186 protein-coding genes, 2 tRNA genes and 8 pseudogenes (2 of these 196 only partly in view) are annotated in these 230686 nt (G+C 71.0%); 87 read left to right on the top strand and 109 right to left on the bottom strand.

Going from position 1 to position 230686, the window contains the following annotated elements; genetic code table 11:
* On the top strand, positions 1 to 383 hold the final stretch of the coding sequence (locus OG552_RS19790; RefSeq protein ID WP_329134759.1) for a sigma-70 family RNA polymerase sigma factor. The gene continues 1687 nt to the left of window position 1, outside the view; only the last 383 of its 2070 coding nucleotides appear in the window; the start codon falls outside the window, past its left edge; its stop codon occupies positions 381 to 383.
* Between the two features lie 63 nt (positions 384 to 446).
* Here the strand turns inward: OG552_RS19790 and OG552_RS19785 are convergent, their stop codons facing one another.
* The 5 genes from OG552_RS19785 to OG552_RS19765 all read right to left on the bottom strand — a co-directional run bounded on the left by OG552_RS19785 (position 447) and on the right by OG552_RS19765 (position 11093).
* On the bottom strand, positions 447 to 1184 hold the full coding sequence (locus OG552_RS19785) for a DsbA family oxidoreductase (RefSeq protein ID WP_329134757.1): 738 nt from the start codon (positions 1182 to 1184) through the stop codon (positions 447 to 449).
* Positions 1185 to 1569: 385 nt separating this feature from the next.
* On the bottom strand, positions 1570 to 4863 hold the full coding sequence (tmk, locus tag OG552_RS19780) for a dTMP kinase (RefSeq protein ID WP_329134756.1): 3294 nt from the start codon (positions 4861 to 4863) through the stop codon (positions 1570 to 1572).
* Between the two features lie 261 nt (positions 4864 to 5124).
* Positions 5125 to 7926 carry a type I DNA topoisomerase gene (topA, locus tag OG552_RS19775; protein ID WP_329134754.1) on the bottom strand — a complete coding sequence of 934 codons (2802 nt, stop codon included), beginning with the start codon at positions 7924 to 7926 and terminating at the stop codon, positions 5125 to 5127.
* Positions 7927 to 8158: 232 nt separating this feature from the next.
* Positions 8159 to 10282 carry a sensor histidine kinase gene (locus OG552_RS19770; protein WP_329134752.1) on the bottom strand — a complete coding sequence of 708 codons (2124 nt, stop codon included), beginning with the start codon at positions 10280 to 10282 and terminating at the stop codon, positions 8159 to 8161.
* Positions 10272 to 11093 carry a response regulator transcription factor gene (locus tag OG552_RS19765; protein WP_329134750.1) on the bottom strand — a complete coding sequence of 274 codons (822 nt, stop codon included), beginning with the start codon at positions 11091 to 11093 and terminating at the stop codon, positions 10272 to 10274. The genes OG552_RS19770 and OG552_RS19765 overlap by 11 nt, the downstream gene beginning before the upstream one ends.
* A 124-nt stretch (positions 11094 to 11217) precedes the next feature.
* Between OG552_RS19765 and OG552_RS19760 the strand changes: the two genes are divergently transcribed.
* From OG552_RS19760 to OG552_RS19735, 6 genes are all read left to right on the top strand, one after another.
* The gene (locus OG552_RS19760; RefSeq protein ID WP_329134748.1) at positions 11218 to 11889 is read left to right on the top strand and encodes a hypothetical protein; all 672 of its coding nucleotides are present in this window, start codon (positions 11218 to 11220) and stop codon (positions 11887 to 11889) included.
* 3 nt (positions 11890 to 11892) lie between these two features.
* On the top strand, positions 11893 to 13167 hold the full coding sequence (locus tag OG552_RS19755) for an HlyD family efflux transporter periplasmic adaptor subunit (RefSeq protein WP_329134746.1): 1275 nt from the start codon (positions 11893 to 11895) through the stop codon (positions 13165 to 13167).
* Complete coding sequence (locus tag OG552_RS19750) at positions 13164 to 13943, top strand: ABC transporter ATP-binding protein (RefSeq protein ID WP_329134744.1); 780 nt, start codon at positions 13164 to 13166, stop codon at positions 13941 to 13943. The genes OG552_RS19755 and OG552_RS19750 overlap by 4 nt, the downstream gene beginning before the upstream one ends.
* A complete protein-coding gene (locus tag OG552_RS19745; RefSeq protein ID WP_329134743.1) occupies positions 13940 to 15175 on the top strand; it encodes an ABC transporter permease in 1236 nt (411 codons plus the stop codon). The genes OG552_RS19750 and OG552_RS19745 overlap by 4 nt, the downstream gene beginning before the upstream one ends.
* Before the next feature lie 86 nt (positions 15176 to 15261).
* Positions 15262 to 15774, top strand: coding sequence for a TM2 domain-containing protein (locus tag OG552_RS19740; protein ID WP_329134741.1), 513 nt, complete (start codon positions 15262 to 15264; stop codon positions 15772 to 15774).
* Positions 15767 to 16201, top strand: coding sequence for a DUF2752 domain-containing protein (locus OG552_RS19735; RefSeq protein ID WP_443070978.1), 435 nt, complete (start codon positions 15767 to 15769; stop codon positions 16199 to 16201). The genes OG552_RS19740 and OG552_RS19735 overlap by 8 nt, the downstream gene beginning before the upstream one ends.
* A gap of 105 nt (positions 16202 to 16306) precedes the next feature.
* Here the strand turns inward: OG552_RS19735 and OG552_RS19730 are convergent, their stop codons facing one another.
* The 5 genes from OG552_RS19730 to bldG all read right to left on the bottom strand — a co-directional run bounded on the left by OG552_RS19730 (position 16307) and on the right by bldG (position 22297).
* Positions 16307 to 17839 carry a DUF7059 domain-containing protein gene (locus OG552_RS19730; protein WP_329134739.1) on the bottom strand — a complete coding sequence of 511 codons (1533 nt, stop codon included), beginning with the start codon at positions 17837 to 17839 and terminating at the stop codon, positions 16307 to 16309.
* Between the two features lie 158 nt (positions 17840 to 17997).
* The gene (locus OG552_RS19725) at positions 17998 to 18600 is read right to left on the bottom strand and encodes a small secreted protein (RefSeq protein WP_329134737.1); all 603 of its coding nucleotides are present in this window, start codon (positions 18598 to 18600) and stop codon (positions 17998 to 18000) included.
* 199 nt (positions 18601 to 18799) lie between these two features.
* Positions 18800 to 21205 (bottom strand): sodium-translocating pyrophosphatase, encoded by a 2406-nt coding sequence (locus tag OG552_RS19720; RefSeq protein WP_329134736.1) that lies wholly within the window; start codon positions 21203 to 21205, stop codon positions 18800 to 18802.
* A gap of 242 nt (positions 21206 to 21447) precedes the next feature.
* On the bottom strand, positions 21448 to 21861 hold the full coding sequence (locus OG552_RS19715; RefSeq protein ID WP_329134733.1) for an ATP-binding protein: 414 nt from the start codon (positions 21859 to 21861) through the stop codon (positions 21448 to 21450).
* 94 nt (positions 21862 to 21955) lie between these two features.
* On the bottom strand, positions 21956 to 22297 hold the full coding sequence (bldG, locus tag OG552_RS19710; protein WP_093736590.1) for an anti-sigma factor antagonist BldG: 342 nt from the start codon (positions 22295 to 22297) through the stop codon (positions 21956 to 21958).
* A gap of 212 nt (positions 22298 to 22509) precedes the next feature.
* Here bldG and OG552_RS19705 point away from each other — a divergent pair, with 212 nt between their 5' ends.
* Positions 22510 to 24864, top strand: coding sequence for a DEAD/DEAH box helicase (locus OG552_RS19705; RefSeq protein ID WP_329134727.1), 2355 nt, complete (start codon positions 22510 to 22512; stop codon positions 24862 to 24864).
* 576 nt (positions 24865 to 25440) lie between these two features.
* On the opposite strand, the pseudogene OG552_RS19700 reads toward OG552_RS19705, so the two are convergent.
* The 7 genes and pseudogenes from OG552_RS19700 to ssd all read right to left on the bottom strand — a co-directional run.
* Positions 25441 to 25641: pseudogene (locus OG552_RS19700) on the bottom strand (Rv3654c family TadE-like protein); the annotation flags it as partial.
* 47 nt (positions 25642 to 25688) lie between these two features.
* Positions 25689 to 26150, bottom strand: a complete 462-nt coding sequence (locus tag OG552_RS19695) for a TadE family type IV pilus minor pilin (protein WP_329134725.1) — start codon at positions 26148 to 26150, stop codon at positions 25689 to 25691.
* The gene (locus OG552_RS19690) at positions 26137 to 26379 is read right to left on the bottom strand and encodes a DUF4244 domain-containing protein (protein ID WP_329134722.1); all 243 of its coding nucleotides are present in this window, start codon (positions 26377 to 26379) and stop codon (positions 26137 to 26139) included. The genes OG552_RS19695 and OG552_RS19690 overlap by 14 nt, the downstream gene beginning before the upstream one ends.
* Before the next feature lie 251 nt (positions 26380 to 26630).
* Positions 26631 to 27443 carry a type II secretion system F family protein gene (locus tag OG552_RS19685; RefSeq protein WP_329134720.1) on the bottom strand — a complete coding sequence of 271 codons (813 nt, stop codon included), beginning with the start codon at positions 27441 to 27443 and terminating at the stop codon, positions 26631 to 26633.
* Complete coding sequence (locus tag OG552_RS19680) at positions 27440 to 28420, bottom strand: type II secretion system F family protein (RefSeq protein ID WP_329134718.1); 981 nt, start codon at positions 28418 to 28420, stop codon at positions 27440 to 27442. The genes OG552_RS19685 and OG552_RS19680 overlap by 4 nt, the downstream gene beginning before the upstream one ends.
* Positions 28417 to 29571, bottom strand: coding sequence for a TadA family conjugal transfer-associated ATPase (locus OG552_RS19675; protein ID WP_329134716.1), 1155 nt, complete (start codon positions 29569 to 29571; stop codon positions 28417 to 28419). The genes OG552_RS19680 and OG552_RS19675 overlap by 4 nt, the downstream gene beginning before the upstream one ends.
* Entirely contained in the window at positions 29568 to 30677 is a 1110-nt protein-coding gene (ssd, locus tag OG552_RS19670) for a septum site-determining protein Ssd (RefSeq protein WP_329134714.1), read from the bottom strand. The genes OG552_RS19675 and ssd overlap by 4 nt, the downstream gene beginning before the upstream one ends.
* 450 nt (positions 30678 to 31127) lie before the next feature.
* Here ssd and OG552_RS19665 point away from each other — a divergent pair, with 450 nt between their 5' ends.
* Complete coding sequence (locus OG552_RS19665) at positions 31128 to 31973, top strand: HAD family hydrolase (RefSeq protein WP_329134712.1); 846 nt, start codon at positions 31128 to 31130, stop codon at positions 31971 to 31973.
* Between the two features lie 407 nt (positions 31974 to 32380).
* Here OG552_RS19665 and OG552_RS19660 read toward each other — a convergent pair whose 3' ends face one another.
* Positions 32381 to 33247: an oxidoreductase gene (locus OG552_RS19660; protein WP_329134711.1), complete on the bottom strand. Its 867-nt coding sequence runs from the start codon at positions 33245 to 33247 to the stop codon at positions 32381 to 32383.
* Between the two features lie 106 nt (positions 33248 to 33353).
* Here OG552_RS19660 and OG552_RS19655 point away from each other — a divergent pair, with 106 nt between their 5' ends.
* From OG552_RS19655 to OG552_RS19625, 7 genes are all read left to right on the top strand, one after another.
* Complete coding sequence (locus OG552_RS19655) at positions 33354 to 34415, top strand: ATP-binding protein (RefSeq protein ID WP_329134709.1); 1062 nt, start codon at positions 33354 to 33356, stop codon at positions 34413 to 34415.
* Between the two features lie 403 nt (positions 34416 to 34818).
* The gene (locus OG552_RS19650; RefSeq protein WP_329134707.1) at positions 34819 to 37164 is read left to right on the top strand and encodes a SulP family inorganic anion transporter; all 2346 of its coding nucleotides are present in this window, start codon (positions 34819 to 34821) and stop codon (positions 37162 to 37164) included.
* Between the two features lie 88 nt (positions 37165 to 37252).
* On the top strand, positions 37253 to 39211 hold the full coding sequence (acs, locus tag OG552_RS19645; protein ID WP_329134705.1) for an acetate--CoA ligase: 1959 nt from the start codon (positions 37253 to 37255) through the stop codon (positions 39209 to 39211).
* A gap of 128 nt (positions 39212 to 39339) precedes the next feature.
* Positions 39340 to 40758: a Na+/H+ antiporter NhaA gene (gene nhaA, locus OG552_RS19640; RefSeq protein ID WP_443070977.1), complete on the top strand. Its 1419-nt coding sequence runs from the start codon at positions 39340 to 39342 to the stop codon at positions 40756 to 40758.
* Between the two features lie 62 nt (positions 40759 to 40820).
* Positions 40821 to 41300 (top strand): phage holin family protein, encoded by a 480-nt coding sequence (locus tag OG552_RS19635; RefSeq protein WP_329134702.1) that lies wholly within the window; start codon positions 40821 to 40823, stop codon positions 41298 to 41300.
* 12 nt (positions 41301 to 41312) lie between these two features.
* Positions 41313 to 42269, top strand: a complete 957-nt coding sequence (locus OG552_RS19630) for an alpha/beta fold hydrolase (protein WP_329134699.1) — start codon at positions 41313 to 41315, stop codon at positions 42267 to 42269.
* Positions 42270 to 42504: 235 nt separating this feature from the next.
* Positions 42505 to 42684 (top strand): hypothetical protein, encoded by a 180-nt coding sequence (locus OG552_RS19625; RefSeq protein WP_329134697.1) that lies wholly within the window; start codon positions 42505 to 42507, stop codon positions 42682 to 42684.
* Positions 42685 to 42690: 6 nt separating this feature from the next.
* Here OG552_RS19625 and OG552_RS19620 read toward each other — a convergent pair whose 3' ends face one another.
* The 3 genes from OG552_RS19620 to nth all read right to left on the bottom strand — a co-directional run bounded on the left by OG552_RS19620 (position 42691) and on the right by nth (position 45514).
* A complete protein-coding gene (locus tag OG552_RS19620; RefSeq protein WP_329134695.1) occupies positions 42691 to 43890 on the bottom strand; it encodes a MarP family serine protease in 1200 nt (399 codons plus the stop codon).
* 137 nt (positions 43891 to 44027) lie between these two features.
* Entirely contained in the window at positions 44028 to 44720 is a 693-nt protein-coding gene (locus tag OG552_RS19615) for an NUDIX hydrolase (protein ID WP_329134694.1), read from the bottom strand.
* Positions 44717 to 45514, bottom strand: coding sequence for an endonuclease III (gene nth / locus OG552_RS19610; protein WP_443071178.1), 798 nt, complete (start codon positions 45512 to 45514; stop codon positions 44717 to 44719). Before nth ends, OG552_RS19615 begins: the two co-directional genes overlap by 4 nt.
* 241 nt (positions 45515 to 45755) lie before the next feature.
* On the opposite strand from nth, the gene OG552_RS19605 reads away from it, so the two are divergent.
* Entirely contained in the window at positions 45756 to 46430 is a 675-nt protein-coding gene (locus OG552_RS19605) for a Crp/Fnr family transcriptional regulator (protein WP_031520125.1), read from the top strand.
* 103 nt (positions 46431 to 46533) lie between these two features.
* Here OG552_RS19605 and OG552_RS19600 read toward each other — a convergent pair whose 3' ends face one another.
* The 16 genes from OG552_RS19600 to OG552_RS19525 form a co-directional block, all read right to left on the bottom strand.
* Positions 46534 to 47463 (bottom strand): alpha/beta hydrolase family protein, encoded by a 930-nt coding sequence (locus OG552_RS19600; protein WP_329134686.1) that lies wholly within the window; start codon positions 47461 to 47463, stop codon positions 46534 to 46536.
* A 3-nt stretch (positions 47464 to 47466) separates the two neighbouring features.
* Positions 47467 to 48747 carry a kynureninase gene (gene kynU / locus OG552_RS19595; RefSeq protein ID WP_329134684.1) on the bottom strand — a complete coding sequence of 427 codons (1281 nt, stop codon included), beginning with the start codon at positions 48745 to 48747 and terminating at the stop codon, positions 47467 to 47469.
* Positions 48740 to 49576 carry a tryptophan 2,3-dioxygenase family protein gene (locus OG552_RS19590; RefSeq protein ID WP_329134682.1) on the bottom strand — a complete coding sequence of 279 codons (837 nt, stop codon included), beginning with the start codon at positions 49574 to 49576 and terminating at the stop codon, positions 48740 to 48742. Before OG552_RS19590 ends, kynU begins: the two co-directional genes overlap by 8 nt.
* Before the next feature lie 83 nt (positions 49577 to 49659).
* A complete protein-coding gene (locus OG552_RS19585) occupies positions 49660 to 50448 on the bottom strand; it encodes a DUF3152 domain-containing protein (RefSeq protein ID WP_329134680.1) in 789 nt (262 codons plus the stop codon).
* Between the two features lie 349 nt (positions 50449 to 50797).
* Positions 50798 to 51211 (bottom strand): DUF3151 domain-containing protein, encoded by a 414-nt coding sequence (locus OG552_RS19580; RefSeq protein ID WP_329134678.1) that lies wholly within the window; start codon positions 51209 to 51211, stop codon positions 50798 to 50800.
* A gap of 143 nt (positions 51212 to 51354) precedes the next feature.
* The gene (gene fbaA / locus OG552_RS19575) at positions 51355 to 52377 is read right to left on the bottom strand and encodes a class II fructose-bisphosphate aldolase (RefSeq protein WP_329134676.1); all 1023 of its coding nucleotides are present in this window, start codon (positions 52375 to 52377) and stop codon (positions 51355 to 51357) included.
* 212 nt (positions 52378 to 52589) lie between these two features.
* Positions 52590 to 53132 (bottom strand): orotate phosphoribosyltransferase, encoded by a 543-nt coding sequence (gene pyrE / locus OG552_RS19570; protein WP_329134674.1) that lies wholly within the window; start codon positions 53130 to 53132, stop codon positions 52590 to 52592.
* A gap of 159 nt (positions 53133 to 53291) precedes the next feature.
* The gene (locus OG552_RS19565) at positions 53292 to 54089 is read right to left on the bottom strand and encodes an aldose epimerase family protein (RefSeq protein WP_329134672.1); all 798 of its coding nucleotides are present in this window, start codon (positions 54087 to 54089) and stop codon (positions 53292 to 53294) included.
* A gap of 19 nt (positions 54090 to 54108) precedes the next feature.
* The gene (locus tag OG552_RS19560) at positions 54109 to 55491 is read right to left on the bottom strand and encodes a CoxG family protein (protein ID WP_329134670.1); all 1383 of its coding nucleotides are present in this window, start codon (positions 55489 to 55491) and stop codon (positions 54109 to 54111) included.
* A 127-nt stretch (positions 55492 to 55618) separates the two neighbouring features.
* Positions 55619 to 57157, bottom strand: a complete 1539-nt coding sequence (locus OG552_RS19555) for a polyamine aminopropyltransferase (protein ID WP_329134668.1) — start codon at positions 57155 to 57157, stop codon at positions 55619 to 55621.
* Between the two features lie 275 nt (positions 57158 to 57432).
* Positions 57433 to 57960 carry a DUF2617 family protein gene (locus tag OG552_RS19550; protein WP_329134666.1) on the bottom strand — a complete coding sequence of 176 codons (528 nt, stop codon included), beginning with the start codon at positions 57958 to 57960 and terminating at the stop codon, positions 57433 to 57435.
* 200 nt (positions 57961 to 58160) lie between these two features.
* Entirely contained in the window at positions 58161 to 59246 is a 1086-nt protein-coding gene (locus OG552_RS19545; protein WP_329134663.1) for a C40 family peptidase, read from the bottom strand.
* A 50-nt stretch (positions 59247 to 59296) separates the two neighbouring features.
* Positions 59297 to 59779 (bottom strand): poly-gamma-glutamate biosynthesis protein PgsC/CapC, encoded by a 483-nt coding sequence (locus OG552_RS19540; protein WP_329134661.1) that lies wholly within the window; start codon positions 59777 to 59779, stop codon positions 59297 to 59299.
* Complete coding sequence (pgsB, locus tag OG552_RS19535; protein ID WP_329134660.1) at positions 59776 to 61287, bottom strand: poly-gamma-glutamate synthase PgsB; 1512 nt, start codon at positions 61285 to 61287, stop codon at positions 59776 to 59778. Before pgsB ends, OG552_RS19540 begins: the two co-directional genes overlap by 4 nt.
* 4 nt (positions 61288 to 61291) lie before the next feature.
* Complete coding sequence (locus OG552_RS19530; RefSeq protein ID WP_329134657.1) at positions 61292 to 63520, bottom strand: HAMP domain-containing protein; 2229 nt, start codon at positions 63518 to 63520, stop codon at positions 61292 to 61294.
* A gap of 371 nt (positions 63521 to 63891) precedes the next feature.
* On the bottom strand, positions 63892 to 65160 hold the full coding sequence (locus tag OG552_RS19525) for a CapA family protein (protein ID WP_329134655.1): 1269 nt from the start codon (positions 65158 to 65160) through the stop codon (positions 63892 to 63894).
* A gap of 200 nt (positions 65161 to 65360) precedes the next feature.
* Here OG552_RS19525 and OG552_RS19520 point away from each other — a divergent pair, with 200 nt between their 5' ends.
* The 4 genes and pseudogenes from OG552_RS19520 (at position 65361) to OG552_RS19505 (ending at position 70058) form a co-directional block, all read left to right on the top strand.
* A complete protein-coding gene (locus tag OG552_RS19520; RefSeq protein ID WP_329134653.1) occupies positions 65361 to 66188 on the top strand; it encodes a hypothetical protein in 828 nt (275 codons plus the stop codon).
* Positions 66189 to 66202: 14 nt separating this feature from the next.
* A pseudogene (locus OG552_RS19515) lies at positions 66203 to 66937 on the top strand (aminotransferase class I/II-fold pyridoxal phosphate-dependent enzyme); the annotation flags it as partial.
* Between the two features lie 107 nt (positions 66938 to 67044).
* Positions 67045 to 68211: a pyridoxal phosphate-dependent aminotransferase gene (locus tag OG552_RS19510; RefSeq protein WP_329134651.1), complete on the top strand. Its 1167-nt coding sequence runs from the start codon at positions 67045 to 67047 to the stop codon at positions 68209 to 68211.
* Positions 68212 to 68435: 224 nt separating this feature from the next.
* Positions 68436 to 70058, top strand: a complete 1623-nt coding sequence (locus OG552_RS19505) for a GmrSD restriction endonuclease domain-containing protein (RefSeq protein ID WP_329134649.1) — start codon at positions 68436 to 68438, stop codon at positions 70056 to 70058.
* Here OG552_RS19505 and OG552_RS19500 read toward each other — a convergent pair.
* The 6 genes from OG552_RS19500 to OG552_RS19475 form a co-directional block, all read right to left on the bottom strand.
* Entirely contained in the window at positions 70042 to 71190 is a 1149-nt protein-coding gene (locus OG552_RS19500) for a restriction endonuclease subunit S (protein ID WP_329134647.1), read from the bottom strand. The genes OG552_RS19505 and OG552_RS19500 overlap by 17 nt on opposite strands.
* On the bottom strand, positions 71187 to 72770 hold the full coding sequence (locus OG552_RS19495; RefSeq protein ID WP_329134645.1) for a class I SAM-dependent DNA methyltransferase: 1584 nt from the start codon (positions 72768 to 72770) through the stop codon (positions 71187 to 71189). The genes OG552_RS19500 and OG552_RS19495 overlap by 4 nt, the downstream gene beginning before the upstream one ends.
* An 84-nt stretch (positions 72771 to 72854) precedes the next feature.
* A complete protein-coding gene (gene hsdR, locus OG552_RS19490) occupies positions 72855 to 75323 on the bottom strand; it encodes an EcoAI/FtnUII family type I restriction enzme subunit R (protein WP_329134643.1) in 2469 nt (822 codons plus the stop codon).
* 166 nt (positions 75324 to 75489) lie between these two features.
* Entirely contained in the window at positions 75490 to 76299 is an 810-nt protein-coding gene (locus OG552_RS19485) for a transposase family protein (protein ID WP_329134641.1), read from the bottom strand.
* A gap of 172 nt (positions 76300 to 76471) precedes the next feature.
* Complete coding sequence (locus tag OG552_RS19480; RefSeq protein ID WP_329134639.1) at positions 76472 to 77644, bottom strand: serine hydrolase domain-containing protein; 1173 nt, start codon at positions 77642 to 77644, stop codon at positions 76472 to 76474.
* A gap of 73 nt (positions 77645 to 77717) precedes the next feature.
* On the bottom strand, positions 77718 to 79061 hold the full coding sequence (locus OG552_RS19475; RefSeq protein WP_329134637.1) for a transcriptional regulator: 1344 nt from the start codon (positions 79059 to 79061) through the stop codon (positions 77718 to 77720).
* A gap of 249 nt (positions 79062 to 79310) precedes the next feature.
* On the opposite strand from OG552_RS19475, the gene OG552_RS19470 reads away from it, so the two are divergent.
* The 4 genes from OG552_RS19470 to OG552_RS19455 all read left to right on the top strand — a co-directional run bounded on the left by OG552_RS19470 (position 79311) and on the right by OG552_RS19455 (position 82513).
* Entirely contained in the window at positions 79311 to 79814 is a 504-nt protein-coding gene (locus OG552_RS19470; RefSeq protein WP_329134634.1) for an ATP-binding protein, read from the top strand.
* A 463-nt stretch (positions 79815 to 80277) separates the two neighbouring features.
* Complete coding sequence (locus OG552_RS19465; RefSeq protein ID WP_329141393.1) at positions 80278 to 80445, top strand: hypothetical protein; 168 nt, start codon at positions 80278 to 80280, stop codon at positions 80443 to 80445.
* Positions 80446 to 80531: 86 nt separating this feature from the next.
* The gene (locus OG552_RS19460) at positions 80532 to 81728 is read left to right on the top strand and encodes a JmjC domain-containing protein (RefSeq protein ID WP_329134632.1); all 1197 of its coding nucleotides are present in this window, start codon (positions 80532 to 80534) and stop codon (positions 81726 to 81728) included.
* Entirely contained in the window at positions 81662 to 82513 is an 852-nt protein-coding gene (locus OG552_RS19455) for an aldo/keto reductase (protein ID WP_073502981.1), read from the top strand. Before OG552_RS19460 ends, OG552_RS19455 begins: the two co-directional genes overlap by 67 nt.
* Here OG552_RS19455 and OG552_RS19450 read toward each other — a convergent pair.
* From OG552_RS19450 to OG552_RS19415, 8 genes are all read right to left on the bottom strand, one after another.
* Complete coding sequence (locus OG552_RS19450) at positions 82507 to 83364, bottom strand: hypothetical protein (RefSeq protein WP_329134629.1); 858 nt, start codon at positions 83362 to 83364, stop codon at positions 82507 to 82509. The two genes, OG552_RS19455 and OG552_RS19450, sit on opposite strands and share 7 nt — an antisense overlap.
* Positions 83365 to 83548: 184 nt before the next feature.
* On the bottom strand, positions 83549 to 83983 hold the full coding sequence (locus OG552_RS19445; protein ID WP_329134627.1) for a hypothetical protein: 435 nt from the start codon (positions 83981 to 83983) through the stop codon (positions 83549 to 83551).
* 43 nt (positions 83984 to 84026) lie between these two features.
* Positions 84027 to 85772: a mobilization protein gene (locus OG552_RS19440; protein ID WP_329134625.1), complete on the bottom strand. Its 1746-nt coding sequence runs from the start codon at positions 85770 to 85772 to the stop codon at positions 84027 to 84029.
* A complete protein-coding gene (locus OG552_RS19435; RefSeq protein ID WP_329134623.1) occupies positions 85772 to 86452 on the bottom strand; it encodes a hypothetical protein in 681 nt (226 codons plus the stop codon). The genes OG552_RS19440 and OG552_RS19435 overlap by 1 nt, the downstream gene beginning before the upstream one ends.
* Positions 86453 to 86648: 196 nt before the next feature.
* On the bottom strand, positions 86649 to 87446 hold the full coding sequence (locus tag OG552_RS19430) for a DUF2637 domain-containing protein (protein WP_443070976.1): 798 nt from the start codon (positions 87444 to 87446) through the stop codon (positions 86649 to 86651).
* Between the two features lie 324 nt (positions 87447 to 87770).
* Positions 87771 to 88199 carry a hypothetical protein gene (locus OG552_RS19425; RefSeq protein WP_329134621.1) on the bottom strand — a complete coding sequence of 143 codons (429 nt, stop codon included), beginning with the start codon at positions 88197 to 88199 and terminating at the stop codon, positions 87771 to 87773.
* Positions 88200 to 88395: 196 nt separating this feature from the next.
* A complete protein-coding gene (locus tag OG552_RS19420) occupies positions 88396 to 88710 on the bottom strand; it encodes a hypothetical protein (protein ID WP_329134619.1) in 315 nt (104 codons plus the stop codon).
* A gap of 463 nt (positions 88711 to 89173) precedes the next feature.
* Positions 89174 to 89362, bottom strand: coding sequence for a hypothetical protein (locus OG552_RS19415; protein WP_329134617.1), 189 nt, complete (start codon positions 89360 to 89362; stop codon positions 89174 to 89176).
* A gap of 526 nt (positions 89363 to 89888) precedes the next feature.
* Between OG552_RS19415 and OG552_RS19410 the strand changes: the two genes are divergently transcribed.
* Positions 89889 to 89962: transfer RNA gene (locus OG552_RS19410), tRNA-Ala, on the top strand.
* A 69-nt stretch (positions 89963 to 90031) separates the two neighbouring features.
* Here OG552_RS19410 and OG552_RS19405 read toward each other — a convergent pair.
* The 3 genes and pseudogenes from OG552_RS19405 to OG552_RS19395 all read right to left on the bottom strand — a co-directional run bounded on the left by OG552_RS19405 (position 90032) and on the right by OG552_RS19395 (position 92245).
* Complete coding sequence (locus OG552_RS19405; protein ID WP_329134615.1) at positions 90032 to 90574, bottom strand: DUF6368 family protein; 543 nt, start codon at positions 90572 to 90574, stop codon at positions 90032 to 90034.
* Positions 90575 to 90704: 130 nt separating this feature from the next.
* A pseudogene (locus OG552_RS19400) lies at positions 90705 to 91144 on the bottom strand (DUF4259 domain-containing protein).
* Between the two features lie 87 nt (positions 91145 to 91231).
* Positions 91232 to 92245, bottom strand: coding sequence for an ISAs1 family transposase (locus OG552_RS19395; protein ID WP_329134613.1), 1014 nt, complete (start codon positions 92243 to 92245; stop codon positions 91232 to 91234).
* A 366-nt stretch (positions 92246 to 92611) separates the two neighbouring features.
* Here OG552_RS19395 and OG552_RS19390 point away from each other — a divergent pair, with 366 nt between their 5' ends.
* Both OG552_RS19390 and OG552_RS19385 read left to right on the top strand, forming a co-directional pair.
* A complete protein-coding gene (locus tag OG552_RS19390) occupies positions 92612 to 93061 on the top strand; it encodes a DUF2199 domain-containing protein (protein WP_329134611.1) in 450 nt (149 codons plus the stop codon).
* 125 nt (positions 93062 to 93186) lie between these two features.
* On the top strand, positions 93187 to 95184 hold the full coding sequence (locus OG552_RS19385) for a PE-PGRS family protein (RefSeq protein WP_329134607.1): 1998 nt from the start codon (positions 93187 to 93189) through the stop codon (positions 95182 to 95184).
* A 22-nt stretch (positions 95185 to 95206) separates the two neighbouring features.
* Here OG552_RS19385 and OG552_RS19380 read toward each other — a convergent pair whose 3' ends face one another.
* Positions 95207 to 96655 (bottom strand): recombinase family protein, encoded by a 1449-nt coding sequence (locus OG552_RS19380; RefSeq protein WP_329134606.1) that lies wholly within the window; start codon positions 96653 to 96655, stop codon positions 95207 to 95209.
* A gap of 23 nt (positions 96656 to 96678) precedes the next feature.
* On the opposite strand from OG552_RS19380, the pseudogene OG552_RS19375 reads away from it, so the two are divergent.
* Positions 96679 to 97122 (top strand): annotated as a pseudogene (locus OG552_RS19375) (aminotransferase class I/II-fold pyridoxal phosphate-dependent enzyme); the annotation flags it as partial.
* Between the two features lie 54 nt (positions 97123 to 97176).
* Here OG552_RS19375 and OG552_RS19370 read toward each other — a convergent pair.
* From OG552_RS19370 to OG552_RS19355, 4 genes are all read right to left on the bottom strand, one after another.
* Positions 97177 to 97695 carry a hypothetical protein gene (locus tag OG552_RS19370; protein ID WP_329134604.1) on the bottom strand — a complete coding sequence of 173 codons (519 nt, stop codon included), beginning with the start codon at positions 97693 to 97695 and terminating at the stop codon, positions 97177 to 97179.
* 35 nt (positions 97696 to 97730) lie between these two features.
* Positions 97731 to 98834 carry a helix-turn-helix domain-containing protein gene (locus OG552_RS19365; RefSeq protein ID WP_329134602.1) on the bottom strand — a complete coding sequence of 368 codons (1104 nt, stop codon included), beginning with the start codon at positions 98832 to 98834 and terminating at the stop codon, positions 97731 to 97733.
* Between the two features lie 149 nt (positions 98835 to 98983).
* Positions 98984 to 99733: a vWA domain-containing protein gene (locus tag OG552_RS19360; protein WP_329134600.1), complete on the bottom strand. Its 750-nt coding sequence runs from the start codon at positions 99731 to 99733 to the stop codon at positions 98984 to 98986.
* Positions 99734 to 99943: 210 nt separating this feature from the next.
* Positions 99944 to 100582 (bottom strand): GNAT family N-acetyltransferase, encoded by a 639-nt coding sequence (locus tag OG552_RS19355; protein ID WP_329134598.1) that lies wholly within the window; start codon positions 100580 to 100582, stop codon positions 99944 to 99946.
* 558 nt (positions 100583 to 101140) lie between these two features.
* Between OG552_RS19355 and OG552_RS19350 the strand changes: the two genes are divergently transcribed.
* A complete protein-coding gene (locus OG552_RS19350; protein WP_329134596.1) occupies positions 101141 to 102385 on the top strand; it encodes a hypothetical protein in 1245 nt (414 codons plus the stop codon).
* A 13-nt stretch (positions 102386 to 102398) separates the two neighbouring features.
* Here OG552_RS19350 and OG552_RS19345 read toward each other — a convergent pair whose 3' ends face one another.
* Both OG552_RS19345 and clpB read right to left on the bottom strand, forming a co-directional pair.
* The gene (locus OG552_RS19345) at positions 102399 to 102938 is read right to left on the bottom strand and encodes a YbjN domain-containing protein (protein ID WP_329134594.1); all 540 of its coding nucleotides are present in this window, start codon (positions 102936 to 102938) and stop codon (positions 102399 to 102401) included.
* A 216-nt stretch (positions 102939 to 103154) separates the two neighbouring features.
* Positions 103155 to 105758 (bottom strand): ATP-dependent chaperone ClpB, encoded by a 2604-nt coding sequence (gene clpB, locus OG552_RS19340; protein ID WP_329134592.1) that lies wholly within the window; start codon positions 105756 to 105758, stop codon positions 103155 to 103157.
* Positions 105759 to 106031: 273 nt separating this feature from the next.
* Here clpB and OG552_RS19335 point away from each other — a divergent pair, with 273 nt between their 5' ends.
* From OG552_RS19335 to OG552_RS19325, 3 genes are all read left to right on the top strand, one after another.
* Complete coding sequence (locus OG552_RS19335; RefSeq protein ID WP_329134590.1) at positions 106032 to 107291, top strand: cytochrome P450 family protein; 1260 nt, start codon at positions 106032 to 106034, stop codon at positions 107289 to 107291.
* A gap of 150 nt (positions 107292 to 107441) precedes the next feature.
* A complete protein-coding gene (locus OG552_RS19330) occupies positions 107442 to 107849 on the top strand; it encodes a pyridoxamine 5'-phosphate oxidase family protein (protein WP_329134588.1) in 408 nt (135 codons plus the stop codon).
* 275 nt (positions 107850 to 108124) lie between these two features.
* The gene (locus tag OG552_RS19325) at positions 108125 to 109351 is read left to right on the top strand and encodes an MFS transporter (RefSeq protein ID WP_329134586.1); all 1227 of its coding nucleotides are present in this window, start codon (positions 108125 to 108127) and stop codon (positions 109349 to 109351) included.
* 94 nt (positions 109352 to 109445) lie between these two features.
* Here the strand turns inward: OG552_RS19325 and OG552_RS19320 are convergent, their stop codons facing one another.
* The 5 genes from OG552_RS19320 to OG552_RS19300 form a co-directional block, all read right to left on the bottom strand.
* On the bottom strand, positions 109446 to 109925 hold the full coding sequence (locus tag OG552_RS19320) for a heat shock protein transcriptional repressor HspR (RefSeq protein WP_329134583.1): 480 nt from the start codon (positions 109923 to 109925) through the stop codon (positions 109446 to 109448).
* A gap of 4 nt (positions 109926 to 109929) precedes the next feature.
* Positions 109930 to 111123 (bottom strand): molecular chaperone DnaJ, encoded by a 1194-nt coding sequence (gene dnaJ / locus OG552_RS19315; protein WP_329134580.1) that lies wholly within the window; start codon positions 111121 to 111123, stop codon positions 109930 to 109932.
* Positions 111124 to 111171: 48 nt separating this feature from the next.
* Entirely contained in the window at positions 111172 to 111828 is a 657-nt protein-coding gene (gene grpE / locus OG552_RS19310) for a nucleotide exchange factor GrpE (RefSeq protein WP_329134578.1), read from the bottom strand.
* A complete protein-coding gene (dnaK, locus tag OG552_RS19305; protein WP_329134577.1) occupies positions 111825 to 113702 on the bottom strand; it encodes a molecular chaperone DnaK in 1878 nt (625 codons plus the stop codon). Before dnaK ends, grpE begins: the two co-directional genes overlap by 4 nt.
* A 93-nt stretch (positions 113703 to 113795) precedes the next feature.
* A complete protein-coding gene (locus OG552_RS19300; protein ID WP_329134574.1) occupies positions 113796 to 114638 on the bottom strand; it encodes an LCP family protein in 843 nt (280 codons plus the stop codon).
* A gap of 198 nt (positions 114639 to 114836) precedes the next feature.
* Here OG552_RS19300 and OG552_RS19295 point away from each other — a divergent pair, with 198 nt between their 5' ends.
* The 3 genes from OG552_RS19295 to OG552_RS19285 all read left to right on the top strand — a co-directional run bounded on the left by OG552_RS19295 (position 114837) and on the right by OG552_RS19285 (position 118986).
* A complete protein-coding gene (locus OG552_RS19295; protein ID WP_329134572.1) occupies positions 114837 to 117161 on the top strand; it encodes a (Fe-S)-binding protein in 2325 nt (774 codons plus the stop codon).
* Between the two features lie 168 nt (positions 117162 to 117329).
* On the top strand, positions 117330 to 118268 hold the full coding sequence (locus tag OG552_RS19290; RefSeq protein ID WP_329134570.1) for a Yip1 family protein: 939 nt from the start codon (positions 117330 to 117332) through the stop codon (positions 118266 to 118268).
* A gap of 277 nt (positions 118269 to 118545) precedes the next feature.
* Complete coding sequence (locus tag OG552_RS19285) at positions 118546 to 118986, top strand: DUF2000 domain-containing protein (RefSeq protein ID WP_329134568.1); 441 nt, start codon at positions 118546 to 118548, stop codon at positions 118984 to 118986.
* Positions 118987 to 119131: 145 nt separating this feature from the next.
* Here the strand turns inward: OG552_RS19285 and dcd are convergent, their stop codons facing one another.
* Positions 119132 to 119707, bottom strand: a complete 576-nt coding sequence (gene dcd / locus OG552_RS19280; RefSeq protein WP_329134565.1) for a dCTP deaminase — start codon at positions 119705 to 119707, stop codon at positions 119132 to 119134.
* 386 nt (positions 119708 to 120093) lie between these two features.
* Here dcd and OG552_RS19275 point away from each other — a divergent pair.
* The 3 genes from OG552_RS19275 (at position 120094) to OG552_RS19265 (ending at position 122702) form a co-directional block, all read left to right on the top strand.
* Positions 120094 to 120167, top strand: a tRNA-Gly gene (locus OG552_RS19275).
* 368 nt (positions 120168 to 120535) lie between these two features.
* Complete coding sequence (locus OG552_RS19270) at positions 120536 to 121057, top strand: hypothetical protein (RefSeq protein ID WP_329134563.1); 522 nt, start codon at positions 120536 to 120538, stop codon at positions 121055 to 121057.
* A gap of 415 nt (positions 121058 to 121472) precedes the next feature.
* A complete protein-coding gene (locus OG552_RS19265; protein ID WP_329140945.1) occupies positions 121473 to 122702 on the top strand; it encodes an IS110 family transposase in 1230 nt (409 codons plus the stop codon).
* 392 nt (positions 122703 to 123094) lie between these two features.
* Here the strand turns inward: OG552_RS19265 and OG552_RS19260 are convergent, their stop codons facing one another.
* Positions 123095 to 123556, bottom strand: coding sequence for a hypothetical protein (locus OG552_RS19260; protein WP_329134561.1), 462 nt, complete (start codon positions 123554 to 123556; stop codon positions 123095 to 123097).
* Positions 123553 to 130461 carry an RHS repeat-associated core domain-containing protein gene (locus tag OG552_RS19255; RefSeq protein ID WP_329134559.1) on the bottom strand — a complete coding sequence of 2303 codons (6909 nt, stop codon included), beginning with the start codon at positions 130459 to 130461 and terminating at the stop codon, positions 123553 to 123555. Before OG552_RS19255 ends, OG552_RS19260 begins: the two co-directional genes overlap by 4 nt.
* Positions 130462 to 130872: 411 nt before the next feature.
* Between OG552_RS19255 and OG552_RS19250 the strand changes: the two genes are divergently transcribed.
* Both OG552_RS19250 and OG552_RS19245 read left to right on the top strand, forming a co-directional pair.
* Positions 130873 to 135807: a LamG-like jellyroll fold domain-containing protein gene (locus tag OG552_RS19250; RefSeq protein ID WP_329134556.1), complete on the top strand. Its 4935-nt coding sequence runs from the start codon at positions 130873 to 130875 to the stop codon at positions 135805 to 135807.
* A gap of 269 nt (positions 135808 to 136076) precedes the next feature.
* Positions 136077 to 136298 (top strand): annotated as a pseudogene (locus tag OG552_RS19245) (VapC toxin family PIN domain ribonuclease); the annotation flags it as partial.
* Positions 136299 to 136496: 198 nt separating this feature from the next.
* Here the strand turns inward: OG552_RS19245 and OG552_RS19240 are convergent.
* Entirely contained in the window at positions 136497 to 136742 is a 246-nt protein-coding gene (locus tag OG552_RS19240; protein ID WP_329134553.1) for a hypothetical protein, read from the bottom strand.
* A 1-nt stretch (position 136743) separates the two neighbouring features.
* Between OG552_RS19240 and OG552_RS19235 the strand changes: the two genes are divergently transcribed.
* Positions 136744 to 137187, top strand: coding sequence for a GNAT family N-acetyltransferase (locus OG552_RS19235; protein ID WP_329134552.1), 444 nt, complete (start codon positions 136744 to 136746; stop codon positions 137185 to 137187).
* Positions 137188 to 137415: 228 nt separating this feature from the next.
* On the opposite strand, the gene OG552_RS19230 is transcribed toward OG552_RS19235, so the two are convergent.
* The gene (locus OG552_RS19230; RefSeq protein ID WP_329134551.1) at positions 137416 to 138156 is read right to left on the bottom strand and encodes a 2'-5' RNA ligase family protein; all 741 of its coding nucleotides are present in this window, start codon (positions 138154 to 138156) and stop codon (positions 137416 to 137418) included.
* 163 nt (positions 138157 to 138319) lie between these two features.
* Positions 138320 to 138520 (bottom strand): hypothetical protein, encoded by a 201-nt coding sequence (locus tag OG552_RS19225; protein ID WP_329134548.1) that lies wholly within the window; start codon positions 138518 to 138520, stop codon positions 138320 to 138322.
* An 86-nt stretch (positions 138521 to 138606) separates the two neighbouring features.
* On the opposite strand from OG552_RS19225, the gene OG552_RS19220 reads away from it, so the two are divergent.
* The 3 genes and pseudogenes from OG552_RS19220 to OG552_RS19210 form a co-directional block, all read left to right on the top strand.
* Entirely contained in the window at positions 138607 to 139230 is a 624-nt protein-coding gene (locus tag OG552_RS19220; RefSeq protein ID WP_329134546.1) for a 3'-5' exonuclease, read from the top strand.
* Between the two features lie 224 nt (positions 139231 to 139454).
* Complete coding sequence (locus OG552_RS19215) at positions 139455 to 139724, top strand: type II toxin-antitoxin system Phd/YefM family antitoxin (protein ID WP_329134543.1); 270 nt, start codon at positions 139455 to 139457, stop codon at positions 139722 to 139724.
* 13 nt (positions 139725 to 139737) lie between these two features.
* Positions 139738 to 139992, top strand: a pseudogene (locus tag OG552_RS19210) (VapC toxin family PIN domain ribonuclease); the annotation flags it as partial.
* 371 nt (positions 139993 to 140363) lie between these two features.
* Here the strand turns inward: OG552_RS19210 and OG552_RS19205 are convergent.
* Entirely contained in the window at positions 140364 to 140762 is a 399-nt protein-coding gene (locus OG552_RS19205) for a hypothetical protein (protein ID WP_329134541.1), read from the bottom strand.
* Between the two features lie 42 nt (positions 140763 to 140804).
* A complete protein-coding gene (locus OG552_RS19200) occupies positions 140805 to 145379 on the bottom strand; it encodes an RHS repeat-associated core domain-containing protein (protein WP_329134539.1) in 4575 nt (1524 codons plus the stop codon).
* A gap of 429 nt (positions 145380 to 145808) precedes the next feature.
* On the opposite strand from OG552_RS19200, the gene OG552_RS19195 reads away from it, so the two are divergent.
* The 3 genes from OG552_RS19195 to OG552_RS19185 all read left to right on the top strand — a co-directional run bounded on the left by OG552_RS19195 (position 145809) and on the right by OG552_RS19185 (position 149543).
* Positions 145809 to 147413: an FG-GAP repeat domain-containing protein gene (locus tag OG552_RS19195; RefSeq protein ID WP_329134537.1), complete on the top strand. Its 1605-nt coding sequence runs from the start codon at positions 145809 to 145811 to the stop codon at positions 147411 to 147413.
* 271 nt (positions 147414 to 147684) lie between these two features.
* Positions 147685 to 148329, top strand: coding sequence for a dihydrofolate reductase family protein (locus OG552_RS19190; protein WP_329134535.1), 645 nt, complete (start codon positions 147685 to 147687; stop codon positions 148327 to 148329).
* A gap of 482 nt (positions 148330 to 148811) precedes the next feature.
* Complete coding sequence (locus tag OG552_RS19185; RefSeq protein WP_329134533.1) at positions 148812 to 149543, top strand: hypothetical protein; 732 nt, start codon at positions 148812 to 148814, stop codon at positions 149541 to 149543.
* Between the two features lie 60 nt (positions 149544 to 149603).
* Here OG552_RS19185 and OG552_RS19180 read toward each other — a convergent pair whose 3' ends face one another.
* Positions 149604 to 150038: an NUDIX hydrolase gene (locus OG552_RS19180; RefSeq protein WP_329134531.1), complete on the bottom strand. Its 435-nt coding sequence runs from the start codon at positions 150036 to 150038 to the stop codon at positions 149604 to 149606.
* Positions 150039 to 150097: 59 nt separating this feature from the next.
* On the bottom strand, positions 150098 to 151621 hold the full coding sequence (locus OG552_RS19175; protein WP_329134529.1) for a transcriptional regulator: 1524 nt from the start codon (positions 151619 to 151621) through the stop codon (positions 150098 to 150100).
* 176 nt (positions 151622 to 151797) lie between these two features.
* Between OG552_RS19175 and OG552_RS19170 the strand changes: the two genes are divergently transcribed.
* Both OG552_RS19170 and OG552_RS19165 read left to right on the top strand, forming a co-directional pair.
* Complete coding sequence (locus OG552_RS19170; RefSeq protein WP_329134527.1) at positions 151798 to 152559, top strand: DUF4232 domain-containing protein; 762 nt, start codon at positions 151798 to 151800, stop codon at positions 152557 to 152559.
* Positions 152560 to 152619: 60 nt separating this feature from the next.
* On the top strand, positions 152620 to 152748 hold the full coding sequence (locus OG552_RS19165) for a hypothetical protein (RefSeq protein ID WP_329134525.1): 129 nt from the start codon (positions 152620 to 152622) through the stop codon (positions 152746 to 152748).
* Between the two features lie 49 nt (positions 152749 to 152797).
* Here OG552_RS19165 and OG552_RS19160 read toward each other — a convergent pair whose 3' ends face one another.
* Positions 152798 to 154399 carry an FAD-dependent oxidoreductase gene (locus OG552_RS19160; protein ID WP_329134523.1) on the bottom strand — a complete coding sequence of 534 codons (1602 nt, stop codon included), beginning with the start codon at positions 154397 to 154399 and terminating at the stop codon, positions 152798 to 152800.
* A gap of 50 nt (positions 154400 to 154449) precedes the next feature.
* Between OG552_RS19160 and OG552_RS19155 the strand changes: the two genes are divergently transcribed.
* Entirely contained in the window at positions 154450 to 155172 is a 723-nt protein-coding gene (locus OG552_RS19155) for a TetR/AcrR family transcriptional regulator (RefSeq protein ID WP_329134521.1), read from the top strand.
* A 110-nt stretch (positions 155173 to 155282) separates the two neighbouring features.
* On the opposite strand, the gene OG552_RS19150 is transcribed toward OG552_RS19155, so the two are convergent.
* Positions 155283 to 155561, bottom strand: a complete 279-nt coding sequence (locus OG552_RS19150) for a DUF1877 family protein (RefSeq protein WP_329134519.1) — start codon at positions 155559 to 155561, stop codon at positions 155283 to 155285.
* On the opposite strand from OG552_RS19150, the gene OG552_RS19145 reads away from it, so the two are divergent.
* The gene (locus OG552_RS19145; RefSeq protein ID WP_329134517.1) at positions 155560 to 156861 is read left to right on the top strand and encodes an MFS transporter; all 1302 of its coding nucleotides are present in this window, start codon (positions 155560 to 155562) and stop codon (positions 156859 to 156861) included. The genes OG552_RS19150 and OG552_RS19145 overlap by 2 nt on opposite strands.
* 364 nt (positions 156862 to 157225) lie before the next feature.
* The gene (locus tag OG552_RS19140) at positions 157226 to 158899 is read left to right on the top strand and encodes an esterase-like activity of phytase family protein (protein ID WP_329134514.1); all 1674 of its coding nucleotides are present in this window, start codon (positions 157226 to 157228) and stop codon (positions 158897 to 158899) included.
* A 99-nt stretch (positions 158900 to 158998) separates the two neighbouring features.
* Here OG552_RS19140 and OG552_RS19135 read toward each other — a convergent pair whose 3' ends face one another.
* Complete coding sequence (locus OG552_RS19135) at positions 158999 to 159940, bottom strand: ADP-ribosylglycohydrolase family protein (RefSeq protein WP_329134512.1); 942 nt, start codon at positions 159938 to 159940, stop codon at positions 158999 to 159001.
* Positions 159941 to 160326: 386 nt separating this feature from the next.
* On the opposite strand from OG552_RS19135, the gene OG552_RS19130 reads away from it, so the two are divergent.
* Positions 160327 to 160566 carry a hypothetical protein gene (locus tag OG552_RS19130; protein ID WP_329134510.1) on the top strand — a complete coding sequence of 80 codons (240 nt, stop codon included), beginning with the start codon at positions 160327 to 160329 and terminating at the stop codon, positions 160564 to 160566.
* A 64-nt stretch (positions 160567 to 160630) separates the two neighbouring features.
* Positions 160631 to 160888 carry a hypothetical protein gene (locus OG552_RS19125; RefSeq protein ID WP_329134508.1) on the top strand — a complete coding sequence of 86 codons (258 nt, stop codon included), beginning with the start codon at positions 160631 to 160633 and terminating at the stop codon, positions 160886 to 160888.
* Between the two features lie 69 nt (positions 160889 to 160957).
* Here OG552_RS19125 and OG552_RS19120 read toward each other — a convergent pair whose 3' ends face one another.
* From OG552_RS19120 to OG552_RS19105, 4 genes are all read right to left on the bottom strand, one after another.
* A complete protein-coding gene (locus OG552_RS19120; RefSeq protein WP_329134506.1) occupies positions 160958 to 162040 on the bottom strand; it encodes a hypothetical protein in 1083 nt (360 codons plus the stop codon).
* The gene (locus OG552_RS19115) at positions 162028 to 162699 is read right to left on the bottom strand and encodes a hypothetical protein (protein ID WP_329134504.1); all 672 of its coding nucleotides are present in this window, start codon (positions 162697 to 162699) and stop codon (positions 162028 to 162030) included. The genes OG552_RS19120 and OG552_RS19115 overlap by 13 nt, the downstream gene beginning before the upstream one ends.
* 344 nt (positions 162700 to 163043) lie before the next feature.
* Positions 163044 to 163688, bottom strand: coding sequence for a TMEM175 family protein (locus tag OG552_RS19110; protein ID WP_329134502.1), 645 nt, complete (start codon positions 163686 to 163688; stop codon positions 163044 to 163046).
* A 229-nt stretch (positions 163689 to 163917) separates the two neighbouring features.
* Positions 163918 to 164940 carry a DUF4331 family protein gene (locus OG552_RS19105; RefSeq protein WP_329134500.1) on the bottom strand — a complete coding sequence of 341 codons (1023 nt, stop codon included), beginning with the start codon at positions 164938 to 164940 and terminating at the stop codon, positions 163918 to 163920.
* Positions 164941 to 165182: 242 nt separating this feature from the next.
* Here OG552_RS19105 and OG552_RS19100 point away from each other — a divergent pair, with 242 nt between their 5' ends.
* The 4 genes from OG552_RS19100 (at position 165183) to OG552_RS19085 (ending at position 170628) form a co-directional block, all read left to right on the top strand.
* A complete protein-coding gene (locus tag OG552_RS19100; protein ID WP_329134498.1) occupies positions 165183 to 166100 on the top strand; it encodes a LysR family transcriptional regulator in 918 nt (305 codons plus the stop codon).
* 267 nt (positions 166101 to 166367) lie between these two features.
* A complete protein-coding gene (locus OG552_RS19095; protein ID WP_329134496.1) occupies positions 166368 to 166784 on the top strand; it encodes a VOC family protein in 417 nt (138 codons plus the stop codon).
* A 126-nt stretch (positions 166785 to 166910) separates the two neighbouring features.
* Positions 166911 to 169397 (top strand): excinuclease ABC subunit UvrA, encoded by a 2487-nt coding sequence (locus OG552_RS19090; protein ID WP_329134494.1) that lies wholly within the window; start codon positions 166911 to 166913, stop codon positions 169395 to 169397.
* 511 nt (positions 169398 to 169908) lie between these two features.
* Positions 169909 to 170628 carry a LysM peptidoglycan-binding domain-containing protein gene (locus OG552_RS19085; RefSeq protein WP_329134491.1) on the top strand — a complete coding sequence of 240 codons (720 nt, stop codon included), beginning with the start codon at positions 169909 to 169911 and terminating at the stop codon, positions 170626 to 170628.
* Between the two features lie 86 nt (positions 170629 to 170714).
* On the opposite strand, the gene OG552_RS19080 is transcribed toward OG552_RS19085, so the two are convergent.
* Together OG552_RS19080 and OG552_RS36450 are read right to left on the bottom strand one after the other, a co-directional pair.
* Positions 170715 to 171761 carry a cytochrome P450 gene (locus OG552_RS19080; protein ID WP_329134489.1) on the bottom strand — a complete coding sequence of 349 codons (1047 nt, stop codon included), beginning with the start codon at positions 171759 to 171761 and terminating at the stop codon, positions 170715 to 170717.
* Positions 171762 to 171842: 81 nt separating this feature from the next.
* Positions 171843 to 171920, bottom strand: a complete 78-nt coding sequence (locus OG552_RS36450; RefSeq protein ID WP_443071177.1) for a tryptorubin family RiPP precursor — start codon at positions 171918 to 171920, stop codon at positions 171843 to 171845.
* A gap of 154 nt (positions 171921 to 172074) precedes the next feature.
* On the opposite strand from OG552_RS36450, the gene OG552_RS36445 reads away from it, so the two are divergent.
* Together OG552_RS36445 and OG552_RS19075 are read left to right on the top strand one after the other, a co-directional pair.
* Entirely contained in the window at positions 172075 to 172467 is a 393-nt protein-coding gene (locus OG552_RS36445; RefSeq protein ID WP_443070975.1) for a putative leader peptide, read from the top strand.
* A gap of 188 nt (positions 172468 to 172655) precedes the next feature.
* Positions 172656 to 173663 (top strand): PLP-dependent cysteine synthase family protein, encoded by a 1008-nt coding sequence (locus OG552_RS19075; protein ID WP_329134488.1) that lies wholly within the window; start codon positions 172656 to 172658, stop codon positions 173661 to 173663.
* 70 nt (positions 173664 to 173733) lie between these two features.
* On the opposite strand, the gene OG552_RS19070 is transcribed toward OG552_RS19075, so the two are convergent.
* From OG552_RS19070 to OG552_RS19045, 6 genes are all read right to left on the bottom strand, one after another.
* Positions 173734 to 174093 (bottom strand): hypothetical protein, encoded by a 360-nt coding sequence (locus tag OG552_RS19070; protein ID WP_329134486.1) that lies wholly within the window; start codon positions 174091 to 174093, stop codon positions 173734 to 173736.
* Positions 174094 to 174230: 137 nt separating this feature from the next.
* Positions 174231 to 176396 carry a B12-binding domain-containing radical SAM protein gene (locus tag OG552_RS19065; protein ID WP_329134484.1) on the bottom strand — a complete coding sequence of 722 codons (2166 nt, stop codon included), beginning with the start codon at positions 176394 to 176396 and terminating at the stop codon, positions 174231 to 174233.
* Entirely contained in the window at positions 176393 to 178033 is a 1641-nt protein-coding gene (locus OG552_RS19060; RefSeq protein ID WP_329134482.1) for an MFS transporter, read from the bottom strand. The genes OG552_RS19065 and OG552_RS19060 overlap by 4 nt, the downstream gene beginning before the upstream one ends.
* A 198-nt stretch (positions 178034 to 178231) precedes the next feature.
* The gene (locus tag OG552_RS19055; RefSeq protein ID WP_329134480.1) at positions 178232 to 178858 is read right to left on the bottom strand and encodes a flavoprotein; all 627 of its coding nucleotides are present in this window, start codon (positions 178856 to 178858) and stop codon (positions 178232 to 178234) included.
* On the bottom strand, positions 178855 to 180255 hold the full coding sequence (locus tag OG552_RS19050; RefSeq protein ID WP_329134478.1) for a radical SAM protein: 1401 nt from the start codon (positions 180253 to 180255) through the stop codon (positions 178855 to 178857). Before OG552_RS19050 ends, OG552_RS19055 begins: the two co-directional genes overlap by 4 nt.
* A gap of 204 nt (positions 180256 to 180459) precedes the next feature.
* A complete protein-coding gene (locus OG552_RS19045) occupies positions 180460 to 180657 on the bottom strand; it encodes an aroma-sacti cluster domain-containing protein (RefSeq protein ID WP_329134476.1) in 198 nt (65 codons plus the stop codon).
* 87 nt (positions 180658 to 180744) lie between these two features.
* Between OG552_RS19045 and OG552_RS36440 the strand changes: the two are divergent.
* From OG552_RS36440 to OG552_RS19020, 6 genes and pseudogenes are all read left to right on the top strand, one after another.
* Positions 180745 to 181125, top strand: a pseudogene (locus OG552_RS36440) (helix-turn-helix domain-containing protein); the annotation flags it as partial.
* A 6-nt stretch (positions 181126 to 181131) separates the two neighbouring features.
* Positions 181132 to 181560, top strand: a complete 429-nt coding sequence (locus OG552_RS19040) for an aroma-sacti cluster domain-containing protein (protein WP_329134474.1) — start codon at positions 181132 to 181134, stop codon at positions 181558 to 181560.
* Positions 181557 to 184868 (top strand): AAA family ATPase, encoded by a 3312-nt coding sequence (locus tag OG552_RS19035; protein WP_329134472.1) that lies wholly within the window; start codon positions 181557 to 181559, stop codon positions 184866 to 184868. Before OG552_RS19040 ends, OG552_RS19035 begins: the two co-directional genes overlap by 4 nt.
* On the top strand, positions 184865 to 185743 hold the full coding sequence (locus OG552_RS19030; protein ID WP_329134470.1) for a S8 family serine peptidase: 879 nt from the start codon (positions 184865 to 184867) through the stop codon (positions 185741 to 185743). The genes OG552_RS19035 and OG552_RS19030 overlap by 4 nt, the downstream gene beginning before the upstream one ends.
* Positions 185727 to 186281 carry a GAF domain-containing protein gene (locus OG552_RS19025; protein WP_329134468.1) on the top strand — a complete coding sequence of 185 codons (555 nt, stop codon included), beginning with the start codon at positions 185727 to 185729 and terminating at the stop codon, positions 186279 to 186281. The genes OG552_RS19030 and OG552_RS19025 overlap by 17 nt, the downstream gene beginning before the upstream one ends.
* Entirely contained in the window at positions 186274 to 187278 is a 1005-nt protein-coding gene (locus OG552_RS19020; RefSeq protein WP_329134466.1) for a hypothetical protein, read from the top strand. The genes OG552_RS19025 and OG552_RS19020 overlap by 8 nt, the downstream gene beginning before the upstream one ends.
* A gap of 7 nt (positions 187279 to 187285) precedes the next feature.
* On the opposite strand, the gene OG552_RS19015 is transcribed toward OG552_RS19020, so the two are convergent.
* The 3 genes and pseudogenes from OG552_RS19015 to OG552_RS19005 all read right to left on the bottom strand — a co-directional run bounded on the left by OG552_RS19015 (position 187286) and on the right by OG552_RS19005 (position 189433).
* Positions 187286 to 188107, bottom strand: coding sequence for an SAM-dependent methyltransferase (locus OG552_RS19015; protein WP_329134464.1), 822 nt, complete (start codon positions 188105 to 188107; stop codon positions 187286 to 187288).
* A gap of 214 nt (positions 188108 to 188321) precedes the next feature.
* Positions 188322 to 188564: pseudogene (locus OG552_RS19010) on the bottom strand (DUF397 domain-containing protein); the annotation flags it as partial.
* Positions 188561 to 189433, bottom strand: a complete 873-nt coding sequence (locus OG552_RS19005) for a helix-turn-helix domain-containing protein (protein ID WP_329134460.1) — start codon at positions 189431 to 189433, stop codon at positions 188561 to 188563. The pseudogene OG552_RS19010 and the gene OG552_RS19005, both read right to left, overlap by 4 nt.
* 293 nt (positions 189434 to 189726) lie before the next feature.
* On the opposite strand from OG552_RS19005, the gene OG552_RS19000 reads away from it, so the two are divergent.
* Positions 189727 to 190170: an ATP-binding protein gene (locus OG552_RS19000; protein WP_329134459.1), complete on the top strand. Its 444-nt coding sequence runs from the start codon at positions 189727 to 189729 to the stop codon at positions 190168 to 190170.
* 49 nt (positions 190171 to 190219) lie between these two features.
* On the opposite strand, the gene OG552_RS18995 is transcribed toward OG552_RS19000, so the two are convergent.
* The 7 genes from OG552_RS18995 to OG552_RS18965 all read right to left on the bottom strand — a co-directional run bounded on the left by OG552_RS18995 (position 190220) and on the right by OG552_RS18965 (position 197100).
* Positions 190220 to 191368 carry a baeRF10 domain-containing protein gene (locus OG552_RS18995; RefSeq protein ID WP_329134457.1) on the bottom strand — a complete coding sequence of 383 codons (1149 nt, stop codon included), beginning with the start codon at positions 191366 to 191368 and terminating at the stop codon, positions 190220 to 190222.
* Between the two features lie 244 nt (positions 191369 to 191612).
* Positions 191613 to 191759 (bottom strand): MFS transporter small subunit, encoded by a 147-nt coding sequence (locus OG552_RS18990; RefSeq protein ID WP_329134455.1) that lies wholly within the window; start codon positions 191757 to 191759, stop codon positions 191613 to 191615.
* On the bottom strand, positions 191722 to 193077 hold the full coding sequence (locus tag OG552_RS18985) for an OFA family MFS transporter (RefSeq protein ID WP_329134453.1): 1356 nt from the start codon (positions 193075 to 193077) through the stop codon (positions 191722 to 191724). Before OG552_RS18985 ends, OG552_RS18990 begins: the two co-directional genes overlap by 38 nt.
* 144 nt (positions 193078 to 193221) lie before the next feature.
* Positions 193222 to 193803, bottom strand: coding sequence for an HdeD family acid-resistance protein (locus OG552_RS18980; protein ID WP_329134451.1), 582 nt, complete (start codon positions 193801 to 193803; stop codon positions 193222 to 193224).
* A 148-nt stretch (positions 193804 to 193951) separates the two neighbouring features.
* Positions 193952 to 194377 carry an OsmC family peroxiredoxin gene (locus OG552_RS18975; RefSeq protein WP_329134449.1) on the bottom strand — a complete coding sequence of 142 codons (426 nt, stop codon included), beginning with the start codon at positions 194375 to 194377 and terminating at the stop codon, positions 193952 to 193954.
* A gap of 202 nt (positions 194378 to 194579) precedes the next feature.
* Positions 194580 to 195671, bottom strand: coding sequence for an ATP-grasp domain-containing protein (locus OG552_RS18970; RefSeq protein WP_329134448.1), 1092 nt, complete (start codon positions 195669 to 195671; stop codon positions 194580 to 194582).
* Positions 195672 to 196119: 448 nt separating this feature from the next.
* The gene (locus tag OG552_RS18965) at positions 196120 to 197100 is read right to left on the bottom strand and encodes a GAF domain-containing protein (protein ID WP_329134446.1); all 981 of its coding nucleotides are present in this window, start codon (positions 197098 to 197100) and stop codon (positions 196120 to 196122) included.
* Positions 197101 to 198009: 909 nt separating this feature from the next.
* Between OG552_RS18965 and OG552_RS18960 the strand changes: the two genes are divergently transcribed.
* From OG552_RS18960 to OG552_RS18915, 10 genes are all read left to right on the top strand, one after another.
* The gene (locus OG552_RS18960) at positions 198010 to 199965 is read left to right on the top strand and encodes a beta-ketoacyl synthase N-terminal-like domain-containing protein (protein ID WP_329134444.1); all 1956 of its coding nucleotides are present in this window, start codon (positions 198010 to 198012) and stop codon (positions 199963 to 199965) included.
* On the top strand, positions 199962 to 201494 hold the full coding sequence (locus tag OG552_RS18955) for an amino acid adenylation domain-containing protein (protein ID WP_329134442.1): 1533 nt from the start codon (positions 199962 to 199964) through the stop codon (positions 201492 to 201494). Before OG552_RS18960 ends, OG552_RS18955 begins: the two co-directional genes overlap by 4 nt.
* Positions 201495 to 201555: 61 nt before the next feature.
* Entirely contained in the window at positions 201556 to 202740 is a 1185-nt protein-coding gene (locus OG552_RS18950) for an FAD-dependent oxidoreductase (protein WP_329134440.1), read from the top strand.
* 319 nt (positions 202741 to 203059) lie between these two features.
* Positions 203060 to 205720: a sensor histidine kinase gene (locus tag OG552_RS18945; RefSeq protein ID WP_329134438.1), complete on the top strand. Its 2661-nt coding sequence runs from the start codon at positions 203060 to 203062 to the stop codon at positions 205718 to 205720.
* Between the two features lie 14 nt (positions 205721 to 205734).
* Positions 205735 to 206166, top strand: a complete 432-nt coding sequence (locus tag OG552_RS18940; RefSeq protein WP_329134436.1) for a roadblock/LC7 domain-containing protein — start codon at positions 205735 to 205737, stop codon at positions 206164 to 206166.
* Positions 206159 to 206533: a DUF742 domain-containing protein gene (locus OG552_RS18935; RefSeq protein WP_329134434.1), complete on the top strand. Its 375-nt coding sequence runs from the start codon at positions 206159 to 206161 to the stop codon at positions 206531 to 206533. The genes OG552_RS18940 and OG552_RS18935 overlap by 8 nt, the downstream gene beginning before the upstream one ends.
* A complete protein-coding gene (locus OG552_RS18930) occupies positions 206514 to 207110 on the top strand; it encodes a GTP-binding protein (RefSeq protein ID WP_329134432.1) in 597 nt (198 codons plus the stop codon). Before OG552_RS18935 ends, OG552_RS18930 begins: the two co-directional genes overlap by 20 nt.
* A 134-nt stretch (positions 207111 to 207244) precedes the next feature.
* A complete protein-coding gene (locus OG552_RS18925; protein WP_329134430.1) occupies positions 207245 to 208597 on the top strand; it encodes an MFS transporter in 1353 nt (450 codons plus the stop codon).
* Between the two features lie 121 nt (positions 208598 to 208718).
* The gene (locus tag OG552_RS18920) at positions 208719 to 209738 is read left to right on the top strand and encodes an LLM class flavin-dependent oxidoreductase (RefSeq protein WP_329134428.1); all 1020 of its coding nucleotides are present in this window, start codon (positions 208719 to 208721) and stop codon (positions 209736 to 209738) included.
* Positions 209739 to 209823: 85 nt separating this feature from the next.
* A complete protein-coding gene (locus OG552_RS18915) occupies positions 209824 to 210444 on the top strand; it encodes a DUF998 domain-containing protein (protein WP_329134425.1) in 621 nt (206 codons plus the stop codon).
* 51 nt (positions 210445 to 210495) lie between these two features.
* Here the strand turns inward: OG552_RS18915 and OG552_RS18910 are convergent, their stop codons facing one another.
* A complete protein-coding gene (locus tag OG552_RS18910) occupies positions 210496 to 211071 on the bottom strand; it encodes a TetR/AcrR family transcriptional regulator (protein WP_329134423.1) in 576 nt (191 codons plus the stop codon).
* A gap of 112 nt (positions 211072 to 211183) precedes the next feature.
* Here OG552_RS18910 and OG552_RS18905 point away from each other — a divergent pair, with 112 nt between their 5' ends.
* A complete protein-coding gene (locus tag OG552_RS18905) occupies positions 211184 to 212053 on the top strand; it encodes an SDR family NAD(P)-dependent oxidoreductase (RefSeq protein ID WP_329134421.1) in 870 nt (289 codons plus the stop codon).
* A gap of 303 nt (positions 212054 to 212356) precedes the next feature.
* On the opposite strand, the gene OG552_RS18900 is transcribed toward OG552_RS18905, so the two are convergent.
* Positions 212357 to 213988, bottom strand: coding sequence for an FAD-dependent monooxygenase (locus OG552_RS18900; RefSeq protein WP_329134419.1), 1632 nt, complete (start codon positions 213986 to 213988; stop codon positions 212357 to 212359).
* A gap of 237 nt (positions 213989 to 214225) precedes the next feature.
* On the opposite strand from OG552_RS18900, the gene OG552_RS18895 reads away from it, so the two are divergent.
* Both OG552_RS18895 and OG552_RS18890 read left to right on the top strand, forming a co-directional pair.
* Complete coding sequence (locus OG552_RS18895; RefSeq protein WP_329134417.1) at positions 214226 to 214888, top strand: TetR/AcrR family transcriptional regulator; 663 nt, start codon at positions 214226 to 214228, stop codon at positions 214886 to 214888.
* A 63-nt stretch (positions 214889 to 214951) separates the two neighbouring features.
* Positions 214952 to 215410 carry a tetratricopeptide repeat protein gene (locus tag OG552_RS18890; RefSeq protein WP_329134415.1) on the top strand — a complete coding sequence of 153 codons (459 nt, stop codon included), beginning with the start codon at positions 214952 to 214954 and terminating at the stop codon, positions 215408 to 215410.
* 160 nt (positions 215411 to 215570) lie between these two features.
* On the opposite strand, the gene OG552_RS18885 is transcribed toward OG552_RS18890, so the two are convergent.
* Entirely contained in the window at positions 215571 to 217793 is a 2223-nt protein-coding gene (locus OG552_RS18885) for an MMPL family transporter (protein ID WP_329134414.1), read from the bottom strand.
* Between the two features lie 205 nt (positions 217794 to 217998).
* Here OG552_RS18885 and OG552_RS18880 point away from each other — a divergent pair, with 205 nt between their 5' ends.
* Positions 217999 to 218640 (top strand): TetR/AcrR family transcriptional regulator, encoded by a 642-nt coding sequence (locus OG552_RS18880; protein ID WP_329134412.1) that lies wholly within the window; start codon positions 217999 to 218001, stop codon positions 218638 to 218640.
* Between the two features lie 175 nt (positions 218641 to 218815).
* A complete protein-coding gene (locus OG552_RS18875; protein WP_329140943.1) occupies positions 218816 to 219649 on the top strand; it encodes an amidohydrolase family protein in 834 nt (277 codons plus the stop codon).
* Between the two features lie 20 nt (positions 219650 to 219669).
* Here the strand turns inward: OG552_RS18875 and OG552_RS18870 are convergent, their stop codons facing one another.
* From OG552_RS18870 to OG552_RS18860, 3 genes are all read right to left on the bottom strand, one after another.
* Positions 219670 to 220830 carry a nitric oxide synthase oxygenase gene (locus OG552_RS18870; RefSeq protein WP_329134410.1) on the bottom strand — a complete coding sequence of 387 codons (1161 nt, stop codon included), beginning with the start codon at positions 220828 to 220830 and terminating at the stop codon, positions 219670 to 219672.
* Between the two features lie 5 nt (positions 220831 to 220835).
* A complete protein-coding gene (locus tag OG552_RS18865) occupies positions 220836 to 221372 on the bottom strand; it encodes a hypothetical protein (protein ID WP_329134408.1) in 537 nt (178 codons plus the stop codon).
* Between the two features lie 177 nt (positions 221373 to 221549).
* A complete protein-coding gene (locus OG552_RS18860; protein WP_329134406.1) occupies positions 221550 to 222149 on the bottom strand; it encodes a TetR/AcrR family transcriptional regulator in 600 nt (199 codons plus the stop codon).
* A gap of 124 nt (positions 222150 to 222273) precedes the next feature.
* Between OG552_RS18860 and OG552_RS18855 the strand changes: the two genes are divergently transcribed.
* Together OG552_RS18855 and OG552_RS18850 are read left to right on the top strand one after the other, a co-directional pair.
* Positions 222274 to 223044 carry a VOC family protein gene (locus OG552_RS18855; protein WP_329134404.1) on the top strand — a complete coding sequence of 257 codons (771 nt, stop codon included), beginning with the start codon at positions 222274 to 222276 and terminating at the stop codon, positions 223042 to 223044.
* Between the two features lie 46 nt (positions 223045 to 223090).
* A complete protein-coding gene (locus OG552_RS18850; RefSeq protein WP_329134402.1) occupies positions 223091 to 223837 on the top strand; it encodes an SDR family NAD(P)-dependent oxidoreductase in 747 nt (248 codons plus the stop codon).
* Between the two features lie 315 nt (positions 223838 to 224152).
* On the opposite strand, the gene OG552_RS18845 is transcribed toward OG552_RS18850, so the two are convergent.
* Positions 224153 to 227641, bottom strand: coding sequence for a DEAD/DEAH box helicase (locus OG552_RS18845; protein ID WP_329134400.1), 3489 nt, complete (start codon positions 227639 to 227641; stop codon positions 224153 to 224155).
* Positions 227642 to 228194: 553 nt separating this feature from the next.
* Here OG552_RS18845 and OG552_RS18840 point away from each other — a divergent pair.
* On the top strand, positions 228195 to 229799 hold the full coding sequence (locus OG552_RS18840; protein ID WP_329134398.1) for a glycoside hydrolase family 88 protein: 1605 nt from the start codon (positions 228195 to 228197) through the stop codon (positions 229797 to 229799).
* 90 nt (positions 229800 to 229889) lie between these two features.
* Here OG552_RS18840 and OG552_RS18835 read toward each other — a convergent pair whose 3' ends face one another.
* Positions 229890 to 230066 (bottom strand): hypothetical protein, encoded by a 177-nt coding sequence (locus OG552_RS18835; RefSeq protein WP_329134396.1) that lies wholly within the window; start codon positions 230064 to 230066, stop codon positions 229890 to 229892.
* 355 nt (positions 230067 to 230421) lie between these two features.
* On the opposite strand from OG552_RS18835, the gene OG552_RS18830 reads away from it, so the two are divergent.
* Positions 230422 to 230686 carry the 5' end (the start) of a lysozyme gene (locus OG552_RS18830; RefSeq protein WP_329134394.1) on the top strand. It continues 608 nt past the right edge of the window, so only the first 265 of its 873 coding nucleotides appear in the window; its start codon is at positions 230422 to 230424; the stop codon falls past the right edge of the window.

The raw sequence follows: 230686 nt of genomic DNA, 5'->3' as shown, positions 1-230686 counted from the left end.
CCACCATCCGCCCGGGCGGCGGCAGTTGGTGGTGGGACCGCTGGGGGCTCAGCATCGGCGGCGACCGGTACGGCCACGGCATCACGGTGCGCGGCCTGTCCACGGTGACGATCGACCTCAACCGGGCGTGCGTGTCCTACGACGCCAGCGCCGGCGTGGACGACCTCACCCGCTGGCTCGGGGCGCCCCTGCGGTTCTCGGTCTACGGGGACGGCACCCGGCTGTGGTCCTCACCGGTGGTCCGCGGCGGCGACCCGGCGGTGCCGGTCCACGTCGGGCTGACCGGCGTCACCACCGTCAAGCTGGTGGTCCAGCCGCAGCGGTCGGGCCTCGCGCCGGCGAATCTGGCCGACTGGGGGGACTCGGTGATCACCTGCTCGTAGCGCGGGCACGACGGAGCGGCGGGTCCGGTTTCGCGGAACCCGCCGCTCTGTGGTTGTGCGTGGTCAGTTGGCCGCGGCTGCCGGGTGGTCGGCCGGCACCGCGCAGACGCCGTCGGCGCACGCGGCGTCGGCGTCCGCGGTGTCCGCCGGGTGAGCTGCCGGCGCGTCCTCGGCGGCCGTTTCCTTGGCCACCTGCTCCAGCGCCTGCAGGAAGTACGAGGTCTCCTGGCCGCCCTGGACGGCCCACTTGCCCTCGAAGATGAAGGTCGGCACGGCGGTGATACCCAGCTGACGGGCTTCGTCGATGTCGGCGGCGACCTCGTCGAGCAGTTCGTCACTGTCGAGGAACGCGGCCACCGCGGCACGGTCGAGGCCGGCCGCCACGGCGGTCTCGGTGAGCTGGGCGCGGTCGCCGATGTCCAGGCCCTCGCTGAAGTGGCCGGTCATGATCCGGCCCTTGAGCCGCCCTTGCGTCTCGGCCCCGTACTCGTCCAGCGCGAAGCGCAGCAGACGGTGGGCGAGCAGTGAGTTGTTCTCCAGCACCGTGTCGAAATCGAAGGTCAGGCCCTCGTCGGCGCCGAGCTTGGTGAGGTGGCCGTCCATGGCCAGTGCCTTGGGGCCGAACTTGGCGGCCAGCACCTCGCGGTGGGCGCGGGGCTCGTGCGGGGCGCTGGGGTCGAGCTGGAAGGGGCGGTAGACGACTTCGACGGGCTTGGGGAAGGCGGCCAGCGCGCGCTCGAAACGGGCCTTGCCGAGGTAGCACCACGGGCAGGCGATGTCGCTGTAGATCTCGACTTTCACGGCTGTCTCTCTTCCGGCTCCGGCGACCTTTTCCCCTCCGGGCAACCGGGCGACGGGCCTTCGCTATTCCCGTCGCGACGCACGGGGGCGCGCCACTCCGCTGGGAGCGGTGCCCTACAGGGGCGCGAGGAACTGCGCGAACGGCCACGACGGGGCCGCACCCCGCCCACCGGCCGAAAGGGGCTGTCGCTGTCGCATCCGGACCGCCGGCCGGTGGCCGGCTGAGCGCGCAGTTCCCCGCGCCCCTTCGGGGCACAGGTCCTCCTCGCGGAGTGGCTCGCCCCACAGGGGCGCGAGGAACTGCGCGAACAGCCACGACGAGGCCGCACCCCGTTAGCGGAGCGGAGGGGCACCCGCGGTCGTATCCGGACCGCCCGCCGGGGGGCTAGCGGCGGGGCTCGGGGGGGTCGTCGTCGGAGTGGGGGCCGAGGAGTTCGTCGGCGAGGGTGGGGAGGTCGTCGAGGGGGGTCTCCTCGGCCCAGACCGGGCGGGGGCGGGGCTGGGCCGGGGGCTGCTGGACCGCGGGGAGTTCGCGGGTGCGGTCGCCCTCCGGCTGCTCGGGCCGGAAGAGCCAGTCGGGCACCCGGTCCACCGGGGAGGAGTCGCCGTCCCGCGCGGGCGGGGGAGCGTCCGTGTCGTCGGTCTTGGGTGTGACGGGCGGCATGACCGTCGTCGTCTCGGACGAATCCGGACCAGGCTCCTTCACCGGCGACAGCACCGTCGTCGTCTCGGACGAATCCGGGCCAGAGTCCTTCACCGGCGGCAGCACCGTCGTGGTCTCCGACGAGTCCTGGCCCCGCTCGGGGTCGACCACCGGCGGCAGCACCGTCGTGGTCTCCGACGAGTCCTGGCCCCGCTCGGGGTCGACCACCGGCGGCAGCACCGTCGTGGTCTCGGAGGGGTCCGGGTCGGCCGGGACGGCCGGGAGCACCGCGGTCTCGTCCGCCGCGCCCGCACCGGACTCCGTGGGCTCCACCGGCCGGACCGGCCGGACCGGCCGGAGCTTGGCGGTGTCCGCCGTGGCGACGGAGGGCAGCTCCGTGGTCTTCTCCGCGTCAGCGGAAGGCGGGGTCGCCGCCGCCTTGGCCGCGGCTGCCGCCGCCGCGGTGCGGGCCGCTTCCGCCCGCAGCAGCGCCTCCTCCGCCTTGCGCTGCTTCTCGCGGCGCCGCTCCTCCGCTTCGGAGCGGAGCCTGGCCTGCTCTTCGGCGAGCCGTCGCAGGCGTGCCTGCTCGGCGGCGCGGGCGTCTTCCTCGGCCTGCCGGCGGGCGGCCTCCGCGGCCGCGACGCGGGCGGCTTCCTCCTCACGGAGGCGGGCCTCTTCCGCCGCCTGCGCGGCCTTGCGCTCCTCGATCTCCCGCCGGGCCGCCTCCTCGGCGGCGACGCGGCGCTCTTCCTCCTCGCGGCGGAGCTTTTCCAGCTGCGCCTGGCGTTCCCGTTCCTGACGCTCCAGCTCCGCCTTGTGGGCGGCTTCCTCCGCGGCGATACGGGCCGCTTCCTCGGCCGCCTTGCGCTCGGCTTCCGCGCGGGCGGCTATTTCCTGCTCCGAGAGCGGGAGGACCTGGTCGAGCCGGTGCCGTACGACGGTGGTGACCGCTTCGGGAGCCTGCCCGGCATCCACCACGAGGTAGCGGGCGGGGTCGGCGGCGGCCAGGGTGAGGAAACCGGCCCGGACCCGCTGGTGGAAGGCGGCCGGTTCGGATTCGAGGCGGTCGGGCGCCTCGGTGAAGCGCTCGCGGGCGGTCTCCGGGGAGACGTCGAGCAGCACCGTGAGGTGCGGGATGAGCCCGCCGGTCGCCCAGCGGTTGATCCGGGCGATCTCGGTGGGGGCGAGGTCGCGGCCCGCGCCCTGATAGGCCACGGAGGAGTCGATGTAGCGGTCGGAGATGACCACCGCGCCGCGGGCGAGAGCGGGGCGGACCACGCTGTCGATGTGTTCCGCGCGGTCGGCCGCGTAGAGCAGCGCTTCGGCGCGGTGCGAGATGCCGGCCGAGGAGACGTCGAGCAGGATCGAGCGCAGCCGCTTGCCGACGGCTGTCGCGCCGGGCTCGCGGGTGACGACGACCTCGTGGCCCTTGCCGCGGATCCACTCGGCGAGCGCCTCGACCTGGGTGGACTTGCCGGCGCCGTCGCCGCCTTCCAGGGCGATGAAGAAGCCGGAGTCGGCCGGGGCGACGGCCGGTTCGCCGCCGCGCAGCGCCTCGCGCAGGTCGCGCCGCAGCGGTACGCCGCTGCGGTCGTCGGTCTTGCCGAGCACGAGTGCGGCGACCGGCAGCAGCAGGGCGCCGATGAGCATCAGGGTGTACTCGGCGCCGCCGTGGTCGAAGGTGAAGTGGCCGCGGTGGATGCGGTGCGGGCCGATCAGGGCGGCGAGCAGCGGCGCGCCGATGGCGGCGACGCCGAGCACCGCGCGGGAGACCGCCTGCAGGTGCTCGGTGGTACGCGCCCTGCGGCCTTCCTCGGCCTCCTGCTCGATCAGTACGTGCCCGGTGTTCGCGGTGACCCCCGCGGCGATCCCGGAGAGCAGCGCGAGCAGCAGCACCGTGGTCTGGTCGGCGACGATGCCGGTGAGCAGCAGGGCGAGCCCGGTGACGCCGATGGCCAGCGAGAGCAGGCGCCGCCGGGACAGGCCGGGCAGGATGCGCGGCGCGAACCGGATGCCGGCGACCGTACCGGCGGTGAAGGCCAGGACGAGCAGGCCGAAACCGACCGGGCCGAAGCCGAGGTCGCCTGCGTGCAGGATCGACACGGCCACCGCGGCGCCGATCGCGCCGGTCACCGCGGAGGTGGCCAGGACGAGCAGCGGGAGCGAGCCGGTCCGGCCGCGTTCGGCGCCCGCGGGTCCCTTCGGCAGCCGCAGGCCCTCCAGCGGGGAGCGGGGGCGGGCGGTGCTCCCGGAGGGGAGCTCCAGCAGGTAGAGGATCGCGATGGAGGAGGAGAAGAGGCCCGCCGCGACGTAGGACGCCAGCGCGACCTGGTGCAGGTGGAACCAGTCGACGCCCACCGCGATCAGCGTGTTGATCAGGGTGACGACGACGAGTGCGGCGGCGGCCAGCGGCAGTGCGACGAAGCCGGTGCGCAGGGACAGCCGTTGCAGGGTGGCGAGGTTGTCGGGCGCGGGCCGTACCGAGGTGTCGCCGGGCGGCGGCAGCAGCGAAGGGGCGGCGCCGTCCTTGGCCACGGTCCACAGCCGTTCGGCGAGGCCGGTGGCGAAGGCGGAGCAGAGCAGCCAGAGGTGGGCGGAGTCCGGGACCCAGGTGATCCAGAGCGGGGCGACGATGAAAAGCGCGAGGCGCACGCCGTCGGCGCCGATCATCGTCCAGCGCCGGTCGAGCGGGCCGGTGGCACTGGTCAGGGCGGAGAGCGGGCCGAGCAGGACGGCGCCGAAGAGCAGGGTCGCGATCAGGCGGGCGGCGAAGACGGCAGCGGCCGCGAGGGCGATGCCGCGGTAGCCGCCGCCGAAGGAGCCGGAGCCGGCGACTGCTTGCACGGTGAGGACGAGCAGTGCGAGCAGGCCGAGGCGGTCGGCCACCGCGCCGGTCAACTGGGCGCTCCACAGCCGGCGGAGCGCGGGGATCTTCAGCAGTGCGCCGACGGCACGTTCCCGGGAGTCAGCAGCGAGGTCGTCGGCGAACGCCTCGGTGACGTCGGCGGGCTGCGCTGGCTGCTCGGATCGCGTCATCCTGACAGCCTATCCGGAGCGCGGAAACCAAACGCCTCCGGCCGAACAAACGGAGGGGGTTGTTGTCCCACGGCCCTACGGCACCCCCGCGCTCCCCGCCCCGAAGGGCGGCCCCGAAGGGGCGCGAGGAACTGCGCGAGCAACCGGCCACCGGCCGGTGGTCCGGACACGACAGCAACAGCCCCTTTCGGCCGGTGACGGAGTGCGGCCCCGTCATGGCCGTTCGCGCAGTTCCTCGCGCCCCTGGCGGGGCGTTACCGGCTACTCCGCCGAGGTGGGGGTCTTCTTGGCGGCGGCCTTCTTGGCTGGGGTCGCCTTTTTCGCCGGGGACTTGGCCGCCGCCTTCTTCGCCAGGGACTTCTTCGCAGGCGTCTTCTTCGCCGTCTTCTTGGCGGGAGCCTTCGCCCGCTTCTCCGCGAGGAGTTCGTAGCCGCGTTCCGGCGTGATCGTCTCGACGTCGTCCTCACGGCGGAGCGTCGCGTTGGTCTCGCCGTCGGTGACGTACGGACCGAAGCGGCCGTCCTTGACGACGACGGGCCGCTCGCTGACCGGGTCCGTGCCCAGCTCCTTCAGCGGGGGCTTGGCCGCGGCGCGGCCCCGCGCCTTGGGCTGGGCGTAGATCGCGAGCGCCTCGTCGAGGGTGATGCTGAAGAGCTGGTCCTCGGTCTCCAGGGAGCGCGAGTCCGTGCCCTTCTTGAGGTAAGGCCCGTAGCGGCCGTTCTGCGCGGTGATCTCGACGCCGTCCGCGTCCTTGCCGACGACCCGCGGCAGGGACATCAGCTTGAGCGCGTCCTCCAGCGTCACCGTGTCCAGGGACATCGACTTGAAGAGGGAGGCGGTGCGCGGCTTGACCGCGTTCTTGCCGGTCTTCGGGGTGTCCTCGGGAAGCACCTCGGTGACGTACGGCCCGTAGCGGCCGTCCTTGGCGACGATGGGCCGGCCGGTCGCCGGGTCGGTGCCGAGTTCGAAGTCGCCGCTGGGCTTGGCGAAGAGCTCCTCGGCGTACTCGACGGTCATCTCGTCCGGCGGCAGGTCCTCGGGCACGTCGGCCCGCTGGTGGTCCTCCTCGCCGCGCTCGCCCTTCTCGACGTAGGGGCCGTAACGGCCGACCCGCAGCATGATGCCGTCGCCGATCGGGAAGGAGGAGATCTCCCGGGCGTCGATGGCGCCGAGGTCCTCGACGAGTTCCTTCAGGCCGCCGAGGTGGTCGCCGTCGCCATTGCCGCCGACCGCCAGTGCCGGGGTCCCGCTGCCGGGGTCGGCGCCGAAGTAGAAGGCGCGCAGCCACGGCACGGACTGGGCCTCACCGCGGGCGATCCGGTCGAGGTCGTCCTCCATCGAGGCGGTGAAGTCGTAGTCGACCAGCCAGCCGAAGTGCTTCTCCAGCAGGTTGACCACCGCGAAGGAGAGGAATGTCGGGACGAGCGCGGTGCCCTTCTTGAAGACATAGCCGCGGTCGAGGATGGTGCCCAGGATGGTGGCGTACGTGGAGGGGCGGCCGATCTCCCGCTCTTCCAGCTCCTTGACCAGCGACGCCTCGGTGTAGCGGGCGGGCGGCTTGGTCGAGTGGCCGTCCGCGGTGATCTCGTCGGCGGTCAGCGGGTCGCCCTCGGCGACCTGCGGCAGCCGGCGCTCGCGGTCGTCCAGCTCGGCGTTGGGGTCGTCGGCACCTTCGACGTACGCCTTGAGGAAGCCGTGGAAGGTGATGATCTTGCCGGACGCGGAGAACTCGGTGTCCCGGCCGTCGGCGGCGGCGCCACCGACCCTGACGGTGACGGACTGGCCGACCGCGTCCTTCATCTGGGAGGCGACGGTCCGCATCCAGATCAGCTCGTAGAGCCGGAACTGGTCGCCGGTCAGGCCGGTCTCCGCGGGGGTGCGGAAGCGGTCGCCGGACGGGCGGATCGCCTCGTGCGCCTCCTGCGCGTTCTTCACCTTGCCGGCGTGCACCCGCGGCTTGTCCGGCAGGTAGTCGGCGCCGTAGAGCTGCGTGACCTGCGCCCGGGCGGCCCGGATCGCCGTCTCCGACAAGGTGGTGGAGTCGGTACGCATGTAGGTGATGAAGCCGTTCTCGTACAGCTTCTGCGCCACCTGCATCGTGGCCTTCGCGCCGAAGCCGAGCTTGCGCGACGCCTCCTGCTGGAGGGTGGTGGTACGGAACGGGGCGTACGGCGAGCGGCGGTAGGGCTTCGACTCGACGCTGCGGACCGAGAACCGGGAGTCGGCGAGGGCCGCGGCCAGCTCGCGGGCGGCCGTCTCGTCGAGCTGCAGGACGTTGGCGCCGTCCTTGAGCGCACCGGTCGAGGCGTCGAAGTCACGGCCCTGGGCGACCCGGCGGCCGTCGACCGCGATCAGCCGGGCGGTGAGCGTGGACGGGTCGGAGGCGTCACCGGTCCTGCCGGTGTTGAAGGTGCTGGTCAGGTCCCAGTAGGAGGCGGAGCGGAACGCCATCCGCTCGCGCTCGCGCTCGACCACCAGGCGGGTGGCCACCGACTGCACGCGGCCCGCCGACAGCCGCGGCATGACCTTCTTCCACAGCACCGGGGAGACCTCGTAGCCGTAGAGCCGGTCGAGGATACGGCGGGTCTCCTGGGCGTCGACCAGCCGCTGGTTCAGCTCCCGCGGATTACGGACGGCTTCCTGGATCGCGTCCTTGGTGATCTCGTGGAACACCATGCGGTGCACCGGCACCTTGGGCTTGAGGATTTCCTGCAAATGCCACGCGATGGCCTCGCCCTCGCGGTCCTCATCGGTGGCCAGGAATAGTTCGTCGGAGTCCTTGAGAAGATCCTTGAGCTTCTTGACCTGAGCCTTCTTGTCGGCGTTGACGACGTAGATCGGCTGGAAATCGCTGTCCACATTGACGCCGAGCCGTGCCCACGGCTGGCCCTTGTACTCCGCCGGCACTTCGGCGGCCCCGTTGGGGAGGTCGCGGATGTGCCCGACGCTGGCCTCGACGACGTATCCAGGGCCGAGATAGCCCTTGATCGTCTTCGCCTTGGCAGGCGACTCGACGATGACGAGTCGGCGGCCGCTGTGTGCGGTCTCGCGGGTCGGGGACAACTTCGCTCTTCTCTCCGGGTCGAAGGGGTGTCGCTGCGGAGTGTGACCGTACCTCCTGGGCCCGTGTCAAACGGGAAAAGTCCGCAACGCCACTCGAACGGTAACCCGATGTACGTTCTATCCACACTGTCGGGGTCCCCAAGCAGGCTACGTCCCCGGATCGGATCGCGCCCGAAATTGCCTGTCCTCCCACCCGCCGCCCGGCCGGTGTCACAGTGCCCTCCGGCGCTTCTCAGCGCGGTGGGGAGGACGCCGGCAAGGTGATCGTGAAGACCGAACCGCGACCTTGGACACTGGTCGCGCCGACGCTACCGCCATGTGCCTCGGCGAGCTTGCGGACGATGGAAAGGCCCAGGCCACTGCCCCCGGTCTGGCGGCTGCGGGACTTCTCGGCCCGCCAGAAGCGGTCGAAGACCCGGGGCAGGTCCCCGGGCGCGATCCCGGACCCGGTGTCGGCCACTTCGATCACCACCTGACCGGCTCCGGCGGTACGGGCCCGCAGGGTGACCGTCCCGCCGGCGGGGGTGTGCCGTACCGCGTTGGACACCAGATTGCCGACCGCCTGCCGGAGCCGTACCGGATCCGCGACCACCACGGGCCGTCCCTCGGCACCGGTCGCCAGGGTGACGCCGGCCGCGTCCGCGTTGCCGCGGTGCGCGGTGGTGACCTGCCCGAGCAGTTCGGTCAGGTCGAGCTCGGCGGTCCGCAGCCGCAGCTCTCCCGCGTCCGCGGCGGACAGGTCCCGCAGGTCGTCGATGACGTGCTGGAGCAGGACCGCCTCGTCCAGCAGCGATCCCACCAGTTCCTTGTCAGGTACCACCAGGCCGTCCTGGGCGGCTTCCAGCCAGCCGCGGATGTTGCTCAGCGGGGTGCGCAGCTCGTGCGCCACATCGCTGACCATGGCTTTGCGCAGGCCCTCGGACTGCTCGCGCCGCTCCGACATGGTGTTGAAGGCGGCGGCGACACTGCCGATCTCGTCGCCGGCCCGCACGCTGACCCGGGCGGTCAGATCGCCGTCGGTCATCCGCCGGGCGGCTCCGGCCAGCGCCCGCAGCGGGCGGATCATCCGGGTGCCGAGCAGTGCGGTCACCGCCAGGGTGAGCAGCAGGACCAGGCCGGTGACCTCAGCGATCCTGGCCCGGTTGCCGGCCGACAGGTCGAGGAAGGTGGTGGCGTCCTGCCGCGGGCTGCTGACGAAGAGCAGCGCGGGCGGGGCGACGTAGGGGGCGAGCTGTTCGCGGCGGCCGGTCTCGACGCAGGCGCCGACGGCGGTGGAGTCGGCGTCGGGGTCGGCTGCCGAGCCGGCCGTGGAGTCGGTGGAACCGGTGGAACCGGCGGAGTCAGTGGAATCAGTGGGGCGGGCGGAATCGGACTGTTCGGTTCGGGTCCTCCCGGTGGCGCTCCGCGGGCTCCAGCTGAAATCCAGGTTCAGGCGTACGGGTGGTGCGCCGTGCCGGTCCAGACAGGTGTTCACGAGTCCGTCGAGCTGGTTCAGGGCCCGGTTCTCGGTCGCGGTCGGGGCGTCCAGGGCTGTGGTGTCGCAGTCGGTCGGCAGGTAGAGGTTGGCCTGCCCGACCTGTACCACCGACCGCCCGGCGGGTGTCCTGGCGACCTGGGCGGTCAGGTGCATCGTGTCGCGCAGGCAGGCGGCGGTCCGCAGGGCGATGCCGCGCAGCGTCGTCCGCTCCCCCGCGGTCAGCCGGAACGGGCCGACCGCCCGGGCGTCGATGGTGCTGGGCACGGCGGGGTGGAAGGCGCCGGTCTGCTGCCCGGCGGCCTCGGAGGGCAGTTGGGCGGAGGGTTGAGCGGAGGGCTGGCCGGCGGAGGTCAGGCAGCGGGTGCCGGCGGCGCACCTTCCCGGCCGCGGGGCGGGCGTATCGGTCACGGCGACGCTCACCCCGGACTGCCCGGTGACCGACGCGGCTGGCTGCCGGCTGACCAGGTTGCCGTCGACGGCGAACGGGTCGACCGTCGCGGACGCCTCGGCCGGCAGGCCGGGACCCCCTTGACCTGGTCTTACGCTGTCGGAGCCGGTCCCGGACCCGGGGGCGGCGGAGTCCAGCAGCGGTCGGCGGTCCTCGTCGGTCAGGGTGATCCGGTGACCGCTCTTGCGGGCGAGGTCGCGTACGGTGCCGGCCGCGCCCGCCCAGTCGTGGTGGGTGGCGGCGTAACCCAGCAGCGCGTCGTAGATCTCGGCGTCGTCGGCGAACGCCTGGCCCTGTTCCTGCTGGATCGCGACCGCCGTGGTGTGCACGGTCAGCCAGGCGGTGGCGGCGATCGAGCAGGCGGAGACGAGGGCGGCGAGCACCATGAGCTTCAGCAGCAGGCTGCGGCGCAGCGGTACGTCACGGCGCACGGCGTATCCCCTGGGGTTCGTGGGCGGCCGGCGCCGGTCCGGATGGTTCCGCCGGTCCGGATGGCTCGGATGGTTCCGCCGGTTCCGCCGGTTCCGCCGGTTCCGCCGGTTCCGCGACCAGCTTGTAGCCGACGCCGTAGACCGTCACCAGCCGCACCGGGCGCTGGGGTTCCGGCTCGATCTTGCGGCGCAGATTCATCACGTGGACGTCCACCGTGCGGGAGGTGAAATAGCGGTCGATGCCGTGCTGCCGCTCGATGATCTGAGCCCGGGTGAAGACCCGCCCCGGCTCCGCGGCCAGCAGGCCGAGCAGGTCGAACTCGCCCGGGGTGCACTCGATCCGCCGGCCGTCCGCGGTCACCTCGTGCCGTACCGGATCGACGCTCAGGGCGCCCACCCGCAGCACCGGATCGGGCGCGGCGGCGGCCGGGCCGGCGGCACCGCTGCGGCGCAGCAGCGTACGGATCCTGGCCATCAGCTCGCGCGGGCTGAACGGCTTGGTCATGTAGTCGTCGGCGCCGAGGTCGAGGCCGAGCAGCAGATCGTCCTCGGCGGACCTGGCGGTGAGGATCAGGACGGGCAGCGCGGCCGTACCCGGCTCCGCGCGCAGCACCCGGCACACGTCCAGGCCGTCGGCCTTGGGCATCATCACGTCGAGCACCATCAGGTCCGGCGGGTGGCGCCTGGCCTCGTCCAGCGCGGCCCTGCCGTCGTGCACGACGACCACCCGGTGGCCCTCGTGCCCCAGATAGCGGCGGATCAGCTCGGCCTGCTTGGGGTCGTCCTCCGCCACTACGACATGTGCGCACATGGCGACGAGTGTAGGAAGCGGGCCGGCCCCTGCGGCCGGTCGTGAGCCGCTGCACGCACGGGACCACGGGATGGCTACGGCTTCCTGACAATCTCCTGACAAGTCCTGCCTAGCGTCCCCGGGTATGGCTCACCACACCTCCCGGCCGGCTGGCCGCCGCCGGACACGCGCCCTGCTGCTGACCGCCCCTGCCGCGCTGTGCCTGCTCACCCTGACCGCCTGCGGCGGGGGCGGGGCGAAAGCCACCCCTGGCGTCGCCTCCCTGCCCACGACGAAGGCGCCCTCGGCCGGCCGGGCCGCGGGGACGCCGACGCCCACCACGACCTCGACCACGACCGCGTCTACGTCCGGCGCTGGCGGGGACAGCACCGCCAGGCCCCAGGAGCGGCTGGACGACACCCCGGAGGAGCGCGAGGCCCTGATCCACGCCTGGGACCAGTGCCTGGTGGACCATGGCGCCAAGTGGACCACTTCCAGGGCCGGGGTGGCCGGTGCTCCCAAACAGGTCGCCGACCCCGTACCGCCGGCGGCCAGCGCCGCCTGCGAGGACAAGCTCCCCCAGCTGCCGCCGGAGCTGAACCCCGACCTCAACCCGCACTACCGGGACGACACCCTCGCCGAGATCAAGTGCCTGCGCGACCACGGCGTGATGGTCCACCTGGTGGCCGACACCAGTGTCGACCCGCACGGGCTCGGCTGGACCTTCGACAGCAGCACCGTCAAGGTGCCCGACAACGAGTCGGAGATCGAGGACCAGTGCCAGCTGGCGGCCTTCGGCGGCGGGAAGGGGAAGTAACCCGTGCCCGACCTGCCCCCCGGGCCCGACCGGCCCGACCAGCTCGACCAGCACGAACGGCTCGACAACCGCGATCCGCGTGATCCGCTCGACGGTCCTGTCCCCTCGGACCGTCCCGACCGCGCCGACCGCCCCGCCCCCGACCGCACCCGCCGCACCCCCGAGCGCACGCGGCGCGGCTACGGCCGCCGGTTCGCGGTCCTGGCCGTGACCCTCGCGGTGGCCGTGGGCGTCACCGCGGGCGCCGTCGCCCTCAACGCGCACGCCCGCAAGCCGGCCGGACTCCCCACCGACGCCCCCAGGACCGGCACCGCCACCGTCACCCGGACCGACCTCTCCGACACCCGCAGCCTCCCCGGCACCCTCGGCTACGGCCCCGCCACCCCGGTCACCGGCCGCGGCACCGGCGTCGTCACCGCACTGGCGGCGGCCGGCTCGACCGTCACCCGCGGCCACCCGCTCTACCGCGACGACGACCAGCCGGTGATGCTCTTCTACGGGCAGACCCCGCTCTTCCGCACCCTCAAGGCCCCGGCCGGCAAGACCCCGCCGACGCGCGGCCGGGACGTGACGGTCGTCGCCGACAACCTCACGGCGCTCGGCTACGACATCGGGTACCGGCCGCCGGACGACGACGGCCTCGGGGACACGTACACCGCCTCGCTGGCGGCCGCGGTCAAGCGCTGGCAGAAGCTGGTCGGCATGGCGCGGACCGGCACCCTGAGTGCCGGTCAGATCGTCGTACTGCCCGGCGCGATACGGATCAGCTCGGTGCAGGCCCGGCTCGGCGACCCGGTGGCCGAGACGCTGCTGTCGGTCACCTCGACCGGCAAGACGGTCAGCGTGCCGGTCGAGGCGGGCGACGCCGGCGGCATCACGGCCGGCGCGAAGGTGACGATCACGCTGCCGGACGACCGGACCGTGCCCGGCAAGGTCAGCGCGGTCGGGCAGAGCGTCCAGACGCAGGGCGCGGGCCAGCCGGACGGGAACGGCCAGGACAGCCCGCCGACCCTCAACGTCTCGGTGGCCCCGCTGCACGCGAAGGACGTGGGCGGGCTCGAAACCGCGCCGGTCACCGTCCTGTTCACCACCAGCACCCGCAAGGGCGTGCTCGCGGTGCCGGTGACCGCCCTGGTCGCCCTCCGCGAGGGCGGATACGCGCTCCAGCGCACCGACGGGACGCTGGTCGCCGTCACCACCGGGCTCTTCGCGGGCGGGCAGGTCGAGGTGAGCGGCACCGGGATCAGCGCCGGGCTGCGGGTGGAGAGCGCCTCATGAGCACCCCCGCAGCGACTCCCGCCCCGACCCCCGCGCCGGCCCCCGTCCCGACTCCCGTCCCGACTCCCGCGCCGGTCCTGAAGGTCCGGGAAGCCACCAAGGCGTATCCCGGCGGGGTCACCGCGCTCGACCGCGTCTCGCTCACCATCGAGACGGGCGAACTGCTGGCGATCCTCGGCCCGTCCGGCTCCGGCAAGTCGACCCTGCTGAACATCATGGGCACCCTCGACCTCCCCACCAGCGGCACCGTGGAAGTCGCCGGGCAGGACGTGGCCGGGCTCTCCGACCGCCGCCTGTCGGTGCTGCGCGGGCGCTGGCTGGGCTTCGTCTTCCAGCAGTTCCACCTCACCGACGGCCTGAGCGCGGCGGAGAACGTCGCCACCGGTCTGCTCTACGCCGGTGTCCCGCGCCGCCGGCGGCTGCCGCTGGCCCACGAGGCCCTGGCCCGGGTCGGCATGGCCCACCGCACCGGTCACCTCCCGCACCAGCTCTCCGGCGGCGAACGGCAGCGCGTCGCCATCGCCCGCGCCCTGGTCAACGCGCCCGCGCTGGTCCTCGCCGACGAGCCGACCGGCGCGCTGGACAGCGTCAACGGGCAGGCCGTACTCGATCTGCTCACCCGGCTGAACGCGGAGGGCACCACGATCGCGGTCATCACGCACGACCGGGACATCGCGGCCCGGCTGCCCCGGCGGGTGGAGCTGCGGGACGGACGGATCGTCAGCGACACGGCCCCGGCAGCCGTTCCGGCACCCCGCCGGGAGGTGTCGCGGTGAGCGCCCTCCGGACCGCCCGCGCCGAGCTCCCGCACGCCCACCGCCCGGTGCGGCTCTCCCCCGGTGACATCCTGCGCCTCGGCCTGATCGGAGTGCGGGTCCGCAGGATGCGGGCGGCCCTGTCCGCGCTGGGGATCTCGATCGGCATCGCCACCATGATCGTGGTGACCGGCATCCCCGCCTCCAGCCAGCAGGCACTGCTGACCCGGCTGACCGCGCTCGGCACCAACATGCTGCAGGCGCAGCCGCGGGGCAACCAGGACCCACCCGTCCTGCTGCCGCCGAGCGCCGACGCGATGGCCCGCAGGATCGGCCCGGTCACCGACGCCAGCGCGGTCGCGAACACCCACCGGACCGTGCAGCGCAACGACCGCTCCGACCCGAGCGACAGCGTCGGCATCAGCGTGCTGGCGGCCCGCGACGGGCTGCTCCCGGCGATCAACGGTTCGGTGCACACCGGCCGCTTCCTCAGCCCCGCCACCGACCGCTTCCCGACCGTGGTCCTCGGCCACCAGGCCGCCTCCTGGCTCGGCTTCCGGGAGCTGCCGCCCGGTCAGCCGGCCCCGCAGGTCTTCATCGACCACCGCTGGTTCACCGTGATCGGCATCCTCAACCCGATGCCGCTCACCCCGGACCTGGAGCAGTCGGTCCTGGTCGGCTGGCCGGCCGCGACCACGTACCTGCACTTCGACGGGCACCCGACGGTGGTCTATCTGAAGGCCGCCGAGGACTCCCTGGAGGACGTACGGGCGGTGCTGCCGGCCACCCTCTACCCGAAGCTGCCGGGCCTGATCCAGGTGGGCCGGCCGTCGGACGCGCTGGCCGCGAAGCGGGCCACCGAGCAGACCTTCTCGGGGCTCTTCCTTGGGCTCGCCGGAGTGGCGCTGCTCGTCGGCGGGATCGGCGTCGCCAATACGATGATCATCTCCGTGCTGGAGCGACGCCGGGAGATCGGCCTGCGCCGGGCACTGGGCGCCAACCGGGGTCAGATCCGGGGCCAGTTCCTCACCGAGGCGGTGATCCTGTCCGCCTTCGGCGGCGTCGCGGGAGCGGTCATCGGCGCGCTGGGGGTGGTGGGCTACGCCTCCTTCCAGGGCTGGCCCTCGGTGATCCCGCTCTCCTCGGTGGCGGAGGGCATCGGCGGGGCCCTGCTGGTCGGAGTGATCGCCGGCGTCTACCCCTCGCTGCGCGCGGCGCGTCTGACGCCGACCGAGGCGCTTGCCACGACCTAGTCACGACCTGGGCCCGACCGGGACGGGCGGGGCCGGCGGCTGTCAGGATGGCTTCACGACGTCCGCAGATCACAGGGGGAACGGCTGTGTCCGACCAGAATCCCTACGGGGAGAACCCGTACGGCAAGACTCCGTACGAACCGACGCAGGCCGCCGGGTACGGCTATCCGCAGGACGGCAGCGCCACTCCGCCGCCCGGGGGATGGAGCGGCTACCCGGAGGGCGGCCAGTCCGGGTCCGCGCAGCAGGGCCCCGCCTACCCGCAGGGCGGCCCGACGCCCCCGCCCGGGTACGGCTACCCGCCGCCGCCCCCCGGCTACCCGGTCCAGGCCGGGATGTACACCGGTGACCCGAACGCGCCCTACGGCTACGACCCGTACGGGCGGCCGTACTCGGAGAAGTCCAAGATCACCGCGGGCGTACTGCAGTTGTTCCTCGGCGGCTTCGGTATCGGCCGCTTCTACACCGGGCACACCGGCATGGCCCTGGCCCAGCTCTTCACCTGCGGCGGCTGCGGGATCTGGTCGCTGGTCGACGGGATCATCCTGCTGGTCTCCGACGACAAGACCGACGCCCAGGGGCGGGTGCTGCGTGGCTGAGCACACCGGGCGGGCCGGCGCACCCGTAGCGGTGCGCCGGCCGCCCGGGCCACGGCACCACCCGGCGGTCGCCCCGCTGGCCACGCTGGCGGCCGGGCTGGCCGCGGCGGTGTACCTCTACGGCACCGACCCGCACCAGAGCGGGCACTGGCTGCCGCGCTGCCCGTTCAACTGGCTGACCGGGCAGCTCTGCCCGGCCTGTGGCGGCACCCGGCTCGTCTACGACCTCCTGCACCGCGAGTTCGTCCGCGCCTTCCACGAGAACGCGCTGCTCTTCGTGCTGCTGCCGTTCGCCGGGTGGGCCCTGGCCCGCTGGCTCCTGGCAGGCCTGCGCGGCCGGCGCTGGCGCCTGGTGCTGAGCGCCCGCACCCAGTACGCGCTGCTGGGCACGGCGCTGGTCTTCACGGTCGTCCGCAACCTTCACTGAGGCCGGACCGGGCGCTTGGGGCGCTTGGACGCATAAGACGCTTGAGCGCTTAAGGCGCTCGGCCGCTCAGGGCGCCGGGCAGCCGGGCTCCGGGGCTCCCGGGGGTCAGCGCACTGGCTGCAGGAAGCCCTGCTCGACCAGCAGGCGGATCGACTCCGGGGTGCGGTCCCGCAGTATCACCGGGTCCTCCCGCAGCAGTTGGGCGATCGCGTCCACGATCCGGCCGGCCGGCAGGGTGCCGTCGCAGACGCCCGCGAAGCCCGCGCCGACCGTGTCCACCTTGGTCGCGCGCCGCATACCGCGCGCCGACCGCAGCACCACGTGCTCCGGATCCTCCGCGCCGGGCAGCCCGACCTGCTCCTGTACGACCTCGGGCGCCAGGGTGAAGCGCGCCGCGAGCAGCGCCGCGTCGTCGTGGGTGCGCAGGAAGTCCTGCCGGGCGAACCAGTCCGCGATGTGCGGCCCGAGCGGCTGCTCCACCGGGTGCGGCCACTCCTCCGCGGTGATGGCCGGCTGACCCGTGCCGGACTTGCGCAGGGTGATCCAGCCGAAGCCGACGCCGTTCACCTTCGCCTGCTCGAACTCGGCGAGCCAGGCGTCGTACCGGTCGGCGTACGCGGCCGGGTCGTCCCGGTGGTCCCCGCCGTCGCGCAGCCAGAGTTCGGCGTACTGCGCCACGTCCTGCACCTCACGCTGCACGATCCACGCGTCGCAGCCGGCCGGCACCCAGGAGGCGAGGCGCTCGCGCCAGTCCTGGCCCTCGACGTGCTGCCAGTTGGCGAGCAGCTGGCAGTAGCCGCCGTCGTTGAGGTGCTCGGCGGACTGCTGGACCAGCGTGCGGCACAGGTCGTCGCCCGCCATGCCGCCGTCGCGGTAGGTGAAACGGCCCTTCGGCGAGATCACGAAGGGCGGGTTGGAGACGATCAGGTCGTACCGCTCCTCGCCGACCGGCTCGAAGAGCCCGCCGTGCCGCAGGTCCGCCTCCTGGGCTCCGGACAGGGCGAGGGTGAGCCGGGCGAAGTGCAGCGCCCGCGGGTTGACGTCGGTGGCGGTGACCCGGGTGGTGTGCCGGGAGGCGTGCAGCGCCTGCACACCGGAGCCGGTGCCGAGGTCCAGCGCGGTCGCGTACGGCTGCCGTACGGTCAGCCCGGCGAGCGTGGTGGACGCCCCGCCGACACCGAGGACGAGGTCGGCCCGGTCGACGCCGGGCGCGCTGCCGATGCCACCCGCGCCGCCGACCGCGCAGCCGAGGTCCGAGACGATCCACCAGTCCTCACCGCCGTCACCGGCGTAGGGCCGTACGTCCACGGTGGCACGTACCTCGTCCGCCCCGGTGTCGCCGGCCAGCCAGCCGGCCGCCTCGTACCGCGGCAGGTCCGTCAGGGCGGCGCGGGCCCGCTCGCGGGAGACGGGCTGCTGGAGCAGGAAGAGCCGGACCAGGGTCTCCAGCGGGCTGCCGCCGCGGGTGGCGCGCAGCGCGGGGACGGTCTCGGCCCGGGACAGGGCCGCGTACGCGACCGCGCCGAGCAGATCGAGCAGGCCGTCGGCGGTGAAGGCGGCGGCGCGCAGTTCGTCGCGCAGCGGGGCGGCGCTGCCGGGGTCGGGGAGGGCGGGACCGGGGAGGAGGGGCGTACTCACACCGTCATTGTCCCGGAAGGGGTGCGCGGGGGCGCCCCGAGTGGGGTGGTGGATGCGGCCCGGCGCTCCTCAGGGGCGCCGGGCCGCGTGCCGAGGGCGGGTCTCGGCGGGAAGGGGCCGCGTGGCGGCGGGCGGCCCGGGGCTTCGCGCAGCTCCGGTCAGGAGGCCGTCGGTGAGGCGCCGGAGACCCGCTGGCAGCCGGGCTGCTTGGCGAGGGCCTTGCCGGTGTCGCCCTCGCGCAGGGTGTTCAGCGAGGTCTGGGCGTCGGCGGTGGTCTTGTTGAGCGAGTCCGAGACGCCCTTGAGACCGTCGGCGAACTTGGCCTGGTCGGAGGTGCTGAGCGCGTCGACCTGCTTCTTCAGGCCCGCGTACTGCGTGGAGAGGTTGTTGAAGACGGAGACGGCGTTCTGCTGGAACTTCTGGCCCTCGTCGCCGCCCGGCGCGGCGCCGGCGCTGCTGAAGATCCCGGCGAGCGACTTGTACGCGTCCGAGATCGACTGGAAGGCGCTGGAATCGGCGCTCTTGACCGCGGACGGCGAGCCGCCGCTGTCCACCTTGCTGATCGCGGTGTTGGCGTCGTCGATCTTCTTGATCTGCCCGGCGGCCTGGTCGCAGACGCCCTTGGCCCACTCGTCGCGCTTCTTGCCGGTGTCGTCGCTGCTGCAGCCCGACAGCGCCAGGAACACGACCGACGCGCCGCAGAGCGCGGACACGAGCTTGTTGTTCACCTTCACCGGTACGGGTCCCTTCCGTGGCCTCACCGCCCCGGAACATACACGCAGGAGGGGTGCCGCCTCCGAATTCCCGACCTGATTTACTCCCTTTTGCCGGATATTCAATCCGTTTGTCGCAGCGGAACTGCGGCGGGCGGGAGGCGGCGGGAAGGGGCGGGGCCGGTAGGGACGGACGGCGGCGGGCGACCGGTTCCGGCCGGTCGCCCGCCGCCTTCGTGACGCCGTCTCAGGTGGCCGGTGTGCCGGAGCCGGTGGCCGCCATGGTGGTGCCGTCCTGGCGGTGCGGTTCGTCCCCGGCCGCGGTGTCGTCGGCCATCGCGATGCCGCGGCGCTTGGATATGTACACCGCCACGATGATGACCACCACGGACACCACCGCGACCGGAATCCGTACCGCGAGGCTGGCGTCCACGCCGTAGCTGAACTTCACCACCGCGGGCGCTATCAGCAGCGCCACCAGGTTCATCACCTTCAGCAGCGGGTTGATGGCCGGGCCCGCGGTGTCCTTGAACGGGTCTCCCACGGTGTCCCCGATGACGGTCGCGGCATGGGCCTCGCTTCCCTTGCCGCCGTAAGTGCCGTCCTCGACGAGCTTCTTGGCGTTGTCCCAGGCGCCGCCGGAGTTGGCCAGGAACACCGCCATCAGGGTGCCGGCGCCGATCGCACCGGCCAGGTAGGAGGCCAGCGAGCCGACGCCCAGCGAGAAGCCCACCGCGATCGGCGCCAGGACCGCGAGCAGTCCGGGGGTGGCCAATTCCCGCAGCGCGTCCTTGGTGCAGATGTCCACCACCCGGCCGTACTCGGGCAGTTCGGTGCCCGCCATGATCCCGGGATGCTCGCGGAACTGCCGGCGCACTTCGTAGACCACCGCGCCCGCGGAGCGCGAGACAGCGCTGATGGCCAGCCCCGAGAAGAGGAAGACCACCGCGGCGCCGAAGAGCAGCCCCACCAGGTTGCTCGGCTGGGAGATGTCCAGCGAGAGCCACCGGGCGTCGGAGGCGGCCGGATGCGCCGTGTCCACGGCCGTGTCGACGGCCTCCTTGAACGACCCGAACAGGGCGGTGGCCGCCAGCACCGCGGTGGCGATGGCGATGCCCTTGGTGATGGCCTTGGTGGTGTTGCCCACCGCGTCCAGGTCGGTGAGCACCTGGGCGCCCTCGCCGTGCACGTCGCCGGACATCTCCGCGATGCCCTGGGCGTTGTCGGAGACCGGTCCGAAGGTGTCCATGGCGACGATGACGCCGACGGTGGTCAGCAGGCCGGTGCCGGCCAGCGCGACCGCGAAGAGCGCGAGCCAGACCGAGGTGCCGCCGAGCAGGAAGGCGCCGTAGACGGACAGGCCGATCAGCACCGCCGAGTACACCGCCGACTCCAGGCCGAGCGAGATGCCGGAGAGCACCACGGTGGCCGGGCCGGTCAGCGAGGACTTGCCGATGTCGCGGACCGGGCGCCGGGAGGTCTCGGTGAAGTAGCCGGTGAGCTGCTGGATCACCGCGGCCAGCACGATGCCGATGGCCACCGCGACGATCGCCAGGATGCGGGGGTCGCCGGGGTGGGAGGTGATGTCGGTGCCGACGCCCTTGAGGTCGGCGTAGGAGGAGGGGAGGTAGGCGTAGACCGCGACGGCCACGCCGATCAGCGAGATCACCGCGGAGATGAAGAAGCCGCGGTTGATGGCCGTCATCCCGCTGCGGTCGGAGCGGCGCGGTGACACCGCGAAGATGCCGACCATCGCGGTGAGCACCCCGATCGCCGGGATGAGCAGCGGAAACGCCAGGCCGGAGTCGCCGAAGGTCACCTTGCCGAGGATCAGCGCCGCCACCAGGGTGACGGCGTACGACTCGAAGAGGTCCGCGGCCATCCCCGCGCAGTCGCCGACGTTGTCGCCCACGTTGTCCGCGATGGTCGCGGCATTGCGGGGGTCGTCCTCCGGGATGCCCTTCTCCACCTTGCCGACCAGGTCGGCGCCCACGTCGGCCGCCTTGGTGAAGATGCCGCCGCCGACCCGCATGAACATCGCCAGCAGCGCAGCCCCGAAACCGAAGCCCTCCAGCACCTTCGGCGCGTCCGCCTTGTAGATCAGGACGACCGCGGAGGCGCCCAGCAGACCGAGCCCCACGGTGAACATGCCGACCACGCCACCGGTCCGGAAAGCGATCTTCATCGCCCGGTGCGAAACGGTGGTGAGATCGGCGGCCGGCTCACCGGCTGCCGGAGTCGCCGCTCTGGCCGCCGCGGCCACCCGCACATTGCTGCGGACCGCCAGCCACATTCCGATATATCCGGTGACCGCGGAGAAGACCGCGCCCACCAGAAAGAAGATCGAACGGCCGATGCGCTGCGACCAATCGTCCGCAGGCAGCAGCATGAGCAGGAAGAATGCCGCCACGGCGAAGATCCCCAAGGTACGGAACTGCCGTGCGAGGTAGGCATTGGCGCCTTCCTGCACGGCAGCGGCGATCTTCTTCATGCTGTCGGTGCCCTCGTCGGCAGCGAGCACTTGACGTACCAGCACCCCGGCGAGCGCCAGTGCGGCCAGTGCGACCACCGCGATGATCCATACGAGCAGCTGATTACCGCTGGTCAATACCGGCTCGGCGGCAAGCGTGTTGTGGGTGAGTGGCCCCGCCATTCGTCCTCCTTGACGTTTGGCGCATGGGCGTGCGGCTCCTACGGCTCACAAGCCGCCACGCTCAGGCGAGCTGAGCAAGATGGACGGATTGTAGGGAGCAGCCGAAGATCAAAAAAGGGTGCCGGTGGGGAATTCCCATAGAATCCCGCGGAATCCCACGGTAAATGAAGGTCGTGAAGGGAATCACGATCACGGGCCGCGATCAGGAGTGCCCGCGGTGCCCGCGCCGGCCGGGACGGGGGCTACACCGAGACGGTGGGCCAGCTCATCCGGATGGTGCCGCCGGTCTCGCCCTCGATGACCTCGACGTCGTCGACCAGGCCGCTGATCACGGCCAGTCCCATCTCGCCCTCGTCATCGGCCGCGGTGTCCTCGCCGGCGTCCTGCGACGAACTCATCGCGTTGCCGGGGACCTCGTCAACCACCTCGATGGAGAACTTCTTCTCCTCCTCGTTCAGGAACACCCGTACGGGCTCCTGAACGCCGTTGTTGCGGTGCAGGCCGACGGCCCGGCTGCACGCCTCGCCCACGGCCAGCCGCACCTCGTCGAGAGCCGCCTCGTCCACCCCCGCCCGGCGCGCCACTTGTGCCGCTACGAGTCGTGCTGTGCGCACGTGCTCGGGCTGGGCGCTGAAGAGCAGTTCTACGGTGGGCATGGCCTGGCCTCCCCCTCGGTTCCATGGGTGGGCATCACGGGGGCCCGGACGGCGAATCCGTCCGGTGCCCCTCTCGAGTCGTCTCGGCGAGACGTCAGTCGGTTGCCGCGACGGCCTCGTCGACCGAGGTGTGAATGGGGAACACCTTGGTCAGACCGGTGATACGGAAAATCTTGAGGATGCGCTCCTGGTTGCACACCAGGCGCAGCGATCCTTCATGAGCGCGCACCCGCTTGAGGCCACCGACGAGCACACCCAGGCCGGTGGAGTCGAGGAAGTCGACTCCCTCCATGTCCACGACCAGGTGGTAATTGCCGTCGTTCACGAGCTCCACCAGCTGCTCACGCAGCTTGGGCGCGGTGTACACATCAATCTCGCCGCCGACCTCGACGATCGTTCGATCGCCGACGGTTCGGGTCGACAGGGACAGGTCCACGGATCCTCCAGCACCTTGCATCGACGCAGCTCCCCCCAGAGCCCCTTCCACCGAACGGTAGTAGGGCCCACCCCACCGTAAGGTAGGCAGGGGCCTCCCCACCGAAGGTAGGGGAAGGACCGGCAGCCGCGATGGCATTCAATCACTTCACGGCGGGCCCGCACGACGCCTTACTGCGATTGTCCGCCGTGCCGGTGACACACTGAGTGCCGATGGCCCAGGATCATTCGCCGCAGTCGGCGCACGGTCGCCCGTCCCCCCGGACCGCTCTGGAGCGGCTCGCCGGGGGGACGAACCGTGTCGCACGCATCACCCATACGGAGCACGTGCCCGCGCGGGTCGGTCGGCATGCGTCCTGGCCGGAGGCCATCCGTCCGGAAGTCGTCGAGGCGATAAAGGCGGCCGGCATCGACCGTCCGTGGGAACACCAGGCGCGCGCGGCGGCGCACGCTGCCGCCGGCGAATCGGTGGTCGTCTCCACGGGCACCGCGTCCGGCAAATCGCTCGCCTATCTGGCACCGGTCCTCAGCGCCCTGCTGGACGGGGCGGGCGCCGGGCCCCGGGGTGCGACCGCGCTGTACCTGTCCCCCACCAAGGCCCTCGCCGCCGACCAGCGGCGAGCGGTGAGCGCGCTGGCCGCCCCGCTGGGCACGGCGATCCGCCCGGCCGTCTACGACGGGGACACGCCCTTCGAGGAACGGGAGTGGGTCCGCCAGTACGCGACCTACGTCCTCACCAACCCGGACATGCTCCACCGCGGCATCCTGCCCGGCCACGCCCGCTGGGCCTCCTTCCTGCGCGGACTGCGCTATGTGGTCATCGACGAGTGCCACACCTACCGGGGGGTCTTCGGCTCCCACGTCGCCCAGGTGCTGCGCCGGCTGCGGCGGGTGTGCGCCCGCTACGGCGCCGACCCGGTCTTCCTGCTGGCCTCGGCCACCGCCGCGGACCCCGGCCGCGCGGCCGGCCGGCTCACCGGGGTGCGAGTGGCCGAAGTGACCGAGGACACCTCCCCGCGCGGCGAACTCGCGTTCGCCCTGTGGGAGCCGCCGCTCACCGAGCTCTCTGGGGAGCACGGCGCCCCGGTCCGCCGCACCGCCACCGCCGAGTGCGCCGAACTCCTCACCGACCTCGTCCTCCAGGGTGTCCGCACCGTCGCCTTCGTCCGCTCCCGCCGCGGCGCCGAACTCGTCGCCCTGATCGCCCAGGAACGCCTGGCCGAGATCGACGCCTCGCTCCCGGGCCGCGTCGCCGCCTACCGCGGCGGCTATCTCCCCGAGGAACGCCGGGGCCTCGAACGCGACCTCCACTCCGGCCGCCTGCTCGGCCTGGCCTCCACCTCCGCCCTGGAACTCGGCGTCGACATCTCCGGCCTCGACGCGGTCCTCCTGGCCGGCTTCCCCGGCACCCGTGCCTCCCTGTGGCAGCAGGCCGGCCGTGCCGGGCGCTCCGGGCAGGGCGCGCTGGCCGTGATGGTCGGCCGCGACGACCCGCTGGACACCTATCTCGTCCATCACCCCGAGGCGATCTTCGAGCAGCCGGTGGAGTCCACGGTGCTGGACCCGGACAACCCCTACGTCCTCGCCCCGCACCTGTGCGCCGCCGCCGCGGAGCTGCCGCTCACCGAGGCCGACCTGGACCTCTTCGGTCCCGAGGCGGCCGCCCTGGTGCCGCAGCTGGTGGAGCGCGGACTGCTGCGGCGGCGCGCCGCGGGCTGGTTCTGGACCCGCCGGGAGCGTGCGGCCGACCTCACCGACATCCGCGGCGAGGGCGGCAAGCCGGTCCAGGTCGTGGAATCCGCCACCGGGCGGCTCCTCGGCACGGTGGACGCCGGCTCCTCGCACACCGCCGTCCACGACGGCGCGGTCCACCTCCACCAGGGCCGCACCTACGTCGTCCGGCGGCTCGACCTGGAGGACGACGTCGCCCTGGTCGAACGGGCCGACCCGCCTTACACCACCATGGCCCGCGACACCACGGAGATCCGTGTCCTGGCCGACGAGCTGGAAGAGCCCTGGGGTGAGGCCCGCATCCACTTCGGCTCGGTCGAGGTGACCCACCAGGTGGTCTCCTATCTCCGCCGGCGGCTGCTGACCGGCGAGGTGCTCGGCGAGACCAAACTGGACCTCCCGCCCCGCACCCTGCGCACCCGGGCGGTCTGGTGGACGGTCACCGACGACCAGCTCGACGCGGCCCGCATTCACCCGGAGGAGCTGCCCGGCGCCCTGCACGCCGCCGAACACGCTTCCATCGGCCTCCTTCCCCTCTTCGCCACCTGCGACCGCTGGGACATCGGCGGGGTCTCCATACCCCTGCACGCGGACACCGGCCTGCCCACCGTCTTCGTCTACGACGGCCACCCCGGCGGTGCGGGCTTCGCCGAACGTGCCTACCGCACCGCCCGCGCCTGGCTCACCGCCACCCGCGAGGCCATCGCCTCCTGCGAATGCGACTTCGGCTGCCCTTCCTGCGTCCAGTCCCCCAAGTGCGGCAACGGGAACGACCCCCTCGACAAAGCGGCCTCCGTCCGCCTCCTGGACTGCCTCCTCTCCGCGGCCCCGAAGTAGCCCCCGCTCGGCGCCCGCCGGACCGTCCACCGGACCGGCTGCGGTCGCCCCAGCGCCCCGTCCCCGGAGGCGGCCGACCGCCGGTGCGGGGAAAGCGGCGGTGCTCACGGCGGGCCGGACTCCCGGCAGCAACCGTCCGGCCGCGGAGGCCAGACACTCCGGGGCAGGCCGACGGGCCCGGGGCCGGGCATGGCGGAAGCAGCGGAACCTCTGTCCCCGACCGGGTGGGAACGCCCCACCGTCCGGGACGACCCGGCTGACCCGGGGCCCGGCCAGGCAACCCAGGCGGATCGCCGACCCCCGACCGGGTGGGAACGCCCCACCGTCCGGGACGACCCGGCTGACCCGGGGCCCGGCCAGGCAACCCAGGCGGATCGCCGACCCCCGACCGGGTGGGAAGGCCGGACCCCTTGGGGCGATCCGGGTGACTCCGGCAGCTTGGGTCGCGGGGGTCACCCCGTCCACTCGGGGTGCCCACAGAAGTTGGTCGGCGGCGGCCCCGGCGGCGAGGGACGGGCCCGCCCGTGAGGCGACCCGCGCGCCGCCGACCTCCGCCACGACATCCGCCACCTCACCCGTCACCTGGCACCCGCGGAGTCTGGCGCCCTGGGCGCCGGCCACGCGGGCGGCGAGCCCGCAGGCCGTCTGCTCGCCTTCGAGCGCGTGGTCGGCTGCCGCGAGGGCCGCCAGGTCGGCCGCGCCGCCCGCGCGATGGCGGGCGATCACTGCCCGGTCCAGGGCGAGCACCGCGGCGAAGAGAGCGATCAGCAGCCCCATCAGGCCGAGGGACCAGATGGTCGCCGACCCCCGGTCGTTACGGCGCCTCATGGCCCGGCACCCCCCTCCGGTGTGCCTGGGCCGGACGCACCCGATTCCAGGGCCGCCTCGTCCAGCGCATCGGCCTCCGAGCCGAGCGGGACGGGGAAACGCGGCAACGGAACCGTGACCCGCACCCGCACCATCCCCCCACTCCGCTCGACACTCACTTCCGCCCCGCCGGGCGCCGCCGCCCGGGCCGCCTGCACGGCCGCCGCCGTCTCCCCCGACCTCGCCGCCTCTCTCGCTCCTGCCCGTGCCGCGTCCACGCACCGCACCTGCGCGGCGCCCGCCATGAGGCCCCACACCAGCAGCGCGGCCAGCGCCACCAGCACCGGGATCACCACGGCGGTCTCCGCCGTGACGTACCCGCTGTCTCCCCGGGCCCGGCACCGGCACCGGAAGGGGTTCCTGTGCCGGCCCCGCGGGCCGACCCGCTCGGAGCGCCCGGCGCTCTCAGAAGGGCGCATGGAGGGCCTTCTCGATCACCCCGGTGAGCGCGGTCCGCACCGGCCCGCTCGTCACGATCTTGTAGAGCACGGCCGCGAACCCGCACGCCGCAATAGTCCCGACCGCGTATTCCGCGGTACTCATCCCCGCGTCCGCCGCTGCCCGGCACCTCCGCAGCCGGCGGGCAAGTCGTGCCCGCAGCGCCTTTCCGTCCCTGGGGCGCCTGAGGAGTTCGGTCGTGTTCGTCATGGGTTCCTCCTGTTGTGTTGTGCGTGTCTGTGTCGTTGCTGTCGTGCGCGTTTTTTGCTGTCGTGCGCGCGTTGCGTGCCGTGCTTCCGGCGCCGCGCCGGTCGGCCGGTTCGGTTCGGTTCGGCGCAGGCCGACATCGGAGGTGGGCGACCGGCGGGTCGGCGGTCGGGCGGCCCCCGAGGACCGGCGGGGTCGAAGCCGCCCTCGCGACGCGGCTGTCCGGGGCCGTCGTGATCAGTGCGTCGTCGTGGTCAGTGCATCCGCACCCCCAGGACCGTCCCGGCCAGCCCCATCACCACCGGGGCCACGCCCACCAGCAAGAAGGCGGGCAGGAAGCAGATGCCCAGCGGCGCGGTGGCCAGGACCGCCGCCCTCCTGGCCCGGGCGAGGGCCGAACGGGCGCACACCGCCCGGCGGTCGGCGGCCAACCGGGCCATCTCGGCGACCGGCGCACTTCCCGTGGTGGCCGCCCGGGCCAGGCAGCGGCCCATCTCCCGCGCCGCGGGCAGCCGGCCGAACCTGTCCCAGCACTCCGCCGGCTCCGCCCCGAGCCGCAACTCCGCCGCGGCCCGCAGCAACGCCTCGCCCAACACCCCGCCCAGGCACCGCCCCACGGCAACCGCCGCTTCCCCCGGCGTCGCGCCCGCGGCGAGGCAGGCAGCCATCAGGTCGGCGCAGAGCGGGAGTTCGGCGTCCTCCCCCTCCCGGTCGTCCGCTGGGCGCTGAGCAGCCGTCTGACGTCCTCTCAGCCACCTCCTGGCCCCGTACGCCGTCCCGGCACCGGCCAGGACACCCACCAGCCCACCGGCCAGCACCGCGACGCCGAGCCCGGCCGCGACCACCGGACCCCACTCCCGCAGCGGCTCAGGCAGCCTTCTCCGCTGTCCGGGCCTCATCCACCGCCGGCGCGGCCCGCCCAGCGCCTTCCGCAGCCGCCGGACACCACCCGCCCGCTGCCGTGCCTCGCCCGCCGCCAGGAGTCCCGCGGTCGCGGCTGCCAGCACCGCCCCGATCGTCCCCAGGCTGTGGACAACCCAGCCGACCCAGCCGAGCCCGCCGCTCATGGCACCCTCCCGCCCGTCGGCGCCGGCGTCCCGGTGGCCTCCACCGACTCCTTGCGGCCGTGGCCCCGTGCGCCACCGGGACCGTCCTCCGCGGCCCGGATGATCCGAGCCGTCCAGGCGAGCCCTGCCCACTCCAAGGCCGCCCCGGCCAGCAGGCAGCAGAGGCCGAGCGGCGTGTGCAGCAGCACCGCCGAAGGGTCGGCGCCGAGCCCGGTGCCCAGTACCAGTCCGAAGAGCGGCAGCAGGGCGAGCAGGACCGCCGTGGACCGCGGACCGGCCAACTGGGCCCGCAGGTCGTCCCGTTGGTCGGCCTCCGCCCGCAACGCGGCGGCCACCCGGTCCAGAGCGGCGGCCAGTCCCGCCCCGCCGTCCACCGCGACCTGCCAGCAGGCGGCGACCGCGGTGAGCCCCCGGGTGCCCTCGTGGACCCGCGAGGCGGCCCGCAGCGCTTGGGGAACATCGCCGCCGAAACGTGCCGCCGACACCAACAGACCAGCGGCCCCGGCGAGTTCGGGAACCCGGGCCCATCCGGCCGACTCCACCGCATCGGCCAGCGCCATGTGCGGCGGACGTCCGGCTCTCAGGTCACCCGCGACCGTGCCGCAGAGCGCGCCCACCGCGACCGTCCCGCGCTCGGCGGCGGCCCGTTCGGCCCGTCTCCGCAAGACTCGTCCCACCAGCGGCACGCCTCCTGCACCGACGGCCACCGGCAGCGGCGAACCGGTCGCCACCCCCAGCACCAGACCCACTGGCAGGCACAGCACCTCGGGCCGCCCGCGCACCGCCCGCCCGATCCGGTCGGCCGACTCCCGCAGGCGAGCCACCGGCGGCCTCCCGCCCCTGTGCCGGGCTTGATCCACCAGCCGGAGCGCCCGGCGGCGGACCGTACCGCCCGGATGCCGCAGCCGCACCAGCAGCGCCGCGAGGCACAGGGCCGCTGCCCAGGTGAGTGAGACCGGGCCCGGTCCGGCGCTCATCGCTCGCCCGCCGCGCACAGGTCCGCCAGCCGCTGCCAGCCGGGCCCGCGGTCGGTGCGGCCGTGGCGGTCGCGGACGAGCGCGGGGAGAGTGGTGACCAGGCCGTCGGTGCCCCGCCGCAGGACGTGGAGTTCGGCCAGCCGCCGCCTGCCCGATCCGTCCCGCACCAGGTGGACGACGAGGGAGAGCGCCGCCGCCAACTGGCTGTGCAGGGCGGCACGGTCAAGGCCCGCGGTACTGCCGAGCGCCTCAAGCCGGGCCGGCACGTCGGCGGCCGCATTCGCGTGCACCGTGCCGCAGCCGCCCTCGTGCCCGGTGTTCAACGCGCCCAGGAGATCGAGCACTTCACTTCCGCGCACCTCGCCGACGACCAAGCGGTCGGGACGCATCCGCAGTGCCTGCCGCACCAGGTCCCGGAGGGTGACCTGCCCGGCGCCCTCCTGGTTGGCGGGCCTGGCCTCCAGCCGGATCACGTGGGGGTGGTCAGGGCGCAGCTCCGCGGAGTCCTCGGCGAGCACGATGCGCGCCGCCGGGTCGACCAGGCCGAGCAGACAACTGAGCAGTGTCGTCTTGCCACAGCCGGTGCCGCCGCTGATCAGGAACGACAGCCGGGCGTCGAGCACCGCCCGCAGCAGTGCGGCGGTCTCGGTGTCCAGGGTCCCCGCGGTGACGAGTTCGGCGAGCGTGAAGGCGCGGGACCGCACCACCCGCAGCGAGAGGCATGGGGAGCCGACGACCACCGGCGGGAGCACGGCGTGCAGCCGGGTGCCGTCGGGCAGCCGGGCGTCGACCCAGGGCCGGGCGTCGTCCAGCCGCCGTCCGGCCGTGGTGGCAAGGCGCTGGGCGAGCCTTCGCACCGCGGCGGTGTCGGTGAAAGTGATACTGCTGCGTTCGAGGCCGCGGCCCCGGTCGATCCACACCTGATCGGGCGCGTTGACGAGGATGTCGGTGACCTCGGGATCGGCCAGCAGCGGTTCCAGCGGTCCGGCGCCGACGAGTTCGGAGCGCAACGCGGCGACCACGTCGAGGACTTCGGCGTCGCCGAGCAGCCGTCCCCGGGCGCGCAGCGCCGCGGCCACCCGTGCGGGGGTCGGTTCGCCGCCGTGCTCGGCGAGGTGCAGCCGCACGGCGTCGAGGAGTTCCGCGGTCATACCGGCACGCTCCCGCTGTTCGGCAGTGCCTGCGCGAGGAAGGCGCCGCAGAAGCGGGCGAGGGGGCCGCGCCCTGAGGAACCCGGCGGTTCGCTCCCGGACAGCGCGTCGGCGAGGGCCGGCTCCGGTGGCAGATCGCCGGCGAGCGGGAGTCCGACCAGACGGGCGATCTCGCGGTCGCGGAGCCCGGAGTCGAACGGACCGCGCGCGACGACCCGGAGGTCCTTGAGCACCATGCCGATCGCGGATGCCACCCGGGTGGCGGCGGCCACCGCCCGCAACTCGGCGGGGACGACCAGCAGTCCGACGTCGATCTGGGCCAGTGTCTCCGCTACGGCCTCGTCCACCCGACGGGGGAGGTCGACCACCACCACTCCGCCGCGCCGCCGGGCGGCGCCGAGCACCGAGCGCATGGCCTGCGGTGGGATGAGCACGGAGTCGCCGCGGTCCCAGCTGAGCACGCTGAGCGAGTCGAGCCGGGGCAGGGACTCCTCCAGCGCCCCGCTGTTGACCCGCCCGCGAGAGTCGGCGAGGTCGGGCCAGCGCAGGCCGCCGGTGCGTTCCGCGCCGAGCAGGATGTCGAGGCCGCCGCCGAGCGGATCGCCGTCGATGAGCATGGTGCGCCGGCCGGTGCGGGCCGCGGTCACGGCAAGAGCGCAGGCCAGGGTGCTGGCGCCGGCGCCGCCACGGCCTCCCACCACACCGATGGTCAGTGCGGGTTCGCAGGCGCCCTCGGCGATGTCGGCGATCCGGTCGACCAGCCAGCTCTCGGCGTCGGGCAGGAAGAGCACATGGTCGGCCCCGATGCCGACGCCGCGGCGCCAGACCTCCGGGTCGTCGAGATCCCGTCCGACAAGCAGCACGCCCTTGCGGCGGGGCGCTCCCCGCACTCTTCCGGAAGCTTCCGCTCCGACCAGGATGAGCGGTGCTTCGTCCCAACTCGTCGCCCGTGGCGGGCCGGTGAAGACCACTTCCGGTTCCGTACCGGCGGCGGCGCACAGTCGCAGCAGATCGTCCAGCAGACTTTCGTCCTCAGTGACAATCAGCGGTCCGCCGATCCGCTCTGCCGGAGAGGGCAACCGGTCGGCCTTGGTGGTTCCTGTCATTTCGCTGTCCCCCGTCGCGTGAGTTGCGAGCACGGTGTGCTTCGCCTGCGATCAGCTTGGGACAGTGCGAGGAATTGAGACGGTCTCGGTCGGAATCTGTGGACAACTCGGCCTTTGTGGATAACTTCGCCACTCGGACGGGTGAGTTCCACTCCGGACGGAATCGATTACGGTCGGTCACCGCGTCATACACATGGAAGGGCACACACATACGAACGAGCGCGAGGGAGACCGGCATGTACTACAGCGGCGGTGGACACGGCCAAGAGGGGCAACACGTGTCCGGATATGCGACGACCCCCGCCGGGGGGGAGAGCGGGGGTCGTCCCCACGATCTGACTCGGGGGGGGAGGAGCCAGACCGGGTTAGCACGGTCGCGAACGATCCGTGACTTCCATGGTGTACCCGAAGGCCCTCGCAGGCAAACCCACGCGCCTGAGACTACGCCGAATGGTGGTTGCCTATGCTCGTCACGTGGAAAACCACCTGCCACCGCGCACCGCGGCGTTCTTCGATCTCGACAAGACCGTGATCGCCAAGTCCAGCACCCTCGCCTTCGGGCGCTCCTTCTACCACGGCGGTCTCATCAACAGACGGGCGGTATTGCGCACCGCGTACGCCCAGTTCGTGTACCTGGTCGGCGGTGCGGATCACGACCAGATGGAGGGCATGCGCAAATACCTCTCCGAACTGTGCCGGGGCTGGAATGTGCAGCAGGTGCGGGAGATCGTCGCCGAGACGCTGCATGACCTGATCGACCCGATCATCTACGACGAGGCGGCCTCGCTGATCGAGGAACACCACGCGGCCGGCCGCGATGTGGTGATCGTCAGCGCTTCCGGTTCTGAGGTCGTCGAGCCCATCGGCGAGATGCTCGGCGCGGACCATGTAGTGGCCACCCGCATGGTTGTCGAGGACGGCGCCTACAACGGCGAGATCGAACACTACGTCTATGGTCCGGCGAAAGCCGAAGCCATCGCCGGACTGGCGGAGTCCGAGGGCTACGACTTGGAGAGGTCCTTCGCCTACAGCGACTCGGTGACCGACATTCCCATGCTGGAGACGGTCGGTCATCCGTACGCGGTCAACCCGGACCGCGCGCTGCGCAAAGAGGCCGTGGCCCGCGACTGGCCGGTGCTCACCTTCAGCCGTCCGGTGCGGCTGAACCAGCGGATCCCGTCCCTGTCGATGCCGACCGGGCCGGCGCTGGCAGTCGCCGCGGTCGGGGCCGCCGCGGCCACCGCGGGTCTGGTGTGGCTGGCCGCACGCCGCAGGCGGCCCATGGTTATGTCCTGATTGAACCTAAAAGTAAAAAGTGCAGCCAGGGGTTCCGCCTCCCGCCGGGCGGCGGTAGAAAAGAAGTAGCGGCCCGCGCGACCACGGACTTCCGGGAGGAAGACCGCAGTTCACAGCAGTAGGCCAAACGGACCGAGCACGGAAATCGGGCACCCACGCGTAGCCGACCCGCCAACCGGGCCAGCCGCACCAGGTGACGGGCAAAGACCCCGGCCTGATGAGGCGAAACGCGAGCACGCACTGGTAACCCGACGGACGTGCCCAGCGGCGGCATCCATGGGTGCCGCCGCACTTCCGCCCGGACAGTTCCCGACAGCCGGGACAGCCCGACAGCCGTCCACCGCACCGGTCGGGCCCCGCCTCCGGCCATCAGCCGGTGACCATCGGTCGGCGACCGTCCGCGTCGGTCAGGCCGCGCCCCGCTGGAGCGCCTCGCAGACGGCAACGCTCTCCCGCACCCCGAGCTCCAGCGCCCGGCCGCAGTGCGCGATCCACTCGGCCATCCCCTCGGGCGTGCCGGAGGCGTACCCCTCAAGGGCCTTGAGATAGCCCGCACGGCCCAGTTCCGCGTGGCCGACCTCGGCCGGGCAGATGGACTTCGGGTCGAGTCCGCTGCCGACCAGCACGATCCGCTCGGCGGCGCGGGCGACCAGGCCGTTGAAGGAGCCGAAGGGCCGCAGGCAGAGGAGTTCGCCATGCACTACCGCGCCGGCCACCAGCGCGGGGGCGGAAGTACCGGAGCGCAGTAGCCCGGCTAGCCCGTCCAGCCGGGCGTTGACCTCGCTCGGCTCCGGCAGCGGGAGCTCCGCGATCCCCACCAGCGGTTCGGCCACCGGCTCCCCGGTCAGCCGCGGACGGCCCACGGTGGATTCCTCGGCGGCGCCGCCGGCCGCCACCAGGTGCAGCCTGGCCAGTGCCTGGACCGGCGACTGCCGCCAGACACCGAGGAGTTGGCCCGCCTCGGCAGTGAGCCGCAGTGCCGCACCGACCGTGCGGGCCTGGTCGTCGGCCGAGAAGTCGCTGCGCCGGCGCACCTCCTCCAGCGACCAGTCGGCGCCGGCCAGCGCCGCCGAGGCCCGGGCGCCCCGCAGGGCCGCCTCGGAGGCCACCTCGTTGGAACGACGGCGCATCACCCGGTGCCCGTAGACCCGGTCCACGGCCTGCCGTACCGACTCCACCGCCTCGGGCACGCCCGGGAGCGCGCCGAGTACGGCCAGCGGGTCGGCCGGCCCGGCCGGTCCGGGGGCGGAGGAGGAAGCTGCGTTCGTAGCCATGCTTCCGACCCTACGCACCCGTTGAGGGGGGAGACGACCACGTTCGAGTGGCCTTCCCCACTCCCTTGGGGCCTCGCGGGAGCCGCCGCCACTACCCTTACCGAACATGAAGATCGCTTTCGTTGGAAAGGGCGGCAGCGGCAAGACCACGCTGTCGTCGCTGTTCATCCGCCACCTCGCGGCAGCGCGCGTCCCGGTCACCGCGATCGACGCGGACATCAATCAGCACCTCGGCCCCGCGCTCGGCCTTGATGAGGAGGAGGCCGCCGCGCTCCCCGCGCTCGGCGCCCATCTGCCGGAGATCAAGGAGTATCTGCGCGGCGCCAACCCGCGCATCGCGTCGGCCGAGGCCATGATCAAGACCACCCCGCCCGGCCGGGGCTCACGGTTGCTGCGGTTGCGGGAGGAGAACCCGGTCTATACCGCCTGTGCCCTGGCGGTCGCACTGGACGGCGGCCGGGAAGGCGTTCAGGGCAGCGACAAGGGCAGCGAGGAGGTCAATCAGGGCGGTGGCCGGAGCGACGGCTCGGGCGCCCGGCTGATGGTGACCGGCCCCTTCAACGAGTCGGATCTGGGTGTGGCCTGCTACCACTCCAAGGTCGGCGCGGTGGAGTTGCTCCTCAACCACCTGGTGGACGGCCGGGACGAATACCTCGTCGTCGACATGACCGCGGGCAGCGACTCCTTCGCGTCGGGGCTGTTCACCCGCTTCGACCTGACGTTCCTGGTCGCCGAGCCGACACGCAAGGGGGTGGCCGTCTACCGCCAGTACAAGGAGTACGCCCGCGACTTCGGCGTCAATCTCGCAGTGGTCGGCAACAAGGTGCAGGGCGAGGACGACGTTGCCTTCCTGCAGGCCGAGGTGGGGGACGACCTGCTGGTCACCGTCGGCCACTCGGACTGGGTGCGGGCCATGGAGAAGGGCCGGCCCCCGCGGTTCGCACTGCTGGAGGAGGCCAACCAGCGGGCGCTGCGCACCATGCACGAGCGCGCCGACAAGGCGTACGAGACCAGGGACTGGGACCGCTACACCCGCCAGATGGTGCACTTCCACCAGCGGAACGCCGAGAGCTGGGGGAACGCGAGGACCGGCGCCGACCTGGCGGACCAGATCGACCCCGGCTTCGTCCTGGGCGAGTCGCTCCCGGCTGTCGCAGCGGGCGCGTAGCCCCGACGGGGCAGCGGGGTGGCCGGGAGGACTTCCCGGCCACCCTTTGACGTCCACCGGCCCACGGCCGGCCCCAGCACCGGCCGGCGGGCACGTCCGCCCGCCCCGACTGCCCGGCCGACCCCGGCCGCCCCGGCCAGCCCCGCCCGCCCCCGCGCCCGACAGACCCGCGCACCCCGTACCTGAGCGCCCCCACCCCCTGCGGACCGGTCACCGATCGTGACCTCAGCACCCTCCGCGAAAGTCTGACAATTCACTCGTAGGCGGTAAATAACCTCCCGATCGGACCTCTGGACTTCACTCTCCGCATTCGGTCCATTACTCTCCATTTACCGACCCTTGGAAGTAGCGATGACATGGCGTCGCGCTACCACCTCCCGCCGTCCACCGAAGGAGACGGGAAATGAGACTCCAGCTACCCGACCGCGTCACCGCCCACCGACCCCACAGCTCCCCCAAGGCGGACAGATCCCTCCGCTCCGATTTCTCCGCCTCGATCACCGTCTTCCTGCTCGCCGTCCCCCTCTCGCTCGGCCTCGCGCTCGCCACCGGAGCGCCCCTGCAGGCCGGTCTGGTGGCCGCGGCCGTCGGGGGAATCGTGGCCGGCTGCCTCGGCGGCACCCCGCTCCAGGTGAGCGGCGCTGCCACCAGCCTGGTCGTGGTCACCGCCGATCTCGTCCAGCGGTACGGCTGGCGGGCCACCTGTGCGATCACCGTGCTGGCCGGGCTGGCCCAGTTGCTGCTCGGCGTGCTGCGGGTGGCCAGAGCCGCCCTGGCCGTCAGCCCCGCCATCGTGCACGGCATGCTCGCCGGTATCGGCACGGTCATCGCCGTCGGCCAGTTGCATGTGGTGCTCGGCGGCAGCCCGGAGAATTCAGCCGCCGCCAACATCGCGGCCCTGCCCGGCCAGCTGATGAACAGCCACCCCACCACCCCGGTGATCGGCGCCCTGACCGTGGCCGTGCTGCTCGGCTGGCCCCGGCTGCGCGGCAGAGCCAGGGCACTGCGGGCCGTCCCGGCACCGCTGGCCGCCATTGTGCTGGCCACCACCGCCAGCATCGGCCTGTCGATGCCGCGAGTGGACCTGCCCAGGTGGAGCGCCCCCGCGCTGCCCACACTGCCGGAGGGCCCGGTGCTCGGCGTGCTCGCCGCGGTGGTCACCGTCACCCTGGTGGCCAGCATGGAATCCCTGCTGTCGGCGGTCGCCGTCGACGCCCTCCAGGCGCAGCGCCCCGGCCCGGGCGCCCCGCCGGCCCGCCTCGACCGCGAACTGCTCGGCCAGGGTGCCGCGAACCTGGCCTCCGGCGTGCTCGGCGGTATGCCGATCGCGGGCGGGGCGATGCGCGGCTCGGCCAATGTGGAAGCCGGCGCCCGCACCCGGCGGGCCACGGTGCTGCACGGCGTGTGGGTGCTGCTCTGCGCCGGTGCGGCGTCCTGGGCGCTGGAAGTGATCCCGCTCGCCGCACTGGCCGCGCTGGTGATGCTGGTCGGCGTGCGGATGGTGAGCTTCGCGCACATCCGGCACATCCAGCGGCACCGCGAGTTCCCGGTGTACGCGGCCACGGTGGGCACCGTGGTGTTCTTCGGTGTGCTGCAAGGCGTGCTGGCGGGCGGCGCGGTCGCCGTCTTCCTGGCGCTGCGCAGGCTCACGCACACCCGGGTGACGGTCACCGAGGAGCCCGGCTGCCACCGGGTGCGGGTGACCGGGCAGTTGACGTTCCTGGCGGTACCCCGGTTGAGCCGGGCCTTCGCCCAGGTGCCGGACGACGCCAACGTGGTGGTGGAGCTGGACGGCTCCTTCATGGACCACGCCGCTTATGAGGCGTTGCGCTCCTGGTGCGCCCGGCACCGTTCACGCGGCGGCCAGGCGGTGCTGGGCGACGGCGCCGGACGGACCGTCAGCGAACCGGTCAGCGCGCACGCCTGCCGCCCCTGGACACCGTGGCGCAACCACCACTGCACCCGCCAGGCCCCCGGCCCGGCGACCAGCGGCGGCCAACTGCTCGGCGGCGTCAGCGCCTTCCAGCGCAACACGGCCCCACTGGTCCGCGAGGAGCTGGCCCGGCTGGCCCGAGAGGGGCAGAGCCCCGGCCAGCTCTTCCTGACCTGCGCGGACTCCCGGCTGGTCACCAGCATGATCACCTCCAGCGGCCCGGGAGACCTCTTCACCGTCCGCAACGTCGGCAATCTGATGCCGCCACCGGGTTCCGACGCGTCCTGCGACTCGGTGGCCGCAGCCGTGGAGTACGCGGTGGACGTGCTCCAGGTCTCCAGCATCACGGTGTGCGGCCACTCCGGGTGCGGGGCGATGGCGGCCCTGCTGGGGTCCGACCGCGAACCGGGCGCGCAGACCCCGTTGGCCCGCTGGCTGCGGCACGGCCGGCCGAGCCTGGCGCGGCTGGGCCGGACCGGACCTCTGGGCCGCGGCCAGGTGGCGCTCGCCGAGCGCCCGATCGCCGACGACCACGAACGCCTGGCGCTGGTGAATGTGATGACGCAGCTGGAACACCTGATGGCGCACCCGTGCGTGGCCCGCCGGGTCGGGGAGGGCAGCCTGCAGCTGCACGGCATGTACTTCCATGTGGCCGAGGCGCAGGCGTACATCGTGGACCGGACGACGAGCGTGTTCACCGCGGTCCGGGCGGACGCCGCCCCGCTCGCGCCGCCCGGGACGTCCGGCAAAGCACCGGGAGGAACAGACGGGAGCGTCGGACCCGCTGGTCAGGAGGGCCTTGCCACAAAGGTCTAAACCATTTTCACCGAGGGCCCTTGTCAGGGTGACTCAGGACTGGTGAGGTAGTGCTGGGACATCTGGGACACCCTGACAAGGAGCTGGCGTGAGCAGCAACGAGAGCCTGGCCAACCTGCTGAAGGAGGAGCGGCGGTTCGCTCCCCCGGCCGAACTGGCCGCCGCGGCCAATGTCACGGCGGCGGCGTACGAACAGGCCAAGGCCGACCGGCTGGGCTTCTGGGCCGAGCAGGCCCGCCGCCTGAGCTGGGTGACCGAGCCCACCCAGACGCTGGACTGGTCGAACCCGCCGTTCGCCAAGTGGTTCGCGGACGGGAAGCTCAACGTCGCTTACAACTGCGTCGACCGGCACGTCGAGGCCGGTCTCGGCGACCGGGTCGCCATCCACTTCGAGGGCGAACCGGGCGACAGCCGCGCCATCACCTACGCGGAGCTGAAGGACGAGGTCTCCCGCGCCGCCAACGCGCTGACCGAGCTGGGCGTCGAAAAGGGTGACCGGGTAGCGGTCTACCTGCCGATGATCCCCGAGGCCGTCGTCGCGATGCTCGCCTGCGCCCGGATCGGCGCCGCGCACTCCGTGGTCTTCGGCGGCTTCTCCGCCGACGCGGTCGCCTCCCGGATCGACGACGCCGACGCCAAGCTCGTCATCACCGCCGACGGCGGTTACCGCCGGGGCAAGCCCTCCGCCCTCAAGCCGGCCATCGACGACGCGGTCTCCCGCACCCCGCAGGTCGAGCACGTGCTGGTGGTCCGCCGCACCGGCCAGGACGTGGCCTGGACCGAGGGCCGCGACATCTGGTGGCACGAGATCACCGGCCGGCAGTCCGCCGAGCACACCCCCGAGGCGTTCGAGGCCGAGCAGCCGCTCTTCATCCTCTACACCTCGGGCACCACCGGTAAGCCCAAGGGCATCCTGCACACCTCCGGCGGCTACCTCACGCAGGCCAGTTACACCCACCACGCCGTCTTCGACCTCAAGCCGGAGACCGACGTCTACTGGTGCACCGCGGACATCGGCTGGGTCACCGGCCACTCGTACATCGTCTACGGCCCGCTCTCCAACGGCGCCACCCAGGTCATCTACGAGGGCACCCCGGACACCCCGCACCAGGGCCGGTTCTGGGAGATCGTGCAGAAGTACAAGGTGAGCATCCTCTACACCGCGCCCACCGCGATCCGCACCTTCATGAAGTGGGGTGACGACATCCCGGCGAAGTTCGACCTGACCAGCCTGCGGGTGCTGGGCAGCGTCGGCGAGCCGATCAACCCCGAGGCGTGGGTCTGGTACCGGGAGCACATCGGCGGCGGCAGCACCCCGGTGGTCGACACCTGGTGGCAGACCGAGACCGGCGCCATCATGATCTCCCCGCTGCCCGGGGTCACCCAGGCCAAGCCGGGTTCGGCGCAGACCCCGCTGCCCGGAATCTCCGCGACCGTGGTGGACGACGAGGCCAACGAGGTGCCCAACGGCTCCGGCGGCTACCTGGTGCTCACCGAGCCCTGGCCGTCGATGCTCCGCACCATCTGGGGTGACGACCAGCGGTACATCGACACCTACTGGTCGCGTTTCGAGGGCCGTTACTTCGCCGGTGACGGTGCCAAGAAGGACGACGACGGCGACATCTGGCTGCTCGGCCGGGTGGACGACGTCATGCTGATCTCGGGTCACAACATCTCCACCACCGAGGTGGAGTCCGCGCTGGTCTCGCATCCCAAGGTCGCCGAGTCCGCGGTGGTCGGCGCCACCGACGAGACCACCGGACAGGCCATCGTCGCCTTCGTCATCCTGCGCGGCACCGCCGAGGACAGCGCGGAGCTGGCCGGCGACCTGCGCGACCACGTCAGCAAGGCGCTCGGCCCGATCGCCAAGCCCAAGCGCATCCTGATCGTCTCGGAGCTGCCCAAGACCCGCTCCGGCAAGATCATGCGCCGCCTGCTGCGCGACGTCGCGGAGAACCGGGAGCTCGGCGACGTCACCACGCTCACCGACTCCACCGTCATGGACCTGATCCAGAGCAAGCTGCCGTCCGCGCCCAGCGAGGACTGACCCGCACTCAGCCGCACACCGAGGGGCGCCCGGTCACCGGGCGCCCCTCACCCGTTCGGGCGAAGTCCAGGACGCCCCGCGATCTGCCGCCGGAGACAATGGGCGCTGACCCCCAGGAGGTCGCCCCCGTGCCCGAGTCCGCAGCGCCGCCTCCCGGCCCCGGCACGCCCCGCGCCCGTACCGCCGTTCTCCTCGGCCGCCTGCCGCTCCCCGAGCGCAACACCATCACCGACGCCCTGCGTGCCGAAACCGTCGGCGGCATCCTGCTGCTGCTCGCCGCCGTCGCCGCCCTGATCTGGACCAACACCGGCCATGACAGCTACACATCGGCCGCCGGCTACCACCTCGGGCCGTCCGCGCTCGGCCTGCACCTGTCCGTCGCCCACTGGGCCGCCGACGGGCTGCTCGCGGTGTTCTTCTTCGTCGCCGGCGTGGAGCTCAAGCGCGAACTGGTGGCCGGTGAACTGCGCGAGGTCTCCGCCGCCGCGCTCCCCGTCATCGCGGCGGTCTGCGGCATGGCGGTGCCGGCGCTGGTCTACACCGTGGTCGCCCTGGCCGGCGACGGCTCCCTCAAGGGGTGGGCGGTCCCCACCGCCACCGACATCGCCTTCGCACTGGCCGTGCTCGCCGTCATCGGCACCGCGCTGCCCGCCGCCGTACGGGCCTTCCTGCTCACCCTCGCGGTCGTCGACGACCTCTTCGCGATCCTGATCATCGCGATCTTCTACACCTCCCGGATCCACTACTGGCCGCTGCTCGGCGCCGCCGCCGGTCTGGCGCTCTTCTGGCTGCTGCTGCGCAAGGGCGTACCCGGCTGGTACGTGTATGTGCCGCTGGCGCTGGTGATCTGGACGCTGATGCTCAACAGCGGGGTGCACGCCACCATCGCGGGCGTCGCGATGGGCCTGATGCTGCGCTGCACCACCAGGGACGGCGAGGAGCACTCCCCCGGCGAGCACATCGAGCACCTGGTACGGCCGCTGTCCGCCGGGCTCGCGGTGCCGCTCTTCGCGCTCTTCTCCGCCGGGGTGACGGTCTCCGCCGGGGCGCTCGCGGACGTCTTCAAGCGGCCGGAGACGCTCGGCGTGCTCCTCGGACTGGTGGCCGGCAAGGCGGTCGGCGTGTTCGGCGGCACCTGGCTGGCGGCCCGTTTCACCCGGGCCCGGCTCAACCCCGACCTGCGCTGGCCGGACGTCCTGGCGGTGGCGGTCCTGGCCGGCATCGGCTTCACCGTCTCGCTGCTGATCGGTGAACTCGCCTTCACCGACGACCCGCTGCTCGCCGAGGAGTCCAAGACCGCGGTCCTGCTGGGGTCGCTGATCTCCGCGGTGCTGGCCGGCACCCTGCTCAAACTGCGCAACAACCGCTACCGCGCGCTCACCGAGGAGGAGGAGCGGGACGAGGACGAGGACGGCATCCCGGACATCTACGAACGCGACACCCCCGCCTACCACCTCAGGATGGCCGAGATCCTGGAACGCAAAGCCGCGGAACATCGCAGGCTCGCCCAAGTGGCCAGGGACAGCGGCGGGGAAGACGCACCGTAAGGCATGATCGGGGGACGGACCGGAGCGGACCGGCCCAGACAGGATCGACGACGGAGGACGCGATGAGCCCAGCCCCGGAGGACCACGGCGACGGGCGCAGCATCGGGCAGTTGATCGCCGCCGCCACGGCGGAGATGTCCGCCCTGGTGCACGACGAGATCGCGCTGGCCAAGGCGGAACTGCGGGAGGACGCCAAGCGCGCGGGCCTCGGCAGCCTCGCGCTGGTCGTGGCACTGGCCGCGGCCGTCTTCGCGGTCCCGATGTTCTCGATGGCGAGCGCGTACGCACTGCACAGGACCGGGCTGCCGCTCGACGCGTCCTTCGGCATCGTGTTCGGGTTCTTCGTCCTCGTCACCATCGTGCTGGGGCTGCTGGCGTACGGCCGTTTCAAGAAGGTGAAGAAGCCGGAGCGTTCCATCAGCTCCGCCAAGGAGACCGCGGCCGTGCTGCAGAAGGCGAAGCCGCACCCGCGACCGCTGGAGCCCACCGGCGTCAAGGCGTTGGAGGCAGCTGACGCCAAGACGGCCGACGCCCGGATGTGACACGCTCGGGGCATGAATGACGCCGCCCGGCCGGCCGGGTCGCACGATCCGCACCACCCGCCCGGCCCCGTGCCGCGCATCGACGGACCCTGGACACACCGGGACGTGGCCGCCAACGGCGCCCGTTTCCACATCGCCGAGATGGGCGACGGCCCCCTGGTGCTGCTGCTGCACGGCTTCCCGCAGTTCTGGTGGACGTGGCGGCACCAGCTGACCGCGCTCGCCGACGCGGGGTTCCGCGCGGTGGCCATGGACCTGCGGGGGGTCGGCGGCAGTGACCGCACCCCGCGCGGCTACGACGCGGGGAACCTGGCGCTCGACGTCACCGGGGTGATCCGCTCGCTCGGTGAACCGGACGCGGCGCTCGTCGGGCACGACCTGGGCGGGTATCTCGCCTGGACGGCGGCCGCGATGCGCCCCAAGCTGGTGCGCCGGCTCGCGGTCTGCTCGATGGCGCACCCGCGCCGCTGGCGCACCGCGATGCTCACCGATCTGCGGCAGAGCAAGTCGGGCGCGTACATCTGGGGCTTCCAGCGGCCGTGGGTGCCCGAGCGCCAGCTCGTCGCGGACAACTCGGCACTGGTCGGCAAGCTGGTCTCCGGCTGGTCCGGTCCGCAGCTGCCGGAACCGGAGACGGTGGACGTCTACCGGCGGGCGATGCAGATCCCGTCCACCGCGCACTGCGCCGTCGAGCCGTACCGCTGGATGGTGCGGTCGATGGCCCGGCCGGACGGTCTCCAGTTCAACCGGCGGATGAAGCGGCCGGTACGGGTACCGACGCTGCAGATGCACGGCTCGCTCGACCCGGCGATCGGCACCCGGAACGTGGCGGGCAGCGGGGAGTACGTGGAGGCGCCGTACCGCTGGCGGCTCTTCGACGGCCTCGGGCACTTCCCGCACGAGGAGGACCCGGCGGCCTTCTCCACCGAGCTCATCAACTGGCTGCAGGACCCCGAACCCGACCGCTGACACCGGGCGGGCGGTCCCTCCGGGCACGCGGGCGGCCGCGTCAGGACGGGGTTCCGCGGCGGATGCGGCATGCCCGCGCCCGGACGGGGCAGGAGCCACTTCTACGGCACCGGTTACGCCCCGCGGTGCGGCTTTCGTACACCTGTTGCATGATCGGTCAAAATGCCGGGCGCATAAGCCAATCGGGCGACCGAAGGGCGATTACCGACCAAGAGGCGCGGGCACGTAGCTTCGTATGGGTTGGACGCACGACTACCGTGACGTATCACGCAATCGCCGCAGCGGTTTCACCGTCGCCGACAGCGCGGCTCCCATGGCCGTACTCCCGCCGGAGGAGAGTCGGCTCGGTATCCCCCGCATCCTCGGGCGCAGAGCCCGGTGGGTCAGCGCCCGGCTGCGGCATCCCCGCGACTGAGGCGCCTCACAGCGCGCACCCCTCGGTGTCCACCTGGTGACTCGCGGTGGCACCCGCGTCCGCGTCCGGGGCGATCTCGTCGGCGGTCAGCGCGTAGCCGGTGTTGGCGTCGTCCAGCGACTTGGCGAAGACCACGCCGGCGACCCTGCCGTCGGTGGTGAGCAGCGGGCCGCCGGAGTTGCCCTGGCGGACGGTCGCGTAGAGCGAGTAGACGTCGCGGTGCACGGTGCCGCGGTGGTAGATGTCCGGGCCGCTGGCCTCGATCCGGCCGCGGACCCGGGCCGCGCGGACGTCGAAGCTGCCGTTCTCCGGGAAGCCGGCCACGATCGCATCGTCCTTGGAGCGCGCGTCGCTGGTGGTGAAGGAGAGCGAGGGCGCGTCCAGGCCGGGGACGTCCAGCACCGCGATGTCGCGCTGCCAGTCGTAGAGCACCACCCGTGCGTCGTGCAGCCTGCCCTTGCCGCCGACCTGCACGGTGGGCTCGTTCACCCCGCCGACGACGTGCGCGTTGGTCATCACGCGGTCCTTGGCGAAGACGAAACCGGAGCCCTCCAGCACCTTCCCGCAGCTCGGGGCGGTGCCGACCACCTTGACGATGCTGCGCCGGGCGTCGGTGACGACCGAGCTGCGCACCAGCGCGGGGTCGGGGGCGGGCACCGAGGTGATCGGTTCGGAGCCGAAGGTGCCGAAGACCTGCGGCAGGCCGTTCTGGGCGAGGGTCGTGCTGAAGTTGTCGAACCAGGTGTCGGCCTGGGCGGGCACCACCTGGGAGACCCCGAGCAGCACCTTCGACGTGCGGACCTCGCGCCCTATCGTCGGCAGCGTGGTGGTCGCCAGCGCGCTGCCGATCAGCCAGGCCACCACCAGCATCGCCGCCACGTTCACCAGCGCGCCGCCGCCGGCGTCCACCGCCCGGGCGGGCGACCAGGTGATCCGGCCGCGGAGCTTGTTGCCCAGGTGCGTGGTGAACGCCTGTCCTACCGACGCACACACGATCACGATGACCACCGCGGAGATCACCGCCACCGAGCCGGGCGTGGCGCTGTCGGTCGCCTTGTCCCAGATCACCGGGAGCAGGAAGATCGCGGCGAGGCCGCCGCCGAGGAAGCCGATCACCGACATGATGCCGACGACGAAGCCCTGCCGGTAGCCGACCACGGCAAACCAGACAGCGGCGAGGATGAGCAGGACGTCCAGCACGTTCACGGGGAACACGGTCTCACGGCGGACTGTGCGCGCGGCACCTTACCGGTGAGCCCGCCCGGGTCTCCGGTACGCTGCCGGCCGGTCCGTACGGACGCGGCGGGCAGCCCGCTGCACCGGAGATGTGCCGGGCGCGGGGCTCAGCCGAGGGGGACCTGGCGGTCGCGGTCCCAGGGGCGCTCCCAGCCCGCGTAATGCAGGATCTTGTCGATCAGGCCCGCGGTGAAGCCCCAGACCAGGGTGTCCGCCACCAGGAAGGCCGACCCGAGGAAGCCGCTGGGGTGCACCAGCGTCGCGCGGTTCGCCGGGTCCGTGAGATCGCTCACGGGGACCCGGAAGACCCGGGCGGTCTCGGCCGGGTCGACCACGCCGACCGGGCTCGGCTCGCGCCACCAGCCGAGCACGGGGGTGACGACGAAACCGCTGACCGGGATGTAGAGCCGCGGCAGCACACCGATGAGCTGCACACCCGCCGGGTCGAGGCCGGTCTCCTCCTGCGCCTCGCGCAGCGCGGCCCGCAGCGGCCCGTCACCGTCCGGGTCGCCGTCGGCCGGATCGAGGGCCCCACCGGGGAAGGACGGCTGGCCCGCGTGCGAGCGCAGGGCCGCGGACCGCTCCATCAGCAGCAGGTCGGGGCCGCGGTCGCCCTCCCCGAAGAGGATCAGTACGGCCGACTGCCGGCCGCCGTCCTCCGGCGGCAGGAAGCGGCTGAGCTGCTCGGGATACACCTCGTTCGCCACCCCGACCACCGGACGCAGCCAGGACGGCACGCCCTCCGTGCTGACCTCGGCGCGCTCCACGCCAGAGGCGTCCGCCCCCTGCGCTGAGGTCATGAGGCGGCCAGCGGGGGCGCGGGCTGCCCGGGGTAGTCCGGCGGGGGCTTCAGCCGCTGGCCGGGGAAACCGCCCTTCTCGTACTTGAGCAGCTTCTTGGCCTTCTCCGGGTCCGTCTCGCCCTCGCCGTACGACGGGCAGAGGTGGGCGATCGGGCAGACCCCGCAGGCGGGCTTGCGGGCGTGGCACATCCGGCGGCCGTGGAAGACGACGCGGTGCGACAGCATCGTCCACTCGGATTTCGGGAAGAGCCGGGCCACGTCCTGCTCGACCTTCTCCGGGTCCTCCGAGGTGGTCCAGCCGAAGCGGCGCGCGAGGCGTCCGAAGTGGGTGTCGACGGTGATGCCGGGGACACCGAACGCGTTGCCCAGCACCACATTGGCGGTCTTGCGGCCGACGCCGGGGAGCTTCACCAGGTCCTGGAGCCGGCCCGGCACCTCACCGCCGAATTCGTCCCGCAGCGCCGCGGACAGGCCGAGCACGGACCTCGCCTTGGCCCGGAAGAACCCGGTCGGCCGCAGCAGCTGCTCCAGCTCCGCCGGATCGGCGGCGGCCATCTCCTCGGGCGTGGGGTACTTCGCGAAGAGCGCGGGCGTCGTCTGATTGACCCGCAGGTCGGTGGTCTGCGCGGACAGTACGGTGGCGATCAGCAGCTGGAAGGGGTTCTCGAAGTCCAGCTCGGGGTGGGCGTACGGATAGACCTCGGCGAGTTCCCGGTTGATGCGGCGGGCGCGCCGCACCAGGGCCACCGGAGGTGCCTGTTCGCTCACGGCTGAATCCGGCCTGGCGGCCACTCGTTCGGCCGCCTTGGCCACCCGTTTCTTCGGCGTGCTCGGCGTTTCTGACACCCGGCCAGCCTAAGCCTCGGCACCGACATCCGCCGTGGAACCGCCTCCGGGCAGCCGGATCCGACGTGTGATCCGACCCCCGGGGCACCTTCGCGCGCTCTGATAAGACATCCTTGTGATTGATCGCACTGTTTGAGACGTCATGCATCATGGGGAGGACCCCGCGATGTCGACAAGGAGAGAGCTCGTGGACGACGTTCTGCGCCGTGCCCCGCTTTTCGCGGCGCTCGACGACGAGCAGGCCGCTGAACTGCGTGCCTCCATGACGGAGGTCACGCTCGCGCGTGGCGACTCGCTGTTCCACGAGGGCGACCCCGGGGACCGGCTGTACGTCGTCACCGAAGGCAAGGTGAAGCTGCACCGGACCTCGCCGGACGGCCGGGAGAACATGCTGGCCGTGGTGGGGCCGGGTGAGCTGATCGGTGAGCTGTCGCTCTTCGACCCCGGGCCGCGCACCGCCACCGCCACCGCGCTCACCGAGGTGAAGCTGCTCGGCCTCGGCCACGGCGACCTCCAGCCCTGGCTCAACGTCCGGCCCGAGGTCTCCACCGCCCTGCTGCGCGCGGTCGCGCGCCGGCTGCGCCGCACCAACGACGTCATGTCCGACCTGGTCTTCTCCGATGTGCCCGGGCGGGTCGCCAAGGCCCTGCTCGACCTGTCCCGCCGGTTCGGCGTGCAGTCGGAAGAGGGCATCCACGTCGTCCACGACCTCACCCAGGAGGAGCTGGCCCAGCTCGTCGGCGCCTCCCGCGAGACCGTCAACAAGGCGCTGGCGGACTTCGCCGGCCGCGGCTGGCTCCGGCTGGAGGCCCGCGCGGTGATCCTGCTGGACGTCGAGCGGCTGGCCAAGCGCAGCCGCTGACGGATCCCCCGCACCGGCCCCGGGACGATGCCGGGCGAGCGCGTACGCAGAAGGCCCCCCGTCACCCGCGGGGGGCCTTCTGCGTACGTGCTCCTGGGGCCGGTCAGAAGGCGAGCTGGGTGATCTCGTCGGCGACGGCGCCGGCCGCCGGGCTGGACGGGTCGATCAGCGCGTAGTGGCCGGTTTCCCGCAGCCACACCGTGACCGGCTCCTCCCCCGCTGCCGCCGCCGCGGTGGCGAAAGCGGTCGTGACCTGCGGCGGAACCTCATTGTCAGTGGTGCCGTGCACGATGGTGGTGGCGATTCCGGTGGGAAGCAGTGCGGCCGGGTCGGCGTGGGGGAGGCGGTCGGCGAGGTGGTCGGGGCCACCGAGCAGATCGAGCACCGCGCCGGAACAGACGCGCAGCCGGATCGCCTCGGTGAAGTCGGCGATCGGGGCAAGGGCCACCACGCCGCGGAACGGGGGAGGCGAGGAGCGGTGCCAGGGGGAATCGGGGGGCAGCACATGCCGTGCGGCGGCCCACAGGGCGAGGTGACCGCCCGCGCTGTGCCCGGTGAGCAGGGTGCGGCCGGCGTCGACGGTCTCCTCGCCGAAGGTCCGGAGGGCGAGGGCGGGCAGCGCGTCGAGGGCGGTGGCCACGTCGTCGAAGGTCTCCGGCCAGCGGCCCGCGGGCGCCGGCGCGCCCTGGGACGGCTGCTGCGGGCCGTCCGGCGCCGCGCCGCGGCGGTATTCCACGCAGGCCACCGCGAAGCCCTGAGCGGCCAGGTGGGCCGCGAGCGGGGAGATGTGGGCGCGGTCGTAGGCCGCGCGCCACGCGCCGCCGTGCAGGACCGCCACCAGGGGGGCGGGGCGGTCGAGCGGAACACGCGGCCGGTAGAAGTCGATCACCTGGTCCCGGTGCGTGCCGTATGCCGCGGTGGCGTCCGGCGGGACCGGTGGGTGGCCGAGCGCCGACGCCTCCTCGGCCGCCGCCCGGTCGACGGGACCGGGGGCGGGGGCCGGAGGGGACGTACGGGATTCGGCTGCGGTCATCGGTTACGCGGTTCCTTCCAGGACGGTGGCCAGGACGCGCGCGGCCCGCAGCGCGTCGGCGTAGCGGGTGTAGAGCGGGGTGAAGCCGAAGCGCAGCACATCAGGCCTGCGGTAGTCGCCGACGACACCCCGGGCGGTCAGCTCGCGCATCACCGCACCGGCGTCCGCGCAGCGCAGGGAGACCTGGCTGCCGCGTTCGGCGTGCGCCCGCGGGGTCACCGACTCCAGCCGCCCGGCGGGCACCAGCGCGGCCACGCACTCCAGGAAGTAGTCGGTGAGGCCGAGGCTCTTCTCCCGCACGTCCGGTACGGCCACGCCGTCCCACACGTCGAGCGCCGCGTCCAGTGCGAGCAGCGACAGGATCTCCGGGGTGCCGACCCGGCCCCGGGCGGCTCCGTCGGCGGCTTCGTAGCCGGCCGCCATGGAGAAGGGGTCGGCGTGCGAGTTCCAGCCGGGCAGCGGCGAGTCGAAACGCGGCTGCAGTTCCTGGCGTACGTAGAGGTAGGCGGGCGCGCCGGGCCCGCCGTTGAGGTACTTGTAGGTGCAGCCGACCGCGAGGTCCACCGCGTCCGCGTCCAGCGACACCGGCAGTGCGCCCGCGCTGTGGCACAGGTCCCACACGGCCAGGGCACCGGCCTGGTGCAGGGCCGCGGTGATTCCCCGCAGGTCGTGCAGCCGCCCGGTGCGGTAGTCCACGTGGTTGACCAGCGCGACGGCGGTGGTCGCCCCGGCTTCCGCGGCGATCTCCGCGGCGGGCACGGCCCGTACGGTGCGGCCGGTGAGCCGGGCCGCGGACTGCGCGATGTATCCGTCGGTGGGGAAGGTGGCGGCGTCCACCAGGATCTCGTCACGGCCCTCGGGCGCCATCCGCACGGCGGCGACCAGCGCTTTGAAGACGTTGACGCTGGTGGAGTCGCCGACCACGACCTGGCCGGGTGCGGCGCCGACCAGCGGGGCGATCCGGTCGCCGATCCGTTCCGGGGCCGTCCACCAGCCGCTCTCCTCCCAGGAGCGGATGCGCAGCTCGCCCCACTCCCGGCCGACCACCTCGGTCAGCCGCGGCAGCACGCCGGTGGACAGGGCGCCGAGCGAGTTGCCGTCGAGATACACGGTCCCGTCCAGCACGAAGCGGTCCCGGACGGCGGCCAGCTTGTCGGCGGCGTCCAGCTCGGCGGCCCGGTCGGCCAGGGCGGCGTGCCTGTCGGCGGCGTCCGTGCCGGTGACGTCCCCGCCTTCGGTGTCCGTGCCGGTGGCGTCCCCGCCAGTGGTGAGCGGTTCAGACATGGCTGCGGGCCGTCCACAGTTCGGGGAAGACGTTCTTGGCGGCGCGCTTCTCCAGCCAGGCCACCCCCGCGGAGCCACCGGTGCCGGCCTTGGCACCCATCGCGCGCCGGGTGGCGACGAGGTGGTCGTTGCGCCAGCGCCACACGAGTTCGGCCACGTCGGTGAGGGCTTCGCCGAGCCGGATCAGCTCGGAATCCTGGTCCTCGTCGGCGTAGACGCGCTGCCAGACCGCCTCGACCCCGGGGTGCGGGTCGTAGCGCAGTGCCGGGTCGCGGTCGAGGACTTCGGCGGGCACCGGGTAGCCGCGGCGGGCCAGCAGCCGCAGCACCTCGTCGTAGAGGCTGGGCTCGGTGAGCGCCTTCTCCAGTTCGGCGTACGCGCTCGGGGTGCCGCGGTGGGGCACCAGCATCGACGTGGACTTGTCGCCGAGCAGGAACTCCAGCCGCCGGTACATCGCGGACTGGAAGCCCGAGCCGTCGCCGAGTGCGGACCGGTACGCGTTGAACTGCGCGGGGGTGAGGTGCGCGATCGGCTTCCAGGACGCGTTGAGCGACTCCAGCTCCGGCAGGCTGCGGCGCAGCGCGGCCATCGTGGTGGGCAGGTCGTCGCGGCGCAGGGCGGCGGCCGCGGTGCTCCACTCGTGGACGAGCAGGGTGAACCACAGCTCCATCACCTGGGTGGTGACCAGGAATGCCATCTCGCCGGGTTCGTCGGAGAGGGGGTGCTGCATATGGGTGAGGACGGACGCCTGCACGTAGTCCTCGTAGGGAGTCGTGCCCTCGAACGAGAGGTTCGGGGTCGCCGCCTCGTCGGTCGGGTGGTCGGACATGGGGTTACCTCCTGAGCGAGCGGTCTGGGGTCACCAGGCCGTGCCGAGATCATCTGCGGTGCGCGGCGATCCGGCAAGGGGGCTCAGGCGGTCGGCGGGCCGCTGATGTAGTGCCCCTTGCCGTCGTACGGCCAGGCGTTGGCGAGGCAGCCGTCCAGCCCCTTGATCTGCTGCATCATCACCGGCGCGAGCTTGCCGCGGCCCGGGCAGCCCTCGTGGCCGTGGCCGATGCGGTGGCCGACCTCGTGGTTGATGATCAGCGCGCGGTAGTCGTGGATCGGCCCGTCGAACTCGGGTGAGCCCAGCTCCCAGCGCTTGAGGTTGACCACGACGGTGGCGCCGACATCGCAGTTGACCTCGCCGCGGGTGAGGAGGCCGGCCGCGCCGCAGATGGCGTCCACCGTGTCCGGGGTGGCGATCTTGATGACGAAGTCGGCACTGCCGGAGCTGACCAGCTGGAAGGCGTCGTGGCCGTCCGCGGTCCAGCCGCGCGGGTCGGCGAGGATGCCGGCGATCTCGTGGGCCGCGTCGGTCGCGGAGAGGTCGATGCCGCCCTCGACCTCGACCTTGTAGCGGCGGACCGTGCCGTGCCCTGACGCCTTGCCGGACGCCTGCGCGGTGCCGAAGCGCCCGGTGCCGCTCTTCGGGACGGCGGTGACCTTGGGGCTCGGCTTCGGCGACGCGGTGGTCGCCCTGGGGCTCGGCGTGGGCTTGGTGGTGCCCGTCAGCGGCCTGCCCGTCCCGGCGTCGGCTCCGCTGCCGCCGTGCGCGGTCGTGGTGGCGCTGAGCGGGGCGTCGATCGCGGCCGCGGATTCGCTGCCGCCCTTGGTCACGTGCCAGGCGTATCCGGCGCCGCAGCTCACGGCTATCACGCACAGGAGAACGAGCGGTCCGGTGATCGCGGCCCGGCGCTTCCCCCTGCGCCTGCCGTGCTGACTCTGACCTGACAAGACGTTCCCCCTGGGGCGGCGCAGCCGCTCCCCCGGCCTCCCCGGGCCGCCCGTGTGCGTGCTGCGTATCGGCATGACGATGCGCGGCGCGCCCGTCGTACGACCGCCCCAGGTGCGGTCGGCACCGGGGCGGCATCGGACAGAATCGCACGTCTATATGAACGATCGGCGAACCGGGGTCCTCTGTGGCAGAACCGCGACAGCGGAGCCCGGCGGCACCGCGACAGAGGACCCCGGCGGCGCGGCCGGCGCGGCTGCGGGGAGAGCAGGCTCAGGTGAGGGTGTCCGCCGCGGTCGGGGAGCTGTCGCGCAGGAAGACGGTGCAGCGCTCGTACTCCTCCTGCTCGCCGATCGCCTGGGCGGCGCGGGCCAGGGCGTGCAGCGCGCGGAGGAAGCCGCGGTTGGGCTCGTGTTCGAACGGGACCGGGCCGTGGCCCTTCCAGCCGGACCGGCGCAGGGCGTCCAGGCCGCGGTGGTAGCCGGTGCGGGCGTAGGCGTAGGACTCCACCACGCGGCCGGCCTCGAAGGCATCGTCGGCCAGCTGCGCCCAGGCCAGCGAGGAGGCCGGGTACTTGGCGGCGACCTCGGCGGGCGCCGCGCCGGAGGCCAGCAGCTCGCGCGGCTCCGGGTCGTCGGGCAGATGGGTCGGGGCGGGTCCCCCGAGCAGGTTCTCGTGATTGGCCATGGGCTCCAGTCTGCCCGAGCCGGTCGGCAAGAGGCCCCCAGCGGCTGCCGGGGGCCCTGATCCGCCAACGAGGTTGACGCGTTGTGCCTGCTTGACGCGCGCGGGGTGACGCGGGGAGGAGTCCCGCGGGCCGCGCGGACGCCTTACTTGCGCTTGTTGCCGGCCGACCGCAGGTCCTGCGTGGCGACGACCACCCGGGCGGCCATGCCGGCCTCGGCGGACTTGCCCCACACCCGCGGGTCGTAGGTCTTCTTGTTGCCGACCTCGCCGTCGACCTTGAGCACGCCGTCGTAGTTGCGGAACATGTGGTCCGCGACCGGCCGGGTGAAGGCGTACTGCAGGTCGGTGTCGATGTTCATCTTGACGACGCCGTTCTCCAGCGCCTCGTCGATCTCCTCCTTGGTGGAGCCGGAGCCGCCGTGGAAGACGAAATCGAAGGGGCTGGGCTTGCCGTACTTCTGCGCCACCGCCTCCTGGAGCTCCTTGAGGATGCTCGGGCGGAGCACGACGTTGCCCGGCTTGTAGACGCCGTGCACATTGCCGAAGGAGGCGGCGAGCAGGTAGCGGCCGTGCTCGCCGAGGCCGACCGCCTCGACCGTACGGAAGGCGTCGTCCACCGTGGTGTAGAGGTTGTCGTTGATCTCGTGCGAGATCCCGTCCTCCTCACCGCCGGTCGGGGTGATCTCCATCTCCAGGATGATCTTCGCCTTGGCCGCCTCGGCCAGCAGTTCCTTGGCGATCTCCAGGTTGTGGTCCAGCGTCTCCGCGGAGCCGTCCCACATGTGCGACTGGAAGAGCGGGTTGCGGCCGGCCGCGACCCGCTCCTGGGAGATCTTCAGCAGCGGGCGGACGTAGCCGTCCAGCTTGTCCTTGGGGCAGTGGTCGGTGTGCAGCGCGATGGTGACCGGGTACTTCTCGGCGACGATGTGCGCGAACTCGGCGAGCGCGACCGCGCCGGTCACCATGTCCTTCTTGTACTGGCCACCGAGGAACTCGGCGCCACCCGTGGAGATCTGGACGATGCCGTCGCTCTCCGCCTCGGCGAAGCCGCGCAGCGCGGCGTGCAGCGTCTGCGACGAGGTCACGTTGACGGCCGGATAGGCGAACTTGCCGGCCTTCGCCCGGTCGAGCATCTCGTTGTAGACCTCGGGGGTTGCGATGGGCATCGTGTCCGCTCCTCATGATCTGCGGGTGGTACAGCTGGCTACGGCTGGCGTGGCGACGTCATCGTCGCGCCTATCCTCCCAGACGCCAACGGATACACCACCTCGGCAGGCGCGGGGCATACCCCGGCCCCGGGGATGTTTCACGTGAAACATCCCAGGGGCCGGAAAGCCGCAGGTCAGACGGCCGCACGCGGAGCTGCCCGGACGGTCCGTCAGGCGAGGTCCAGGTCGGCCAGCGAGTAGGCGGCGAGATACGGCAGACCCGCGTCCGTAATCTTCCGCTCCGCTCCACGGTCCACGATCACCGCCACGGCCACCACCTCGCCGCCGGCTTCCCGCACCGCCTCGACCGCGGTCAGCGGCGAACCGCCGGTGGTGGAGGTGTCCTCGACCACCAGCACGCGGCGGCCCTTCACCTCGGTGCCTTCGATACGGCGCTGCAGGCCGTGTGCCTTGTTTGCCTTGCGGACCACGAAGGCGTCCAGCCGCTGACCGCGCGCGGCGGCGGCGTGCAGCATCGAGCCGGCCACCGGGTCGGCGCCGAGCGTCAGCCCGCCCACCGCGTCGTAGTCGAGGTCCGCGGTGAGGTCGAGCATCACCTGACCGGCGAGCGGCGCGGCCTCCCCGTCCAGGGTGATCCGGCGCAGATCGATGTAGAAGTCGGCTTCCAGACCGGACGAGAGGGTCACCTTGCCGTGCACCACGGCCTTTTCCTTGATGTGCCGCAGCAGGGCAGCGCGTACGTCGTCGCTCATGGGCACGAGATTAGCCGAGGGCCCGGACCGGGCCCCCGGCCGTCCGTGCGGCTCCGCATGCGGCCGGACCTGCGGGTGTCCGTGCGGCTGTCCGTGCGGCTGTCCCTGCGCCGGACGTGCGGCCGTTCGTGCCGGACGCTCGCTCCGGTCCGGTCCGGCTCAGCCGATGCGGTGCCAGGTCCAGGTGGTGGTGATCTCCAGCGGTTCGATCGGGGTGACCAGCCGGGGCAGGGTGTTGAGGCCGTTCGGGGGACCGGACTGCGGCTCCACGCAGACCGCCTCGGGCTGCTCGGTGTAGATCACCGCCCACTGCGCCGGGCTCTCCACCTGGACCCGCATCTCGCCGGGCCAGGTCAGGGTGACGTCCACGCCGTCGGGCATCCCGAAGCAGTCGTCCCAGGGACCCGGCTTGGGGTCGATCCGGTTGCCGTTCGGCAGGTGGTTCTCGCCGCGCTCCTCCTGCCAGGCGGCGCTGAAGGCGAGTTCGACGTCCTGGCCGCCCTGGCCGAGGTTCCGCAGCCACCAGGGGTGCCAGCCGGCCTGCGCCGGGAAGGAGTCGCCGGCCGCCTCCACGGTGAGAGTCAGTTTCACCGAGTGCGGGGCGAGCTGGACCGTCTGGGTGACCCGGCCCGGGTAGGGCCACGGGTCGGCGAGGTCGAAGTAGTAGGCGGCGGTGGTCTCGGTCGCGGGCGCGGCCTGCTGCCAGGCGGTGTGCCGGCCGGTGCCGTGGATGGCGTGCGGGGGTGCGTCGACCGGGAGCTGGTGGGTCACTCCCCCGTTCCGGAACACGCCGTTCTCGGTCCGGCCGCACCACGGCACCATGATGAAGGCACCGAATTTCTCGCCCTGGCGCAGGAGTTCGGTCCCGCCGACCTTCAGCGAGGCGATCCGGCAACCGGCTTCCGGCTGCAAGGTCAGTTCGGCGTCGCCCGCCGTCAGCTTCTTCTCGTTCTCCACGGGACGAGCGTAGCCGCCGTCACTTGCGGCGGCGCAGCACCCGGCCGACGACCACCGCGGATGCCAGCAGGGCGGCGGCCGCGGGGGCCGCCCAGCGCAGGGTGGCGGTGGCGGTGCCGGCCTCCGGGGCGGGGATGGGGGCGTAGCGGCCGCGGGGTGGGGCGTGGTCGACCTCTTCCGCGCTGCGGCCGATCATCGTACGGCGGGCGTGCGCGGCTTCGGCGGGCGGGACGAGGTCGTCGAGCGCGGCGGCGCTCTCCGGGACCTCCACCTCGACCTCGACCAACTCGAACTCGGCGAGTTCGGCGGGGGGCAGGGGTTCGCCGAGGTCGTCGACGACGTCGGACTCCTCGACGTCGTCGATGTCCTCTTCGGCGTCCCCGGCGTCCACCGGGTCCTCACGGTGCCCGGCGTCTGCCGGGTCTTCACCGCGCCCGGCGGCCCGCGCGTCCGTGGCGTCCGCGACCTCCCCGGCGTCCTGGCCGTCCCCGGCGTCCTGGGCGGCCCGGGCGGCTCCGGCGTCCGCCGCGCCCTTGGCGTCCGCCGCGTCCCGACTGGCTGAGGTGTCCGAGACGGCTGCCGAGTGCTCAGCGTCCTCGGCTTCCTGAGCGGCTCCGGCGTCCCGGGCGTCCGCGGCGTCCCGGGCGTCCGCGGCGTCCCGGGCGTCCGCGGCGTCCCGGGTGTCCGCGGGGTACTCAGCCTTCCCGGTGTCCGCCGCGTCCCGACTGGCTGCGGCATCTGAGACGGCTGCCTGGTCCCCAGCGTCCTCGGCATCCCGAGCGGCTCCGGCGTCCGCGACATCCCGGGCGCCCGCCGGGTCCTCAGCCTTCCCGGCGCCCGCCGCGCCCCCGGCGTCCGCCGGGTCCTCACGGCGCGGCGCGACGCCCGGCTCGGCCGGCGTCCCCGGTGTGCCCGCCGGCGCGTCCGCCGCGTCCGCCGCGTGGGTGGCCAGTTCGCCCGCGAAGCGGTCCAGCAGGCGGCGGACCGCCGCTTCGACCACGCCGTCCTCGTAGCCGGCCAGTCGGCCGTCCGCCTGGGCGGAGCCCTGCCAGGTGAGGGTGGAGCCGGGTTCGGGCTGGTGGGTCCCGGCGACGCTGACCTGGGCGGTCGCCTTCACCGTGCCGGTGCCGCGCACCTCCGTGCCTTCGGCGGTGACCGTGAACTCCGGGCCCGCGCCGGTGACACCGACGGTGCCGCGGTAGGTGATGGTGGAGCCGCCGACCCGCAGGCGCAGGCGGCCCGCGACCGGCGCGGTACCGGCTTCGGCCGGGCCGGCCGGCTCCGGGGCCGCGCCGGGCTCGTCCGGCTGCCAACCGGGCAGGCTCGCGGCCACCAGGCCCGGCGTGCGGAATGCCCGCAGCAGCCGGGCGGGCGGGATCGGGACGAAGGACTCGTGCTCCATGCGGCGGAGCCTACCCAGGAGTGCGGCGGCTTGACGTGTGCGCGGGTGTCATTTTTCCCGTCCGCCCGCCCTTTTGCCCACAATTGCGGGCCGCGCGATCGGCCCGGACGCCCACCTCGCCGAGGCCCTACAACCGCGGGTGCAGCAGCGTCGAGGGCCGGGGCGCGGTGGGGGGACGGGTGCGGGTGGCCGCGTGGCCGGCCGTGCGGAAAGCGGGCGGCAGAGGCGGACGGGAGGCGGCGGAGAGCAGGAACGGCCAGGTGGCGGGGGCGCGGCGCAGGCCAGGGGGCGAGGGGCAGGCGGGGGTCGGGAGGAGGTACGGCGTCGCGGGGAGGCGGGCCGCGTGCAGGGTGGCCGCCACCGTCCACAGGGACTGGGCCGCGTGGACGGCGAGCCGGCCGGTGGGGGCGAGGGTGCGGGCGGCGAGCCCGTAGAACTCCTGGGAGTAGAGCTTCGCGCTGCTGGAGACGCCCGCGTCGGGAAGGTCCGCGAGGATCACGTCGTAGCTGCGCGGCGCCGCCGAGGCCGCCGCCCGCAGCCAGTCGAAGACGTCCGCGGTGGCGACCTCGACCCGGGGGTCGGCGAAGGAGTGGCCGTTGAGCGCGGTGAGCCCGGGGTCGGTGCGGCCGAGGCGGAGGAGTTCCGCGTCGGTGTCCACCACGGTGACCTGCCGTACGCCGGGGAAGCGCAGCACCTCCCGCAGGGCCAGCCCGTCCGCGCCGCCCAGGATCAGCACCCGCACATGCGGGCCCGCCGTCATCGCGGGGACGGCCAGCGCCCGGTCGTAGGCCACCGCGTCCGCCCCGCAGACCCGTAGCCGGCCGTCGAGGTAGAGCCGTAGCGACGCCGCCGACCCGGGCCGCCCGGCGAGCACGATCTCCTGCACCTCGGTCTGCTCCGCCACCCGCACCGAGCCGCCGTACATCGCGTGCCGCGCGGCCCGCTCGAAGGGCGCCGCGGTGAAGGAGGCGCAGGCCAGCACCGCCAGCACGGTCACGTTGGAGACGACCAGCCAGCCGCGGGCGCGCCGTGACAGGTCGCCGCGGAAGAGCCACAGCACGGTCGCGCCGCCGGCCACCGCGTTGACCACGCCGGTCACCAGCGCGCCCGTCAACTGCCCGAACCGGGGCAGCAGCAGGAACGGGAAGGCGAGCCCGCCGACCAGCGCGCCCACGTAGTCGGCGGCGAAGAGGTCGGCGACCGCGCCGCCCGCGTCCTGCCGCCGGATCCGCTGCACCAGCGTCATCAGCAGCGGCACTTCGGCCCCGATGAGCACCCCGATCGCGAACGAGCAGCCCACGATGGCCGGTTTGGCCTGCCCGTACCAGGCGAAGACCGCGTAGAGCGCCATCACCGAGAGGCCGCCGACCAGCGCGAGAGCGGTCTCGACGGCGGCGAACCCGAGCGCGGCGCGGGTGCGCCAGCGTTTGGCGAGCAGCGAGCCGCAGCCCATCGCGAAGACCATCACGGAAAGCACGACCGATGCCTGGGTGACCGAGTCACCGACCAAGTAGGAGGCCAGTGCGACGAGTTCCAGTTCGTAGACCAGGCCGCAGGCGGCGCAGACGAAGACCGTGGCGAGGACCAGCGCGCGGGCCGCCCCCGCGGGGACGGGCAGCGTCGCGGCGATCCGGGGTGCCTGGGTGCGGCCGTGCTGGTCGATCATGAGTGCACGCTAAGTCAGGTGGATGCGGCGGAGAGTCACCCACAAGGGTGCAATCAGCGGCGGTTGACGGCTTTCGCGTGCGCGCGGCCTGGCGTCCGCGACCGGGTCGTGCGCCCCCCACCGGCCCCCCACCGGCCAGCGACCGCCCTCCCACCGGCCCCCGCCCGCGCCCAACCGGGCCCGCCACCGGCCCGCGGCCGCACTCCGATCACACTCCGGCCGTCCCCCGCCGGCGACCGCGGCCGGCCCCCGAGTGCCGGGCCGCTGCCCGCACTTCACCCCAACGCGCCCACGCTCACCCGCGTCCGTGTTGTCACCAGCCGCCCCTCCTGCGGATACGCGTGCCAGGTCCGCCACCGCACGCTGCCCTCGGCGCACTGCACCAGCAGCGCGGTGAAGGCATGCGGGTCGCCCGGGAAGGTGCCGGCCAGGCCGTGCGGATGCTCGGCGACCAGCGCCAGCAACTCCTGGGCGCGGCCCGCGAAGGAACCCTGCGAGAGCGTCTCGATCCGGGCCGCGAACTCGTAGTCCCACGGCCCGACCCGCTTGGCCACCCCGAAGGGCAGCGGCGCCTGGCTGCCGGGCATGCAGGCGACCGTCTCCGAGCAGTCACCGCGCCCGGATTCGACGAGCACCTGATGGGAGGCGCCGAGCAGGCGTAACGCGACCTTGGCACGCAGACCCCGGTCGTCCCCGACCTCGACGTCGAGCACCGCGAGGGCGGGCAGGGGTTCCTTGCCGAGACACCACGCGAGGTCTCCCGCGCGGGTGTCCGTATAAGCGGTCTGAAGGCTGGTGAGCATGGATCGGCTCCGCAAGCACGCAGTGGATGATGGGCCGGCCGCACCGTTCCCCGTACCGGGGAGGCGCGTCGGCTCGTGCCCACGTGGGGTCCGTGGAGCTACGGAATCATGAAACTCCGTTGCTCTTCAGCGTTTTTACCCATCTGTGCCCACTTTCCATCCCTTGGAGCGCTTACGGGGTCAGGTGTTCAGGTGGGGGGTCACAGCCGCCGCGCGGTACGGAAAGTGCTCGCGTAATAGCCGTTCCCGTCGAGCCGTGACGTGCCCCCCTTGTCGCCGATGGTGGGGCCGTCGACCTCCTCCCGGCTGGAGATGAAGATCTTGTGGCCGTCGGTGTCGTTGCCGAGGTAGATCCCGATGTGGTCCAGCCGCTGTCCTGTCCGCGAGTCCAGCTTGAAGATGACCAGGTCACCGGGTTGCAGCAGGTCGATCTGGGTGGGACGGGTGTACCAGGGTGCCGCTCCCTGCAGCGGGATGACGGTCACGCCCTCGTGGGACCGCGCGATGCCGTTGGCGGTACGCGGCAGCCCGTCGCCCTTGGTGTCGGAGACGGCCAGCGGGTAGCGGCCGCGGAAGCCGAAGACGGTACGGACGAAGCCGGAGCAGTCGATCGCCCGGTAGCGCTCCTTCTCCGGCTGCATGGTGGTGCCGTCCCGGAAGGTGTACGGGATGCCCAGGTAGTCGAAGAAGTCCGACTGCTCCTTGCGCAGGTCGTTGCCTATGCTGCCGCCGGGGTTGATCGGTCCGAAGCGCGCGTCGCCGGCGTACGGCACACCGTTCTCGTCCTTCTTGACCGGCGCGCCCTGGACGTACTGGAAGGCGTACGCGAAGAGGTCGTCCTCCTCGCTGCCGAAGTACTTCTTGAACCAGTCCTTGAACCACTGCGCCTGCTCGGCGCCGGCCTTCCACTTCTGGGGCATCAGCCGCACCCAGCTGTCCGTGATCACCCGGGACTTGGTGTTGGCCGGCTCGGAGAAGGTACGGCTGGGGCCGGTCAGGGTCGCGGTGCGGGCGCCGTCGGTGAAGGTGCCGAGCACCTGCCCCTTGGCGTCACGCAGCACCGACCGGGCCGGGCCGGACAGCCGCTCCCAGGTCTGGGCCCCGGTCTGGGCGCCGAGAGTGGCCGAACTGAGCACCGGTTTGTCGGTGATGGCCTGCACGGCCGGCGCCTTCTGCTCCTGGTCCTTGCGCAGCGCCACCGTCAGATAGCCGCTGGCGGCCAGCAGTACCACCACCGTGGCGGTGTTCAGGATCTTGCGGGACCGGCTGGGTCGGGCCGCGGGCATGGTGTCTCCTCTTCTTCGCGGCAGGGTTTCGGCGTTCTTCTGGTGAGCGGTCAGGCGGCCGGCATGACGCCGAGCAGGATCCCGGCGGTGAGCACCACATAGGTGGTGAGCGTCGCGGAGCCGGTGGCCAGCAGCGTCGGCCCCTTCGGCTGCCGGACCAGCTGGTACGCGATCAGGCCCGGTACGACGAAGCCGAGGGTCTCGTTGGTGTACATCAGCGGGTACTCGTGCTGGAGCGCGATGATCACGGTGCCCTGCAGGATCACGCCGATCAGTACGACCGCGGCGAACAGCCGCTTCCCGTAGAGGATCACGTACCGCTGCACCAGCAGGGTCAGGACGTAGGTGAGCACGGTGACACCGACCACCATGGCGGCCCGCTGGAGGTCCTCCACCAGGGTCAGGGCCAGCCAGCCGGGGGTGATCATGCCGCCCGGGGAGAGATTGGTCGTCAGATAGCAGACCAGCGAGGCCAGCAGGCCCAGGGCGATGCCGATCGCGGCGATCTCCGGGGTGAGTGCGTCGGGGATCATCGGTGGCTCTCTCCTGGGTTCTGCCAAGCGGTGGGATCGGTCGGTTCGTGCTGGTCGCCTGCCGGACGAGGACCGGCATAGGACGCGGGGTGCGGCTGGGAGTCGGGCTGGGGATAGGACCGGAAGTCGGGCTGGGAGCCGGGCCGGGAGCGCTCTTCGGGGTGCGGCTCGGGGTGCGGCTCGGCGTACTGCGGCGGGTACGGCTCACGGGGGGCGAAGGCCCAGCCGGGCACGCGCCGCTCCTGCGGCCACGGGTCGGCGGCGAAGTAGTCGTACGCGGGCGGCGCGGTGAACGCCTCCGCGAGCTCCTCGGCCGGCTCCGTCTCCTCGTCGGCCGGGAGCTCCGCCAGCCGGTCGAGGAACAGCTCGCCCTGCCCGTGGATGTTGCCGACCGCGACCAGGGAGGAGTCAGGACCGAGCCGTTCCAGCACCTGCGCCAGCACCTGCCGCGGGTCCCGCCGGTCACCGCCGAGGTCCACCGCCCGGTCCCGCCACTGCGCCGGGATGGCGTCGATCGCGCTCTTGGCCGGATGGCCGATCACGAACACCTGGTCGGGGGCGAGTTCGGGCACGATCTCACCCATCTGGCCATTGCGCTCCACCCGGTCGGGGCGGCAGTTGATCAGCACGTTGAGCGGCCGGTGGACGGCGCCGAGGTCGAGCAGCTGGTTGACGTTCATCAGCGTCGACTCGGGGTCGTTGGCGGCGAAGACGTTGGCGAACCGCAGCCGCTTGCCGTCCTCGGTGCGGTAGCGCTGCACCGAGAGCACACCCGGGTCCGGCGGCGCCTCGTACATGCCGCGCAGCGCGGTCTCCCGTGCCACGCCGAGGAGTTCGGCGACCTTCAGCGCGATGGCCACGTTCTCCTTGAAGGTGAACCAGCTGAAGCCGCGCAGCTCCTCGTCGCTGACGGTGTCCGGATCGGCGAAGATCAGCTCGCAGTTCCGGGACGCGGCCTCCTCCTGGAGGATCGCGAACCGTTCCACCTCGGCGGTGACGCACACCCCGCCGACCGGCATCGAGCGGGAGAGCGAGCGCGCCACGTCGTCCAGCGTCGGGCCCATCTCGGCCAGGTGGTCCTCACGGACGTTGCAGAGCACGCCGATGGTGGACTGGATGAGCTTGCTCTGGTTGATCTCCTGGAGCGCCGGCATCACCGCCATGCACTCGATGACCAGCGCGTCCGGCTGATACGCGGCGGCCCGCCGGACGATGCCGATCTGCTCGACCACGTTGGCGATGCCGAACTTGCGGTACACCGGCTCCTCGGTGGCGTCGGGGTGGATGAAGCGGGCCGCGGTGCCGGTGGTCTTGGCGACCGTGGTCAGCTCGCCGCCGCGCAGCGCGCCCGCGCACAGGCGGGTGATGGAGGACTTGCCGCGGATGCCGTTGACCAGCACCCGCACCGGTATCTGCGCCAGGTTGGCGTTGTGCCGGCGTTGTTCGACGATGCCGGCGATCAGCAGCACGACGCAGCTGACCACCAGCACGGTGTAGAGGAAGAGCACGGGGTCAGTTCCTTCCGGCCGGCTCGGCGGCGGGCTTCTTGCGCTGCTCCTGCAGGCGCTGCCGGATGAGTTCCAGGCTGCGGGTGACCGCGCCCACCTCGTCGTGGTGGTGCGGGAACAGCACGGTCCTGCGGTCGCCGCCGGCCAGCGCCTCGGCCTGGGCGGCCAGCCCGCGCAGCGGGCGCACCACCACGATGTGCAGCCAGCCGAGGCAGGCCGCCGCGGCGGCCAGGCCCAGCAGGCCGGCGAGCGTGGTGCGGTGCTGCAGCCGGTACTCGGGGATGTCGAGGCCGGCGGCCGGCTGCCAGCTGACCACCGACCAGCCCAGCGCCTTGGCCGGGCCGCCGCCGACGAAGGGCGCCGACGCGGCGATCTGCGCCTTGCCGTGGTGCCGGAAGACCACGCTGCCCGGGTGGGCGCTGGTGCCGACCTTCATCGCGGACGCCTCGACCAGCTCGTCGAGACCGTCCGAGGGCAGCCGCTCGAAGGCGCGGTAACCGGTGTTGCCGGCGATCACCCGCTGCTTGGCGTCGACCACCCGGATGGTGCCCAGGCCCGGCCGCTTGAGCAGCGAGTTGAGGAAGTCGATCCGGAACTCGCCGACCAGCATGGCGCCGTCGCGGCCCGGTATCTCCGCGTAGCCGGCGATCACCGGCTGCCGGCCGGAGGAGTTGACCACCGCCACCGTGAGGTCACGGGGCTTTTGCCGGTCCAGCTCGCGCGGCTTGTCGCCGGAACGGGCCAGCACCCGGCCGCCGGAGCCGAGCACGTACAGCGACTTGTAGCGGTCGTGGTCGCCCAGCGTGCGGTCCAGCACCGCGGTCATCTCCGCCTCGGGCGTCCTGTTGCCGATCAGCGAGGCCACCGAGGAGAGGTCGGCCTGGCCCTCGTTGAGCGCGCGGCGCACCCGGTCGGTGAGGGTGTCGGTACGTTCCCGCTGGTCGCTGACGATCTGCTGCGGGATCGTGACGGTCGCGTCCGCCCGGTTGAGCAGCAGCAGGAGCGGGGCGGACCAGGCGAGCAGCAGGATCGCGCAGACCGCGATGACGCTGCGGGAGCCGAAGCGCGGCATCCGGCGGGTGAGCTGCGCCGGCTCCGGGATCTCCTGACCGCGCAGCTGCAGCCGCAGCCGTTCCAGCGCCCGGCCGATCCGCGCGGTCTCGCCGTAACCGGGCGCGGCCACCGGGCGGGTCAGGTCGCCGCGGTGCAGCCGCCGGCTCTCCAGAAAGAGCTTCAGCAGCGGCCGCTGCACGGTGCCCAGCAGGACCGCGACCGCCAGCGCGCCGAGCAGCAGCAGGACGCCGGCCGCGAGGACGCCGAAGAGCGGGTGGTCGCCGCGCGGCGGGTCCTCGGAGACGCCGACCATGGCGACCACCCGCAGCCCCAGGTCGGTGGCGACGGTGGCCTCGCCGGGCTGCGGGCCGGTGAGCGTGGCGTAGCCGGCGATGGACCGCTCGCCCCGGTACACGGTGCCGGTGAGGCTGCCGCTGTTGCCCAGGAAGCCGCCCTCACCGGGGTCCTTGGTGGTCAGCGGCGCCTTCGCGGTCCGCTCGGTGACGACCTTGGCGAAGTCGGCCAGCTGCGCGTTGGAGTGCTTGACGTCCTGCCGGTCGGCCTCGGTGAGCACCTGCTCGGGGGTGGGGATGCCGTCCTCGGAGAGGATCTCGCCCTGGGCGTCGAGCACCGCGATGGCCCGGAAGTCGCCGAGGCTGATGCCGGGGAACTTCAGGCTGCTGGAGGCGATCAGCAGCTCCTGCGGCTTGTCGGGCCAGGAGAGCAGGGCGAAGGTCAGCAGCCGGGTCTCGCCGTTGCGCAGCTTGACCATCCGCGGCGCGAGGCCGTTGGCGCCGGAGAGCGCGGCGCGGTCGATGGCGGTGAGCGGCACGTTCTCACCGCGGGCGGCCATCAGCTTGCCTGAGCCGATCTCGATGACGGCGGTGCCCAGCCACTTCTGGTAGACGCTGCCGATCTTGTCGAGTACGGCGTCGGCGGCGACTGGCGGACCCGCGTCGAAGAGCTCGGCGGTCCGCTGGAGGTCGGTGACGCTCTCGTCCAGCGACGCCCGCAGCGCGATGGCGCCGTCCTCGGCGAAGTGCTGCTGCGAGGTGAGGACGGCCTTGGACTGGCCGGAGTTGTGCACCTGCCCGATGGTGAGCGCGGTGATGCCGGCCAGCGCGAGCAGCGCGGCGGCGAGTGCGGCGATGGGCGGCCTGATACCGCCCAGCAAGGACATGTCGGCTCTTCGCCGTGCCTTGTGGCCCCGTGCTGTCTGCCAGACGGCCAACGGAGGTCCCTCCCCTTTGGTCTTCTTCGGTCGTGATGTCGTGATGTCGTGATGCCGTGACGCCGTGATGCCGTGCGGGTGTGCCGCGGCGCGTGGCGGTGCGCCGTGGTCGGTCATCACGGTGGTGCGGCTCGTTGCGGTGGTGCGGCTCGTTGCGTGGTGCGTCCGGTGTGCCGCTCATCGCGGTGTGCGGCTCGTTGCCTGGTGCGGCTCGTTGCGTGGTGCGGCGCGTCGCGGTGTCCGGCGCGTCCGGTGACACGTGACGCGCCGCGGCGGGCGCGCCTGTGGCACGCCCCGGTGTCCGGACCGATCCCCCCGGGTCAGTCCGGCACGTCGAGCAGGGGCGTCAGGCCGTCCTTCGCGGCCCCGCGGTTGAGCAGTGTGCCCCGGGTGCGTTCGAAGGCCAGCTGGTAGCGGGCCCGTTGTTCCTTGCTCAGCGTCTTGTCGTCCCGCAGCGAGCGGGCGATGTCCACCAGCCGGGTGTCACGTACCGGCTTCACGATGGAATCGGGGTCCAGCGGGTCCGGCGGGTTCGACGGCGGCAGCCCGGCGTCCGAGCCGGACCCGACCACCGGGTCGTCCGTGTCCGGCGGCAGGTCCACGAACGTGGGCACGTACTGCGCCCGCACGTCCCACCTGCCGTTGTGCTTGGTGAAGGTGAACCAGCCGATGATGCCTTCCTCGGTGAGGCCGATCGGCACGTCGTGACGGGCCACCTGGTTGCCGAGGCTGTAGGCGATCCAGGTGCCGTTGACCTTCTCCATCGGCTGCACGACGTGCGCGTGGTGGCCGATGACGAGGTTGATGTGCGTCTGGGTGGCGATCTGCCGGGCCAGCTCCAGCTGCGCCTGGCTGGGGTTGGGCCAGTCCTCCTGCCCCCAGTGGATGCTGAGGATGACCACCTCGGCGCCGGCCGCGCGGGCCCGTTTCTCGGCGGCCTTGATCGCGCCGAGGCTGGTCTTGTTGACCAGCCACGGCTGGTTCTTCGGCACGTCGTGGGTGTTGTAGCCGAACGCGAAGGAGATCTGCGCCACCTTGACGCCCTTCACATCGATGATGTCCGGGGCGTCGTGCTCCTGCTTGGTACGGGCCGAGCCGGTGTGCTTCAGGCCCGCCTTGTCCAGGGCGTCCAGGGTCCGCTTGACCCCGGCGTAGCCGTCGTCGAGCGAGTGGTTGGAGTCCGTGGAGCAGGTGTCGTAGCCGATGTCCTTGATCGTGGTGGCGATCTGCGGCGGCACGACGAAGTCGGGATAGGACGACCAGGGCCCCCGCTCGGTGCCGAGGACCGGCTCCAGGTGGCAGATGGCCAGGTCGGCCTTGCTGATCACCGGTTTGACGCCGGCCATCAGGTCGTCGAAGTACGGCCCCTTGACGTGACGGCGCTGCGCGTCGAGCATGCCTTGCTCGGTGAGCTGCGGATGGATCAGGATGTCGCCTGCTGCGGCTACGGTGAAGGTGGGCTCGTTCTGCCCGCTCTTCCCGTCCGATCCGGATGCGCCGGCCTTGCCTGTGCAGCCGGCGGCGGTACTGAGGGCCAGCGCCAGCAGGGTGGCGCCGAGCACCCGCACGGATCGGTTTGAACTTCTCATCACCAGGGCATTGTCAGGCTTTTATGGAAAGAATCTCCCCTCCGCGCATAACGATTGTGGCAACGGCGATGGTTGTACTGATCGGGGGACTTTTTTTCGGCGTCTTCCGGAATGGGTTCTTCCATTCGAACCACCGCACCACGGAGGGTGACCGCGTGCACTCCACCACCCCGACGGACGCCGTTGACCTGGAGCGTCGCGTGACGGATTTCACTACCGGGTTCGGGCAGAGCGGGGGTTACCGGCCGCCCACTAAAGCGGAACGCTCCATTCTGGCGGAGGGTGTCGGTCTGCTTGTCGACCGGAATATCCCTGCCGCCAAGGAGAAGTTCGCCGAAGTCGACTACGTGGTGCGCACACTCACCGACAACGCCAATGGGCGCCGCTACGCCGAGGTCGCCGACGCGGCCGACGGCGCCGAGGGGCGGCGCGCGAACCGCGGCTGGGGCCGGGTCTACCTCGACCTGACCGGACCCGTGCGGTGGTCGGTCCAGGTGCCGCACCCGATCGCCGACGAGGACAGCGAGAAACTGGGCGTGGGCGTGCTGCGCGGCACCCCGGGCGGCGTCATGGTGCTGGCCGGCGCCCACCGGCGGGCCGGCCAGGGCAACTCCGCCGATGTCGCCCACCGCGACGACACCGTCTTCGACGCGATCTGCGCCGAACTCGTCCGGCACGGCCTGCCGGGCGTCCAGGTGCACGGCTTCGCCGACGCCACCGAGCCGGACTACGACGTGATCGTCTCCACCGGCAGGGGCGACGACGGCCTGCCGGCCGCCCGGGACCTGGCCACCGCCCTGCACGGCGCGGACCTGGACGTCTGCCGCGCCTGGGTCGACTCCTGCACGCTGGAGGGGCGCACCAACGAGCAGAGCGGGGTGGCCGCGACCGCGCACGTACCGTTCCTGCACGTCGAGTTCAGCCGTACGGTCCGGCGCAGCGACAAGCGGACCGCCCGCGCGGTGACCGCGCTGAGCACCGTCACCGCCGCCTGGAACCGTACCGGCGGCGCTACGCTCGGCTCCTGACCTGGAGGTGGCGGATGCGCGGGTTGCTCAACCGGCGGCTGGACGGGCTCGGTACGACGATCTTCGCCGAGATGTCGGCGCTGGCGGTCTCGACCGGGGCGATCAACCTCGGCCAGGGGTTCCCCGACACGGACGGCCCCGCCGCCGTCGCGGAGGCCGCGGTCCGCGCGATCCGCGAGGGCCGCGGCAACCAGTACCCGCCGGGCCCCGGCATCCCCGAACTGCGGACCGCCGTCGCCGGCCACCAGAAGCGCTTCTACGGGCTCGACGTCGACCCCGACACGGAGGTACTCGTCACCGCGGGCGCCACCGAGGCCATCGCGGCGGCGATGCTCGCCCTGCTCGAACCCGGCGACGAGGTCATCGCGTTCGAGCCCTTCTACGACTCGTACGCGGCGTGCATCGCGATGGCCGGCGGCGTCCGAGTCCCGCTCACCCTGCACGCCCCGGAGTTCCGCCCCGACCTCGACGCACTGCGGGCTGCCGTCACCCCCCGCACCCGCCTTCTCCTCCTGAACAGCCCACACAACCCGACCGGCATGGTCCTCACGCGAGACGAACTGAGGACAATCGCCGAACTGGCCGTCGAGCGCGACCTCCTCGTGGTCACCGACGAGGTCTACGAACACCTCGTCTTCGACGGCGAGCACGTCCCGCTGATCTCGCTCCCCGGCATGCGCGACCGCACGGTCTCCATCTCCTCAGCCGGCAAGACCTTCTCCTTCACCGGCTGGAAGGTCGGCTGGGTCAAGCCGTTTTCACCTGCCTATTGGGCGCTTGCCGCGTAGGCGTGCTGCCGTACGTCGGCCAGGATGGACCTCGGACGATCGGTACCCGGGTTGAGGACGGTGGAGAGATGAGCGGCAGGCCGCTGCTGAACCGCAGGCTGGACGGGCTCGGGACGACGATCTTCGCGGAGATGTCGGCGCTGGCGCTATCGACGGGCGCGATCAACCTGGGCCAGGGCTTCCCGGATACGGACGGCCCGGAGGAGATCCGCGAGGCAGCCGTCCGGGCGCTACGGGACGGACGCGGCAACCAGTACCCGCCAGGGATGGGCGTTCCGGAACTGCGCACGGCGATCGTCGACCACCAGCGGCGCTTCTACGGGCTGAACTTCGACCCGGACACGGAGGTGCTGGTCACCGCGGGTGCGACCGAGGCGATCGCGGCGGCGATGCTCGCGCTGCTCGAACCGGGCGATGAGGTCATCGCGTTCGAGCCCTTCTACGACTCCTACGCGGCGAGCATCGCGATGGCCGGCGGCGTCCGCGTCCCCCTGACCCTCCACGCCCCCGACTTCCGCCCCGACCTCAACGCCCTGCGCGCCGCCGTCACCCCGCGCACCCGCCTTCTCCTCCTGAACAGCCCGCACAACCCGACCGGCATGGTGCTCACCCCCGCCGAACTGACCGCGATCGCCGAACTGGCGGTGGAACGCGACCTCATCGTGGTCACCGACGAGGTCTACGAGCACCTGGTCTTCGACGGCGGCGCCCACACTCCGCTGATCTCCTTGCCCGGCATGCGCGACCGGACGGTCTCCATCTCATCGGCGGGCAAGACCTTCTCGTTCACGGGTTGGAAGGTTGGCTGGGTTACCGCCTCCGCTCCCCTCCTCGCGGCCGTCCGCACCACCAAGCAGTTCCTCACCTACGTCGCCTCGGGCCCCTTCCAGTACGCCATCGCCGAGGCCCTGGCTCTCCCCGACTCGTACTACGCCGCGTTCCGCGACGACCTCCAGGCGAAGCGCGACCTCCTGGCCGACGGCCTCACCGCGGCCGGCTTCGAGGTCTACCGCCCCCAGGGCACGTACTTCATCACGACGGACATCGCAGCCCTCGGCGAGAAGGACGCCCTCGCCTTCTGCCGCTCCCTCCCCGAACGCTGCGGCGTCGTAGCAGTCCCCAACTCAGTCTTCTACGACGACCCCGACGCCGGCCGCACCCAGGTCCGCTTCGCCTTCTGCAAGAAACAAGACATCCTCGATAGGGCCGCCAGCCGCCTACAACTCCATGGGTAGCCTACCCACGGGCTGGGACGCGAGAACGACTGCGCAGAAGCGGCGGCAGGCGAACTCGACCTCGAGCTGGCCGCGATCACTTCCCAACTCGGAGCCTGACCAGTTCTGCGTGAGTCTTGCCGAGCACCACGTCCGCCGAGGGATAGGTGGTGCGGGTCTCGTTGTCGGTGACCACCAGTAGGGTGACAACACTGTACGGAATCGGCATGGGAGGCTGATCGGCTATGGGGCTGGGCGCGAAGCCAGTTAGAACGCTGCATACCGGCACCGAAGGCCTCGTGGACATTGCGAGGGACATCAAGCGTGGCGAGGTCCTTCTGCCGAAGTTCCAGCGCGAGTTCGTTTGGAAACGTCGACAGGTCCTCGATCTACTCGATTCGATCGCCCGAGACTTTCCCATCGGCAGCGTCCTGCTGTGGGAAAGCCGGGAGGAGCTCGCGAGCGACCGCACCATCGCAAATCTCCCTGTGGATGAGCCACGTGACGGATACCCTCGCCGCTACCTGCTCGATGGACAACAGCGGCTCTCCACCATCTGTGGCGCGCTCTACTGGATACCCAATAACGACCCAAGCAGCTACTGGAACATCGTCTACGATCTGGAGATCGGCGCATTCGCGCACGCGACGAGCCTCGCTACCCCACCCGATCACCAAATTCCGACACGGTTGCTTGCCGATGCGGCCGAGTACTTTAACAGCCCTTGGATGCGGAACGCCAAATACAAAGAGCAAGCGGACACGCTCTATCGGCGCTTTCAGAATTACAAGATCGCCGTGGCAACGATCAAGGACATGCCCGCCGACGAGGTCGCCAAGGTCTTCTCCCGTATCAACAGCACCGCAACGACCCTCACCATCGCCGATTTGATCCGCGCGGCCACCTGGACTAGCGACTTCGATCTCGCCGATCTTCTCGACGGGGCAGCAACTGACCTGGCACCGAAGCAGTTCGATAGCGTCGACCCGCCCACTCTGTTGCGCGTCGTTGCCGCGACTGCTGGGCATGGATACTCAGGCGAGGACATCTACAAGCTTCGCGAGCACGCCCCGACAGAGCTGCGCGAAATCGTGAAGCGATCGGCCGAGGGCGCGCGCCGCGCGGCCGACTTCTTGGCCACCGATCTGGGCCTTCCCGGGGAGAGGGCGCTGCCATATCAGAACCAGTTCGCGGTCCTCTCCGATGTGTTTCAGCGGGTTGAGAAGCCCACGCCGCAGCAGATCGCCGACCTCAAGCGCTGGTTCTGGCGCACCTCATTCAGTGGCTACTTCACTAACTGGGCCGGCGCCCAGATGATCGCGACCCGTGAGGCAGTCAAGGCATTCGCGGCTGGACACGGCGCAGCCATGCTGCCTGGTGGGAACCTGCCTGGAAGTGAGACTTGGGAACGGACCCGGTTCCGCCAGGGCGCCGCCTTCTCAAAAGCACATGCCCTGCTCCTGGCTCACGAACAACCGAAGGATTTGCGGTCCGGTCGGCCGATCGACATCGGCAAGGCTCTATCCTGGAGCAACGACAAGGAATATCACCACTTCTTCCCTCAGGCCTATTTGAAGAAAGAGGGGCATAGCGAGACGGAGATCAACTGCGTAGCAAACATCATCATGCTCAGTTCGATCACTAACATCTACATCTCGGATCAGCGGCCCTCGGAATATCTCCGGGAATTGATCGATCTGCACGGCGAGGACACCGTTCGAGCATACTGCTCAGCGAGCCTCATCTCGCCAGACGCCTTCGATGCGGCACTGACCAACGACTACGACGCATTCCGTCGTGCCCGGGCCGCTCACCTTCACCGGAAAGCTATGGACCAGATCGCCGCTCAGCCTAAAACTCCCCAGTGAATGCGGCGTTCAGCATAGCTGTGCGGGCAGCCTGAATCTGCGTGTCGAACGCCAGCCCGTAATCTCGAGAAATCACCTCTGCAGAGAGCAACATGCGCGCTATCCGCTGCTGTTCACTCAGCGACGGCAACGGGATTATCTCGGCCCCAAACGGCTTGATGCCAAGAGTCCTGTTCCTACCGGCTCCGCCTGGCGAGCAACGGCGCAGAATTTCGAGACCAGGTGCGCTGAGGAAATAAAAGCGTAGGTAGTCTGCATCCGCGATGGACGGATCCACGACGTATGTCATAAAGCGGTGCGAACCAACTCGGTTCATCTCTGCTGCACTGGCGCGCGCAACCGCACCTTCCCAGGCAAACACGCTGCTGAATAGCAGATCGCCGGGCTCGATCCTGAAGATCTTCTTCGTTCCAAGCTCAGCCCCTGAAACTGGCGGCTTATGAAATACACCACGCCCAAAGGAACGCAAACCGATCTCTCGGTACGAGGCAGACGCACTCACCTCGACGGATCTCCTGGTGAGGGTCATCACGGTTTCGAGCGCACGCTTCGTTACCATGCTTGCCTTAGAAATCAACGACTCCCGCAATGCATTACGGACATGCGTTGTGGACTGTCTCAATTCCTCAGCGCGGGCTAGTTTGACCATCCCGACGTCGAGCCGCGCAGCGACACGGCGCTGCTCTGCGAGGTCGGGGAGGGGCACCTCCGTCGCGAGGAATTTTTGAGGACTGATGCGCTGCCGTCTAGATCCCATACCTGTCGTGCCACCGCGCAGTCGTTGGTGGAGTGTCGGCCATGCCGCAAGATGGGACAGATATCTGAAGTCTACCTGCGCTGCATCCAGCTCGAACGTAGGAAATTCCGGCGAGGCACATCGGCCTTCATGCCTCTCCCGCACGACAGCCAGCGCACCTTCCCAGCCGAACAGCTTACTGAAGATGAATTGACCCGCGTGGAGACGGTTAAATACACGGTACTTTGTTTCTGATCCGTCAATAGTAGGGCGCTCGATAATACCGCGACCGTAGCTATAGATACCGATCGTGTCATATTTCCCGCCTGCCTCGACGATCACCGGATCGTAGGTGCGTGTGAGCACCTCGCCGAACGGCCTTTCTGGGTAGGTCACTTTCCACCTGCGAGTTCAGACTGGATCTCTTCGAGTAGCCCGAGGATCTCATGTTCGGTCTTGATCAATCCGGCAACGAGTTCCGCGGGATCCTGGTGGGCAAGCTCATCGGCGATGTGCGGGTTAAATAGATTTAGATTGAGACCACCGTCCCGAAGATCCTTGATCGGCACGCGCCAAGCCTGCGCGGTTGTAGCGCGGCCTTCCCGTGACGGCCCACCCCACCAGGCCTGACATTGAGCGAATTCGTCGTAGGCGAGCGGCTTGCTCTTGGTGTAGCTACGCCGCCCGTCGGGGAGCGGTAGCTCGTAGTACCAGGTCTCTTCAGTTGGCTTTCCCTTCTCGAAGAACAACAAGTTCGCCGGGATCTCCGTGTAGGGCGCGAAGACGCCCTGCTGGAGCCGGATGACGGTGTGCAGATTGCATTCGGTCAGGAGTTTATCTTTGATATTCATCGCGAAGATGTCGTCGCCGAAAAGAATTCCGTTAGGCAGGACGATGCCGCAGCGACCATTGTCCTTGAGCTTCTCAATGATGACATTGAGGAACAGCCAAGCAGTCTCTCGACTCTGGAACCCTTCATCGAAAGCATTTGTGACCGAGGCTTCCTCCTCTGCACCGAAAGGCGGGTTAGTGGCGATGACATCGACTTTGTCACGCTTGCCCATAAGTCGCATCATCACAAGCGAGTTTCCTCGGCGAATCTGCGGCCGAGGTACATCATGGAGGAGCATATTCATCATGCTCAGCAAGAACGGCAAGGACTTCTTTTCGATGCCTCGAATATCGCTATAGAGCGCGCTGATCTGCTTGGTAGTCTTAGCCTTGGGCCTCAATTCCTCAAGCGATTCGACCAGGAAGCCCCCGGTTCCGCAAGCCGGGTCAAGAATCTTCTCGCCCAATTCCAAGAAAAGCTGTTGCGTCATAAACCGGATGACTGGTCGCGGAGTGTAGAATTCACCCGAGTCGCCGGCCGCATCGCGCATCTCACGCAGGATGCCCTCATAAAGCAGGGCCATAGTATGTACATCGTCCTGCTGAGTGAAGTCAACCTTGTGGACCTGGTTTATCACGTCGCGTAGCAACGCGCCGTTGCGCATCCGGTTTGTCAGATCTTTGAAGACAGAGGAAATGACCAAGCGAGGGTCGAAGCCCGTGCGCTTCTCGTCCTCCTCTTTCACCTCCTGATCGAGGTTTGCCAGATAGGGAAATAGTTTGTTGTTCACGAAGTGCAAGAGAGCATCTCCGGTCGGGGTCGACGGATTCGCCCCCCATACCTTCCACTGATACTCCGGTGCGATGGCAGGCTTGAAGGCTTCGCCCTCAAGCAGTGCTCGCTCGTCTTCCTTCGCGTCGAAGCAGCGCAAGAACAGCAGCCAGGCGAGCTGCGGGAGACGGTCAAGATCACCGTTGAGGCCCTCGTCGGTGCGCATGATGTCGCGTGCCGACTTGACGATCGCAGACAAGCGCGCCTGGGTGGTCTGTGGCGCGGCAGGCTTACGCGGAGCCCGCTTCCGGGCCTTGGGCTTTGCCGTTCCGGGTTGGTTTTCGAACAGTGCTACCTGATCGTCCGCGCTCATTACTGTCCGACTCCCGGATCGCTTCGCCTACATGGTCCCGCCCACGATGTCTGAAGCCAGCGGGCGTTGCTCAGTCTACGGAAGTTACCCCGCGAGGTCGTAGAGGCGGGCAGCCAGGCCGTCGATCGCCTCGTGCAGCCCTCTGCCGCCGCCGAACCGGCTGGCCAAGCTCGTCACGCTGCCCATCTGCTTGAACTCGGGCGTCTGCAGCGCCTCGGCTGACACCTCGGTGATGCCGTCGCGCTCATACCTGTCCAAGAGACTCTCCAGGATTTCGCGGGCCTTGACAGTGAACTCGTCAAGAAACGCTCTATGTTCCGCACGTACCCGCTGAACCCGTTCACTACGCGTGACCAGCGCAGTGCCATACGCGAGGTTGAGCAGAAGGTCGATCTCATCAACCTCCTCGTGCCCAGTGTGCTTGTACACCTCCGCGGAATCGATGCCCGCATCGCGAAACAACATCGTGAGTTCCCGGCGAGTGGCCGCACGCGCCCATTGTGCGCGTAGGTTGCTCGGCGTCAACTCCATTTTTCTTACCTGCTCGCCGACAAACTGCCGATACTCGATGAGCTGCAATTCCTGAGTCCCGGATTGCAGGAGGTAGAGTGACTCGTTGAATTTGAAAACCTCTACACCATCGACGTAGTATTTCGTCGGTGAGTTCCGGATTCTGGCGTTAAGCTCCGGATCCCGGACCACACCACCGGCGTCCACGCCGGTTCCCATGGCCGTCTGTTCTGGAGTGGTTGACGAGAGTTCGCTCTGGTCGCTCCTTCCCTCCATTGGTTCTGGGAAGTCGGGATCGGGCTCCTCTTCGTTCAGGTGGCCCTGTTTATCTGTCCTCGTGACTGTCGGACGCCCCAAAGGGAGTCCGTCGAAATCGGGCCGACTGAAATGCTTGGTCGCGTCGCAAAAATCAACGATGGTGAAGACCAGCTTGTCCTCTTCCTCACACAGTCGGGTACCGCGGCCGATAATCTGCTTGAACTCGGGCACGGACTTCACCGCACGCAGGAACACTACGTTCCGCACGGTCGGCATATCCACGCCGGTGCTCAACAGCTTTGACGTGACGGCGATAACGGGGCGCTTGGTCTCGGTCTTACGGAAGATGGCCAGTTCGGCCAGGCCGGAGTCGCCATCCGCGGCCGTGATCCGGAAGACGTAGTCGTTCCTAGGCCCGGCCATGTCACTGTTCAGATTCGCCATGGCAGCGCGCATCCGACCTGCATGTTCGATGTCCTGGCAAAAAACCACCGTCTTGGCCATCGGATCGGTGCGCTGGAGATAGTCAGTCAGCGCACGCGCTGCTTCCTGAGTCCGTTCGAAGATAACTACAAGGCGCTCGAATTCCTTTGGCCCGTAGATCTTGTCCGGGATTTCATTGCGATATATATCAAGCTGTCCGGGGGTTGGCTGCCATCCCTCGACATCCACGTTGAGCAGGATCTTATTGACTCGGTATGGGGCGAGGTAGCCGTCTCGGATTCCGTCGCCGAGCGAGTAAGTGTAGACCGGGGCACCGAAGTAGCCGCTCGTGCTTCGATCGCTGTCTTCAACTGGAGTCGCAGTCATCCCCAGATGGACGGCAGAGTCAAAGTGATCCAGGATCTCACGCCATCGGGATTCTGCAGCGGAGGAGCCGCGATGGCACTCATCCACGATGATCAGGTCGAAAAAGTTTCTCGGATATTGCAGAAACAGCGCGGCCTCGTCACCAGTTTGATCCAGCGACTGATAGAGGGCGAAGTAGAAATATCGACTCATGACCGCGTTGCCCTGACCAAGCTTGCAAACTGCGTCGTCACCGAACCCTGGGATGAAATACTCATCCTTTGGTTGGTCCACCAGCATGTTGCGGTCGGCGAGATATAGCACGCGCGGCCTATCATTGCCCTGCGGCCAGTGGCAGTCCCAAAGTTTGCCAGCCAACAGGTAGGCTACAAAGGTCTTCCCTGTTCCTGTTGCTAGAGTCAGGAGGATTCGTTTGTCCCCACGCGCAATCGCGGCCAATACCTCATCAACCGCCGCCTTTTGGTAGTAGCGAGGCCGCTTGATCGTCCCGTTAAGATTTCGTAGGTCCTGTTTGAACGGCGTCCTACGAAATTTCATCGCAAGATCGTCATCAAGCCCTTTCGCGTCAACGAACCGCTGCCACAACTCCTGCGGAGTTGGATAGCCACTGACTTCGGTCTCGCTGCCGGTGGTCATATTGATCTCGCGGATCACGCGCCCGTTCGTTGCATAGGCCACCGGCAGCGCCAAGCCGCGCGCATAGCGCTTGGCCTGTTCGACCCCCATCTCTGCCGGATCATTTTCTGGCTTTGCCTCGATAACAGCAATTGGGAAGCCCGGCTCGTACTCGAGCACATAGTCCGCGCGTAGCCTGCTGCCGCGATAGGACTGTCCTCCGGTGTCCACGATCTGACCGTCACCGACCCAGAATTCCCGCCTGATCTGGGACTCCGCCCATCCGGCTTGGAGGAGTACAGGATCGATCAGATCCGTACGAGTGGCAGCCTCGTCCCGCCCGCTCATCGAAGTCGACATACCTCATTTCTATAGGACCGCCCGCTCTTGCGGGTACTCATCGCAAGATCACCTCTACGTCGCGTGCAGTGGCACCCGTGCTGCGCGCTACCGGTGACACGTGAAACGGCAGGTCGACGGCCTGTCTCCGCTAGATCCCCGTCCAGTGAGGTTTTCTCAGCGAAGATCATTTCCAGATTCCGTTGAGGACGAGTGCGGCGCGGGCGATATCGCCGATCCGGCTGGGGCTGAGGGAGACGTGCTTGAGCGTGCGCCAGCGTTCCTTGAGTTCGGCGGCAGCGCGTTCGCCGAGAGCGCGCAGGTCTCTGATCAGGGTGTTCGTGGTGCGGGTGTCGGCGTGGAAGGCTTTTCCGGACTTGCCCTCGGGGCGGCGGACCGGGACGTGGATGCCGATGCCGGCGCCGATGTAGCCCTTGTCCGCGAGTGTCGGTAGGCCGTTGGCGGCGGCCTTGTAGAGGGCAGGCAGGGCGTGGATGCGGGCGGCGGTGATGTCCGGGGTGGAGCCGGGCTCGACGTCGGAGACCCACAGCGGGGTGCCGTCCGGGGAGGACAGGAACTGCACGTTGCCGCCGAACGCCTTGTGCTTCTGGCTGAACCAGAGGTCGTTGCCGTTCTCGCGGACGCCGGCCAGGCGGTCGGATCCGATGAGGGTGCCGTCGAGGATGACGTGTGTCATTCCTTCCCGTCGGCAGCGGTTGAGGACGTCGTGCAACTCGGGGGCCCGGTCGGCGAGGACGTCGATGCCTTCGTGGAGGTAGCGGTAGCCGGTGGCCTGGGAGATGCCGGCGTCGCGGGCCAGGCAGTGCACGCACGCCTGCTCGCGGAACCAGCGCAGGACCAGCACGGCCTGGCGGAACGGGCCCAGGGCCCGTGAGCCCCGCGGAGTGCGCAATCGTCGGCGGTGGGCGGCCAGCAGTCGTGAAAGGTGGTCCACGACGTGGCGTGGGACATCGAGCGTGGCAACATGGGTGACCAACGTGAAGCCTCTGGTGGTTCGGACGAGATCTTGTGGTGAGACCTGTCCTACCAGGGGCTTTACGTCTGCCTACAACCAGGATGAGTCCGCCCGATACGTCCAGGGGCGAGCGGTTCACAACGTTTCGCGAAGATCATTTCGCTGAGAAAACCTCAGTGCCAGCAGCTCTGTGCTACTCCAGCGACTTACGCAGCGCCTCCACCAACGATGCCGCACGCACGTCGTCGCTCCCGCTGATGATGTTGTTCATCGCGTAACCGAAGGCGACGCCGTGTTCCTGGTCGGCGAAGCCGAGTGAGCCGCCGCGGCCGGTGTGGCCGAAGGAGGTCGGGCCTGTCATGGGGGTGGACTCGGTGGAGAGCATGTAGCCCGAGCTGAAGCGGCTCGGGATCAGCATTACCTGGTCCTTGCCGGCGGCCTGCTCCTTGGTCGCCGCCTTCAGGGTTTCCGGAGCGAGCAGGCGTACGCCGTCGACCTCGCCGATCAGGGCGGCGTACATGCGCGCCAGGGCGTGGGCGGTGCCGATGCCGTTGGAGGACGGGAGTTCCGCGGCTTGGACCTCGGGCGAGTCGAAGTCGATCTCGGCGGGGTCGGTGACCGCGAAGGCGCGGTTGCTGAAGGAGTTCGGGTCACGCCAGGCAGCGACCACGTCGCGGAGTTCCTCGGGAACCGACTCGGCCGGGATGGTGGTGAGGTCGACGGCCGGTCGCTGATACGACATGCGGCTGACCCGACCGCGTTCGGCGACCGGCAGCCCGATGAAGAAGTCGAGGCCGAGAGGGGCGGCGATCTCTTCGGCGAAGAAGCGGCCTGGCGTCCGGCCGGAGACGCGGCGGATCACCTCGCCGACGAGCCAGCCCCAGGTCCGACCGTGGTAGCCGTGTGCCGTGCCCGGCGTCCACAGGGGGCGCTGGGCGGCCAGCGCGGCCGTCATCGGATGCCACGCCAACGCCTCGTCGAGGGGAACGGGTTGGTCCAAGGCGATCACGCCGGCAACATGGGAGAGCAGCCACCGTACGGGGATGTCCGCCTTGCCGTTCGCGGCGAACTCCGGCCAGTACGTCGCCACAGGTGCGTCAAGGTCCAGGACACCGCGTTCGGCCAGCATGTGGGCCGCAGTCGCGGTGGCTCCCTTGGTGGCGGAGTAGACGAGTTGCAGGGTGTCCCGCGTCCACGGCCTACCAGTCTCGGCGTCCGCGACGCCTCCCCAGAGGTCGACCACCGGTCGGCCGTGGTGGTAGACGCAGACCGCCGCGCCGATGTCCCTGTGCTGGGAGAAGTTCTCCGCGAACGCGTCACTCACCGGCTCGAACCCAGCCGCGACCTCACCATGGATCGTCGTCATGCGGTCCATCCTGGCACCGGGTTCGTGAGACCGGAGAGGTGGGCTCGATCACCACGAAGCGCACGGCCGACGATCACACCGCGACGGGCAGCGCTTGAAGCCGCTCGCGGAACTCACGGACGGCAGGGACGGATTTGCGCGGTTCGAGCCGCGCGGAGAATTCCTTCAAACGGTCCAAGGCTCGTACGGAACTGACGCTGCTCTCCAGGAGCCCGGCGCCGTAGTTCGCGGCGTCGAGCGCCCCGTCAAGGTCGCCGCCGGCGAGGCGGGCCTCGGCCAGGCGGCTGGAGCGTACGGCCTTGTCCCGGGGAGCCGCGCTCCGCACGGAGGCTTCCAGGGAGCCCGTGGCGCACTCCACCTGCCCGGACCGCAGCAGCACCTTACCCTCGGTCGACCGCAGTTGGGCCTCGCCGTACCAAGCCAGCCAGTCCGGATTCTCCTCCGTCCTGCGCTGGTCCCAGAGGGATACGGCGTGGTTGAGCGCTGTTCCGGCCTGGCGGTGGTCGCCGTCGCGGGACAGTGCCTCGGCCTTGTGCAGGTAGAGGAAAGAACGGGTGTACGGCGACAGTGCGCGAGGAGCGTTGTCGATGGCGGTCGTGATGAGGTGGACGCGGTCGGCGGTCCGCCCGGCCTCGGAGACGTGGACGCCCATCTCGGCGAGGACGAAGGCGCCGAACGCGTCGTCTCCTGCCGTGCGGGCACCGCGTAAAGCGCCGACGTAGTAGCGCTGTCCGACGGACCGCAGCCCTGCGTCGTAGGCCATCCAGCCGGTCAAGTGAGACACCCGGGCAGCGAGAGCGTAGAGGCGGATGCGGACGTTCTCCGTGCATCGGCCGGCGCTCAGGAGGCCGGTGACGAGGGCGAGATCGCCGCGAGCCTGCTCCAGGAGCGTGCCACCGCCGAGCTGGTCGTCGAGGGTGCGGAGTGTGCTGATGCGCTGCTCGATTGTCGCGACCATCGTGTCCGTGACCTGGTCACCGTCGAGAGCTGCGGCGAAGGCGGACGGCGCGTCCACCCAACTCGCCGCGAGACCGGTCAGGGCGGCGCCGGTGATGGTGAGGAAACCCCGGCGGTCCATGCGTCCGCTTCCCACGAGTTCGGACAACGCCTCGACCGTACCGGCCTCGGTCCACGGAGCGGAGAGAGTCGTGACCTCCCAGACCGGCAGCCAGCGGGGCCACTCCTCCTCCCGCGTCCGCTCGTACGGGACACGCAGTAAGTCGGCGAGCACGCGTTGGGCATCAGCGTCCGGTTCCTGCCCCTGTTCCCACTTCCACACGGTGGTGCGGTTGGTGGCGAGCGGGATGCCGAGTGATCGCCCGTGTGCCTGCATGAGCCTCGCGAACTCGGCCTTACCCCATCCGCGCGTCTGACGAAGAAAGCTCAGCGGGTGGACCGCCAACGACTCACCAGGCATGTGATCACTCCCGTCATCGCCTCACGGCGTAGAGGGGAGGCTACTTCGCGTGGCCGTGCGCGGGTAGGGCGTCATCAGGAGGAACCCCCTGGAAACGTTCCGCCCCGCTCACCGGAGCCGTTCACTGAGTATCAGCCGTCGAGCGAGCCCGCGCAGGGCGTCAGTCGGACGGCTTCTCAGATCGGCGGCTCCGCCCCTGTTCCCCCGTCGGGGACGGGGTCGCCCTCCCACTTCTCGGAGGCGTCCGCCATGCCCACACTCGTCCATCGCTTCGTCCTCGCGGGCGGGGAAGGGGAAGTCTCCCTCGCCCGCCGCAAGGTCGTCGACAGCGTGCGCGCGTGGGGCGTACCACTGGATGCCGAGACAGCGGACACCATTCGCCTTGTCGCATCCGAACTCATCACCAACGCGGTGGTCCACGGCGAGGGACCGGTCACTGTCGAGCTGCACCACCGGCCGGGCCGCCTGGTGATCGATGTCCTCGACGACAACCCCACTGCCCCGAGTACGAGTTGGGCCCGCGATGACGACGAGAACGGGCGCGGTCTGGCATTGGTCGAGTGCTTGGCGTCACGGAGCGTCTGGGAGCCCGCCGGCCGTGGGAAGCGCGTTCGGGCCGAGATCGCTCTCCCCACGGCGACGCCCACCGTACGAGGAGTTGCGCGGCGTGCGCTGGTCGCACTGCGGCCGAGGCTCGGAACCGTTGATTCGGCAGCGGTCGAGCCGGAATCGCTCAGTTCGGTGGTCGCGTAGTGGGACGACACGCGTTACGCGCGAGCCGGCTTTCCGATCCCGACCTTGTCTTCCGTCCCACTCGGCGCGACATCGACCCGGCCGCCTGCAAGCCGACGGCGGACGCGCTGTGGGACCGCCACGAGTGGCGGACGCACGGAGCGTGCTGGCTGTGGTGCGGACGCGACGACATCGAGGTCACCTGGATCGGGCCCGTACGGTCGAGCGGCCTGCATGCCGCCCTCCACGCCTGCCGTGCGTGTCTCTACGAGCTGGATCAGCGCGTTCTCGAGACGGTCATGCGCCGGGACATGGGCGGCCTGACGGTCGACCGAGATCCTGACCGGTCGCCGGCGGGTGACCGCGGAGCAGTGCGCCCCCAATGACCGCCGCCCCACGGCAAGCCCTGCTCCCCCCGCCGTGGGGCGGCCGGTGACCTCCCGCCGGAGCCCTGGCGGGAGAACCAAAGAGGAAGGAGCACGACGTGACAGAACCCATGACACCGCCTCCGGCCCATAGCGGCCTCCTGGTCGCGGTGGAGGAACTGACCGCCGTCCACGACCGGTACGACAGCCTCCGGTCGGACAACCAGGGAAGCTCCGGCGACGCGCCGTGGCCGGGCGGCGACGGCAACCTGCACGACAGCGAGTAGGCACCAAGCGGTGGGGGCCAGCGCGGTCGCCGTACCGGCCCCCACCGCGTCCGCATCACGTGGTCGAACCCATGGAGGACGCAGCGATGGACCATCGATTGATCAACGCCATCGAGACGGCGCTCGGATGGAGCGGAGCCGAGGAACTGGGCAAGGGCTTCGTACGCGGAAGCCTGGACGACCCCGCGCTCGTCTCACGCATCATGACTCCGAACCGCCTGCTCGACATCGCGATGCGAAGGAGCCTGAACCGCCCGCAGTTCCGGTGCTTCCAGAAGGGAGAGGAGGTCCACCCGGCCATCTACTACACCGACAGCGTCAGCCCTCGGGGCCAGAGCATCCCCATGGTCAACATGCGCAGTCTGGGCAGGCTCCTCGATGAGGGCGCGACAGTGATCATGGACCAGGCCAACGTCTTCGATCCGACGATGGAGGTCGCGTGCCGAGCACTCCAGTGGTGGTCCCGCGAGCGCGTCCAGGTCAACGCGTACCTGACCACGAACGACGCCTCCGGCTTCCCTCTGCATTGGGACGACCACGACGTCGTCATCGTCCAGCTCGCGGGTGAGAAGGCGTGGGAGGTCCGCGCGACCTCGCGGAACGTCCCGATGTACCGGGACGCCGACCCCAACGCCACTCCGAGCGACGAGATCATCTGGTCCGGCACGATGCGGACCGGCGACGTCATGCACATCCCCCGTGGCCACTGGCACCGGGCGACGCGTACCGGCAGCGGTTCGGGAAGGAGCCTGCACGTCACCTTCGGCATCACCAAACGGACGGGCGCGAGTTGGCTCGCGTGGCTGGGCGACTGGTGCCGCGAGCGCGAGGTCTTCCGCCATGACCTCGACCGTCGGGAGAGTGCGGACAGCGCGGCTCTGACCGAGGCCGCCGTCCAACTGGTCCGTGAGCGCTCGTCGGCCGATTTCCTCAGGGCGTACGAACAGGAGGTGGCGCTGCCTCGTCACGTGCCGTTCCTCGACATCTTCGGATCGCTCGACGCCGTCGTGTGCACGACCCACTTCCCGCCCCGAATTAACGAACTCGGGGAGGCCGTCGACGTGGTGGCCTCCGGGAAGAAGCTCACCTTTGCGGCCAAGGCGCTGCCCGCCCTGCGCCTGCTGCTCAGTGGTCGGCCGGTCGTGCTGGAGCAGGCAATAACCGTCGCAGGTACCGAAGTGGCGGACATCGCCGAGATCCTGGTCAAGGAGGAGCTGTGCGCGGTGCTGACCCCCGAATTGTCCTCGGGCTACACCGGTCTCGTCACGAACGCCGTCTCCTGACCGGGGCTCTCGACCTCGGCGTCACCGCGCTCGACACCAGCAGCAACTACTTCGGTTTCCGTTCGCATCGAGTCCTGGCGGAGATCGCCGGCGACCTTCTGCCGAGATTCACGATCTCCACCAAGGTCGGCTACTTTCCGGGGCCGGACGGGGCGGAGCACGGTCTGGACCTCGTACGCCTGCGAAAAGCCGTAGAGCAGACGGTCAAAGACCTCGGGCGAGAGCCGGACCTGGTGTTCCTGCACAACCCGGAGCATTCCCTCGGCGAAGATGCACCCGCGCGCCAAGCTGTTCTTGCCGAGGCGTGCGCCACCCTCAACGCCGCTGTGGCGGAGGGGCTTTGCGCTGCGTGGGGCATCGCCTCGTGGACTCCGTCGACGCTGCTCGGTCTGGTCGACGCGACCGTACCCAAGCCGAGCGTCCTGATGACGCGCGCCGGTCTGCTCGTCGGCGCTGGGCAGTTGGATGCCTCGGAGGGCCTCGCCAGGGTGTGGGGCATGAGTGACAGCGAAGTGTGGGGAATGAGTCCGTTCGGAGGCGATAGCCGAGCCCCGGTGTGGGACAGGGTCGACCCACGGGTCTTCCTCCGGGATGGCAACCACCTGTCACGCGTACAAGCCGCGTTCAGAGCTGCCTATCACCTGCCACAGGTCGGCTCCGTCGTCGTAGGCACCGATGAGCCCGCCCACCTGGGCGACCTCGTCGGCGCCTTGGCCGACGAGGTCGACGAGCGCACCGTCCGGAAGTACCGGCGGCTTCTTCGGGACCGCTCGCCCGGTCAGTGAGTCCGAAGCTCCGCGATGACCTGTTCGGCTGTGCGCCTGGCGGGTTCCAGCCGAGGGTCCTCGGGATGTGCGTACGGTCCGAGGATCTTCGAGCAGGCGAACAGCGTCATCAGCCTGCCGTCCCGGCTCTCGACATCGGATCGACGCTCATGCAGAACCCGACCGGCCAGGGCCGGGACGGCGAGGGAGCTCGCCCACAGCGATGCCGAGTCCAAGCCCAGAGGCGCGTTGCCCCAGTCTTCCCAGTCAAAGAGGCAGAATGTCGGCGCCGTCATGTTCGCCCAATTCAGGTCCGCGTGGGCCGGCACCCACCGCTCCACGGTCGTGTCGAAATCGTCGGAGAAAACATCGCGGATGGACTCGGTGACGAGGGCCTGCGTGATGGTGACGGTGTCCGGTGTGGCAACCCGCGTCGTCCGCTGCGCCGCCAGCGCGTCCAGGGACGCGTTCAGCGCCTCCCACCACTCCTCCGGAAGGATCGGGGCCTCGCTCAAGATGGCGTTCCCGACCGGAGCTCCCGGCAAGAGAGCGGTCTCGTCGGCCCGCCACATCACCGGCATCCCCGCCTCCCGCCAGACCAGGCATCCGCGCCATTCGGGCTGAGCGACGCCTCCCATGCGGGCGGCTGTCTCGGTGCCGTTCCACCCCTGTTCGGGGATCTTGTCGAGCAGGCGGCGCTCGATCCGCACCCAGGTGTCGCGATCTGTCCTGCCGCCAACGGACCGGCGCTTGCGGACCAGCGTGTCCCGGACGATGTGCGTCTGCAGGGACCGCTCGACATGATCAAGGACCTCATCGACCGGCTGTACCCGTAGATCAACAGCCTGACTCGTGGAGACCGAGAGCGTCATGGAGGCGACCGTAGCAGTGGCGCGGTGGCTGATGGCGGCGGCTCGGGGCAGCACAGATTCGACCAATTGGTACTCCGCGGTCGGCCCTGTGCCTCCACCTGCTGACAGCAGCCCGGCACGTCGGATCTGGGAATGGCCGAGGGGCGGCGGTGATTGACCGCGTCCCCTCGGCCGGCCTTCCGGCTTATGCCTCGGGTTCGGGTGCGGGCGGTTCGTGCCACTGCCCATGATCTTGGTAGGTGTCGAGCAGTGCGGCCTGGACCGTGGTGGGGTACTTCTCGAAGGCGGCTATGAGCTGGGGGAATTCGCTGCTCAGCGGGTCGACGGGCTCCTCGTGCTCGGTCGTCCACTGTGCTGCGAAGGCCGCGGCCCGCATCTGGATGAGCGGGACGAGGGAGCGGTCCAGCTTGAGGTCGTCGCAAGTCGTCACGGCGAGGGATTCCAGAGCTTCCAGGAACGTCACGTCATCTTGCACCGCCCAGTAGGTCACGGCGATGAGGTCATCGACTGCGGCTTCGATGCGTGCGCGCGTTTCGGGGTCGGTGAGCCAGAAGGGCGGGGACGTATGGGTTGCGGAGTTCGCGGTGTTCGCGGGCTTGATGTCGGCGGGGCTGTTCATGTCGTTCGTTTCCTTTGCCGGGTGCGGTGAACGGCGGGGAAGGTCAGTGGTGGTGGGGTCCTCCTCGGGGTGGTGTCGGAGTGGCGGCGCGCGGTGGGGTGGGCGTCTGCGCTGGGGGGTTGGCGTGGTGGGCTGTGGTGCGGATGCGGGCTGCTGCCGCTCGGTGGTTGGGGATGGGCTGGTGGCCGAGGTGTTGGATGCGTAGGGCGAGGACGGTGGCGGGGTTGCGGGCGGTGTCGAGTTCGCGTTGGCGTGCTGCCTGGCGCAGGAGTTGGCGGGGGTCGTGTCCGCGTTGGGCGGCTTCGGCCAGTGCTCCGGCCAGGGCGGCCCATTGCGGGTCGGCGGCGATGCGTGTGGCGTGCTCGGGTACGGCGGCGGCCAGGTCGCGGGCGAAGCCCTGTTCGGTGCCGGGTGGGGGCGCGTGCTGGGCCAGTGTGGCGAGGGGGCGTTGTGCGGCGTGGCCGGCCGCTTGCTGGAGATCGGTGACGGTCTGGCGGGCAGCGTCGGCTTGCTGCTGGTGGTGGCGGCGGGTGTGCCATTGCTGGATGAGCTGGACGGCGAAGATCGTTGCGGCCAGCGCGACGGCGATGGCGCCCTCGCCCGGGGTGGTGCCGCTGGTGGCGAGGTAGACCAGCTCGCGGGTGGTTTTACGGAACTCGCGGGTGGCCTGGTGCTCGGCCTTGGTCTGGGAGACGGTGGCCCGCGCGAGAGCCCGTTCCGCTTCCCGGAGTTGCTTCCGTAGCTCGGGAGGGACCTGCCGGACGAGAACGGTAAGGCTTTCGTGGAAGGCGACGATGTGTGCTTGGGCGGCGCCGTCGTCTCCCGCGTCGTCGGCGAGGGCGGGGATGAGGTGAGTGTCGATGGCGTCGGCGTAGGCGAACAGCGGGTGTTCGGGCCGGGTACGGCGTGCGGTCGGGTGCTCCTCCGGGGCCGGGTTCGCGGCCAGGCGCTCGCTCACCTGAGGCCAGGACAGGTCCTTGGCCAGGTCGGATGCGGTGAACCAGACGGGCTTGCCGTCCCTGTTCACGTCGTCGGGCTGGTTGGCCTTGTAGCCGGCGATGTCTCCTGACTCGGTGAAGCGGCGGACGTGGACGTTCACGCCGAGGCCGGTCTCCAGCAGGTCGAAGAGCCCCTCGGGCGTGGTGGCGTGCGCGAGCGCCGTGCGGATCTGCTCGCGCAGCCACTCCCGCGACGACTGCTCCCAGCCGTGCCGCGCCGCCTTGTACTTCTCCGCGCTGAAGGGCCGGCGGGAGGCGGTCCTGTCGCCGGACTTCAGGCGCCGCAAGCCCAGTTCGCGTTCCAGCTTGCGGCACTCGTCCTGGGCGCGCTGGGCGGCGCCGTGGTCCCGGGGGGCTCGGCCGTCCTCGCATACGTAGGTGGCCATGATGTGGATGTGGTCGGCGGCGTGGCGGACCGCGATCCACCGGCAGGCCGTCTCGTCACCGTCAGGGGCGATGCCGGTGGCGTGCACGACCCGCCGTGCGACCTCACCCCACTCCGCGTCGGACAGCTCGCGGTCCCCGGGCGCGGTACGTACCGGGCAGTGCCACACGTGCCCGCCCCTGCGTGAACGGCCCTCGGCGCGATGCCGGTTGACTGGCACGTCCAGCAGGTCGGCGAGCCGGGTGAGCGTCGCGTGCTCGTCGCGGCCGGGATCAGGTACGCCCCGGTCCAGCCAGGCGCCGACGAGATGCGGGTCGAGGTGCTCGTCCTGCTTGCCGGGACCGTAGAGGTAGCCGAGCAGGCCCCGGCTGTCCGAGCCCAGCTTCCGCTGAATGTCGGGAACCATCAGGCGGCCTCGTTCAGGCGAAGGGTCACGTCGTGGATCTCAGCCAGAACGTCGTCCAGCCGAGCCAGCGTGTGCTCCACCCGGGACGGCTCGACCGGAATGTCCATATGCCCCTGACGAACGAGCTGGTTGAGGTTGTTGCCGACCTTGCCGAGCGCGTACAAAGCGCGGCCGAGCTCTTCGCCGAACGCGCGCAGGGCACGCTCGTGCGGGAGGAGGGCCGCGACGCGATTGGTGGCGACCGCGACCGCCGCGTCCGCGACGAAGCCGGAGAACGACGGGCCCCGTTCAGCAACCGCCCGCTCGACAACGGCGATCTCGGAGGCCGCGAAGCGGGTGGAGCGGTGCCGGTCACGCGGTTCGGCGCCGCGTGGGCGCAGGCGCCGGGGTTTCATCGGCCGGCTGTCGGGGTGATCGACCGACAGGCGTGGGCGGTCCAAGGCGGCGACGCCGTCATGAAGGAACGCGGCGAGGTTGACACGGTCGGCGTCGAGCTCTGGTGTGTTCGGCTGATCGGTGTCGGCGCGCGGCGTGACGAACGGGTGCGCGCACGTGGGCTTGTCCGAGTCGCGGCAGCCCCCGGCCCTGACTTCCAGGTCCGGCGCCCCCGCCGGACCCGCCTCCGCCCCTGGGGCGGAGGCACCCGTATCCGTGCCGCCAACGGTGGCACGGATGCCCAAGCTTGCTCCCCCGCAAGGCTGGGGGTTGGCTACTCCGTTGCTGGTCAGTGTACTTGGCGGGGTGTGCTCCTCGCCTGCGTGATCGTTGGCGTCGTGGTGGCGGGACATGCGGTTCTCCGGAGTTCATTGAGCGTTACGGAGGCGAAGGCGAGCAGCCGGCGGGGATGACCTGGTGTGGCCACCCCTCGTGGCCGGTTCAGTCGTTGCCGGGGTGGGGTCGGGCTTGCTCGCCGGGCTGGAGGGATTTGAGGGCTTCGGCTATGCGTTCGTTTCCTGCGGAGATTCCTTGGGCTTCGATGGCCGCGCGGGCCATGGCGCGGGTGGCCTGGCCGGAATCCGGGTACGCCCGGCGGATGATGTCGGCGAGCTGCTGAATCGACGCCTCGGCCTTGCGTCCGCCACGGCCGGTATGTGCGTGTTCGCCGGAAGGGCTGTTCAGTTTCTGAACAGGGCGTTCGTCGTCCTGGCCGGTGATGCCCGCCAGTTCGGGCGGGGTCCCGTCTTCTGTTCCGGCCGCAGTGCCGAGCCGGGCTGCGGACTGCCCCGACGGCTCGTCCTCCGGAGGCGTGGTGTGCTCTTCGGCCGGAATCATGGTCGGGTCCGCCGGAATCATGGTGGGAGTTCCGGCGGCCACGGGACGGTTGCTGCTCTGGCGGCCGATGAGGATGTGCATGTGGGTGGCTCCGGCCAGGGCCAGCGGGGCTATCGCGGACAGTACGGCCACGGTGTGGTCGCCGAGGGTCAGGGTGTGGACGCCGGGTTGGTTGAGGCGGACGGCGTGCAGGGCGTTGGCCCACAGGCTGGCCGCGGTGGCTGTGCCGAAGAGGGTCCAGGCGTAGGCGCGGGCGGGCCAGGGTGCGTCGCGCAGGACGAGGAGCGCGCGGACGCCGTACGCGATGAACCCGTCGATGACCAGGGGGAAGAGGTAGGCCAGGTGCGCACGGATATGGACGGCGATGGCAATCTGCCGCAGGGCGTCGTACGACAGGGCCACCGCCGGCCAGGCCGAGCACGATGAGCGTGAGCGGATCCCACCAGGATGTACGGCGGGCGGAGGCGGGCTCGACCGCCGAGGTCTGGTGGGCAGGGGACGGTGGTGCGGTGATGGACATGGAGGCTCCAGTCAGGGACGGGCTGATGGCAGGGTGCCCCGAGGCATGCCGGAGGGAGGCAGGGCGGGGAGGGGGCACACGGGCGTGTCGGCTCAGGTGGGAGCGACCGGCTGACCGCTACTGGCGCGGGTCGGGGCGCGGACGTGGGCGCGCGGCGGCCTACCGTCCGCTGAGCGCGGTGGCGGCGGACGGCGCAGTGGCGGGGGTCAGGCTCTGGCGGGAAGGACTCGACCCGGGCCGGTGTTCAGGGCGGCGCGGACCCTGGCCCTGCCACGGGCGGCGATGCTCGCGCGGCCCGCCATGTCCTCGGTCTGTCCGGGCTCACGGGCGAGACCCGCGCAGGAGCGGCAGACGCCTTCGTGCGGGATCGGGCGGGCGCACGTGCCGCACTCGGACCAGCGCGGCGTGGCCGGGACGACCGGCTCTGGTGCCGGAGGGAGCTTGCGGGTGAGGCGGTCGCGCAGGATCGCAGGGGCGCTGTGGACGCGGTCGGGCAGGCCGCCGAGGAGCGCCTCGGCCAGGTCGCGGTGCCCGTAGCCGCGCTCCAGCCACGGGGCGACCAGCGGCGCCAAGGCCATGGCCTCGACGGTGCCGAGCCGCAGACGCGGCTCCGGCCGCAGCACCCGGAACAGCATGGAGACCGCTTCGCCGACAGCGGCGTCGGCCGGACCCGTCGTACCAGTCCCGTCGGGCTGGGCAGTGGGCGGCTTCCCCCGCCCGTCCTCCCCCACGGCTGACCCGGCGTCGGCGGGGCGTGACCGCTGGAAGGGAAGGGTGGGTACTTTCCCACGGTCCTTTACGGGGTGGGCGCCACGGGCATCGGCTGCCGTTTCACCGGATCCCGGACGGATGAGACCCGGACGGAGCTGCGGGGTGTCGTACACGTGACTTTCGCTGACGAAAGTGCCGTCCGGGCGGCGCACGGTAGTAACCGGCGGCGGTCAGCTCGCGCAGGGCCTTCGCCACGGTGAGGCGGCCATGGGGGCTGGTGTCGGCCATATGGCGGCCGTCCTCGCGCCAGCCGTCGGGGCGGGAGAGGAGGTCGGCGAGCAGGCCGCGGGCGGTGTAGGACAGCCGCCGGTCCTGCAGCAGCGTGTTGGGCAGGACCGTGAAGCCGCGCTCATGGCGGCTACGATGAATCTGCATGGGGAGTGCTAGCTCCTTGTGCCGGACCCCGGAGCGTTCCCGCGCTGCCGGGGTCACCTTATTGAGTTCTTCGGTGACAGAACGTACCACGCAAAGCAGGCCCAATCGCCCTGTTCGCGAAAGCAATTGATCACGCATCAGACGCTGGCGATCGGCCGGGTCCAGTTCTCGCCTACACCGGACGCAGGCGCCGGAAAGGGCCAGTGGAAGGGCGTGATCAGCAGCGCGATCATGGTGGGAGTGGATGGGAAGTCCGGAGAGCGTCGGCCGCTTGGGGCAAGGAGAGCGCGAGGGCGTGGCACGCGACGGTCGGGACGTAGGCTGGTACACAGTGCCTCCTCACTCGGGCGCCGCATCGGCTGGCAGGCCAGCGGCGCCGGTAGATCGTCTGGGCGGTCGTCCGGGAGTCCTCTCGGCCCTTGGTGCTCCAACACCAAGGGCCACTCCCGTATCCAGGCCCTGGTCAGGCTGCCTGGACGTAGGTCGTGCTGGAGAGCAGGTCAGCAAGCCGGGCGGCGCTGCGCGGGCTGATCGTCGTGACGAAGCCGGCGCAGACACGTTGCAGCGCGGCCTCCCGTGCCTCGTCTGTAATCGGACGGCAGTCGGAAGCAGTGGGCTGGATCGCGGCAGGCCGCGGCTGGGGTTCGGGCATAGGTGTGTCCTCGGAACGGCACGAAGCTGGCAGGCCGTGTGCCGTGGGGGCGAGCGGGCGGGCGGTCGTCATGCGCTCCGGCGGGTGGCGCTCCAACACCACCGGGCCGGGCAGCCGTCGGCTGGAGGTCTGGCGAACTCCGTGCGGCGGATGACAACAAGGATCCGCAGAAAACACGTTTTGCCTGACGGTACTTTCCGGGCTATACGGCGGACCGGCACGCCGCGTTCCGTGAGTCCACCGTCTTTCCCATCGATCTCACGCTCCCTGGCTTGCCATCGGACAGCGTCGTTCAGCACGTGAAACCCAGGTCCGGCTCGCGCACCGGAGCTGACAGTGCCACGCCACCGTGGACTGGGTGAGGCCGCGAGACCGTGATAGAAGCCGACGGCCCAGCCCTGACGGGCTTCGTTCACGTTCGGTGGCTCAGGTCAGCTTCAGCGAACTGGCCGCAAGCGATCCGCCCCGCGCTCGAATAAATCCGAAGCGGCGGAGGGCGGGTGGTTCGTATGATCACGAGCGGGATGGGGCTCGTAGCGCAGGGGTTGTCGCGCCTTCACCGCATGTGGGAGGACGCCGGTTCGAATCCGGTCGGCCCCATCCCTCTCCTGCGTGGGGTCGGCCTCTTTCCGATTGCCGCACCGGGATCCAGGCAGCGCTCGTTCCCGGCTACTTCAGGAGTCGGAAGCCAGGCTGCTGTACCCAAGCCCTGAGGAAATCGGCTGAGCCGTACGCGGCAAGCCACGGATCGATCACCGTCGTGACGATGCCCGGAAGGCCGGCCACGACGGGTACCTGGTCCTCCCGTAGTTCGACGTTGGCGATGCCGCCGATCAAGTCCATGACGGCGGCGGTCAGCAGAGCCGTCACGACGTGGTCGACCGGGCTGTTGCAGAACGCGACGATGTCGACAGCGTGGGTCGGGACGAAGCCGATAAGGGGTTCCTGATCGACCTCGTCGGCATGCTCGGCCTCGAAGAGAGCCTCGTCGCCGACGCCGGGCCTCATGAGGGAGACCAGGACGGGGCGTCGTCCGTCTTCGTCCCAGGTGTCCGTGACACCGAGGCTCTCCGCGTTGATGTGCACGTCGTACTCGCCGAGCCGCGTCTCCTCGCAACGCACCGACGAGCGGAGCAGGAACTCGCGGACCCGCAGGATTGCCGCGCGCGAGGAGGCCTCAGCCAATGCGATCATCAACACGGGTCCGCTCATGGCTCGGAGCGTAGCCAGGGGGGATCACCATCCACAGTGGATTTCTCAGCATGCACGCTTCTCAAAACCCGAGCCAGAGCGCGAGTCGATCGTGGCTCACCTTCCGTGATCCGTGGCTGTGCTTCACCGGTCAGATCCCGAAGAGCGCCTCTTCTTGCGGCGGGACCGGGGGGTCGAGGACATCACGGAGGCGGGTGATGTCCTGGCGCCATTTCCGCCCATCCGCAACGTCGTCCCACAGTTCGGCGACTTCCGACGACTCAGCCACCACCTGGTCCAGGGCTTCGACAGCGAGCGTCCGGAGGTCCGCCGGGAACTCCGGCAGCGGCTCCGACGGACCGTAGTTCGAACACGCGGGCTGGCCGCCAGGGTGCTGCGCGACGACCAAGGCTGCCGCGGCAACGGCTCGCATGGCGTCAGGGGTCTCCAGAAAATCGTGGCATCGGCGGCGCGTTTGAGGACTCTGCGGATCATGGGCTCTCGCTCTTCCAGGGCTGCCTCGTCCAGGTCGCCGGCGAAGTCAGCGGCGGTGTCGTTGTCGAAGGGGCCTATGTCCCAGGGCTCCGGCAAAGTCGTTGATCACGCTGCCAGGAGCAGGTTGATGGGGCGGTCGGTGTTGCGGGCGTGATGGCGTAGGGCGGCGGCGATGTTCTGGTGTCAGTCCAGGCGGAGCAGGGTGATCACGGTGTTGCACAGGGCGGCCATGATGCGGGGTGCGTTGCCGGTTCGGATCTGGGAGCGGTCTTCGTCGAAGGTGACGTCGCGGACCCAGTGCAGGCGGTTCTCGATCTCCCAGTGCGACTGCACCCATGCGGCCAGGATGGCGGGCGGTGCGTCATGGGCGTCGGCGCTGGTGATCAGGTAGACGATCTCGACGGTCCGTCGGCCTTTCCGGGTGACGGTGCGCCGCAGCTGGGCGACCTGCCTGGCCCCGCCGAACTCGACCCATGCCGGCACGTCAACGACCTTGATCGTGCGGGTGACGCGGCGTCCATGTCCTCGATCCGTCCTCGTGACGGCGGGCATCGAGGCCCAGGGAAGCGCCTTGAGCTGCGCGTACAGCGACTTCTGATTGGCCTTCACGGTCATGACGTAGTCACCACCGGACCCGGTCACCAGGTCCGCCGTGTCGTGCTGGGTGTGCAACGCGTCCATCGTGACGACCGTGCCGTCCAAGTCGAGGAGTTGAAGCAGCTGACGGGCGGCAGGGATCTCGTTGCTCTTCTCACTCACCGCGACCTGGCCCAGCACCGCCCCGGACCCGTGCGCGAGGGCCGCGACCAGGTGCGGGGCTGAGGAACCGCCGCCGCGCGCACCCCGGACGGTCTTGCCATCGACAGCAATCACCCTGCCGCCCGCGACGAGTGCGGTCCTGGCCAGGGCCCAGGCGCCCAGCACCACATCGAGACGGTCCGCATCGAGGCGGGCGAACAGGCGCCGCAGCGTCGATTCGTCCACGCCTCCGCCTTGCAGCCCCAGCCGTTCCAACGCGGCGCCCCCGGCGTCCCGGGCCCATTCCCCGATCGCGGTGAATCCCCGGGCTCCGGCTACCACCGCACACACCGCGACCGCGATGAGAGCGCCCACCCGATGACGCACCCCGCGCCGCCGACGCGGATCAGGTAACCCGGCGAGCAGCTGGACCAGGAGCTCATGTTCCGGGACGGGCATGCGAACGGGCGCAGGGATGAGGGACGATGACATGGCGCGGGCGTGATCCCCTGGTCGGACGTGAAGGCGTAGGAACCTCCATCCAACCGGACCGGAACACGTCCGCGTACCTCTTCCACCCACAAAACCCCACGTCACAGGACTACAGAACGACTTTGCCGAGGCCCTGGCCTATGTCCCAGATGCCCATGTGATCTCCTCGCGTAGCATTCCGGGAATCCTCGCAGTGGCCACCGACAGCTGAGCCCGGGCGGTGCCAGCGCCGTACGGCGGCCCCCGGAGCTGGGCGGTCGCTAGGCTCCCGCCATGTCTGACGATCTCGGCTTCACATGCTCACGCTGCGGCGACCACCATGCAGAGCCCCCCATGGGCTACTCGACCCTGGCTCCCGACGTCTGGGAGCCCCGCTTCGAGAATGACCCGGACAGCATGCTGTCGTCCGACCAGTGCGTGATCAGGGGCCAGCACTTCTTCATCAGGGGCCTGATCGAGATACCCGTGATCGGCAGCGAGGACGTCTTCTCATGGGGCGTATGGGTCTCCCTGAGCAAGGACAACTTCGCCCGCGCCCTCAAGGTCTGGAACACGGAGGGCCGCGAGGCCGAGAAGCCCTACTTCGGCTGGCTCAGCACCGAGCTCGCGCTCTACACCGAGAGCACGACGGACTTGAAGACCAACGCCCATACGCGACCGGTCGGCGCGCGTCCCTTCATAGAACTGGAGCCCACCGACCACCCCCTCGCCGTCGAACAGCGCACCGGAATCACGCATGACCGCGTGCGCGAGATCGCCACGGCTGTGCTGCATCCGGCGTGACCGCTTATTTGCAGGCCCGAGCGTGCCCCGGCCCCGCACCACCTGACCCACGCTGCGGTGCAATGGAGTCTGCTCCCCACCAGTAGTTGGGAAAGCAGAGAGCCGCTTCGGGCAGGATGGGCGGCATGGCGGGTGGGAAAGACGAGCTCATGGGGCTGTTGCAGCGTGCGGGGCTGGAAGTCGTAGGGGGCCGGCAGATCGAGGAGGTACTGCCGCCCCGAGCAGCTTGGCGACCGGTCATCTCGGGCAGCGCCAAACCGACCGTGGCCGTGCGGGACGACCTGCCCGACCTGATCGCCGAGCTCAACGCACAGTGGCACCGGCTGGCGGCCGACAGCGGGGTCATGGGCGAGGACGGCGTATTCCTCATCGATGTCGCCGGCCGCTGGACAGGAAGTGCCCCCAGGCGCTGGACACGGGTGCGGCTCACTGGTCAGTGGGACCTCGCCGGAGTCCTCGGTGAGCGGCCCGGACAGCCGGAGTTCGTCACCCTCTCGACGGACGGCAGCGTCCTGATCGGGGTTACCACCGAAGAGGACGAGATCTGGTTCACCCTGCTGGACCACATCGCAGAGCGGCAGGAGGCAGCCGCTCGGGCGGCAGCCCAGGAAACCCCTCAGGAACGGGAAACTGCTTGGGCAGGGCTGCTTCAAGGACCGAAGCCCTCAACGAGACTGCGCGAGAAGTGGGCGCACGGGCTGGCCCTCAACCTGGCCACACCCGATGACCTCCGCGCCCGCCTCCTGGGCCTGTCGCACTACCTCCTGTGGCGCCCCCTGCCGACGGCGGTCGTCGAGGCGGCCATGGCCCACCCGGAGTGGAAGCTGCGGCAGCTGCTGGCCGAGGCCCAGCCGAACATCACCGCTGAACAGTGGGGCCGCCTGATCCTGGGAGAACAGGAATCCCGGCACCGGTGGATCCTCACCATGCTCGCGGCGGACCGGCATGCCGAACTCAGCGGCTCCGCGTACGAGCAGCTCGCTACGGACCCTTCCGCGCGGGTCCGCGAAGAGACCGCTCGCCTTCCCGGCCTGCCCGTACGGATACTCACCGCCCTGGCCGCCGACGTCGACCCGTCCGTGCGAGCCTCGGCCTGCCGGAGGGCTTGGCCTCATCTGGACACTCCGGCCCGGCACGCGCTGCTGAACGATTCCTCCGGCAAGGTCCGCGTTGAAGCGCTGCTCCAATACCACCAGGAGCACCCGATGCCTCGGTCGGTCTTTGAGACCACGGAATTCACCGACCGCGCGCTGGGCGCATGCCGTCTGGAGCACGGCCTCGCCGAACACCTGGCCCACCACGGCAATCCGGCTCAGCGTCGCTCCCTAGCGGGCAATCCGCACCTGGAACCGGACCTAGTCAGCCTCCTTTCCCATGATCCCGACGCGAGCGTTCGGTCCGTGGTGGCCGTACGCTCCGACCTCACCGAGGAACAGCGGGCTTCCATTCCAATCGACTTCGACTCGCGCGGCCACCACTACCCGCTCGACTGGGTCATGGCACTTCACCAGGATCCCGACGCCATGCGCCGTTTGGCCGCCTCTACCCACCCCCTCGTCCGCAGGAGCGTCGCCCGGGCACAGCACCTCCCGTCGGACGTCGTCGAACGCCTTGCCGGCGACGAAGACCGTGTCGTCCAGCTCTTTCTCGCGGAATCTTGCGACGACGCGCCCGCGGACATGCTGCTCAGGGTGTGGCAGTGGTGGACCGGCAGCCTCAGCACCCCCGACCGCCCCCACGGTCATCCGAACTTCCCCCGCCGCGACCTGCTCCGTCACGCCGACGACGCGAACCCACGGATGCGCCAACTCGCCTTGGACGACCCGGAGTCGACAGCCGTTCTGGTCGAACGGTTCAGCCGGGACAGTGATGAGGAAGTTCGACACCGAGCCGCCACCGACCCTCGGCTGACACCCGAATCGGCGGTGCGCCTGCTTGACGACCCGCACGAACGCGTACGCCACGCGGCCGCCCAGCACCCCAGCCTGCCCGCACAGGTGCTGATCCGGCTGCTGCGGGACACCGACACCGCACAGACGGCAGCCCGGCACCCAGCATTGCCCACCACCGTCATGGAGCAGATGCTCCAGTGGGTCCAGCCCAGCGCCGCAGCGGGGCCATGAGCCAGCTGCGTGCAACTGTCCACTACAGCGGGTTCTGCTCGATGCTGATCCGGTCCCAGTCCATGTAGCGGCCGAGCTTCTTCGGTTCGGCGATGACAACACCGGAGAACAGGAACCTCAGCACGGCGTTGCGACGCTCGTCCGTCATCTCCTCGGCGTCCCAGGCGGCCCGTGCGCCCGTGCCGGTGAGTCCGTCGAGGAGCACCATCGGCCGGACGACGACCTTGCGTTGGGCCTTGGCGATACGGTCAGTGATCTCCTTGCGCATCTTCCGGTACTCCGCCGTGGACAGCTCCTTCGCCGTCCACATGTCGTTCAGCTCGGCGAGCTGGCGCTGGTCGTCCTCCACCTCCTCGGCCACACCCTCGGAGAGGTTGCTGCTGGCAAGCCGACCGTCCACCCGAAGCTCGCCAAGCAGCTTGACGGCGGCGTCGCTGACGAAGTCCTCCAGCGTCGGGGCCACGATCGCCCGGGAGCACTTCTTCTCGTCGTTCCGCCCTCGACGATTGCACTGATACGCAGGGCCCGCCGTCTTGACCGTGCCGGACATCAACGTCCCACAGCGCCCGCACATGACCAGGCCGCGTAGGAGGTAGTACCACTGCCGGGGCCTGCTGAGCGCCTCCTTGTGGGCCGCCGACCGGAACTCGCGCCGAGCCCTCACTTCCGCCCACACTCCTGCGTCGATGATCGCGGGCCAGGTCCCGGGACCGACCTCCTCGCCCTGGTGCATGCGGATGCCGGCGACGTGCCGGGAGTCGAGAAGGCCACGAATGCTCCCGGCGGTCCAGGCCTTGCCACCGGCCGTGGGGATGCCCCGGCGATGGAGGTCCTTCGCGAGCGGGGCCGCGCCCTCGCCCTTCAGGTAGCGGTCGAACACCTCCCGGACGATCTCCGCCTCCTCCTCGACGATCGTCATGCCGCCCTTGGCGTAGCCGAACCGCCGGACACCGCCCTGCGGCTTGCCCTCCCGAGCGCGGTCCTGCATCGCGGACTTCAACCGGCGCGAGGTGTCGTCCGAGGACCGGCAGGCGTGCGCGACCTCGATCCGGAGAATGAACCGGTCGTCGGGGTCGGAGAGGTCCCGCCGGTTCGCCTCTCCGTGGAGAGTGATCGCGTGGTCGTCGGAGACCTGGAGCAGCTCCTCCAGGTCGCGGGGCTGCCGCATGAGCCGGTCGGGGTGGTAGGCGATGATGTGCCGGAAGCCGCGGTCACGGGCGTCTTCGAGCAAGCGGTCCCAGCCGGGGCGCTTCCGCTTGCGGCTCCAGGCGGAGCGGCTGTTGTCCACGAAGACGTGGGCCGGGTTGATCACCAGCCCCCTGCGCTCGGCAATCTCCCGGCAGATCCGCTCCTGGCGGTCGACGCCGGTCTGGTCGTCGTCGTCCGCCTGGGATATGCGGCAGTAGACCGCCGACGGCTCACCGGCGACGTCGTGGCTGGTGGTGCCCCTGGCGGGCCTGGTGCGCGACATGCGAATGAGTGTATGAAAACGGAGTGGCCTGGGTGACGGCGTCCGCTCCCTTGGTCGCCGCCGTCCGCACCGCCAAGCAGTTCCTCACGTACGTCAGCGCCGGCCCCTTCCAGTACGCCGTCGCCGAGGCCCTGGCCCTCCCCGACACGTACTTCACCGGCTTCCGCGACGGCCTCCAAGCCAAACGCGACCTGCTGGCCACCGGCCTGCGAGACGCCGGCTTCCACGTCTTCGAGCCACAGGGCACGTACTTCATCACCACCGACATCGCCACCCTCGCCCCCGGCGTCGACGCCCTCACCTTCTGCCGCACCCTCCCCGAAAAATGCGGCGTCGTCGCCGTCCCCAACTCCGTCTTCTACGACCACCCCACCGCCGGCCGCACCCAAGTCCGCTTCACCTTCTGCAAAAAACCCGATATCCTCCAGGACGCCGCCGAACGCCTCCGCAAAGCCTTCAACAACTGAGCATTCAGCAGAAGAGACAACTCATCCGGGGCTTCCACGAACTGACCACCCTCATCACAGGAGACCCTTCAGTTTGGCCCAGTTGATGAACTGTCCTCGAGCGCACGGATATCTGGCACCCGAATCGATCATCGCGTCGACCAGGGCTGCAGCAACGTACGGGGTGGTATAACCCGAAGAGACAGACTCGGCCACGACCCGTAGAGAGCCCCAGACATCGAGCCCTTCCCTGCGGCCGATACGGCGAGCGTCGCCGTCATCAATAACGGCTTTTCCGCCATGTATCTCGGCCCAGGCTAAAACCGTGGCCTCGCCGTGATTCGACTTGGCTCCGGAGACCCGACTCATCCATGCGACCAGAGCTTCGAGTTCGGCCAGGTCGTCCACGTGGACGACCTCCAGCCATTCCATGTCGGCCAGCGACAGCCGGTAACTGTTGATCTCACTGATGACGGCCTGGGTGGTGACGTTCCGGCGCGCACAGCCCTGCCCGTTCTGAGCGATGTCGCCCAGAATCTCGATCTTGCCGGCCTTGATGGCATGAAAGACAGGAGACGTGTCCCAGACGAGCACCGGAGGAGACGATGTCGCCGACTGAGAGGCAGACGTCACGGCAGACTCTCCTCCAGATTCCGACCGGGGAGCTCGCTCTCCGTTAGGGCGCCATAAAGAAGTTCGACCGCCCGAGGCGCCGTGACAGCACCTTGAGACCAGGCGGACAGAGTCGCCTGCCGCCATTGCGTCCCGGTCACGCCAATTTCCAGGTCAGGAATCGGCTGGCTTCCGTGGGCCGCCAAGAAATCACCACGTACCGGCGCATCCGCCTTGTAGCGTCTGGCCTCGTCCGGATCAATCAAATGCAAGTGGCGCGCCCGGCGAACGACAGCGCTCCAAGAAATCCGGTACGAGGCAGACAAGTCGATCATCGTCGCCCGAGGCGTGCCGGCGGACTCCTGACTTCTCCAGAATGCACGCATGTCGGCCGCAGGCAGCAGGAACTCTTCAACAAACTGGTCGATCAGACGTTCACGCTCATCGCGCCCGGCCGCTACGCCGGCATCACTGTGATACTCGTCCTGCATCAAGTGATGCCCAAGCTCGTGGACTGCGGTCCAACGGCGCCTGCCCGGCTGCGCACGGCCGCTGATCACAGCCACTCCGTAACCCTGAAGCAACAGCGACGCGCCTTCGGCTTCTTCGTCCACTGCGGTCAGATACAGGCCCATCCGCTCAAGGACATCGGCCATTGCCCCCAGAGGTCCGGAGGGGCAGCCCGCCGCCCTTCGAGCAGCAGTGGCCAGAGCAACGGGATCGATGGTGTCCGCTGTGCGCTGCACGGTGAGATCAGGCACCGGAGGGGAGAGGAAGCCATGGTCAACCAGCCATTGGGCGCGGCGAGCATGCTCCTCAAGCCGCGCATCCAGGCGGTACCGGTCACGCGATGCCTCGTCCGGGGTCTCCTCCAGTGCGCTCCGGCGAGAGACGAGTGTTTGCGGAGGACGCGACACGAGGTGAGCCAGCGGTACGCCCAAGGCTTCAGCCAGGCGAAAGAGCTCAAGAGCTGTGATGCGTCGGTCCCCGGCCTCTATACGCACGATCGCGGTGCGATCGAGGTCTATCCGCGTTGCGAGGTCGCCTTGACTCAAACCCGCGGCCAGGCGCGCTTCAGCGATGCGCTCGCCGACCTCGGCCCAGCTCTTCGCAGCATCCATGTGTGTGATTTTTGCACACCTGGGGATGAGAGAGCCAACGCCCGGCCGGTCACTGGTGCCGTCGCGCCGCAACGGCTGCCGGGCCGCCTCGACCTCGCCGTCGAGCCGGGTGAACGCGGCGGGGGCACCTTCTTTGACGGCCCCCCGGCTCAGTTCTTGAGGACGCCCGCGTCGCGGGCTGCGGTGAGCCACTGGGGGAACTCGTTGAGGAGCTGGTCGTAGAGGTCCGGGTCGGAGATGGCGGTGGGGGTGGTGCCGGCCGCGAAGAAGCCGGCGTTGTCGACGACGCGGGTGTGGGGGACGGGAAGGTCGTCGAGTTTGTGGAGGAAGCGGAACTCGTCGTCGCCGAAGCCGACGAACTGCCAGAAGATGGGGAGCCTCGCGGCCGTGCACAGGACGTGCTCCGCGGCCGTCTTGGAGGTCGGGGAACCGTCGGTCTGGAAGACGACGAAGGCCGGGTCGGTGGCGCCGGAGGCGGCGTAGTGGTCGATGACCGCCTGCATGGCGACGTGGTAGTTGGTACGGCCCATGTGGCCCATGGACTCGTGCAGCGGGTTGATGCGGTTGCGGTACGCGTCGAGGCTGATCTCGGCGGTGCCGTCGATACCGGTGGAGAAGAAGACGACCGGGACCACGCCGTCGTCGTCGAGGTTGGCGGCCAGGGCGAGTGTCTGTTCCGCGAGGTGCTGTACGGAGCCGTCGCGGTAGTACGGGCGCATGCTGCCGGAGCGGTCCAGCACCAGGTAGACGGCGGCCCGCCGGCCGCTGACCCGGTGTTTGGCCAGCGAGACCGCGGCCGTCTTGTAGAGGTTGACGAGGCCGGGAGCACGGTCGGCGACCTTCTCCAGGCTGATGGCGGCGGCGGGCGCCTTGGGACGCTTGCGGTAGTCGATGGCCATGCGCCGTGATTGTCCTCCGGCGGGGCCCCGGCGTCCGGACTTTGCCCAAGCCGGTCCTCCCGGAGGGCACCTGGCGCTCCGGGCCGCCGCCGGGGTCTGTCTCCCGGTGTGCCGGGCCCGCCGGCAGGGCGCCCGGCGTTCCGGCTGCCGCCCGCCCGAGCGGGCGAACCGCCGGGAATCCTGCGGCCGGGGATCAGGGGCGGGGTGGGATCAGGCGCGGGGTGGGGTCAGGGGCGGGCGGGGGTCGGTGGCGAGGCGGCCGTGGACGTGGGAGTCGTGGCGGATGCCCTCCGGGTCGAGGAAGGACTCACGCGTCGTGCCCTCGGTGCGGAAGCCCGCGGCGGTGGCGACGTGGCAGGACGCCTCGTTGGTGAGCGAGTGGTCGAGGCTGATGCGGTGGAGGCCGAGACCGCCCTGCGCGGTCGGGGCGAACGCCCATGCGGCGACCGCGTTCAGCGCCCGGGCAGCCACCCGGCGGCCCCTGGCGGCCGGGGTCACCCAGTACGCCGCCACCGCCTGGCCGGGCGTCCGGTTGACGTCGCGCAGGCTCACGTAGCCGAGCAGGTCGCCCCCGGCCAGGTCGGTGATCCCGAAGGGCGCGGTGCCGATGGACCAGCCGGAGACGCGCGGCAGCAGCCAGATCCGGGCCCGTTCGTCGGGCGGCGCCGCGTTGACACCGAGGCCGGCGGCCCAGCGGAGTATCCCCGGGTCCGTCATCGCCTCTGTTACCGCCGCCTTGTCGCTCTCGCGCAACGGCCGCAGATGGAGGTCCCCGTCGACGTCGAGGGTGAGCGGGCGGAGGGCGGAGGTCTGCGCCGGAAAGCCCAGCGCACGCGGTGCGGAAGCCATGGCCAGAGCCTATGACGGGGACGCGGGCGCCCGCCCCCGACTTTCGGCGCCCCACCTGAGACCCCCGCCGTCACGAAGGACCTCCGCCGCCTTGGCCCATGCGGTCCCGAAGGACCCCCGCCCATCTCGGCCCCGCCACCTCGAAGGCCCATGCGGTCCCGAAGGACCCCCGCCCATCTCGGCCCCGCCACCTCGAAGGCCCATGCGGTCCCGAAGGACCCCGCCACCCCGGTCACGTCACCTCGGCCCGCGCCACCCCGAAGGACCCCGCCGTCCCGAAGCTCCCCGCCACCCCGGCCCGCGCCGTCCCGAAGCCCCCCGGCACCTCGAAGCCCCCGCCGTCACGAAGAACACCCTCCACCTCAACCCGCGCCACCCCCGAAGGCCCCACCACCCCGACCTCCACCCCCCACCCCCCAAACCCCATCCGAGCGACCCCCTCGCGTGTCTCCCCGCCCCACCACCCCCCACCCCCGATAGTCGTTTTGTCCGATCACAAAACGATATGCACCCACCCCCCTCACCCACCCCTCCCCCACCCCCTCAAGGAGCCCCCGCTTGTCCACCGCAGGCCCGGTCGCCGACCCCCGCACAGAACCGGCGCCCGGCCCTGCCCTCACCCCGCCCCGCCGCGGCCCGCGCCCCCTGCCGCCGCCCGCCCTCACCGCCGCCGCCCGCCGCGCGCTCCCCGCCCTGATCGTCTTCACCGCCGCCCGGCTGGCCGGCCTCGTCGTCGTCACCCTGTGGGCCCGGCACCGCGGCGAGCACCCCCGTAACCTCCTCGGGCTGGGCTGGGACGGCCTCTGGTACCACCGGATCGCCGACTGGGGCTACGGCACCTTCATCCCCAGCTGGGAAGCCCCCGGCATGCGCTACAGCGACCTGGCCTTCTTCCCGCTGTACCCGATGACCGTGCGGGCGGTGAACACCGTGCTGCCGGTCGGCTCGGTCGCCTGCGCCCTGCTGGTGGCCTGGGTCAGCGCGGCCCTGGCCGCCTGGGGGATCTTCGCGGTCGTCGACCACTGCTACGGGCGCCGCCTCGCCACCGCCCTGGTACTGATCTGGGGTCTGCTGCCGCACGCGGTCGTGCTGTCGATGGCGTACACCGAGCCGATGATGTGCGCGCTGGCCGCCTGGGCGCTCTACGCCACGGTCACCCGCCGCTGGCTCACCGCCGGCCTGCTGAGCGTCCTGGCGGGCCTGTGCCGGCCGAACGCCGCCGCCGTCGCGGCAGCCGTCGCCGCGGCCGTGCTCGCCGACGCCTGGCACCGTAAACGCGGGGGACTGCGGCAGCAGCCGCGCGCCTGGCTCGCCGCGGTGATCGCACCGCTCGGCTGGTTCGGCTATGTCGGCTGGGTCGGCGTGCGGACCGAGGGCGGGACGCACGGACTCCTGCACGGCTACTTCGAGGTGCAGCGGCGCTGGGGTTCGACGTACGACTTCGGGCTGTACGCGATGCGGTACGTCAAGCACCTGGTGCTCTTCCCCGACACGCTCGGCGCCTACGTCGCCACCGCGCTGTCCGCGGCGGCGGTGGTCCTGCTGGTGCTGGCGCTGCTGGACCGGATGCCGCTGCCGCTCTTCGTCTACTCGGCGGTCCTGGTGGCCATCGCGCTGGGCGGCGCCAATTTCTACTCCTGCAAGCCGCGCTTCCTGCTGCCGGCCTTCCCGCTGCTGGTGCCGTGCGCGGCGGCGCTGGTCAGGGCCCGGCCGCGCGCCGCCGCCGTGGCGGTGGTCGCGCTGGCCGGGACCTCACTCGGCTACGGGGCCTATCTGCTGACCGTCGTCACCGTGCCGCTGTAGGGCGGCCCGCGGTTCAGTCCTCCGCGGGCCCGTCGCCCTCGCCCTCGGCGCTGTCCGCGTCCTTCTCCAGGCCGAGCGTCTCGCCGACCCACTTGTCGAACTCGATCGACGCGCGCACCCAGCTCACCGTGCTGGAGACGAAGTGCTCCAGGCTGACGCCCATGCCGATCACGGTCTGGGCCTCGCCGATCAGCCGGACGCTGCCGTCGTCGTGGGTGTGCGTGTACACCTTCGGCCACAGGGTGCGACGGTTCCAGTCGTCGATCACCTCGTGCAGGTGCGGCTTGTCGTCGACGCTGTACTGACGCTCGTAGAACGTCCGCACCGCGAAGACCGCCTGGTCGCCCTCACCGCGGAACATGAAGTAGGTGCGGAACTCCTCCCAGGGCGCCGCCAGGTCGCCCTCCTCGTCGACGAGGTACTTCAGCTCCATCTGCTCCAGGAGCTGCTTGACCAGCTCCTGGTCCGGGATGACCACGCTGGGGGCGGCTCCGGGCTGCTCGGGGTCCGGCTGGCCCCCGAAATCAGGAATCGAGGACGGATCGATGCTCACCGTGAAGTCCCTTCGTGACGTTTCCCTTGCCATCCTCCCCCATCCGCACCCACAAGTGACAACCCCCGCCGATACGCGCTGGGCGTATCGGCGGGGGTCGGCGGTCCCGCGGCGGGATCCCGGCGGCATGTCCCGGTCCTGGACCAAGGCACGCACCGGTCCTGGACCAAGGCACGGACCGGGCACGGACCAGGCGTCGGCCGGCGGCCGGCGGCGCTACTTCGTGAGGTCCGGACCGGTGGAGGGCCCCACGATCAGGCCGTCGGCGGCCCGGTCCACCCGTACGGTCTGGCCGTCGACGATCTCGCCGGACAGGATCGCCCGGGCCAGCGGATCGCCGATCGCGGTCTGGATCAGGCGGCGCAGCGGGCGGGCGCCGTACGCCGGATCGTTGCCTTCGGCGGCCAGCCAGTCGAGCGCCGGGTCGGTGATCTCCAGGGTGAGCCGGCGGTCACGCAGCCGGGTCGCCAGCCGGTCGGTCTGCAGCCGGGCGATCCGGCGAAGCTCGTCCCGGTCGAGGGCCGAGAAGACCACGATGTCGTCCAGCCGGTTCAGGAACTCCGGCTTGAAGGACGCCCGGACCGTCTCCAGCACCTGCTGCTTCTTCTGCTCCGCGCCGATCGTCGGGTCCACCAGGTACTGGCTGCCGAGGTTGGAGGTGAGGATCAGGATCACATTGCGGAAGTCGACGGTACGGCCCTGGCCGTCGGTCAGGCGGCCGTCGTCCAGCACCTGGAGCAGTACGTCGAAGACCTCGGGGTGCGCCTTCTCCACCTCGTCGAGCAGCACGACGCTGTACGGGCGGCGGCGTACCGCCTCGGTGAGCTGGCCGCCCTCCTCGTAGCCGACGTATCCGGGCGGGGCGCCGACCAGCCGGGCCACCGAGTGCTTCTCGCCGTACTCGCTCATGTCGATGCGGACCATCGCCCGCTCGTCGTCGAAGAGGAAGTCGGCGAGCGCCTTGGCCAGCTCGGTCTTGCCGACGCCGGTCGGGCCGAGGAAGAGGAACGAGCCGGTGGGGCGGTCCGGGTCGGCGATGCCGGAGCGGGAGCGGCGGACCGCGTCGGAGACGGAGCGGACGGCCTCGGTCTGGCCGATCAGCCGCTTGCCCAGCTCCTCCTCCATCCGCAGCAGCTTCTGCGTCTCGCCCTCCAGCAGCCGGCCCGCCGGGATACCGGTCCAGGCGGCGACCACGTCGGCCACGTCGTCCGGGCCGACCTCCTCCTTGACCATGGTCTCCTTGGAGGCTTCCTGCTCCTCGCGGGTGGCCTCCTCCAGCTCCGCCTCCAGCTTCGGCTTCTCGGCGTAGAGCAGCTTGGAGGCGGACTCGAAGTCGCCGTCGCGCTGGGCGCGCTCGATCCGGGTCACGACGTCGTCGAGGCGCTCCTTGAGCTCACCGACCCGGTTCAGGCCCTGCTTCTCCTTCTCCCAGCGGGCGTTGAGGCCGCGCAGCTCCTCCTCGCGGTCGGCGAGGTCCTTGCGCAGCTTCTCCAGCCGCTGGACGGAGCCGGGGTCGGTCTCGCTCTTGAGCGCCATCTCCTCCATCCGCAGCCGGTCCACCGCGCGCTGCAGCTCGTCGATCTCGACCGGCGAGGAGTCGATCTCCATCCGCAGCCGGGACGCGGCCTCGTCCACCAGGTCGATGGCCTTGTCCGGCAGGAAGCGGGAGGTGATGTAACGGTCGGAGAGAGTGGCCGCGGCGACCAGCGCCGAGTCCGCGATCTGCACCTTGTGGTGGGCCTCGTAACGGCCCTTGAGGCCGCGCAGGATCGCCACCGTGTCCTCGACGCTCGGCTCGGCGACCAGCACCTGCTGGAAGCGCCGCTCCAGCGCCGGGTCCTTCTCGATCCGCTCGCGGTACTCGTCCAGCGTGGTGGCGCCGACCATCCGCAGCTCGCCGCGGGCCAGCATCGGCTTGAGCATGTTGCCCGCGTCCATCGCGGAGTCGCCGCCGGCGCCCGCGCCGACCACGGTGTGCAGCTCGTCGATGAAGGTGATGATCTGGCCGTCGCTGTCCTTGATCTCGCCGAGTACGGCCTTCAGCCGCTCCTCGAACTCGCCGCGGTACTTCGCGCCGGCCACCATCGCGCCGAGGTCGAGCGAGACCAGCCGCTTGTTGCGCAGCGACTCGGGCACGTCCCCCTTGACGATCCGCTGGGCCAGGCCCTCCACCACGGCGGTCTTGCCGACGCCGGGTTCGCCGATCAGCACCGGGTTGTTCTTGGTGCGGCGGGAGAGCACCTGGACCACCCGGCGGATCTCCTGGTCACGGCCGATCACCGGGTCGAGCTTGCCCTCCCGGGCGGCCGCGGTGAAGTCGGTGCCGTACTTCTCCAGCGCCTTGTACGTGCCTTCCGGGTCCTGGCTGGTCACGCGCTGCCCTCCCCTGGCGGTCTCGAACGCCGACAGCAGCGCCTTGGCCTTGGCGCCCTGTCCGGCCAGCAGCTCCGCGGCCGGGCCGCCCTTGACGGCGATCCCGATCAGCAGGTGCTCGGTGGAAATGTATGCGTCCCCGAGCTCCTTGGCGCGCTGCGCGGCGTCGGCGATGACCGCGAGCAGGTCGCGGTTGGCCTGCGGCGGCGCGACGGTGGAGCCCTGCACCTTGGGCAGCGTCTCCACCAGGCGCCCGGCGCCGGTGCGGACTTCCTGCGGGTCCGCGCCGACGGCGGTCAGCAGGTCCAGGACGTTCTCGTTCTCCGTGCCGCTCAACAGGGCGAGCAGCAGGTGCGCGGGCGTCAGGTCCGGGTTTCCCTCGGCGACGGCCCGGGTGTTGGCAGCGTTCAGTGCTTCCCGGCTCTTGTTGGTCAGCTCGGCGTCCACGGGCGTGGTGTCCTCCCTCGTACGGTTCCTGCCATCATCAGCATGCAGTAAGTTGAGTCTATTCCACTCAAGGCTGGTTCGGGTGCGATTCCGGCCCCCGGGCACGGCGGTGGCGCCGCCCGGCGGGCTCAGGGTCCCGTGACCGGTGTCGGATTTTGTGTGATCGTTGAAGAAATCCTCGCCCCGGTGCAAGAATGCGGCCACAACTCCGCGGGAGATCAACGGAGTTCCGCGCGCCCGTACCTCCGTACGTCCCCGCTCGTGAGGATTCCCATGACCTCTGCGCACACCATGGACCCGTCCGGCGCAGCCGTCCACGCGGACGCCGACGCGCTGCGCGAGGCGGCGGCCGCCTGCCCGGTGATGCTGCCCGACGGCGTACCGGGCATGGTCGTCTCCCGCTACCAGGAGCTGCGGGACTTCCTCGCCGACCCCAAAGTCGCCAAGAACGCCCGGCACTTCGCCGCCTATCAGGAGGGCCGGATCCCGGCCCAGTGGCAGCTCAACGCCTTCGCCCTGGTCGAGGGCATGACCACAGCCGACGGCGACGACCACCGGCGGCTGCGCGGCCTCGCCACCAAGGCGTTCACCCCGCGCCGGGTCGCCACCATGCGCCCCTGGATCGCCAGACTCGCCGGGGAACTGCTGGCCGCCCTGCCGGGACACACCGACGTGGACGGCGTGGTCGACCTGCGCGAGCACTTCGCGTACCCGCTGCCGATGGGCGTGATCAGCGAACTCCTCGGTGTCGGCCTCGACCACCGCGACGAACTCCACGCCCTGACCCACACCCTGGTGAGCACCTCCAGTACGGCCGCGGACGCGATGGCGGCGCAGGCCAGGATCCACGACGTGCTCGCCCAGGTCGTCGCCGACCGCAGGGCGGCGCCCGGCGAGGACCTCACCAGCGCGCTGATAGCGGCCCGCGACGACACCCTGGACGGGGGCGCGGAACGGCTCGACGACGCCGAACTGACCGGCACCCTGCTGCTGATGATCGTCGCCGGGCACGAGACCACCCTCAACCTGATCACCAACGCGATCCGCGCCCTGTGCGCCCATCCGGAGCAACTCGCCCTGGTGCTGGCCGGCGAGGTCTCCTGGGACGCGGTCGTCGAGGAGACCCTGCGCTGGGACAGCCCGGTCGCCAACTTCCCGTTCCGCTACCCCACCACCGACATCGAGGTGGACGGCGTCACCGTCCCGCGCGGCACCCCGGTGCTGGCCGGGTACGTCGCCGCCGGCCGTGATCCGCGCGAGTACGGTCCGGACGCCGACCGCTTCGACATCACCCGCCCGGCGAGCCGCCACCTCTCCTTCGGCCACGGCGCCCACTACTGCCTGGGCGCCCCGCTGGCCCGGCTCGAAGCGGTGATCGCGCTGCGCGAGCTGTACACGGCCAACCCGGGCCTCACCCTCACCGTCCCGGACGCCGAACTGCCGCCGCTGCCGGGCTTCATCGGCAACAGCGTCGCGGCGCTGCCGGTACGGCTGGGGCTGCCCGTACGGCAGCGGCGGCGCCGGCGCCCTTAAGAGCGGCAGGGGCGCCGGGGGTGCCGGGCGCCCGTTGCCGGGATGCTCGGGGTGCCGGGCGCCGCGCAGCACCGGCCTGCTGGCTGTACCGGCACGCCCGGCCGTACCGGCGCCCCGAGGCCCGGGGCGCCGGCGGTTACCGTCGTCCTCATGGCACCTGTTGATCCGCGCGCCCCCGAAGACGGCTACCTCGCCTTCTGGCGCGAGCACCACCTCTGCACGCTCACCACCCCGCGCCTCGACGGCACCCCGCACGTCGTCCCGGTCGGCGTCACCTACGACCCCGAGGCCGGGCTCGCCCGCGTCATCACCAACCGGGCAAGCGCCAAGGCCGCGCACGTCCGCGCGGCCGGTCCCACCGGCACGCCGGTCGCCGTCTGCCAGGTCGACCGCCGCCGCTGGGCCACCCTCGAAGGGCTCGCCACGGTCTGCGAGGACCCGGCCCGCGTCGCCGACGCCGTCAGCCGGTACGCCGACCGCTACGGCCGCACCCCCGCGCCCAACCCCGACCGCGTCGTCATCGAGATCGCCCTGACCCGGGCAATGGGCAACGCCTGACACAGCGTCTGCGCAGCGTCCGCACGGTGTTCGTTCGGCGTCCGTTCGGCGTCCGCGGTGTCCATGGAGGCGTGTGGCGTACGTCATGTCCCGGATTCCGGCGAAACGGGAATGCGGGGGCGACCGCGCCTCTTTCAGCTACCGGGACCGGTACGCCGGTCCCTGGTTTCGCGTGCGCTGAGCGATGGGGCTCCGCGCGGACCCGGACGGGGGAGGGCGGGATCCGTGCCCTGATGCCCCCGGAACGCCGCTGCTCACCCGGAGGTCTCCCCGCCATGCCCTTGGCCCTGCTCGCCCTGGCGATCGTCGCGTTCGGCATCGGGACGACCGAGTTCGTCACGATGGGTCTGCTGCCGCAGATCGCCGACGGCGTCGGTGTGTCCGTCCCGCACGCCGGCAACCTGGTGTCCGCCTACGCCCTCGGGGTCGTCGTCGGCGCCCCGCTGCTCACCGGAATCGGCGCGCGGATCGCCCACAAGCGGATGCTCCTGCTGCTGGCCGGCCTCTTCGTCATCGGGAACACCGCCTCGGCGCTCGCCCCCAACTTCGGCACGCTCTTCGCCGCCCGGGTCCTCGCCGGGCTGCCGCACGGCGCGCTCTTCGGGGTCGGCGCGGTGGTCGCCTCCCGGCTGGTGGCGCCGGAACGGGCCGCCCGTGCGGTGTCGATGATGTTCCTGGGACTGACCGTCGCCAACATCGTCGGTGTCCCGGCCGGCACGGCGCTCGGCCAGCACTTCGGATGGCGGTTCGCCTACTTCGCGGTGGGCGTGATCGGTCTGATCGCGCTGGCCGCCCTGGCGCTGCTGATCCCGCTGCAGCCGCGCGGCCAGGCGGCGGGCATCCGGCACGAGTTGCGGGCGATGGCCAACCGGCAGGTCGGCATCGGCCTGGCCACCGCCGTGGTCGGCTTCGGCGGCACCTTCGCCGTCTACAGCTACCTGGTGCCGATGCTCACCCATCTCACGGGCATGGCCGAGGGCTCCACGACCCTTGTGCTCGCCCTCTACGGCGTCGGCATGACGGCCGGCACCCTGGTGGCGGGGCCGCTCACCGACCGGGCGCTGCGCCCGACGCTCTACGGCGGCCTGGTCATCATGGCGGCCACGCTCTTCGCCTTCTACTACGGCGTGCATCTGCTCGCGACCGCGCTGATCTGCGTCTTCCTCATCGGCGCGGTGGGCGCGCTGATCACCACTCCGGTGCAGATGCTGCTGATGGCCAAGGCCGAGCAGGCGCCGACCATGGCCGCCGCCTCCAACCACTCGGCGTTCAACCTCGCCAACGCGGGCGGCGCCTGGCTCGGCGGCCTGGTCATCTCGGCCGGCTGGGGCTGGGCCTCGCCCTCCCTCGTCGGCGCCGCCCTGGCCGTCGCGGGCCTGGGCCTGGCCCTGGTCGGCGGGGCGCTCGACCGGGGCACGACGGAGCCGTCGCCGGTGGTCGCGGAGAGCGCGGCGGGCGCCACCGCCCACGCGGCCCCTGCCCCGCTCCCCGAAAGCTCCTAGGACACGGCCCCAAGAGCCCCACGGCCCCAACACGGCATCGGCCCGCACCCCCTCAAGGGGTGCGGGCCGATGCCGTGCTCAGCAGGCCGGCCGGTCAGCCGTCGCGCTTGGGGCGCCAGACCACCAGCGCGCTGGTGTGCTGGACGTCCTGATAGGGGACCAGGTCGCGGCGGTAGGAGGCGTGGACCGCCGCCTCCCGCTGCTGGATGACGGCCGCGGCGCCCTCGACCGCGGCGGTGAGCTCGGCGACCCGCGCCTGCAGCGCGGTCACCTGGTTCTCCAGCTCGATGATCCGCTTGATGCCGGCCAGGTTGATGCCCTCGTCCTGCGACAGCCGCTGCACCTCGCGCAGCTGCTCGATGTCGCGGGCCGAGTAACGCCGGCCGCGCCCCGCCGTACGGTCGGGCGAGACCAGGCCGAGGCGGTCGTACTGGCGGAGCGTCTGCGGGTGCAGCCCCGACAGCTGGGCCGCGACCGAGATGACGTAGACCGCCGACTCCTCGGTGAGCTGGTAAGGATTGCGTCCCCGGGGGCTTGCCGGGCCCCCACCACCCATACGGCCGTCGATGCTCATCGCGTCACGCTCCCTTTGCGGCCTTGAACAGCTCCGCCCGCGGATCGGCGTCCGCGGTGGCTTCCCGATAGGACTCCAGTGCGTCGAGCGCCTTGCCCTCGGTCTTCTCCGGCACCGCCACCTCGACGGTGACCAGCAGATCGCCGTGCGAACCGTCCTTGCGCAGCGCGCCCTTGCCACGGGCCCGCAGCGTACGGCCGTTGGGGGTGCCCGGGGGCAGCTTGAGGGTGACCGGCGGCCCACCGAGGGTGGGCACCTTGATCTCCCCGCCGAGCGCTGCCTCGACGAAGCTGACCGGCACGGTCACCGTGAGGTTCGCGTCCTTGCGGCCGAACACCGGGTGCCGCCCGACGTGCACCACGACGTACAGATCGCCGGCCGGGCCGCCGCGCTCGCCCGGCGCGCCCTTGCCGCGCAGCCGGATCCGCTGCCCGTCGGTGACCCCCGCGGGGATACGGACCTGCATGGTGCGCGAGCTCTTCGCCCGCCCGCTGCCGTGGCAGACCTCGCAGGGGTTCTCCGCGATCAGGCCGCGGCCCTTGCAGTCCACGCACGGGTCGGTGAGGGAGAAGCCGCCACCGCCGCCGCGCGAGACCTGTCCGGTGCCGACGCAGGTCGGGCAGACCCTGGGGGTGCCGTTCTTGTCGCCGGTGCCGGAACACGCCTTGCAGGCGGCCTGCGAGGACATCCGCAGCGGGACCGTGGCCCCGTCCACCGCCTCGGTGAAGCTCAGCGTCACCTCGGACTCGATGTCCTGACCGCGCCGCGGCTGCACCCGGGTGGTGCCCCCGCGGTTGAACAGGCCGCCGAACACGTCGCCGAGGCCGCCGCCGAAGCCGCCGCCCTGACCGCCGGTGCCCGTACCGCCGGGGCCCTGGGCGCCCCCGAAGAGGTCGCCCAGGTCGAAGTTGAAGCCACCGGGGCCGCCCGCGCCCGGCCCCGGACGGAACCCGCCGTTGCCGAAGAGCGCGCGGCCCTCGTCGTACTCCTTGCGCCGCTTGGCGTCGGAGAGCACGTCGTTCGCCTCGGAGATCTCCTTGAAGCGCTCCTCGGCCTTCGCGTCGCCCTTGTTGGCGTCCGGGTGGAACTCGCGGGCGAGCTTCCGGTACGCCTTCTTGATCTCCGCGTCGGTGGCGTCCTTCGGGACGCCGAGGACCTTGTACAGGTCCTTCTCCAACAGGTCCCTACTGATGCTCATCCCCGACGACCCTCCTCTCCGTTACCACCGTGTCCTGCTGTCACTGCGTCAGCCCTCGTCCGGGCCACCGGGCTCGTCCGTGTCGGGCTTGGTCTCCTCCACCGACTCCTCCTTGCCGTGGGCACCCGGCTGCGGTTCGGCGACCGCGACCCTGGCGGGCCGCAGATTGCGCTCCCCGATGCGGTACCCGGGCTGGAGGATCTGCACGCATGTCGTCTGTGTGACATCCGGCGAGTAGCTGTGCATCAGCGCCTCGTGCACCAGCGGGTCGAAGGGCTCGCCCTCCTTGCCGAACTGCTGCAGCCCCAGCTTGGCGGCGACCGTCTCCAGCGACTCGGCGACCGACTTGAAGCCGCCCACCAGTTCGCCGTGCTCCCGGGCCCGGCCGATGTCGTCGAGCACCGGAAGCAGCCCGGTGAGCAGGTTGGCGACCGCGACCTCCTTGACGGCGGCACGGTCCCGGTCCACCCGGCGGCGGTAGTTCTGGTACTCGGCCTGCAGGCGCTGCAGGTCCGCGGTGCGCTCATTGAGCGCGGTGCGCACCTGGTCGAGCTGTGCCCGCAGGGCCGTCACTTCCCTGTCGTCCCCGCCGGGGGCCGCCGGGCCCGCCTCACCGGTGTCCCCGGTGTCCTTGGCGGTTGCGGGCTTCTCGGCGGCCTCGGAAGGGACGTCGGGCTCCTCGAAGCCCTTCGGCTCCTCCGTCACGCGGCACCGTCCCTCTTGTTGTTCTCGTCGTCGACGATCTCGGCGTCCACCACGTCGTCATCGGCCGGCGCGGACTGCTCGCCGTTCGGCGCGCCCGCACCCGCGCCCGCCGCGCCGCCCTCGGCCTGCGCGTTGGCGTACAGCGCCTGGCCGAGCTTCTGGCTGACGGCCGCGACCCGCTCGGTGGCCTCGCGGATCGCCGCGGTGTTGCCGTCGTCCGAGGACTCGTTCTTCAGCTTCTCCTTGAGGTCCGCGATCGCGGTCTCGACCTCGCTCTGGACGTCCTCGGGGAGCTTGTCCTTGTTGTCCGCGATGAACTTCTCGGTCTGGTAGACGAGCTGCTCACCCTGGTTGCGGGTCTCGGCGGCCTCGCGGCGCTTGTGGTCCTCGTCCGCGTACTGCTCGGCCTCCTGGCGCATCCGGTCGACCTCGTCCTTGGGCAGCGAGGAGCCGCCGGTGACGGTCATCCGCTGCTCCTTGCCGGTGCCCAGGTCCTTCGCGCCGACGTGCATGATGCCGTTCGCGTCGATGTCGAAGGTGACCTCGATCTGGGGCATCCCGCGGGGGGCCGGCGGCAGACCGGTGAGCTCGAACATCCCGAGCTTCTTGTTGTACGCGGCGATCTCGCGCTCGCCCTGGTAGACCTGGATCTGGACCGACGGCTGGTTGTCCTCGGCCGTGGTGAAGATCTCGGAGCGCTTGGTCGGGATCGTGGTGTTGCGCTCGATCAGCTTGGTCATGATGCCGCCCTTGGTCTCGATACCGAGGGACAGCGGGGTGACGTCGAGCAGCAGGACGTCCTTGACCTCGCCCTTGAGCACACCGGCCTGCAGGGACGCGCCGATGGCGACGACCTCGTCCGGGTTGACGCCCTTGTTGGCGTCCTTGCCGCCGGTCAGCTCGCGCACCAGCTCGGCGACGGCGGGCATCCGGGTGGAGCCGCCGACCAGGACCACGTGGTCGATCTCGGACAGCTGGATGCCGGCGTCCTTGATGACGTTGTGGAACGGGGTCTTGCAGCGCTCCAGCAGGTCGGAGGTCAGCTGCTGGAACTGTGCCCGGGTGAGCTTCTCGTCCAGGTGCAGCGGGCCTTCGGCCGACGCGGTGATGTAGGGCAGGTTGATCGAGGTCTCGGTGGACGAGGACAGCTCGATCTTCGCCTTCTCCGCGGCCTCGCGCAGCCGCTGCAGCGCCATCTTGTCGCGGCCCAGGTCGACACCGTGGCCGGACTGGAACTGCTTGACCAGGTAGTCGACGACGCGCTGGTCCCAGTCGTCACCACCGAGGTGGTTGTCACCGTTGGTGGCCTTGACCTCGACCACGCCGTCGCCGATCTCCAGCAGCGACACGTCGAAGGTGCCACCGCCGAGGTCGAAGACCAGGATGGTCTGGTCGTCCTTGTCCAGGCCGTACGCCAGCGCCGCGGCAGTCGGCTCGTTGACGATGCGCAGGACGTTCAGACCGGCGATCTCACCGGCCTCCTTCGTCGCCTGGCGCTCGGAGTCGTTGAAGTACGCGGGGACGGTGATCACCGCGTCGGTGACCTTCTCGCCCAGGTACGACTCCGCGTCCCGCTTCAGCTTCTGCAGGATGAACGCGGAGATCTGCTGCGGGTTGAAGTCCTTGCCGTCGAGGTTGATCCGCCAGTCGGTGCCCATGTGGCGCTTGACCGAGCGGATGGTCCTGTCGACGTTGGTCACAGCCTGGCGCTTGGCCACCTCGCCGACGAGCACCTCGCCGTTCTTGGCGAAGGCGACGACGGACGGCGTGGTCCTGGCGCCCTCTGCGTTGGTGATGACGGTGGGCTCGCCGCCTTCGAGAACGCTGACGACGGAATTAGTCGTGCCCAGGTCGATGCCGACCGCACGTGCCATGGTGAATCCTCCAGCAGACAGCTGAGTTGAGTGGAACTGACTCAAGAGTGCCCCACTCCGGATCTTCTGTCAACAGAGGTGAGTCAACCTGACTCAACTTACCGGCGTGGGCTGCGCGCAGCCGGGCGCCCGGTGCGGGCAGAGCGGCCGATCGGTCCGCACCGCCAGGAAGAGCCGGCCCGCGTCCGGCTCCCGGACCACGCCCCGCTTGACCATCGGAACGGTCCGGAAGGCGATGCCGTCGGCCGGCAGCTTGCGCAGACTGCCGGCCAGTTCGTACAGCGCGGGCAGCGAGCTGAGCCCCGGGTCCGCGGTGAGCGAGGAGGTGGCGGTGTCCAGGAAGCCGTAGAGCTGCGCCGGGTGGGCCAGGGACCCGCCGTGGGCGTCCAGCGGCAGCGCGCTGAGCAGGTCGCCCCTGCGGTCAAGGGTACGGCCGCCGACCGCCCGCGCGATCTTCTGGAAGCCGGCCACGTCGACCACCAGATGGTGGTCGATCCGGATGCCGCTGAGCCGTTCGAAGGCGCGGATCGAGCAGGCGGTGCCGCCGTCGCGGAAGGCCACCGCGAAGGGCTCGTAGGCGGCCGGCACCGCGCCGCCGCCGGGCTTGCTGCAACTCGGCGCGGCCACCATCAGCTCCCGCGGTACGCCGACGGCCGCGGCCCGCTGCCGGTCGGCGGACAGGTGCAGCAGGACCGCCGCCTCGGGCTCGCCGTTCCCGCCCTGGGCGGCGCTCGCCGTCCCCATCACCAGGATGTTGCGGGCGCCTGGCACCAGCACCGGCGGCCGCTCCCCGGCGTACCGCTCCAGCACCCGCTCGGCGGCGTGGTCGGTGTGGATGTTCCCGCTGAACTTGCGGTAGGCCGCCCACCCCAGCCCGGCCGTCACCACCAGGGCGAGGCCGGCCACGATCGCCGCCCAGCGCAGTACGGCGCGCATCCGCGGGCCCTCCTCACGCTAGGTTGTCGGCTATCTCCATTTTTGTCACGATCCCGACCGCTTCAACCGCGATCCGGGCCGCGACACAGATCACCCGCAGGAAGCTTTATGGGCCCGGGGTTCCCGGGTAACCTCAGCCGAGAGCGGAGTAAGTTACCGCTTAGTAAGTCCCAGCTCGCGCAGGCCCGAGGAGCCCTCATGCAGCTCGCCGCGATCATCGTGTCGCTGGTCCTCACCGCGGTCGGCGTCGCGCTGATCAGCCTCGCCGTCGCCCAGATCTACCGGTTCGTCACGCTCGGCCAGCCCGTCCCGGCCGGCAGCCGCACCGACGACCCGGTGGCGCGCACCAAGACGCTGGCCAAGGAGTTCCTCGGCCACACCCGGATGAACAAGTGGGGCGTCATCGGCGTCGCGCACTGGTTCGTCGCGGTCGGCTTCCTGACCCTCGGCCTGACGATCGTGAACGCGTACGGCCAGCTCTTCCAGGCCGACTGGATCCTCCCGGTGATCGGCACCTGGCCGCCGTACGAGGTCTACATCGACTTCATCGCCCTCTTCACCACCCTGGGCATCCTCACCCTGATGGCGATCCGGCTGCTGAACCTGCCCTCCCGGGCCGGCCGCAAGTCCCGCTTCGCCGGCTCCACCGCCTGGCAGGCGTACTTCGTCGAGTACGTCATCCTGGTGATCGGCCTGGCCATCCTCACCCTGCGCGGCCTTGAGGGCGCCATCCACGGCGTCGACCACTACGAGGCGTCCTACTGGGCCTCGTACCCGCTGGTCGTCGCGTTCCGCGGCCTGAGCACCGGCACCCTCCAGACGCTGATCTACCTCACCGCCATGATCAAGCTCGGCGTCACCATGACCTGGGCGATCACCGTCGGCCTCAACACCGGCATGGGCGTGGCCTGGCACCGCTTCCTGGCCTTCCCCAACATCTGGTTCAAGCGCGACGCGACCGGCCCGGTGGCACTCGGCGCCCTCCAGCCGATGACCTCCGCGGGCGTACCGATCAACTTCGAGGACCCGGGCGAGGACGACGTCTTCGGCGTCTCCCAGGTCGAGCAGTTCTCCTGGAAGGGCATCCTCGACTTCTCCACCTGCACCGAGTGCGGACGCTGCCAGTCGCAGTGCCCCGCCTGGAACACCGGCAAGCCGCTCTCCCCCAAACTGCTGATCATGTCGCTGCGCGACCACGCGCACGCCAAGGCGCCCTACCTGCTGGCCGGCGGCGGCAAGACGACGGAGGGCGAGGAGAAGGCCACCGCGGAGCAGCTCGCCGGGGTCCCCGCCGCCGCGCTCGCGGAGGCCGAACGCCCGCTGATCGGCACGCTGGAGGAGAACGGCGTCATCGACCCCGACGTCCTGTGGTCCTGCACCACCTGCGGCGCCTGCGTCGAGCAGTGCCCGGTCGACATCGAACACGTCGACCACATCGTCGACATGCGCCGCTACCAGGTGATGATCGAGTCGGCCTTCCCGTCCGAGGCGGGCACGATGCTCAAGAACCTGGAGAAGAAGGGCAACCCGTGGGGCCTGCCCAAGAAGCAGCGCCTGGCCTGGGTCCAGGAGGTCGGCTTCGAGGTCCCCATCGTCGGCGAGGACATCGAGGACCTGACGGACGTGGAGTACCTCTACTGGGTCGGCTGCGCCGGCTCCCTGGAGGACCGCGCCAAGAAGACCACCAAAGCGTTCGCCGAACTGCTGCACATCGCGGGCGTGAAGTTCGCGATCATGGGCGGCGAGGAGAACTGCACCGGTGACTCGGCCCGCCGCCTGGGCAACGAATTCCTCTTCCAGCAGCTCGGCATGGAGAACGTGGCCATGCTCAACATGGCCTTCGGCGAGGACGACGACGACCCGTCGACCGTGAAGCCCAAGGCGTCGAAGAAGATCGTGGCCACCTGCCCGCACTGCTTCAACACCATCGCCAACGAATACCCGCAGCTCGGCGGCGAGTACGAGGTCATCCACCACACCCAGCTGCTGCAGACCCTGGTGGACGACGGCAAGCTCGTCCCGGTCACCCCGGTCGAGGGCCTGATCACCTACCACGACCCCTGCTACCTGGGCCGGCACAACAAGGTCTACACGCCCCCGCGCGAGATCATCGCCAGTGTGCCGGGGCTGCGCAGCGAGGAGATGCACCGCCACAAGGAGCGCGGCTTCTGCTGCGGCGCGGGCGGCGCCCGGATGTGGATGGAGGAGCGGATCGGCAAGCGCATCAACAACGAGCGGGTGGACGAGGCGCTGTCGCTCAACCCCGACATCGTCTCGACCGCGTGCCCGTTCTGCCTGGTGATGCTCTCCGACTCGGTCAACGGCAAGAAGAACGACGGGGCGGCGAAGGAGTCGCTCCAGGTGGTGGACGTGGCCCAGTTGCTGCTGGATTCGGTCCGGGTGCCGGTGGGGGTGGGAGCGGCGGCGGAGAGCGCCGGCGCCCCGGAGGCGGACACGGGGGCCGCCGGCTCCGCGGGACCCTCCGGCGCCGGCTCGGCCGACCTCAGCGGTCAGGCTTCGTAAGACGCGGGCACGGCACGGCGCGGGCCGGCTCCCCCGTACGGACGCGTCCGCTGTCCTCCGTACGGGGGACAGCGGGACGTTGCCGGGCGTGTCACAGGTTGGCAGCAATGGCCGGGAGCCGCAGCAGCCGCGGTACGGGACCCGGGCACACCGGGTACGTTCGAAGACGTGGCAGGTTTTAAGGGACGACAGCGCGAGGGCGGCCGGCAGCAGGGCGGATATCCGCCGCAGTACGGGCAGCAGGCCCCGCCCGGGCCGTACGCACCGGGTCATGGCGGGCCGGGTCACGTGGCCGGCGGCGGGGCGGGTGCCGGGGCGCCGTACGGATCTCCGTACGGGAACGGCCACGGCCAGGCGCCCTCGGGCGAGCCGGAGTACTACGCGCCCGCCCCCGGGTACGACGACGGGCCCGGGCACACCAGGGCCTTCACCTTCGGCGGGGACGCGGGGGTCGCCGGCCCGTACCCGGCGGGCGCGGACCCGTACCCGGCCGGTCCCGGGGCCCCCTACGGCGACGACAACGTGGCCACGTACCGCGCCGGCCAGTCCGCGACCCCGCCGGCCGGCCCGCGCCTGCACTGGAAGGACCTGCTGCGCGGCATCGTGCGGCACCCGAACCGGACCTTCTGGCAGATGCGGGACCACGCGGTGTGGGCGCCCGCCCTCATCGTCACCTTCGTCTACGGCCTGCTCGCGGTCTTCGGCTTCGACGCGGCACGGCACGACATCCTCGGCTCCACCCTGTCCACCAGCGTCCCGTGGGTGCTGACCACCGGTATCGCGGTGGTGATCTGCGGCTTCACCCTCAGCGCGGTCACCAACACGCTGGCCCGCCAGCTCGGCGGCGACGGCGCCTGGGCCCCCACCATCGGCCTGGCGATGCTCATCACGTCGCTGACCGACGCCCCGCGGTTGCTCTTCGCGCTCTTCCTCGGCGGCGGCAACGGCTTCGTGCAGCTGCTCGGCTGGCTGACCTGGCTGGCCTGCGGGTGGCTGCTGACGTCGATGGTGAGCAAGTCGCACGACTTGCCGTGGCTCAGGGCGCTGGGGGCGGCGTCGATCCAGTTGGTGGCGCTGCTGATGCTGTTCAAGCTGCCGCTGATCTGAGGGGGCGCCTTCGGCGTCGGGGGCGGGGGGGCTTCGGCCTTTTTTGGGGGCCTTCGGCGTCGGGGGGTGGCGTCGGGCCTGGCCGGGCGGGCGCCGTCCTCGGCATCGCGACCTCAGGGCCGTGACCTCGGGGCCGTGACCTCGGGACCGTGACCGCAGGGCTGTGACCTCGGGGCCGTGACCTCGGGGCCGTGACCGCAGGGCTGTGGCCTCGGCGTCCGGACCGTGCAAGGAACGTACAAGACCGGGGCGGGCGGGCGGCCCGAGGCTTGGCCGTATGACCACCGAACCAACTGCCGCCGAAACCGTCCGCTTCGACACGAAGATCGCCGTACTGCTGCGGGACGACCTGGAGCCGTGGCAGCGGCTCAATGTGACCGCGTTCCTGGTGAGCGGGTTGGGCTCGCAGCTCCCCGAGGTGATCGGGGAACCGTACGAGGACGCCGACGGGACGCCGTACCTGCCGATGTTCCGGCAGCCGGTACTGGTCTTCGAGGGCTCGAAGGAAGTGCTCACGGCGGCGCACGCCCGGGCACTGTCCCGGACCCTGCCGAGGGCCGTCTTCACCGCGGACCTCTTCGCCACGGGCCACGACGAGGCCAACCGGGCGGCCGTACGGGCCGTACCGCGCGATCAGTTGGACCTGGTGGGGCTCTCCGTGCACGGGCCGCGCAACGCGGTCGACAAGGTGCTCAAGGGGGCGCGGATGCATCCGTAAGGGGGGTGGGGGTGCTTGCGGTGGGACCGTCCTCGGTCGGAGGCCGCCCGCGGGGGGACCGTCCTGGGTCGGCGGCCGGCCTTCGGGCCCGGGTACTTACGGGTCCGGCCCCTTTCGTTGTCCCTATCCCGCCCCCGCCGGGCGGTCAGACCTGGGTGCGGTGGAAGTTGAGGAACGAGCGGGAGGCGGTCGGCCCGCGCTGGCCCTGGTAGCGGGACCCGTAGTGCTGGGAACCGTACGGGAATTCGGCCGGTGAGGAGAGCCGGAAGAGGCAGAGCTGGCCGATCTTCATGCCGGGCCACAGCTTGATCGGGAGCGTGGCCACGTTCGACAGCTCCAGGGTCACGTGCCCGGAGAAGCCCGGGTCGATGAAGCCGGCCGTCGAGTGCGTGAGCAGCCCCAGCCGCCCCAGACTCGACTTGCCCTCCAGGCGGGAGGCGATGTCGTCCGGCAGCGTGATCACTTCATACGTGGACGCGAGGACGAACTCGCCGGGGTGCAGGATGAACGCGTCGTCGCCTTCCGGCTCCACCAGCCGGGTCAGATCGGGCTGTTCGACGGCGGGGTCGATGTGCGGGTACCGGTGGTTCTCGAAGACCCGGAAGAACCGGTCCAGCCGTACGTCGATGCTCGACGGCTGCACCATCGACGGCTCGAACGGATCCACGCGTACGTGGCCGTTGTCGATTTCGGTCCGGATGTCCTTGTCTGAGAGAAGCACGCCCCGAGACTAACGCGGCCCCGCCCGGGGCCGCGTCTCCGACCCCTATTTCCCACCGACCGCCGAAACCGGCACGGCATGCCGCAGCCGCGCGCACTTCGGACACCTCAACAGCCGCCCCGGCCCCAGCCGGTCGGCCCCCAGATGCTGCATCGGAAACGAGGCCGTACTGAACACGTGCCCCTCGGCACAACGAACAACGGTGCGCTCCATGAAGTCCCTTCCCCAACTCCGCGTGGCAGACAAACCCACACATTAGGGGATCCCCGACCCCACCCCGTCCAGCACCACACCGCACCCCCAACCTACCCCCGCTTCCCCCTCCCCCCACCTCCCCCACCCATGCGGTAGAGTGTCCCCAGATCCCCCCTCCGGGGGCGATTTACGCGGATGTAGTTTAATGGTAGAACATGAGCTTCCCAAGCTCAGAGCGCGGGTTCGATTCCCGTCATCCGCTCCAAAAAAAGGCCCAGGTCAATGACCCGGGCCTTTGTTGTTGTCCAGACCAATTCGATGGCCGTGTGCCATATCCGTGCCATTGGACCTGGAATTCCGGGGCACGGGCGGGCCGCGCGACCGCAGTTGACCGGCGCTGGCCGGGATTGACCAGATGGCGAGACGCATTTTCAGTGACCTGCGTCACGTCGGAGCGCGGGCTTTGCCCATACAACTCCCGATATATCTCCCAGTTTTCAGCGAGAAGACCCCTGAAAGCACCCGCTGCCACCCAGCGAAGCGACAGCGAGCTGGCCGTGCCACCGCCGTGCCACAGAGGCCCCCTGATGGGCCTGGGACGCGTGCCCTGTCCGGCTCCCAGGCTGTGCTGCCATGGGGAACAAGCTCACGCACGAGGGCGACGCCTTCATCAACTTCCGGGACTACAAGTTCCGCGGTGCCAAGTCGCATGGCTTCAGTTGGGTTAGCGTCAAGCATCTGAGGCTCGCCCCAGACGCTGTCAGCGATGAGGAGTTGCTCACCGCACTCGTCGGTCATGAACAGTTCCGGGACGACTACGCAGGCGGTGGAGTGCTGCCGGATGGACCCAGGCACGGCCCGTATTGGCTGAGGTCGGTCACCCCCGACGTCTACGAGACCGTCAGCTTGGAAAAAGGTGTGCAGATCCTCCGGGAGTGGCTGAGCAGGTTCGAGGACGCACCCGCCGAACTGGAGGCGGATCTGCAGCAGGAGGTGTTCGACCGCATGGCCGCGGCTGACCACCTCTATTACCTGGGCGAGCTCGGGGACGAGGCCGTCCACGGCTGGGGGCGTGTGCACGAGTACTTCCACGAATTCGTGCTCATCGACCGCTCGGCTGGACGGATCACACTCCTCGTCGCGGCCGACGACTGATTCGACCGTCAGCGACCAAGCACACCCGCCTTGGCCTCCCTCGAATGTCTCCAACCGGCCTTGAGGCCAAGAGCCCTCCGACTGCTACTCGTCTGTGTCGGAGCGGACAGCCACGGCCAGACGCGGACGCGCGGGCGTGAGCCGCCGGACAGCGCCCCCGCCGCCTAATGGGAGCTATCGGGTCGTGGGTGAGACTCGGTAGGTGGCCGCCAGTAGGTGAGCACTATTGCCGCCGGAGCCGTTCGAGCTCTGTGGTCAGACCGTGCCCCTGCTGGTCCGGCCGGGAGGCCATGACTGCTGATGGGATGGCGTGCCCGCCGAGCTGTTACGGGCGTGAGCACTAAATCCATTAGGGCGCGAGCTGTGTCTTCCGCGGGCCGCACGCACGTTGTCCGTTGAGAGGTTGGAGAAGCGGGTGCTGTTCGTCGGCGACGACTGGGCTGAAGACCACCATGATGTCGAGGTTCAGGACGGAACGGGCCGCAGGCTCGGCACCGCCCGGCTGATGGAGGGCGTCGAGGGCATCGCGAAACTGCACGCCCTGCTCGCCCGTCACGGCGGCGAGGACCTGGAACCCGAGCAGGTGGTCGTCGGGATCGAGACCGACCGGGGGCCGTGGGTGCAGGCCCTGCTCGCGGCTGGCTACCAGGTCTACGCGGTCAACCCGCGCCAGGCGGCTCGGTTCAAGGAGCGGTACGCGACGTCCGGCGCGAAGAGTGACCGCGGCGACGCCCACGCACTGGCCGACATGGTCCGCATCGACCGCGCCCAGCTGCGGCCGGTCGCGGGCGACAGCGAGCAGGCCCAGGCCGTCAAGGTCGTCGCCCGCGCCCACCAGACCTTGATCTGGGAACGGACCCGGACCTTCCAGCGGCTGCGGAACACGCTGCGCGAGTACTTCCCCGGTGCCCTGACCGCCTACGCGGGCCTGGAGCTGACCAGCACCGATGCGCTGGAGCTGCTGGTCAAGGCGCCCACGCCGGAGGCCGCGAAGAAGCTGACGAAGCCACAGATCATCGCCGTCCTGGCCCGTCACCGCCGCCGTGATCGGGACCAGAAGGCCGCCGCGATCCAGAAAGAGCTACGCGAGCCCCAGCTCGCCGTCGCCGTCCCGGTGGCCGCCGCCTACGCCGCCGCGGCCACCGCGCACGCCCGGCTGCTGCTGGCCCTGAACGAGCAGATAGACGCCCTCGAAGCCGAGGTGAAGACCCATTTTCTCACGCACCCGGACGCTGAGATCTACCTGTCGATGCCCGGCATCGGCGAGATCGTCGGGGCCCGGGTGCTGGCCGAGTTCGGCGACGACCCCACCCGCTATGCATCGGCGAAGGCCCGGAAGAACTACGCCGGCACCAGCCCGGTCACCCGCGCCTCCGGCAAGGTCCACACCGTCCAGGCCCGCTATGTCCGTAACAACCGGCTCGCCGACGCACTCCAGCGCCAGGCCTTCTGCGCCCTGCAGAACTCACCGGGTGCCCGCCGCTCCTACGACAAGCAGCGAGCCCGCGACCTTGACTACAACCCCGCGCTGCGCCAGGTCGGGAACCGCCTCGTCGGCATCCTGCACGGCTGCCTCAGGACCCGCACCAACTACGACGAAGAGGCCGCCTGGGCCCACCACGGCCAACTACCAGCAGCAGCCTGACTTGACACCCCAAAGCGATGGGATGTCTGACCAGCGGGTGCGCGTGCCAAGCACCTGTGCTTCCCAAGTTCAGAGCGTGAGTTCGATTGGCATCATCCGCTCTATGGACCAGCCCCAGGCCCGGCAACATGGGGCTATGTTGTTTCCGCAGAAAATTCGAGGGCCGTATATCATACCCGTGCCACTCGGCTAGAAATTCTGGGACATGGTCCGGTCGTTTCACTGAATTCAACCGACAGATGCCGAGATCGGCCAAATACCCGAGAGGCATCTTTGACAACCTATGTCACGCACTGATCTAATCTCGGCTCCACCAGCCAGCAGGAAGAAATCGAAAGGGGAAGGAACAACCAGTCGCCAGCGCGCGGTAAATCGTCGGCCCTACCGGGAGCTTACACTTCCGGAATGCTTGCGATCGTTACTTGCCCATCCATCAGACATTCGATGAGAACGGAACCACCAAGCGGGTAGATCCAGAAGTGTGGGCCCACATCAAGGATCTCCCGTGCATGCCTTACGGCAACATCCGCAGGCAGGGTGACAGTCGGCAACACGAGATTCCCCCAGAATATGGCGACGCGCATCCCACGTTCCACGCAAGAGGATAGCAGTTCCGATGCCATCCGCGCCCAGTCCTCTTCATCGTCCCACCAAATACGGTTCCTATACGAAGCAGAGTCCCAGTCAAGAGCAGCACTGAAAGTCGGTGGAAATCTGTTAAGGCTCACCGCCTCCAACTCCCGACTCTCAGCCCAGCCCAATTTCATGACTTGGCGACCGTCGCCGTCCTCAGGATTATTCATAAAGTCAGGTAGATAATCCGGGCGACTTGCATATTCGTTGTTCTCGGTCATCTTTGAAGCACCTTCATCCAGGGTGCGACGGTCGCGGATGGCCACCTTATGGCGTATTTACGAACGGCTGCACCCTTGCCCGTCATAACATTGATGTGCGCACCCTTATCAGGGTCAACATCCAAGCGGAACTCCCTGTATTCACCGCCACTTTTTCCGGTGAATCCAGTCACCTTTCCGAAGGTTTCGACGGCGCTCTCCAATCGCCCCCTGAGAGTGCTCCGAGTACCATTATCGAGCGTCCCCACGATGTCCAACCCGGTGTTCCTGGCCGCCTCGAACGAGTCTCTGTCAAGCGTGACTTCACTTCTCGGATTCGCCGGGTCGCATGCACAAGTCTCCGAGTGCCCATCAACCGATCCACCGCAGTTGTGGACCAGGATTGGAGTGCTGCCCGCTTCGACATAGTACGTGTGGAGGCCCGACACGGTGAGGTCGTAGGTGACCGAGGTGCTGTGGTAGTTACGGATGGTGGTGACGACTGCGGAGGTGCCGTTGGCTGTCAGGAGGTGCGTGCCGGGGGTCAGTTTGGAAGCGTCGGTCCACTGGTGGGTGGTGGCGTTCCAGAAGGGGTGGTGCCAGGTGGTGGTCAGCGTGGCCGGCTTGGCGGCGGCCGCCTTGGACCCGGGCTTCGCCGAGCTTGCCTTGGACGCCGAGCCCTTCGCCGGCTTCGCCGGGGTGATCGTCAGGGCGGTGAAGTCGTGGTCCGTTGTCGTGCGGATGACCTTTTCGACCACGTGGGCTGAGGTTTCGCCGGTCTGCGGGTCGGTCGCCTCTACGGTGTCGCCCACCCGCACCTTGGCGATGGGGACGTCCGCGCCGCCTGCCTCCAGGACCGGGGTACTGCCGGTGAAGCTGTGCGGGCCTCCACCGACCGCGCACGAACCCGCGTCCTCCGTCACCTCCTCGGCCTCGTCCTCCGCGAGGTCCGCGGCCTCCTTCTCCGCGAGTTCCTCGCCCGCCTCGTACGCGGCGATCTCGATCTCGTCCTCGCCGCCGGTGAGGAAGAAGCCCGCGACCATGGCGCCGGCCTTGATGCAGCCGCCCAGGGAGGGGTCGGAGACACAGCCGACCACGTCCGCGGCCCCCGAGGCGTGGTACGCGATCTTCGCGCCCTTCTTCAGGTCACTTGTGAAGGAGCCCCACGCGGACTTCTTCTTAGGCGCCTTCGGCTTGGGCTTCGGGTGGGTCAGCTCGTACTGGTAGATGCCGTACGAGACCGCCTGCTGGTAGAGGAGGTTGTTGAACTTCTGCGTGGCGTGCCCGTGGCTGTCGGTGTAACCCTGGTCGTGGTACCAGTCCGTCATCCCCTGCGCGCTGCCGAAGCCCAGACCCGTCACGTCGTCGTAGAGCATCGTGCCGGTCGGGTCCGACCCGGTCACCGGATCGTTGCCCGCGTAGTCGTAACCGCCCAGCTGCGTCGGGTCGGTGGACTCCAGGATCGGGTCCGCCGACAAGAACCGGCCGGAGGACGGGTCGTACTCCCGCGCCCCGAGGTTCTCCAGCCCCGTCGCCGGATCCGGTGTCCCGCCCACATAACCGTCGTCACCGCCCGGCCACGTGCCCGGCGCGGTGCGGGACTGGCCGAAGGGCAGGTAGGAACGGCGGGTCGGGGCCAGCGTCTGGTAGTCGATCGCCAGGGTGTCGGTGCCCTGCCGGTCCGGGATCAGGTACTGCACGTCACCGGTGTTGGAACGCTCGGCGACCGTCGTGCCGCCGAGGTCGTAGTAGCGGGTGCCGGACAGCGCGTGGGTGGAGGTGTTCTCCACGACCTGCTGGCCGTCCAGGAACAGCGTCGCCTGTCCCGGATCGGTGCGCAGCACGAGGTTGCCGTCGGTGTCGTAGAGGTAGTCGGTGGTGCCGCCGGTCGCGGTGTCGGACAGCGAGCCGAGGTCGCCCTGGTCGTTCCAGTTCAGGGTCTGGGTGCCGGCCTGCGTGGTGATCGAGGTGTCGTTCCCGGCCGCGTCGTAGGTGTAACCGGCGGTGTGCGCCGTCGCGGCCGGGCCGGTGGCGGCGGTGCTGGTGAGGGTGTTCGGCTGGTCGGTCGCTGAGCCCTGCCCCGGGTAGGTGTAGGACGTCGTGGTGTCGCCGGCCACCGCGCCGCCGGTGTCGTGGTCGGTCTGCGTCTTGCGGTTGCCGGCCGCGTCGTAAGTCCACGACTGCCAGTACGGGTTGGGGTCGCCGACGGTGGTGCTGTTGCCGGGGGCCGGCGTCGCGGCGCAGGCGTCGGTGGCGGTCCAGGCCGCGGACAGGCGGGTGGCGTAGTCGTACTGGAAGCACTGGGTGTCGGTGACCGCGCCGCTGTTCTGCTTGTTGGTGGTCGAGGTGACCAGGCCGGAACCGGCGGAGACATCGGCGTCGCTGTAGCTGTACTTGGTGTCGTCCACCACCGTCGCGGACGACGTCGTGGTGGTCTGCGCGTCGGTCAGCCGCTGGGTCTGCTCGTCGTAGCTGAGCCGCAGCGCCGCTCCGCTGCCCGTGGTGCCCATCGTGTACTGGAGCGGCTTGCCCAACTCGTCGTAGCCGACCGCCGCCACGTAGGCCCAGCCCACCGTGCTGCTGTCGCTGCCGGCGCTGGTCGGCTCCCCGTACAGGTCGTAGCCGTAAAGGAGTTGCTCACCGGGGAGTCCGCCGGCCGCCGGGTAGCTCTGGCTTGCCAGCAGACCGGTCACCGCGGTGTACGTGCGGCTGGTGATGTAACCGCCGGACGGTTCGAGGGCCGCTTCGGCCGTCGGCAGGTTCGCCAGCGTCTCGCGCTGGCTGCCGGGCTCACCGAGGCCGTTGTAGTTGAGGACCGTGGTCGTCACCGACGGGCTCGTCGTCCCCACCCGGTACGACGTCGACGCGGTCGGCAGGCCCTTCTTGAGGGTGTCGTACGTCCAGGCGCCGATCTCGTTCGCCGCGGCGGGGGCGGCGCTGCCGGACGTGTCGTACGCGAAGGTCTTCCGGCCGTCGGCGTCGTAGGTGTACGTGGTCTGCTTGCCGCGGGCGTCCGTCGAGGTGAGGACCTGGCCGGCGTTGTCGTACGTCGAACTGCTGGTGCCGGTGTCCGGGTCGGTCGCGGAGGTCTGGTTGCCGAGCAGGTCGTAGGACCAGGACCAGGAGTTGCCGGCCGCGTCTGTCTCACCGGTGCGGTCGCCGCTGGCGTCGTACGTGTAGCGCATGGCCGAGTAGTCGGCGGCGGGGTCGGCGGGGTCCGCCGGTACGCCCTGGTGGTACTGGTACAGGTCCGTGGTGTTGCCGCGGGCGTCGGTGAAGGTGCTCTGCGCGACGCTGCCCTTGGGCGGGACGGTCGTGGTGACGTTGCCGCCGTAACTGGTCGTGCTGCGCCAGGTCTCGGTACCGAGCTTGTACGAGATGACCGCGGTCTGGCGGCCCGTGCCGTCGTACAGGTAGCCGGTGGCCGACGGGACGTCTCCCACCTGCGCCTGGACCAGCGTGCCCGAGGGGGCACCGGTGGTGTAGTAGGCATCGGTGGTGCTGGCCTGCCAGCCGTCGGTGTTGTAGACGGTGTCGGTCACATCCCGGCCGCCGTCCATCGTGGCGGTCTGGGACTCGCGCTGCCGCAGCAGCGCGTCGTAGAGGACTTCGCTGGTGCGGTAAGTGTCGTGCGCGTCGTTGTTGAGGGTCTGGGTGGTGACGACCGAGGGCCCGGAGTTGGAGATCGTGTACGTGTGCTTGTCGACCGCGGCGTTGATGCCGGGTTTGAAGTCGGCGGTGGACCGGCCGAGCGCGTCGTACTGGTGCTTGGTGACGTATCCGGCGGGGTCGGTGCTCTGGAGCGCGACGTCGCGCAGCGGGTCGTAGGTCGTGACCGTGGTGAACAGCTTCGGGTCGGTGACGCTGACCGAGGTCGGCGAGGCTCCGGTGGCCGGGGTGTAGAGGGTCTTAGTCGTGCGGTTGTCGGCGTCGGTCGCGGTCAGCGTGCGGCCGTACACGTCGACGGTGCTGCTCGACATGGTGACGAAGGAGGGCGTCGCGCCGCTGTACGAGGCGGCGTTCTGGGTCAAGGTGACGCTTCCGGCGGTCGGCGCGGCACCGAGGACGGTCGAACCGTCGTAGTACGTACGGGTGTCGGAGACCGCGTCGTGCGGAAGGGCGGGCGTGGTGGCGCACTTGACCGCGACCGTGACGTTCTCCGCCGGCGCGTCCAGGATCCACGCGGTGGTGTTGTCCGCGTACGTGACGGTGGCGCACTGGTCGTCGGCCGCGGTGGTGACGTCGCCGAGGTCGTCGGTCTTGGCGACCCTGCCATAGGCGTCGTGGGTGTAGTCGGTCTCGGTCTCGCCGGTACGGCCGTCGGAGAACGGGGTGTAGACGCGTTCCCTGCTCTGACCAGTGAAGTACGCGTGCTGGGCGGGCAGTACGGTGCCGAGGCTGTGGGCGGCCTGCGACGCCGACGTCCAGGGGTCGGTGATGGTGTCGGTGACGACCTTCCCGCTGCCCGCACCGTCGTACACGACGGTCTCGTACGGCATGCCGGCGTACTGGTCGAGGTCGGTGACCGCCGGGTCGCCGCGGGAGTCGGTGACGGTGGCCGACCGGGTGCCGCTGCTCGGCAGGGTGTCGCCGTCCATGCCGCGGAAGTAGGTGTAGTCCGTCTCGGTGACCGGGTCGGGGGCGGTGCCGGTGGTGACCTTCATGCCCTGGTAGCCGCGGAACTCGTTCCAGGTCCGCTGCGTGGTCGGGGTCAGCGGGTTGTCGTCGTAGTGCCACGCCGGGGTGCCGATCGGCGTGTAGTGGGTGGTGACGTCGTCGTCCACGCCGCCGCTGTTGGGGTCCTGCTCGGTGACGGCGGTGACGATGTACTTGTTGAACCAGTCCATGACCGGGTCGGTCTGGCCGCCGGGCGTCCAGTAGGCCGGGTAGCAGAGCTTGGTGTTCTGGCTCGGGTCGCCGGGTGTGCCGGCGGCGCAGGCTGCCGTGGAGTAGTCGACGCTGATCGTCTCGCCGGTCTCGGTGACGATGGTGTCCAACCGGTGCCGGGTGATCGGGGGGTAGCCGTCGGTGACGTTCACCCGGTTCGCCAGGGGCCGCCCGGTCAGGGTGACCGGCGGGACCGATATCGCGGTGGTGGGGCCGCCGCCGGTGGCGTCCTTGCCGGTGCGGACGATCGAAGACAGCCACAGCGACGGCGTCGTGGAGTCCCCGGTGGCCGGGAAGGTGTGGGTGAAGGTGTAGGAGTCGACCGGAGTCAGCGCCGTGCCGGCCTCGGTGTCGATGCCGGTCAGTTCGTACTTCGACCAGAAGGTGGGTGAGGCGACGGTGCACGCCGCGTTCTGCGCGCACTGGAGGTCGAAGGGCACGTCGGGCCAGTCCTTCGCGGTGCCCGACGTCAGCGTGGACACGGCGCAGCCCGTGGTGGAGGTGTCGCAGCGGCCGTTGACGTCGAAGACGATCCGGCCGGTGGGGGTGGTGGAGTACACCTGGCCCGCGCGCTGGCCGTAGTCGATCTGCTTGAGGTAACCACCGCGGGTGTACGGGGTATTGGCGGTGGTGCCGAGGTCCCGGGCGTAGTAGCCGGTGTCGTCGGTGTAGTAGTACGAGACCGCGTCCTGGTGGGCGTCCACGACGTAGTCGAGGTTCCAGCGGTACGCCTGCTGGCACCAGGAGTTGGCGAATGTCGCGTTGTAGCAGGGCTGTCCGGACTTGGTCGCGTAGACCGGCTCGGTCCATACGGAGTTGGTGGCGGTGTCGCCGGAGGCGTAGCCCGGGAGTTGGTTGCGGCCGAAGTAGTACTGGGTGCCGTCGTCAGTGGTGACGACCCAGTACTCGCCGTTCTGGGCGCCGTTGACGGCGCCGGTCTCGTACTGGATGCGCTCGTTGGCGTCGTCCTGCGGGTGCCAGTCGCCGGTGGTGTCGTCCTTGATCAGCGTCGAGGACTGGCCGGCCAGCGACATGGTGAGGGTGTTGCTGTCGGACCAGCAGTTGTCCTCGGTCTTGGTCGCGCCCGCCGGGTTCTGGTCGCAGGACTGGTAGGAGCGCTCGATGAAGCCCGGGTCGTAGTCGAAGCCGTCACCGATCGAGGACGCCTGGTTGTTCGTGGAGGACGTCAGGCCGTCCTGGGACTGGGAGTTGTAGTCGAGCGAGACCTTGGGTGCCAGTCCGCCGGGGACGGTCGGCGTGACGATGGGGTACGACCAGGAGAAGGCGTCGGAGCTGCCGCCGGCCTGCCAGGTCGAGGAGGGCTGGAGGGAGGTGGCGGCGAAGTCGCCGCCTCCGCCGCCCGCCGCACCGGCCGCTGCCAGCACCGTGTCGGGCGAGGCCGCCGCGAGGTTGACGTCGGCGGTCAACGTCCGGGCGTTCGCGTCATCGCTCGACGCGACCGGCGTCTGGGTACGGCACTCGGCCTTCTCGGGTGTGGTGAGCGCGCAGGCCGGCAGCGACACCAGGTGCAGCCGCGAGGCCCAGTCGCCGCCGAAGCCCTGGGCGAACTGGCCGTAGTCCAGGATGAGTCCGAGGCCGGCCGGCGCCTTGCCCGCGCCGTCGGTGCGGGTCAGCGAGAGCAGGACGCCGTTGACGCCCACGGCCTGGGCCTTGCTCTGGGGCAGCACCTGGACACCGACGCCGGACGGGGTGCCGGACGCAACGGTGGTGCCGGTCGCGCTCTTGGCCTCGGCCGAACCGGCCGCCGGACGGCCCTTGTTGGCCTTCGGACCGACCCATACCGGCAGGGACCCCGCGCGCTTCGGAATGCCGACGGAGCTGGTGTCCAGCGAGACATCCGCCTGCCCGGACGGCCAGGAGACCGTACCCGACCGGAAGGACGGCATGGCCTTCGGCTTGGTGTAGTGCGAGGCCACCGGGGTGACCGGAACCGACGTCGGCTTCGGCAGCGGCGGCAGCTTGACACCGGATGCCGCCTGCGCGGGCACCACTTGCAACAGCGCGGCGCACACGGCCATGGCGCCGACCGCAGCGGTCAGCGCACGCAGTGGAAATCGGTCGGGCCTCCGCGCGGTTCTTCCGCGTGCCCCGCCCGTCGTGCCCCGTCGGTACCAGCCCCTGCCGGAAGCCACCGTGTCCCGCCCCTCACCTGATGGCGATCGCTCGATCGCTCAATCGGAAGGGAAGCTACCAACGGCAAAGTCCCAGCTAACGCGGGTGGGGAAGTGCAGACGAACTCTTTACCTCCATTACTTCCCCACATTTCCATTACATTCGGGCGGAATCGAACGTTCCGCTGAACATCCCCTCTGGCCTGGGCACTTGGCCTCTCCTAGCGTCGGGTTCCGACCGGACCGTCCGGCTTGTGGACAGGAGATCTCGTGATGCGTACGCACCACACACCAGCCCGGACGGACACCGCCGGGCGGATGACGCGACCCAGAACGGCCGTTGTGGCCGCGCTCGCCCTGCTGACCTCCGCGGCGATAGCCGTACCGGCCTTCGCCGTACCGCAGCAGCCGCCCGACGGCACCCTGGCCAACTACAGCTCCGGTCAGTCCGCGCCAGTCACCGCTGACACGCCGGCCGACCCCAGCGTCCCGCGGCTGCCGGACGGTTACGGTCCCAGCGGCGCGCAGCAGCAGGCCATGTCGGCCGCCGCGGCGAAGACCGCCACGACCGGCACGCCCACGGTCGTCGACGCACTCACCACACCGGAACAGCAGGTGACCGCGGTTCCCGGTGGCGGGTTCCAGCTCTCCGCCAACCCCGAGCCGGTACGCACCGAGCAGAAGGGCGCCTGGGTCCCGGTCGACACGGCCTTGAGCCAGTCCGGAGACGGCAGTTGGTCCCCCAAGGCCACCGCCTACGGCTCGGTCTCCTTCTCCGGGGGCGGCAACACCGCGTTGGTGACCAGCCGTTACGACGGGGTCACCGTCACCCTGGACTGGCCGCAGGCGCTGCCGGAGCCCCGGATCGACGGATCCACCGCGACGTACCCCTCCGTACTGCCCTCCGTCGACCTGGTGGTGGCCGCCACGGACAGCGGCGGCTTCAGCGACACCCTTGTCGTCAAGTCCGCGTCGGCAGCGGAGAATCCGGCCCTAGCCAAGCTGCGGCTGGCCACGAAGGTGACCGGGGGGACCCTGCACGAGGCGGACAACGGACTGGCGGTCACCGACCGCGCGGGCCGTGAACTCCTCACCGCCGCAACCCCGTTGATGTGGGACTCCAACAAGAAGCTGACCACGACGAGTTCAGCCGCCAAGAGCGCCGCGGGTACCGGCTCGGGCTCAGTCGCCGCCGACCCCTCGGACGCCGGCCACCCGGGACTCGCCGCCCACGTCGCCGGCGTAGGCACCCGTACGTCCGCGTCGGTCCTTTCCCTCGCGCCGGACAAGCGCCTGCTCACCGCCGCCTCCACGGTCTTCCCGGTCTTCATCGACCCGACGTTCAACTGGCACTCGACCACCGGGGGAACGCCCGCCTTCGACGAGGTCAAGCAGGGCTGCCCCAACGTGTCCTTCTACGGCGACACGTCGGGCCTGGCGGACAGCGGCAACCTGGGCGTCGGCTACAACGGCTGGCAGGACGGCGACTGCCACACCGGCGACGAACACGCCATCTACCAGTGGAAGCTCCCGACCGTCCTCTACGGCGCGCACATCAACACCGCGACGGTGAAGGCGTCCGAGATCTACACCGCCGCCTGCTCCGGCACCTACCCGGTGAACCTGCACTGGTCGGGCGGCATCGGCTCGGGTACCGACTGGAGCAACCGGCCCAAATTCAACAGCTACTCCACCTCCTTGGACTTCGGCCGCTCCTACAACCCCCAGCTCTGCCCCTCCAGCCCGGTGGTGTCGAAGGGCTTCAACGTCCTCACGCCGCTGAAGGCCGACGCCTCGGCGCACTCCTCCAGCTTCACCGCCACGCTCAGCGAGGACAGCATGGAGTCCTCCCACAACGACATCGGCTTCTCCCGCTTCTCGCACAACCCCACGCTGGACATCGACTACAACACCAAGCCGTCGGTGCCCTCCGCCGCGACCATGGCGGCCGTCTCCGGCTCCGACGACGCGGCCTGCGACACCACCGCGCCCTACCCGTACATGGGCAAGACGCTGGCCAGCACCCCGCCGATCCTCCAGGCCAAGGTCTCCGACAAGGACGGTGACAAGCTCCGCGCCACCTTCCAGTACTGGGTCGACGGCACGACGACCAGGGCGACGGGCCTGAGCAACGACAACCTCAGCAACAACACCTACGCCAAGTACCAGTTGCCCGCGAGCTTCATCAGCTCGCTCACCAACGGCAAGACCGTCGACTGGCAGGCCGAAGTCACCGACGGCGAGGACTCCACCACCTTCGCCCAGTCCCCCACCTGCCACTTCACCGCCGAACCGACCGCTCCGGACGCGCCCACGGTCACCTCGCAAGGCAATCTGTATCCCAATACCGACCAGGACGGCGTCGCAGGCGCCCCGGCCGGCACGCTCGGACACTTCAGCATCGCGACCTCGGGCGGCACCAGCGCCACCAAGTTCGTCTGGTCGGTGGACATCCCGCCGGCCACCAGCAACCCCCCGGCCGCCCAGACGGTGACCGCCAGCGCGAACGCGGCGACGATCCCCGTCACCCCCTACTCGCCCGGCCCGCACACCTTGTGGGTCTACGCGGTGGACGCCGCCGGTGACGACTCGGGCACCACCGGATACCCGTTCCTGGCCACGGGTGACGCCGCCACCACCTGCGCCAGCCTGGCGGCATGTGCCGACAACACCGGCATCAGCTCCGACACCAACACCGCACAGGCCGACATGGACGGCAGCGGCGACAGCCTGTCGGCAACCGACCTGGCGAACGCCGGCTGGACCAGCGGCGGCAAAGTCACCGTCGACGGCGCCACCTTCACCCTGCCCGCCTTCGGGTCAGGACAGAAGGACAACGTGCTCGCCGCCAACCAGACGGTGACCTACGGCGGTTCGGGCAACGCGCTGGAGATCCTCGCGACCGCCAGCTACGCATCCCTCGCCACCCCGGGCGCCATCGCCGACGACGAGACCGCTCCATACGTGCCGGAGGGCAAGACCGTTGCCGGCTCCTACTGCTTCACCGGCACCGACCCCCAAGGGCCCTGCGCCGCGGCGGGGTCGGTGAACTACACCGACGGCACCTCGCGGGTCTACTACCTGACCGTCCCCAACTGGTGGGACGTGGGCGGCTCGCTGGCCGCTGTCTCCCTGCCGCACCGCAACGACTCCACCGGCACCCACGCCAGCCCGCACGGCCTGTTCGCCTTCTCCGTCCCCACCGACCCGACCAGGACGATCGCCTCGGTCACCCTGCCGGACGTGGGCAACCACGTCGGCTACGACACCGAGTCGCTGCACATCTTCGGCATGGCCACGCGCAACACCACCGCGGGCACCCCGGAGTCGAACGGCACCACCGCCGCCGCCCCGAGCGGCCAGTCCTGGACCGGCGCGTGGGCCAACCCCAACGAGGGCCAGTACAACTTCCAGGGCGCGAACTTCTCCAACCAGACGTTCCGCATCGCCCTCAAGCCGTCGCTGTCCGGCGGCACCGTACGGGTCAAGCTCGACAACGCGCTCGGCACCAGCAAGCTCTCCATCGGCCACGCCACCATCGCCGTCGACTCGGGATCGGGCGCACCCTCGCCGATACCGGCATCGGCGCCGGCCTCGCTGAAGTTCGGCGGCGCGCAGACCGTCGCCATCCCGGAGGGCGGCTCGGTCTTCAGCGATCCGCTGCCCTTCACCGTCACCGCCGACCAGTACCTGCTGGTTTCCTACCAGTTGTCGAACTCGGTGCCCTACCTCGTCCAGCACTCGTTCGCCAACACCGCGTACGAGTACCTGACCGCGGCCGGCGCGGGAGACAAGACCACCGACACCACCGGCACCCCGTTCGCGCAGCAGTGGAACGGCTGGTACACCGACCTGGTCACCAACCTCGACGTGGCCTCGGCCGGCACCCCGACCCAGGCCGTACTCGGCGACGGCCTCATCGACGCCTTCCAGCCCAACACCCACCCCGTCACCAGCGGCAGCCGCGTCTCGGACGCGCTGGCCGAGACCGAGCCCACCTCGCCGCACCCGTACGGGACCATCGCCGAGGGCATCGAGTCCAACGACCTGATGACCGACAACCCGCAGACGTACAACGGAAACGCCGTCGGCGGCCCCGCGGTCCTGTCCCGGATCGACCGGGACCTGCTCGACCAGCCCGGCATCAGCAACGTCATCATCACCGAGGGGCTCGAAGACCTCCTGCAGGGCAACACCGGCGACGAACTCGAATCCAACGGCTACACCGCCCTCGTCCAGCAGCTCCAGGGCTGGGGGATCGCCACCACACTCACCTCGCTCACGCCCTGCGACGGATACGCCGGGGACGGCGCCACACCCAACGACCCCTGCACCGCCACCGTCGACACCAACCGCACCTCCGTCAACGACTGGCTGAGCAGCATGCCGCTGGGAACGCCCTGGGACACCGTGCCCGCGCCCGTGTACTACGCGGACTTCGACACCGCACTCGCCGTTCCGGACACGGCCAACAGCGAGGAGAAGATCTCGGCCGCCGCGGACACCGGTGACCACGTGAACCTCACCAACGCCGGCTACGCCGCCGAGACCACGTCCATCCTCTCCCCGCACGACACCTGGAACTTCGACGACGGCGACGGCTTCCCGGTGGCCAACGACACCGCGCCCAACGACACGCCCTCCACCGTCACCGATCCGACCGTCGGCCAGAACCCGCTCACCCTGAGCGGCACCACCACCTGGACCGCCGACCCGACCCGGGGCGAGACGCTCGCCTTCGACGGAACCACCGGGGAGGCCACCAGCGGCGGGCCCGTACTGGACACCACCGGCAGCTACTCGGTGTCCGCCTGGGTCAAGCTCAGCTCACTGCCCACCACCAACGCCACGATCGCCGGCCAGGACGGCACCGAGAACAGCCCCTTCTACCTCCAGTACAACTACACAGCCACCGGCGCCCCCGGCTGGGCGTTCAGCCTCGCCAAGGCCGACACCCCGAGCCCCGGCTTCTGGACAGCCGCCGCCCCCGGCGCCACCACCGGCTGGACCCACCTCGTCGGCACCTACAACGCCACCACCCACACCGCCCGCCTCTTCGTCAACGGCACCCTCGCCTCCACCGTCACCGGCGCCACCTCCTGGAACGCCACCGGCCCCTTCACCGCCGGCGACGCCCAGTACAACGGCACCGACACCAGCAACCACCTCCCGGGCGACGTCAGCGACCTCCAGACCTGGGACTACACCCTCAACGCGGACCAGGTGACCGCCCTCCACGACCAGATCCCGTAGAGCCCGAGCCCCTCTTCGCCCGGACGCCGGAGCCCCGCAGCAGGCTGCTGCGGGGCTCCGGCGCGAACGGGACCGCCCTTGCCGACCCGGCAGACCAAGGGGCAAGCCAAGGATTGATGAACGGTGGGAGATCTCGGCCAGCTCGAACGGCAACATGGAAATGGACTCGGCTACGGGTCACGGTCCCAAGGACCGGTCACCATGGCGCCGCTGCGCTCCAGGTGCTCGCTATCGTTCGGGCAGCGCGGGTCCCGGGAGCCGTATGTGGCCCAGGGCGGGCCGAACTGGCCCGCACCTACGGCAGAGTCTGCGCAGCCGTGATCGGCACCGGACGCGAACCCCGCCGCCCCGTCGCCGACCTCAGTGTCGCCGCCATCGCCATCGCCGAAGAGCTGCCCCTCTTCACCACCAACCCCGACGACTACATGGGCCTCGACGGCCTCCCCACCGTCGTCCCCGTCACCCGGCCCACCATCCTCCACGACCGGTAAGGCCCGGCAGCCGCACCACCTCCGCGCCACGCACGGCGGTACGGCGCGGTCAACCACAGCCACCAACCGCACGGCTCCAGAAAGCACTTCAGGACCGTACGCGCCGCTGACCTGCATCAACGCCGAGAAGACCCCTGTGATTCCCAAGCTCAGAGCGCGGGTTCGATTCCGTCATCCGCTCCCTGGAAAAGGCCCAGGTCAATGGCCCGGGCCTTTTTCGTTCGCCCAGGCGATGTGCGCGGCCATCTCCGGCAACCCGGCATCAGCCGCTGACCAGGCCATGTCCACGGTGGTCGAAATCCCGGAAGAACACCGCAGCGCCTTGATCATCCACCGCGCGCGCGACGTCGCCGATAAGGTGCCATAGGCCCGAAGAGTGCTGGAGATGAAGGCACTGCGCGAGATCCTCGCGCTGCCGTCGGCGTGAGAGAGGACGGCGGACATCGTGCAGGTCAGCCCGGCAACGGAGGCCGACACCAACGAACTGTCCGTCCTCCTTGCCGAGATCGAGCAGTACTACGGCGGCGACCCCGTTCCCGGCGACCCCGACCAGATCCGCCGCGCCCTTTTCTCCCCCCACCCGGCCGCCACCGTCCTCCTGGCCCGCGACGGTGACGAGATTCTCGGTCTCGCCTCGTACTCCTTCCTCTGGCCGGCCGCCGGCGCCGACACCTCCCTCTACCTGAAGGAGCTCTACGTCCGCGAGTCCGCCCGCCGCGGAGGCGTCGCCCGCGCCCTCATGACCGAACTGCTCAAGGCTGCCGCCGATGCCGGGTGCTCCCGCATCGAGTGGACCGCCGACACCGACAACCCGGCGGCCCTCGCCTTCTACGAAGCCCTCGGCGCGGAGCCCAGGAAGGGCAAGGTTTTCTACCGGTCTGCCCTGTAGGGGTTCGCTTGGCGCCTCGCTCGGCGAAAACGTTGGCTGGAAGCGAGCTTCTCGGGCACTCGCGGGGCCGCGCCTGCCTCGCCTCACCGGCAAACCCGCACCCGACGACCCCATCTGGACCTCCTGAAGGAGCGCTTTTCGGTGCTGGCCACCGTCCACCCGCCCCTGCCGCATTTAGGTCCCAGCCGCTTTGTCCCGCCCTCGGACCGAAGACGCTGGTCCTGACTGTCACGGCCCCGTGCCGCGACGGCCGGTGAGGTCCGACATCGTCAGCGGAAAGCTCTGCAGGACGTCCCACCGGTACTCGGCGCCGCACCTGCGCAGCTCTACCAGCTGGACATCGGCGGCAGTCAGCTCGACAGGCGGCAGGGAACGCAACGACGTCACGGTCTCGATGACCGGAGCGGCATCCCGCCTGCGGTTGTTGTACGCAAGGCTGAGGTGCGGACGGAAGCGGGCGGTCGGCTTCTTCACGGGCAAACCGACGGCAGCGCTCGCCGCAACCAGGGCCGCATGCAGGCAGACCAACGGTTCCCACGGGGTGAGCGTCAGCCGAACCGCTCCCCGCGACCCCGCCAGCGGAACGGCACGCAGGGCGAAGGCCCCGGGCAGCGCGGCCCCCGTCGCCCCAATCAGCCGACGCAACTGCTCGACGCCGACGGAGCGGGGGGAACCAACGCGCAGCAGCGTCGTGTGAAGCCACTCCACAGGCACCGGATCGAAGCCCAGCGAAGACAACGCCCCTTGGCAGCGAAGCGCGAATTCATCGAGCGCGCGAACACCGCGGAAGACGAGCAGCCAGTAGAACGCACTGGCACCGTCCGACCAGCCCGGGCGCGACCAGTGGTCGATCATCTCCTCCAGCACGTCGAAAGCAGCCCAGTCGTGAGCCGCGATGACGCCGGCATTGTCCAGATCGCCGGGAGGCTCCACCGGGAACGAAGCGGGATCGGGCGCGAGCAGAGACACCCCGGCACTCTCCTTCGGTGTCCAACACGGTCACATACTGCCTCTTAGCGAACCACGAGGACCCGGGTAGCGGGGTTGCTCTGGTCCTGACTGAGGTCCGACTGCAGCCCCGCTGGATTTACGAGTCGCTTGTCCGAGCCGCCACGGACACCGCCGCGACGGCCTACCCGCGCCCCAAAGTCATGTCGGCGCAGGCCGAACAGCGGAGCCTGGACCACTTCCACACCCCCGAGCGTGCCGACCCGACGCGCGCGCCCTCGGCGGGACCAGCCCGGTCGAGATCGACGAACGCGCCATCATCGTCGAGGGCCTGGACGAACCGCAGCGCCACTTCCTCCGGCACGGCTACGGCTTCCAGTGCCACGACCGGAGCAAGCCCCGCCTCTACCGCCGGCACGGCCGCGCCCCCATCGGATGGCCGGCACAAGCGGAGAACGGAACCGCCACACCATGAACTCGACGACCGCCATGGACTTCGGCACCTGGCCCGACCTGTTCGCCGTCGATGTCGAGGGCAACGGCGCCGGGCCGCCGGATCTGGTGGAGGTCGCGGCGCTTCCCATCTGCGACGGCCGACCGGACACGGCCAACGCCGGGGCGTGGCTGATCCGGCCACCGCGGCCCGTCACCCCGCGCGCCGCCCGGGTACACGGCCTGACCAACGACCGGCTCGCCGCCGAGCACCCGTGGGCGCATGTCTCCGGAGCGGTCCGCGGGCTGCTCGGCACGGCGTGGATCTGCGCGCACAACGCCCACACCGACTACCGTGTCCTTTCCGCACACCTGCCTGGCTGGCAGCCCGCGGGCGTCCTGGACACCCTGCGACTGGCGAGGGCCACCCACCCCGGCCTGCCCGGCTACAGCCTCGACGCCCTCATCGCCCACCTGGACCCCGACCTGAGCGGAGCCCCCGCGTCGGGCCGCCACCGCGCCACCTATGACGCCTACGCCGCCGCCCAACTCCTCATCTCCATGGCGCGCCGCTACACGACCTGGGACCAACTCATCGCGGTCGCGGTACCACCTGGCCTACCAGGAGCACCCCGACCAGAAGAGGACCCGACACTGTGGTGACCCCCGCCCGTACACGGCTTGCCCGTGGCCCGAACCGGCCGCCTCGGCGGTCAGCCTGTTGGTTCCCGAGGCGGTGGTTACTACCCACTTCGACCAGTAACCAGTGGGAGCAGGGCTCGTCCCGGGCCGGTACGGGGAGCAGATGTTGTTCCGCCAGGGGGTCGGTGGGCAGATCCCCGCAGGCGCGGCGGAGCACGCAGTGCTACCAGGTACTGCCGTGGAGGATGTCAGCGCAGCCTGAGATCACCCGGCGCGATCTGCGCAACCGTTCCAGAGAGATCATGGACGCCGTCCAGGGCGGGCAGTCCTTCACCGTCACGCGCGACGGGCATCAGATCGGGGAGTTGATCCCGCTGCGGCGCCGGCGGCGGTTCGTCCCGCGCGCAGAGTTCGCCGCCATGTCCCGCACCGCCGCGGACATCTCCCTTGAAGCATTCCGGGCCGACCAGGACGCCACCGCCGAACAGGAGGCGGACGACCCCTATGCCCGCTGAGTACGCCCAGGGCCTGCAACGCGCCGAGAACGAGTTCGACCCCATCCCCTTCGGCACCGAAGCCGCCCGCACCTACGGCAGGGTCTGCGCCGCCGTGATCGGCGCCGGACGCGAACCCCGGCGCCGCGTCGCCGACCTCATGATCGCCGCCATCGCCATCGCCGAAGGACTTCCCCTCTTCACCACCAACCCCGACGCCTACAAGGGCCTCGACGGCCTCCTCACCGTCGTCCCCGTCACCCGGCCCACTGTCCTGCACGACCGGTAAAGCGTGCCCATCGCACCGCTCGCCCACCACACACAGCGGTACGGCTCGTCGACCACCGGCACTAACGACACCGGCTCAGCAAGCACTTCGGTATCGAACGTGCCGCTGAACAGCACGGGCCCCGGCACCCGCTCCATTGTTGAGCCCCGGGTCAACGCCCCGGGGCTTTGTTGTCCAGACCCAATCAGTTGCGGTGAGGAAATCGAGACGCAATATCGCCTCGCGCCCGCAGTCGTCAGCAGTTCGCGGAGGAATTATCGAATAGCCAGACGCATTTTTGATGAGCCGCGCCCCATGTGACCCGCTCTGCCCTCATTGATCCTGCTGCGCCGGTCCAGGGGCTTGTCCCTGTGCTGAGCACTTCGGCAGGGCTACGGCCAGGTAAGGGTGTAGCCGGTCTCGCGGTCGAAGGTCGTCGTGATGGTCGGAGGGGGAAAGCCGAATTCGCGGGCACTCCATTGTGCGACGGCCGCCGCTGCCGCCTCCGGCTGATAATCGGTCGGCATGTAGTCGAGGGTGCTGACCTCGATGACGACGAACCGGCCCTGACGTGCGGCCTCGATCTGCGGCGCCACCTGCCGGATGCCGAACTCCAGTTGCGTGACGTCCTCTTCGGTGGCCGCTGGGTCGAGGACACGCAACCACACGTGATCGGTGACCCGTCGTGCTCCGTCGGGCGGGCTCGGGAGAGTTTCCACCGCGGCGGAGAGTTCGACGTACAACGCCCAGGGGCCGAGGATCTTGCGGTAGACGAAGGGGTTTGGACTCAACGGAACTCCTGGCTGATCACATGTGCGGGTCGCTGCTGCTCACTAGTCGAAGGTGAGCAGTCCGAAGACGGACTTGTCGAAGAAGTGCTCGGGGCCCATGCCGGTCGGACGGGTGATGTACTCCAGCCCGTGATCCGTCCTTCCCGTGTCGGACATCAGGCTGTAGCGGTCGAGGAACGCCTGTGCCTCGTCGTCGGTCATCTGGGATATGTCGACCTTCTTGAGCTTGGCGAAGTCCTTCTCATGGATGGTAAACCGCATGAGTTCGAGGTCGGCGTTCTCGGATCTCCGGAGTTTGAGCGCCAGGTACTTCTCGGCCTCGGCACGCGATCCCCATGAATAGACGCCTGGACCGAAGTGTGCGCGGTGCATTTCCAGCGGCCAGGGCTCACCGGTGCCGCGGAGGCGGGCCGCGTCGTCGAGTCCCTGGACGGAGAAGAACTCGAGACACTTCAGACCCAGGGGATCGCACCACGACAGGGGGTTCGGTACGTACGCGTGATGGTTGGGCCCCGGATCCAGCCCGAGTGGATCGGGGCTGAAGTAACCGCCCACCTCCGGGTCGTAGTAACGGAAGACGTTGTAGTGGAGGCCTGTCTCGGCGTCGAAGTACTGGCCGGGAAAGCGCAACGGGCACTGGACGCCGTCAGCGGTGTCGTGCGGCCGGGTGCCGTAGAGCGTGCTGCGGGACTGCCAGACCACATCGCCGTCCGGGTCGATCAGCTCGGTCGGTGAGCCGATCAGATCAGTGACGATCGCGTAGAAGCATGTGTCGATGTCGCTCTGCGGCGAAGCGGCGTTCAGAACGCGCTCGGTCTGACTGACCGGTTGGCGGCTGCCGGGCAGAGTGTCCCAGGTCGTGACGGTGACAGGGTCGTCGCCGTCCCCGACGGAAACGATCTGCTCGGCCAGTTGCATGCCGTCCCAGACGAAGTCCGTCCTGTTGACGACCGTGCCGTCTCCGCCGATCTCGAGCTTCGCCGTGCGGCGTCCCAAGGGGTCGTAGAGATAGCTCCAGCGGACACCGTCGGGCGTGCGTGCTTCGACGAGCCGGTCTTCGGCGTTCCAAAGGAACTGCCAGGCGGTCGTGAACCCCGAGAGCGTCCTGCGGACGCGGCGGACCACTCTTCCCTGCTCATCGTGGGTGTACGTGGTCCGGCCCGCGCGCCGGATCAGCGTACCGTCGTACGCACGCTCGCCCATTGCCGGCGACGCTTCTCCGGCGCCGCTCATCCCGTCACCGGAACCGGTGTCCCACTGGCCGAGCACGACGTTGCCCTGCGAGTCGTACGCGTACCGCTCGGTCCAGCCCTCGGCCGACACTGCCGTAACCCGGCCTGCGGTGTCGAGGGTGAAGCCGCGTCCGCCGCCCTCGTCCGTCATCCCTATGACATGGTCGTCCTCCCGGTACGCGTAAGTGCGCTGCCGGAGGAGCGTCGCCGGCCCGTCCACCGGTCCACCACGGCTGACGGTCCTGGAGACGAGCCGACGATTGCCGTCCCACTCCTGCCGGATCCCCACCAGCCCGCCGTCGAGGACGCGTTCGGTCTCCGCGCCGCACGCGTCGTACGCGAACGTCATGTGCCGCCCCGAGGTACGCAGTGCCGCGGGGCGCATACCCGCACCCCACTCCCAAGTGCTCACAGAACCGCTCGGGGTGCGGCGCTCGGTCCGGCGACCGAGCAGGTCGTACGTACTGGTCAGCGTGCGGCCGTTGACGGTCTGCCGGATGGCCCGCCCAAGTGAGTCGTGTTCGAGGAGGAGTTCAGTGTCCGCGTTGAGGGCACGAGTGAGACGGTCGGCCGGGTCGTACTCCATGAAGGTGACCCTGCCGCCGCCGTGCCACTCGACGGCGCGGCCCGCGGCGTCTCTGACGTAACGCGTCGCCTCGCCGGCGCCGTTGATCCGCTCCACGAGCTGGCCCGCGGCGTCGTGGTGGTATCGGATCGTGCGGCCGTTGAAGTCCGTTTCACCGCGGAGCACGCCGCGCGGATCGTAGTCGTAAGTCCAGCGCCGGCCGGTGGAGTTCGTCACCGAGGTCAGTCGCAGTTCGGTGTCATAGGTGAAACGCAGGGTCGTGCCGTCGGCGAGAACTTTTGCCACCAGGCAGTCGAAGGACCCGACCTCGAAGCGGGTCACGCGCCCCCCGGGATCGGTGTGCCGGACGAGATTGCCGTCGGCGTCGTGAATCCACTCCTCCGTCGTCCCGTCCGGACGCGTCCGGCTGCGCAGTTTTCCTTCCGGCGTCCAGGAGAGCTTCGATTCTCCGCCCAGGGCGTCGACGATTCCGGTGATCCGGCCGAACGCATCGTAGGTGTACCTGGTCACAGCACCGTCGACGTCAGCCGTGGCCGTGGGCAGCCCCGCGCCGTTCGGCGTCGTCTCACGAACGCCCCCCAAGGCGTCGGTGATGCGGATGAGCCGACCGCGCTCGTCGTAGTCACGACTGGTGACGGCACCCAGCGGATCGACCGTACGGATCACGTTGCCGCGCTCGTCGTACGCGTGCCGCCACCTGGCGCCGTCCGGCAGGGTAACCGTTTCCGGCAGCCCGAGCGGGGTGTACTCGACCGTGGTGACAGCGCCGTCGGGTCGGGTGAAGCGTGTCAGGCGTCCGGCGCCGTCATGGGTGTAGCGAGTGGTGCGGCCCAGCGCGTCGGTACGGGACAGGAGATTGTCCTGCCGGTCCCATGCACGGACTGTGGCGTGGCCGAGTGGATCGGTCGTACGGACAAGCTGGCCCAGTTCGTTGAACTCGTACGCCGTGGTGTGACCGAGCGAATCGGTGACACGTGTGGTGCGATGCGCGCTGTCGTAGGTGTAGTCGTAGGCGAGGGCGCCGTCCGAGCCCGCCGTGTGAACACAACGGCCTTCGGCGTCGTACTGATACCGGTACCGCGTGCCGCCCCGGTCCTCCCATGCGGTGACGCGATGCTGGTCGTCGTAGCTCAGACGGAAGGGCAGGCCGGAGGAGTCGATGATCTCCGTGAGGTCGCCGCGATCGTCATATCCGTAGCGGAGCACAACCGGCTGATCTGCGTGGCTCAGCAGCCTGAGTTCGGTTATTCGCCGGTCTCGCGTCGTTACGCCGATGCGGTAGCCGCAGCTGTGCCGGATCTCGTGGGGGACTCCTTCCGCGGTGTGGAGGAATTCAATGGTGTTCCCATTGCGGTCGGCGACGGACGTGAGCGCGAGTTCCGCCGGGGAGCCGCCCGGCAGTGCCCGGAAGCGGAGGGTCTCGCCGGAGCCCGGGCGAGTGATACGCATCTCTCCGCCGGGAACGCCGTCCCAGCGAAGTGGCCAGCGGGGCCCCTCGGCCGGAAAGACACCCCAATCCGGGTGCGGAATCGGGTAGTAGAGGACCATTCCGTCCTCGGACGTGTATTGCGCTCCCTCGTCGTCCAGGACGAGACGCTGATCGAGACCGGAAGCCCACGACGGGCCGAACCACCGGCCGGCCCGGTAGGACGACACATGGTGCCGCTCCAGGACCAGCGGAAGCACTCCGGGCAACTGCATGTCCACGGCGGACATGACCATTTCGCCGGTCGCGACATCGATCGGGTCGCCGCACCTGAAGCGTCTGAACATGCGGACGGCGGTTTCGCGCATGTCCCGCACAGCGGCTCCGCCTTTGCGGATGCTGTTGGCGATGTTCTCCAGCGCCTTGCCGGATTTCAGCAGTGCGGGCAGTTCGCGGGCCATCTTCAGCAGGCCGCCGGCGGTGGTCAGGCCCTTGAACATCGGGATGCAGTCCAGCGCCGCGAACAGCACGTCCCACAGACTCGCCTTGCCCTGCAGGTACTTCATCACCGTATCCGCCAGCACGATGACCGCTGCCGCCAGCACCAGCCACGCCAACGGGCCACCGATGATCAGGACCACGATGCCAAGGACCGCGACGATGACCTTGCAGGCAGCGACGATGTCGTCCCAGTGACCGGCGACGAAATCGACGGCCTTCTCCCACCAGTGCTTGTTCCTGATCCCCGCGTCGGAGGCCTCGTGCAGCGCATGCTGCGCGGCATCCGCGGCCCGGTCCCGGACACCCGCCGCCTGCGCGGCCAACTCCTTCGCCGCGTCCAGCCGGGCCTGCGCGTCACGGACAGCCGAACTCGCCGTGGCGTGAGCGGTATCGGCATCGGTGGCGTTACGGGCCGCCGCCCGGACATCGGCCTCCGACGGCGGGGGCACCCCCGGCTTCGGATCGGCCTGATACTCCCTGGACGTGTCCTGCGCCCGCCTCACCCACGCGTCAGCCGTGGACAGCTGGGACTTCGCCGCATCCAGATCCGCCCGCGCGGTGCGGCCCTGGGCGAGGGCGCGGTCGGCGTCCCCCTGGGCGGTCTGCAACTGCGGCCAGTAGTCGTCCAGGGCACCCGACGCGAGGCGGTAGGAGCGTTCCAGCTTGTCGAGTTCACCGGGGAGGTCCCCGAACTGCTCCCGGTAGGCATCCCCCGACAGGCCCGCCCACTCCTGGATCACCGAGTCACCGTCAAGACCCCGTACCGACCGCAGCGCGGTGCCTACGTCGTCGGCGAAGTCCCCCAGCTTCCGCGCGAGTTCCCGCACCTCGTACGGATCACCCGGCACCGGATCCCGGTCCAGATCCAGCACATGCCAATCCGTCGGACGGCCCATCCCCCGACACCCCCGTGAGTCCGTTACGAACGGCCATTGTTCCACCCCTCGGTCGTGACAGCAGGGGCACGTGGGAAACCCACCCGTGGGCCGCCTCCCTACAGATCGAACCCGCGGGCGGGGAGTTCGCGGCCGAGGTTCGGGTTCGGCATCGATGGTGCGGGGCCGGCGTCAGGGTTCGGCCCCGGCAACGTGACCGTGACCGTGAGTGGAGGTCGTCCGGCGAGGAGCCCCGGGGGGACGTCTCAGCGCCCCGGCCGAGCGGCCGTAATTCCATTGGCGTTGTCAGACCCCCGGCATACATTGATCAGCGGGGTCGTCACCGACGATCACCGGTCGGACACCGACGCGATTCGCACACGCGCCGGTTACCTGGGGGGACGGATGGCAGCGACACGGTCAGGTATGCACAGATTCAGGCGGGTGGCCGTCGGCGCGGCGGTCACCCTGCTCCTCGGCACCGGGTTCGCGGCCGTCCCGGCCGCGGCCGAGGCGGCCGACGGCCCCACACCGGCGCCGAGCGGACTCAGCACCAGTCCCGCGCCGGTGAGCGGGGCGAGCAGCGACGGTTGCGGAGCGGACGGACCCTACGGGTACATCGGGCGAACCGGCCCCGGAGGGATCACCTTCTCGGCAACGTCGAACGGGAGCCGGTCAGTCTGGTACGACACCGAGTTCCTCGTCGAGCCGGGTGACGGGTCCGCGCCGTACGACTACACCGCCTCCGGTTACGGCGGTAGCGCCAGGCAACTGCTGCTGCCGTCAGCAGACTTCGCGGACGGGGTCACGTACACCTGGCGCGCCCGTGACGTGGATCAAGCGGGGACGGCTTCGGAATGGTCCGGCGACTGCCATTTCATCGTCGATCTCACGTCGCCCGCCGTCCCGGTCGTCACGTCCAAGGTGTTCCCGCCGCTCGGCTCCACGACGCCGGCACCACCGGTCCGCACGACGGGCACGTTCACCTTCAGGGTCTCCGGGGCGGGGTCCGATGACACCGTCCGCTTCGAGTACGCGCTCGACCGTGACCTCGCAGTCGCCGGCAACGCCTCGGTGCCGGTCGCGCCCGACGGCAGCGCGAAGGTGAAACTGACACCGACCCGGTGGGGAAGCAACCTCCTCAACGTCCGGACCGTGGACCGGGCGGGCAATCTCTCAGGGGCCGTCCAGTACTCCTTCTATGTTGCCTCGGCCGTTGCACCGGACAAGGCCGGAGATCTCAATGGTGACGGGAAAGCCGATCTGCTGGCCACCAGTACCGACGGCAAGTTGTACGTGCTGTACGGCAAGGGCGACGGCACGCTGAAAAAGGCGGTGACGTACGCGGACACGGGAGACGGCTGGGATCAGGGCAGTGTGCTCCGTGACGGTGACCTCGACCAGGACGGCTACCAGGATCTGCTCCGGATCGGCGGCACCGGTTATGTCACAGGGGTTCCGAACAACGGTCTCGGCGACTTCGGCACCCGCGGGGAGTCGACAGGCCCCTGGGACCGCGCCGACGGCACGAGTTGGACGGCGGCCACACAGATCCTGCACGGCACGTCCGGCAGCCTCGGCACTCTCACCCGTTTCCAGGACATCCTCAGCGTGGAGAACGGCGAACTACTGCACTGGGCATACGACTTCGGCGGGATGACCTCCACCGTCCTGGCCACCGGACTCGACCACAGCACGGTGATCACCCCCGGTGACGTGACCGGCGACGGCATACCCGACGTCCTCATCCGTGACGACGTTTCCGGCAAGCTCACGCTGGCCGCGGGCAACACCGACGGCACGCTCGCCGCTCCCGCCGACTGGACGACGGCAGGCGAGGGATTCACCGCCGCCCGCTATCCGCGCATTCTCAGCACGGGCGACGCCAACGGCGACGGCATCGCCGACCTCTACGCCGCCAACCGCCACGGCGTCCTGAAGTTCTTCGCCGGTCTTCCCGGCGGCGGCTTCGCGCCCGCGGTCGGCGCGCACGGCGGACTCGACTGGACGACCGTCGTCGCCGCGGACTGACCAGCCGCATCGAGTCGCCCGCGCGTCCACGGCATCTCGCCGATGAGTCTCTTCAGCCGATTCCCGTCTTCCGGGGAACAGCCGACACGAACCTCGGGGTCCACCGACCCCGAGGTTCGGTCAAAGGGGGATCGACGCAGCCGCCCAATGCGCCTCGCGCCGGGTGAGAAGGTCGACCGATACGAAGCCGGGTGCGGGCGGAGCGATGAGTCTGGTGGCGGGGGGCGGTCTACCTGTCGACCGGCGCAATCGACTCATCGGGAGCAAGACCATGGGCCTCATCCACATCGAGCTGTTCGCCACCCTCGACCTTGTCGGGCAGTCGCCCGGCGGGCCCGACGAGGATCCGGTGGGGTTTCCGTTCGGCGGCTGGCAGGCGCCTCTGCTGGACGAGGTCGCCGGGGCGCAGGTCGGTGCCGCGTACGAGGGTACGGACGCCCTCCTGCTCGGCCGGCGTACGTATGACATCTTCGCCGCCTACTGGCCGTACCAGGAGGGCGGCGAGGACAAGGAGATCGCCGCGCTCTTCAACAGCGTCCCGAAGTACGTGGCTTCCCGCGCCAAGCCCGACCTTTCGTGGGCCGGGTCCACGCAGCTCGGCCCGGATCTGGCCGGCGCGGTGCGCGAGCTCCGGGACCGGCACGAGCACGTGAAGGTCGTCGGAAGCCTGAACTTCGTCCAGACCCTCCTGCGCGAGAAGCTCTTCGACCGTCTCGACCTCTGGGTGCACCCGATCGTGCTCGGCGTCGGGAAGAAGGTGTTCGACGGCGGTGCGGTGCCCACCAACGTCAGACTCCTCGAACCCCCGGTGGCCGGTCCGAAGGGCACCGTGTACCTGCGCTACGGGCTCGCCGACGGCACGCCCGGGACGGGGGACATGAGCGCACCCGATCGCGGTACCGGGCGCGAGGAGTGAAGCCCGCCCCGCGCCGGGCGGGGCCGTGTCGCCGACGGTGAATCCGCCGGGCCGGCTGTCCGGCGGTCCGTCACTGCGTCGGAAGTTGGTTACGGCGTCGGCGGTCCGGCGGTCCGTCCCGGCGTCCGGAGTCGGTCACGGCGTCGGCGGTCCGGCGCGGCGTCGGCGGTCCGGCGCGGCGTCGGCGGTCCGGCGCGGCGTCGGCGCCATGAGTCGTCGTCACGGCGGCCTGGCCGGGCCCCCCTGACGACGGGCGTCGCGGCGACCCCTCACGGGCCGGCCCCGCCGTCCGCCCCGCCGCCCAGGGGAAAGAAGGCGGGGCCGCGCCGGGGCCTGCGGCCCGCCTGAGCGGCAACCCTCCCGGCGTCTGATAGGGAATATCCCACTTGGTGCGTCTTTGCGCCTGGAGACGGCGACCTGGCGGCACCCCGCGTTCGAACCTCGCGCCACGACGGCGCCTGACGCAACCATCGAGGGAGACCATGGGCTGGACACTCACACGCCGGGCGACGGCGTCCGCGGCGCTCGCCGGAGCGATCGCCCTCGTCTCGACGGTGCTGCCTGCGGCCTACGCGGGAACGCGGACCGGAGGCGCGCGGCCCGTCGCGACCGCCGCGACCGCCGCGGCGACGCCGCCCAGCACGCCGGCCCCGCTCCCTCCCCGCCTCCCCCGGGACTTCCACGGGAAGGGCACGTGGGTCGTCCGGGACCTGGGCGTCACCGTCCCGTTCACCTGGAACGGGCGGGACGGCGACAGTCAGATGATCGCGGGCGGTCCGCAGTACCCGATCTGGTTCACGAACCTGATCTACCACGGCACCCTCTACACGCTGACCTACAAGTGGCCGGGCCTGACCGAACATCCGTGCTCACAGATCCCGGGCTTCGACCTCGACCAGTTGAACCAGGCACTCCAGGGCGCGCGGTTCGTCGGGCGGGAGATCCTCCAGCAGAACCCGAACCGGTACGTGAACCACTGGAGGGTCGGCGCCGTCCTGCCGAAACTGCCGCCGGGGAAATTCCTGCGGTTCCCGCTGGCACTGGGCGACATCTACGTCGACCAGAACGACCGGAGCACCTTCTGGCAGGTGCTGCAGTTCGGCATCCAGAACCTCTACGACCCCGAGCTGGACGAGTGGCTCGTGATGGACACGTTCGAGCACAAGCCCGGTACGGTCACGCTCCCCCAGAGCTGCGCGCCACCGCCGGCCTAGGCTCGCCACCGCCACCACCGCCACCACCGCCTGCCCATCAGGCTCAAGCTCAATGACCTGTCAGGTTCTCCACGACGGGACGTGAGCCCGTACGTAGTCGGCGAGTTCGAGCGGTTGAAGCTCAAGTGCTGCCACAGCGGACGCGTCCAGTGCGACACGAACCGGCGAGAAGTCACCTATGTCGGGGTTGTTCAGCTCGGGGCCGCTACGGCGACGCACGTCCCATTCCCGTATGTCGGCTCGGAAGTAGTGCTGTACGACGGTGATCCGCTCACCTGGTTCCGTCACCGTCAGGAACTCGGTGACAGGGCCGATCGTGGCGCCGAGTTCCTCCATGACCTCGCGGCGCAAGGCCGCTTCGAGGTCCGCGTCCTCGGGTTCTACGCCACCGCCGACGGTCGTGTAGTACGACGGCCCGCCCGGCCAGGCCCGGCGCAGGAACACCAGGTGATCGTCGTCGAGCAGAACCGCGCGGACGTTGCGCCGTACCTTCATGCTCATGACGATAGTGCGGCCGGCCTCGCGGGGGTGGACGTACCGGCGGCCCGGGGTGGTCAGGGTTCGCGGGGGATCCAGTCGCTGCCGCCCAGCGGGTAGTCGTAGCCGGGGCGGGCGGCGTCGGCGCTGGTGCGGAAGGGGGTGCCGTCGTTGTCGACGCGGACCGTGCCGTGGCGGGTGCCGCTGGACCAGTCGAGGGTGAGGTCCCAGCGGACGTCGTGCGCCTTGGTGTGGGCGGTGACGTAGAAGACCTCCGGGTCGGACTCGCTGACCTTGTACGGGAAGTCGCGCTGGCCGTTCTTGACGGTGACCGCGGGGCTGCCGTCGTCCAGGTCGACGTCGAAGGACTTGCTGTCGACGCCGCCGCCGCAGCCGACGCCCATCGAGTAGTCGTTCCAGGCCAGCGGTGCGCCCCGGGAGGTGACGCTCACGTGCAGCGCCTCCAGGACGACGGTGTCCGCGCCGGTGCCCTGGACGGTGAGGGCGACCCGCTGTTCGCCCGAGGAGACCGCGCCGTACGCGGCGGCCCAGCGTGGCGCGTCCGGCTCGTTCGCGGGCGGGCCGACCTGTGCGGGTGCGCTGTCGACGAGGAAGTGCTGGCTGCACGGGTTGTCGTAGACGTACGGGCGGGTGGCGACGGTGAGGGGGACGGCGCCGGTGCCGCTGCCGCCGGCGGGCCCGGCTGCCGCGCTCCGCCCGGGGCTGGGGCTGCCCTGCGGGGTGCCGGTTCCGCTCGTACGGGACGGGGTGGCGGGTGCCGATACGGACGGGGTACGGCTCTGGCCGCCAGGGGACGGCGTGGCGGACGGCTTCCTGGCGCCGGTCGTCCCGCTGCTCGCGGCGGTACCGGCTGCCCGCGCGTCGCTCGCGTCCGGTCCGCCACCGTCCCAGGGCGGATGCGCGACCAGTACGGCGGCCACCACCAGGGCGGCCACCGCGGCGGAGGCGACCAGTGCGGTGCGGCGCCGGCGTGGTGAGGCGGGGCCCGGTGTCAGATGGGCGACGACCGGTTCGTCCGCCGGGCCGTTCGCGCCGCGAGCGGAGGGTGCCGCCGAGGGTGCCGCGGTAGGTGCCGCGTCCGCCGATCCCGCGGCCATCGATCCGGCGTCCACCGGCCCGGCCCCCACCGGCCCGGCGCCAACCGGTGCCGCATCCGCCGATCCGACCCCCGCCCCGGCCCCGTCCGAAGCGCCCCCCGCACGCGCATCCCCCGGCGCGGCCGGTTCCGCGACGGTGCCCCCCGGGTCGACCGCCCGCGCGCCCGCGCCCGCCCCCGCCCGCGCCGCCGTCGCCTGGTCCGCCCTGATCCTGCGTGCCGCGTCCGCGAGCACCCACTGCCGGTGCAGTCCCATGAGTTCCTGCGGCGTCGCCCGGCACACCCGCGCGAGGCGCTCCACCGGTGCGTACTCGGTCGGGACCGCGGCGCCATGGCAGTACCGGTGCAGCGTCGACGTACTCATGTGCAGCCGCTTCGCCAGTGCCCCGTAGCTCAGTCCCGAGCGGTCCTTGAGTTCCCGCAGCAGCGCCGCGAACTCCTCGGTCTCCCGGGCCCCCGTCACCTCTGACACCTGCTCCTCCATCCCACGGCGTCCCGTTCGCGCGTTCCAGGGGCGCCGCGTTCCCCCTGTTCAGAGTGGGTTTCGGCGTTCCAGCGTCCCCAACTGCCCGTGGTACGTGGCGGTTGGGACGGATCACCCCACAAGCTCCGGTCATCCAAGCACCACACCGACCCGAACTGCGAAAGAGGCACGGGCACATGTCCAGTATGCGAAACTCCGGTACCCGTCTCGTAGGCGCCGCCGCGACCGTCGTTCTCGCCGCGCTCTCCCTGACCGCGTGCGGCGACGGAACGGCCACCCGGGACGAGGGCGCCGCCACGACCGCGTCGCCTGCCCCGTCCACGGGCGTTCCCACCGCCAGGACCGCGGCCGACGGCCCGTCCTCGTCGCCCTCCACCGCGAAGCCCGCGAGGTCCGGGGCGTCCGCGGGGCCCGGGGCGCCCCACGGGGCCGAGCCCGCGGCACCCGCCGGCTCCAAGCCGGCGGCCAACACCGGCACCGGCCGCACCAAGGCTCCGGCCGCCCCCACCACACCGGTCACCTGCGAGGGATCCACCACCAAGGTCGTGGCCGCCCCGCTGAACCGTCCGGTCAACCACATGCTGCTCACGGTCACCAACACCGGCAGCCGTACGTGCTACCTCTACGGCTACCCGGCGCTGCGCTTCGGCGACGCCCAGGCCGTACCGCCGGTCATCGAGGACTCCCACCCGCAGGCCGTGGTCACGCTCAACCCGGGCGAGTCCGGCTACGCCTCCGTCAACCTGTCCGCCGCCGACGGCAGCGGCTCGAACGGCCACACCGTGAAGTCCCTGACCGTCTACTTCCAAGGCCGGTCCGGCAGCGGGAATGTCGGCGCCGCCGCCCACCCGCCGCTGCCCGCGAAGGGCACCTACGTCGACGACTCGCTCAACACCACCTACTGGCAGCAGTCGATGGACGACGCCCTGACCTGGTGAGACCCGGGAACCGGACCGAACAGCAGCGTCCCGCGAGCCCGATCGGACAGGTGACCCACCATGCGCAGCGCACGCAAGCTCTCCCGCTTCCTGACCGCTTTCGCCGCAGCGGTCTTCCACGTGGCCGTCCTGGGCGGCGTGGGCACGTCCGCGGCCGAGGCGGGAGTCCTCCGCCGCAGCCGCGACTGACCCCGCCGCCCCCTCCGGGAATCCGGAGCGGGCGGCGCCGAGTCCCGGTTCAGGCCGACGGATTGGGGTCGGGTGGGGGTGCCGGGGGGCCGGCCCATCGGTGCAGGGCGGTTTGGAGGGTGGTGAGGGCGGCGGGGGCGGCGGTGTCGGTGGCCCAGGCGACCACTCCGTCCGGGCGGACGAGGAGTCCGGTCGGGGTCGCGGGGGTGTCGGTCGGGGTCGCGGGGGTGTCGGTCACGGTGGTCACGCGTCCGGACCAGGCCGCGGTGTGGCGGGAGAACGCGGCGTCCGGGGTGCGGTCGAGCAGCAGGAAGCCGCCCGCGTGGCCGTGGTCGACCAGGCGGGAGCCGTCCGTCAGCCACAGGTCGGGGGCGTAGCGGCCGATGAGGGGATGGTCGCCGGGCAGGTCGACGCGCTGCGTGACGCCGGAGATCTTCTTGACCGCGTAGGTCGTGCCGTCCCGGGTGCTCAGCAGATCGGCGACGACCTCCCGGAGCGCGGCCGACTTGGCGTCCCCGCGCAACACCCCGATCTGGGCCCGCGTCCAGTCCAGCACCCAGGCGCCAAGGGGACGGCGCTCGGCGTCATAGGTGTCGAGCAGTCCTTCGGGCGCCCACCCGGCGACCACGGCGCCGAGCTTCCAGCCGAGGTTCATCGCGTCGCCGACCCCGAGGTTGAGCCCCTGGCCGCCGAACGGCGAGTGCACGTGCGCGGCGTCGCCGGCCAGCAGCACCCGCCCCGACCAGTAGGCCGCGGCCTGGCGGGCGTTGTCGGTCCAGCGGGTCGCGGTGCCGCGCAGCGCGGTCAGTGTGACGTCGGTGCCCGAGACCCGGCGCAGACTGGTCTGCACCTCCTCAAGGGTGACCGGTGCCGAGCGGTCGGCGGGAGGGCCGTCGAACTCCACGGTGACCACCCGGCCGGGCTGCGGCCCGTAGCGGTACGCCCCCCGGGTCGACCACGTCCACCCGTTTCCGAGCTTCTCGGGGTCGGCGATGTCGGCGACCGCCAGGAGTCCGGTGAGCTCGGGGTCGGTGCCGGGGAAGCCGATGCCCGCGAGGCGGCGCACCGTGCTGTGCCCGCCGTCGCAGCCGACCAGCCAGCCGGTGCGTACCGTACCGGCCGTGGTGCCCACGAGCACGCCGTCGCCGGTGTCTTCGAGTGCGGTGACCTCCACCCCGCGGCGTACCGGTACGCCGAGGCGCGCGACATGGCCGGCCAGCAGTTCCTCCAGTTCGCGCTGCGGCACCAGTCGCGCGCCGGCCACCGTGTCGTGCGCGGCGAGGTCGGGATCGGATGCGTCCACGAGGTCGGCGTCGAGGACCATCCCCGCGAAGTGCCCGGTGAAGCGTGACCCGCGCGCTCGCCGGCCGTCGGCGGGCTGCGGGTCGCCGGCCAGGTGGGCGAACGACCCCATCCGGTCGAGGGTCTCCCGCTGCACCTGTTCGGCGGCGGGCAGCAGGCCGCGGCGGTCCAGTGCCTCGGCCGTCGGTACGTTGATCCCGCCCGCCTTCATCGCCTCGTCCGGCTCGGTCCGTCGTTCGAGTACCTGCACCGTCGCCCCGGAGAGCGCGAGCTCCGCGGCGAGTACGAGGCCCACGGGCCCGGCACCGACGACGGTCACGTCCACGCTCTGATCCACGTCCCTTTTCATGAACAGCGTTCTATATACGAACGGCGTTCGTGTCAAGCTATAGTGGTCGGGTGAACCCGAGAGAGCGACGCGCGGCACGCCATCTGCCGCCGAACCCCGAGGCCGGAGCCGAACCCCGGCCACGGCGCCGCAAGGCCCCGATCACCGTGGAGCAGGTCGTCGACACCGCGCTGGAGGTCATCGCCGCCGAGGGCTACGAAGCGCTGACCATGCGCCGGCTGGCCGGCGCGCTCGACACCGGGCCCGCCTCGCTCTACGCCCACGTGGTCAACAAGGCGGACCTCGACGAACTGCTCATCGCGCGGCTCTGCGCCGAGCTCTCGCTGCCCGAGCCCGACCCCGCTGCCTGGCGGGAGCAGATCCGCGGCGTGTGCTCCCAGATGCGCGACCAGTACCTGAGATACCCGGGGATCTCCCGCGCGGCGCTCGCGATGGCCCCCACCGACCTGGAGACGTTGCGCGTCAGCGAGGGGATGCTGGCCATCCTGCTCGCCGGCGGCGTCGCCCCGCAGGCCGCCGTCTGGGCGATCGACGCCCTCTTGCTGTACGTGGCCGGCTACTGCCTGGAGATCTCGATCGTGAGGCAGCGTACGGCCGGCGACGACGCGGACTGGGTCGTCGACACCGACGAACTCCGGCGCCGGCTGACCGCGCTGCCCGCCGAGGGCTTCCCCCACACCATCCGCTACGCGGCCGAACTCACCGCCGGCGAGGGCCACGACCGGTTCGACTTCACCCTCGCGCTGATGATCGACGGCCTGACCCAGCGGTAGCCCGCCCCCGAGGAAGCGGACCCACCCCCGGCCCGCGCGGCCAAAACGCCCGTCCCGAACGCCCGTCCCGAACGCCCGGCCCTCGCGCCGCCTCCGGCGGAGGTCCGCGTTCAGTCGAGCCAGACGATGACCGCCTGCCCCTCGCGGGCCGCCGCGTCGAGAAAACGTGTCAGGTCCGCGTACCAGTGACGCGCCCAGTCCAGGGACTCGGCCGTGTCCCACCCCTGCGGGTACACATCAGCGGCGACCAAATCCTGCGGGCCGACGTGCGCGGTGAGCCGGTCGTACGGCGTACGGGTCAGCACGTCGGCGCCCACGCGTACGCGGTCCACGGGCAGATACCGCGGCGGCCCGTACCCCCAGTCCCCGGCCTCGCCGAGCGGCTCCATGGCCGACCGCTTCGGCCGCAGGCGGATCTTCCAGCTCGGGCTGTCGCTGTTCGCCCTCGGCTCCCTCCTGTGCGGCCTGGCGCCGGGCGTCGGGTGGCTGATCGGCTTCTGCGCCCTGCAAGGAGTGGGCGGCTCGATGCTCAACCCGGTGGCGCTGTCGATCGTCGCCGGCGTCTTCACCGACCGCGGGGAACGGGCACGAGCGATCGGCGTGTGGGGGTCGGTGATCGGGATCACCATCGCGGCCGGGCCTGTGCTCGGCGGCCTGCTGGTCAGTGGTCTCGGCTGGCGATCGGTGTTCTGGGTCAGCGTCCCGATCGGGATCGCCGCGATCCTGCTCTCCCGGAGATTCGTCCCCGAGTCCAAGGCCGGCAGGGCCCGCGCGTTCGATCCGCTCGGGCAGGCGCTGATCGTCGTCCTGTTCGCGTCGGTCATCGCCGCGACGATCGAGGGCCCCGGGCGCGGATGGGCGGACCCGTGGATCATCGGGCTGTTCGTCCTCGCCGTCCTGGCCCTCACCGGGATACTCGTCATCGAGCCGCGGCGGTCCGAGCCGCTGATCGACCTGCGGTTCTTCCGCAGTCCGCCGTTCTCCGGCGCGAACGCGATCTCCGTCGTGATGTCGGCCGGGCTCGGCGGGTTCCTGTTCCTCAACACCCTCTATCTCCAGGACATCCGCCACTTCGGGCCCCTGCGGGCCGGACTGATGATCATCCCGATGGCCGTGGGCCAAGCCGTCGCCGCCAACCTCTCCGGGCGGTTTCTCGCCTCCCGGGGAGCCCGCTTGCCTCTCGCGCTGGGCGGCGCGCTCCTCGCCACCGGCGGCTTCCTTCTCGTCCCCCTGACCGCGCACACCGACGGCGTCCATCTGCTGACCGCCTATGCCGTCTTCGGCCTCGGTGTGGGCATGATCAGCCCATCGATCACCAACACCGCCGTCTCCGGGCTGCCGCCGGACCAGGTCGGTGTCGCGGGCGCGCTCGCCGCGAGCGCCCGCCAGTTCGGGGCGTCCATCGGTGTCGCCGTCACCGGTTCCATCGTGGCCGGCACGGGTCCCGGCTTCGTCGACGCGAGCCACGCGGCCTGGGCCGTCCTCGGAGGCTGCGGACTCGTCGCGCTCGCGCTCGGCGTCATCTCCACCGGCAGCTGGGCGCAGGCCGCCGCCGCCCGCAACGGCCGGCGCCTCGCCGAGGCACCGATCCCCGGATCCCAGGGCCACCGCTTGGGGGCCGGCCGATCCGCGTCCGCGGGCTCCACCGGAGCGGGCAAAGAGCAACGCGGCGCCGCTCACGATCACTGACTGCCTGCGGACTTCTGCTGCCGGGGTTGTCCTGCCGGGCTTCTCCCGCCCTGACCTGCCGCCTCCGCTCGTCGCCGGGGCAGGCAACGGACGCCTCGAACGCCGTGACCGGAGCCGCGGTCAGCAGTTGCCAGGCGTCCACGGGCGCGGACCGGGCGCCCGCGCAACCGCCCACGCGTCGTGACGCCCCGCGCGGCGGCCCGCCCGCGGCGGATCAAGTCCCCTTTCCCACCCACCCCAGCGCCCCCACCGCAATCAAGGAAAACGCCGGAAGTCAAGGGCAACCGAAGAGCCGGTCCTTTTTGAATCGAGGGTTCACCGGCTATCGGCCCGGCGTTCACCACCGACCGACAAGTTCGGAGGTATGACTTCAAGACCCTTCTCCCGCAAGCGCACCCGGGTCGCCGTCGCGATCGGTGCCACCGTCGCCATTGTCGGCGCGGGTACGGCCGCCGCCCAGGCCCATGGCTGGCTGTCGGCCCCGTCGCACGACTTCGGCGCGACCGCCGACTCCTTCTCCGGCCACGGCACGGTGACCGGCAACGTGCTGCGGAACGACTCCGGCGCGACCGCCGTGGTGCGGCACACCGACCCGTCGGACGGCACGGCGACGGTCAACGCGGACGGCTCGTTCACGTACACCCCGAAGGCCGGCTTCAAGGGCACGGACACCTTCACGTACACGACGACCGACGCCGTACAGCTCTTCAAGGACACCCAGGCGAACGGGGCCGCCTTGCCGCCGCTGGCGAAGGTCGCCGGCCCCGGCGGCACCACCACCGAGATCTCCGGTGAGGGCTTCGGCTCGTCGCTCGCCCCGGTTCCGGGCAAGTCGGGCTACTTCTACGGCCTCACCGACCGCGGCCCGAACGCGGACGCCCCCGACGGCAACAAGTCCGAGATGCTTCTCGACTTCACGCCGGAGATCGGCGAGTTCAAGCTCGTGGGCGGCAAGGCGGAGCTGGTCAAGAAGGTCACCCTGAAGGGGCCGAAGCGCCTCGGCGGCGTGAACTACAGCGGCCGCCCTCCGCACGACACGAGCGAGGTGATCGACGACGTCGCCGCCACGAACGCCCACGGCGGTACGCCGACGCCCGTCGCCAAGGACCCGTACGGCTACGACTCCGAGGGTCTGGTGGCGCTGCCGGACGGCACGTTCTGGGTGTCGGACGAGTACGGCCCGTACATCACGCACTTCGACGCGAACGGTTACGAGCTGGGCCGGCTGACCCCGTACAGGAACAGCCCGGACAACGCGTACCACAAGATCCTCGGCTATCTGCCGGCCGAGTTCGCCGACCGCCTGAAGAACAAGGGCATGGAGGGCCTGACGGTCACGCCGGACGGCTCGACGCTGGTGGGGATCATGCAGTCCGCGCTGCAGCAGCCGGATCTCGGCAGCACCAAGGCCGGGAACGTCGCGGCCACCCGGATCATCACGGTGAACCTGCGGAACTACACGTCCAAGCAGTATCTGTACCTGCTGGACAACCCGGCGACCACGGGCGACGCCAACAGCGAGATCACCGCGCTGTCCGACACGAAGTTCCTCATCGACGAACGTGACGGCACCTATGAGCCGTTCGCCCAGAAGACGCTCTACGAGGCCGACATCAACGGCGCGACCGACGTCAGCGGTCTGACGGTCGGCGGCAAGTCGCCCGAGGCGTTCGTCGGGACGGCCGGCACGAATGCCGCGCTCACCGCGCTGACCGGTGCCGGCGTCCATGTCGCCCAGAAGCAGCCGTACGTCAACGTGGGGACGCTGGTGAGCCAACTCGACCCCAGCGGTGCGTTCTTCGCCCACGACAAGGTCGAGGGCGTCGCCACCGCGGACGCCGGCAAGACGCTCTACCTCTCCAACGACGACGACTTCGGCATCGACACCATCGCCGTGGACCCCGACGGCAAGTGGACCGTCCACCAGAAGGTGCTGCCGCCCACCGGGCAGAGCGACAACGGCGAGATCCTGAAGGTCGACACGACCAAGCTGCCGGCGGTGCTCAAGACCGTCACCGTGACCATCCACGTCCGCTGACCCAACGCATCCCGGCGCCCCCGATCCCCCCGATCCCCCGTCGGCCCCGCCCGCCCCTCCCGGCGAGCGGGGCCCGACGCGGGCGTGTCTGATGGACCGTCAGACAGCTGTGGTGGCAGCGAGTTGGGCGGCCAGGGTCAGCAGGTCCGGGGTGCGGAGCACTCGGGTGCCGGAGCCCGGGAGGGGGACGTGGAGAGCGAGGGTCCAACGGGCCGGTACCGACGCCAGTCCGTGGACCGCCCCGGCCAGCGCGCCGGTGACCGCGGCCACGGTGTCGGTGTCGCCGCCCAGGTCGACCGCGGCGCGTACCGCTTCCTCGTAGGAGGAGGTGGTCCGCACCGCCCAGACGGCGGAGCCGAGGCACGGCCAGACGGCGCCGTTGAACTCCGTTGCCTGTCCCGGGTGCCAGTCCGGGGCGAGCACGGTGGCGTAACGCCCGCGGTGGTCGGGATGGGCCGCCGCCAAGGTGGCCGGGACCGCGGCGACCGGATCGTCGCCGTTCAGCGCGACGCGCAGCAACTCGTGGAAGATCGCGGTGCCTTCCCACGCGGCGGGGTCGCCGTGCGTGAGAGCCGACAGACGGCGGCCCGCCTCCATGGTGGCCGCACGACCCTGCCCGGCGAAGTACACCGCCGACGTGGCCGCCCGCATCAGCGCACCGTTCCCGGCGGCGCGGTGGTTGGTCCGGAAGTGGGCCTCGGCCGCGCGGTCCCACGGCAAGCCGTTGGTCAGCACGTCCTCGGTCTGCAGCCCGATGTCCTTCGGGTCGGCCGCTGCCCACCGCCGGAAGCGGGCGAACACGTCCGGCAGGTCCAGCCCGCGCCGTGCCAGCAACGACTCGGCCACGCAGACCGCCATCTGCGTGTCATCCGTGGCCTCGCCGGGCTCCCAGCCCCCGCCCCCGCACATCTCCCCACCGCACCCCGGCTCGGGGAACCGCGCGGAGAACCCACCGGCCGCACCGAACTCGAACGGTGCCCCCAGCGCGTCCCCCACCGCCGATCCGACAACCGTCCCGCCGGTCCTGTTCACGTCGACCATCCGGGCAGCGTAGAAGCTCCGAAGCCCGCGGGAAAGGGAGTTGGGCCGGGTGCGGGTGGGTGCGTCGGGGCGGCGCGGGCGTCCGGCGCGAAGCGCGAGCTGAAGCCGAAGGCGGTGAGTCTCGCGTCGGAGCTGTCCTTCCGTTATGTGGAGCACTCACACCGGGACGAGACCGCACGGTGGTTGCCGCTCCCCGCGAGGGGCGCACGCCGGGCCGACTGGTGCGCGTCAACATCAATCGTCCCACCGTCACCAATTGGTCTGGACCTATTGAAAGCGGCGGGCGTCCCCCGGCAGGCTGGGTACCGCGCGCGCATCCCCCTGCACCACACCCCTGGCCATTCGGCAGGCGCTTCCGCCTGCCCCGGAAAGGAGTTGTGATCCACATGCGCAAGAAGATCCTCGCCCGCGCGGCCACCGTCGCCGCCACGGCGGTCCTCGGCCTCGGCCTCGCCACCACGGCCGCACAGGCGTCCCCGCCGCCCGGCAGCGGCTTCATGCTGATGGGCTACTTCCCGACGTACGACACCTGCGTCGCCCAGGCGCAGGCGAACGCGCCGCTGCACGGTCCGGTCTACATCTGCGAGTACGGCACGAACGGGCTGTACCTGCTGTGGATGCACTGAGCTGTCCGTGCGGGGCCGGCGCCGCCGCCCCGCGTGTCCGCCGCCGCCGCAAGGAGACCCCGCTGTGAAGATCCGCTTCGGCGCCCGCGCCGCCACTCTGCTCGGTGCCACCGCCCTCGGCGTCGGCGTGCTGACCTCCGCGGTCGCCACGGCCGACCCGGTCCCCACCCCGCCCGGCGTGGAGTTCATCCTCCTGGGCACCTACCCGACACCCGAGCAGTGCGAGGCCGCGGCCACCGCCTACGCCCCGCTGCACGGCCCCATGCACATCTGCCAGAACGACGGCATGGGCCATGTGTACCTCTGGATGCACCGGGTGTGACTCGCCCGTACTGAGGGCCCGTCCGTTGAGCCCGTACAGCCCGTGCCGTCCGAGCGGCGGCGCGGGCTGTCAGTTGTTGATGGTCTGGATCTCGCGGACGGTGACGGGGTGGGGGTCGTCGACGCGGCCGTCGGGCAGGCCGTGGGGTCCGCCGTCGGAGCCGGTCCAGGTGACGTGCCAGGTGACGGTGACGTTCAACTGGTACGGCGGTGCGTCCTGCGTGGAGTGCAGGTACGTCACGCCGCAGGGCGGGTCGGCTGCGGGGTCGCCGTTGTAGGGGGCGCCGACGGTGCCGTCCGCGGCGATCGGGCAGTCGCCGGAGGCCGGGAAGACGGTGGCGTCGGGGGTCCCCGGGGTGAGATGCACGCCGGCGGGTTCCGCGGTGGTCTCGGCCCAGATCTCCCGGCCGCCGCCGAGGTCCACGGAGGCGCGGACCCGCACGGGGGTGTACGCCTGGTTGAGGGTGACCCAGGTGGGGAGGTTCACGGTCTGGGTACCGACGGGGTTGGTCTCGATCCGCACGCCGGGGACGTGGGTGTGGGCGTAGGCGAGGCGGGAGAGCATTTCGGGGGTGATCACGTGGCCGGTGCCGGGCGGGGGCAGTTGTCCGTTGGGTACCCACTGGGGCGTCTGGTCGTTGCAGGACATCTGTGCGACGGGGTCGGCGTCGGGGTTGACGGAGACCAGCCACCACATGCCCTTGCCGCTCTCGGCGCTGTTGAAGTCCTGGTAGCCCTTCTCACCGCCGGGATAGTCCAGTCCGTTCTGGTAGTGGTCCCGGTCCATGCCCATCGCGGTGCGGAACGTGCCTTTGACGTCGGGCAGTTCGGCGTTGAAGTTCTTCGTGTACTCGGCCTTGAACTGCGCGGGCGTGTACTTCGGCCCGAACCAGCACGGTGGGGGTGACCAGTTGACGTCGACGGTCGTCAGGGGCCGGTCCGTGGTCTTCGGTCCACCGGTGGGGTAGCTGAGCCGGTAACCGGCCGCGGAGGCGTCCAGATTCCCCCCGGAGTCGCTGCCGCCCGAACTCTTCCCGTCGGGCACCGTGCCCGTGTCGTCGTAGGCGTAGCTCGATCCCGCCGCGACCAGCACGATGAGCACCGCGAGGGGCAGCGCCCTGCGGAGCGTTCGGCCGGCTCTCACTGCTTGCATTCCAACGCCCTCTCCTTCGTGGTGATCGACTGCGCTCGCCAGAGTTGCGTGCCGGGACGGAAGAGGCTGAGGACCAGTTGGTACGAGACGTAGTTGCGGTCGTCCGCGCCGGTGACATGTGCCTTCCCGGTGGCGACCTCTTTGCTGAACAAATTCGTCTGGTCCTCGCAGAACGTGACCTCGGCCGCGGAGTTCTTGGCGAGAAGCTTGACCGTGGGCCGGAAGAAGTGGTCGGTCCCGGTCAGGGTCTTCTTCGCGTTGATGTGCAGCTGGATGTACTGCTTCGCGTAGGTGTACGCGTCGCCCTGCGCATAGGTGTTCAGGGCGCCGTCCTTGACGCTCTGCCGGACGACGCCGTGCACCATCGACTGCATGAAGTCCGCCGACGTCGTCAGCACCGCGGCCTCGGTGTGGTCCGCCGGGAGCGGCCAGTCGAAGGTGAGCTTCAGGTCCGCGGGCAGTGCCAGTGACGGGTCGACCGTCAGCACCGCGCCGGAGGCGGGTGGTGTGGTCGGGGTCGGGGTGGCCGGCGGAGCCGTCGTGGCCGCTGCCGGGGAGATCTTGCTGTCGCCCCCGCCGGAGTCACCCCCGCAGGCCGAGAGGGTCAGCGCGGTGGCCGCGGCGAGGGCTGCGGCGGGGAGTACGGTGCGGGCTCGCATGGTCGAAGGCTCCCGATCGGTCGTCCGTGGGCACCGTTCGGGGCGCCGGCAGCCAAGCCGGCGCGAACCCCGTACACCTGGTCCCCGTATCCAGGCATCCACCGTAGCGAAGAGACCACGCACCGTTCGAGGGTCTGGATGTGCCTGTTGAGTCACGGTCCCGTCACCCCACCCCACCCGCAACGCGCCGACCCACCCCGGAACCCGCCCCTCCGGCGGAACCCCGCCCGGAAATACGGTGGTCGGGGGCGCGGGTCCGGCAGGAGAGCCCGCGGCGCGGCTTCTTCGCACCGGATACCCGAATCGGTGACGGCCGCGAGACGGACGAACTCGTCCGGGCCGGGTCAGGCGTTCCTGAGGCGATCGCGGCGGGTGCGCCAGGGGTGGTAGAGGCGGTTGGTCAGCAGGGGGCCGGCGATCCAGAGGGCCCAGGCGTCGGGGGTGAGGAAGAAGACCGGGATGGAGAGGCCGAAGCCGAGGATGATGCCGTACAGCTGCTCGCCGCCGCGGGCGGCGGAGGGGGTGCGGAACTCCTCGGCGCGCAGGTGATGGGTCGTCAGGTGATGCGACAGCGCCAGCAGGGCGAGGCTCGCCAGCACTTGGAGCAGGGCGTAGAACCCGTACCGCAGGGCGTGCGCGCCGAGGCTGTCGTGGTCTTCGGTGGTGAGCATCTTGGTCGCGAGCGGATTCAGGATGATCATCAGCAGCCAGGCCATGTTCATCATCCGCAGTGGCGCGTCGATCCGTACGACGGCGCGGAAGATGCGGTGGTGGCCGCCCCACGAGGCGGCGATCACCAGGAAGCTGATCAGGAACGCCAGGTAGTGGCCGTCGTGCTCACGGACCGACGTCCAGAACTCCGAGGCGTCGCGCCCGGCCGGGACCGGGAGTTCGAGTGCCAGCAGGGTGATGGCGATCGCGACCACCGCGTCGGAGAAGAGGATCAGCCGGTCGGTGGCGCGTGCTTCGAAGACCTCTTCGTTCTCCACGGTCCATCTCCCCGGGCGGCGTGGTGTGGTGGGAGCCGCTCAGGCCAACTCCCCACCGGAGTCGGCCCAGTAGACCACCGCCCGCCCGGCCCGGTGCGGCCGGGTCCGCCCCGCCGGGGACCTCACCCGCGGGCGGGGCAGAGCCGCCCGGGACCTCGCCCCGCGTGCCGCCCCAGGCGCGGGGGACACGCCCCTGCTTCCCTGCGGCGGCACGCGGGGCGGGAGACGGTCAGGCCGGTACGACGTAGGGGAAGCTGCCGGTCCGCTGCCGCTCGGCGACGGCAGGGGTGAGCCCGGCGGGCACCGCCGTGTTGGTCACCAGGGAGAGCATCGCCTCGGGCGCGTTGTCGGCGTGGGTACGGCCGTTACGGGTGGCGAAGCCGAAGGAGGCGGGGGTGCCGACCACATAGGGCAGCACGTCGGGGAAGAGCTGCCGGCTCACGGTCTGCCCGTAGCCCTGGGGGTCGGCCGAGGTGCCGGTGGCCGCGACGACCGCTGCGACCTGGTCGGCGATCAGGCCGCCGGCGGCGGCCAGGTCCTCGGACGGGTGCCGGGTGTTCGCCGGGTTGGAGAAGTCGGTGTCGCCGGGCCAGAAGATCGGCCACATCATCGGGTGCCCGGCGCGGTTGATCTGCCGCCAGCCGCCTGCGTCGGTGGCCAGCTTGGTCGCGGCCCACACTCCGATACGGGCGCCGGGCCGCAACTGCGCGTGCGCGTACGGGACTTCGAGCACGATCGTTTCGACGGAGGTGCCGGCGAAGCTGTTCTGCGCTTCCTTCGGACGCCAGGAGGACAGGTCCACCGCGGACCCCTTCGCCACCGCGCCGTTGATGATGGCGAGCAGGGACAGGTCGATGTAGAACGGGTCCGCGATGCGCCCGGCCCAGACGCGGGTGCCGGCCGCCTCCGCGGCCTCACCGGTGCGGCCTTCCAGCACGAGCTCGCCTTCGGCGGAGTCCTCGCGCGCCCGCTCGCCGGTCAGGGTGTGCAGGCGCAGGGCCTGGCGGCCGTCCGCGTCGGCCTCGCCGAAGGAGAACCGGTAGGTCAGGCTCTCGTACTCGGCGCCGTCGAAGTGCACCTTGAACTCGTAGCGGGCCTCGTGGTGGAAGCCGGGCTCGGCGTAGACACCGGTGATGTTGGAGTTGACGTCCATGACGAACACCGTGCTGCTCTCGCCCGGGAAGACGTAGAGGTCGTCGAGGTACAGCTGGCCGTTCTGGGCCGCCAGGGGGGTGTCGAGGTGGTGAGACATGGAGGGTCCGTTCGTGTCGCGGTCTCGGTTTTCAGGGTTTGTCGAGCTGGTCGCCCGGGTCCCCGGCGACCGGCCGGCTGCGGCGGGCATCCACGGCTCCCACTCTGCCTCACCTGCCGTCGAATTGCGCGATATGCCGGAAATGGCCGTGGGGTGTCCGGGTGCCGGCCGCAGCACCATCCTTGTCAGCGGGGCGGGGTCGCGGTACCTCCCAATCACTGATGCCGTCATAATCACCGGTTATGGACGGGGCACTTCTCGACTTGGGCAGCCTGCGGCTGCTGACCCTGGTGGCCGAGCTCGGCAGTCTCGGGCAGGCCGCCGAGCGGATGGGCATCAGCCAGCCGGCCGCGAGCAAACGCCTGGACACGCTCGAACGGCGGCTGGGGCTGTCGCTGGCCGAACGGGGCAGCCGCGGTTCCGCGCTGACCACCGAGGGCCGGGCGGTGTGCCAGTGGGCGGGGCAGGTGCTGGCCGAAGCGGATGCGCTGATGGTGGGGGTGGCCGCGTTGCGCGGCGACCGCGACAAGGACCTGCCGCTGGCCTCCAGCATGACGCTGGCCGAGCATTTCGTGCCGCGCTGGATCGGCGCGCTGCAGCAGCGGGCGCCGGAGGTCTGCGTCAGCCTCAAGGTGACCAATTCCGAGCAGGTCGCGGCGCTGGCCGCGGGGGGCCGGATCAGCCTGGGGTTCATCGAGACGCCGGTCGTGCCGGCCGGGCTGAGTTCCCGGCAGGTGGGTGAGGACCGGCTGGTCGTGGTCGTGGCGCCGCAGCACCCGTGGGCGCGGCGGCGCAAGCCGGTGGAGCTGGCCGAGCTGGCCGCGACCCGGCTGATCGTCCGCGAGCCGGGGTCGGGCACGCGCGAGACGCTGGACCGTCTCCTGGCCGGGGCGGACGCCCCGCCGGCCCGGCCGCTGATGGTGCTGGACGCGAACGCGGCCATACGCAGCGCGGTGGCCGCGGGCGCCGGCCCGGCCGTGCTCAGCGCGGTGACGATGCGGGCGGATCTCGCCGGGGGGCGCGTCGTGGAGGTCCCGGTGACGGGCGCGGACCTGCACCGGCGGCTGCGCGCGGTGTGGGCCAGGGGCCACCGGCTGACCGGTGCGGCCGAGGAACTCCTCCGGATCGCGGTACGCGCGGGGCGCGGCGCGGACGACTAGAGCGGCCGTCCGGCGCCTCACCTCCCCGGCCGAGCGCCACCCGCCCGGCGGAGCCGGCCATCGCTCACCGCACCTGCACGCGGGAGCCGACCGCAGGCCACCGGTTCCTCCGAACGAGCCGTCCGCGGGCGGTCACCGCACACCTCCGGACCGACCCGGCCGGTCACTCGAACGCCCGCGGACCGCGCCGACCGCGCTCGGTCGCCCGCCCCTCGGAGCCGAGCCGGCCGCAGGCAAAAGCTCTCCCCCGCCCGTAGCGTGACACGCATGGACATCAAACTCTCGCAGTGCTTCATCGCCGTCGACGACCACGACAAGGCGCTCGCCTTCTACCGCGACGTGCTGGGTCTTGAGGTGCGCAACGACGTCGGGTTCGAGGGGATGCGCTGGGTGACCGTCGGCTCCCCGTCGCAGCCCGACGTGGACATCGTCCTCGAACCGCCGGTGGCGAACCCGAACGCCTCGGCCGCCGACAAGGAGGCCATGGCGGAACTCCTGGCGAAGGGCCTGCTGCGCGGGGTCATCTTCAGGACCGACGACGTCGACGCCGCCTTCGAGCGGATCCGTGCCGCCGGCGGCGAGGTGCTGCAGGAGCCGATCGACCAGCCGTACGGCGTCCGCGACTGCGCCTTCCGCGACCCCTCCGGCAACATGCTGCGGTTCAACCAGCCCCGCAAGCAGTGACCTGAGGTCCCACGACAGAGGGGATTACCCTGTCAGCGGGCCCCCGCGCCGCGTCCGGCCCGGCGCGACGGGAGCCCCCGGCCGTACGCCGGCCCGCGGCGGCTGCCGCCCGACGACGGAGAGACGATGAGCGCCTCCACCAGCGCAGCCGCCGACACCGCTACCAGCGCAGCCACCGGCGCCGCTCCCACCACGCCTCGCACCACGCCGAGCACCGGCCCGCAGCCGCCCGCGCCGCACCGAGCCGACAGCCACGGAGCCGACAGCCACGATGTCATTCGCGTGCACGGCGCGCGCGTGAACAACCTCAAGGACATCAGCGTCGAGATCCCGAAGCGCCGGCTGACGGTCTTCACCGGCGTCTCCGGCTCGGGCAAGAGCTCCCTGGTGTTCGGCACGATCGCGGCGGAGTCGCAGCGGCTGATCAACGAGACGTACAGCGCCTTCGTACAGGGCTTCATGCCCGCCTCCGCGCGGCCCGAGGCCGACGTACTCGAAGGGCTCACGACCGCGATCGTCGTCGACCAGCAGCGGATGGGGGCCGACGCCCGCTCCACGGTCGGCACCGCCACCGACGCCAACGCGATGCTGCGCATCCTCTTCAGCCGGCTCGGGCAGCCGCACATCGGCCCGCCGAGCGCGTACGCCTTCAACGTCCCCTCGGTCCGGGCCAGCGGCGCGATGACCGTCGAGCGGGGCGCCAAGAAGGCGCAGAAGGTGACGTACAACCGGACCGGCGGGATGTGCGCGCGCTGCGAGGGCCGCGGCACCGTCTCCGACATCGACCTCGCCCAGCTCTACGACGACTCCAAGTCGCTCAACGAGGGCGCGATCACCGTGCCGGGCTACAAGGGCGGCGGCTGGAACTCGCGGCTCTACATCGAGTCGGGCTTCTACGACCCGGACAAGCCGGTCGGCCGGTTCAGCGAGAAGGAGTTGCACGACTTCCTGCATCACGAGCCGGTCCGGATGAAGATCGCGGGCATCAACATGACCTACGAGGGGCTGGTCCCCCGGGTCGAGAAGTCGATGCTGTCCAAGGACCGTGACTCCCTCCAGCCGCACGTACGGGAGTTCGTGGACAGGGCGGTCACCTTCACCACCTGCCCCGACTGCGGCGGGACCCGGCTCAGCGAGGCGGCCCGGTCGTCGCGCATCGCGAAGATCAGCATCGCCGACGCCTGCGCGATGCAGATCAGCGACCTGGCCGACTGGGTGCGCGGGCTCGACGAGCCCTCGGTGGCGCCGCTGCTCACCGCGCTGGGGGACACCCTCGACTCGTTCTCGGAGATCGGCCTCGGCTATCTCACACTCGACCGGCCGTCGGGCACGCTGTCGGGCGGCGAGGCGCAGCGCGTCAAGATGGTCCGCCACCTCGGCTCCTCGCTCACCGATGTCACCTATGTCTTCGACGAGCCCACCATCGGTCTGCACCCCCATGACATCCAGCGGATGAACGGCCTGCTGCTCCGGCTGCGGGACAAGGGGAACACCGTGCTCGTCGTGGAGCACAAGCCGGAGACGATCGCGATCGCCGACCACGTCGTGGACCTGGGTCCGGGCGCCGGCACGGAAGGCGGCAGCGTCTGCTTCGAGGGCACCGTCGAGGCGCTGCGGTCCGGCGGCACCCTCACCGGCCGCCACTTCGACGACCGGGCCGCGGTCAAGGAGAAGGTCCGCACCCCCACCGGCACGCTGGAGGTCCGCGGCGCGGCCACGCACAACCTGCGGGATGTCGACGTGGACATCCCGCTCGGGGTGCTGACCGTCGTGACCGGCGTGGCCGGCTCCGGCAAGAGCTCGCTGGTACGGGGGTCGGTGGTCAGCGACGCGGGGGCGGCCCGCGCGGGCGTGGTGGCGATCGACCAGAGCGCCATCCGCGGCTCGCGCCGGAGCAACCCGGCGACGTACACCGGGCTGCTCGAACCGGTCCGCAAGGCGTTCGCGAAGGCCAATGGTGTGAAGCCGGCGCTGTTCAGCGCGAACTCCGAGGGCGCCTGCCCCGGCTGCAACGGCGCCGGGGTCGTCTTCACCGACCTGGCGATGATGGCCGGCGTCGCCACCACCTGCGAGGAGTGCGAGGGCAAGCGCTTCGATGCGTCGGTGCTCGCCTACCGCCTCGGGGGCCGCGACATCAGCGAGGTGCTCGCGATGCCGGTGACCGAGGCCGAGGAGTTCTTCGGCACGGGTGCGGCCCGTACGCCCGCCGCGCACGCCGTCCTCGGCCGGCTCGCCGACGTGGGGCTCGGCTATCTCAGCCTCGGCCAGCCGCTCACCACGCTCTCCGGCGGCGAGCGGCAGCGGCTGAAGCTGGCCACGCATATGGCGGAGAAGGGCGGCGTCTACGTCCTCGACGAGCCGACCGCCGGCCTCCACCTCGCCGATGTCGAGCAGCTGCTCGGCCTGCTCGACCGGCTCGTGGACTCCGGCACGTCGGTCATCGTCGTCGAGCACCACCAGGCGGTGATGGCGCACGCCGACTGGATCATCGACCTCGGCCCCGGCGCCGGGCACGACGGCGGCCGGATCGTCTTCGAGGGCACCCCGGCCGACCTGGTCGCGGCCCGCTCCACGCTCACCGGCGAACACCTCGCGGCGTACGTCGGCGCCTGACCGCCGCCTCGCCGTTCCGCCAGGCCCCGGGTCCGCCGCCCGGGGCCTCTTGCTGTCCGGATCACCGGCCGGATCACCGGCCGGATCACCGGCCGGATTCATCGCGGAACTTATGTCCTTTTTATAACCATTGAGACTGAATGATATTGAATGCAGCCTTTGCTCGAATATGGGTGCCGCCGCATAAGCCACCCCCGCCCGCACCGCCGCCGGAAAGCACATCGCTCCGCGGGGTTTTCCGGGCCGTCCGGAGTGATGCGCGGCATAGGACGTACATCACCTACGAAGCCGGGTAGTGCCGTATCGGCCCGCTCGGCCGCCTATTTCCAGGGCCATGGCGCGGCCCGCCGCAAAGGCTTCTACTAAGCGGCTTAGCACAAAGGGCAATTGTCCAGCCGTTTTCCTGCTGCTAACAATGTGCTCGCCGCAGCACACCGCTAAACGAAATGCGGGTCGGATGGAGAAGGGGGACCGGCGACTGCGCTCACGTAATCCTTGGAAAGGCCGAACCATGCCCAAGCATGCCTTCAACCGTTCGATCGGAGCGCGTCTGCTCTCCACCCGTGGCGCCGTCGTCGTCGGCACCTTCGCCGCCCTGACCTGCGCGGCGGTGACCGGAACCGCCCACGCCGCCAGCGCTCCGCCGGCCGCACCGGCCACCTCGGGAACGACGCCGCACGCCGGCAAGACCACGTACACCGTCAAGCCCGGCGACACCCTGATAGGCATCGCCAGGTCCCAGAAAGTGGCGGCCGGCTGGAAGGCCATCGCAGCGGCCAACAAGATTTCCAGCCCGTACATCATTCACCCCCGCCAGGTCCTGACGCTGCCGTCGGCCACCCACGCGACGGCCACCGCGACCGCTGCCAAGGTCTCGGTGACCACGGCCGCCGCCACCACCCCCGCGTACACCGACGACCTCGACGGGTGGATCAAGCACTCGCTGGCGATCATGGCGCAGAACGGGATCCCCGGAAGCTACGACGGCATCTACCGCAACACCATGCGGGAGTCGTCCGGCAACCCGAACGCCATCAACCTGTGGGACTCCAACGCCGCCGCCGGCCACCCCTCCATCGGCCTGCTGCAGGTCATCCAGCCGACGTTCACCGCGTACCACGTGCCGGGCACCTCGACGAACATCTACGACCCGGTCGCCAACATCACCGCCGCGTGCAACTACGCGTACCACGTGTACGGCTCGATCGACAACGTCAACGGCCCCTACTAAGCCGTCTGATCAGGAGGTTCCCCGCGCCGCGGCCCGGCGCGGGGAACCCCCTTTTCCCGGGGTTCCGGCGCCCGGGCACCTCGCCGTCAGGGACGCACCATCCGGACTTCGGAGACTTCGAGCAGGCCGTCGAGTTCGACCCTCGCCCGGGTCTGGTCCGGGCTGACGACCAGGCCGTCACGGCGGACGATGTCCAGCAGGCGTTCGGCGAGGGGCAGGACCATGTGGCGGCCCCAGCAGCGCTCACTGGCCGGCCCGAACGGGAGATATCCGGGGTGCCGGTCGCCGTCCAGTCCGTCCCAGCGCTCGGGAAGGAACTCCCCTGGCTCGTCCCAGAGTCCGGGGTCGCGGTGGCTCAGCAGCGGGAGCAGCAGAATGTCGTCCCCTGGGCCGATCCGTTCGTCCACCGCCGGGAATTCCGGGGACGCCACCCGCAGAATGTTCCAGGACGGCGGAAGCAGCCGCAGCGCCTCCAGGATGATGTTCCGGTTCGGTACGCCGTCGCCGAAAGGGGCCCCGAGCCAGAGGGCGTTGGTGACGAGCGCGGAAACGGTGAAACAGACCGGCGCCGCCACCCGCCGGTAAAGGTACATGGCATAGCGGCGGTCGGCATACGACGTCGAATCGAGCACCAGTGAGGCCAGTTTCGACAGCGGCGCGTCATTGCGGGGCTTTCCCAGAAAAGCCGCTCCGGAGGCGACCGCCGACCAGGTGATCTTCGGGGTCAGCTCCAGCCGCCGGTCGACCAGCACACGGAAGCGGAGGCTTTCGTCGCCGAACACGAGGTCGCGCAGGTAGGTGTGCGCGGCGTGCGGCCACCGGCCGGTCAGGTCGACCGCGGCGTCCTGGGGGCGTTGCAGCGCGGCCCGCACGTCAGAACCCACCGCCTGCATATAGGTGGAGGCGTCGGCGCGGCTGACGAGCCGCCCCTGCACGGGCTTGAAGGTGGGCCGCTCGGCCGCGTTCGCCGGCCTGCACGCGAGCAGACGGTCCATCAGATCGGGTCCGGCCACGCCGATCGTGTCGGGCTCCAGACGGAACAGGTGCGAACCGAGATGGCGGCTGAGCAGCTCTTCGATTCTCGGGGCGAACTCCACGGGCCGGGTGCGACCGCCGGCGCGTTGCTGGGGCATACGCGGACTCCAGGGTTGGGCACCCGCGCGGGGCCGGTGGGTTCCCGGCCCCGCGCGAGTCCGAGAGGGAGAAAGCCGGACTTACACCCAGCCGTACCAGGCGTACGCCTTCAGGCTCTTCTCCGGGCGGAACCTGTTGACCAACCGAACGAGCTTCATGGATACCTCCACATCGACGGAACGGGAGAATTCAGGATCTCGAAGGGCGGTGTGCACAAGAACCGGACAGGATCACCGGATCCCATTGCGGCCACCGTGACGAGTGAAGCCCTGTGGTGCTGACGGTGTCAAGGGGGCCCATGGCGCCGCACAAATGCGGGCCGTCGCGCCTCGGATGGCGGATTTTCCACCTCCCGGCAAACCCCGCCGGGAGCGGGAGCGGCTCACCCGGCGGCCGGCCCCACCGGTGGTCGCGGCCGGCCGCCGGTGCTCGCGGCGGGACGCCGTCGCCGGGCCGGCCGGTGGCCGAAGTCGGCTCTCCCGCACCGGTGTTCGCGCTGGTAGATTGCGGGCGTCGCCCGAGGCGGGTGATGTCCCCGCGCCGAAAAGGACCGCGCCGCTGATGCCGTACCGGCCGACCGCGGCCGGGGCCACTGCCCCGGCTCCCGTTGCCGTCACACGCTGCGCGCCCTTGTCCGCCCCGCGTTTCGCGGCCCGCCGGCACATCGATCTGCACCGCGTCTCCAGCGCCATCTGTCGCCCCTGACCGCTCGGCCGGCTGCCCGCTTCACGGTGGTGCCTGCCCGCGTACGGGCCGTTGTCCGCGCCGGCCGCCGCCCGTGCCCCGGCGCTTCCCCCTTCCCCCGCTTTTCCGAAGGCACCGCCGACCAAAGCGCCCTGGCACGCCGGGGGCAGCCCGCGCCGGCGGCACCGTCCGACGCAAGGAGCACCGCAGTGGACGTCCGCGCATCCCTCGCCGACGTGGTCGGCAACACCCCGCTGGTGCGGCTCAACCGCGTCACCGGCACCGCACCCGCACCGGTCTACGGGAAACTGGAGTACGTCAACCCCGGTGGCAGCGTGAAGGACCGCATCGCGCTGACGATGGTCGAAGCGGCCGAGCAGGCCGGGCTGCTGCTGCCCGGCGGCACCATCGTCGAAGGCACCTCGGGCAACACCGGGGTCGGCCTGGCCATGATCGCCGCCCAGCGCGGCTACCGGTGCGTTTTCGCCATCCCGGCGAAGAGCAGCGCGGAGAAGATCGCCGTACTGCGTGCCTACGGCGCCGAGGTGATCGTCTGCCCGACCGATGTGCCGCGCGAGCACCCGGACCATGTGCACTCCGTTGCCGCGCGGACCGCCGCCGAGACACCGGGTGGCTGGCTGGCCGACCAGTACGACAACCCGGCCAATCCGCAGGCGCATTACCGCACCACCGGACCGGAGATCTGGCGGCAGACCGACGGACGGATCACCCACCTGGTGTGCGGCATCGGCACCGGCGGCACGATCACCGGGACCGGTGAATACCTCAAGGAGGTCAGCGGCGGCCGGGTGACGGTGGTCGGCGCCGACCCGGAGGCGTCGGTCTACTCCGGGGGCGACGGGAGCCCGTACGCGGTGGAGAGCATCGGGCGCTTCCGCCACCCGGAGACGGTGGACGACACCTGGCCGCGGTCCTACCACCCGGCGGTCGTCGACCGGTTCGAGCGGATCAGCGACCGCGACTCCCTGCTGACCGCCCGGCGCCTGGCCCGCGAGGAGGGGCTGCTGGTGGGCGGCTCGGCCGGCACCGCGGTGGCCGCCGCGCTGCGGGTGGCGGCCGGACTCGGCCCGGACGACCTCGTCGTCGTCCTGCTGCCGGACTCCGGCCGCAACTACCTCTCCAAGGTCTTCGACGACGACTGGCTGCGCAGCCTCGGTTTCCTGGACGGAGACGGCTCCCCCGCCGAAGCGGGGTGACCGGCTCTCCTGGCGCCGGACGGCGGCGGCGCGGGCGCCGACGAGGTGACGAAGACCGCCGTGCCCCGGGTTACTGGGCGGCGGGGGCCGGGGCGGGGGCGGGGTCCGCCGTGGCGGCGGCGTCCGCGGTGGCGTCCGCGCCGGCCTCGGCGTTGAGGTCGGCGAGGAATTCCTCGCCGAGGACGTCGCGGGCCGCGTCCAGGTCGTCGAGGTCGACCTCGCCGTATTCGGCGGCGTGGCCGTCCAGGGCGAGGAGGATGCGCTCGACGGGGACGTGGGAGCCGTTGAGGCGCTGCTCGGCGTAGACGGCTATGCCGAGCTTGAGGAAGAGCTTCGCGGCGTGGCGGTTCTCGGCGTACTCCTGGACCGCGTCCTCGCCCGCTTCGAAGCCCTTCGCGGTGATCTCGGCAATCTTCGTGAAGAAGCTCATTGCTGCTCTCCTGAACATGCTGGCGGGGGCGCCACCGCTCCCCGTTCGCGGTGACCTTATGGCACGGGCGGGCGCACCCCGTCGCGAGGCCACCATTTCTGATGGTCCGTCAACTCACCCTGGACGGCGTCGGAGCGTCAGATACGGGCCTGCGAGGTCACCATGAGCCGCAGGGCCCGGCCGAGCGGGCTGTCGGCGGAGAAGTCCACACCCGGCGGAAGCTGCACGATGTCGCCGTGGGCCAGTACCAGGACCGCGCAGGAGCCGGGGCCGGCCGATCCGGCGCCTTCCAGCCACGCGTCGTACGCCGACGCCGTGGTCGCCAGGCGCTGCCTGCTTCTCCGCCCCACCTCGGTCATCAGGTCGTCGACGCCGGTCAGCCCGTCGAAGGAGTCGAACCGCAGGTTGAGGACCGGTTCCTCGACCAGGCGGACGCGCGGCGGCTCGTTCGGAGCCGCCTCCGGCAGCAACTCCCGTCCGTAGCGGGCGTAGTACAGCAGGCTGTGCGCCGAGTCGATGCCACCGACGAAGGGCCGGTCGAAGCTGACCCGGCGGGTGCTCGCGATGTACTCCTGCGGAATACGCGGATCGGCCGCCTCGGGCCAGCAGTCCTCCTGCGTCCCCGCCTTCCGCCACGGCAGGTACCGTTTGATGTCGTCCGAGGCCGACGGCGCGAGCAGTTCGATGCCGAACCGGTCCGGGTCCTTGGCGACGATGGAGCCCGGCGTCAGGTTGAACACCCCGATCCCGGCGGTCGTCCAGAGCTTCTCGTGGTCCTGCAAGAACTCGTAGGTGGCCAGCGCCTCCGTCTCGGACTCGGTGGGGAATCCGGTGAACCCCATCATCTGGGCGGCGATGCCGTTGCGCGCCAACTCGGTCAGCACGCCGGGGACGTTGGCGATCTGCACGCCCTTGTCGATGAGGTCGAGGATCCGCTGGGCACCGGACTCGTAGCCGAAGGAGACCGCCACGCAGCCGGAGGCGGCCAGGAGTTCACCGACCGAGCGCTTGGGGAAGGTGCGCTCCAGGCGGAGTTCGGCGGACCACCGCACCTCCATCGGCGACGCGGCGAGCGCGGCGGCCAGCGTCCGCAGATAGCGGGGGGACATCGCGTCCACCGCGAAGTACACGGTGCGGCCGAAGCGGGTCGCCTCGCGCAGATCCTCCAGCACCGCGGCCACCGGGCGTTCGCGCGACGGCGAGGTGGGCCGGTCGGTGTTGAGGCCGTAGTCGCAGAAGGTGCACTTGTTCCAGTAGCAGCCGCGGGTGGGGCTGTAGAGGATCACCGGCTCGGGCGACCAGTACCGGTCCCACTCCCAGACGTCGTAGGCCGGCCCGGCGAGCGTGGCGACACTGCCGTAGGCGATCAGCGGGTCGGGCCGGGTGCGGGTCATCACCCCGCCGATACGGTCGAAGTCCGTGCCGTCGCGGATCGCGTCGAGGATCCCGATGAGCGCGGTCTCGCCCTCGCCGGGGACGATCAGGTCGGCGTCCTGGAAGACCTGCCAGACCCGGTCGCGGTCCTCGGTGTACTTCACCACGTCGCCGACCTCGGTCCCGCCGAAGACGATCACCGTGTCCGGCAGCGCCTCCCGGATCAGCCGGGCCATCCGCAGCGCGACGGGAAGCTGGCTGGTGTAGTTGACGGACAGGCCGACCAGGCCCCAGGGCCGTTCGCGCAGCCGGGCGCCGAACTCCTCGGCGAGGTAGCCCTCGAAGGGGCGCGCGACGGAGGCGACCACGTCGGGGTCGGACATGTCCGCGGTGCTGCAGAGGTTGACGGTGGACTTGGCGCGCATCGAGAAGCCGTCCAGGGCGCCGGGCGGCATCTCCAGTGCGATCAGGTCCCACCAGCGGGCCATCACCGCGACGGCCTGGGCGTAGGTCGGCGGGTGGTAGAAGAGGTCGGGGTCCTTGAAGACGGCGATGGCGTCACGTGCCGAGGTGGGGGTCAGTCCCTCGGCGGCCAGCGTCATCCGGTAGCGGATCTCGTCGTGCCGGGTGGGCGGGACGGGGCCGGCCTCGATCGCCGCGCGCAGCCGCCGGGCTCTGTCGATGGCGGCGCCGAACCTGTCGGGGCGCGAGAGGTGGGCGAAGGCGTCGAGATTGGCGTCCACGCAGGCGTACGTACCGTGTCCGGCGGCGCGCGCGGCACCCACCAGATAGGGGATCGAGTGGTACGGGGTGGTCGGGTCGGTCACGGGCGGGTTGACCAGCAGGTACGGGACATCACCGGTGCCTTGACCGCTGCGCGGGGCCGGGCTGTTGAGCCGCGACGGTTCCAGGGGAACGAACACACTCATGCCTGCGACTCCTGACTGCTGTCGTGCCACGGGTGGGTGGAGCGGAGGGCCTGCGTCCCGGGCGCCGGCCCGGAACGCGCCGAACGGACACCGGGGCCGGCCTCCGCTGCCTCCCCGCCGGCCCGGGGCGACCCCCCGGACAAACGCTTCGCAGCCGCATCGGCGGCAACCGGCACCGGGGGCGTGCCGGCGGCTGCCGGCGCCGCAGGTGCCTCCGGGGGGACGTCCGGGGCGGCGGGGCCGGCGGGCGCCGCGGTGTGCGGCGGGTCCGCGGCGGGAGCGGGGGGCGGAACGGGAGCGGGGGGCGGAGTGGCGGGGGCATCCGCGGCGGGCGGGGGAGGGTCGGCGTCCGGGGACGGGGACGTGGGGGGCGGGGCGTATTCGCCGCCCGCGTGGTAGCCGCGGAACGCCTTCTGGGTGAGCGCCGCCAGCACCGCGAAGGCGATGGCCGCGCCGGCCACCGGGAAGAAGGGCGCCGCGCCCAGATGGTGCACACCGAACCCCGCCACCGCCACCGAGATCGGGAACGTGCCCATCACGGCCAGCATCACCAGGCTCATCACCCGGCCGATGAGGGCCGGCGGTGACCACACCTGGAGCATCGTCACCGCGACGATGTTCTGCCACCCGCTGGCCGCGGCGTACAGGCACAGGCTCACCGCCGCGCCGACCAGCCCGCCGACGTACGGCGTCACGGCGAGCGCGATGCCCATCACGACGGCGAGCGCCGCGAAGAGCCGCGCGGGGGACTGCACGGTACGGCTGCGCGCGGCCAGCAGGGAGCCGCCGAGTCCGCCCAGGCTCAGACAGGTCAGCAGCACGCCGTACCCCGCGGCGCCCAGCCGCTCGTGGGCGAAGTCGGGCAGCGCGACCTCGATCGTGCCGCTGTAGGCGAGGTTGCAGATCAGAGCCACCACCAGGACGACGTGCAACAGCCGTCCCTTGCGCAGGAGTTGGGCGAAGGAGGGGCCGGGGGACCCGGTGCCGGCACCTTCCGCAGGCCCGGCGTCCACCGCGCCGTCCGGGTCGGGCCGCGACCGCATCCGGAAGAGCGCGGCGGCCGACACCGCGAAGGACGCGGCATCGACGGCGAGCGCAGGCCAGGCCCCGAAGGACGCCACCAGGGCACCGCCCGCGGCGGGTCCGAGCAGCCCGCCGAACTGGTTCACCATCGTGGACAGCGCGTTGCCGCGCCCGAGGTCGTCCTTCGCCAGCAGCGCGGGCAGCACCGTGTACGAGGAAGGGATGAACATGCCGGCCCCCGCGCCCAGGACCACGGCAATGGGGGCGAGTTGGGCGAGTGTCGGGGTGCCGGTGGAGGCGAGTACCGCCAGCGCACCGACGGCCACCGCCCGTACCGCGTCGGCCACGAGCATCACGCGCCGCCCGCCGAACCGGTCGGCCACCATGCCGCCGAGCGGGATGGTGACCACCCGCGGAATGCCGTAACACGCGAGGACCGTGCCGAGCAGGACCGTGCCGCCGTGCCCGGAGAGGATCAGCCAGGGCAGGGCCACGGCGTAGCAGTAGTCGCCGAGCGTGGACGCGATCTGACCGGTGAGCAGCAGCCGGAAACCGCGCACCGCCAACGGCCCGCTGACGAACGCCGTACGTAACCTGCCTGCGGCTGCGGCCACTTCTCCTCCTAGGAAACCGGCTTCTCCTCGGAAGCCGGCGGGGCGGGGCGGGGCGGGTGGGTCGGTGCGGACGGTCCCGGAGGACCCGGAGGACCCGGAAGACCCGGAAGACACGAAGGACCCGGAAGGCCCGGAAGACACGAAGGACGCGGAGGTCCCGAAGGACTGGACGCGCCGGCGGCCCGTACGGGTCCGGGGTCACGCGGCCGGCGGCACCTCGGGGCCGAGAGGCAGCCGGCAGAACTCCCCCACCATCGCGGCGACCGTCGGCGGCGGCGGAAGCCCGCAGTTCTCCTGTACATCCTGGGTGGCGATCTGCCAGGCGGCGACCGGCACCGGCTCGGCCACCACATGACCGTCCGCGCGCAACTGCGCCACATTGCGGCGTACCGGCGGACGTTCCCACATCCGCCGGTTCATGCTGGGGAAGAAGAGCACCGGGCGCTCATGGGCGAGCAGCGCGGAGCTGAGCAGTCCGGAGGCCAGTCCGTGGGCCGCCTGGCCGAGCATGTTGGCGGTGGCGGGCAGCACCACGAACCGGTCGGCCCAGACCGCCAGGGAGACATGGCCCGCGGTCAGCTCGTCCTGCCCGTCGCAGTACACCTGCTCGCACACCAGCCGTACGGTCGGGGCCGGCAGCAGGGCCGCCGCCGAGCGGGTCATGACGACGCGGATGTCGGCGTCAAGGCCGGAACGGAGCGCCAGCAGATACTGCGGGAGCGCCAGCACATTGCCCGAACCGCACACCCCGATCAGCACCCGGGGCCGGACCGCGCGGCCTGCCTGCCCCGCCACAGGGGCGCCGGCGGCCGGACGGGCCGTCACCGGGCACCGGCGGCCTCGCCGGCCGCGGGCTGCAGACCGCTGCCGGCGGCCACCATGTCCAGCCGGTCCTGGACGTTGAACTTGTAGCTGGGGCACGGTGGATGGCCCTCGTGCCACGCCTTGGGGCAGGACCCGCCGCAGGTGGGCAGGAAGACGCAGCCGGTGCACCAGCTGCGGCCCCGCTCGATGTCGTCGTTCCACCCGTCGAAGAGCCCCACCGGGCGCCCGGTCGCGGTGCCCGCGGCGTCGAGGTGGACCAGGGCGAGGTTCCGTTCGGCCTCGGGGACCAGCGGGTGCTCGCTGCAGGAGAAGATGTTGCCGGTGCTGCTGATGATCTCCGCCGAGGTCGTGGTCGCCGGGCAGACCACCGTCTTGGCGGTGCTGGGCAGCAGCCGGACGCCCAGCCCGTGCTGGAGCAGCAGCCGCAGCCACTGTGTCTCGCGGTCGGCGAAGTTCTGCTTGGACACCTCGATGGCGGATACATCATTGCCCCACGAGTGCACCGGCAGGATCGAGAAGGAGACATTGGGCCGGGCGAATCCGAGCTCCGCCATGAGTTCGATGTAGCGGGGTACGGAATCCTGGTTGTGGGTATCCACGTTCGTGCGGAACACGAATTGGGCGCCGCGCAGTTCGGGGACGTCGAGTGCCGCCCGTACGGTATTGACGATCTTCCAGAAGGAGCCGCGGCCGTTCTTCAGCGGCCGGTGCGCGTCGTGCATCTCGGGCGGTCCGTCGACGGTGATCTCGAAATGGTTCACCCCACAGACGCGGATGAGGGTGTCCAGCTTCTGTTCGGTGAGCAATGATCCATTCGTGACCAGCACCGAGGAATAGCCGACGCCCCGTTCGGCCGCGGCGGCGACGAACTGCGGGGCCAGGTCGCGGATGACCGGGTAGCCGACCATCGGCTCGGCGCCGAACCAGTCCAGCCGCAGGGTCCGGGTGGTCGGGGCGGCGATGGCCCGCAGCACGCGGTCACGGACCTGGCTGCGGTGGTCGCGGGTCAGGCCGCCGCGGGTGTGTTCCTGGCCGCAGTAGGAGCAGCCCATGTTGCAGTACGAGGTCGGCAGCAGGGCGATCTGGACCGCGGAACGGTCGCGTGACGCGGCCCGGTTGCGGTCGAGGACGGCGGGCAGCTCGCGTTCGCCGGCCGGGACGAGCACCTCGGCGCCGCGCAGCACCGCCCGCCACGGGGGTGTCACCCTGGCCGCGTCGCCGGCCTCCAGGGCCTGCGCGGTGGCCAGGTCGAGCACCAGCAGCTTCGCGGTCCTGGTGCTGTAGGCAAGCCGCACGCGTATGCCGCTGTCGTCGGCGTAGGTGCGGTCGCTCAGCACCAGATAGCGGCTCACCTGCTCCGTCGCGGGATCCGTCACACGGTCCATCACGGTGTCCATCGGGGGTCCCTCCAGCCTCGCGGAGCCGCTTTCCGGCCCGGCAGTGAGCGAAGTGAGCACGGTCGGCGGCCGGCGCGTAGGGCAGGCGCGGGCCGCGCCGGCGGGTGTCCGGTCCCGGCCCGGCGGGGGACCGCCGGGCCGGGTTCCGGTGCGCCGTGCCTCCCCCGGCCGGGGCGGGGAGGCGTTCGGTGTCGGTCGCTCAGGTCAGCAGACGACGTTCGTGTTCGAGTCCGCGACCTGGCCCTCGACCGCGGCCGCCACGGCGTTGAGCCGGGTCTGGATCGAGCCGAGGACGGAGACCTCGTCGGGGCTGAGGGCGGCGAAGACCTCGCGCTCGGAGTCCGAGAGCAGATCGACGGGGGTTCCGGCGCTGCGGAGTGCTTCCAGGGGCTCGTAGGACATGCCTGACTCCTTCGGGGAGGCGGTCACCGGGTTGGTGTACCGCAAGGCTGCGCCCCGGCCGGGAGACTCCACATCCCTCAATCGACTATGAATCGGCGATCAAGGAATCCGCGGGCCGCCCGGCCATCCTGGCGAAAGGATCCGGCCAGTGAAACGGCGTCGAAAAGCGGCAAACCGGGACAGCACATCACTCTCATCACACAGGTCAATCGGCCGCACAAGTTGCCTATTGTCGGGGACAGGTCACGCCGTTACCCTGACTCCGTGGGTGACGAATTACGCACACAGGTCCGCACTTCGAGCACGGCATTCGAGGTGGATGGTTTGACTGGACGTGAAATTCGGATCGCTTCCCTCGTAGCCTCTGGTGCGTCGAACCGCCGTATCGCAAAAGATCTCAGTATCAGTCCGCATACTGTCGCGGCGCACTTATGCAACATGCTCCGGAGAACGGGCGCCTCCAATCGCACGGAAATGATCGCGCGGCTCTACGCGCGCGGACTCCTGGTCCAGGGAATCTGGCCGCCGCTGCCCGCGGACGGACAGGCCCACCAGGAGCACACCGGGGCTCACGGGGGCCGTACCACGGCCCGCGAGCACCCGGTCGGATCAGCCGGAGCGGCGGGCCCCACCGGTCCCGCCGGCCCGGTCAGCCCGGTCGGTCCAGTCGGTCCAGTCGGTATCGACTGGCCGCACTACAAGAACGAGGTGCCGGTAGAGATGAGCTTCGATGCCTTGCAGGCCCTCCGCGAAGGCGGCCACCCGGTGGATCTGCTCGCCGGTGAACAGCGCACCGTCCTCGCAGAGTTGAGCGAGCTGGAAGTACAGGTGCTCAACTCGGTCAGGGTGCGCCTCGAAGCCGCCGCCGCCGAGGTGGAGGGTCAGGACCTCAAACTCCTGTGAGTACCGCGGGGCGGTGCGGGAGTTGCCGAACGGCGACACCGGAAGGCGCGCGTTTCTGTCCCGGCTGCGGTACGCCGCTCAGCGGCGGCGGGCCGGCCGCCGAGAGCAGGAGGATCGTCACCGCGGTCTTCGTGGACCTCGTCAGCTCCACCGTGCTCGCCGAGTCCCTCGACCCGGAGGCCCTGCGGCGCACGATGGACCAGTACTACGCGGCCTGCACCACCGCGGTCACCGAACGCGGCGGCGTCGTCGAGAAGTTCATCGGCGACGCGGTGATGGCCGTGTTCGGGGCGTTCGTCACCCATGAGGACGACGCCCTGCGGGCCGTACAGGCCGCGTGCGCGGTGCGCGACGCCCTGGCCGGGGTCAATGCCGGGCTGGAGCGGGCGGTCGGGGTACGGATCGACGTCCACTGCGGGATCGCCTCGGGCGAGGCCGTGGTCTCCACCGGCGCCGGCGGCGGCGCCCGCGTGGTGGGCGACGTCGTGCACACCGCGGCCCGCCTGCAGTCCCACGCCGGCCCGCACGAGATCCTCATCGGCGAGGAGACCGCGCGGCTTGCGGGCGGGTGGGTACGGACCGAGGCCGTCCCCCCGCTGCGGCTGAAGGGCAAGCGCGAACCGGTCGCCGCCCGGCGCGTCGTCGGACTGCTCGACGGCACCGGCCACGACGACGCGACCCCGCTGGTCGGCCGCGACGCCGAACTCGCCGTGCTCAGCGGGGCCTTCACCGCGGCCCGGCGCGAGCGCCGCTGCCGCCTGGTCACCGTGGCGGGCGCCGCGGGCATCGGCAAGTCACGTCTGGTCCGGGAGTTCCTCGGCACGGCGGTGGCCAGGCCCGCCGTCGTACTGCGCGGCACCTGCCAGCCCTACGGCGCCGGGGTGGCCCACCGCCCGCTGGCTGAGGCGGTCTGGTCGCTGCCCGGCGGGTGGGAGGAGGCGGTCGCCGCCCTGGAGTTCCACCCGAGCGCCGCCCGGGCGGTCACCGCCCTGGGAGTGGCGCTCGGGGTGCGGGCGGAGAACGGCCTGCCGGTGAGCATGGACGAGATCGGGTGGGCGTTCCGCTGTCTGCTGGAGGCACTCGGCCGGCGGGCTCCGGTCGTGCTGGTACTGGAGGACTTCCACTGGGCGGGGCCGACCCTGGTGGAGATGATCCGGGAGGCGGCCGAGGGGCTCTCCGACGCCGAGGTGCTTGTCGTATGCCTGTCCCGGCCGGAGGACACCGTGGGCGCGCCGCCGGCCGCGGACCCGTACACAGGCCCGTACACCGACCCGTTCACCGACCCGGCGACGGCCCTGTCCGCGGAACTGTCCGCCGAACCGTCCGGCGGCCGGTCCCAGGCCCCGGGCGCGGTCGCCGCCCTGCGGCTCGACCCGCTGACCCGCGAGCAGACGGCGGAACTCGTCGGCATGCTCAGCGACCGCTCCGAGGTCACCCCGCAGTGGGCCACCCTCACCGACGACCTCCTGGACTGGGTGGTCCAGGAGTGCGACGGCAACCCCCTGTTCGCCGAGCTGCTGCTGGAGGACCTCGCTGACACGAGGTCGTCCAGCCGGGGGCTGCCGACCACGATCCGGGTGCTGCTCACCGCCTGGCTGGACCGGCTGCCCGCCACCGACCGGGAGGTGCTGGAGCGGGCGGCCGGGGTGGGCGGGTCGTTCACCGTGGAGGACGTACGCGCGCTCACCGCCGACTCGCCGGCGCTCACCCCCGGAGCCCTGCACGACGCGATGGGGCGGCTGCTGGCCTCGCGGGCGATCCAGTCCACCGGCCGGCCCGGCGACTACCGGTTCACCCGCATGCTCGCCCGCGACACCCTCTACGAGATGACGTCCAAGGCCCGGCGTGCCGCCTGGCACACCGTGCTCGCCGACCGCATCGAGGCCGAGCACGGCGACCGTGCCGCCGGCACCGACCTCGCCCACCATCTGGAGTCGGCCTGGCGGCTGCTCACCGAAGTGCACAGGGGCGACCCCGCGCTGCCCGCGCTGACGGTCAGGGCCGCCCGGGCGCTGGTGGCCGAGGGCTACCTCGCCCTGCAGCGGCGCGACCTGCCGGCCGCGGTGGCGCTGATGGAGCGGGGCCGGACGCTCACCCCGGACGGCGACCGGGGACACCGGGTGCTCGCGGTACGTATCGTCGACGCCTACGAGGCGCTGGGCCAGTGGGACCGCGCCCAGGAGGCCGTCGCCGAGGCCGAGCGCCGCTGCGGCGGCGATCCGTCCACCGGGCGGCTGTGCGGCATCCTCCGGGAGACGGTCGCCCTGCGCTCGGGCGAGGCGGTGCGGCCGGCGCGGGCGAGCGGGGCACCGCACGGCGGCACGCAGCCGGCCGTCGCACGGGTCGGTCCCGAACAGCCGGACGACGCGGACGACTTGGCCTGGTGCCGGTTCCACCAGCTCTCCTCGCTGCGCAGTTTCACCGAGGGCCGGCTCGGCGCGGCGGAGGCCGCGGTACGCGACGCGCTCGACCGCGCCCACGGACTCGGCGACACCTACGAGGAGAACCGGCTGCTGGCGTCGCTGTGCGAACTCACCCAGTGGTCCCCCACGCCGCTCGGCCGGGCCATCACCTTGTGCGCGGAGCTGGCCGGGCGGTTCGACGCCGACCGCTCGCTGCTGGTGCCGATCCTGCTCACCCGCGCACGTCACCTGGCGCTCTCCGGCCGCCTGACCGAGGCCCGCGAGGATGTCGCCGAGGCCAGGCGGCACTCCGCCGACCTCGGCCTGGTGCTGGGCGGCATCGCCGCCGACCAGACCGCCGGCCTGGTGGAGTCGCTGTGCGGGGCCTACGCGGTGGCGGCGAGCCAGTACGCGCGGGCCGCCGCCCGGCTCGGCGGACTCGGGCAGACGACCACGGCCGCCACGCTGTGGGTGTACGCCACCCGCGAGCGGTTCCGCGCCGGGGACGAGGGGTACGAGGCCGGGCTGCGCGAAACGGCGGACACGGCGCTGGAGACCCACGCGCTCGCGGTCCGCCATGCCCTCCTGGCCCACGTGGCCGCCCGCGCCGGCGACACCGGCGGCGTGCTGGCGGCGGTGGACCGGGCCGCCGCGGTGCTGGAGCGCACCGACGACCCGTGCCTGACCGGCGACGTCTGGTTCGAGGCCGCCCGCGCACTGCACACCGCGGGGGTCACGGCAGCCGCACGGCGTGCCGCCCAGCGGGCGCTGGAGGCGCTGACGGCCAAGGAGGCGGCGCTGCCGGCCGACGCGGTCCGCACCTGGCTCGCCGCGACCGCCCCCGGCACAGGGGCGGCGCAGCCCGCCGGCCCGGCCGGCATGTCCGACCGAGAGGAGCCCCGATGACCGCTCCGCCCTGGAGACGGCCGACGAAGAAGCACACCCCGGGCATTCCGGCCTGGGGGGCGGCGACCAGCACGCAGGCGATGGAGGAGTTCGCCGCGATCCCGATGACCGGGGTCTCCCCGGACTGGGCGTGGGGCGGCTCGGACGGCGCGGGGGTACGGGTGTGCGTGGTCGACAGCGGGGTGCAGGCGGGCCACCCGCTGGTCGGCGACGTCGACACGTCGGTCACCACCGTGACGAACGACGGCGGGGGCGTGGACGTCGTCGCCTGCGACGCCGAGGACCGGGCCGGGCACGGCACCGCCTGCGCCGGGATCGTCCGTTCGCTGGCCCCCGCGGCGTCGGTGTCGTCCGTCCAGGTGCTCACCGACGGCAAGTCGGGCAGTGGCGAGGCGCTGATCGCGGGGCTGACCTGGGCGATCGACCAGGGCTTCGACGTCATCAACCTGAGCCTTGCCACCACCCGCCCCGCCCTGTCGGCGCAGCTGCACGACCTCGCGGACCGGGCGTACTTCCGCCGCTGCACGCTGGTGGTCTCCGCGCACAACCGGCCCATCCCCAGCTTCCCCTGGTCGTTCTCCTCGGTGATCTCGGTGGCCAGCCACGACGAGGACGACCCGATGGCGTACTACTACAACCCGGCGCCGCCCGTGGAGTTCCACGCCCGCGGTGTCCGGGTCCCCGTCGCGTGGCCCGGCGGCGGCACGATCCGCTCCACCGGCAACAGCTTCGCCGCACCGCACATCTCGGGCCTGTGCGCGCTGGTGCTGGCAAAGCACCCCTGGCTCACGCCGTTCCAACTGAAAACGGTCCTGTTCCTGTGCGCCGGCAATGTCTCCGGCCGATTAGGAGGTCCTCATGACTCTGTCCGGTGAGAGGACGGCGTCCACCGAGCGACGCCTGTTGCAGTCCATCGTGCGGGTGGCCCGGCATGCCTTCGGGGCCGCCGCCTCCTCCATCTTCCTGGTCGATCCCGACACCCGGGAGCTGGTCTTCGTCGCGGTCTCCGGGGAGGGCGACGACCAGCTCGTCGGGTCCCGTTTCCCGGCCGGGACCGGCATCGCCGGCTGGGTGGCCACCTCGGGCCAGTCGATGCTCATCGACGACCTGCGCGAGTCCGAGCACTTCTCCGGCCAGGCGGCCGCGTCCACCGGCTATGTGCCCAACAGCATCATGGCCGCACCCCTGTTCAGCGACGACGCGTGCATCGGCGTGCTGGAGGTGCTGGACCGCGGCTCCGACGGCGTACGGGAGATGACGGACGTCGAACTACTCGACCTGCTCGCCGACCAGGCCGCCATCGGCCTGGAACTGCTCACCCGGCTGCGTTCGGTGGCACCCGACCAGCGCTCCGACAAGGCCCTGCGGCTGCTGGAGATGGCGGAGTCGCTGCTGGAGAACGCCCGTGGCTGAACGCTGCGTGCTCCTGCTGACCCGGCGCGGTGACCGGGAGGCCGCCGAACTGGACTCCCTGCTGCGCCGGGTCGGGGTGCCGGTCCGCCGGCTCGACGCGGACGGCCTGGAGTGCGTCGAGGCCACCTGCGAGCCCGACGGCACGCTGACGGTGAACGGCCGTCCGTTCACCCCCACGGTCACCTGGCTGCGCCACTTCTCCATGCGGGCCGCGCCGAACAGCCGGCCGGCCGACGGGCACATGCTGTACCAGGACTCCTGGGCGGCGCTGGCCGACCAGCTGTCCCTCATCTCGGCGACCACCATCGGGGGCACCGACCCCGGCCAGCTCCGGCAGCGGGCGCAGGCGGCGGCGCTCGGGGTGCGCATCCCGCGCGGGCTGGTCACCACGGATCCGGCGGCAGCCGCGGAGCGGCTCCCCGGCCGGCGGTACGTCGTCAAGGTGCTCGACCGGCACTTCGTGGAGCCCGAGCCCGGGCGGTTCGCCTGGTTCCTGCCGCAGGTCCTGGAGGAGCCGCAGCTCGACGGGGCGCTCGGGCTGCCCCCCGGGACACCGGTGGTGCTCCAGGAGTACGTGGACCACGAGGCGGAGTTCCGGGTCTACCTGATCGGCAGTGACGTGCTCGCCTTCGAGGTGGTCAAGGAGGATCCGCGCGACATCTGGGACCGCGCGGACCGGGTGCGGATACGGCCCGCCGCCGCGCCGCCCGCGGTGACCGAGGCCGTACGCGCCCTGGCCCGCGTCTGGGAACTGCGGTACGGGGCCTTCGACTTCCTGGTCTCCCGGGGGGAGGCGGTGTTCCTGGAGATGAACGCGCACGGCGACTGGGACTGGTTCGAGCGCAAGTCGGGCGTCGACGTGGTGACCCGCGCCGCGGCGCGCACGGTACGGGACCTGCACTGGGCGGCCGTCGGCCGGCCCGGCCCGCCACGGATCGACCTCCTGGCCTTCCTCGGGGCGGGCTCGTCCCCGGCCGCCCGCGCGGCCGGGACCTGAGCGCGGGCTACGGCTTGATACCCACCCCGGACCAGAGACTGACCGTGGCGTCCGAGAGGTTCTCGTCGACGTCGCCCTCGGCGGCGTCCGGGCGCCAGCGGTGCCCGACGACTATGCCGGGTTCGAGCAGGTCGAGACCGTCGAAGAAGCGCGCGACCTCGGCCTTGGGACGGAACCTGACCGGCGTTCCGCCGCTGGTGTAGATCTGCGTGACCTTCGCCCAGGTGGCCGGGTCGAAGTCGGGGGTGCAGTGGCTGATGGCCAGCGCGCTGCCCGAGGGCAGGGCGTCCATCAGGCGGCCGACGAGCCCGTAGGGGTCCTGGGAGTCGGTGATGAAGTGCAGGAGCGCGTTCAGCGAGAGGGCGACCGGCTTCGTGAGGTCGAGGACTTCCGCGAGTTCCGGGGCGTTCAGCAGCACATCGGGCTCGTTGGCGTCGGCCTCGATGTAGGTGGTGCGGCCCTCGCGGGTGCTGCGCATCAGGGTCTCGGCGTACTTCAGCACCAGGGGGTCGTTGTCGGCATAGACGACCCGGGCCTCGGGGACGACCGCCTGCGCGACCTGGTGCAGGTTGGGCTCGGTGGGGATGCCGGTGCCGATGTCGAGCCACTGCCGGATGCCGTGCTCCCGGGCGAGTACACGGGTGGCCCGGTGCATGAACGCGCGGTTCTCCCGGGCGCACACGAAGATCCCCGGATAGGCCACCGCCACCTGCTCGGCTGCCTTCTTGTCGACGTCGAAGTGGTCCTTGCCGCCGAGGTAGTAGTCGTACATGCGGGCCGAGTGCGGTTTGCTGGTGTCGATGTCCCGTGCGGCGTGGGAGCCGGTCATCGCGTCCCTCCAGTCGTGTGCGTGGATCGTGCTGGGAGCTGCTCGTGGTGCGTGCGGCCGTCTGCCCCGGGGTGCGGCGGCCGGTGGTGCGCGGAGCCGGTCGCGGTGCGCGGAGCCGGCCGGCTCAACTGATACTCCGGTTGGCTCTGACCGTCTGCGCCGCTTGCGGATGCGCCCCGCGGTCCGCCGGTCTTGTGCCGGCCGGCTGGTGCTCCGTCATGTGGTCGGCGAGGCCGTTCTTGACTCCCGTCACGAAGGCCCCCATTTCTTCCGGCGTGTAGATCAGCGCGGGCCCGGCCGGATCCGTCGACTGCCGTACCGCGACCCGGCCGTCGGCCAGCCGCTTCATCTCCACGCACTGCCCGCCGCTGGTCCCGCTCCACGGGCGTTCCCACCCCGTCTCGCCGAGATCGGCGGCGGGCATCCCGTTGTAGACAAGACCGTCGTTGATCGTCATGTGTACTCCTTTCGCATGCGGCTCAGAAGCGTTTTGCTGTCACTTGACGAGGTCAGGAGAGACATCCGGTTGTGCGCTTCGAGGTGCGCGACCACGTCGGGCCGCTGGTCGAGGTAGATCGACCCCGACAGCAGCTCGGTGTAGACGACGTCGGGCAACTCGGGTGCGTCGAAACGGAAGTAGGTGAAAGGCGCGAAGGCGCCCACATGGGCGCCCGCGGTGAACGGCACGATGTCGATGGTGATGTTGGGCCGTTCCGAGGCTTCGAGCAGCCGGTCGATCTGCTCCCGCATCACCTCGGGGCCGCCGATGAGCTTGTGCAGCACGGCTTCTTCCATCACCACCCACAGGGTCGGCGCGTCCGCCCGGTCCAGCAGGCCCTGGCGGCGCAGCCGCAGCTCCACCCGGCGTTCGAGTTCCCGCGCGCTGTCGTTGGGGAACCCGGCGCTCAGGATGCCGCGGGCGTAGGCGTGCGTCTGGAGCAGTCCGGTGACGTAGTGGGGTTCGTAGGTACGCAGCGTCCTGGCGTCGCTCTCCAGGCTCACGTAGGCGGTGAACCAGCCCGGCAGCACGTCGCGGTACCGGTGCCACCAGCCGGGCTCGTTGGCCTGCTCGGCCATGCCGGTGAACTCGTCGATCTCCTGCTGGTCGGCCCCGTAGGTCTCCAGGAGCTTCTCGACGTAGAGGACCTTGAGGCCGACTTCCGCCTTCTCCATCCGGCGGATCGTCAGGGGCGTGACGCGCAGGGCCTTCGCCGCGTCCTCCAGCGACACCCCGGCGCCTTCCCGCAGGTCCCGCAGCCGCCGGCCGAGGATCATGCGGAGCACGGTGGGAGCGCTGGTACCGCCGGTGGGACGGGCTTCGCTCACGACCTGCCTCCTGAGGGTCCGTCACCAGGCCAGCTCTGTGCGCGAACTGACGGTCAGTGACAGGAAGATGCGTACGAGATGAAATTATCAGAGAGATGGTTGCGGCATGAAGAGGGCAGCGAGCATAGTGTCAGCGTGATAGATCCCGTCGGTAACACCTGTGGTCTCCCTCACCGTTCACCACAGCGCTCTTCTGGTTCGGCCCGACCCGGGAGCAGGCCGCTCATCACGCGCCCCGCCTGTTCCGAACTCCCCACGCCCAGCGCGCCCGTCCGCTGACGGAAGGCGAAACCGTGCCTCTTACCGCGTCCTACTCCTCCCCCCAACTCCTCAGCGGCGCAGTGCGCGAGAGAGTCCGCTGGCTCGAACTCCCCGCCAGACGGGCCAGCGTGGGCGCGGCCCGTGCCGCGACGCAGGAGTTGCTGTGCGCGTGGGGGGTGCCGGAGGAGGTCCGTGAGGACGCGGTCCTCGTGCTGTCCGAGCTCGCGACCAACGCGGTGCGGCACACCGCCAGTGCGGACTTCCTGTGCTGTGTGGGGCTCACCGCCGAGTCCCTGGTCCACCTCGAAGTGCACGACCACGACACCGCGATGCACAACCTGGTCCCCCGCGCCCCGGGACTGGACGACGAAGGCGGCCGCGGTCTGTTACTCGTCCAGTACATGGCCGACCGCTGGGGCGTCGAGCGCTCCGCCTTCACCGGCGGCAACGCGGTCTGGGCCCGCTTCAGAGGCTGAAGGCGGGCCCCTCGCGGAGGCACGGTCCGACGGGTTGGGCGGCTGCTGCCTAACCGGCGTCAGGGGGTGCGGGCAGCGGGAAGCGGAGGGTCGCGGCGGCCACCAGCTCGCGCAGCGGCGTCTCGGCCGCCACGTGCTCGATGCTGCCGCCTTCGTCCGTCACCGCGGCTACGAGTTCCTCGATGACGTCCGGGGTCCGCCGCACGGCTTCCCCGCAGAAGGGGCAGGTCTCCCCCGACAGGGCAAGCCAGCCGTCGCGGTCGCACACCACGCCCGGCGCCACCTCGCCCTCCTGGACCAGCAGGTCCTGCACCGCGGCCACCGAGCCCGCCCACAAGGACGCGGACAGCCCCGTCGCGGCCGGCCGGCCGGCAGCCGCCGCGGCCAGGCACTGGTCGACCAGCTTCCGCTCCTCGTCGCTGTCGTAGGCGGCGACAATCGCCTCGATGTTCTTGCGGACCTCGGCCGCGGTGGCCGTGTCGAGGTCCGCACTGAAGGTGCCGGCGATCCGGTCCCGCAGCCCGCGGGGGAGGAACGCGGTGAACGCCGGCAGCTCGTACGCCTGCCCGCCGAGCGCGAGCAGCTCGAACCCACCGCCGCGGAGGGCCTCGTCGAGCCCGGCCGCGAGTCGCCGGTAGTGCCGCTTGCTCATCTCGTCGGCCTTGTTGCGGACCCGCTCCTCCGCGCGGCCGGCCGCGTAGTTCGGCTTCCGCAGCCGCGGGTCGCGGAATGCCTCGATCTCGCGCAGTTCGTCGACGTAGAACTCCCAGGCGCGGGCGCGGCTCCTGTCGACCAGTACGGCGCAGACGCGGTGGTACTCGTCCAGCACCGCGAACATCGGCGCGGTCCACGGGCTCGTGTCGAGCATCACCCGGTCGGGCACCGGGCGGGGCAGTTCGACCTCCTCGAAGAAGTCCCGGGCGCCGCAGGAGAAGAACGCGACCGTTCCCGGCTTCGGGCGGTCACGCCCGGCCGCCTCGGAGATCCGTGCCATGTCCTCGCGCAGCGACATCCGCACCTCGTGGTCGAGCGAGCCGTCCTCGGCCGTGGGACGGACCCGGCTCAGCAGATCGGCGACGCGGGTGCGGAAATCCAGCCGGCGCCCCTGGTCCACATCAACCTGCGCGTAGACCGACACTACCGGGAACCGGGGCTCCTCGAACCGCCTCAGCCGGTTGATCGTCTCCTGGGTGATCATCTCTGCTCCTCACCGGATCGGCGTCCGCCGCGGCCACCCCGGCGGTAGCCGGAAAGGCACCGTTCGGGGGCACTCCTCCCAGCAAACGCCCCGGAGCGCCGACCGGCAAACGGGGGACGCGGCGCCCGGAAAGACGCGCCACGTCCCCCGCCGGGGAGCCGGAGTCCGGCCTTGACAGCGCCGCCATACGGCAAGAAACTGGTGCATAACGCCCGGGGACGGCGCCCGGTGAGCGCTGCACTCCTCAGTTCGTGAAGAGCTGCTTCGCCTTGAGGACCAACTCGTAGACGCCGTATCCGAACGGGACAGTGACCCAGGCCCACGTGAAGACGATCAGGGCGGTGCGCCGGGGTTCACGCTCCTTGCTGCTGGGTGCCGGCGATACCGACATCAGTGGCCTCCCTCTGCGCGGGTACGTGGTGACGGGCGGCGACCGGCTTGATCAGTTCATTGGCGACCAGGCCGATCAGCAGCAGGACGATCATGATGACGAAGGAGATCCCGTAGACCGAAGGGCCGGTCTTGCCCGCGTCCTTCTGGCTGTCGGCCACCCAGTCGACGATGAGCGGCCCGAGCACACCCGCCACCGACCAGGCGGTCAGCAGCCGGCCGTGGATGGCCCCGATCTGGTACGTGCCGAAGAGATCCTTCAAGTACGCGGGCAGCGTGGCGAATCCGCCGCCGTAGAAGGAGAGGATGCACATCGCGCAGATGACGAAGAGCGGCTTGGACGCGTCGCCCGCCTGCGAGACGAGCACGTACATCACCGTGCCGACCAGCAGATAGAGCCGGTAGATGTTCTTGCGCCCGACGATGTCGGACAGCGAGGACCAGCCGATGCGGCCGGCCATGTTGGCGGCGGAGAGCAGCGCGACGAAACCGGCGGCGGCGGAGACCGAGACGGGCGCCGAGGAGTCGGCGAAGAAGTCGGTGATCATCGGAGCCGCACGCTCCAGGATCCCGATGCCGGCCGTCACGTTCATGCACAGCACGATCCACAGCAGCCAGAACTGCGGTGTCCGCAGGGCCGCGTTGGCGGACACCTGGACGGCGGGGGCGGGTTGCCGGTCCACCGCGCCGGCCGCCGCCGCGCGTGATGCCTGGCCGGGCCGCGGCACCCGGATCAACAGGACGCCCAGCGCCATGAAGACGGCGTACGACAGGCCGTGCACCAGGAAGGCCAGCGCGATCCCCTGGTGGTCGCTGCCGAAGGACTTCAGCATCTGCGCCGACCAGGGCGAGGCGATGAGCGCGCCGCCGCCGAAGCCCATGATGGCGATGCCGGTGGCCACCCCGGGGCGGTCGGGGAACCACTTGACGAGGGTGGAGACCGGCGAGATGTAGCCAATGCCCAGGCCCACGCCGCCGACGCATCCGTAGCCGAAGACGATCAGCCAGAACTGCTGGGTCACAGCGCCGAGGGCGGCGATGAGGAAGCCGGAGGAGAAGCAGCACAGCGCGACGGTCATGGCCCACCGGGGTCCGTGCCGCTCCACCAGCGTGCCGCCGAAGGCGGCCGACAGGCCCAGCATCACGATGGCCAGCTGGAAGGGGACGGCGCTCGCGGTGGCCGACAGGTGCAGGGACGATTCCAGCGGAGGCTTGAAGATGCTCCAGGAGTACGCCTGACCGATGGACAAGTGGATCGACAAGGCGGCGGGGGGTACCAGCCAACGACTCCAGTTGGCCGGTGCGACTGGAGGAGTCATGGTTGACGACTCTACGAACGGGTGGGGCGGTTGGGAACCCTGAGGCAGCAGATCGTCGCCAGACCGGTCGGCCGGCCGCCGGTGAGGGCCGGCGGCCGGCGCCTCGGCCGGTGGCGCCTCGGCCGCCGGCACTCCGGCCACCGGTCAGGAACCGCCGTGCGCCAGCAGGGACTTGAGCCGGAAGGCGTGGACCAGTTCGGCCACGCCGAGGACGATCAGCCACACGCCGGACACCAGCGTGAGGGCGGCCAGCGAGCCGAACGGGGAGACGATCAGCACGATGCCCGCCACGACGGTGATACCGCCGAAGAACACCTGCCAGCCGCGGGCGGGCAGGTCCTCGGTGGAGACCGCCACGGCCACCAGCGTGATCCCGCGCAGCAGCCAGCCGAACCCGATCCACAGGGCCAGCAGCAGCAGTGACTCCGCCGCCCCGCGGAAGCAGATCAGTCCGAGCAGCACGCTCAGCGCTCCGGTGATGAAGTGCATCGTCCGCATGCCGCTGGGGACGTGCGAACCGAACGCGGTGGCGAGTTGGAAGACGCCGCTGACCACCAGGTAGATACCGAAGAGGACGCCGACCACCAGCAGGGTCTCGCCCGGCCAGGACAGGACGAAGATGCCCAGGGCGATGGCGGCGATCCCGGCGACGAGGAGGCCCTGCCAGGCGGACCTGCCGAGCGCGGACAGGACGCTCCTTTGTGCTTGGCCGGTGGGAGAGGTCATGGCACTCCGCCTTTCGCGGACGGACCGGGGAGCTGCGGACACGGCCATCCTTCCCCGCTCGGCGCACCCGCGCACCAGGGCGGCGGCCACGGCCGGCGGGAAGGCTCAGGAGGCAGGCGAGGCGGGCGAGGCAGGCAAGACAGGGGGGTCAGGAGAGTACGGAGGTGAGCGTGATCGTCGTGCCGGTGAGGGCTTTGCTGACCGGGCAGTTGGCCTTCGCGTCCTCGGCGGCGGCCTTGAACGCCGCTTCGTCGGCACCTGCCACCTGGCCCTCCACCGTGAGGTGGATGCCGGTGATACCGGTCCCCGGCTGGAAGGTGACCGCGGCCTTGGTGGTGAGCGCCGTCGGCGGCGTGCCCGCCTTGGTGAGCGTGTTCGCCAGCGCCATCGAGAAGCAGCTGGAGTGGGCGGCGGCGATCAGCTCCTCGGGGCTGGTCCGGCCGCCCGGGTCCTCGGCCCGGGAAGCCCAGGTGACGGGGTAGTGGCCGACCCCTGAGGAGTCGAGCGTGACCTCGCCGAAGCCCTGGAGCAGGTCACCTTCCCACTCGGTGTGAGCGTTGCGCGTGGTGGCCACGGGGGCATCCCTCCTGTGTACGGATGACGTCCCCCCGATCGTCGTCCCCCGCGCGCCGCCCGGCACGCCGCCGGACGCCCCCGGCCGCGGGGACGAAGGCCCGCGCCCGGCCGGACACCTGGGCGGCGGTCGTCTGCCGGCATCCGACCGGGGGTGCGGCTGTCCGGGTGAGAGCGCCGCCCGGCGGGGGCCGGAAGCGGGGTCAGCCGGCTGTCGCGGCGGCCTCGCCGAGGAGCGGGTCGGCGGCGGGAACGGGCGGCCGGTGCGGGGCTGCGCTGCGGCCGCCGTCGAGGCTGGTGAGGGTGCGGACCGGGCGGACCGGGGTCAGGTCGACCTCGGTGGCGGATTCGGTGACCGCGATCCGGCCGCCGAGCCGGGGCTCGGGGAGCGGGCCGGCGTCACCGCGCAGCAGCAGCCGTACGGCCGCCCACGGCAGGTTCACGCCGGTGAACGCGGTCTGGAAGATGCCTGCGGACGCCCTGGGGTTGGCCTCCAGGAGCACCGGCCGGCCGTCGCGGTGGCGGAGCTGGACGTTGGAGAGGTAGGCGAGTGCGAAGTGGCTGACGAGACGGCGGGCGATGGAGGTCGGCTCAGGGTCGTCGAGCAGCACCCGGTAGCGGCCCTGCTTGGACCGCGCGATGGCGGCCAGCGGCGCGCCGCCGGGGGCGGACAGGCAGTCGACGCTCACCTCGGGCCCGTCGAGGTAGGGCATCACCAGGAACTCGGGGATCGCCTCGCCCTCGTCCGCGGCCCGCTTCAGCGCGTCCGTCACCGCGCCCACCGAGGCGAGCGGCGCCGGGGGCGCCAGCAGGTCCCGCAGCCGCAGCGGGCGGTCGTCCAGGATCCGGAAGCCGAACGCGGAGAACTCCCCCGCGGGTTTGAAGCAGACCCGCTCGCCGTCCGCCGAGAGCTCCGCGACCGCTTCCCGGAAGCCGTCCGCGTCGGAGACGACCCGCCACGGAGGTACGGGGACGCCGGCCGCGCGGGCCGCCTCGTAGGTACGGCTCTTGCTGGTCAGGACGTCGATGGCGGCGGGCGGGGAGCACATCAGGCGGGTGCCGGCCTGGGCGAAGGCGTCGGTCAGGCCGGCGAGTGCGGCCAGCCGGCGGGGCGGGATGAGCACGTCGATGCCGTGCCGGCGGCAGAAGTCGAGGGCGAAGGCGCCGTACTCGTCGTCGCTCACATAGCGGGGCTCGACCTCGCGTACCTCGCAGGCCGAGAGGGCCGGGGCGTCCCGGTCCACGTTCGTACCGTAGATGTGGACGTCAGCGGCGTCCGGGTTCTCGCGCAGCATCCGCATCACCTGGGTCGAGGCGACCCCCGCGCTGCTGAGCCATATCCGTAGTGCTATCGCGAAGCTCCTTCGTCATCGGTGCGGACCCGGGGCGGTGCGGAGCCATGCGGACAAAGACCGCTCAGTGCCCTGGAACCGTCCAGGGACGGTCCGAAACCGTCGCGCGGACGAAGGGCACACGGTCATTGCCGATCATGTGTGGAGCGGATCGTAGCCTGAAACGATGACGGTGAGATTTCGCGGCCGTTCGGGGGCGCCGCCGGCCTGACCGGAGGCAGGCGGCGGGGGCTCGGCGACGGCATCGCCCGAGCCCCCGTACCCGTTCTGCGTCCGCGCCGCGGGAAGCGGCGCGCGGTGTGCACTGCGGTGTGCACTGCGGTGCGTACTACGACGTGCACTTCGGTGCGTACTACGGCATGTACTGCGGTGTGTGCTGCGGCGGATGGGATCAGCGGCGATTACCGGACACCGCCCCGGGCAGGCCGCCCACGCCCAGCCGCTCGAAACGCTCCTGGACATTGGCCGCGAATGCCTGCTGTTCGGCACCCGGGTAGCTCTGCGCGGTGCTGTTCATGGCCACCGTCAGCACACCGCTGACGGCCGCGCCGGGAGAGGTGCGCACCGGCGTGCACAGGAAGTTGAAGTCCTGCGGCGTGGGGGAGTCGTACGTGGTGACCGAGGCGCGCCCGAGCATGGCGGGCTGCCCGGTGCGGAAGGCGTCGTCCATCGCGTTGAAGACGCCGATGGACTGCAGGCCCGGGAGCACCTGCCGGCCCGGGCTGAACTGCGGGACCAGGCCGAAGGCGGCACCCTGCTTGCCGTTGGCGTAGCGCAGCAGGTGGTCGGGGCCCTCGGTGAGCATGATCGGGAAGGGGGCGCCGTCGAAGACCGAGAAGAGCTCCTGCTGCTGGGCGAGCAGGCTGTCGCGCAGCTTGAAGTCGGACAGCAGGGTCTCGGTGAGCTCCCGCATGCCCTCCTTGAGCTTGTTGTCCCAGGTGCGGGGCTTCATGTCGGCGACGCACACGGTGCCGAGGATCATGCCCGTGTTGTCCCGCAGCGGGGTGCCCAGGTAGGAGCGCACGCCCATGTCGTTGACCAGCGGGTTGCCGCGGAAGCGCGGGTAGTCGAAGACGTCGTCCAGGGCGAGCTGGGAGCCCTGCGCCACCACATGCGGGCAGAAGCCGTAGTCGCCGGGTGCCTCGCGGGCGACGTTGCTCAGGTCGAAGACGATCCCGGTGCCCTCGCCGCCGGTGACGTTCTCTTCGGGCGAGGAGGACGGGACGTACATCCCGCGGAACATCTGCCGCTCGTCGTTGATGAAGTTGACCATGGCCAGGGGGGACTGGGTGAAACTCGCCGCGAGCCGCGCGATGCGGTCGAAGGTCGCTTCCGCCTCTACCGTGTTGAGGCCGAGAACCTGCAGTCGCAACTTCCGCTGCTCGCCCGCACGTTGGGCTGGATCGGAGGACAAGGGATTCATGAGATCAGATGAAATCAGAATCCTGGCCGCTGCGGCTCGCCCGTCCCGGGATTGCCTGTATCACTTGCCTCACGCCTGCCCCCGAGGTGGGGCACTTGACCACCGAGGGTGCGCGGCCGGTACGGTCTCCGTCACCACGGTGCCGTCGACGGAGCGAGAAGAGTGCCAAACCTGGAATTCTGTCCAAATATTTCCAGGTTTCAACCTTCGGCGATCACTTCCCGCCATTCCTTGAGCGGTAATCGAGCAGAACCGTTTTTGCGTACGACAATCGTGCGGCGGGCCGGTTTTCGACGCTGCCGCGTCCGAACCAGCCCGTCGGCAGGGACGGTGGAGGCGGGAGGGGCACACGTGATGCCGAGGCCGGTACCTGCAGTGTTGTCCGGTGTATCTGTGCATGAAGGGGACGGTGTGGTGGGCACGTACGGTCGAGCTGCGGACATCCCGCCGGGCGGAGCGGTGGGGCCTTTCAGCCAGTCGGCCATGCTCGATTTCACGCCGAGATCCACACCGCCCGCCGCCTCCACGGCCCCTGTCCCGTCCGCAGCGGCCCCCGCGCCTCCGACGATTTCAGCGCCTTCAGCGACTTCAGCGACTTCAGCGACTTTGGATGCCTCGCGTCCCGTGCGAGGTGACCGCCTACCGATCCGGTGAGGAACGGCGACCGCCCAGGGCGCCGTCCCCGGCCGAGCGTTGAGCCCGGACTCGCTGGTGCCACGATGGCGCGCGTGCGGACGGCGGGGGATGTCCGCAGGCGCCGCCCCAGCGAGACCCGTGAGGCCGTTCTCAGTTCCGTGCGGCAAGGTCAACCGCGCCACCACGTGCGCACAGCGGCGAGCATCGAAGGAGTCATATCCCATGATCGGGCCGAACATGGACCATCGGTCGGTAGCAGTGGTCGGCATGGCCTGCCGCCTCCCCGACGCCTCGGACACCGACGAACTCTGGACCCTGCTACGGGACGGCGTGGACGCCACGAGCGAGACGCCGCCCGAACGCTATGACGTGGACATCCTGCACTCCGCCGACCCCGGGCCGGGGCGGATAGCCAGCCGGCGCGCCGGTTATCTCGGTGACATCGCCGGCTTCGACGCCGAATTCTTCGGAATGTCCTCCACCGAGGCGGTCGAACTCGACCCGCAGCAGCGGCTGTTGCTGATGACCGCCTGGGAGGCGCTGGAGGACGCCGGGCAGCGCCCCGACCTGCTGGAGGGGAGCAGGACCGGGGTCTTCGTCGGCAACGGCCGCGCCGACTACCTCGAACTCGCCCTCCGGCAGGGCCTGGAGGGCGCCGGCGCCGCCCAGCTGAACAACTTCCGCTCACTGATACCCGCCCGGCTCTCCCATGTCTTCGACTTCCGCGGCCCGAGCGTCGTGGTGGACACCGCCTGCTCCTCCTCGCTGGTGGCGGTCCACCAGGCGGTGCAGAGCCTGCGGGCCGGCGAGACGCCGCTGGCGCTGGCCGCCGGAGTGAACATCACCCTGCGCCCGGACGAGGGCGTCGTGATGACCCAGGCCGGCAGCATGGCGGCAGACGGGCGCAGCAAGTTCGGCGCCGCGGACGCCGACGGCCACGCGCCGAGCGACGCGGTGGGGGTCGTCGTCCTGAAACGGCTCGCGGACGCGATCGCCGACGGCGACCGGATCCGCGCGGTCATCCAGGGCAGCGCCGTCGGCAACGACGGCCGCAGCAGCGACACCGTCCTCAACCCGTCGCTGGCCGGGCAGCTCTCCGTGCTGCGCTGGGCCTACGAGGACGCCGGCGTGGACCCCGCCGACGTCGACTACGTCGAGGCGCACGGCTCGGGCTCACCCGCCCTCGACCCGCTCGAACTCGCCGCGCTCGGCACGGTGCTGGGCGCCGGCCGGCCGGCGGACCGGCCGCTGCTGGTCGGCTCGGTCAAGACCAACATCGGGCACGCGGAGGCGGCCGGCGGCATGGCCGGGCTGATCAAGGCGGTGCTCTGCCTCGAACACCACCAGGTCCCCGGCAGCCTCCACCTGGGCACCCCCAACCCGCGGGTCGCCTGGGACGAACTCCCCCTGGTGGTACCGGGCAAGCTCCAGGACCTGCCGGAGCTGGACCGGCCGGCCGTCGCCGGGATCTCCGGGCAGGGCTCCTCGGCCCTCAACGCCCATGTGGTGATCCGGCAGGCCGACACCGCCGTACCCGTCCCCGGACCGGCCGCGGAACCGGAGCCGGACGGGACCCGGTACGTACTGGTGCTCTCCGCCCGCAGCCCCGCGGCACTGGAGGCGCTGGCCAGGTCGTACGCCGAGTACCTCGGACCCGGCGGGCAGGGCGCAGGGTACGCGCTGCGCGACATCTGCTTCAGCGCGGCCACCCGCCGCCAGCACCACCAGCACCGGCTGGCCGTCATCGGCACCAGCCACGAGGAGATGGCGGCGGCGCTCACCGGCGGCGCGGGCGTGAGCGGAGTGCCCCTGTCGGGCGTGGCCGACGGCTACCGCAGGGGCGACGACCTGGACTGGGAGACCGTGTTCGGGGAACCCGGCCGCTTCGTGCCGCTGCCCCGCTACCCGTGGCAGACCAAGCGCTACTGGCCGGGTGAGGAGCACGCCGCGGACGGTACGGACCTGGCCGCCTGGATGCTGCGCGAGCACGCGCGGACCGGCTTCGACGACGGCTCGACGCTCGCCGAGATCGGCATCGACTCGCTGGCGAAATTGCGGATACTCGTCGAACTCGCCAAGGAGTCCGGCGAGGAGGTCGATCCGGAGGAGTTCGGCGCGTTGCGCACGGTCGGCGAACTGCGGGCGTGGACGCGGTCGCTGGGGGCCGGAGCCCGATGAGCGACCCGCAGACCGCGTACGACAGGTTCGCCCGCTCGGCGGACCTGTACCCGGACGCCGGCGCCCTGGAGGTGGACAAGGACCGGCTGACCTACCGCGAACTGCGGGACCTGGCCGAGCGGATCACCGCCCGGCTGATCACGGCGGCCGGCGGCGCCCCGCCGCGCCGGGTCGGGCTGCTGGCAAGCCGCTCGGTGACCGCGTACGCCGGCTATCTGGCGATCCTGCGCGCGGGCGCCACCGTCGTGCCGCTCAACCCCGAGCACCCGCCGGCCCGTACGGCCGCCATCGTGGAATCCGCCGGTCTTGAGGTGATCCTGGCCGACGCCGCCGGGGACGGCGCGGGGCTCGGGGTGCCGGTGGTCACCGCAGGTCCCGACGAGGTGGCCGCCCTGGCGAAGGAGCCTGCGCCCGACCTGCCCTACCGGCAGGCAGGCCCGGACGACGTGGCGTACATCATCTTCACGTCCGGCTCGACCGGCTCCCCCAAGGGCGTGCCGATCCTGCACCGCAACATCTCCGCCTACCTCGACCAGGTCGCCCCCCGGTACGGCATCGGGCCGGGCAGCAGGCTCTCGCAGACCTTCGAGCTGACCTTCGACGGCTCGGTGCACGACCTGTTCGTCGCCTGGGCCGGCGGCGGCACGCTGGTGGTGCCGATGCGCGGGCAACTGCTGTCGCCGGTGCGGACGATCAACAATCTGCGGCTCACCCACTGGTTCTCGGTACCGTCGCTGATCTCCTTCGCCTCCCGTCTCGGCACGCTCACCCCCGGCTGCATGCCCACGCTGCGGTGGAGCGTCTTCGGCGGCGAACCGCTGACCCTGGCGGCGGCCCGGGAGTGGCGCGCCGCGGCTCCGGCGAGCCGGCTTGAGGTCCTCTACGGCCCGACCGAACTCACCATCTCCTGCACCGCCTACCGGCTGCCGGACGACCCGGACACCTGGCCCGAGACCCCCAACGGCACCGCGCCGATCGGGAATTGCTACCCCGGCATGGACTTCCTGCTGCTGGACGAGAACGGCCTCCCCGGCGACAGCGGCGAACTGCTCGTCCGCGGCCCGCTGCGCTTCCCCGGCTACCAGGACCCGGGGAACAACGCGGGCCGCTTTCTGACGCCCGATCACCAGCCGTTCGCCGAGGGGCCGGTGACCGACCGGCACTGGTACCGCACCGGCGACCGGGTGGCGATGCGGGACGGCTGTCTTGTCCACCTGGGACGCACCGACCACCAGGTGAAACTGCGCGGCCACCGCATCGAACTCGGCGAGATCGAGGCGGTGCTGCGGCAGCAGCCCGGCGTACGCGAGGCGGTCGTCCTCGCAGTGCCGACCTCCGACGGTGAGCCGGAGCTGGCGGCGGCGGTCAGCGGCACCGGCTGCACCCCGGACCGGCTCTACGCGGTGCTGGGCGACCGGCTGCCCCTTTATATGCTGCCCCGCCGGATCACCGTCCTCGACCAGCTGCCGCTCAACCCCAACGGCAAGATCGACCGCCTGGCGCTGCTCACCGAACTCGGCTCCCGCTGAACCGGACGTCCGAGCGGCATCACCACAACACCCAACCACCCGACGTCTGTTGTGAGGCTTCATGTTCGACGCCATCGTGGTGGGCGCGCGCTGCGCCGGTGCGCCCACCGCCATGCTGCTCGCCCGCGCGGGGTACCGGGTACTCCTGCTCGACAAGGCGCCCTCCGGCACCGACACCCTCTCCACCCACCTCATCCACCAGCCGGGCGTCGCGGCCCTGGCCCGCTGGGGCCTGCTGGAGCAGGTCCGCGCGACGGGATGCCCGCCCCTTGACCGCACCCGTTACGAACTCGCCGACGTCCGGCTCGAAGGCTGCGCGCGGGGCGTGGCGGGACAGCGCGCCGGCCTCGCCCCCCGCCGCCATGTGCTCGACGCGATCCTGGCCGGCGCGGCCGTGGCGGCCGGCGTCGAACTGCGCGACCGCTGCCAGGTGACCGGCCTGCTGCGCGACGACGCGGGACGCGTCACCGGTGTCGAAGGCCGGTGGCAGGGCGGCTCCTTCACCGAACAGGCCCGCCTGGTGATCGGCGCCGACGGCATGCGCTCGACCGTCGCCAGGCTGGCCGAAGCACCGTACACCGTCGCGGACGACCGGCTGACCTGCGCGTACTACACGTACTGGCAGGACGTGCCGGCCGACCTGGAGCTGTACGAGGCACCCGGCAGCTGGACCGCCGCGGTGCCGACCAACGACGGCCTCACCCTCGTCCTCGCCTACTTCCCGCAGGCCCGTTTCGAGGAGGTGCGCACCGACGCCCGCCGCGCCTATCTGGAGCAGGTGCGGACCGCCGCCCCCTCCCTGTACGAACGGCTCGCGGACAAGGAACCCGCCGAGCGGCTGCGCGGCACCGGCGACCAGCAGAACTACTTCCGGCAGGCGACCGGTCCCGGCTGGGTCCTGGTCGGCGACGCGGGCCACCACAAGGACTCGATCACCGCCCGCGGGATCAGTGACGCCTTCGGCCAGGTCGAGGCCCTGGTGGCCCGGCTGACCGGCCGGCTCGACGGCGATCCGGCCCAACTCGACACCGCGCTCAAGGAGTTCGCCACGGAGCGTGACAGCGCGCTGGGTCCCGGCTATGAATCCACCCTCGCGGTCGCCCACCTCGCGCCGCACGAGCAGCGTCTGTCACTGCTGCGTGCCGTCCAGACGGATCCCGAACTCACCTCCATCTACTTCGACATGGTCGCCGGCATCGCCACCGCGGGCGCCCTGTACACACCCAAGCTCCTCGCGCTGCTGTGAAACGCCGGGCCGGCGGGCCGGGAGAACCGCCGGCCCCGGCCCCTTTTCCTGTCCGGACATCTCGTCATCAACTGCCCTTCATCGGGGGGCAGTTACTGTGAGCGAACGCTGACGGTCCGACACGATCCTGATAAGGTCTGCCCGGTATTCGATCACGATGACGGCGCGTCGAGCCGCCGCTCCGGAGGAAAGACCGGCACTTTTCGCACCGTCCCTACCGACACCAGCGCCCCGCTGCCGTACGAGGAATCAGATGCCAGGCACCCGCGACCAGCGGACACGTCATCGATCCGCTCCGCGTAGATCTCTCCGATTCTCGTTGGGCCTGCCCTTCGTCGTTCCCGCGGTCTGCCTCGGCGCACTGTGGGGTTACACAGCGGCCGGCCTCGTCGACACCCACACCCGGCTGCACACCGACGCGCAGCGGGCCTCGTCCGTCGCCCGCCCGGCGCAGGACGTGCTCTCCCGGCTGCAGACCGAACGCCGGCTCACCACGGCCTGGCAGGCGAGCCGCACCCCGGCCGCCCGCAACGCCCTGGCCGACGCCCGCAAGAGGACCGACGCCGCCGTCCAGGAGTACCGCCGCAGCTCTCCGGCCGGGCTGGACTCGGCGACGCTGCGGCGCTCGGCCAAGTCGCTCGACGACGCCCTGGTCTTCCTGCCCGAGCGCCGCAAGTCGATCGACGGGCGCACCCTGTCGACGACGGACGCCTTCCAGTACTTCACCGACACGATCGCGCACGGCACCGGCCTGCTCACCACCTCCGTGCGCAGCGGCGACGGGCGCTTCGCGCGGGGCGGCGCGGCCACGGCGTCACTGGTCCAGATCACCGAGATGCTCTCGCGCGAGGACGCCGTCCTCGCCGGCGCGCTGCCCGGCGGCGGCCTGTCCGCCGCGACCCGGTCCCAGTTCGCCCAGTACCTGGCGGTCCAGCGGGAGTACCGCACCGGCCTGAACGTCGGCGACCTGCCGGGAGGCACCGCCACCACCTACGCGCGGATCACCGACAGCGCGGAGTTCGGCACGGTGAACCGGGTCGAGGAGGCGGTGGCCTCCGGGCAGCGCGTGGACGTCTCCCAGCTCGCCGCGAGCTGGCCGCCGGCCGCCGCCGCGGTCGCGGACGACCTGCAGAGCCTGGACGGCGACTCGCTGGCCGACCTGGCCGGCAGCGCCTCGAACCGCGCCGACGACGCGCTGCTCAAGGCGCTCGCGGGCACCGCGGGGACGTTGGTCGCCCTGATCGGCTGCGCGGTGTTCGGCCTGCGGGCCCGGCGCTCGACCCTGCGCCGGCTCTCCCTGCTGCAGGAGCACACCGAAGAGCTGTCCGGCGTACGGCTGCCCCAGCTGCTGGCCCGGGTGGAGAGCGGCGAGCGGATCGACCCGGCCGAACTCGCCCCGCTCGGCCGGCAGCCGGGCGACGAGGTGGAACGGCTCGCGGCGGCCATCGACCAGCTCGGCCGGGTCGCCGCCGAGACCGCGGTGCGCCAGTCCCGCGGCCGGGAGGGCACCGAGAAGGTCATCGGCCAGCTCATCCGCCGCACCCAGATCCTGATCCACCGCCTGATATCGCTGCTGGACGACCTCGAGCGCAAGCACGAGGACTCGGACCTGCTCAAGGACATCTTCCGGATCGACCACCTCGCCACGCGCGTGCGGCGGCACTCCGAGAGCCTGGTGATCCTCAGCGGTTCGCCGCCCAGCCGCCGGATCAGCGCTCCCGTCTCGATCATCGACGTGATGCGCAGCGCGGTCGCGGAGACCGAGCTCTACACCCGCGTCAAGGTGAAGAACCTGCCCGCGGACCGGCATCTCGCGCTGGCCGGGCGGGCGGTGGCGGACGTCACCCACCTCCTCGCGGAGCTCATCGAGAACGGCACCAGCTTCTCGCCGCCGGACACCCAGGTGTTCGTCAGCGCGACGAAGGTGGGCAAGGGCCTGGTCGTGCACGTCGAGGACCACGGCCTCGGCATGCCGCAGGACATGCTCGACCACGCGAACCACCTGCTCGCCAACCCGCCGAAGCTGGACATGGCGGCGCTGAGCGAGGACCCGCGGCTCGGCCACTTCGTGGTCTCCCGGCTGGCCGAGCGGCACAAGATCAAGGTGGAGCTGCGCGAGTCCGTCTACGGCGGGACGCTCGTCGTCGTCCTGCTGCCGTCGGCGCTGCTCGAAGAGGTCGACTCGCCGGTGCTCGACCAGCTCAGGTCGGCGGCCTCGGCAGCCGGCGTGACCCCGCTGGACGGCCCCCGGCCGACGGTCGCGGCCGGCAGCGCGGCAGGTCAGGTGAGCCAGGGCGGCAGCTCGGCCGGACTGGCCGGCAGCCTCGTCGGCGGCAGTGTCGGCGGCGGTGTCGGTGGCAGCGTCGGCGGGGGCAGTGTCGGCGGCGGCATGGCCGGCGGCCCGGCGATCCCGGCGGCCGGCGAGGTGTACTCCCCCGTGCACGCCCGCCTCCCGGACCACAGCGGTTTTCCCGAGTACGGAGGTGCAGGTCTCTTGCCCGCCGCGTCGGACCATCCCACCCCCGCGGCCAACGGACCGGCCGAGTGGGCGGCATCCCCCCAGCAACACCCCGCATCCCATGCGCCACGGGAAACCCAGGCGCCCCCGGGATACGCCGGCCCCGAGGCGGCGCGAAGCGGGTATCCGGCACCGGGTGCCGGGCGTCCAGGACCGCAGTCGGCACCACCCCCGCCGGCGCCCGGGGACGCTCAGCACACCCATCGCCCACTGACCACCCCTCAGGTCCTGCCGCACCGGACCCGGGGCGCGAGCCTCGCACAGCAGCTGCGCAGGGAGGCGGAATACACGCAGGGCGGGCCGGACGGAGACCAGGGAGTCATCTCCCCCGACGCGTCCGCCCGCGCGATGATCGCCATTCAGGAGGGGCTGAAGCGGGCCCGGATGTCCGAAGCCGACGAGCCAGGCAGAAGAGACGGCCGGCCGTCGGATTCAAGGAGCTCGGGTGCCAACCAACCGTGAGGGAATGTTACGCAATGACTGAGCAGGTACAACCCGGTCCTCAGCTGGACTGGCTCCTCGACGGGCTGGTGGACCGGATTCCGGAGATCCGCTGTGCCATCGTGCTGTCCGGGGACGGCCTCCTCATCGGCAAGTCGAAGGACCTGCGTCGGGACGACGCCGAGCACCTGTCCGCGGTCGGTTCCGGCATGCACAGCCTGGCCCGTGGCGCGGCACGCCACTTCCACGGCGGAGAGGTCCAGCAGACGGTCGTCCAGATGGAGAGCGCCTTCCTCTTCGTCACGGCGGCGGGCCGGGGTGCCCGGCTGGCCGCCATCGCCACCGAAGGGGTCGACGTGGGGATGATGGCTTTCGAGATGGGCACGATCGTCAAGCAGGTCGGCCAGTACCTGAGTGCCGCACCTCGCGTGCAGACCCCGTCCGGTAGTCACATTCAGGATGCCTGAGCCCCGGTGGCTCGACGGTGCGGAGACAGGGCGGCACTTGCGGCCGTACGCCATCACGGGCGGGCGTACGCGTCACAGCCGCCACAACTTCACACTGATCACGCTGATTGCCGCGCGGTCCGCGCACGGGTTCGACCATGACCATCTGGAGCCGGAATCGACCCAGATACTCGAACTCTGCCGGAACCGCGCGGTGGCGATCGCCGAACTCGCCGCACATCTGGACCTGCCGGTGAGCGTGGTGAAGATCCTCTGCGGGGATCTGCTCAACGCCTCGCTCATCCTGGTCCAGGCACCGCCCGGACAGGAGGACCAGCCGAGCGTGGAACTCATCGAAAGGGTGATGCATGGTATCCGTCGACTCTGAGCCGGTCATGCCGACCGCGCTGAAGATCCTGATCGCGGGCGGCTTCGGCGTGGGGAAGACCACCATGGTCGGCTCGGTCAGCGAGGTGCCCCCGCTGCAGACCGAGGAGCGCATGACCTCGGCGAGCCTCGGCGTCGACGACCTGTCCGGTGTCGAGGGCAAGGCGTCGACCACGGTCGCCATGGACTTCGGGCGGATCACCATCGCGCCGGAGCTGGTGCTGTACCTGTTCGGTACGCCCGGCCAGGACCGGTTCTGGTTCATGTGGGACGACCTGGCCACCGGCGCGCTCGCCGCGGTGGTCCTCGCGGACACCCGCCGGCTGGACGCGTCGTTCGCCTCGATCGACTTCTTCGAGGCCCGGAAGATCCCGTTCGCCGTAGGGGTCAACTGCTTCGACGGGCAACTGGACTGTACGAGCCAGGAGGTGCGGGCGGCGCTGGACCTCGATCCGACCACACCGGTCATCCTCTGCGACGTCCGCGACCGCAACTCCAGCAAGACGGTGCTGCTCGCGGTGCTTGAGGAGGCCCGCGCGCAGGCGGCGGCCCGGCTGACGGCCACCATCACCCGCTGACCGGCGAGGTCCGGTGCCCGGGGGGCGGCCGGGGCCCGCAGGGGGTTGTTGTTGAATGAACCACGGGCTGCGGCGGACCCGAGGCGGCGGCTCCCTGATCCGGAGGCCGTCGGCACGAAGGTTGGCATCAGCAGGTGAACTCGCATCCCGCGTCGCGTCCGGCGTCCCCTCCCGGGTCCGGCCCGGTCTCCCTGAAGAGCCTGATCCCGGCGGTGTTCCTGCCGGTGCTGATCTTCGAGACCGGCATGGGCGCGCTCGCCCCGGTCCTGGCGCTCAGCGGCCGGGCGCTCGGCGCGGGCGTCGGCGCCGCCGGGCTGATCCTCGCACTGCTGGGGGTCGGGCAGATCCTGGGGGACGTGCCGGCCGGGGCACTGGCCGCCCGGCTCGGTGACCGCAAGGCGATGCTGGTGGCCTCGGGCGTCACCGCGGTGACGCTCACCGCCTGCGCACTGGCCAGGAACATCTGGGAACTGGCGCTCGCGGTCACCCTCACCGGGGCGTCCAACGCGGTCTTCATCCTGGCCCGGCAGTCGTATCTGACCGAGGTCGTACCGCCGGGGCTGCGGGCGCGGGCCCTGTCGACGCTCGGCGGGATGTCCCGGGTGGGCGCCTTCGTCGGACCGTTCCTGGGCGCCGCCGTCCTGACCGGGCGGCCGGTGCGCGACATCTACTGGCTCGCGCTGCTGACCACCGCGGTGACCGCCGTGGTCCTGCTCACCGTCCCCGATGTCGCCGACCCGGCCGCGGCCACCGAGCGCAAGCCCGTACCGGTGCGCTCGGTGCTGCGCGAGAACCGCAAGGTCTTCCTCACCCTGGGCCTCGCCGTGCTGCTGGTCGGCTCGGTCCGGGCCACCCGGCAGACGGTACTGCCGCTGTGGGCCGAACACCTGGGCCAGAGCCCCTCCTCCACCAGCGTGGTCTTCGGCATCGCCGGGCTGATCGACACCCTGACCTTCTATCCGTCGGGCCGGATCATGGACCGGGCCGGCCGGCTGTGGATCGCGGTGCCCTCCATGCTGGTGCTCGGCGGCGCCCAGGCCGCGCTGCCGCTGACCCACAGCCTGGCCTCGCTGACCGTGGTGGCGATGCTGATCGGCTTCGGCAACGGGATCGGCAGCGGCATCCTGATGACCCTCGGCGCGGATGTCGCCCCGCCGCAGACCCGCTCGCAGTTCCTCGGGGTGTGGCGCCTGTGCGCGGACTCCGGCAGCGCCGGCGGCCCGCTGGTCGTATCGGCCGCGGCGACGCTCGGCAGTCTGGCGGCCGGCATCGCGATCATGGGCGCGGTGGGCATCGCGGCGGCCGGTGCGCTGCTGCGCTGGGTGCCGCGCTACTCCCCCTTCGCCACCACCGGGACGAGGCGGGCGAGCACCCGGGTCATCGGCGCCCGCGCCCACCCGGCGGCCCCCTCGGACGCGGGGCCCGTCCCGGCCCACGACGACCCGCCCGACGGCACCGTCCGCGGCAGCGGCGCGCCCCGCGTCTGAGGCGCCCCGGGGTCCGGGGCGGTCGGACCGGCCCGGGGGAGACCTGCGATCATCGGAGCGGTTGGTATCCGGCAGAGGACGCAGAGGACGCAGAGGATGCCCTGGACGATGGAGGAGCCAAGTGCCGCTGACCTCGGAACCGCTGCGGAAGCTCGGGTTCTTGACCATCGGGCTGTTCGACGAGGCCGATCCCCGGCGGGGACACGAATCCACCCTGGAGATCATCGAGCTGGGTGAACGCCTCGGCTTCGACAGCGCGTGGGTGCGCCACCGGCATCTGCAGTACGGCATCTCCTCGCCCGTCGCCGTACTGGCCGCGGCCACCCAGCGCACCAGCCGGATCGAACTGGGCACCGCGGTCATCCCGCTGGGCTGGGAGAACCCGCTGCGGCTGGCCGAGGACCTGGCGACCGTCGACCTGCTCTCCGGCGGCCGGCTGAACCCGGGGATCAGCGTCGGCCCGCCGATGCACTACGACCGGGTCAAGGACGCGCTCTACCCGGACACCGCCTCCATCGAGGACTTCAGCTACGAGCGGGTCCGGCGACTGCTGGGCTTCGTCCGCGGCGAGCCCGCCACCGACGACGCCGGGACCGAGGGCTTCGAGGTCTTCTCCGACCGCGTCCAGCCGTACTCCGCCGGGCTGGGGAGCCGGATGTGGTACGGCGGCGCGAGCCTGCGGTCGGCCCAGTGGGCCGGCGAGCACGGGATGAACTTCCTGACCAGCAGCGTCGTCAAGGCCGAGGAGTCCGAGGACTTCGCCGCGATCCAGCTCTCGCACATCCGCACCTTCCGCGCCCACCACCCGGACGGTGACCGGGCCCGCGTCTCGCAGGGGCTCGTCGTCATCCCCACCGACTCCGCCACACCGGCGCAGCGCGCCAAGTACGAGGAGTACGCGCGGCAGCGGACCCCGCGGACCGCCTCCCCGCAGGGCCCGGCGCGGATGCTGTTCGCGCCCGACCTCGTCGGGACCTCCGCGGAGATCGCCGAGCGGCTCCACGCGCACCCCGCGTTCCAGGAGATCCACGAGGTGGCGTTCGCGCTGCCCTTCACCTTCGACCACGACGACTACGTGCAGATCCTCACCGACATCGCCACCGGCCTCGGCCCGGCACTGGGCTGGCACCCCGCCGGGTGACGCTCCGCGCACCGGACCACTTCACGTAGCGCCTGCCCTGCGTGTGCGGAAGCGTAGGAGGAGATGGTCGTTTTACGGTGGTTTAATGCGACTTGTCACCTGGTGGGCTTTGGTCTCGTCGGGGTGTGCACCCGTCGTACTGATCGTCGGATGGACCACCGCGGCGCTGCTCGAAGAGCCCGGCTACAGCCCGGTCCGGCAGACCATCAGCGTCCTGGCCGCCGGTCCCCCGTCCGGCCACTGGGTGCTGACCGGGACGCTGATCATCGTGGGCACCTGCTATCTGGCGACCGCCTGGGGGCTGCGGGCGGCCTCCCCGGCCGGGCGGCTGAGCCTGGCCGGCGGCGGGGTGGCGGCGATCTTGCTGACCGTCTTCCCCGCGCCGCGCAGCGGCGGTTCGCTGCCGCACGGGTGGGTGGTCGGGGTGGGGTTCACCATGCTGGCGATCTGGCCGGTGCTGGCCGTCCGGCGCAGCCGCCGGGCGCCGTGGGGGCTGCGGCTTGCGCCGTCCATCGCGGCGAGCGCGGCGATGTGGGTGGGCGCGCTGTGGTTCCTCATCGAACTGGAACTGGACGGCGCGGTCGGCACCGCCGAGCGCGTGGTGACGTCGGCGCAGGCGTTCTGGCCGACCGTGGTGGTCGCCTCCTGCGTGTGGCACTCCGCGCGCAGCAGATACCGCAGGACCTCGGCGAGCCGGGCGTCGTAGCGGACCGCGCCGCCGCGGTGCGGCCACGGCCGCGGGGCAGCGGCCGGGACGTCAGCCGAGCAGGGCGGCGACCGCTTCGGTGACGACCTGCCGGCGGCGGCCGGTGGTGTCGTCGCCGAGGCGGGCGTCGAGGCGGGCGTCGAACTCCGGGGTGTTGGAGCTCCAGAAGCCGGACAGGTGCAGGACCAGGCCGAGGAGTTCGGCGGCGGTGAAGCGGGTGGGCAGCAGGCCGTCGCGCTGGGCGGCGGCCACCGCCTCGATCTTGGCCGCGTTGCTCTCGACCACCACCGGCAGCAGGGTGCCGGTACCGGCGCGTTCCAGGCGGTACCAGGTGGCGAGGCGCTGCATCCAGGGGCGGGCCTCGAAGGAGTCGAAGAGCCGGCCCGCGTAGCCGGGGAGGTCGGTGGGGTCGATCGGGACGGCGTTCACCGTCTCCCGGCACATGGCGTCGAAGACCGCGTCGAAGAGGCCGTCCTTGCTGCCGAAGTAGTGGTAGATCTGCGCCTTGTTGCTCTGGGCCGCCGCGGCGATCCGGTCCACCCTGGCGCCGGCGATGCCGTAGGCGGCGAACTCCTCCGTCGCGGCCCGCAGCAGGCGGCGGCGGGTCGCCTCCGCGTCCCTGGTCATGCGGCCACCCTATCAACCAAACGGATAGTTGACAGACCTCGGGCCGAGGTGTCAGATGGAAGAGGAACTAATCAACCGGTTAGTAGATAACTTTTCCGATCGGAGCCTCCCCATGTCTTCCGTCTTCCTCGTCAGCGGGGCCTCCCGCGGTCTGGGCCGCGAGATCGTCCGCGCCGCCGCGCGGGCCGGTCACCAGGTGGTGGCCGGGGCGCGCTCGCCGGAGTCGCTCGACGACCTCGTCGCGGAGTACGGCGACCGGATCGCGGTCGTCCCGCTGGACGTCACCGACCAGGAGCAGGTCACGGCGGCGGTCCGTACCGCGGTGGACCGCTTCGGCCGGCTCGACGTGCTGGTCAACAACGCCGGGTACGCGAATGTCTCCTCGGTGGAGGACGCCGGCTTCGACGACTTCCGGGCGCAGGTGGACACCAATCTCTTCGGCGTCGTCCGGCTCACCCAGGCCGCCCTCCCCGTGCTGCGCGAGCAGGGGTCGGGGCACATCATCCAGGTCTCCTCGGTCGGCGGCCGGCTGGCGACCCCCGGGCTGTCGGCGTACCAGTCCGCGAAGTGGGCGGTCGGCGGCTTCTCCTCGGTCCTCGCCGCGGAGGTCGGCCCGCTCGGCATCAAGGTCACGGTGCTCGAACCGGGCGGCATGGCGACCGACTGGGCCGGGTCCTCGATGCGGGTCGACCCGGTACGGCCGGAGTACGCGGCCACCGTCGGTGTGATGGCCGCGCTGCACGACGGCGAGTCGACGGCCGCCAGCGACCCGGCGAAAGTAGCCCGGCTGGTGCTCGACGTGGTGGCGCTCGACGAGCCCCCGCTGCGGCTGCTGGTCGGCGTCGACGCCTACGCGTACGCCACCGCGGCCGGCCGCGCGCTGCTCGCCGAGGACGAGCGCTGGCGCTCGCTGAGCGAATCCACCACGTCCGACGACGCCACCCCCGCCCACCTCGACCCCCTCGGCCACAGCACCCACTGACCAACCGGCCCGGCGGACGGCAGGGGCGCGCTCCCTGCTCAGACGCGGACGGCGACCGACGACCGGAAGCGCGCGCACGCGCCAGTCGCCGGCGGTGACCGGGGCCAGGACACGCGCGCGGCGCACGCGGTGAGCCGTGACAAGAAGCGTGCGCACGCGCCAGTCGCCGGCGGTGACCGACGACCGGGAGGGCACGTCCCGGTCAGGCGCGACCGGAAGCGCGTGCACGCGCCAGGCGCCGGCGGTGGCCAACGAGCGGAAGCGCGCGTCCCGGTCAGGCGCGGCAAGAGGCGCGCGTACGTGTCAGGCGCGGGCGGTGATCGGGGGCAGGCAGGTGCGGATGCGGGCGGCGGCTTGGGGGGTGGCGTCGAGGGCGAGGGCGAGGTAGCCGTCCGGGCGGACCAGCAGGAGGACGTCCGCGTCCGGGGTGTCCGCGAGGCCGTAGTCGCGGCGGGCATGGCCTTCCGCGTCGGTGAACGGGATGACCCCGCCGGGCGCCGTCTCGCCCGCGGCCTGGACCGCCACCGTACGGAGTCCGTCGTGCCCGGCCAGTGACGCCGCCACCCCGGCCGCCCGCGGGCCGAACGCCAGCAGCGTGGCGTGCGGGCCGCGGAAGAGGTCGAAGAGGCGGACCGTCTCCCCCCGCTCGCCCTTGCCCGGGGCGTCGGGGGCGCGGTCGCCGGCCCGCACCGCCCCGGGCTCCGCCCGTTCCTCGCGGCTCAGGCTGCTGGCGCGGTAACCGAGGCCGAGCTGGTGGAGCGCCGGATCGTCACGGCGGTGGGCGTCCGCCGCACCCGCCACCCCCTTGTCGTGCAGCTTCGTACTGATCCCCAGCACCGCCGCGGCGACCGGCAGCCGCTCCTCCTCGTAGGTGTCCAGCAGCCCGGCGGGCGCGCCCGCGACGACGGCGGCGAGCTTCCAGCCGAGGTTGTACGCGTCCTGGACGCTGGTGTTGAGGCCCTGGCCGCCGGCCGGCGAGTGCACATGGGCCGCGTCACCGACGAGGAAGACCCGTCCGGCGCGGAAGTGCTCCGCCATCCGGATGTTGGCGCGGAACAGGGAGTGCCAGAGCACCTCGGTCAGCCGGATCCGGCCCGGGCCCGCCGCCGCGTCCAGCATCCGCTGGAGACTCCCGGGCGTCGCCTCCGGCACGGGCGCGCCGGCCGGCAGCGGCTGCGTCAGCTGGAAGGTGTCGGTACCGGCCAGCGGGCAGAGCCCGAGCGGGAAGGCGGACCCGCCGCCCCCCTCGCTGTCCGAGCCGCCAGAGCTGTCGCGGTCGTCCGTGCCCTCCGGCCAGACGTGCCAGAACTCCCGGTCCACCCCCTCGGCCCGGACGTCGGCGATGAGCATCCGCTGCTCCTCGCGGGTCTGCCCGGCGAAGCCGATGCCCAGCGCCCGGCGGACCGCGCTGTGGCCGCCGTCCGCGCCCACCAGGTAGCCGGCCCGGATCCGCTCGTCGCGGCCCTGCCGCCGGACCACCGCGCTCACCCCGTCCTCGTCCTGGGTGAAGGAGAGGAGTTCGGTGCCGAGTTCCACCGGGGCGCCGCCCAGCTCGGCGAGGCGTTCACGCAGCAGCGCGCCGGTACGCCACTGGGGCAGCATCCAGGCGTTGGGGTACGGGACGCCGGGGGTGGGCTCGCGGATCTCGTCCATGCGGCCCTCCCAGACCACCTCCTCACCGCGGTAGGCGCGCATCGCCGGGTACGGGCCGCCCTGCTCGCGTATCCGTTCCGCCAGGCCGAGGTCGTCGAAGACCTCCTGGGTGCGGGGCTGCAGACCCTTGCCGCGGGCACCGGCGAAGTACCGCTCGTCCCGGTCGATCAGCCGGTACGCGATGCCCCGCCTGGCCAGCTCGCAGGCGAGGACGAGGCCGGCCGGCCCGGCGCCCGCGATCAGTACGGCGGGGCGGTCCTGGGTGGTCGGTGCTGCGTCCATGAGGTCCTCCATAGGTAGCGAATCGACGTTCAGTGAATCATAATTCACTGAATACGGATTCAAGCTACCCCCTGCTAACGTCCCGGGCAAGGCCGGCCGCCAGACTCCGGCCGCGATCCGGGAGGAGATCCGGGGGGCAGATCCGGGCAGATCCGGGGAGATCCGGGGAGATCCGGGGAGGCCCGGAGAACCCCCGGAAGACCAGCGACCACCGAAGAACCCCAGGAAGGCTGCGGGATGACCGGCGCAGGAACGGTGGGCGGGCGCAAGGCGCGGTCCGCCGAGACCGAGGCCGCCCTGAAGGAAGCGGCCAAGCGGGTCTTCGCCCGTACCGGCTACCTCAAGGCGAAGATCACCGACATCACCGCCGAGGCCGGGCGGGCGGCGGGCTCCTTCTACAGCCACTTCGGCAGCAAGGAACAGCTGCTCGAAGCACTGCTCGTGGACATGCTCGCGGCGGGCGACGAGCGGGTCGAGGAGTCCGACCACAGCCCGGACTTCAGCGATCCCGCGGCCGTACGGTGGCATGTCGCGGCGTACTGGCGGTTCGTCAGCGCCAACCGGGCGGTGGTGACGGCGCTGTACCAGGCCGCCATGGTCGACGAGCACTTCTCCGAGCGGCTGCGGCTGCTGCTGGAGCCGAATCTGCACGACATCGCGGACCACCTGGAGCACATCCGCGGCAGCGGCGGCGAACTGCCGGGCGATCCGTTGGTGGTGGCCTCGGCGATGACCTCGCTGATGTCGCAGTTCGCCTTCACCTGGCTCCTCGGCAGCCCGCCGGGCCGGCGCGAGCTCACCGAGCAGGAGGCGGTGGACACCCTCACCCGCTTCATCGTGCACGGCATCTCCGGGCCCGCCGGAGCCGTACCCGACCGGTCGGCGACCGCCGCGGAATAGGCTCCGGCACACCCTCCGTTGAGGTAGTTGAACTCTTAACAAAGCCTCCGGAGAGGAGCCGTCATGACCGACAGGTTCAGCAGCTACCGCCCCGACGGCGAGCCCACCGCCGACCGCTGGGTGGGCGCGCTCCACCTCTTCGACGCGGACGGCGGCCAGGGGGCCGAGGGAGCCGGCGGGGTGGTCACGCTCCACCAGGAGAGCGCCGCGGAGCGCTGGCAGCGGGCCGAACTGCTCTTCGCCGAGAAGCACTACGCGGACGCAGCGAAGCTGCTGCTCGGCGTGGTCGCCGAGTTCCCCGAGCACGTGGCGGCCCGGCTGCTGCTGGCCCGCGCGTACTACCACTCGGCGCAGCTGCGGCGGGCCGAGGAGGAACTGCGGGCGGTCATTGCCAGCGACCCGGTCGAGCACTACGCCCACCTGATGCTGGGCCGCACCCTGGAACGCCAGGGCCGCAGGGACGAGGCCGCCCGGTGGCTCCGGATGGCGGGCGCGTTCTCCGGTGAGGACGTCGCCGGCTGACCCTGCCGGGAGCCGCCGGGTCACCCGCCCACCTCGCCCGGAACTGCCGGATCACCCCGCCGACCTCGCCGCGAACCGCCGGGCCACCCGACCTCGCCGCGAACCGCCGGATCCCCTGCCGCATGCGGCAGGGGATCCGGCGGTTCCGCGTATCCGGCGGTCAGCTGTCGCCGTGCCCCCGCCCGCCCGGGGCGCCCGCCGTTTCCAGCTCATGGCCGGCGAGCCGGTCCTCCAGCCGCTGCCCCTCGATGTCGGGGTCGGGGACGTACCTGGCGAACCACCGCGGGTGGTACCAGAGCTTCGACCGGACGATCGCCATCACCGCGGGCACCAGCGTGAGCCGTACCACGAAGGCGTCGAGGAAGACCCCGACCGCGAAGCTGAAGCCGATCGCCTTGATGGTGGGGTCGTTGGTGAACATGAACGCGACGAAGATGAAGAACATGATCAGCGCCGCCGCGGTGACCACCCGGGCCGACACCCCGGTGCCGCGCTCGACCGCCCGGCGGGCGTCGCCGTTCTTGGTGTAGTCCTCCTTGATCCGCGAGACGACGAAGACCTCGTAGTCGCTGGAGAGGCCGAAGATGATCGCCAGCATGATGATCGGCAGGAAGCTGATCGTCTCGGACGGTGTGATGCCGAAGATGTGCTCGCCCCAGCCCCACTGGAAGATCGCCACCTGTGCGCCCAGCGCGGCGGCCATCGAGAGCAGGAAGCCCAGGATCGACTTGACCGGCACCAGGATCGTCCGGAAGGCGAAGGTCAGCAGGACGAACGCCAGGCCGACCACGACGATCAGGAAGACCGGCAGCGCGCCGGAGAGCTTCGACGAGACGTCGATGTTGGACGCGGTGGTGCCGCCGACCAGGATGTGCGCGCCGGTGGAGCCCTCGATGGCCGCCCGGTCGTCACGGAGCTTGTGGACGAGATCGGCGGTGGCCGTGTCGTTCGGCCCGGACTTCGGGATCACCCGGACCAGCGAGATGTCGTTCTTCGCCGCCAGCGGGGTCACCTTGGCGACATCGGGCACCTTGGCGAGCGCTCCGGCGATCTGCTGGGTGTCCGCCGCGCCGTCGACGTCCTGGGCGACGATCAGCAGCGCGCCGTTGAAGCCGGCGCCGAAGCCCTCGGTGGTGAGGTCGTACGCCTTGCGCTGGGTGTTGTCCTTGGACTGCGAGGCGCCGCTGGGCAGCCCGAGCTGGATCTGGGTGGCCGGGATCGCGAGGACGCCGAGCAGCACGATGCCGCCGATCAGGACGAGCACCCGGTTGCGGACGACGAATCGGGCCCAGCGCGCGCCGGCCGGGCTCTCCGGGTCGGCGGCGGACCGGCGGGCGACCTTCTCCGCGCGCCTGCCGAGCACCGGCAGGCGGGTGAACCGCGCCACCTTCGGCCCGGCGAAGCCCAGCAGCGCGGGCACCAGCGTCAGCGCGATCAGCAGCGCGACGGCCACGGACGCCGCGGCGGCCACCCCCATGACGGTCAGGAACGGGATGCCGACCACGGTCAGACCGCAGAGCGCGATGATCACCGTGAGGCCGGCGAAGACCACCGAACTGCCCGCCGTGCCCATGGCCAGCGGCACCGACTCCTCCGGTGTCATGCCGTTGAGCAGGTTGGTGCGGTGCCGGGAGAGGATGAACAGGCCGTAGTCGATGCCGCAGGACAGGCCGAGCATCAGCGCGACGGTGGTCGAGGCCGAGGCGATCGTGACCACCGAGGCGACGGCCGTGATGCCCATCAAGGTGGTGACCACGCCGATGATCGCCCCCAGGATCGGCATGCCGGCGGCCACGAAGGCGCCGAAGGTGACCATCAGGATGACGAACGCGACGATCAGGCCGATCAGTTCGGGCACTTCGGAGATCTCTGTGCGCCAGCCCGGATAGACGCTGCCGTTGTACTCGACCTGGACGCCGGCCGCCTGGACCGGCTTCACCGCTTCCTTGACCGCGTCGAGGCCGGCGTCCTTGACGTCGGGCGGCTTGGCCGACCACTGCACCTGGCCGAGCGCGATGCTGCCGCTCGGTGAGACGAGGTCGGCGGTGAAGGGATCCACCACCGAGGACACCTGCGGCACCGACTTGATGGTGGTGAGTGCCTTCTCGATCGCCGCCTTGTCGGCCGGATCGCTGACCTTGGCGCCGCCGTGGGTGGCGAAGACGATCGTGCTCTGGCCGCCGCTGAAGGCCGGCAGCTTCGCGGAGAGGACGTCGGAGGCGTTCTGGGCCTCGGTGTTCGGAATGGTGAAGTTGTCGTTCGTCTTGCCGCCGCTCGCCTGGGCGATGGCGATGGCGGCGACGGCGGCAGCCAGCCACAGCCCCAGAACGAGCCGACGTCGCCGGAACGCGAACCGGGCGAGTCGGTACAGATAGCTTGACATGGGTAGATATCTCCACAGCCGGTCGCGGATCTCGGACGCCACCGCCGACGCTAGACATTTCACTTGCCGATCGTCAAGCGAATCGCTAGCCGATGTATGGTGAGTCACTAGTTAGGCGGCAAGTGAATCGCTAGCCGATCGGCCGGTGAGTGGCCTGCCCCGAGCTTGTATGCTGTGATGTGGGCCACGAAGGAGGAACACATCCATGCCGACGCCTGCCAAGGGCATGTCGACCCGTGCGGTGCAGGCCGAGCAGACCAGGCAGCAGATCCTGGGGACTGCCCAGCGGCTCTTCATCGAGCGGGGCTACACCGCCACGTCGCTGCAGATGATCGCGGATGAGCTGGGGCTGACCAAGGCCGCCGTGTACTACCACTTCCGGGCCAAGCACGACATCCTGCACGCCGCGATGATGCCGGGCATCCTGCGGATGGAAGCCCTGCTCGACCAGGCGGAGGCGATGCGCGGACGGCGGGCCCGGATCGACCATGTGGTCTCCGGCTTCGTCGACTTCCTGGTGGAGAACCGCCACTACGCGGTGATGGCCTCGACCGACCCGGACGCGAAGCACAGCAAGCGGCCGGACAAGGACGGGACCGCCGAGTCGCTGCGGCTGCGGGGCCTCACCCTCTTCTTCGGCGAGCACCCGACCGGCGCCGAACGGCTCTCCTACAACGCGGTGTTCTCCGTCACCGACAGCCTCCCCGATCTGGTCGACCTGACCGACGAGGAGCTGCGCGAGGCCCTGCAGACCACGATGCTGCGCATCCTGCGGGTGCCGGCCGCCTCCCCGGCCCGTGAGCAGCCGCGCGACCGGTCCGGCTGGGAGCCGGTCCCGCCGGTCTGACCGCACCGGCCCGCCCGTCCGGCGGGTGGTTAGAGTGGCGATCATGCCGTCCGGTACGCAGTACGCCCGCCCGCACGGGGACGCCGGGAGCCCCGGGCCCGCCGGTGACAGCAGCGGCGCGGGGACGGTGGCCGCCGGGACCGAGCCGGCCGAGGTCGCCGACTGGCGCCGCGCGATGGGGCTGCCCTCGCTGATCGACATCCACACGCACTTCATGCCCGAGCGGCTGCTGGCCAAGGTCTGGGCGTACTTCGACGCGGCCGGGCCGCTGGTGGGGCGCCCCTGGCCGATCACCTACCGGCTGGCGGAGGAGCGGCGGCTGGACGTGCTGCGCGGCTTCGGGGTCCGGGCCTTCACCTCGATGCTCTATCCGCACAAGCCGGGTATGGCCCGGTGGCTCAACGACTGGTCGGCCGGCTTCGCCGCGCGGACGCCGGACTGTCTGCACACCGCGACGTTCTTCGCCGAGCCCGGCGCCGTCGAGGATGTGCGGCGCGCCCTGGACCAGGGGGCGCGGGTCTTCAAGTGCCATGTGCAGGTGGGCGGTTTCGACCCCAACGACCCGCTGCTCGACGGGGTGTGGGGCCTGCTCGCCGAGGCCGGGGTGCCGGTGGTGACCCACTGCGGCTCCGGGCCGGCGCCCGGCGCCTTCACCGGTCCTGAGCCGATCGCCGCGCTGCTCGCGCGGCACCCCCGGCTGCCGCTGGTCGTCGCCCACTTGGGGATGCCGGAGTACGAGGAGTTCCTTTCCCTGGCCGAGCGCCACGACCGGGTCATGCTCGACACCACGATGGCCTTCACCGCGTTCGCCGAGGAGGACGCGCCCTTCCCGCGCGGCGCGCTCCCCCGCCTCGGCGGCCTGGGGGACCGGGTCCTGCTCGGCACGGACTTCCCCAACATCCCCTATCCCTATGCCGAAGCGCTGCACGCGCTGGAACGGACCGGCCTCGGGACGCCGTGGCTGCGGGCGGTCTGCCACGACAACGCGGCACGGCTCTTCGGTCTCTGAGCCGGGCGGCCGGCCGCGCCCTACGGGGCAGGGCGTGCGGCGGTGCGGTCCGAACCCCACGCGGGTTCCTGGCGGTGGAAGTCAGGGGACTGCGGTGAACTGGTGTACGTGCGGGGGAAGACCGGGGTGAGGCAGGCGGACAGCGGCGGCACGATCCAGTCCCGCTCGGCGGGGGTCTCCCGGCCGCGGCGCCGTTCGCGTTCCTCGTGGGTGACGAACTGCCGGGTCACGGTGTGGTGGTCGACCATGTGGACGCCGGCCTGCCGGAAGGAGTGGAGGACGGCCCGGTTCAGTTCGACCAGCGCGCGGTCCTTCCAGAGCGTGTCGTCCCGGCTCATGTCCAGTCCGAGCCCGGCGGCGACCTGCGGCAGCATGGCGTAGCGGTCGGCGTCGGCGAGGTTGCGCGCGCCGATCTCATAACCGACGTACCAGCCGTTGAACGGGCAGGCGGGGTAGGTGATCCCGCCGATCTCCAGCGCCATGTCGGAGATGGCGGGCACCGCGTGCCAGCGCAGGCCGAGCTCCGCGAACCAGTCGAACTCCGGGTGCACCAGGTCGACTTCGAGCACCGCGTCAGCCGGCAGCTCGAACCAGCGCGGCTGTTCACCGGGCAGTTGCACGATGAGCGGCAGGATGTCGAAGGCGGTGCCGGCGCCGCGCCAGCCGAGCGCCTCGGCCGCCGCGGTGATCCCGAGGTGCAGCGGGTCGCCGAGCACGGCGGCGTCCGGGCGGGCGTACCCGGCGTACCGGACCAGTTGGGGGTTCCAGATGCGCGGCCCGGGGCTTTCCGGGCCGCTCGGGCCGAAGACGGTGATGACCGGCAGGAGCCTGCCGCCGTTGGTGGCCAGCCGCAGGTGCTCCACGCACGCCTCGAAGATCTCCTCGGCGCTCGTCGCGTCGCGCCGGTCGAGCACCCGCAGCGCCTTCCAGTGCAGCCGGCCCACGCAGCGGGCATGGTTGCGCCAGGCGGTCCGGCAGCCGTGGGCCAGTTCCGCGGTGGTCTGCCGGTAGGTGCCGGTCGCCTCGATCCCGGCGAGCGCCGCGGCGAGCCGGTCCGTGCGGTCACCCTCGACGGGTGTCCCGGGGTGCAGGAGGAACTCCCGCGCCCCGCGCCGGATCCCGGCCTCCGCGGCCGGACCGGCCGGGCACCGCACCGGTCCGGGTGTCGCGTACTGGGTCATCCGGCTCAGCGGTCCAGGTGCAGCGTGAAGCGGACGAGCTTGCCGTCCAGGGTGATCCGCGCCTCGCCGCCGGCGCCCGCGTAGTCACCGGTGCCGCCGACGATCGCCGAGTCGCCCGTGTACGGCCCCGCGCCGAAGCGGTCGATCATCGCGCTCAGCGCCAGATCGCCGCCGGCGGTGCGCAGCACCCGCTGGCACTGGGTGATCGCGCCCTGCGAGGTGACGTCCACCACCGAGCACTTGGCGCTGCCGTCCCCGATGGTCCGGCCGGGCTTGCCGTCCTCGCTCTGGTGCACTTCGAGGTGGGTGACCCAACTCGCCCCGAGCGTCAGCGTCTTCGGCTGGGTGTCGGCGCTCTTCACCGCGACCCACTCCAGGGCGGAACCGCTCGGCGCGGCGGCCTGGGCCGCGGCGGGGGCCGGGGCCCCGGAAGCGCTGGTGAGGCCGGCGATCGCGGCGACCGCCGCGATCGCCGCGGCCGCGGTCACCGTCACACGGAACGTACGCGAGGAGGAGCGGGCGGGCAGACGGAATGAGGACACGTGACCTCCACAGGGTGTGCGGGACCGGCCGGTTCGCTGGACAGCCACCGCGATACGGCGCCGGACCGGTTGTGTCCTCACTCCATCCCGCCCGGGCGTACCGGCACAAATCGGTTGTGCCCCGCGTCACTCCGATGGACGTAAACGGACCCTTGGCAGGCCGGGTTCCGGCGGGGATCAGCCGCGGACCGCGGCGATCGCCGCGTCGAGCAGCACGTCGAGTTCCTGATCGTTCTCCGGCCGGGTCCACGCGTCCACCGCCGTGTCCAGGCAGGCGAGCGCGGCGGCGACGATGGCGCGGGCCTGCAACTGCCGCGCCGCGGCGGGGCCTTCGAGCCGCGGGGTGATACCGGGGACGAGGAGTTCGTTCCACTGGGCGTGCTTCTGCTGCTGGGCGGCACGCAGCGAGGGGGTGGTGGCGAGCAGCGTGGACCTGGCGCGCGCGACACCGCCGTCGTCCTTCAGCGCCCGCAGCGGTCCGTCCAGCGCACGGCGCAGCGCCTCCCAGGCCGGCTCCTCGGCCGGCCGCGCCTCAAGAGCCGCGGCCAGGTCGTGGCCGACCTGCAGCATGGAGCCCACGACCATGTCTTCCTTGGTGGCGAAGTAGCGGAAGACGCTGCGCCCCGACATGCCGACCGCAGCGGCAACCTGGTCGACGGTCGTCTCCTCGTACCCCTGCTCCATGAAGAGCGCCATCGCGGCGTTCGCGATCTCGGCCTGCACGGCCCGGCGCGTCGCCTCCCGCAGACCCGACCGTCGCGCTCCCGCATCTCTCACGGCCCAGAGCATAACATGACACGAACGTCACCCACTCGCAAAGTTGTCATCGACTGACACAGTCGTCTACGGTTGACACACGCTGCCGGATGCGGCGGCACGCGACCTGAAGCGAGGAGAGGCCATGGATATCGAGGCGTACGAGGACGGCGTGCCGTCGTGGGTCGAGCTCACCACCCCGGACCCCGCCGGCGCCGGCTTCTACGGGCGGCTCTTCGGCTGGACCTACCGGGAACCGTCCGGGGCGGCCCGCAGGACCGGCCTGCTCCGGGGGCGCCCGGTGGCAGCGGTCGGCCACGACCCGGACACCGAGCAGGCGGCCTGGACGATGTACGTCAACGTCGCCGACGCCGACCGGACGGCCGAGAAGGTCACCGTCGCGGGCGGCAGCGTCCTGCGCGCACCGCACGACCTCGGGACCGCGGGCCGCGCGGCGCTCTTCGCCGACCACAGCGGCGCGCGGTTCGCGGTGTGGCAGGCCGGCGCGCACCAGGGAGCGGGTGCCGTGGCCGAACCGGGCACCTTCTCCTGGAGCGAGCTGATCACCGATGACCCGGAGAAGTCCGCGGCCTTCTACGGCTCGGTCCTCGGCTGGACCGTCTCAGAACCCGAAGGCCCGCTGCGGCGGCGCGCGTTCCGGTCGGACGGCCGGCCCCGGGCCGGCCTGCTGCCGCGACCGCCCGCGATGCCCGCCTCCGTCCCGCCCTACTGGGACGTGTACTTCGCCGTCGCCGACGCCGCCGACGCGGCCGAAGCGGTCACCGGCCTCGGCGGCAGCGTACTGATGCCCGCCACCGCGATGGAGCACGGCACGATCGCGGTCCTCACCGATCCGGCGGGCGCGGTCTTCACCGTGTCATCCGCGGCACCCGCGGCAGCCGCCGCGCAGCACTGAATTCCGCCGTCCGGGAACCCCCGGCCGGGCCAGAAGGAGACTCATCGTGTCAGTGAACGCAAAGACAGGCATCGTCACCGGGGCCGGCTCCGGTCTCGGTGAAGCGGGAGCCAAGCGGCTCACCCGGGACGGCGCCCGGATCGTGGTCGCCGACCGCGACCGGGAGAGCGCCGAGCGGGTGGCCCGGGAGATCCGCGCCGGCGGCGGAGAGGCGACACCCTTCGTCGCGGACGTGTCGGTCCTCGAAGAGACCGAGCGGCTGGTGGAGTTCGCGGTCGCCACCTACGGAGGGCTCGACATCGCCTTCAACAACGCCGGCGTCACCCCGCAGCTCGTCGACCTCCACGAGATCGACCCGGCGCAGTGGCAGCGGGTCATCGACGTCAACCTCACCGGGATCTTCCACAGCATGAAGGCCGAACTGACCTACTTCGTCGGCCGGGGCGGCGGCGCGATCGTCAACATGGCCTCCACCGCGGGGGTGATGGCACACGCCGGGCGGGCCGCCTACGCCGCCTCGAAGCACGGCATCGTCGGGCTGACCAGGTCCGCCGCGGTGGAGTACGCCCGGCGCGGCATCCGGATCAACGCGGTCGCACCCGGCCCGATCGACGGACCGTCCGCCCAGGCGCTGCCGCCCGAGGTGCGCGCCACGATCGCCGCCAAGACGGCGATGAACCGGCCCGGCACCCTGGAGGAAGTGGCCGCGGTGGTGGAGTTCCTGCTCTCCGACGAAGCCTCCTTCGTCACCGGCTCCGTCTACGAGATCAACGGCGGCCAGACACAGATCTGAGCGGCCACCAGGGGTGGACCGCTCCAGACCGTTCCGGCACAGGGGGAAGCACAGGGACAGAGGAAAACGTCAGCCGCGCCGCACCATCATGACGATCAGCACGATGACGATGATGAGGACGATCGTGCCGATACCTATGTACATGGGGGCTCCTTTGCCGGATGGACCTCGGACAGCGAATGGGGACGGGACCCGGCCGTTCTCCCGGCCGGCTGCTCCCACCAAGGCGGCTGCCCCGCGTCCGTACGTTCACTTGAGGGCCGCTGAAGGAGGAGTACGCCCGGTCTTCCGGGGTAGTCGCCGCGGCGGATCCGCTCAGCGCGGGCCGGCGGCCGGGCCCGGGTGGTCGAAGCGGGGGAGGCGGGCCGCCAGTACCGAGAAGTGGTTCTGGGCACGCCAGGCATCGTGGTCGCCGATCACGATCAGGCGGCGGCGGGCCCGGCTGACCGCGACGTTGAGGAGGTTGGGCCGGGCGGCGGCCCAGCGGCGGGAGCCGGCCGCGTCGGGGTGCGTGCCCAGGATCAGCAGCACCACATCGGCCTCCTTGCCCTGCGCGGTGTGGACGGTGCCGATCCGGTGCGGGGGCACCAGCCCGGCCAGCACCGACCTGGCGCCGGAGGCGACGTCGCGGAACGGGCTGAGCACGAAGAGGCCGTCCTCCGGCAGCCCGTCCCGGCGCAGCCTCCGCACCGCGTCGGCCAGCGCCCTGCCCTCCGCCGGCACCCACCTGCCGGTCGTCTCCCGCGACCGCACATGCCACCAGAAGCTCTCCCGGGGCGGTGCGAACTCCCCCCGCCCGCCCACCGCGTGGACCATCAGACCGTCGTAGGCGATGGCGTTGCTCACCCCGAACATCGGCTCGTCGCAGCGCCGGTGCACCCGCAGCGGCGCACCCACCCACACCTGTGCCGAGCCGTCGGGCAGGTCCGCCGGCAGCGTGGTGCCCCAGCGGGCCGTCCGGTCGGCCACCTGCTGCGCCGACGTCCACGACGGGGCCCACTCCTGGGCGACCCCGTGGTGCTCGCGCAGCCGCTGCTGCGCCTTCCACGGCAGGACGACCACCGGTTCGAGCTGCAGCGGATCGCCGAGGAGCAGCGCCCGCCTGCTGCGCCAGAGCGCGCCGACCGGCAGCTGCGGCGCGGCCTGCCCGGCCTCGTCCACGAAGAGCCAGCCGATGTCCTCACGGCCGAGCCCGGCGAAGAGCCGGTCGAAGGAGGCGAAGGTGGTCGAGACCACGGGGACGGCGAGGAAGAGGCTCTGCCAGGCGGCGCGTACCGCGTCGGCCGGGAGGTCCTTCGGTGCGTCGCCGCCGACGACTTCCATGGCCGCGTCGAGGTTCGCCAGCATCGTCGGTCCCGCGGCCCGCAGGAACTCCTCGTGCAGGCGCAGCGCTTCGAGGAAGAGCCGGGTGCGGGCGGTGGCGAACTCCTCGTCCGCCCAGGGTGCGGACTTCTCCCGCCGCTCCACCGTCTCCGGGTCGGCGCCCGCGGTGAAGGCCGCCGGGTCGGGCAGGTGGTCGCCCCAACGCGCCCGCGCCTGCGCGACCTTGCGTTCCAGCGCCGCCACCGCGTCCTGCGCGACCCGGGCGTCCGCGGCGAGTCGCTCCGCCGACTCCGTCTCGCGGTCCGTCGCGTCCTGGAGCCGGCGGGCCGCCTCGGCCGCCGTCGCCGCCTCCTGGAGTGCCGCGGTGAGCCGGTCGTACTCCTCCTGCCAGGAGCGGTTGGCGCCGCCGAGGGTGAACAGGCTCTGTATCAGGTCGGGCTGGGTCGCCCGGTGGTCCCGGCGGCGCTCCCGCCTGGCCTCCTCGACCGCTGCCAGCCGCTCGGCTTCTTCCCGCGCCGCCGCCGCGCGCCGTACCAGCTCCGGGAGCCGGCCCGCGGCCTCCGCCGCCTTCCGGGCGGCGGCCTCGGCGTCCTGCCGGACGGTGGTGAGGTCCGCCAACGCGCCCGCGGCCCGCTGCCGTTCGCTGCGCAGCCGCTCCACCTGGCGCTTGGCGGCCTTGAAGCGGCGCACCGCGGCGGGCCAGTCGACGGGGGCGGGTGGTTCGGCGGCGGGGCCGGCGGGCTTGCCGCTGAGGAGTTGGCGCAGGCCCGGTTCCGTACCGCCGCCCTGGCGCCCGGTCCCGGTCCTGCGCTGCCCCTGCGGGGGGTTGCCCCACCAGAAGCTCCGGGTGAAGTCGTTGCGGTTCCGGCGGTTGCCGAGGCGGGCCGCGACAGCGCCCCACGCCGGTGCGCCGCCGAGCATCAGGCGGGCCGGGCCGCTGAGGTAGGCGGCCTCGTCGTGCCACTGCTCGGCGATGGCGGCCCTGGCCGGGATCTCGTCGGTGATGTTCTCCACCGCGCCGTTGTTGGCGGAGGCCACCACCATCTCGTAGCCGGTCAGTTCGGCCTTGAGCCGGCGGACGGTGCGGGTGTACCGCTCGCTGCGCCAGGTGTACGCCTTGCCGAACGCCGCCCGGGGACTGGCGAGTTCGGCGAGCGCGCAGGCCCGGCTGGTGACCAGCGCGGCTATCACGTCCCGCAGCATGGTGGTCTTTCCGGTGCCGGGCGGGCCGTTCACCGCGAAGAGAGCGCCGCCGGCCGGTCCGGCCGCTTCCGCGAGGAGGGTGTTGACGGCGAACTGCTGGCTCAGGGCGAGCGAGCGGTCGGCCGCCGAGGGCCACCTGCCGAGCGGTACGAGCCGGGGCTCGACGCCGGCCAGCACCTCGGCGGGGTGCTCGCGGACGTCCCGGCGCCGCGCGGTGTCGATGCTCTCCGCGGCGGTGAGATAGGTGGTGAGGGCCGGGCCGGTCCGGCCCCGGGCCAGTTCGCCCGTGACCCGTTCCAGGTCCTCGGCGACGAAGCTGTTGAGGAAGTCCTGGCCGGTGGACTCACCGGCGTGCTCCTCCCGTACCCGCACGCTCCGCACCCGGGCCGCGTCGGGCACCAGGTCGGCGGTCACCCCCAGCCGGGCGGCGAGCCAGGCGGTGAAGGCGGCGATGCCCTCGAAGGTCAGCGGGCGGCTGCCGAGATTCTCCGGCAGCCAGTCCTCGTCCGCCGGTGCAGGTGCCGCTGCCGCGTCCGCCCTCGCCGCTGCCGGCTCGTGTGTCCCGCCCCCGCCCAGGACCGCGTCCGCCACTCCGGTCGCCAGGCTCTCCACGGCCCCGCCGGCCGCCGCCTGCGCCGCCTCGCCCACCACGCCGTCGAGGAGGCGGCCCACCGCGCCGGTGGCGAGCGTGGTCAGTCCGGTCACCGCGCCCCCGGTCACCGCGTTCGCCACGAGTTGCCCGGCCGCCGCGAGCAGACCGCTCGCGCCCGCCGCCGCGCCGCCCCGCCGCACGGTGAGCCGGCCGTCGCCCAGATCCAGCAGTTGCCGTTCGCAGTGGGCCGCCTGTTCGGCGAAGCCCGCCAGCCAGTCGAGGTCGTCCGGGCCCGGCGACCGGGTGCGGCCGACCGCCCAGGCGCAGGTCGACACGCCCACCGAGTCCTGGAGCAGCAGGCCGTCCTCGTTGACCGTGAACGCCAGCAGGGCGCTGTCGCCGCCGACCCGTCCGTCCAGATCCTCCTGGGCGGCGTCGGGGAACACCTCGGCGAGCACGTCACGGACCCGTTCGACGGCGAAGACCCCGCAGTAGACGGTGTGCTGCCACACGTGGCCCGGCCGCGCGGCCGGCAGCGGGCTGCGCGCCTCCCACGGCAGCGGCCGGTCAGGACGCACCGCGAAGACCTGCTCCGCGGGCCGCACCGCGGGCACCTGCTGCGGGCTGAACAGCTCGACGGCCCGCCAGAACCGCACCACCCCGGCCGCCCGCTGCCGCTCGCCCACCCCGTCCGCCTCCCTCTCCTCCCGCGGACTGGCCAGCCTAAGGGCTGTCCCGTCATCCCCGGTGGATCAGCGTGCGGCGTCAGATGCGGTGGATCGCCAGGCGGAGGGTCGTCCTCATACCGGGTCGTATCCGGACGGCCCGACAACGCAGCGAGGCGCCGCAGCTGTCGTCGCGCGCCCGCCGGGGATGACGGGACAGCCCTGAGGCGGTGTCCGGCACCAGCCGCCTGTCCCGCGGCGCCTGGCACGCACGCTCCGTCGGCATAGCGAGCTGATCTCCCTCCGCCGTGCGACCGCACCCAACGGACACCGCGGGCCGCCTTCCGGGCGGACGCGGGCGGTGTGCCGGACCCGGCCTGGCCGGTGTCCCCGTGCGGGGCTTCCGCTGCGCGGAGGGTTGACGCGGGATTGGTCCAGTCCTACGGTCGGCGGGGCCTTCGTGGTCACGTCGGCGACCACAGTTCGCCCATGTGAACACCCAGGCGCCGGAGGCACGTTCGCCGTGCACGAAAAAGCCCTCGTCCCCCCACGACTTTCCACGAGAGGCGTCCCTATGGACCGACGAAGTTTCCTGGCCGGCGGGGTGGCACTCGCCGGCGCCGCGCTGCCGGCGCTCGGAGCCGGCACCGCACACGCCGCCGGAGGCGCGCGAACCGCCGGACAGGCACAGGCCGCCGCGTTCGCGGTGCCCGCGGTCACGCTGCCGGGGCGCGACGCGATAGTGGCGGTGATGCGACGCGTCGCGGACCACTGGCTCGGCGCACACAGCGATCCCGGCGACAATCTGTGGGCCAACGCCACCTTCATGAGCGGGCTGATGGCCCTCCAGCGGCTCACCGGGGACGCCGGCTACCTCGACTACGTCCGCGGGTGGGCGGAGCAGCACGGTTACGGGCTGAACGGCGGGACCACCACCCGCGACGCCGACAACCAGTGCGCGGGCCAGGCGTACCTCGACCTCTACGAGGCCGCGCCGGACGACGCCACCATCAGCGCCATCGAGACCTGCCTGCACCGGATGACCTCCACCGACCAGGTCGGCAAGAACGACGACTGGTGGTGGGACGACGCCCTGCACATGGCGATGCCGCAGTTCGCACGGCTGGGCGCGCTGCGCGGGGACAGCGGCTACTGGACCAAGATGCACAGCCTCTACCAGCACACCAAGAGCGCCGAGGGCGGCCCCGGGCTCTACAGTCCGAGCCGCGGCCTCTGGTACCGCGACAAGAACTTCCTGCCCGGCGGCATCCTGTCACCGTCCGGCAAGCCGGTGCTCTGGTCACGCGGCAACGGCTGGGTGGCCGGGGCGCACACCAAGGTGCTCAAGGCGCTGCCCGCCGGGCAGGCCGACGCGGCCGAGTACCGTGCCACGCTCACCGCGCTGGTCACCGCGGTGGCCGCGGTGCAGCGCACGGACGGTTTCTGGAACGTCAACCTCGCCGACCCGGACCACTTCCCCGGCCCGGAGACCAGCGGCACCGTCTTCTTCGTCTACGGCACCGCGTACGCGATCGGCGCGGGACTGGTGGACAGCGCCACCTACCTGCCGGTGGCCGCCCGCGCCTGGAACGGACTGGTGGCCACCGCGGTCCACCCCGACGGCGTGCTCGGCTACATCCAGAAGGTCGGCGACCGGCCGGACTCCAGCCAGCCGGTCACCTACGACAGCACCGCCGACTTCGGCGTCGGCGGCTTCCTGCTGGCCGGCACCGAACTCGCCGGGCTCGCCGCGCCCGGCGGCGGCACCGGCGGCCCGGGCACCAGCACGGCGGTGACCCTGCGGGCCCGTGCCAACGGGCTCTTCGTGACCGCCGACAAGGCGGGCGCCGCACCGCTGATCGCCAACCGGACGACCGCCCAGGGGTGGGAGACCTTCGACCTGCTGGACCAGGGGGGCGGCGCCGTCGCCCTGCGCGCACACGCGAACGGGAAGATCGTGACCGCGGAGAACGCCGGCGCCGCACCGCTGATCGCCAACCGCACGTCGGTGAGCCAGTGGGAGACCTTCCGCCGGATCGACAACGCCAACGGCACCGTCAGCTTCCAGGCCGTGGTGAACAACCGTTACGTCACCGCGGAGAACGCCGGCGCGTCCGCCCTGGTCGCGAACCGCACCACCATCGGCGCCTGGGAGCAGTTCGACCTCGGCGGCGCCTGACCGGCGCGCCCCGGCAGCACACGGCGGCCGGCCCCCTGGCTGGGGGGCCGGCCGCCGCACACGCACGCCCGGCTCCGGCTCCGTGTCCGGCTAGACGACGTTACGGATCAGCCACTCGTCGGCGTTGTACGTGTTCCGCGCCGGGTCCAGCACGGTCGCGGGTGTCTCCTCGACGGTGTCCTCGATCCTGATCCGCTCCGGCAGCCTGCCGAAACGGGCCTGGCGGGTGACCTGCTCCGCGTTCCTTACCTGCTCGGAGTTCGTCATCGTCTCGCCCCTCTCTGTTGTCGGCGTCAACGCGGCCCCCGGGACCGCTGTTCCCCGGCGGGGCCGTCCCGCCGGCCCGTAAGGAATGCGTCATCAGCGGCCCTCACCGGAGCCGCCGCGGTCGCCATCGCCGTCACTGTCGCCGTCACCGCCGCCGTCACCCGGACGGCGGCGGCGCGCGCGTCGTGCGCCGCGGCCATGCGATGGGCAGAACCGGGCGGACCCGCGGGTCCAGCGCCCATGAGCAGGGACGGAGTGGTGCAATAACACCTATTGGGTCGTATTTGCGCTGGTTTCACTCTGTACACGGCCCAAATCCACACCAAGGAATCACCCCACACCTTGGAGGCACCGCATGCAGTACACCGGACCCGCACCACGACACCGATGGACCTCGCGCCGCCGCTCCCTGCTGGGACTCGGCGGCGCGCTCGCCGCGCTGGCCGCCCTGACCACCGCCGTCCCCGGCACGGCCAGCGGCGCCACCGACTCCCGCCACCGCCCCACCCACCCCGAGCGCGACTGGCTCGGCTCGACGGTCGTCGCGCACGAAGGCCGGGCCGTGGAGAGCACCGGCAGCAAGACCACCTCCCGGGTCACCCAGACCAACGGTTTCGACA

The sequence above is a fragment of the Streptomyces sp. NBC_01476 genome (genome assembly GCF_036227265.1).
GTDB lineage: Bacteria > Actinomycetota > Actinomycetes > Streptomycetales > Streptomycetaceae > Actinacidiphila.
This window is presented reverse-complemented; position numbering and strand designations above follow the sequence as displayed.

Coding starts and splice junctions, on each gene's coding strand:
- OG552_RS19120 (WP_329134506.1), bottom strand. CDS start 162,040: ATGCAAGCAGTGAGAGCCGGCCGAACGCTCCGCAGGGCGCTGCCCCTC.
- hsdR (WP_329134643.1), bottom strand. CDS start 75,323: ATGTCGACTTCGATGAGCGGGCGGGACGAGGCTGCCACTCGTACGGAT.
- OG552_RS19420 (WP_329134619.1), bottom strand. CDS start 88,710: ATGCAGATTCATCGTAGCCGCCATGAGCGCGGCTTCACGGTCCTGCCC.
- OG552_RS19495 (WP_329134645.1), bottom strand. CDS start 72,770: ATGAGCGCGGACGATCAGGTAGCACTGTTCGAAAACCAACCCGGAACG.
- OG552_RS18985 (WP_329134453.1), bottom strand. CDS start 193,077: ATGACTCCTCCAGTCGCACCGGCCAACTGGAGTCGTTGGCTGGTACCC.
- OG552_RS19135 (WP_329134512.1), bottom strand. CDS start 159,940: ATGGTCGACGTGAACAGGACCGGCGGGACGGTTGTCGGATCGGCGGTG.
- OG552_RS19330 (WP_329134588.1), top strand. CDS start 107,442: ATGGCACCTGTTGATCCGCGCGCCCCCGAAGACGGCTACCTCGCCTTC.
- OG552_RS18895 (WP_329134417.1), top strand. CDS start 214,226: ATGACCGGCGCAGGAACGGTGGGCGGGCGCAAGGCGCGGTCCGCCGAG.
- OG552_RS19215 (WP_329134543.1), top strand. CDS start 139,455: ATGTCAGCGCAGCCTGAGATCACCCGGCGCGATCTGCGCAACCGTTCC.
- OG552_RS19540 (WP_329134661.1), bottom strand. CDS start 59,779: ATGATCCCCGACGCACTCACCCCGGAGATCGCCGCGATCGGCATCGCC.
- OG552_RS19560 (WP_329134670.1), bottom strand. CDS start 55,491: ATGGAGCACGAGTCCTTCGTCCCGATCCCGCCCGCCCGGCTGCTGCGG.
- OG552_RS36445 (WP_443070975.1), top strand. CDS start 172,075: ATGCGGGCCGTCGCGCCTCGGATGGCGGATTTTCCACCTCCCGGCAAA.
- OG552_RS19665 (WP_329134712.1), top strand. CDS start 31,128: ATGGTGGTTGCCTATGCTCGTCACGTGGAAAACCACCTGCCACCGCGC.
- OG552_RS19440 (WP_329134625.1), bottom strand. CDS start 85,772: ATGGTTCCCGACATTCAGCGGAAGCTGGGCTCGGACAGCCGGGGCCTG.
- OG552_RS18905 (WP_329134421.1), top strand. CDS start 211,184: ATGTCTTCCGTCTTCCTCGTCAGCGGGGCCTCCCGCGGTCTGGGCCGC.
- OG552_RS19045 (WP_329134476.1), bottom strand. CDS start 180,657: ATGTCCTACGAGCCCCTGGAAGCACTCCGCAGCGCCGGAACCCCCGTC.
- OG552_RS19140 (WP_329134514.1), top strand. CDS start 157,226: ATGACTTCAAGACCCTTCTCCCGCAAGCGCACCCGGGTCGCCGTCGCG.
- OG552_RS18885 (WP_329134414.1), bottom strand. CDS start 217,793: ATGTCAAGCTATCTGTACCGACTCGCCCGGTTCGCGTTCCGGCGACGT.
- OG552_RS19240 (WP_329134553.1), bottom strand. CDS start 136,742: ATGTCCGCCGTCCTCTCTCACGCCGACGGCAGCGCGAGGATCTCGCGC.
- OG552_RS18880 (WP_329134412.1), top strand. CDS start 217,999: ATGCCGACGCCTGCCAAGGGCATGTCGACCCGTGCGGTGCAGGCCGAG.
- OG552_RS18950 (WP_329134440.1), top strand. CDS start 201,556: ATGTTCGACGCCATCGTGGTGGGCGCGCGCTGCGCCGGTGCGCCCACC.
- OG552_RS18890 (WP_329134415.1), top strand. CDS start 214,952: ATGACCGACAGGTTCAGCAGCTACCGCCCCGACGGCGAGCCCACCGCC.
- OG552_RS19270 (WP_329134563.1), top strand. CDS start 120,536: ATGGGGAACAAGCTCACGCACGAGGGCGACGCCTTCATCAACTTCCGG.
- OG552_RS19050 (WP_329134478.1), bottom strand. CDS start 180,255: ATGGACACCGTGATGGACCGTGTGACGGATCCCGCGACGGAGCAGGTG.
- OG552_RS19115 (WP_329134504.1), bottom strand. CDS start 162,699: ATGCGAGCCCGCACCGTACTCCCCGCCGCAGCCCTCGCCGCGGCCACC.
- OG552_RS19100 (WP_329134498.1), top strand. CDS start 165,183: ATGGACGGGGCACTTCTCGACTTGGGCAGCCTGCGGCTGCTGACCCTG.
- OG552_RS19145 (WP_329134517.1), top strand. CDS start 155,560: ATGGCCGACCGCTTCGGCCGCAGGCGGATCTTCCAGCTCGGGCTGTCG.
- dnaK (WP_329134577.1), bottom strand. CDS start 113,702: ATGGCACGTGCGGTCGGCATCGACCTGGGCACGACTAATTCCGTCGTC.
- OG552_RS19715 (WP_329134733.1), bottom strand. CDS start 21,861: ATGCCCACCGTAGAACTGCTCTTCAGCGCCCAGCCCGAGCACGTGCGC.
- OG552_RS19390 (WP_329134611.1), top strand. CDS start 92,612: ATGGGCTACTCGACCCTGGCTCCCGACGTCTGGGAGCCCCGCTTCGAG.
- kynU (WP_329134684.1), bottom strand. CDS start 48,747: ATGTCTGAACCGCTCACCACTGGCGGGGACGCCACCGGCACGGACACC.
- OG552_RS19220 (WP_329134546.1), top strand. CDS start 138,607: ATGAACTCGACGACCGCCATGGACTTCGGCACCTGGCCCGACCTGTTC.
- OG552_RS19325 (WP_329134586.1), top strand. CDS start 108,125: ATGCCCTTGGCCCTGCTCGCCCTGGCGATCGTCGCGTTCGGCATCGGG.
- OG552_RS19505 (WP_329134649.1), top strand. CDS start 68,436: ATGGGGCTGGGCGCGAAGCCAGTTAGAACGCTGCATACCGGCACCGAA.
- OG552_RS18910 (WP_329134423.1), bottom strand. CDS start 211,071: ATGACCAGGGACGCGGAGGCGACCCGCCGCCGCCTGCTGCGGGCCGCG.
- OG552_RS19015 (WP_329134464.1), bottom strand. CDS start 188,107: ATGACCGGCTCCCACGCCGCACGGGACATCGACACCAGCAAACCGCAC.
- OG552_RS18875 (WP_329140943.1), top strand. CDS start 218,816: ATGGGGCTGCCCTCGCTGATCGACATCCACACGCACTTCATGCCCGAG.
- OG552_RS19105 (WP_329134500.1), bottom strand. CDS start 164,940: ATGTCTCACCACCTCGACACCCCCCTGGCGGCCCAGAACGGCCAGCTG.
- tmk (WP_329134756.1), bottom strand. CDS start 4,863: ATGACGCGATCCGAGCAGCCAGCGCAGCCCGCCGACGTCACCGAGGCG.
- OG552_RS19695 (WP_329134725.1), bottom strand. CDS start 26,150: ATGCGCCCTTCTGAGAGCGCCGGGCGCTCCGAGCGGGTCGGCCCGCGG.
- OG552_RS19405 (WP_329134615.1), bottom strand. CDS start 90,574: ATGAGCGGACCCGTGTTGATGATCGCATTGGCTGAGGCCTCCTCGCGC.
- OG552_RS19355 (WP_329134598.1), bottom strand. CDS start 100,582: ATGGCTTCCGCACCGCGTGCGCTGGGCTTTCCGGCGCAGACCTCCGCC.
- OG552_RS19090 (WP_329134494.1), top strand. CDS start 166,911: ATGAGCGCCTCCACCAGCGCAGCCGCCGACACCGCTACCAGCGCAGCC.
- OG552_RS19450 (WP_329134629.1), bottom strand. CDS start 83,364: ATGACGCTCTCGGTCTCCACGAGTCAGGCTGTTGATCTACGGGTACAG.
- OG552_RS19190 (WP_329134535.1), top strand. CDS start 147,685: ATGGGCCTCATCCACATCGAGCTGTTCGCCACCCTCGACCTTGTCGGG.
- OG552_RS19170 (WP_329134527.1), top strand. CDS start 151,798: ATGTCCAGTATGCGAAACTCCGGTACCCGTCTCGTAGGCGCCGCCGCG.
- OG552_RS19380 (WP_329134606.1), bottom strand. CDS start 96,655: ATGTCGCGCACCAGGCCCGCCAGGGGCACCACCAGCCACGACGTCGCC.
- OG552_RS19175 (WP_329134529.1), bottom strand. CDS start 151,621: ATGGAGGAGCAGGTGTCAGAGGTGACGGGGGCCCGGGAGACCGAGGAG.
- OG552_RS19395 (WP_329134613.1), bottom strand. CDS start 92,245: ATGCCCGTCCCGGAACATGAGCTCCTGGTCCAGCTGCTCGCCGGGTTA.
- OG552_RS18840 (WP_329134398.1), top strand. CDS start 228,195: ATGGACCGACGAAGTTTCCTGGCCGGCGGGGTGGCACTCGCCGGCGCC.
- OG552_RS19630 (WP_329134699.1), top strand. CDS start 41,313: ATGAATGACGCCGCCCGGCCGGCCGGGTCGCACGATCCGCACCACCCG.
- OG552_RS19385 (WP_329134607.1), top strand. CDS start 93,187: ATGGCGGGTGGGAAAGACGAGCTCATGGGGCTGTTGCAGCGTGCGGGG.
- OG552_RS19660 (WP_329134711.1), bottom strand. CDS start 33,247: ATGGCTACGAACGCAGCTTCCTCCTCCGCCCCCGGACCGGCCGGGCCG.
- OG552_RS19255 (WP_329134559.1), bottom strand. CDS start 130,461: ATGGCCGTGTGCGCCGCGCTGTTGCAAGTGGTGCCCGCGCAGGCGGCA.
- OG552_RS19690 (WP_329134722.1), bottom strand. CDS start 26,379: ATGACGAACACGACCGAACTCCTCAGGCGCCCCAGGGACGGAAAGGCG.
- OG552_RS19195 (WP_329134537.1), top strand. CDS start 145,809: ATGCACAGATTCAGGCGGGTGGCCGTCGGCGCGGCGGTCACCCTGCTC.
- OG552_RS19425 (WP_329134621.1), bottom strand. CDS start 88,199: ATGCTGTTCCGGGTGCTGCGGCCGGAGCCGCGTCTGCGGCTCGGCACC.
- OG552_RS18990 (WP_329134455.1), bottom strand. CDS start 191,759: ATGTCGGTATCGCCGGCACCCAGCAGCAAGGAGCGTGAACCCCGGCGC.
- OG552_RS19480 (WP_329134639.1), bottom strand. CDS start 77,644: ATGACGACGATCCATGGTGAGGTCGCGGCTGGGTTCGAGCCGGTGAGT.
- OG552_RS36450 (WP_443071177.1), bottom strand. CDS start 171,920: ATGAAGCTCGTTCGGTTGGTCAACAGGTTCCGCCCGGAGAAGAGCCTG.
- OG552_RS19085 (WP_329134491.1), top strand. CDS start 169,909: ATGCCCAAGCATGCCTTCAACCGTTCGATCGGAGCGCGTCTGCTCTCC.
- OG552_RS19555 (WP_329134668.1), bottom strand. CDS start 57,157: ATGATCGACCAGCACGGCCGCACCCAGGCACCCCGGATCGCCGCGACG.
- OG552_RS19285 (WP_329134568.1), top strand. CDS start 118,546: ATGACCACCGAACCAACTGCCGCCGAAACCGTCCGCTTCGACACGAAG.
- OG552_RS19615 (WP_329134694.1), bottom strand. CDS start 44,720: ATGACCTCAGCGCAGGGGGCGGACGCCTCTGGCGTGGAGCGCGCCGAG.
- OG552_RS19320 (WP_329134583.1), bottom strand. CDS start 109,925: ATGAGCATCGACGGCCGTATGGGTGGTGGGGGCCCGGCAAGCCCCCGG.
- OG552_RS19705 (WP_329134727.1), top strand. CDS start 22,510: ATGGCCCAGGATCATTCGCCGCAGTCGGCGCACGGTCGCCCGTCCCCC.
- OG552_RS19550 (WP_329134666.1), bottom strand. CDS start 57,960: ATGCTCACCAGCCTTCAGACCGCTTATACGGACACCCGCGCGGGAGAC.
- OG552_RS19250 (WP_329134556.1), top strand. CDS start 130,873: ATGACGCGACCCAGAACGGCCGTTGTGGCCGCGCTCGCCCTGCTGACC.
- OG552_RS19590 (WP_329134682.1), bottom strand. CDS start 49,576: ATGTCCGACCACCCGACCGACGAGGCGGCGACCCCGAACCTCTCGTTC.
- OG552_RS19460 (WP_329134632.1), top strand. CDS start 80,532: ATGGACCATCGATTGATCAACGCCATCGAGACGGCGCTCGGATGGAGC.
- OG552_RS19765 (WP_329134750.1), bottom strand. CDS start 11,093: ATGTGCGCACATGTCGTAGTGGCGGAGGACGACCCCAAGCAGGCCGAG.
- OG552_RS18900 (WP_329134419.1), bottom strand. CDS start 213,988: ATGGACGCAGCACCGACCACCCAGGACCGCCCCGCCGTACTGATCGCG.
- OG552_RS18935 (WP_329134434.1), top strand. CDS start 206,159: ATGCCTGAGCCCCGGTGGCTCGACGGTGCGGAGACAGGGCGGCACTTG.
- OG552_RS19185 (WP_329134533.1), top strand. CDS start 148,812: ATGGGCTGGACACTCACACGCCGGGCGACGGCGTCCGCGGCGCTCGCC.
- OG552_RS19080 (WP_329134489.1), bottom strand. CDS start 171,761: ATGCCCCAGCAACGCGCCGGCGGTCGCACCCGGCCCGTGGAGTTCGCC.
- OG552_RS19720 (WP_329134736.1), bottom strand. CDS start 21,205: ATGGCGGGGCCACTCACCCACAACACGCTTGCCGCCGAGCCGGTATTG.
- OG552_RS19445 (WP_329134627.1), bottom strand. CDS start 83,983: ATGAACAGCCCCGCCGACATCAAGCCCGCGAACACCGCGAACTCCGCA.
- ssd (WP_329134714.1), bottom strand. CDS start 30,677: ATGACAGGAACCACCAAGGCCGACCGGTTGCCCTCTCCGGCAGAGCGG.
- OG552_RS19260 (WP_329134561.1), bottom strand. CDS start 123,556: ATGACCGAGAACAACGAATATGCAAGTCGCCCGGATTATCTACCTGAC.
- OG552_RS19685 (WP_329134720.1), bottom strand. CDS start 27,443: ATGAGCGGCGGGCTCGGCTGGGTCGGCTGGGTTGTCCACAGCCTGGGG.
- OG552_RS19165 (WP_329134525.1), top strand. CDS start 152,620: ATGCGCAGCGCACGCAAGCTCTCCCGCTTCCTGACCGCTTTCGCCGCA.
- dnaJ (WP_329134580.1), bottom strand. CDS start 111,123: ATGAGCATCAGTAGGGACCTGTTGGAGAAGGACCTGTACAAGGTCCTC.
- pyrE (WP_329134674.1), bottom strand. CDS start 53,132: ATGAGCGACGACGTACGCGCTGCCCTGCTGCGGCACATCAAGGAAAAG.
- OG552_RS19475 (WP_329134637.1), bottom strand. CDS start 79,061: ATGCCTGGTGAGTCGTTGGCGGTCCACCCGCTGAGCTTTCTTCGTCAG.
- OG552_RS19680 (WP_329134718.1), bottom strand. CDS start 28,420: ATGAGCGCCGGACCGGGCCCGGTCTCACTCACCTGGGCAGCGGCCCTG.
- OG552_RS18835 (WP_329134396.1), bottom strand. CDS start 230,066: ATGACGAACTCCGAGCAGGTAAGGAACGCGGAGCAGGTCACCCGCCAG.
- OG552_RS19095 (WP_329134496.1), top strand. CDS start 166,368: ATGGACATCAAACTCTCGCAGTGCTTCATCGCCGTCGACGACCACGAC.
- OG552_RS19300 (WP_329134574.1), bottom strand. CDS start 114,638: ATGCGCGCCGTACTGCGCTGGGCGGCGATCGTGGCCGGCCTCGCCCTG.
- OG552_RS18995 (WP_329134457.1), bottom strand. CDS start 191,368: ATGATCACCCAGGAGACGATCAACCGGCTGAGGCGGTTCGAGGAGCCC.
- OG552_RS18855 (WP_329134404.1), top strand. CDS start 222,274: ATGGATATCGAGGCGTACGAGGACGGCGTGCCGTCGTGGGTCGAGCTC.
- OG552_RS19545 (WP_329134663.1), bottom strand. CDS start 59,246: ATGCCCGCGGCCCGACCCAGCCGGTCCCGCAAGATCCTGAACACCGCC.
- OG552_RS19415 (WP_329134617.1), bottom strand. CDS start 89,362: ATGCCCGAACCCCAGCCGCGGCCTGCCGCGATCCAGCCCACTGCTTCC.
- OG552_RS19510 (WP_329134651.1), top strand. CDS start 67,045: ATGAGCGGCAGGCCGCTGCTGAACCGCAGGCTGGACGGGCTCGGGACG.
- OG552_RS19025 (WP_329134468.1), top strand. CDS start 185,727: ATGACTCTGTCCGGTGAGAGGACGGCGTCCACCGAGCGACGCCTGTTG.
- OG552_RS18970 (WP_329134448.1), bottom strand. CDS start 195,671: ATGCTGCGCGAGAACCCGGACGCCGCTGACGTCCACATCTACGGTACG.
- OG552_RS18955 (WP_329134442.1), top strand. CDS start 199,962: ATGAGCGACCCGCAGACCGCGTACGACAGGTTCGCCCGCTCGGCGGAC.
- OG552_RS18915 (WP_329134425.1), top strand. CDS start 209,824: ATGCGACTTGTCACCTGGTGGGCTTTGGTCTCGTCGGGGTGTGCACCC.
- OG552_RS19625 (WP_329134697.1), top strand. CDS start 42,505: ATGGGTTGGACGCACGACTACCGTGACGTATCACGCAATCGCCGCAGC.
- fbaA (WP_329134676.1), bottom strand. CDS start 52,377: ATGCCCATCGCAACCCCCGAGGTCTACAACGAGATGCTCGACCGGGCG.
- OG552_RS19580 (WP_329134678.1), bottom strand. CDS start 51,211: ATGGCCAATCACGAGAACCTGCTCGGGGGACCCGCCCCGACCCATCTG.
- OG552_RS19760 (WP_329134748.1), top strand. CDS start 11,218: ATGGCTCACCACACCTCCCGGCCGGCTGGCCGCCGCCGGACACGCGCC.
- OG552_RS19655 (WP_329134709.1), top strand. CDS start 33,354: ATGAAGATCGCTTTCGTTGGAAAGGGCGGCAGCGGCAAGACCACGCTG.
- OG552_RS18930 (WP_329134432.1), top strand. CDS start 206,514: ATGGTATCCGTCGACTCTGAGCCGGTCATGCCGACCGCGCTGAAGATC.
- OG552_RS19600 (WP_329134686.1), bottom strand. CDS start 47,463: ATGACCGCAGCCGAATCCCGTACGTCCCCTCCGGCCCCCGCCCCCGGT.
- OG552_RS19030 (WP_329134470.1), top strand. CDS start 184,865: ATGACCGCTCCGCCCTGGAGACGGCCGACGAAGAAGCACACCCCGGGC.
- OG552_RS18960 (WP_329134444.1), top strand. CDS start 198,010: ATGATCGGGCCGAACATGGACCATCGGTCGGTAGCAGTGGTCGGCATG.
- OG552_RS19065 (WP_329134484.1), bottom strand. CDS start 176,396: ATGAGTGTGTTCGTTCCCCTGGAACCGTCGCGGCTCAACAGCCCGGCC.
- OG552_RS19360 (WP_329134600.1), bottom strand. CDS start 99,733: ATGGCCATCGACTACCGCAAGCGTCCCAAGGCGCCCGCCGCCGCCATC.
- OG552_RS19635 (WP_329134702.1), top strand. CDS start 40,821: ATGAGCCCAGCCCCGGAGGACCACGGCGACGGGCGCAGCATCGGGCAG.
- OG552_RS18980 (WP_329134451.1), bottom strand. CDS start 193,803: ATGACCTCTCCCACCGGCCAAGCACAAAGGAGCGTCCTGTCCGCGCTC.
- OG552_RS19295 (WP_329134572.1), top strand. CDS start 114,837: ATGCAGCTCGCCGCGATCATCGTGTCGCTGGTCCTCACCGCGGTCGGC.
- OG552_RS19675 (WP_329134716.1), bottom strand. CDS start 29,571: ATGACCGCGGAACTCCTCGACGCCGTGCGGCTGCACCTCGCCGAGCAC.
- OG552_RS19650 (WP_329134707.1), top strand. CDS start 34,819: ATGAGACTCCAGCTACCCGACCGCGTCACCGCCCACCGACCCCACAGC.
- OG552_RS19160 (WP_329134523.1), bottom strand. CDS start 154,399: ATGAAAAGGGACGTGGATCAGAGCGTGGACGTGACCGTCGTCGGTGCC.
- OG552_RS19750 (WP_329134744.1), top strand. CDS start 13,164: ATGAGCACCCCCGCAGCGACTCCCGCCCCGACCCCCGCGCCGGCCCCC.
- OG552_RS19150 (WP_329134519.1), bottom strand. CDS start 155,561: ATGGAGCCGCTCGGCGAGGCCGGGGACTGGGGGTACGGGCCGCCGCGG.
- OG552_RS19130 (WP_329134510.1), top strand. CDS start 160,327: ATGCGCAAGAAGATCCTCGCCCGCGCGGCCACCGTCGCCGCCACGGCG.
- OG552_RS19070 (WP_329134486.1), bottom strand. CDS start 174,093: ATGAGCTTCTTCACGAAGATTGCCGAGATCACCGCGAAGGGCTTCGAA.
- OG552_RS19040 (WP_329134474.1), top strand. CDS start 181,132: ATGATCGCGCGGCTCTACGCGCGCGGACTCCTGGTCCAGGGAATCTGG.
- OG552_RS19180 (WP_329134531.1), bottom strand. CDS start 150,038: ATGAAGGTACGGCGCAACGTCCGCGCGGTTCTGCTCGACGACGATCAC.
- OG552_RS19530 (WP_329134657.1), bottom strand. CDS start 63,520: ATGTCCTTGCTGGGCGGTATCAGGCCGCCCATCGCCGCACTCGCCGCC.
- OG552_RS19365 (WP_329134602.1), bottom strand. CDS start 98,834: ATGGATGCTGCGAAGAGCTGGGCCGAGGTCGGCGAGCGCATCGCTGAA.
- OG552_RS19525 (WP_329134655.1), bottom strand. CDS start 65,160: ATGAGAAGTTCAAACCGATCCGTGCGGGTGCTCGGCGCCACCCTGCTG.
- OG552_RS19470 (WP_329134634.1), top strand. CDS start 79,311: ATGCCCACACTCGTCCATCGCTTCGTCCTCGCGGGCGGGGAAGGGGAA.
- OG552_RS18940 (WP_329134436.1), top strand. CDS start 205,735: ATGACTGAGCAGGTACAACCCGGTCCTCAGCTGGACTGGCTCCTCGAC.
- OG552_RS19335 (WP_329134590.1), top strand. CDS start 106,032: ATGACCTCTGCGCACACCATGGACCCGTCCGGCGCAGCCGTCCACGCG.
- OG552_RS18870 (WP_329134410.1), bottom strand. CDS start 220,830: ATGACCCAGTACGCGACACCCGGACCGGTGCGGTGCCCGGCCGGTCCG.